A 225,742-nucleotide genomic window follows, 5' to 3' on the forward strand; every position below is an offset into this window, starting at 1 on the left:
CACAGCCGCGAATCCTATCTGCGCCTCATCGAGCGCATCCGCGCCGCACGGCCGGACATCGCCCTGTCAGGCGACTTCATCGTCGGTTTCCCCGGCGAGACCGAGGCCGACTTCGAGGAGACGCTCTCCATCGTGCGCGAGACGGCCTATGCGCATGCCTTCAGCTTCAAATATTCCCCGCGCCCCGGCACGCCGGCCGCCGACATGGACGGCCAGATCGCGCCGGAACTGATGGACGAGCGCCTCCAGCGCCTGCAGGCCGCGATCAGCGCCGATCAGCTGGCGTTCAATCAGGCGACCGTCGGCAAGCGCACGACCATCCTGCTGGAGCGCAAGGGCCGCCACCCCGGCCAGCTCATCGGCAAGTCGCCCTGGCTCCAGTCCGTGCATGTGGAAGCGGCCGATGCCCGCATCGGCGACATCATCGAGGTGGATATCGTCAGCGCAGGACCGAACAGCCTCGGCGGCGCGGTCGTGGCGCGGCGCGCCGCCTGACGGGAATGCACCCCGCGTTCGGGCAGAAACTGGCAGGCCGCGATTATGTCGAGCGGCCCGGCGCCTATGCCTTCATTCTCGACGCCGAAGGCCGCCTCGCCCTCATTCGTCCCCAGGCGGGACGCCATTTCCTGCCGGGCGGCGGCATCGAGGCCGGGGAGACGCCCACCGACTGCCTGCTGCGCGAAATCGTCGAGGAAATGGGCTGGCGCGGACGGGTGACGACCGAGCTGGGTCAAGCGACGCTCTTCACGCAGGGAATCGACGGGCGCTGCTGGACCATCCGCGCTCATTATTTCCGCGCATATCTGATCGAGCGCCTGCCCATGGATGGGGAGCACGACTGCCTCTGGATGCCCCCTTCGCACGCGGCGCCTCTCCTCACCCGCGAATCGGATCGCTGGGCTCTTGGCCGGTTCCTGCTGGGCCGGGCGGACTGAGGTCCGGTCCGACATGCCCTCGGGCGCTCGGGAGGCCGAAGGATACACTCAGTGGGCGACCGCGCCGACCGCCAGACCGATTGAAAGCATCGCGAGCCACGAGGCGGCCGCGCGTCGTATCCAGCGCTGCCTCCGATGACCTGTCCCCTCATCCCGCCCACTGGCCGCTGCCCCCGCAGCCGCCCAAAGCAAAGCTATCAGCAGCACCGACAGAATGAACAATGCCAGCCTCCCCATGAAGACCGGTTCGCGAAAGGCGGGCAGCAGCGCTAGAGTCTGTCCTGTTTAGATTGAAGCATAGCCACTATTCCTGAGGTAGTTGGCGCACTCATGGGGTGGGAAGGCATTGAGCAGTTTGCCTATCCGCTGCCATGTGGCTTCGACGGTGCGCTCGGCGGCTTTTCGCAGTAGCAGCTTGAGCTTGGCGAAGACCTGTTCGATTGGATTGAGGTCAGGGCTGTAGGGCGGCAGGAACAGGAGCTTGGCCCCTGCCGCACGGATTGCCTTGCGCACGGCCTGACCCTTGTGACTGCCGAGGTTATCCATGATGACGATGTCGCCGGGCACGAGGGTGGGCACGAGGAACTGCTCGACATAGGCGAGGAAGAGCTGGCCGTTGATCGGGCCGTCGAGGACGCAGGGCGCATCGATCCGGTCGTGACGAAGCGCCGCCACAAAGGTCAGCGTCTTCCATTTGCCGAACGGCGCCTTGGCGATCAGCTTGTCGCCGCGTTTTGCCCAGCCCCGCAACGGGGTCATGTTGGTCTTGGCCCAGGTCTCGTCGATGAAGACCAGCCTGCGAGGGTCAAGCCGGCCCTGGTACTTCTTCCACTGCGTCCGCCGCCGAGCTACCTGCGGGCGGTCCTGCTCGCTGGCGAACAGGCTTTTTTTTGAAGCTGTGGCCAGCCTTGCGCAGCAGCGACCACACCGTGTTGGGGCTGACTCGGTGACCGCGCCCGGCCAGCTCGACCGCCAGCCCGCGCACCGTCAGATGCGGACATTCCTCAAGACGAAGCAGCATCCATTCCTGCTCCCCCGCCAATACCCGTTGCTTGTGGCCTCCCATCGGACGTGAACCGGCGTTGCCCGTATCACGCAGACGCTGCGACCACTTCACTGCGCTCGCCACGCTCACACCGAACGCACCAGCAACCTCGCGAACCGAGCGGCCCGACAAAACTGCCGCTGCAACCCGATCTCGCAAATCGTCAGAATAGGCTCGTGCCATCGCTGCTGGCCTCCTCCCCAGCAAGCAGCTTGAATCACAACAAAGCCACCTTGGGAATCCCCAAACGATTCAATCTAATCAGGACAGACTCTAGGCCGAAGATCAGGGCCTTGGGATTGAGCAGCGTCGTGCAGAAGACCTGTCGCGCCGTCACATCATAGCTTGCGCGGCTGGCCAGGACAGGCTGCCACAGGCGCATCGCCAGATACATCACCCAGGCAGCGGCGCTCAGCTTGATGACGGTCGCCAGCACGGGAAAAGAGGTCAGGAGCAGCGGGCCGCCCGCGCTCAACGGCAGGATGACAAGAAGATAACCGCACAGCTCCGCCGGTATCAGCGGCAGCGATGCCCGCACGCCCCGTTGCGCGCCAGAGAGCGCGAGAAGCGTGTTGGTCGGCCCCGGCGTGAGTAGCAGAGCCCAGATAGCCAGCGTGAATTCGGCAGGTCCCATATGCGGTGATCGTCCATCCGTTGCTGCAGCGCTTTGTCATAGCCTCCGCCCGGCGCCCTTGATCCTGAGCAACCGGCGCGGAAACTTGCGTTTGACTGCAATGCGGGATCGTGAAACGGGCGGTCTCGTCAAAGGAGAACGCGATGCCCGGCCTGCGCCAAGATATAGATCCCGAAGGCCTTCTCGAATATTCCGTGGTCTTCACGGATCGCTCGCTCAATCACATGAGCCAGTCCTTCCAGCAGGTGATGCGCGATATTCACGCGATGCTGTGCGAGGTCTACGGAGCCGAACGCGCCGTCGTCGTGCCCGGCGGCGGCACTTACGCGATGGAAGCCGTGGCCCGTCAGTTCGCGACTGGCCAGCGGGTCATGGTGATCCGCAACGGCTTCTTCTCTTATCGCTGGACCCAGATCTTCGAGGCGGGCGGCATTCCCGCCGAGGAAATCGTGATGAAGGCGCAGCGGCAGGGGGACGCGGCAGACGATCCCTTCGCGCCGCCTCCCATCGAGGAGGTGGTCGCCCGCATCCGCGCAGAGCGTCCCGCCCTGCTGTTCGCGCCGCATGTCGAAACGGCCTCGGGGATCATCCTTCCCGACGACTATATGCGCGCGCTCGCTGACGCGATGCACGAAGTCGGCGGCCTGTTCGTGCTGGATTGCGTCGCATCCGGCTGTGTCTGGGTGGACATGGCAAAGATTGGCGTCGATGTGCTGATTTCCGCGCCGCAGAAAGGCTGGTCCGCCCAGCCCTGCGCCGGTCTCGTCATGATGAATGCTGCGGCGCTGGACCGTTGCCGCGCCACAAAATCCACGAGCTTCGCTGCGGATCTCGGAAAATGGCTGACGATCATGGAAGCCTATCTGAACGGCGGCCATGCCTATCATGCGACCATGCCGACCGACGCATTGCGCGTCTTCCGTGACGCGATGGTGGAAACGAAGGCGATCGGGTTCGATCGGCTGCGGGATGCACAATGGGCGCAAGGCAATGCGGTTCGCGTCATGCTGGCAGTGCACGGTCTGCGCTCTGTGGCAGCGCCCGGTTTTGGCGCGCCCGGCGTCGTGGTGTCCTACACGGACGATCCGGCAATCCAGAATGGCAGCCGCTTCGCGCCGCTGGGTATCCAGATCGCGGCGGGTGTCCCGCTGATGGTGGACGAAGGCCCGGATTTCCGGACATTCCGGCTCGGACTGTTCGGACTGGACAAGCTGACCGACGTGTCGGCCAGCCTTACCCGCCTTGAAAACGCGCTCGACCAGCTTTTCCCGCCGTCCGCGAGATCGATTTGAGATTAGCGGTGGAAAGGCGCCGGTAGAACGGGCATCATGGGCATTCGCTGCACCGCGCGCCGATAATCTCCCGAAAGCACCGTCTCGCCTCTTTGGGCGATACGACCCGCAAGCCGGCGGGCAAGAGCAGAACACAAAAATTCAGGGTCGTGCGCGCATTTATGAAATTATCCAGATTGTTCAGTTTTTCCGGCCACGATCTTGCCATCGATCTGGGCACGGTGAACACGCTCGTCCATGTCGGTGGCAAGGGTATCGTGCTCAATGAACCCTCCGTCATCGCCATCGAGACCATTGCCGGCGTCTCCCATGTGAAGGCCGTCGGGGACGAGGCCCGGCTGATGCTCGGCAAGACGCCCGAAGGCGTGAAAGCCCTGCGCCCCCTGCGCGATGGCGTGATCGCCGATTTCGACGTCGCCGAGCAGATGATCCGCCGCTTCATCGACAAGGCGCTGGGCGGCAGCACGCGGCTGCGGCGCAATAATATCATCGTCGCGGTCCCATCCGGCTCGACCATGGTGGAGCGCCGCGCCATTCGCGACGCGACGTCCAACGCCGGGGCTTCGCATGTGCGGCTGATCGACGAATCCATGGCGGCGGCGATCGGCGCGGGCCTGCCCGTGACGGAGCCCATCGGCGCCATGGTCGTCGATATCGGCGGCGGCACCACGGAAGTCGCGGTGCTGTCCCTGAGCGGCATTGCCTACAGCGGCTCGGTTCGCGTCGGCGGCGACAAGATGGACGAGGCCATCGCCTCCTATATCCGCCGCCATCACAATCTCATGATCGGCGAAGTCACGGCCGAGCGCGTGAAGATCCAGATCGGACGCGCGACGATGCCGGTGGGCACCGGCGAGGCGATGTCCGTGAAGGGACGCGATCTGGTGAATGGCCGCCCGGCGGAAATCGAGATCAACGAAGCGCAGATCGCCGAGGCCCTGCGCGAATCGGTGGGGCAGATCGTGGGGGCGGTCATGAACGCGCTCGAGGAAACGCCGCCGGAACTCTCGGCCGACATCATCGACGAAGGAATCACGCTGACCGGCGGTGGCGCATTGCTGCGCGGGATGGCCGATGCCATTGCCGAGCGGACCGGCCTGCCGGTGAAGATCGCGGAAAACCCGCTGATGTGCGTCGCGATGGGCGCGGGCGTTGCGCTGGATAACGCCGTCTATGATGGCGTGCTCGCGACCGGCTAACACTATTCGCTGCTGGCGCTTGCCTCGCAGCGCCTGAAAATAAAAAGGCATGCGGCCCGTCTCGAACCGCATGCCTCTTTCATAAGCCCGTTATCGGGAGGTGCCGAACCGCGAAGCCCGGCTGCCCTGCCGTTCAGAAGCGGTAGGCCACGCCCGCCAGCACCTGATGGCGCTCGAACTTGTAGTCCTCGCCGCCAAGGTCGCCATAGCGATACTCGACGCGGGCCGAGACATTGTCGAGCAGCTTGCGCTCGACGCCGCCACCGACGAACCAGCCATCATAAGTGCGCTTGTCGGTCAGCGTCGCGGTGCCCACCGTCTGGGTGAAGCGCGCCCGATTGTTGGCATAGCCGCCGCGCACATAGAGAAGATTATTCTCCCCCACGACATAGCCGGCGCGGGCCGACAGGTCGAACGCGTGCAGCGGATTGATCGAGGCGTTATCGGGACCCGAGGGGCCGATGCGGTCGCTCGCGCCCAGCGAGAAGCCGGCTTCCGCGCCGAGGACGATGTTGGGCGTCACCTGATAGTCATAGCCGGCGAACACGCCACCCACGACGGCATCCTTGTCATCATTGATGGCGATGTCGTGGTTCCATCCAGCCTGAACACCGATATGCGGTCCCTGGAAGGACTGGGCGAGAGCCGGGGCGGAAACGAGCGCGGCAGCGGCTGCCCCGACGAGCATGAAACGGTTCATATTGATTTCCTTTCTTTTTTGCCGGGTCCGGGCCGCCTGACCTTGAAATGGGGGCGGCTCTCCCGATCTTGGGGAGTGAACAAACAACCTTTTCGTTCGGAGGCCGTGCCGGATCAGAATGGGCGATACGCCCGCTCCGGTAGAACCCCTTTCTGTACTGACAGGTATAATAACCCGGACTAAGCTGCGCAAGTATATTTTTATACCGAGCGATATTTTTCCGCCGGACGCCCTTCCGGTCCCGACCGCTCTCCGCCCCCTCCCCCGGCGACACCCTCGACACAATCGTTGGACTTACCCCTTGTGGGGCAGCCGGTCCCTCTGGCATGAAGGCGGAGATGACAGCAGTTCTCCACGCGCCCCGCGCAATGAGTCGGCCCCGTGCCTAAGCGTCACACCCGGGCAGAGGCCGGCGAGAAGGGCCGTCTCGAGATGGTGTTCGAGAAGCCTTATCTGCTGGGCGCGCTGTTCGGCGAATATGACCAGAATCTGGTGGCTATCGAAAATCGCCTCGGCGTCTACATTGCCGCGCGCGGCAACAAGCTGCAGATCGAGGGGGACGCGGAAGCCGCCGCCCGTGCCCGCGACGTGCTCCAAGGGCTCTACAATCGCCTCGCCGTCGGCCAGACAATCGACAGTGGCGCAGTGGAGGCCGTGATCGCCATGTCCGCCGAACCGACGCTGGACGGCATTATCCGGCATGACGTCTCCGAACCGCCCAAGGTGATGATCCGCACGCGCAAGAAGACGATCGTCCCGCGCTCGGCCAATCAGGGCGTCTACATGGAAGCGCTGGGGCGGAACGACCTCATCTTCGCGCTTGGCCCTGCGGGGACCGGCAAGACTTATCTTGCCGTCGCGCAGGCGGTGAGCCAGCTCATCACCGGCTCGGTAGACCGCCTCATCCTTTCGCGCCCCGCCGTGGAAGCAGGCGAGCGGTTGGGCTTCCTGCCCGGCGACATGAAGGAGAAGGTCGACCCCTATCTGCGTCCTCTCTACGACGCGCTCTACGATACGCTGCCCGCCGAGCAGGTGGAGCGGCGCATTGCCAGCGGCGAGATCGAGATCGCGCCGCTCGCCTTCATGCGCGGCCGCACGCTCGCCAACGCCTTCATCATTCTCGACGAGGCGCAGAACACCACGCAGGCGCAGATGAAGATGTTCCTCACGCGCTTCGGCGAGGGAAGCCGGATGGTCATTTGCGGCGACCCCCGGCAGGTCGACCTGCCGACGCCCGGCATCTCCGGCCTTGCCGATGCCGTGGAGCGACTGGAAGGCATCCAGGGAATCGCGACCGTGCGCTTCACCACCGCGGATGTCGTCCGCCATCCCATCGTGGGCCGCATCGTAGAAGCTTATGAAGGGCGCGATGCTTGACGTCATGACCGATGTCGGGCCGGACTGGCCCGAAGACACGGACTGGACCGCGCTGGCAGACCGGGCCGTGCGCGCCGCGCTCGCGCTCGCGCAGACGACCGACGCCCGCCTGATTGATGCCCGTCTGCAGGTGGAAGTCTCCGTCAAGCTCTCGGATGACGGCGAGGTGCGCCAGCTCAACGCCGCCTATCGCGGCAAGGACAAGCCCACCAACGTGCTGTCTTTCCCCATGGTCCAGCCCGATCTCATCGAGGCACTGGCCAACACGGACGATGGCGAAGCGCTGCTCGGCGACATCATCCTGGCGCGCGAGACCTGCGCCCGGGAAGCGAGCGAACGCGGCATTTCCCTGGAAAGCCATGCCACGCATCTCATCGTCCACGGCACGCTCCACCTCATCGGCCATGACCATGAGGACGACGTGCAGGCCGAGACCATGGAAGCTATCGAAATACGCGCCCTTGAAACACTGGGCCTTGCTGATCCATATGGGGACCGGGAGCGAGGCGATGCCCGCCCCATTGATGAAACAGGGACCTGACCAGACCAATGGCAGAAACAGCCACGCCCACCCCCGCCAAAGAGGGCGAGAGTAGCAGCGAAGGCGGACGAATATGGCGGGGCCTGCGGGCCCTGCTTTTCGGAGACAGCGGCGGCACCAATCTCAGGCGCGAGCTTGAGACCGTCATCGAGCAATATGATGAGCAACAGCAGGAACCGGCCGCGTTCCCGGCCAAGGGCGACCTCACGCCGCTCGAACGGCAGATGCTCCGCAACATGCTGCATTTCAGCGAGCACAGCGTGGACGATGTCGCCGTGCCGCGCGCTGACATCATCGCCATTTCCCAGGACGCCAGCTTCGCGGAGCTGATGGCGCTGTTCGTCGAGGCCGGTCACAGCCGCATTCCGGTTTATGAGGATACGCTCGACAAGATCACGGGCATGATTCACATCCGCGACGCCTTCGCCATCCTGGCGCGGGCCGACGCGCATCCCGAGAGCCTCGAAGGCCTCATCCGGCAGCCTCTTTATGTGCCGCAGAGCATGGGCGTGCTGGACCTGCTGGCCGACATGCGCGCGAAGCGCACCCACCTTGCCATCGTTCTGGACGAATATTCCGGCACGGACGGGCTCGTCACCATCGAGGATCTCGTCGAGGAGATCGTCGGCGAGATCGAGGACGAGCATGACGAGGCACCCGAGGCCATGCTTGTGCCACTCGAAGACGGTCTGTGGGACGCTGACGCCCGCGCCGAGCTGGATGATGTCGCCGAGGCGATCGATCCCAAGCTCGCCGAGATCGACTCCGACGTCGACACGCTGGGCGGCCTCGCCTTCGTCATCGCCGGCAAGGTTCCGGCTGTCGGGGATATCCTCATGCATGAGGAAAGTGGGTGGCGGATCGAGATCATCGAAGGCGATTCGCGGCACGTCACGCGCCTGCGCCTTCATCCCCCCATACGCATCGAAGCAGAATCAGCGGTCTGACGGCCGGATTTCAGGGCGCGGAGATCAGTTCACCCTGCCAGATCGATCGTGCGGGCGGTGCGTAAGTACTCATCGCCCGCTCGAGACCCAGCTCGCCCAGCAGCCGCGCCAGCCAGCGGGCATCATCCTCCGCGCGGTGGCGACGGGCACGCTGCATATCCGCTTCCGCCATGGCGCGGTGGAGTCGTTCCGGATCTATGTCGTGAAACGCACGCAGATCGGCCAGGCATCGCACGGCCACATGATCGGGCTCGCCTGCGGCCCGGAACAGGACGCGCGACCACTCATCGTCGAAATAGCTGTCTGCGATCAATTCATATCCGCCGACCGCGGCCCGCAAATGGCGTGCGACCTCTGCGACGTCCATGCCTTCGCGCGCCAATCTCTCCCGGCTGATGCCGTGGAGGGTTTCGGCCTCCTCGCTCCACTGCCAGTCGCGCCAGGAAGCATGCGGCTTGATGAGCCAGGACCGGCTCCAGCCGAAATCCGTGGCGATCCCCACTTCAATCGGAAACGAGCGGCCATATTGTGGCAGGCAGGACGCCTCGAAATCTATCGCTATGAAGGGCATGTGCTTTCCTCTGGCTTACGGGCAGCCGGTTCCCCGGTGCCGAGCCCCCATCCTCTCTTGTCACTCGCAGGACAGGCCGCTGCCGGCTCTGTTCCATTGCCCTGCCAGTTTCGGCTGTCTTCTAATGCCCTTGCGTTAAGATTTGGCGTCAAAAAACGAAGGCGCGGGACGAGCCCGCGCCATCTCCTGTTCGACCATATGGTTGCGGTCTATGCCAATGCAAGAGGCCCGCGAAGCCTGATCTGCTCGGGACAGAGCCCAATGGCATCCGCGAGAAGCGATCCAGCGGCCGTCGCCAGCCGCACACCATAATGATCGCGCGGCAGGGAAACCGCCAATGCCCAGCTTTCGCAGCCTGCACCATAACAAGCGGTGACCCGAAGAGCCGACTCATCAGCCGCCGCGCTGAAAGGCTGGGACGCCCAGCTCAGCTTCGTGGCTTCGCCGCTGCGGTCTATCTTCCAGTCACCCTCGCCCACCTTGGCGGCAAGGATCACAAATGCGATTGGAATGCCGGCCTTGAATGCACGGCCGAGGCGCCCTTCCGGAATATGGCTCGCCACGTCAGTCCTCCTCTCTCAGACGCTTCGCCGCTCCGCCCTTTCGGCAAGGCCCGACGCCGCCCGCACCTTCCCTGTCGGGACACGCGACTAATGCTGCGCCGCTTGCTGCGGCATGAACGAGCAGGATAGAGGAAACCATCTGAAGATCCCGCCAGCCCGGCGGGCTGGCGTTCAGAGCGGCATCAGGGCGCCGACAATCTGCCGTTCTTCCTGGCGCAGCACACCCCAGGCCCGGGCGGCTGCCCGGCTGTCCATGGCTTCCACGCCGATGCCGGTCGCTTCAAGCGCTCTCACGAAGGCACGCGGCGGCTGCACCAGACGGGCGCCCGTCCCCAGCAGCAGAAACTCGGGCGCCGGATCGATGTCCAGCCACTGCCCCAGCATCGCCACGTCCAGCAGGTCGGGATGCGCCGGCGCATCCCACGCGGCGACACCGGACGGATCGATGAGCAGCCCCCCGGAAAAGACCCGTTCGCCCACCCGGAACCCCCGGCCCGCGAAGCCGGTGATGACGGGGCCAGCCGGAATCTCCTCTCGGCGCATTTCCATGAGGCGCTCTCCCGCCCGCGCCGCGCCTCAGCGCGGCGGCAGTTGCTCATTGACGCTGACCCGCTCCGCGCCCGCGACCGGTCCGCCGGCCTTCGCCACGAAGCTTTCCGAACCCACCTTCGTCCACACCAGGATCGGCGCCGACATGTACACGGAGGAATAGGTACCCACGAAGATGCCGAACAGCATCGCGGCGGTGAAACCGAAGATCACTTCGGGGCCTAGCAGCAGGAGCACCACGAGCGTGATGATCATCGTGAGCGAGGTCATGATCGTCCGTGCCAGCGTCTCGTTGATCGAGAGGTCGAGCAGCTCGATCAAACCCATCTTCCGGTACTTGCGCAGATTCTCTCTGATCCGGTCATAAATGACGATGGTGTCGTTCAGGGAGTAGCCGATGATGGTCAGCAGCGCTGCCACGATATTGAGATTGAACTCCATCTGCGTCAGCGCGAACAGGCCGAACGTCAGGGCGACGTCGTGGAACAGCGCGAAGAGCGCTCCCATGCCGAACTGCCATTCGAACCGGAACCAGATGTAGATCGAAATCGCAATCATCGCGAAGAACATGGCCCACACGCCGGTGCTGAACAGTTCCCCCGAAACCTTGCCGGAGACCGTATCCACGCTGCCGAACACGGCATCGGGATGAGCCTTCAGGATGGCCGCTTTGAGTCGGTCCGCCGCCTGCGTAGCGGCGTCATCGCCGCCTTCCGGCAACGGCGTGCGGATCGACACTTCATTGGGCGCGCCGAATTGCTGGATGTTGGCCTCGCCCTCGACGACTGCGCCTACCGTGCCCCGCAAGGCATCGAGATCGGCAGGTTGCGAGAAAGTAACACGCATCATCTGACCGCCGACAAAATCGACGCCCAGATTGAGACCGCGCGTGGCCACCAGTGCGACGGACGCGATAATGGACAGGATGCTGATCGCCATCGCGATCTTGCGCCACTTGAGAAAGTGGAGATTGGTGTTGTCCGGGACGAACTTGAGCAGACGCATCTTTCCGGCCCCTCAGATATTCAGTGTCGCGGGCCGCGAGCGCAGCCAGAAGGACGCGAACATGCGTGTGACGGTGACGGCCGTGAAGACCGACGTGACGATGCCGATGGTCAGCACCACCGCGAAACCCTTGATCGGCCCGGATCCGAAGTAGAACATCAGGGCCGCCGCGATCACATTGGTGGTATTGGCGTCGAAGATGGCGCGCTGCGCTTCCTTGTAGCCGGTCTCGATCGTCTGGATGATACTGCGCCCGCGCCGCTGCTCCTCCCGGATGCGCTCGTTGATGAGCACGTTGGCATCCACCGCAGCACCGATCGTCAGAACGAAGCCGGCAATACCGGGCAAGGTGAGCGTCGCGTTGAAGATCGCCATGACGCCGACAATCATCAGGATGTTGAAGACCAGAGCGAGATTGGCATAGACGCCGAAGCGGCCATAGACCGCAACCATCAGCACCAGCACTGCAACCGTGGCGATCACGCCGGCCAGGACGCCCTTGCGGATGGAATCGGCGCCCAGATCCGGCCCGACCGTGCGCTCCTCCACCACCGTGAGTTTCACGGGCAACTTGCCCGAGCGCAGCGAGATGGCGAGCTGGTTGGCGCTTGCGACAGTGAAATTGCCGCTGATCTGCGCGGAACCGCCCAGGATCGGCTCGTTGATGTTCGGCGCCGACAGCACCGATCCATCGAGGATCATCGCGAAAGGCTTGTTCACATTCTGCTGCGTCGCCCGGGCGAACTTGTTGGCCCCCGATCCATTGAAGCGGATGCTCACCACAGGCGCGTTGGTCTGCGGATCATAGGCTTGCTGGGCGTCGATCAGTTCATCGCCCGACACCATGACCTGGCGCTTGACGGCAATGACCGGCTGACCCAGCGGATTCTCGGGATAAGGCAAGATCTCGCTGCCAATGGGCGCGATGCCCCGGGCGAGATCGGCCGGATTGGCGGTCGTGTCGACCAGCTTGAATTCAAGCTTGGCTGTCTGGCCGAGCAGATCCTTCAGGGCCGCCGGATCCTGCAGGCCCGGGACCTGCACCACGATGCGGTTGCTGCCCTGGCGGATGATAGTCGGCTCGCGCGTGCCCATCTCGTCGATGCGCTTGCGGATGACCTCGGTTGCCACCTGCATAGCGCTCTCGATGGCATTGGCAACGCCCGCCTCCGTCGGCGTGACGACAATGGTGTTGCCATCGCGCACTTCGACATTGAAGTCGCGCTGACCGGTCAGCCCCGCGCCCTGCGTCAGCGGACGGATGCGCTCCACGGCGGCATCCACTTGCGAGGCATTGCGAACCATGAAGCTGAGCTGATTGTTCCGCGTCGACATTTCGCCGATGGCGATGCGCGCATCGCTGCGCCGCAGCTCGGTGCGGATCATCTCTTCCATGTTCTGGATGCGCTGGGCCGCGACATCCTGGGTGCTGGCTTCCAGGAGGATATGACTCCCCCCGGAAAGATCGAGCCCCAGATTGACCCGGGCCTGCATGAAGCCCGGCAACTGAGCCACCACCCGATCGGGCAGGAAGCTGGGTACGGCGAAGAGGCATCCGATCACAGTCGTCAGCGTGACGAGCCAGATCTTCCAGCGCGGAAAGTCGAGCATGGGCGGCTCAGTCGTTCGCGGGCTTGGCCGTCAGGGGATCGACGACATCGCTCAATGTCGCCTTGACAGCCTTCACCTTGATGCCCTGCCCCAGTTCCACATCGACATAGACATCGTCCACGCGCACCACCTTGCCGACAAGGCCACCACCGGTGACGACCTGATCGCCCTTCTTGACCGCCGCGACCTTGGCGCGGTGCTTCTTCATCTGCTGCTGCTGCGGACGGATCAGCAGGAAATAGAAGACCACGAAGATCAGGATCAGCGGCATGAAGTTGAGGAAGGCTGCCATGCCGGAGCCAGTGGATGCGTCCGGCGCAGCCGAAGCGAGAGCGTTTATGGTGAACATTGCGGTCCTTGAGCAGCGCAATCATGCGGATGGGAGAACGGATCGGCCGGTAAATGAGGCGACCGATCGCCTCGTTCAAGGCCGCGCGGCTAGCATATCCCCTGTCCGCAGGCAACCGGCATCGCTATTCTGGACACTGCTGCCGGCATCGGCCGCATCGCGTGCGATTCGCCCGTCCGAAGCCGTTTCGGGGCTCATCGAAATTGTAAATTAGGGCGTGACAGGAGGGTGTTGTCATTGTCACATAGCATCATGTCGAAGCCCGAAGTCATCACCCGCCTGACCGAGCGGCAACGCGCCTGCCTGGAGCTTGTCGCCATGGGCTTCACATCCAAGCAAATCGCGAGAAAGCTTGGGATTTCCCACTCCACCGTGGACAATCATATCCTCGCGGCGACACAGATCCTCGGCGTAGCGGATCGCCGGGAGGCCGGACGCCTCGTCAGCATGGCTGGGCAGGAATTGCCTAGGCAGGCGGAGCCCCTTACCGAACACGAAAAATCCTCCATTGTGGACATGCAGGAGGCGTTGCAGCAGCCGAGACACACAGGGCTGAAATTGCTGCCACCGGTTGGAGGTTCGTTGAATGAGCAGTCTCTGGGGAACAAGACGATCCAGATTGTCTCGCTCGCGTTTCTCTCCACCCTGGCGGTCATTTCCATGGCTCTGCTGATTTCGGGCGCATTCAAGGCCTTCAGCTAGTTCACGGGTTCACTGCATGACGGCGCAGCGCGACTGCGCGAGGAGGAGCTATGTTCAAGATCCAGGAAACCACCGGCCTCGTCGTCGCCGACGATACCAAGAGCACGATCACGGCGATTGACCGCGCGATCCTGTGCAAGACCCGCCTCGCCAGTTCCATCATCGAGGCCAGCGAACAGTCCGGCCTTCCCATGGCGCAGAGCCAGAAGCTGCTCGAAGGCATGGCTCGCGGTTTCGATCATCTCGTTGCCGGACGCGGCGACATGCTCTCTGTGGTGCGCCATCTCACCGCGATCAAGGGCGGAAGCTCGCTCAAGGTCGTCGACTTCGGCTGCCCGGATGGCCTGGGCCCGGATCTCGCCAAGCCCGCCGTCACCATCGAAACCGCCCGCGCGGACTGAAGCAGTTTAGACGGCAGTACCCCACCCTGCCGTCGCCAGACAGGATTGCGACAGGAGCGAACGAACCGTGTCAATGCTGATCGCAATCCTGTTCTGGTTCCTCTGCCTCTCGGCCTGCGCCTACGCCCTTGTGCTGGGCGGCTGGGAGGGACGCTGGACGACCTTGGTCGTGTTGCTCGCCGCCCTGGGCACCATGGCGGTCAACCGCTGGACCAGCGCGTATCAATATGAAACCTTCTGGGCGAGCACCAACATGATGGTGCTGTTCATCGATGCGGCGACATTCTTCGCGATGTTCGTGATCGCGGGCGTCAGCGATCGCTGGTGGCCCATCTGGGTTGCCGCGTTCCAGCTCAACAGCGTCGTCGCCCATTTCGCCACCATGATCGACCCCGTCTTCTCGGCCCTTGTCTACCAGGGCTATGAGGGCTTGTGGGCCATCCCCCTGCTGCTGGTCATGGTGCTCGGCATTTATCGAGACCGGATGTGGACCGCACGATATGGCCTCGCGTGAAACGGGTCTGAGCGGCAACGCCTCGCTGCCCTTCCTCGATTCGATCCGTCAGCAGGTCGCGCAGATCCCCACTGGAAGCCACACCGAGGACGGAGCGCTCCGCACGGGCATCGACTTTTTCTCCGCCGCGCGCATTTTCGTCACGTTCAAGGTCAAGCTCGCGGAGCATTTTCCCGAGGCCATGCCGGATGAGACATTCGACTTCCTTGTCGACCTGATGGTGCATGAGTGGCTCAGCCGGCGCATCGGCGCGCAGCGGCCGGCCGAGCTCGGCCTGTCCCGCTCCGCCTCGCTCAGCCCGCGCATCCAGCACGCGCTGGCGCTGGGGCTGATCTCGCTGGAGCCCGATCCGGCCGCTGACGATCTGCGCATCGTCACTCTCACCCGCAGCGCACGCGCCCGGCTCAACGTGTTCTTCGATTATATGGCGAGCTACATCTCCGCGCTGTAGAAATCCCGGCACGGCAGGGCGCCTGATACGGCCCGCAGGACGCCCCCCGGAGGAGACCCCGATCAGCAGGCACCCCGCCGAGGGACCGACTCCCCGGCCGGAAAAGTGGCGCCCGAAACCGCTCCGGCCCCGCGTCCGCAAAGCCATGGCGGCCCGCTCCCAAACTCCGCGCACCGCACGCCGACACAGACCTTGCAACTTGCGCGCGATCCGCTTAGGAGGCGCCCTCCGGTCGGGACGTAGCGCAGCCTGGTAGCGCATCACACTGGGGGTGTGGGGGTCGGAGGTTCGAATCCTCTCGTCCCGACCAAAAAGCAATCATTTACAATAGTTTGTGCCGCACCTTGAGGCATCTGGTGCGCCACCCCACGGCGCCGTCTAGCGTATATCTAGCAGCGCCGCTGAATCGCAGCCAGTTAGGACGCCTGCCGCTCCTTCAGACGGTCCTCCGCTATGCTTGCCTTCACTGCGCCAGCCATCTCTTCAAGCTCTTCTTGCAGAGCATAGCGTGAATCAGGGAACTCGAAATACAGTTCCCAAACCAGATCACTCACGCAGGCTCGAAGCAATGCGTCCCGAAGCGAGGGGTTGCTGGCAAGCCCCCGAACATGCTCAGCAAACTCTTTCGATTTGGCAGATACCTGCCGATCAAGTTCAGATTCAGTTTCGTTCGACACGCTCAGCGCCTCCTTTACTCTCAGCAGACCAGTTTATCAGAGCGGCGACAGGAAGCTAGATCAATGGCGTCATAGCAGCACCCCACGCCCGAGGGCGCAGGGTGCTGGCAGCGCCAGGGTGGAAAGGAGTGCCCGTCCCCGCTGCTGGCCCCGATGTTGTGAAGGCGAGGGGTCGGTGGCCTTGACCCTCATCGCGGGAGTTAAGCTCGGACCTCCCAACCTCTATCTGAATCTGTCCTCGTCCTCCGGGCATCCATCCGCGCCGCTGCACAGGCGCAGGCGGATCACGTCCTCTGAAAGAAGGGCGGCGGCACTTCATGCACCGCTGCCAACCTACCTTCCTGACCACGCGAGGCGGGCTAGCATCGGCGTCTAGCACTGGCTCCCGGCCCGGCGTCGGCATCCGTCGTAGGCCCATCGCTGCGGCTCGATCATGCCTTGCAGGTCTGCTCCTTCCCGCGCCGGGAATGAGAAGGTGTCGATAGGCGCACGGGGAACGGGCCGCGGCGCGGGTGATGCTGGCGACGGAGGTACTGGCCCCCTCCGCGTCCAGCGCGCCCGCACTCACTGCCGCATATGCGCCATCAACGAAGGCATCCCACGAACCATAGAATATGACGATGGGCGATGGTCGCGGCTTCCAGCCCTCCTCAATCCGCTTCACGCGACGTTGGAGGGCGCGGAGGCTCATGTGGTCAGGACCGGCGATCCACAGCACATGCCTCAGTGGGCAAGTTCATGTGTCGGTTGAGAATGCCCTCTCGAATCTCGTTCTGCTTCTCCCGTAGCGAGCAATGCCGGCCTCGCAGAGATCAAGCTCCTTGAACAGATTTTGTCTCTCTTCGCTGTGCACTTCAGCTTTTAGCTGCTCTGACATACCGCCCCCCACACGCCGCTTCCCGAGGTGGCATGTTCGGCTCAAGCAACCAAGTCATCAACCGACAAGGCGCAGCGAGCGGAAGAGAGCGATCATCTAGCCCAGGTCAATCTGCCCCTAAAGCGCCACCCGCAGCGACCAAACCACCCGCTCCCCGACATGCCGGTCAATATAGGGCCCTTCCGGGTCCACCGCGCCGATGCTGGTGCCGGAATAGCGCAGTCCGGTCGCCAGCCGTCCCATCACATAATCGAGGCCGACAGCATGATCCCAATAGCGGCCCTGTGGCCTCAGCCGGGCGGCGCGTATGGCATCCTCCACGCGTCCCGATGACCGGCCGATATGGCCGTAGATGCTGAGGGGGGTGCCGGGCACGCCCATGTCCGCCGCGAGGCTGAGATAGAGATTGTCCCCGCCGATCGAGTCCTGCGGAGGAGCGTAGCTCGCGCCGAGATGGAAGCGCGCGGGGCCGATATCGTAACTCAGGCTGCCGTCCCCCTCGACATAATCGAGGCCGGCCGCGCCGGGAAAGACGTGCCCCGTCGCGCCCAGCGAGAGCATCCATGGGCCAAGATCGCGCCGATAGCGGGCGCCAAGATCGAGCCCGGCATCCGCGCCGCCATGCCGCCGGCTCTGCCGCAGCGAGGTGGCGCCCAGGCCGATTTCCAGGCTCCGGCTCAGATCAAGCGTGACATTGCCCTCGACCGCCGCTTTTCCGTCGCTCCAGGAAAGGCCCCGGCGGCGATGATCGGTCGCCACCTCGAGCCGAAAGGAGGGATCGAGGCCCGTCTGCGCGCGCGCCGGCAGGGCAGGCAGCAGCGACGCGCCGCCAAGCGCGGCAACCAGCAGCGCGCCGCGCCATTGACGGATCATATCCCTCCAGCTCGCGTCAACGCATTGCCAAGGCTTGCGCCGCGCGAATCTCTCCCGGCAGATTGGCCCGGTCCGCTTCGGCCATGGCCGTGATCTTGTCCCGGGCATTCTCGATACTCGTGGCAATCTGGGTCTCCACATAGTCGCGACGGCCCGCGCACCGACCGGGCACCTGCCCCTCGACACGATGGCCATCGCCGGCCAGCCGCCGGACGAGCGGCGCGGCGTCCTGATCGCGGCGGATCTCCCGGTCGAGCTGGACCTTGGCGGACCAGACGCAACGCTGGTTGCCGGGGCGCGAGCCGGGCGAAATGCCGATCGTCCGCATCTTGGTCGTGACGGTCTGGCGATAGTTCACATGATAAGTCACCCCTTCGTGCTCGACAGTGGTCTGATGCACGGGGGCACTGGCGGCGACCGCGGTGGCGATGACAAGGCTAAGCATCCTGTTCCTCCTTCTTCGGGATGATACTGCCTAAATTTTGAGCAACATCTCTCTGATATGCTCAAATTAAAGGCACACCCCTCAGGTAAGGCCGCCGTCTTTCCGGATTGTTTCCAGAACGTAACGTTGGCTGGCGGGAGGTCAGGCGCGTTCCAACAGACCCTCGACAAGCCCTTCGAAAAGGCGGCGACCGTCCGTGCCGCCATGGGCCGCCTCGATCACGCGCTCGGGATGCGGCATCATGCCCAGCACGTTGCCCGCATCGTTGAGGATGCCGGCGATATCCCGTGCCGAGCCGTTGACGCTCTCGCCGTAGCGAAAGGCCACCCGGCCCTCCCCTTCCAGCCGGTCGAGCGTGGCGGCATCGGCGAAATAATTGCCGTCATGATGAGCGACCGGCACAGTGATATGTTCGCCCGCCTCGTAGCGGCTGGTGAAAATGCTCTGGCTGTTCTCCACGGTCAGCGCCACGTCGCGGCAGACGAAATGGATGCCCGCGTTGCGCATCAGCGCGCCGGGCAGAAGCCCGCTTTCAGTCAGCACCTGGAAGCCATTGCAGACGCCGAGCACATAAGTGCCTTTCGCGGCGGCCTCGGCCACCGCCCGCATCACGGGCGAGCGCGCCGCCATCGCGCCGGAGCGCAGATAGTCGCCATAGGAGAAGCCGCCCGGCACGCCGATAAGATCGATGCCCTCGGGGAGTTCCGTCTCGCGGTGCCAGACCATCACGGGCTTCGTGCCGCTGACGGCCTCGAAAGCCACGGCAAGGTCGCGATCGCAGTTCGATCCCGGGAAGACGATGACGGCGCTTTTCATCGCAATAGCTCCCTTCCCGCGCGGCTCAGCCGACTGCCTCGATCCGGTAGTTCTCGATCACGGTATTGGCCAGCAGCTTGCGGCACATCGCGTCGATGTCTGCTTCACTGGTCCCCTCGGCGAGATCCAGTTCGATCAGCTTGCCGGCGCGCACGTCATTGACGCCGCCAAAGCCCAGCCCTTCCAGCGCATGCTGGATCGCCTTGCCCTGCGGATCGAGCACGCCGGACTTCAAGGTGACGAACACGCGGGCTTTCATGGGGGCGAGTCCTCTTTCGGCTTGCTTGAGCGGATGCCGCAGCCCCTAGACCCGGCTGGCCGCGCCCGCAAGGGGGTGACACGGGAAGGCGCCCGGATGGGTGCCGCCGGAATAGCCCCGGCATGAGGCATCTGGCCACCAGCCGGCGCGCTTAGCGCCCGTCCACCGCGATGCGCCCGAGCGCCGGGTCATCAGTGAAGAACCGATCGATGCCGAGCGCGAGATAGCGGCGGATCTCGGCGATCGATCCCGCTTCATTGCGGGCGTTGTTCCCGGCTCCGTCGCGCAGTTCCAGCGGCAGGAAGCGGTTTTCCGGCCGGAAGGTATAGGCACCCACCAGCAGCCCGGCCTCATGCGCGTCGCGCACCAGGCTGGTGGGTTCGCCCCACCGCCCCTCGGCATCGAGCGGGATCAGCATCCGGCTGGAGGGGGAGACAGTGTCGGCATAGGCCGCAATCGCACGCAAGCCCGCAGGTGTCGCCATCTCGCCATAAGTCAGCGAGCCGCCGGCCGCCGCGATATCGGCAGGCGTCTCGTCGTGTTCGCCGAGGAGTTGCATCAGCCTGATGTTGGAGTTGCGCCCGATCCGCTCGCGCAGAGAACGTAGATTACCGATCTCGAAGGACTGGATCTCGACGGGATGCCGCCGGCTGTGCTCATGCGCGGCCAGCGTGGCGAGCAGCCGATCCTCGATCGGCAAGCCGATCCCTCCGAAATAAGTGGAATGCTTGATCTCAGGCACCAGCCCCACGACGCGGCCATGCGCGGCGCCCTCAGTGGCCGCCAGTTCGATCACTTCGCCCAGCGTGAGGATGGGGAACTGGCCGTCATATCCCCGGCTTTCCGGGCGTAGGTCGCCCAAGCGCTCGATGATGCGCAGGGTCTTGAGCTCGGCGAGCGTGAAATCCTCGGTGAACCACCCGGTCACGCTGTGCCCGTCGATCGTCCGGGTTGTGCGGCGGCGGGCGAATTCGGGTCGGCTGGCGACATCGGTGGTCGACGCAATGTCATTCTCATGCCGTGCCACGAGCACGCCGTCGGCGGTGATGACGATGTCGGGCTCGATATAGTCGGCCCCGTCGGCAATCGCCTTGGCATAGGCGCCCGCGCTGTGCTCCGGCCGCAGGGCCGAGCAGCCACGATGGGCCAGGACGAGTGGCCGCGTCCGCCCCGGCGCTCCTACCACCCTGCCCCCGGCCGGCGCGGCCAGCGCAGCCATTCCCCCCAGAACCATGGCTTGCCTGCGGTTCAGCACATCCGTTCGCTCTCATTCTCCGGCTCGATGGCCATCTCGCGGTTCCTGTCATCGCACGACGTCAGCTTCGTGACAGCCACCTCCGCCAGCGGATATGGCCTGCGTCTAGCGGATGCGATAATAATCCGCGACCCGATCGAGCGCGAAGCCGAGCACGAGCTTGCCGGCGCGGGCCGGCCAGCCCAGCGTCTGCTCAGCCGCCGCCAGACTCTCGCAAGCGCAGGCCACGCGCCAGAGGATGTCCGAAAGGCCCGGCCCCGCGGCGGCCAGAGCGGCGTTCAGCCGCTCGCGCGCGGCAATCTGGGTCATCGTCCGGTCCGCGCCGCCGGGCGCAGGGCGCCGGCCACGGGATGGCGCCGCCGCCATATCCCAGTTCATCGTCACCCGGGCATTCATGGCCGCACGCTCCCAGTCGGCGCGAATGGCCTCCGCTGCTGCGAACTGGCGGCTCGAAAGCATCCGGCGCGCATACAGCCAGCTTGTCGGCGATTCCCCAAGATTGATCGTCACGACATGCGGCTTGCCGTCGGGGCCTTCCACGCGTCTTTCCACCAGCTTCTGGGCCGCGCTGCCCGCTTGCGGAACCTTCTTGGCATGTCCGTTTCCCTGCTTTGCTTGTACCGCCATGGATGGTCTCCTTCCCCGATTCGGGCTGCCCCATTGCCATGGCGATGGAAATGTAGGACAGGCTAACCGTTCAGGTTATCTGGAGACCGGTACGATGATTACCCGCATTCGCGAGGTCCGCAAGGCGCGCGGCCTGACTTTGGAAGAAGTGGGTGCGCGCTGCGAACCGCCGACCACGGCGCAGACGATTGGTCGGCTCGAGACCGGAACGCGAACCGTATCGGTGAAATGGCTTAACCGCATCGCCGCAGCGCTGGACGTGCAGGCCAGCGATCTGGTGGACCTGCCCGCGAGCGAGAAAGTACCGGTGGCAGCGCTGGTGGGCCCCGATGGCGCCGGCGCGCCGGCCCGTCCGCTCACGCTCGTGCCGCCCACCGTGCCGAAGGGGGCGCTCGGCATCCGGATGACCGCCGCCCTTGGCGATTATCGCGCGGGGGATGAGTTGTGGTGCGAGCCACTGCCGCCCGAGCGCTTCACCGAAGCGCTCAACCGCGACGTCCTCGTGCCGCGCCCGGCGGGGCGTTTTCTTTTCGGCCGCCTCATTGGCCGTGATGGCATGATGCTTCATCTGCTCCCGCTTGGCGCGGGCACCCGGCAACAGGTGGTGAACGATCCCGCCTGGATCGGCCTGCCGGTGCGCCTCATCCGAAGCCTGTAGTAAGGCCACGCGCCCGGGCATTGCGAGAAGCGTCACCCGCCTCTATCGCAACCTTGATGTCCCCGCGCCGCGCCCTGACGCCTTATCGGCTCGTGTTGGCCCTGCTGCTCGCCATGATCGGGCTGCAGGCGATGCCGAGCGGCGCGGCGACTTTCCAGCCCCGCCAGGGCTCCGCCTTCAGTTCCGCCACCCTCGATGTCGCGCTGGTCACCGTCACCCGGCGCATCGCCGAGACGACCGCGCCGGCGCTGCCGCACCCTCAGCCATTGCTGCCGTCCTTCGTGCAAGTCACGGCTGCCACCAGCCCGCCGTCCGTCGGCGCGCCAGCGCCCCGGCCCGCCTCCACCGGCCCACCGCGCCCCGCAATCCATGTCGTCCTCCATGCGCCGAGAGCGCCACCTCTCCTCTGAGTTCCCGCCCCGCGCCTGTTCCGGGCGCGGCCCAGCTTTCTGAACTCGGAAGAATCGATCATGCATGACACTGAATTGCCCTCCTCCGGGAGCGCCGAGCGGCGCACCCGGATCGAAACGCTTGTCGGCGCTTATCCCGACCTCGCGTCCCCGGAGCTTGACGAGCTGCTTCATTGGTACCGCAAGGAAGCCTCCGCGCTCGAGGTAGCGCTGCTCTCCGCCCGCACCGACATCCGTGCCGGCTACGCCCGCTTTTTCCGCGATCATATCGATCGGGTCTCGCCCCGCGATCTCGCGCGGGCGGCGCTGTTCCTCGGGGTGAGCGGGGCCTTTGTCTGGGGCTTCTGCATGATTGCGCTAGCCCGGCTTTGACCGCGCAAGGGCGGCGCCGGGTGCAGGCTAACGGACCCGGTCGCCGCCGATGCGCAGGCAGAGCCCTAGTGCCTTCTTCATGGGCTGCTGCTAGGCAAGGGCGCCATGACGCTGCGCGTGCTCACGCTTTCCACTCTGTTCCCCGACGCGACACGTCCCAATTTCGGCGTGTTCGTGGAGCGGCAGACTTGTGCGCTGGCCAGCCGGCCGGATGTGGACGTCACGGTCCTCGCGCCGCTCGGCCTGCCGCCATGGCCTCTCTCCCTCCACGCGGTATATCGCGCGCGCCGCGCCCTCCCGGCCGAGGAGCAATGGCAGGGCCTGACCGTCCACAGACCGCGATTTCCCATCATCCCGGCTATTGGCGGGCGCTGGCATCCGCCCCTGATGACCCGCGCCATTCTGCCCCTCGTCCGGCGCCTCCATGCGACGCGGCCATTCGATGTGATCGACGCAAGCTTCTTCTTCCCCGACGGGCCGGTCGCTCGCCGCCTCTCCAGGCAGCTCGGCATTCCCTATTCCGTGAAGGCGCGCGGGGCGGACATTCATCATTGGGGCCGCGATCCGGCGACAGCGGCGATGGTGCGGGAAGCCGGGCGGGACGCAGCCGGCCTCCTCGCTGTCAGTGAAGCGATGAAGGCGGACATGGTGGCGCTGGGCATGGAGCCCGCCAGGATCCGCGTCCATTATACCGGCGTCGATCAGGCGCGCTTCAGGCTGGCAGATCGCGCGTCCGCAAAGGCCGCGCACGGCCTTTGCGGCCCCGTCGTCACCGTGCTGGGCGCACTCATCCCGCGCAAGGGACAGGCGCTGGTGATCGAGGCACTGGCCCGCCTTGCCGATGTCACGCTGCTGCTCATCGGCGACGGCCCGGACCGGACCGGTTTGAGCGCGCTCGCCGGACGGCTCGGGATGGCGGCGCGCGTGCGCTTCCTCGGCAGCGTCCCACATGGCGATCTGCCGGGCTGGCTCGCCGCGAGCGACATCATGGCCCTGCCCTCCGCCTCGGAAGGGCTGGCCAATGCATGGGTGGAAGCACTTGCCTGCGGCGTACCGCTCGTCATCAGCGAGGCAGGCGGCGCGCGCGAACTGCTCGACCGGCCGGAAGCGGGCCGCATCGTTCCGCGAGAGCCCGAGGCCATCCAAAAGGCCATCGCTTCGCTTCTCGCCACTCCGCCCGATCCCGCAGCCGTGCGCGCCACTGCCGAGCGCTTCAGTTGGGACGCCAATGGCGCGGCGTTGGAAGTCCATCTGCGGGCCTGCGCGGGAAAGACAGCAGGCGAATGAAAGGCATCCCAAGAGGATGCTCAGCCCATCGGCATCGTCCATACGGCGACATTGCCGAACATCGCCATGGCCGCCACGATCATCAGCCAGCCGCGCTTCGTCTCGCCTTTTGCCGCGATCAGGTAGATGCCGCCGAGACCAAGTGCCAGGCCGGCCAGCATCAGGATGGATAGGATCGTCCCGCTCATGACGCTGCGCTAGATCATTTTGCTGCCCGGCGGAAGCACCTCCCGCTGCGGGCCGGGCCAGGGCTCCGCGGCACGCCCGACGCTCTGCGGTCGCAATCGGCAGTGGCATTCCTCCGAGCGCGACACTAGATAGCGGGCCAATCGCGACTCACCGCTCTTTCCGGTCGCGCCTGGGGAAACAGGATCATGCGCATCGCCATCGCTTCCGACCATGCCGCCGTGGCGCTCAGGACAGCCCTTGCCGACTGGCTGCGCGAGGCGGGCCACGAGGTCGCGGACCTGGGGCCCGCAGAGGGCGAGAGCGTCGACTATCCCGATTATGGCTACAAGCTTGCCGAAGAAGTCGCCGCCGGACGGGCCGAGCGCGGCATCGCGCTGTGCGGCTCGGGTATCGGTATCTCGATCGCTGTCAATCGCCATCCCGTCTGCCGCTGCGCGCTCGTGTCGGAGCCGCTGTCCGCCCGCCTCTCGCGCGAGCATAATGACGCCAATGTCCTTGCCTTGGGCGCGCGGCTGATCGGCATCGAGATGGCGAAGGCCTGCGTCGAAGCCTTTCTCGCGACGCCTTTCGGCGGAGACCGCCATGCCCGCCGCGTCGGCAAGCTGGGCCATCCGCCCGTCCCTGCCGCCGTCGACTGATTTCAATCGAGGAACCTATCCGTCATGACCGCATCGTCCGTCCTTGCCGATAATTCGAACGAGCAGGCGATCCGCTCGCCGGGCTTCTTCTCCGCGTCGCTGGAGGAAGCCGATCCGGAAGTGTTCGCCGCCGTGCAGGGCGAACTCAAGCGCCAGCAGGACAAGATCGAGCTGATCGCTTCCGAGAACATCGTCAGCAAGGCCGTGCTGGAAGCCACCGGCAGCATCTTCACCAATAAATATGCCGAGGGCTATCCCGGCAAGCGCTATTATGGCGGCTGCGAGTGGGCGGATGTCGTCGAGACGCTGGCCATCGAGCGGGCGAAGAAGCTGTTCGGTTGCGACTTCGCCAATGTTCAGCCCAATTCGGGCAGCCAGATGAACCAGGCAGTGTTCCTCGCCCTGCTTCAGCCGGGCGACACTTTCATGGGCCTCGATCTGTCGGCTGGTGGCCACCTCACGCACGGGTCGCCGGTCAACATGTCCGGCAAGTGGTTCAATTGCGTGTCCTACGGCGTGCGCCGCGAGGACCAGCTTCTCGACATGGACGACATCGCCGCCAAGGCGCGGACCCACAGGCCCAAGCTGATCATCGCCGGCGCCACCGCCTATCCGCGCGTCTGGGACTTCGCGGCCTTCCGCGCCATCGCCGATGAGGTGGGCGCGATCCTGCTGGTGGACATGTCGCACTTCGCCGGGCTGGTCGCGGGTGGCGCGCATCCCTCGCCGTTCCCGCATGCCCATGTCGTGACCACAACGACGCACAAGTCCATGCGCGGCCCCCGCTCCGGCATCATCCTCACCAATGACGAAGCGATCGCGAAGAAGGTGAACAGCGCCGTCTTCCCGGGTCTTCAGGGCGGACCGCTGGTCCATGTCATTGCGGCCAAGGCCGTGGCCTTCGCGGAAGCGCTCCAGCCCGAGTTCCGGGCCTATGCGCACCAGATCGTCGCCAATGCTCGCGCGCTGGCGGCCAGCCTTGCCGAGGCCGGACTTGCCGTCGTGTCCGGCGGCACGGACAATCACCTGATGCTCATCGACCTGCGGCCGAAGGAAGCCACCGGCAAGGCCGCCGAAAAGGCGCTGGACCGCGCCTACATCACCTGCAACAAGAACAGCGTGCCGTTCGACACGGCGAGCCCCTTCGTGACCTCGGGCCTGCGCCTGGGCACGCCGGCGGGCACGACGCGCGGCTTCCGCGAGGCGGAGTTCCGCCAGATCGGCACCTGGATCGCGGAAGTGGTCGAGGGTCTGCGCCATAATGGCGAGGAAGGCGACGGGCAGGTCGAGGCTCATGTGCGCGAGAAGGTGAAGGACCTGACCGCGCGCTTCCCGATCTACTGAAGGGAGGTCTGACGATGAGCGAACCCAATGATCTGATGGACAGGGCCAAGGCGGAAATCTCCGGCATGGCGAAGGAAGGGCTCGGCCATCCTTCGACCAAGCCGGTGCTCACCGGCGCGGCCATCGGCGCCGTGGCGGGCGTGCTGCTGCCGGTCGTCTCACTGCCGCTCGGCCTCGTCGCGGGCGCGGGCATCGCGTTCTGGCAGAGGATCAAGCGCTAGGATGCGCTGCCCTTACTGCGCGCACGAAGATAGCCAGGTCAAGGACAGCCGCCCCACCGAGGATGGTGCCGCGATCCGTCGCCGGCGCCAGTGCGAGGCTTGCGGCGCGCGCTTCACCACCTTCGAGCGCATCCAGCTTCGCGACATTCTGGTGGTCAAGTCGGGCCGCGCAAGCGAGCCGTTCGATCGGGACAAGCTTGCCCGGTCCATCGAGATCGCCTGCCGCAAGCGCGCGCTCGATCCGGTGCGGATCGAGCGGCTGGTTTCCGGCATCCAGCGGCAGCTCGAGACGAGCGGGGAAAGCGAAGTCAGCTCGTCCCGGATCGGCGAGCTCGCCATGGAAGGCCTGAAAGGGCTGGACAGCGTGGCCTATATCCGCTTCGCCAGCGTCTATCGGGACTTCACCGAGGCGAAGGACTTTCAGGAATTCGCTGGCGCGATCCGGGAAGTCGGCGGAGAATGAAGCGGTCGGGCACGTTTCATCGTGCAGGCCTCCCGGTAGATATCACCGCGCGCCTGCACTTCGCCTGAGGTTCCACGGCCACCGCCGGCTTGGCGGGCCTGTTCCATGAATGCCGCCGAAGCCGGGAGCGGGCTCGCCCGATGCCCTGCGCCATCGGCACCCAAGATGTTCACAGGGGCTCCGGCGCCCCGGGGAGAAACGGATATGTCTGCAAACGAACAGATGGAGCGCGCTGATCCCGCAGCCCCTCTCATCGTGCTCGTCCGTCCCCAGCTCGGCGAGAATATCGGCAAGGCCGCGCGCGCCATGCTCAATTTCGGGCTCACGCAGATGCGCCTCGTCGCGCCGCGCGATGGCTGGCCGAATCCCCATGCCGGCCCCTCGGCGGCCGGCGCCGACGTCGTGCTCGCCAATGCGCAGGTCTATGACACGCTTGCCGAGGCGGTCGCCGATTGCGCGCATGTCTATGCCACCACGGTGCGCAAGCGCGGGGTGACGAAGCCGGTCGTGACGCCGGAGGAAGCGGCGCGGGAAATCCATGGAGCCGTCGGGCGCAGCGCCATCGTGTTCGGCCCGGAGCGCTCGGGCCTGGAGACCGACGAAGTCGCACTTGCCCGCGCCATCCTCACCGTGCCGATCAATCCGGAGTTCGCATCGCTCAATCTCGCGCAGGCAGTCATCCTGTGCGCTTATGAATGGTCGAAGACCGCCCCGCTTGCGCAGCCGACGCGTACCGAGCTGCTGCCGCCCGCTTCCCAGGACGAGCTGGACGGCATGATCGGCCAGTTCGAGGCGATGCTGGACGAAGCCGGCTATTTCTTCCCGCCCAGCCGTGTTGCCGCGACGAAGCGCACCTTGCGCAACCTGCTCACCAAGCCCGGCTGGAACCATCTGGAGGTGCGGACCCTGCGCGGCGTGCTCTCTTCCCTCGCCAATCCCCGCCCGCGCGACTGAGAGGCGACTTCCCAAGCTGCGCGGACAAAATCCGAAACGCGCCGATTCTCCAGGAAGTGAGTCGGGAAGCGACGGACAGTGCGAGCGCCCCGCAATGCCGGTCCAACACTGAGCCGTATGCTGAAAGTTCACAAAGATGAGGACCCGTCCGTGTCATCTTCCGCTTCCTTGAACTTTGCGGCGAGGCAAATCAGGCGGACGCCAGAGCCTGTCCCGGCAAGCCGGTGCGGCCTGATCGGACGATGGAAACCCTCAAATGAGAAACAGCCATGCCTGCACCTGCCGCTGTCAGCAGAAGGCGCTGCCATGACGGAGGGGCTGTAGGACAAGAGAAAATGAGGCTGGCGGGAGAATGGGGAGCCTCGGGAGCCCCGCCCGGTCTTCGCGCTCGAATTCGTCATGCTGGCTGATGCTGCACCATTCAGCTCACCCCAGGCGGTTCCGGGAACTTCCTGCCGCAAAGGCGGGAACCCGGCTCCGGAGCCAGGGTTGCATCCCCGCCAAAGCGCCGGATAAGCCATCGGTGAAACGGAAAAAACATGACGACAAGCAGGGTTGCACAACGAGAACATCATTGGGACGCGATCCGCGCGTTGCTCATGTTGCTGGGCATTCCCTATCATGTCGCCATGGCCTATCGCGCCAATGACGTCTGGATCGTCAATGCTCGGGAAGGCGCATTGATCTGGACCTGGCTCGCCGATTTCATCCATGTCTTCAGGATGCCGGCCTTCTTCCTCATTGCCGGCTATTTCGCCGCCCTGCTTCTGTCTCGCCGCAGCTCGGGCGAATGGCTGAAGGGGCGGTTCCTGCGGCTCGGCATCCCTTTCCTGGCTTGCCTCCTCACGCTCAATCCGTTGCTCAACCTCTTTTGTGAGCTTTCCAACTTCTCCATCGGGCCGGCACTCGCCTCGTGGGAGCACAACAGCTCCGTGTCCGGCGGCTATTGGGTGCGGCACCTCTGGTTCATCATCGTGTTGCTGCAATGCTCCGCCCTTGCCGCGCTGCTGACGACGCTGTCCCCCCGGCTTTCCCAGGCCCAGATCGCTCCTGCGACGGACTTCCGCCTGGCGCGCCGGCCCGCGCTGGTGGTGCTGCTGACGGCGCTGGTCCTTGGCGCATGGGAAGCTTCCGCCATCGAGCTTTTCTATGCGGCGGGCTTTGCCACCAATGTCCCCCAGCAGATTTTCCGGCTCGACCAGCTGCTCCAGTTCATTCCCTGGTTCGCGGCCGGCTGTCTTGTGGCGCGCGCGCCCCGGCTGCGGGATGCGCTGCATCGGCCCTCCTTTGCGATCGCCTTGCTCGGGGTCCTCGCACTGGCAGCGCATTTCATGTTCAAGGGGCAGCTGCATCCCGCCGCCGGCCGCCTCGTCGAGACGGTGGCCGCGGTGGCCATCACGCAGATGCTGCTCGCAGGGGTCAAGCATGTGGCGGACCGGCCGCATCCCGCCGTTCAGGAACTGGTGCGCGCGTCCTTCGTCATTTATCTGTTCCATCTGCCGATCACGGCCGCGCTCGTGGTGATCGGGCAACCGCTGGCGCTGCCGGTCAGCGTCAAGGCCGTGCTGGCGATCCTGCTGACGCTGGGTCTTTCCTGGATGGCGTGGCGCATCGTGCTGCGCTCGCCCATGCTGCGTCTGCTCTATGACGGCGTGCCGCCTGCGGTGTCACCCCGTCCCGCTCTCCCGCTGGCCGCGCGCGACCTCCGTCGCCAGAGCCTCTAATCGCGGCGTCCAGAAGCCCCGGAAGCGTTCCAGCCATTGATCGACATCGCGCATCGGCTCTGCGTTGACACTGTAGAGCCGGACGGCGCCCAGCGGACGCACCGTCGCAAAGCCGCTGTCCCGCAGCACGCGCAAATGCTGCGAAACGGCGGACTGGGTAATGCCGAACTCGCGCTGGACGATCGCCGTCATGTCGCCGGCCGCACGTTCTCTTTCGGCCAGAAGCTCCAAGAGCCGCCGCCGCACGGGGTCGCCAAGCACATCGAAAGCATGCATCAATCGCCCATATAGAAGGCTGCGGTGCGTTGCGCCATGGCTTGTGCAACGCACCGATCCTCTCCCGCCGCGACATGGACTTCCGCCCAGGCGGCGGTGCTTTCCCGCATGAAGGTCCTGCCCGGCTCGGAGGCGGACCAGCGCTCCACCTCCTCCTGGTCGACGCTTCTGCCATCCTTGAGATGGAGCCCCAGTCCCATGAGCGCGAGGTCCCAGCCGGTGCCCGTCGCGGCCGGCCCGAAGCTTTCCCAATGGTCCTCCATGACGCCGACCGGCGCGATATGCTCCAGGACCAGCAGCGTGCCCTCGCCCTCCGGGCTGAGACGGACGGTCACCCAGCTCGTGGCGCCGGAAAATTCCCAGCTGATGTCCAGCGCGCGCGGGGGATCGCAGCGCGTGATGGTGCCGCCCGCATTGCCGTCGAGCTGGTAGCGTCCGCCCTGTCGCAGCTCGCCGCTCACCGGCAGGAACCAGCGCGGCAGACGCTCCGGGCTCGTCATGGCATCCCAGATGTCGCTCATTCCGGCGGGATAGGTTCGTTCGAGGGTCACGACGCGCGCGGGGGCGCCCTCATGCTCGCGTTCCTCGAAGCGGCGCACCTGCACGCCGATGGCATTGGTGAACATGGCAGCCTCTCCTTTGCCCGCGCATTATAGTAGTCATTTCTAATATTAGTCAATTCTTACCACCACACCCTAGCGATGCGAAACGACCACGTCCCGGCGCGAGAAAATCTTGACTCGTGCAGCTCCTCTCGTCATAGGCGCGCCTTCGCGATTGGCCCCGCATCCCGGTGAAGCGGCGGCCCTGCCTCTGAAACATGAGTGTCAGGCGGATACCGGGACCAACGTCATCAGCAATCGAAGGACAAGGACATGACGAAGCGCACCAGCGCCAAGCACAAGATCGATCGCCGCATGGGCGAGAATATCTGGGGCCGCCCCAAGAGCCCGGTCAACAAGCGTGAATATGGCCCCGGCCAGCACGGCCAGCGTCGCAAGGGCAAGATGTCGGACTTCGGCATCCAGCTGCGCGCCAAGCAGAAGCTCAAGGGCTATTATGGCGATGTGACCGAGAAGCAGTTCAAGAAGAACTACATCGAGGCGAGCCGCATGAAGGGCGACACCGGCCAGAACCTGATCGGCCTGCTCGAGCGTCGCCTGGACGCCGTCGTCTATCGCGCCAAGTTCGCACCGACGATCTTTTCGGCGCGTCAGATCGTCAGCCACGGCCACATCTATGTGAACGGCGTGAAGTGCAACATTGCCTCGCGCCTCGTGAAGCCGGGCGACGAAGTCACGCTGGGCAAGAAGGCGCAGGAAATGGCGCTGGTCATGGAAGCGCAGAGCCTGTCCGAGCGCGACATCCCCGATTATATCGCGCCCGATGGTGCCGCGAAGGTCGTTTACACCCGCGTTCCCACGCTGGACGAAGTGCCCTATCCGGTGAAGATGGAGCCCAATCTGGTCGTCGAGTTCTACTCGCGCTGATCCGGCTCTCGCCGAAACGACATACAAAAAGGGCGGCTCCCCGGAGCCGCCCTTTTTCGTTTCGCTCTACCCGAAACCGCGTGACGCAGACTGGCCTGCAAGGCGGCCGTCGGACTTCCGGATCGCGTCTCTCAGCCGTTCATCGGACGGAGCGGATCAGGAAGCGAAGCGCACCGTCTGCATGGCAATGGCCGGCTTGCGCCGCCGCATGGCGCCGCCCGCCAGACCGAAGCCGGCGATCATGAGGGCCCAGCTTGCCGGCTCGGGCACTGCCGAGGACGTCACTTGCGTGACCGAGACGCCATCGAGCGTCCAGAAGGAGAGGCCGCTGTAGAAGCGGAACTCCAGCGTCGCGCTGCTCCCGGAAGCGATCACCGACCCGCCGAAATTGGCCCAGTCGAAATCACTGGCGCCCACATTGTCGATATAGGTCACGCCATCGAAGACGAGCGCGAAGAAGTTGTCGCCGCCATCGTCCATATGCGCGAGATCGAACGCAATCGCGTAGGTCGCGCCCGGCGTCGTCGTGATGGTCTGGCGGATGCCACCCGCCCCGAAGGCAGGACCGAACACGCCCAGGAAATCGCCCTCCGCTGGCGGATAGCCGGCCTCGGCGGGGAAGACGCCCGTGAAGCTCGTGTCACCGAACTGCGTCCAGCCCGAGAAATCCCCCGTTTCGAACCCGCCGTTGACGACCAGATTGGCTGCATGCGCCGGTCCCACGGCCGCGAGCGTGCTGAAGACGAGCGCCACCGCGCCCGGAATGGTCCTGATCAGAATTGTCGCCTCCCACCTGCGATCCGCACGGCCCAGCCGCACCTTCCCGCGCCCGGAGACTCCGGCGATCGCCCACCCCCGTCCGCGTCTGTCGGAGATGCACTGCATCAACTGGGTTGGCAAGAATTAACCACGTTCTCCCCGGAGGCCCATCGCCTCACGGTGAGACAGTGCCAGCGCATTCACGCCCGTCGGCAACCGGCCGGCGAGCGGCAAGGTGAGCAGGTCCGCTTGCCCAACGCCCCCGCCGCGCGCCGCGCGCCGCACGCTCCTCGCTCAGCGGCCCGCCGCGAGAAGGAAATCGCTGCTCTTCTGGAGCATGTCGGCGCGCACGTCGCTATCCACCAGACTGTGCTCCAGATCCTCGTAGATCACCAGTTCGCTGCGCTTGCCAGCGCCCCGCAGTTTCGACTGCATGATCTTCGCCTGCGAGACGTCCACATTCCTGTCGGCCGTGCCATGAAACATGAGCACCGGCGCCTGGAACTTGTCGACATGGTTGACCGGCGAAGCATCCTCCGCCTCCGGCCCGCTGCCCAGGCGCGCACGCTCGACATAGTAGCTGCCATCGGAGCGGGCCCGGCGCAGGCGATCGCCGATATCAGTGACGGGCGCGATCGCCACCACTGCCTTGAACAGGGTCGGGTCGATCGCCTGCGCCTGCAACGCGGCATAGCCGCCATAGGACCAGCCGAGAATCGTCAGCCGCGCGGGATCGGCGATGCCCTCGGCGACCAGCCATCGCCCGGCGTCGGCAACGTCGCCGACGGACGTCCGCCAGGAGCGAAAACCCGTATCCATGAGCCACTGCTCGCCGAAGCCATAGGAGCCCCGGAACTGCGGCTGGATGACCGCGAACCCGCGCGCCGCGAAATACTGGGCCAGCCAGTCAAACCCCCATTGGTCGCGCGAGTCCGGGCCGCCATGCGGCATGACCATCGCGGGCAGACCCCGAGCGGTCTCCTTGCCGGGGGGAAGCGTGAGATAAGCCGGGATGACTGTCCCGTCCCCGGCCTTGTAGCTGATCGGCTTCATCGTCGCGAGCGTCCGGCCGGCCAGCTCCGGTCGATCGGGCATGACGGGCGCGAGCTTCTTCGTCGCCCGGTCGAACAGATAATATTGCCCCGGATCGACATCGCTGCCCGCCCAGACCAGCGCTTTCTGCCCATCCTCGCTCATGTCCCCGATATGCACGGCCTTGCCGCCGAGCGCCTTGCCGAGCGCGTCGACCAGAGCGGCCGTGGCCGGATCGAAATAGACCGCCTCGCCATGTTCAAGCGTATAGCGCGCGCCCACGATCCGCCTGTTCCGCCCGACCTTCACGACACCCGAGACGTCCGCCACGGGATGGGCGAACACCACTTCGCGCTTCATGTCATCATCGAGCGTGATGCTGACCAGCGCATCGCGGCCATCCACGCGCTCGAGGCCGTAAGCGACATTCTTCTCCGAATCGACGCCCACCGGCCAGAACCCCGCATTCTCGAGCGAATCATAAGTAGAAAGCTCGTGCCATTTGTCCGATCCGGCCATGCGGAACATGAACTTGTATCGGGCCTTAAAGCCCGTCTGGAGATCGTCCCACAGGCCCATCACGCGGATCCTGCCCTGCCCGTCGGAAATGTAATTATAAGCCAGCGGCCGCGGTTGCTCGATCCGCCGCGAGGCGCCTGAGCGCGTGTCGATCCGGTCCACGCCAAGCCCATCCTGCCGCTTCTCGACAAGACTGCCGAGCTTCGCTTCCGGAACATAGGAGCGGGTCATGAGGACCACCCCGTCCTGCCCGGGCAACAGGTCGACGATACTCCCACCCCGGAAATCCCACCCCAGCGCATTGCTGCCCCGTCGCTGGCTGAGCGCCTTCACATTTCCCCCGCCTGCATCGATCGCAAGGATGTTCGAGAAGTTATAGACCTCGTCCCCGTAGCGGGTGGTACCGTAGATATTGCAAGCCAGCCGGTCGGTCGCGACCCAGTCGCATCCGGTGAGATTCTCCGGTTTTCCCGTGGTGGCCATGATCGGCTTGGCCGTCGATCCTTCGACCGCATCGAGCACATAGCCGCGCGTGGCGCGCCCGCCGGCCGCCGCGATGATCGCGATCTTCGAGCCATCGGGCGAAAGGCTCGCGGACATCACGGTTTCCCGCGCGCCGAATGCCTTCGCCAGCGCGTCCGGTTCGGCATGCGCGGCCATAGCGAGCAACAGGCCGGCGAGGCCCGCCCCTGCAATCTTGTGCATTTAGCCCCCAGTTCCGCGCAAACAAGCGCGGCACAATCATTCCCCCAAAGCGAGCCTCCCCCAAGCGAACGGGCGGCGACCCTTGTTCCCATTGAGAGCAAATGGCATCAGGCTTGGCAACGAAAATTGCCGACCGGGGACATGAACATGCGCCGCTTTCCACTCCTGGCCCTTTGCGCGCTCGCAAGCGCCACCGCCGCCCATGGACGGGATGCCGCCGTGCCGGCGCCTGCTGCGGCGGCGAAGGAAGCGGCGACGCTTGTCCTGCCGCCTCCAGCCCGGGTACCGCCCCTCAGCCTCAATCTGCTGCGGACCATCACCAGGACATTGTCCTCCGATGCCTTCGAGGGCCGGGCGCCGACGACGCCGGGGGAAGAGAAGACCGTCGCCTATCTGATCGACCAGATGCAGCGGGCCGGGCTGAAGCCGGGCAACAAGGGAAGCTGGACGCAGGAGGTGCCGCTGGTGGAGCTGACACCCGTCCGCACGAGCGCGCTCGCGATCGAGGGTGGCAAGGCGCCACTGCACCTAGCCTACAAGACGGATTTCGTCGCGGGCACCTATCGCGTCGTTCCCCGCAGCGAGATCACGCGCAGCGAGATGGTATTCGTCGGCTATGGCATCAACGCGCCCGAAAAGGGCTGGAACGATTATGCCGGGGTCGACGTCAAGGGAAAGACCGTCGTCGTCCTCGTCAACGATCCGGACTATGAAATGGAGGGACTGGATGGCCCCTTCGATGGGCGTGCCATGACCTATTATGGCCGCTGGACCTACAAGTTCGAGGAAGCCGCCCGGCAGGGAGCGGCTGGCGTGCTGCTGGTCCATGACGACTTCCCGGCGGCTTATCCCTGGGGCGTGCCCCTCTCCTCCTGGACCGGCCCGCAACTCGGCCTCGATCTGCCCGATGGCCACATGGACCAGTCCGCCGTGATCGGCTGGGTGACATTGGACGCGGCGAAGCGAATCCTGGCGAGCGCCGGCAAGGATTTCGATCAGCTCGCCGAGGAAGCCAAGCGCCCCGGCTTCCGGGCGCGGCCCCTCGGCCTGCGCGCGAGCCTCGCGGTCGAGAACAGCATCCGCAAACAGGCGTCCCGCAATGTCATCGGCATCCTGCCCGGCAAGACGCGTCCCGACGAATATGTCCTCTATTCCGCGCATTGGGACCATCTGGGGCGCTGCGAGCCGGTGGATGGAGACGATATCTGCAATGGCGCACTGGACAATGCCAGCGGCACCGCCGGCCTCATCGCACTAGCGCAGGCCCATGCACGCACCGGTGCCAGTGCGCGCTCCCTCGTCTTCCTCGCCGTCACGGCCGAGGAAAGTGGCCTGCTCGGCTCGCAATATTATGCGGAAAATCCGGTGTTCCCGCTGGCGAGCACGGTAGGCGGCGTGAACATCGACGGCCTGAACCTTTCCGGCCCAACCCGCGACGTAGTGATCGTCGGGGGCGGCAAGTCGCAGCTCGAAGCTTTTCTTGCCCGCGCGGTGGAAGCCCAGGGCCGGAGCATCCTGCCGGAGCCCTCTCCGGAGAAAGGCAGCTTCTACCGCTCCGATCATTTCAACTTCGCCAAGCGCGGCGTGCCCATGATCTATGCGACGAGCGGGGAAGACATGATCGATGGCGGCGTTGCTGCAGGACGCGCGGCCAGCGAGGACTACACGGCCAACCGCTATCACAAGCCGCAGGATGAATATGATCCTGCGTGGAACTGGTCGGGCGCCGTGCAGGACCTGCAGATCTATTATCGGATCGGCCGCGAGCTTGCGACCAGCGATCAGTGGCCGAACTGGCACCCGGGCGCGGAATTCCGGACGATTCGAGACCTGAGTCGAGATAGCGCGAAGTAAAAGACGAAGTGAGGGGCGGCCCGCCTTGATGCCCGCGCACCATTTTTCCGCGCAGCATGGATAAAGAGTGCTGGAACCGCGATGAATTGCTGCGATGCAAAATTATCTTGATCCGGCATCCTCGCGGGACTAGCCACGATTATGAAAATTGAGGGAGTTTGAGAAGTCTATGGCGACCCGCCATCATCGCGCCAGGGAACAATCGCTCTCCAATCAGGCAGAAATACTGGACGCCGGCCGTGCGGCTATTCTTCAGGAAGCGCAGGGGCTCACCGCCCTCGTGACCGCGCTGGACCATTGTTTCGTGCAGGCCGTCGACGCGATCCTGAATGTCGAGCGCCGGGTCATTGTCACGGGCATCGGCAAGTCAGGTCATATTGGCCGGAAGATCGCGGCGACGTTTGCGGCGACGGGCACGGCCTCCTTCTTTCTTCATGCGAGCGAGGCCGCGCACGGCGATCTTGGGATGGTCACCACGGGCGACCTTCTGCTTATGCTCTCCAACAGTGGCTTCTCGCCCGAGCTGCGCCCTCTTCTCGCTTATGCCCGCCGCAACGGCGTGCCGGTGATCGGCATCGTCTCGAAGCCGCATTCGCCGCTTGGCCGCGCGTCCGACATCATGCTGCAGCTGCCCGATGCGCCGGAGGCCTGCCCGGTCCGGATCGCCCCCACCACGTCCACGACCATGATGCTGGCTCTGGGCGACGCACTGGCCCTTGCCGTTATGCAGCGCCGGGGCCTGACGCGTACCGACATCGCGCAATGGCACCCTGGTGGGGAGATCGGCTCGCGTATCGCACCGATCGACGAGATCGTCGCGTGCGGTGAGCCCCTGCCCCTTGTGCGCTGGGACGCGCCCATGCGCGACATCGTTTTCGAAATGACATCCGGCGGCAAGGGTGTCGCCGGTGTCATTGGCGAGGACGGCCGCCTGATCGGTGTCATCACGGACGGCGACCTGCGCCGCGCGTTCGATCAGGTGCTGACCGCTCGCGCCGTCGACATCATGACTCCCGATCCGATCACGGTGCCAAGTGGAACGCCGGTTGAAGAAGTGCTGACGCTGATGAACAACGCGAAGATCACCGTGCTGTTCGTCACGGAGGTGGACGACCCGGCCCGGCCGATCGCCATCGCCCATATTCACGACCTGGTGCCCTGACCGGCCCCGGCCGCGCCACAGCCGCCATGACCACCGCCGGTTCGCTCGATCCTGAGGCCCTCGCCCGTGCGAAGACCGTCATCGTCATTCCGGCGCGTTACCAGTCGAGACGCTTTCCCGGCAAGCCGCTGGCCGTGCTGCGACAGGATGGCGTCGCCGCCAAGCCCCTGATCCGCTGGAGCCATGACGCCGCATCCGCGGTAACCAATGCGCAGGCGGTTCTGGTGGCCACGGATGACGTGCGCATTGCCGAGGCCGTTCACGCGTTCGGCGGTCTCGTGCTCATGACGCCGGAAAGCTGCGCCAATGGGACAGAGCGTGTCGCGGCCTGCCTCGAACAGCTCCCCGGTGCCGAGTTGCTGGTCAATTTCCAGGGCGATGCCTTGCTGACGCCGTCGCCCTTCGTCGAGGCGCTGATCGCGCATATGGAACGCCACCCCGAGGCGCAGGCAGGCACCGTCGCGGTGCGCTGCTCGGCGGAAACCTTCCGCCATCTCGCGGAAGATGCAGCGCAGGGCCGCGTCGGCGGCACGACCGTGGTGGTGAACGATCGTAGCGAGGCGCTCTATTTCTCGAAGCGCATCCTCCCCTACCTGCCGGCGGGCCGCATGCCGGACGATGACATGCCGGTGCTTCTGCATCTCGGCCTTTACGCCTATCGGCGCGCCGCGCTGGAGCATTATGTCGACAAGGGTGCCACCATGCTCGAGACGGTCGAGGGTCTCGAGCAACTGCGGTTCTTGGTAGCGGGCATGCCGGTGACCGTGCTGACGCTGGATGAACCGGGCTTCCCGATGGTCGAGATCAACAACCCCAGTGACATCGCTATCGTCGAGGGGATATTGGCGAGCCGCGACAGGCCCTAGGGACGAAGGCGCACCGCATCACATGATTGTCCGCCAAGGGACTGCCCGCGACTGGCCGGGCACCGGACGCCTCAGGGGATGGCTCGTCCTGCCGCTGGCGCTTTGCCTCTCTCTCGGGGGCTGCGGCATCTCGCGCCAAATCCTCTATTCGCCCGATCCGGTATCGGCGACCGAGCCCGCGTGGATCGGGCCCGCGCCGCAATCGGTCGATGTGCGGACGAGCGACGGCCTTGTGCTCGAGGGTCTCTACTGGCCCGCGTCGAAAGGCAGCAATGACGACATCATCATATTCTTCCACGGTCGGAACTGGACCCTGAACCGGAGCGGGCGAAGCGCCCAGTATCTGGCCGGGGATGACATGGCCGTTCTGGTGGCGTCCTATCGCGGCTTCAGCGGCAATGCCGGGCATCCAAGCGAGCGAGGCCTGCTGCGCGATGCCGCCGCATTCATCGAGACGGCGCGCAGCCTTGCCGGCCCGAAAGCGCGCGTGTGGCTCATCGGCCATTCGATCGGCGCGGCCGTGGCCATGCATGCGGCGGCGCAGGATGGGCATGTCAACGGCGTCATCGCCATGAGCAGCTTCGTGCGCGTGCAGGAATCCGCGCCCCGTATCGCCCGCGCGTTCATTCCGGATGACTGGGATAATCTGGCCGCCCTCGAGTCCCTGTCCATCCCGCTCATCGTTATCCAGGGCGGCCTCGACCGCTTCATAGCACCGGACAGCGGAGACACGCTGTTTTCCGCCTATCATGGCCCGTCGAGTCTGGTCATGGGCGTGAATGCGCGTCACAATCCGGACATGGAAGTGCTCGCGCCCTGGCTTCATCAGGCGATCTCAACCATGCGCAGCGGCTCGCTCGAGAGCCTGCCCCATCCCCCGGCCGGTTGGGTGGAGAAGGTCCGGCGCCCATGAACGGCGCGACCTCTCCTGCCCCTCTGGCCGTCGCGCGCGCCATCATGGCCGTGCCGCCCTTCCCGGGCGCCAAGCCGCATCCGGTGGTGCAAGCGCGCAGCGAAGGCGGGCCGGCCCCGAGCGCTTCTCCCGCACAACTGATCGCCGCCCTGCGGGAGCATCGGGTCGGCGGTTCGTTCTGGCTGCCCGAAAGCGTCTGGTCCACGCCGGATGAGGCCGTTTCCGGGTCTGGCGCCGATCCGGTGCTCCTGCTGGCCGCCATCGCCGGAAAACGCATCCGCAGCGAGAGTGAAGGACCGTTCGCGATCCTCTCGGGCATGGAGCCCGGTTCACCCGATGCGGAATGCCGCATCGAGGATCTGGTGGACCGCTATCTGTTGCGCGATGTCGCTTATGCCGACCCGTTCACGGGCGATCCCGCCAATCCCGTTGCGCTCATCGACAGTCTCGCGGGCTGGCGCGACCTCATCGATGCCAACCGCCCGCTTGCCGCTGCCTTCGGCTTCGCGCACTGGAAGCGGGACACGGTGGCGCCGCTGCTCTGGGGCGGGCATGCCGTTCCCTTCAGAAGTGCCAGCCGCAGTGCCCTGGACGCATTGCCGCCCGGCGCCGCCGTGGCCGTCTGGAAAGCGCGCGTGCCGGCGGCCTTTCTCGCCGAGCTTGAGTACGGGCCCTGGCGCATCCTCGAAGTCGAGGATGGGTTCATCCGGTCTGCGGGCCTCGGCGCAGACTGCGTACCTCCGCTCTCGATCGTGGTGGATGATCTTGGCGTCCATTATGATCCGTCGCGGCCGAGCCGGCTGGAAGAGATGCTCGCGCGCGACGACACCTCCCCGGCCGATCGCGCGCGTGCGCAGCGCCTGTGCGCCTGGCTGGTGCGCGAGGGCGTCAGCAAATATGGCGTCGGCGGTGGCGCTGCGGTCCCGCGCCTCGGCGGAAGCAAGCGGCACATTCTCGTGGTCGGCCAGGTGGAGGATGATCGGTCCGTCCTTTCGGGCGGCGGCGATGTCCGCTCCAATCTCGAATTGCTGCGGCGTGTGCGCCGGGATGCGCCGGATGCATGGATCGTCTATCGGCCTCACCCCGATGTGGAGGCCGGCCATCGCCGCGGCGCCATCCCCGCGCCGGCGGCCCTGAGCCTCGCCGACGCGATCGATGCGGAGAGCCCGATCAGCGGCCTCATCGCGATGAGCGACGAAGTCCATGTCATCACCTCGCTGGCGGGCTTCGAGGCGCTGTTGCAGGGACGAACCGTCGTCACGCACGGCACGCCGTTCTTCGCAGGCTGGGGCCTGACGCGGGATCTCGCCGCGCCCGTGTCCCGCCGCGGCAAGCCCCTTTCCATCGATGCGCTCGCGGCGGCCGTGCTGCTACGCTATCCCCGCTATCTCGACCCTGTGACAAATTTGCCCTGCCCGGCGGAAATTGTCGTCCGGCGATTGCTCTCTGGTGTTCAGCGCGAAAATATTGCACTAGTTCAGTCACGCCGGTTGGTTGGGTGGGCCAGACGCGCATTTGCGCAACTTGTGGGAACAAGATGAAGTACCAACCCATAGCGCACCGGAATTTCCTGTTTCTGCAAGGCCCTCCCGGCAGCTTCTTCTGGAGTCTGGCCGAAAGGCTTCGCGATCTTGAGTGCGGGATCTTCCGCATCAATCTGAACGGCGGCGATCGTGCCGACTGGCCGGGAGACGCGACAGATTACCGCGGCACCCGCAGGCGCTGGACCTTGTTCATCGACAGGTTCCTGAGCGAGCATGGCATTACGGATATCGTGCTCTTTGGCGATTGTCGGCCGATGCACATGGCTGCCCATCACATGGCGCAGCTCCGCAAGATCGATGTTCATGTTTTCGAGGAAGGCTATATCCGTCCGGACTGGCTGACGCTGGAACCGAGCGGCGTCAACGGCAACTCGTCGCTTTCCCGCGACCCCAGATGGTACCTCGAAGCCGCGAAGAAGCTCCCTCCTCTGCCCGATCGCCCACCGATCACCGCCAGCTTCCGCCGCCGGGCGCGCGACGCCTATCGTTATTATTCCCAGGTTGTCCTGAAGCGGCCATTCTATCCCTTCTACACATCCCATCGCCGGGGATCGCTGCTGCTCGAGGGCTTTGGCTGGCTCTACAAATTCGCGCGCGAAAAGGCGGATGAGAATCATGCCGCGAAGATCGTCGCCCGCCTGCCGGAAGCGCCTTATTTTCTCTTCCCGCTCCAGCTTTCCAACGACTACCAGATCCGCGAGCACTCACCGTTCCAGAACATGGCGGAAGCGGTCGACTATGTGCTCTACAGTTTCGCGCGCCGGGCGCCGCAACATGTGCGTCTTCTCGTCAAGGAACATCCGCTCGATGCGAACTTCCTCAGCTGGCGGCGGCGCATCGAGGCGCGGGCACGGCGCCTGGGCATTGCGGACAGGGTGATGCATATCGCCGGCGGGGACCTGTCCCTGCTGACGGAAGATGCCTGTGGGATGGTGACCGTGAACAGCACATCCGCCACGCTGGCACTGGCGGCTGGCGTTCCCACCATGGCACTGGGCAAGGCGATTTACGACATTCCCCAGCTCACACATCAGGGCCGGCTCGACGATTTCTGGACGCGCCCGCAGGCGCCCAATGCCCGGCTGTTCGACGCCTTCCGGCGCGTCCTGTATGATCGCTGCCTCATCTATGGCGGTCTGGCCAGCCAGTCGGCCACGGAAATCCTCGTGGAATCGGCAGTCGAACGCCTCGCGGGCGATCGCGTAAGCCACTGGGCGCCGGAGCTTATCCGGGCGTGATAAGGAACTCCAGCCAGTGGTCGACTTTCGCGAAGTGAGCTTCCCAGCGGGGCGGCTCCCAGCCTGAAAGACGACCGAGCTGGCTGGCGCGCGAGGGGCTATTCTCCAGCGCATAATCCTCGATCAGCCGGGCCCAGCCGAGACCATCGATCGGGCTCAGATAATCGGGAATTTCGCCGGCAAGCTCGCGGAAAACGGGCAGATCGCTTGCAATTGCCGGCGTACCACAGGCTAGCGCCTCGACCAGCGGCAAGCCATAGCCTTCCGCGAACGAAGGAAAGAGAAGCGCGCGCGCACCGCGCATATAGGCGATCAGCGCGGCATCGTCGCAACGGGAAAGCTCGATCACATGCCCCCGGATCGCCTCACTGCGCTCGAGCATGTCGACCGTCTGCTCGCATTCCCAGCCGCGCTGCCCGATGATGACGAGTTGCGGGCAGGCTGCCCCCAGTCGCCGCGCCATCTGCGCCCAGATATTCAGGATCAGGAGGTGATTCTTGCGCGCCTCGATGGTCCCGACCATCACAAAATAGGGACGCCCCGGCAGGAGCGGTACAGGCCCCTTCTCGGGCATAGCCGGCGCGGCCACACCCAGCGGCGCCATCAGCGACGGCGGCAAGCGCAATGTTCGCTGCAGACCCGCGAAGACGGCGAGTTCGTGGAGTGTATCCCGGCTGTTGCCGATCACGCCCGCGCCATGATGCAGGAGCGAGGTCATGCGCCGGAGATGCTTCTCGGGTTCGCCGGGACGGCAATATTCGGGATGAGTCAGGGGAATGAGATCATGCACGAAGTAGATGGGCTTCACGCCGGTCCGTTCCAGCCAGGCGGCATGACCCGGCCGATCCAGCCCCGTATGACCGACATTGAGGTAAATCCGGTTGGCGGCATTCCGCTTTCCCGGGCTCCCCATGAGAGCCCCCGGGAGCGTCGCCAGCAATCGGGAACGCACCTCACCGCCCTGAGCGAGCAGCAGATCGAAGAGCCGCACTGAATCCCGCCGTGTCAGGACACGCGTGAGCCCGCCCCGCTGCACCACGGCCCGGGCACGCTCCCGGAAATGTCGTACATAAGCGAGACACGTCCGGTCGATCCCCGTCGGGAACAGACCTTCCCATGCCCGCCAGACGAGCCGGCTGACGTCCAGGAGGATTTCAGTGCCATCTCCGCTTTGCATGACAACAGCCGGGGCGATCAGACGATGGTCTGCGATACGGCCTGAGGAACCTTCGAGAAGTCCGCCTGCGGCACGTTCGTCACGTGGATCACATCCATGTCCCTGATCTTCGAAATCTCGGTCACTCTACTCAGGTTGATCCTCAAACCGACCATCCGATCCTGATAACGCACGAACAGCCCGCTGGATAACATCCCCTGGTGGCGGCGTCTTCCACGCCGCGGTGGCTCGGCTTCGGCATGCCCGGCAATCGACGTCTTTGCAATGCATAAAGGCTGCTCCGCGCACGCATGACGGTCACGACCTCGTGGCGCGCAGCTGCTTCTTCTCGTGACGGAATCGGCCTCATCTTCCCTTGGAGATGCTCGACCGCGCCCACTCGCGATCGGAACGAGGAGCGCGGCGGCGGCATCGCTCGTCCTGGCTCCTGCCAGCCACGCCGGGATGTTGACGGCTTGCTGACCGGCCCCAAGCACGTCAAGGAGCGGACTGAGCATCCAAAAGCGAGTCTGGTTCATCATGTCCCTTCTCATGCCTCCCGAATGGGCGCCGCAGGAGCGGCTCTGGATCGGCTTTCCCGGCGATCCTGCCGAGTGGCCCGCTGCCCTGCCGGCTGCGCAGAGGCAGGCTGCGGCTTTCGCCAGTGCGGTGGCGGATGCAGAGCAGCCGGTCACGCTGCTTGTCCGCAGCGAGGCTGACCTTGCCATCGCCCGATCTCTCGCCGCGCCTGCTGTCACCGTCCAGCACATGCCCTTCGGGGACGTCTGGCTGCGCGACACGGGCCCGCTCGGCATCCTCGGGCCCAACGGCGCCCGCGCGCTCGTCGATTTCGATTTCAACGGCTGGGGCGGCAAGTTCAGGATGCCCGGCGATGAGGATATCGGCGCGCGCCTCGCCGCGACGACCGGCCTTCCCTGCCGCCATGTGCCGATGATCTTCGAGGGCGGCGCGGTGGATACGGACGGCACCGGCCTGTTCGTCACCACCGAGCAATGCCTCCTCAACCGGAATCGCAATCCCGGACTGGATCGCCGCCAGATCGAGACACTGCTGGCCGGCTCGCTTGGCCTTTCCGCCATGCTCTGGCTGGGCGACGGGCTGGTCAACGATCATACCGACGGCCATGTCGACAATCTCGCTCGCTTCGTGGCGCCCGGTGTGCTGGCCGTCCCTCAGGCGACTACGCCTGACGACCCCAACACGGCCATCTATGCCGATGCCGCCGAGCGCGCCCGTGCCTTCGGGCTGGAGATTGCGCCGATGCCCTCGGTCGGCCGCTATGAAGTGGACGGCGCGATCGTGCCGGCCAGCTACATGAATTTCTGCATCACCAACGCTGTCGTCATCGTTCCCCAATATGGTGCGCCGAATGATGGCGCGGCGCTGGAGGCGCTGGCGCCCTTCTTCCCCGGCCGCACCCTTGTGGGCCTGCCGTCGGACGCCATATTGCGCGGCGGCGGCAGTTTTCATTGCATGAGCCAGCAGCTGCCCGCCGCCGCCTGATTTCCACCGCAGGATCGCCAGATGTCGAAAGTCACCGTCGCCGCCCTTCAACTCGCCTTCTCGGATGACGAGGCCGCCAACATCGCGCTTGTCGAGGAGAATGTGGCCAAGGCCGCCGCTCGCGGCGCGCGGATCGTGCTGCCGCCCGAACTGTTCGAGGGCCCCTATTTCTGCACGGTCGAGGATGAGGCTTTGTTTGCCCGCGCCCGGCCGATTGGCGAGCATCCCGCCGTTCTCGCCATGCAGCGGGTGGCCAAGACGCAGGGCGTCTACATTCCCGTGAGCTTCTTCGAGCGCGACGGGCAGCATCATTACAACAGCCTCGCCATGATCGATGACGAAGGCGAGGTCATGGGGGTCTATCGCAAGAGCCACATCCCGGACGGCCCGGGCTATGAGGAGAAATATTATTTCCGCCCCGGCAATACCGGCTTCCGGGTGTGGGAAACCCGCTATGGCACCATTGGCGTCGGGATCTGTTGGGATCAGTGGTATCCCGAGGTCGCGCGCGCCATGGCGCTGATGGGGGCCGAGCTGCTGTTCTACCCCACCGCGATCGGCACCGAGCCTTATGATGCCGAACTGGATACCAGCCGCATGTGGCGCCGCGCCATGCAGGGCCATGCGGTTTCCAACTGCATGCCCGTGATCGCTGCCAACCGCATCGGCGAGGAAGCCATGCCGGGCTGCGCTGGCCCGCAGCGTTTCTATGGCCATAGTTTCATCACCGATGAATGGGGCGACCTCGTCTCGGACGTGGAAGACTGGCAAACGGGCGCGCTCGTCGCTACGCTCGATCTGGCCCAGGCTCGCCGCCATCGCGCGGGCATGGGCTTCTTCCGGGATCGGCGGCCGGATCTCTACGGCCGGCTGGTCCAGGATATCTGAACGGCCTCACCTGCAAGGAGAGCAAAGCATGACCGTTGCCCGCCTCTACATCATTCCCGCCGCCGACGGGAAAAGCGCCGAAATGGAGGAAGCCCTCGTGGAACTGTCGAAAGTGGTCTCGGCCGCTGATGGCAGCGAAGGCGTGGAGCTTCTGCGCGACCTCGGCAACGAGCATCGCTTCATCTTCATCGAGAAATGGGCGAGCGAAGAGCATCACGCCCGCAGCCTCGCGACGCTGCCGGCAGGGTCGCTCGACGGTGTCCAGGCCGCCGCGGGCGGTCCGCCGGACGGGGCCTATTACGACTATCTGCTGTCCTGAGTTCACTGCCGCGCGCCGCTTCCTCGGGAGCGGCGCCATGGTCCCTGCGGAAGACACTGGTCGGGAGGGTCACCCTGCGCCGCCAAGCGTAACCGCGCGCGGTCCAACCGTGCCGGCCCAACACTGCACAGCGGGCTGGAAGTTTACAAAGATGACGGCACGTCCCCGTCATCTTCCGCTTCCGTGAACCTCGCGGGAGGGCCGATATGGCGGACGCCTGCGCCCATCCCCGCAAGCCTCTGCGGCCTGACCGATTGATGAAAGCGCTCCGAGAAGAAAGAGCCGTACATGGACTGTCTCCGTCGATGGCAAGAGGCGTCGGGCGGGGTTGCCATGGGGGATAGGGTGTAGGACAGCGGAAAAGCGAGGCTGATGGAAGATGAAGTCGAGTTCAACGCCGGCCCGGCCCATCCCATCCGCCTGCCCTGTAGCGGGACGCGATGGGCGCCATGCACGTTCCGTGTGGGCCCCTCCATCTGGTTGGCGAACTCTTCCTGACGATGGCGCGGTTCCCTGCAGCAATCTTTTGTAATGTATCGGCGCAAATCGCGAAACAATCCGGTGGCACTCCTCGCATGGATAATCCACGGAGGTTCCCGCTTGAGTTCCCGTCCGCGGTGTGCGCGATCAGCCCGTTCTGCCCAGGTTGCGCGCCCTACAGTTCGCACGGTCTCTCGTGTCGGGACGAACCATGCCGCTTCCTGCGGGCTTCCGCCTGCGCTGGCGCCCTTTCTCGCCAGGGGGCTTGAAGAGGTTGTTCCCCGCATCGCCGCAGGATATGAGCCGGGTTCGCGCGTGGCTCACGCCCGGGGATGATCTGCACCGCACTGGCAATCCCGCAAAGAGGGACAGTTCCCGGGCTGACGCCGCAGTTTTACAGTAAGTGCTGAAGACATGGCGACGGGGGAGCCGGGGACCGGCCTGATCCGAAAGGATCTGATGAAAGGAGAGGGAGTCGATGCCGGTTGTCCGGCTATTTCGCTTGGGAAGGCGGCCGATGTTGCGGCTGTCCCCACCATTCAACAAAACGACTTCAAAGAGCCCCGAAACCCTATGACTGCCCAGACTATCATTCTCGTCGAAGACGACCCGGCCCTGCGCACGCTGATTGCGCGGCTCCTGCAGGAAAACGGCTTCATGGTGCGGACCGCCGCGACGGCGCCGGAAATGTGGGTCGCGCTGGAAAACGGCCCCGAGGCGGACCTGATCATCCTGGATATCATGCTGCCCGGCACCAACGGCATCGACTTGTGCCGCAAGATCCGCAAGAGCAGCGACGTGCCCATCATCTTCATCAGCGCGAAAGGCAGCGACGAGGACCGCATCCTGGGACTCGAGCTCGGCGCCGACGACTTCCTGTCCAAGCCTTTCCAGCCGCGCGAACTCATCGCGCGCACTCGGGCGATCCTGCGCCGGGGGCCGCGCACGGACCGGGACGATTCGCGCGGGCGCAACGAATTCCAGTTCAACGGCTGGACCGTCTTCTTCTCCCGCCGCGAGTTGCGCTCGCCAACGGGCGCAGTGGTCGATCTGACGGGTGCGGAGTTCGATCTCCTCGCCACATTCGTGTCGCAGCCCATGCGCGTCATCGGCCCGCGAGCGATTGATCGAATTGTCGCGCACGCGGCTGAGCGACAGTTCGGACCGCAGCATAGACGTGCTGGTCAGCCGGCTGAGACGCAAGCTCGCGGCGGCCGGGGGCGATCCGCCCATCGTGACCATCCGCGGCGTCGGCTACATGTTCAGCGCGCAGGTCACGCCGGCTTGATGCGCCTGCCGTCCGTCGGCCTGCTGGGCAGGATCGTGCTGATCCTCGCCTTCGTGCTGATAACCGAGTTCGTCGCCAACACATTCGTTTTCGAACGGGTGAGCCGCTTCGCGCTTCAGGACGACGAAGCCAATCTCATGGCGGAATATCTCGTGGTGGCGCGCCGGGTCATGGATCGCACGCCGCCCCAGGATCGGGATGCGGTCGCGCGCGAACTCAGTACGCCCCGGCTGCAACTGAACTGGCACAAGGGCATCGACAGCCGGGCGGCACGGTTCAATCTCGACGAACTGCGCTCGCAAATGCTCGCCATCGAGCCCAAATTGCGGGAAGCGAAGCTGCGCCTCTATCTCATGCCGCTCAGCCGTGGCGGGGAAGTGGGTGGCAGCGTGGAGCTGAGCGACCACACGACCGTGATGTTCCGGGCCGTCCAGCCCCATGCCTTCTGGCCCCTGACGGTCGGCCGCATGCTCGCTCTGTCGGTGCCGATGATCCTGCTGGCGGTGCTGGGCGGCCTCATGATCCGCGCGACCCTGAAGCCCCTGAGCATGCTGATGCACGCCACGCGAACCCTCGGCAATCAGGAACCCGTGCCCGTGACGGAGCGTGGCCCGCGCGAGGTCCGCACGCTCATTCGTGACTTCAACATGATGCAGCAGCGCATCCATCGGCTGGTCTCCGCGCGGACGCAGGCGCTTGCCGCGGTCGGGCATGATCTGCGCACGCCGCTCGCCCGCATGGAGCTGCGGCTCCACGGTGCAAAGGTCGACGAGGAGACGCGAGCCGCGCTCATCAAGGACATCGGAGAGATGAGCGACCTGCTCCAGTCGCTCCAGACCTATCTTGGCGGCGAGGGCGATACCCTTCCGGTGGAGAAAGTGGATATCGCCGTGATGGCGGCCACCATCGTCGACGCCGCGAGCGACGCCGGTCACGATGCGACCTATGATGGCCCTTCCAGCCTCGAGGTCATGACCCGTGCCGTCTCGATGCGCCGCGCCATCTCAAATCTCGTCGAGAACGCGCTTCATTATGCGGGCAATGTGCGCGTCAGCGTGCGCGAGGAGAACGGCGCCGTCCTCATCTGCGTGGAAGATGATGGCCCCGGCATTCCGGCGGAAAAGCTGGAAACAGCCCTCCAGCCCTTCGTCCGCCTGGACGAAGGCCGGGCGCGGAACACACGCGGCATGGGGCTGGGCCTCGCGATCGTCCACAACGGCGTGCGGGCGGAAGGCGGGACGCTGAGCCTGACCAATCGTTCCGAGGGTGGCCTGCGCGCCGTCATCCGTTTGCCGACCGCCCGTCACGATGCGTCGCGCAGCAATATTTCCTTACAAGACGGAGCAAGCGCAGAAATTTTCCGTGGCTAGATTTCCTGAAACGCGGGCCCTGGCTCGCCATCAAGGAGATTTCTGCGATGAACGAACTGATCGGACGAGTTTTCAGCTTCGAAAAAAGCGTCTTCCCGGGGAGCTTCGACCTTTATTCCAAGCTTGCCGCTCATGGACAAAGCCCCAAGGCACTGATGATTTCCTGCGCGGACTCCCGCGTCGTGCCGGAGCAGATCATGCAGGCGCAGCCGGGCGACCTTTTCGTCTGCCGCAACGCGGGCAACATCGTGCCGCCCTTTGCCACCCAGAATGGCGGCGTGTCCTCGACGGTCGAATATGCCGTCATGGCGCTGGGCGTGCGGGACATCATCGTGTGCGGCCATTCCGACTGCGGCGCGATGAAGGCCCTCAGCAAGCCCGAATCCCTGGCGACGATGCCGAACGTGGCAGCGTGGCTGCGTCATGGCTCGGCAGCCCAGCATGTCGTCGACACCTGCTATGCGCATCTGGAGGATGATGCCCGCATCCGCGCCATCAGCCTCGAGAATGTGATTGCCCAGCTCGCGCACCTGCGCACGCACCCTTCCGTGGCGGCCGCCATCGCGCGTGGCGAGATGAGCCTGCACGGCTGGTTCGTGGACATTCATGCCGGCCATGTGCTTGGCCTCGACGGCGAGACCGGACGCTTCCGGCCGCTGCGCGAGAACCAGCCGCTTCCGGTCGCCGTGCCGGCCTCGACGCGGATCGTTTCCGACTTCTACGCGGTCGAGGCTGCCGAATGATTGGCGCGCTGAAGGGCCGATCCTTGGGCGGCGGGGCGGAAGGCGGCACCTTCACCCGCGACTTCACCGCTTCGATCGTGGTGTTCCTGGTGGCGATGCCGCTTTGCATGGGCATCGCCATCGCTTCGGGGGTCCCGCCCGAAAAGGGGCTCATCACCGGCATCATCGGCGGCGTCGTCGTCGGCTTTCTCGCCGGTTCCCCCTTGCAGGTCAGCGGCCCCGCCGCTGGCCTGGCCGTCATTGTGTTCGAGTTCGTGCGTGAGCATGGCCTCGCCGCGCTCGGCCCGGTGCTCCTGCTGGCAGGCGTTCTGCAGTTCGTGGCCGGCATGGCCCGGATGGGCGGTTTCTTCCGCTCGGTCTCGCCGGCGGTCGTCCACGGGATGCTGGCGGGCATCGGCGCGCTGATCGTGGTCGGGCAGTTCCATATCCTGTTCGACAACCAGCCGATGTCCAGCGGTCTGGAGAACATTGCTCTGATGCCGGCCCGGGTGCTGGGCTTGTCGCCCTACAGCCTCCAGTCGGCCGAATATGCGCTGTTCCTCGGCCTCGTCACCATCGGCGCGATGGTGGGCTGGGAGAAGCTGCGTCCCGCGAGCATGAAGCTGGTGCCCGGCGCCCTTCTGGGCGTGGTCGCTGCGACCCTGATTGCGTGGCTGGCTCAGCTCAACGTGGCGCGGATCGACGTGCCTGCCTCGATTGCCGGCGCGATCGAATCCCCCGGCGTGAATTTCCTCGACCCGCTGATGCAGCCCGCGCTGCTGGTGGCGGCCCTTGCCATCGCCTTCATTGCCAGTGCGGAGACCCTGCTCTCGGCGGCGGCTGTCGATCGCATGCATGATGGCGTCCGCACGGATTATAACAAGGAACTGCGCGCACAGGGCGTCGGCAACCTGCTCTGCGGTCTCGCGGGCGCCTTGCCGATGACCGGCGTGATCGTCCGCAGTTCGGCCAACGTCCAGGCCGGAGCCAAGACCCGCTGGTCGGCCATCCTCCACGGCGTGTGGATCCTCGGCTTCGTCGCGCTGCTGCCTGGTCTGCTCCGCGAAGTCCCGATGGCGGCCCTTGGCGGCGTCCTGGTCGTCACCGGCTGGCGGCTCGTGAGCCTGACGCATGTGCGCCACCTGTTCGCCAATTACGGCATATTGCCGGCGGCGATCTGGGCGGTCACCTTCATCCTCGTGGTGACGACTGACCTTCTGACCGGCGTTCTGGTGGGCCTTGGCCTCTCGGTGATCGAGCTGATCCAGCATCGCAAGACGCTGCGGCTCAAGGTCGAGGAGGAGCGCTCGGAGGAAATCAGCCATCTGCGTCTTGATGGCTCGGCCACCTTCGTCAGCCTGACCCGGCTCACGCAGGTGCTGGAAAGCATTCCCCGCGAGCATGCCGTCGAACTCGATCTCCATCGGCTGCACGGCATCGACCATACCAGCACGGAGCTGATGCGCGAATGGGTCGCGCGCCGGAAAGCCACGGGCAAGCCCGTGACGCTGCTCGGCCCCGATCACCTCGTCAAACGACTGGCGTTCAACGCCCACTGACCCCCAGGGGAGGCGCCCCCAAATCCCTCCCCAAGGCCGGATCGTGGCAATGCCGCGGTCCGGCCTTTCCTGTTCAGGCGTCCGCATCGGGCGCTTTGCTCTCCCGCTTCACGGACAAATCGCGGCCCTGCCCACTCGCTGGCGGGACGAATCGAAAACTGTGGAAGCCAAAAGCACAGATAAGCTGTATGGGGCCCTTCAAGGCATCCGCTGACGCGGCCGGCCCACTACAGCCGCCAGATCATGCGCGCGCCCGATGCCGGGCCGCGAAAGCGTCTATTGCCACATTCCGGGCCGCGCGCGGCTCTTCTTGATTTGCGAGTCACATGTCCTTTTCCAATCTTCCGCTTGTTCTTGGCGATGCGCTGTCCGAGCATGGCTACACTGCCCCCACAGCCGTCCAGGCCACCGTCCTCGAGGCAGAGGCCCATGGCCGCGACCTCATCGTCTCCGCGCAAACCGGCTCCGGCAAGACCGTTGCCTTCGGCCTGGCCCTTGCGAGCGATCTGCTTGGGGACGATGGCCTCATGCCGCCGCCCGGCAAGCCGCTGGCGCTCATAATCGCCCCGACGCGGGAGCTGGCCCTGCAGGTCAGCCGCGAGTTCATCTGGCTCTACGGCAAGGCCGGCGCGCGCATCGCGACCTGCGTCGGCGGCATGGACGCGTCGAGGGAAAGGCGCGCACTCAACCACGGCGCGCATATCGTGGTGGGCACCCCCGGGCGCCTGCGCGATCATCTGGAGCGCGGCGCGCTCGATCTGGCGGCGCTCCGCGGCGTGGTGCTCGATGAAGCCGACGAAATGCTCGACATGGGCTTTCGCGAGGATCTCGAGGAAATCCTCGACGCGACGCCGTCCGAACGGCGGACCCTGCTCTTCTCGGCAACGATGCCCGCGCCGATCGTGGCGCTCGCCCGGCGCTATCAGCGCGACGCCCTGCGCATCTCGACCGTCTCGCAGGATCGCGGCCATGGCGACATCAGCTATCAGGTCATGGCCATCGCGCCGTCCGATATCGAGAATGCCGTGGTCAACCTGCTTCGCTTCCACGAGGCGGAGACAGCGATCCTGTTCTGCGGGACGCGAGACAATGTCCGCCACCTCCATGCCAATCTCGTGGAGCGTGGCTTCGGCGCCGTCGCGCTGTCCGGCGAGCACAGCCAGAACGAGCGCAATCAGGCGCTGCAGGCCCTGCGCGATCGCCGCGCGCGCGTCTGCGTGGCGACCGACGTGGCCGCGCGCGGCATCGACCTGCCCAATCTCAGCCTCGTCATCCATGTGGATATCCCCCGCGACGCCGAGACGCTGCAGCATCGCTCCGGCCGCACCGGGCGCGCGGGCAAGAAAGGCACGGCCGTGCTGATCGTGCCCTATCAGCGGCGCCGGCGGGTCGAGTCCATGTTGCGGGGCGCCCGTATCCCCGCCGAATGGGTCTCGCCGCCTTCCGCGGACGACATTCGCCGTGCTGACAGCGAACGCCTGCTGACCACCCTCCTCGCCCCCGTGGAGCTCGACGAGCAGGACCACAAGCTGGCCGACCGGTTGCTGGCCGAGCGAAGCGCGCATGACATTGCCGCGGCGCTGGTCCACGCCCATCGCGTCCGCCTGCCCGCGCCCGAGGATCTGCTGGGCAGCGATGCGCCTCAGGAAGCGCGCCAGCCCCGCGCGGGGTTCGAGGGGAGCGCGTGGTTCCGCCTCAACATCGGCCGCCGACAGAATGCCGAGGCCCGCTGGATCCTGCCGTTGCTCTGCCGGCGCGGCCATGTGAGCCGCAACGAGATCGGCGCCATCCGCATCGCTGCCAGCGAGACGCTGTTCGAGGTGCCCGGTGCCCTCGCGTCACGGTTCCTGGATGCCGTCCGCCGCACGGCGAATGAAGAGGATGATGTCGAGATTCAGCCGGTCGAGGGCAAGCCGCGTGACGCCGCGCGCCAGAACCGCCGCGAGGAGAACCGTCCGTCCGATGGCCCCCGCCCCCTTCGGGCCCGTCTCGGGCGGGCCGATCATGGCAAGCCGGATGGCGGCAAGGGCCGCAAGCCCGGGCCGGGGGCTGGCAAGGGCGGCTGGCGCAAGAAGAATGGGCGGGAGAGGTGATCCGCATCCTGGTGGATGCCGACGCCTGCCCCGTGAAGGACGAGATATACAAGGTCGCTTTCCGGCATGAGGTCGCCGTCAGCATCGTCAGCAACAGCCCGATGCGGGTTCCCGTCGCCCCCCTGATCGAGCGCGTGATCGTCTCCGACGGTTTCGACGCCGCCGATGACTGGATCGCGGAGCGGGCCGACGGGGAAGCCGTCTGCATCACGGCGGACATCCTGCTTGCCGACCGGTGCCTCAAGGCCGGGGCGATCGTGATTGCCCCGAACGGCAAGCCCTTCACCATGGCCTCTATCGGCGGCGCGATCGCCACGCGCGCCATCATGGCCGACCTGCGCGCCGGAGGCGATATCATCGGTGGGCCCGCCCCCTTCAGCAAGACCGATCGCTCCCGCTTCCTCTCGGCCCTCGACGAAGCGCTGGTGCGCCTGAAGCGTGCAGGTAGCAGGCATAGCCGCGAGGGGTAGGGTTGGTCTTTTGATATGGATTACGGGCGCTGGGCTGAGGTGTCTGCGCGGGGCCTTTATCGGGATCCGACGTCGGAAAATTGTTCGACCGGCTCTGATTACGGACTGGGTGTGGCGATCGTCTTCAGCTGAGCGGCCCAAAATCCCGACGGAAAACGGCGGCGCGGATATTGGTGTAAAGGTCACCTTCATACTCATAGAGCGCGAAGCTGTTGATACGGTAGCGATCGCCCTTCTTGAGCGGGCCGGACGTGAAATCAGGAGCATCCACGATGGCCTCAAACTCCGAGGCCAACTCCGCGACAAGGCGCTTGCCGTCCGTAAAGCTGTGGCGGACTTCGATAATTCGGCGGGTCTGCTGGTTAACCTTACGATAGAATTCGATGATGGCATGATGTCCGATCATCTGGGTGCCATTGCCGATGGTGAGGTGCACGTCGGGCGCATAGTGGCGCACCAACTCGCTCCAGTTCTGTGCATTGAAGGCCGCAATGTAGGCGCGGAACCGCTCTTCCTGGTTCATGCGCTGCGTCCCTTTTGTGGGCTGAACCGGGCTGAACGGACACGGGTGAACAGTCCCTTCGCAATGTCATACATCACGAAGTTCACGCTCTCGCGCGTGTCTCCCGCTTTCAGCGGGCCCGTGGGCATATCCGGCCAGTCCTTATGCGCCACCAACGTGGTTCTCAGCACGGCAAGCATGTGCGCGCCTGTGGGATCGCCAACAAAGGTCTGGAGCTCCACACGCTCATGAAGATATTTCCGGACTGTTCTGTAGAAGTCCATGACAGCCTGCCGACCCGTAACCTGAGCAGCTTGGCCGAAGAACTGCACATCATCGGCATAATAGGCACCGAACCTTTCTTCGTCCGCACGATTGAACGCGTCGAGATACGTCTCGAACCAGGGCTGGGATGCAACGGGATGGGGGGTGGTAGAGATGGCCAGCGCGCTTTTGCCACCGAGGCCCAGAACAGCGGCACCTCCAATAAACCCTCGTCGAGAAGCGGTAAGGAATTGGTGCTCAACTGGTTTCTTGGCCATGATCCTCTCCGCTGCCGGCTGCCCGGCATGCTACCATGGTGCCTCACCGATGTTGAGAGATCAACAGCCCGTGACGACGCCGTTGGTTCAGTCACGGCTCAAAGAACCGCGTTCCCTGGCAGAAGACATACGCTCATGTATGTACGGCGAACTCCGGCATGAGAGCATTCCTTTAGACAGCAGACAGCAAGTCGAGAGTGATCAGTGTTCCGCTGCGCTTATGCATCGTCAGGCACGCACGATCACGGCTTCGTGAGGGGCCACGGCAAAACGCGCCAATGTGTTCGCGCTCCCACCCGGCTTCTGGACCTGGTCGATCACCTTGACGTCCGTGCGCCACAGCGCCGGTTCGATATCGAACCGGTCATAGCCGCGCTGGTGATTGGCAAGAGCGAGATTGGGGTTGCGGCCATCCAGATAGGCCTGGATGGCAGGCGTTACCGGAGCGCCATCGCCCTCGGAGGAAATCGAGCTGGCCATGAATTCGACAGCGGCGGCTGGTCCATCGGGCTCATCGTCCCGCATGGGCACGGTCCCGACATTGTGCATATGCGCGTCTCCCGTGGCGACAATGACATTGGTGAGGCCGGCTTGGGCGATCTCGCTCACCAGCCGCGCGCGCGCTTGCGGGTAACCGCTCCACGTATCGGTCGGAGTGGGTAGCGCTTCGCCCGCCGGCCCGCGCCGGACCAGCGGCATCATGCGCACCTGTTGCGCGATCAGGTTCCAGCGGGCCGTGCTGCCGCGCAGGCCCTCGGCCAGCCAGGCCTCCTGGGCAGGGCCGATCATCGTCGAGTCCGGGATCTCGTCGGTGCGGCAATGATGGTCGTCCGATCCCATGCAGAGCTGGTCGGTCCGGTGGCTGCGCGTGTCGAGCACATGGATGCGGCAGAGGGCACCATAATCCAGCCGCCGAAACATGGCGAGACCGTCGGCATGGGGGAACTGCGCGCGCCGTACCGGCACATGTTCGTACCAGGCCTGCATCGCGGCGAAGCGGCGTAGCAGGAAAGCCTCGGGCGGCGTTCCGTCCTGATCGAATGCCTCGACCCAATTATTATCCACTTCATGATCGTCGAACGACATGATGAAGGCCGCCGCCGCATGGGCGGCCTGCAGATCGGGGTCGCTCTTGTAGAGCGCATAGCGGCGGCGATAATCGTCGAGGCTGTATGTTTCGCCGCCCAGATGAGCGCGGCTGACCACTTTGCCCAAGGCATCGCAGATGACCTTCTTCGAGGGGCCGCCATCCTCATAGATATAGTCGCCATAATGGAACACGGCGTCGATGTCGGGTTCTTCGGAAATATGGCGCCAGGCGCTATACCAGCCATGCTGATAATTCTGGCAGCCCGCCACGATCAGGCGCATCTGTTCCGGCAGATCGCCCGGGGCGGGCGCCGTGCGCGCCATCCCGACCGGGCTTTGGGCAACCCCACCGATGGCAAAGCGATACCAATAGGGTCGGCGCGGACGCAGTCCCCCCACTTCCATATGGATGCTGTGCGCCAGTTCCGGTCTTGCCAGCGTATCGCCCTTCCGGACCACGCGCCGGAAGGCCGGGTCCTCCGCCACTTCCCATTGCAGCGCGACGGCCGCCTTGGGCATGCCGCCATTCTCCTCGAGCGGTCGAGGCGCGAGCCTCGTCCAGATGACGAAGCCGTCCGGCCAGGGATCGCCAGCCGCTACCCCCAGCGCGAACGGATCGTCGGGAAAACGCGGGGCCGCCCAGAGCCTGTCCACGCGTCCCAGAGCGCCGGTCAGGGCCAGCCCGCCCGTCGCTGCCAGAAAATGCCGGCGATCGCATGTCAGCATGGCTGGCCTCGCTCAGAAGGTTGCCCGGATGCCGAAGGTCGCGCTCCGCCCGTAAGCCCGATAGTCCCCGGCATGGTCGCCGACCGGACCGCCCGGCGTGTCGACGCCGGGCAGCATGATGAGCGTCTTCTCGTTGAGCAGGTTGCGCATGGACATGAACAGTCGCACGCGGGGGCTCAGCGAATAGCTGCCCGAGAAGTTCATGTCGGTGCGCGGCCGGATGTAGGAGCCGGTCGCAGCGCTGTTGAGCTTCCGGCCGGTCCAGAGGCTGTTCAGGTTGAAGGCAATGGGCCCCTTCTTGTAGGCCAGCGACGCGGAGATCAGATGCCGTGCCGAAAGGGCGATGGGGACTTCCGGCGCGGTATAGGTGTAAGAGCCCCGCACCGTCAGTCCGCTCAGCAGGCCCGGCAGATAATCGAGCGAATGATTCAGCTCGAGCTCCAGACCGCGAATGTTGATGGCGTCGCCCGATACCGTCCGCGTCGTGCGGAAAATGTATCCGGCATAGTCGGTACCGGTATAGCCGAACTCCTCCGCCGTCATTTCCTCGGTCTGGAACTGGCCCTTCACACGGTTCTGGAAATAGTTGATGGCGACGAGACCCACCGGCTCGAAATATTTGACGATCCGCGCGGAAAAATTGTCGGATACCTCCGGTTTCAGGCCGGGATTGGGCGCGGTCACCGTCAGCGTGGCGTCGTTCACCGACCAGACGCCCGCCAATATGTTGACTTCGGGCCGCCGGATCGTGCGGCTGTAGCCGAGCTGGATGTCCAGGCTGTCCGTGGGCGAAAATTTGAGCGACGCGCTCGGGAAGAAATAGTCGTAGCTTCCTTTCCGGTCGATCAGCGGATTGCTTTCATATTGATATTTGATGCCTTCCAGCGTCGAGGCACGCCCCGTGCTCGCCGTGACCGCATAGCCAGCGGCGCGAACGGCGTCGGCGGACAGGGCATCGAACTCGCGCGCCCGGGTCCGCGTCTGCTCCCAGCGCAGGCCGGCCCGGAACTTCAGGCGGGCGGTAATGTCGGCCGTGCCCATGAAATAGGCGGCATTGGTGTCTTCCTCGAAATGCCGGCGGTTCGCGATATAGGCTGTGTAGTAGTTCGCGGCAGTCAGCGTATGCTCGAACAGGTCGGGGTTCGAGAGGAACATCTGCCCGATCTTCTGGTTGCTGGGCATGTAAAGCCGGCTGCTGCCGGACAGTGAGGTGATGTCGATATCGAGTTGATCGAAGGACAGTTCGTTGGCGCTCTGGTTCAATGCCAGGAAGGCAGCCGGGCTGAGCGGCCCCGTGTAGCGATATTGGCTGGCGGCACGCTCATTGGCGAAGTCATAGACGGCGCGCTGGAATTTCACGCCTGTCTTGAACAGGATCGGCAAGGCTTCGAAAGGCGAGTGGAACGAGAGGTTCAGCCCGCCGCCCCATAATTCGGTGCGCGCCCAGCGTCCGTCCTGCGTGTTGAGCACGATCGAGGTCGGGCTCGTATAGCTGGCCGCATCGCTCCAGTCGGCACCGGTCAGCTGGGTGATCGCCCAGTCCTGCGTGTCCAGGCCCGAGCGATGCACGGAGAAGCTGCCCCGCGCGTTGGGAGCGGTGGCGAGACTGAAGATGGCGCCCTCATTGCCCAGCGGATCATAATTGCTGGTCGAGTTGGAGTAGGAGAAATTGCCGTCGAGCGTGAACCGCTCGTGCTTATATTCGAAGCTCGGGAGCAGCGTCAGGCCTTTGCCACGCTTGGAAATGGCGTTGGACACCGCCTCGACGCTGGCCGTGCTGGACTTGGTCGTGAAATCCACGGCGGGATCGCCGATCACACCGGCCGCCCGCGCGCCGGTGATGAAGCTGTAGGCGCGCTGTCCGGACCAGAGGTGGGACCGGTTGTAGATGCCGGCCATGGAAAGTGTCAGCGCGTCCGTCGCACGGAAGTCCAGCGTCAGCGACGAGGCGAAGCGCGAGACCTCCTGCGCGCGCATATGCGCGTAGATACTCGTCAGCGCCAATGGCTCGGGGCTGGCGGCGGTGGGCACGTAGCTGCGCGGATAATAGACCTGCTCCATCTCCGTATAGGTCTTGGACTGGCTGATGCTGGCCACCACGCCCAGGCGATTGCCGAAGAAGACATCGGAATATTCAAGTTGCCCATTGGGTCGAAAGCGCCCTTCGTGCTTGCCTTCGCCCGGCCCCGTCACGCGATCGCGCCACATGTCGTCGTGAGTGTAGCCGCTCAGCTGGACGTTGATCCGTCGCCCCTTGCGATCGAAAGCGCGCTTGGTCCGCAGATTGATGGTGCCGGCCGGGGCATTGGCGTCCACGTCGGCGCTGATCGTCTTGGAAATCTCGATCGAATCCACACTGCTCAGCGAGACCTGCTCGAAGCTGAAGGAGCGCGAAGTGGTCGAGCCGTCATTCGCGTCCGCTGCGGCCATGCGCACCCCGTTCACGGTGATGGCGGTGTATTCGGACGGCAGGCCGCGCAGGCGGACATAGCGCACCGTATCATCACCTTCGCCAGCCGTGTCGACGCCGGGCATGAACTTGATGAACTCGCCGACATTGCCTTCGGCGATATCGCCGAAGGATTCCGAGGAAAGACTGTTGGTGATGTTCATCGACTTGCGCTGGCTCATGATCGCGCGCGCATCGCCCTCTCGCACGGTGCCGGTCACCACGATGTCATTTCCGGACGACGCTTGCGTCACGCCGGTCTGCTGGAGATCGAAATTCAGCGTGGTCGTGCCGCCTGCGGTGATTTCGACCGTCTGGGAAATCTCCTCATAGCCCGTGTAGCTGACGGTGATCTGCGCGGTGCCTGCAGGCAGATCGGCGATGCGATAGGCCCCTTCGTTATCTACGGTCGTGACATGCCGGTCACCTTCTGCAGTCGTCAGCCGGATGATGGCGTCACGCATATAGTTGCCGGTGACGGGGTTCAGGACCTGGCCGGTGACGCTGCCTTTCTCCCGAACGGCCCGCACGGTGGACTGGAGCATGATGAGCTTTCCGTTGTCCGACACGATGCGCAGTGGCGTGCCTTCGAGCAGGCGGCGAAGCGCGACGCGAATATCCAGCGAGCCGATGACCGCCTTTGTGCGAACGCCCTGGAGGTCGCCGGCCGGCGCGATGATCTGGATCTGCGCCTGCCGCGCGAACTCGGGAATGCCGCTGACAGCAGGCTGCTCTGAAACATTGAAGCTGCGCGTCTGTGCCTGCGCTGGCGTGGCAGTCGCAAGCACGGCAAGAGCCACGCCGCCCGTCAGGACGGCTGCACGAATAGTCATTCCCTACCCCCGATTTACGATGATGCAGTGATCGGGGTGGTTGACGTTCGGCAGAGCGACTTCCGCCACTTGCCATCAGATTATTTTTGATCAGGCGGCCGGACGGCTCAAAACGATGCTGCTGCCCTGGCGGACCAGATGGGCGCCGAACAGGCTTGCAATAGCCTTGCTGAACCCGACCGGATCATTGGCCGCGAACAAGCCCGTGACCTGCTCCTGCCGCAAAGCCTCGTCGCGAATTTCGATTGATGGATCGCCATAGCGTGCGAAGGCCTCCGCTGCCTGTGCGAGCGTCTCGCCCTGAAAGGCGATCTTGCCGTCGCGCCAGGCAAGATCGCGAATGATCTCCTCCGCCGAAATCGGGACGGGGCGTGGCCGGCCCGGGGAGTCCAACGCCATATCCAGACGGGTTCCCGCCCGCAGCAGGACATTGTGGCCGGCAGCAGCGGTAGCGCTCACCTGCCCCTCGTCGACGAGAATGCGGGCCGGCCGATCTTCCAGCAGTCGCACGCAAAAACTGGCGCCCCCGGTGCTGATGCGATCCTCACCGGCCTCGACCGTGAAGGGACGTTTCGCATCGGGCGCGACGGTGAAGAAGGCTTCTCCCTTGACCAGATCGACACTCCGCACGCCGCCGGCATAGCGCACGGAAACGCGCGTATCGGTGTTGAGGAAGATGCTCGACCCGTCTTCGAGGCGCACGAGCCGCCGTTCACCGCGCTCCGTTGCATAAGCTTGCGGCATGAGCAGGCCGAAACCGAGCCCGCCGACAATCACAGCGGCAGCCATGCCGCTGCCCGCCATCAGCAGACGCCGCCGCGAGACTTGAGGGGCGGAGATATCCGCCTTGGCCTCGATCTGGAAATCTGCCGGATCATAACGATTGCCCAGAGCGCCGGCGGCCTCGCTGCGCAGGAACACCGCCTGCGCTCTCAGGAGCGCGCCGGGCCGGCGCACGTCTCCCATCAACCAATGCTGAAAAGCCGCCTCTTCCTCTTGAGTCAGATCCGCCCGATCACGACGAGCCACCCAGTCAGCCGCCGCCTCATCAATGCTCTGACTGGACTCGGACTTGATCATGCAGGGTCGGGCTCTCCGGTTTCGCGATCTTAGAGGATCGGGCATTGGTCTTTCCGCCATTCCCGAACCAATCCGTCAAGAAACGAATTCCCCGCGATATATGTTTCTCGACCGTATTCTCGGACAAGTTGAGCTCTTGCGCGACTTCACGCTGGGAAAGTCCGTTCACCCGCCGGAGCGTGAACGCCTTGCGCGTCTGCGGCGGCATGGCGGCGATGGCGCAGGCAAGCTGGCGCAATTCGTCACGATCGATGGCCTGCCGTTCGGGCGACGGCGCGTCGTCCTCCCAATCGCCCGTATTGAGATCCTCCAGCGCCTGGAAGGACACGATGCGCGCCCGGCGAATATGGCGAATGACCAGCGAATGCGCAATCTGGAACAGATAGGCCCGGGGAAAGCGGATATCGGCGACGCTTTCGCGGCATGCCAGGGTGCTGTAGGTTTCCTGCACGATATCGTCGACATCGATGCCGATCGACCTTTTCGAGGACAGCCACGCCTTGAGCGCCGGCTCATGAGGCAGGACATGCCGCATGAACCACGATGTTCTGTCTTCATCGATCGTGATCACGACGGCCCCATTCCCGAAAATCTGGGGCTCGCTAATGCGCTATTCTGACAGTCTGATGACGGTGAGGTTCAGGTGGCTTCAATTGGCGCTTGCTTCGCCTATCGTTCTCCCGCGGGCAACACTGGCCAATTGAGGCCGAGACGCGATATGCGGGCAGAATGAGTGATCCCACTGAAGACCAGCTCGTCGCGCTCGGCACTGCGTTCGAAACGTTCGCGCGAAGATACAAGCTTGCGGACGCACTGCGGTCCGAGCGGCCCCTTGCCGAGCTGGACAAGGCAGTGCTGCAATACATTGCGGATCATGCCGGCTGCGGGCCCACCGACGTGGCTCGCTTCCTGGGCGTGCCCACCACCACGTTGTCCTCGGCGACGGACCGGCTCGTGAAGCGCGGCTTCCTGAAGCGCGAGCGCATCGAAGCGGATCGTCGGGCGGTCGCGCTGACCCTGTCCGAGGCTGGCGCGGCCTACGCACAGGCCCAGAGGGAGACCTATCGCCGGATGTATATGCTGATGCTCTCGCGACTGTCGCCAGATGAACGGGATCGGTTCATCGCGATGATTACAAAGATCGTCTACAACGACAGTTGAATAGTCCGAACTTCGTTGTATCTTGCTTGCGACGCTGACCGGCTTGGTCGCGTCAGCGAGTGGAGCGAAGTCATGGCGATACGCGTGAACGGTGTGGACGTCTTGCCGCCTGACGACGCCAGGGTCTCGCTGCTCGACCACTTGCGGGAGCATCTCCACCTTACCGGCACCAAGAAAGGATGCGACCAGGGCGCCTGCGGGGCCTGCACGGTCCTTCTCGATGGGAACCGCGTCCTGTCCTGTCTCACGCTCGCCGCACAGGCGGACGGGAGCGACGTCCGGACGATCGAAGGCCTTGCCGCTGAGAGCGGGGAGCTGCATGCGCTCCAGCAGGCCTTCATCGAGCATGACGGACTGCAGTGCGGCTATTGCACCCCCGGCCAGATCTGCTCGGCGATCGCGATGGCGCAAGAATTGCGGCGCGGCGACCCCAGCTACGTGACCCTCGACATCGCCGCAGGCCCGCCGGTCGTGACGCGCGCGGAAATCCGCGAACGCATGAGCGGCAATCTCTGCCGTTGCGGCGCGCATAACGGGATCGTCGAAGCGATCGAGGCCATGCTGGCGGAGACCGCGGCATGACGCCGCTGCGCTATGTCCGCGCGGCGGATCGGGCCGATGCCTTGGCGCGGTCTGGCAGCGGCGCGCGGTTTCTGGGCGGCGGGACCAACCTGGTCGATCTGCTGCGCCAGAATGTCGAACAGGCGGGCGAGCTGGTCGACGTCAGCCGTCTGGATGGCGCTATCCGAGAAAGCGATGGCGGTGGCTTGCTGATCGACGCATCGGTCAGGAACGCCGCCCTTGCCGCCCATCCGCTCGTGCGACGCCGCTATCCGGTGCTCGCGCGCGCGCTCCTCGCCGGGGCCTCCGCACAGATTCGCAACATGGCCACGGTCGGGGGCAATATCCTCCAGCGTACGCGCTGCATGTATTTCTACGATGTCGAGGGCGCCCGCTGCAACAAGCGACAGCCGGGGGCCGGTTGCGACGCGCTCGACGGATTCAATCGCTATCATGCGATCCTGGGCGCGTCGGACCAGTGTGTCGCCACGCATCCCTCCGACATGTGCGTCGCGCTCGCCATGCTCGATGCTGTGATCCATCTCTCGGGCCCCGACGGCGCGCGATCAGTGCCGCTGGCGGACTTTCATCTCCTGCCCAATGCCACCCCGCAGACAGAGACCGTGCTGAAGCCAGGAGAATTGATCACCGGCGTCGCGCTGCCGCCGCCTTCGGACGCAGTCAGGTACTCGGAGTACCGCAAGGTCCGCGACCGCGCCAGCTACGCCTTCGCGCTGATCTCCGTGGCAGGCGGCCTGGCGCTCGCCGACGGGCGCATTTCCGAAGCCCGAATCGCGCTGGGCGGCGTCGCCGCCAGGCCCTGGCGGGCGACGCGGGCCGAGACGGCGCTGATCGGTGTTGCGCCGACCCGCGACGCCATCCTTGCCGCGATCCGGGAAGAGCTGGCGGATGCCCGGCCCCTGTCCGCCAATGCCTTCAAGATCGGCCTCGTCGAACGAACGGTGGTCGCCCTCCTCTCCACTCTCGCGGGAGCGCGCGCATGACCAGGCTGCAGAACGCCATTGTCGGCGGCGTGCGCGCCGTCCTTGGCCATGTCCCGGCGAGCTGGCTGCCCGGCGGCACCCCCGATCCGCTGATCGACAAGCGCGTGGCGCTCGGCGGACAGCAGTCGCGGGTCGACGGGCCCGACAAGGTGCGCGGCGCGGCGCGGTTCGCCGCCGAGGTGCCGATGGAAGGGCTTCTCTACGCGGCCTTCGTCCATTCCACGATCGCGCGCGGCAAGATCGCCGAACTGGACATATCCGCAGCGCAAGCGGCGCCCGGCGTCGCGCTGGTTATGACCTATCAAAATGCGCCCAGAATGAGCGTTCCGCCGCCCATCGGGATGACCAACCTGAAGGCCGCCGGCAATCACACATTGCCGATCATGCAGGACGCCGAGATTCGCTGGAACGGGCAGGTTGTGGCCGTGATCCTCGCCGAAACGCGCGAGCAGGCCGATCATGCCGCCACCTTGGTCCGCGTGCGCTATGATGCCATGGCGGCCCGCACGCGCTTCGAGGAAGGCAAGGCGAGCGCCTACACGCCGGAATCGATCCTTGTCGAGCGCAACCGCCTCGACAAAGGCGATGCACGAAGGAAGTTCGCCGAAGCGGCCTGCAAGGTCGATGCCGTCTATACGACGCCCTGGGAGAACCATAATCCGATCGAGCCGCATGCCGCGACGATCGTCTGGCGTGAGGGGAAGCTGATCGTTCACGACGCGACCCAGATGGTCCACGGAACCGCCGGTTCGCTCGCGAAGATATTCGGGCTGAAGGCAGGCGATGTCCATGTCAGCTCGCCCTATGTCGGGGGCGGGTTCGGCGCGAAGGGCCTGTGGGATCATCAGATCCTCGGCGCGGCAGCCGCAAAGCTCACGGGCCGCCCGGTGCGCGTCACCCTCTCGCGCGCCAGCATGCACCGGCTGGTCGGCGGGCGCACACAGACCGAGCAGCGGGTGGCACTGGCTGCGGACGCGGATGGCAAGCTCAAGGCGCTGCTTCACCAGGGCTATGGCGTGAAGCCGCAGCACAGCGTCTGCGACGAAGGGTTCAGCCTCACTGGCCGCTCCCTCTACGCCAGCGAGAGCTTCGATATCGTCCAGCATTATGTCGATCTCGACCTTCTCGCGAACAGCTTCATGCGCGGCCCCGGCGAGACGCCTGGCACTTTTGCGATCGAATGCGCGATGGATGAGCTGGCGCATGCCCTCGGCATGGACCCTATCGAACTGCGCCGAATCAACGCCGCGAGCCGTGACCCGGTGAGCGGGGCGCCCCACTCGCAGAATGCGATGATGGAGGCCTATGACCTGGGCGCGGCGCGCATCGGCTGGGACCGGCGCACGGCGGAGCCAGGCATGCGGCGGGACGGCGAATGGCTGATCGGCATGGGCTGTGCCACCGGCACCTTTCCGTTCACCCGAATGCCCGGTACATCCGTCCGGATCACCATCGACGCCGCCGGCGACGCCCATGTGGCCAGCGCCGCCCACGAAATGGGCATGGGCACCGCGACGGTCCAGCGGCAGCACGCGGCCGATCGCCTCGGCCTCCCGCTCGATCGCGTCACGGTGACGATCGGGGACTCGAGCCTGCCTTTCGCCAGCTTTGCCGGCGGATCGTCGCAGACCGCATCACTGGCGGCGGCCATCAGCGCGGCCAGCGGAAAACTCGCGGTTCAGCTTATGCGGATGGCGGGCAACGACACGCCGCTGGCGGGCCTCAAGCCAGGCGAGGTCGAATTCGCGGACGGCGGCTTGCGCAGTGTCGAGGATCCCGCCCGCCACGAAAGCTTCGCCTCCATCCTGGGCCGCGCCGGCCGACACGAGCTGAGCGTGGTCGGCGAAAGCGGTGCGCCGCTCGAAATACTGAAATACGCCATGCACAGTACCTCGGCGATCTTCTGCGAATTGCGGGTCAGCAACGTCACGGGCGAAATTCGCGTCGATCGTCTGGTCGGTGCCTTCGATTGCGGTCGCATCCTGAATGCCAAGACAGCCGCCAGCCAGTTCAAGGGTGGCATGATCATGGGCCTGGGTATGGCCCTGACCGAGGAGACTCTGCTCGACGAGCGCACCGGCCGCATCATGAGCACGTCCCTGGCCGACTATCATGTGCCCGTGCATCTCGACGTGCCCGACATTGATGTCTTGTGGACCGACATCCCCGATCCCCGCACGCCCCTCGGCGCGCGCGGGATCGGCGAAATCGGAACGACCGGCGTGGCGGCAGCCCTCGCCAATGCTGTCTTCAACGCAACGGGCAAGCGCGTGCGCGACTTGCCCCTTACACTGGACAAGCTGATCTGACCCGACCGGAATGGCGGCCGGCGGCTCAGCAAGGATGAGATCGTAGCGCCCGGGATGGCGTTGGCACTCGCGGAACGAACGGAGAAAACCCGCCCGAGTGAAAAAAGATCGGCGGATATGTCACACTGCCTCTTCCTGCGTCGTCAGGGTTGGCGAGCGTTTTTGAACGCCGCCCAAGAGGAAGGAAATCATCATGAGCAAAGACAAGCGACTGATCTGGCACGAGGTCGCCCCGCAGGGCGCCAAGGCGCTGTTCGGCATCCACCATTATGTCACCACAGGCACCAACCTTCCTGAGGAACTGATCCACCTCGTCTTCCTGCGTGTTTCGCAGATCAACGGTTGCGCCCATTGCATCGATCTGCACACGCGCGATCTGCTGAAAACCATGCCGATCGACAAGGTCGCGCTACTACCGGTCTGGGCCGAGGTGCCTCATCTGTTTCCCGAGCAGTATCGCGCGGCGCTGGCCTGGGCCGAGGAGGTGACGCTGCTCAGCGAGACGCACGCATCGGATGAAGCCTATGCAGCAGCTGCGACCGCGTTCCCACCCAAGGACCTGGTTGATCTCACCATCACGATCGCAGCGATGAACGCCTTCAATCGGCTCGGCGCACCGTTTCGATTGCCCGTGAAGGCTCAGGCCTGATCTGCGCCGGCGATTCCGTACCGCGCTGCGAACCGAAACTCTTCTCATGACACCCAACAAGGAAACTGCCGATGGCTTCCAAGCCTGAACTCTCCCGCGCGCTGGAGGGATCGTCCCCTCGCTCCTCCAGCATTTCAACTCGATGGATATCGACATCATGTGCGGCTTCTATGAGCCCGACACCATATTGGTCAGCGCCAATGGCGAACCACAGCGCGGGGCCCCGGCCATTCGGGCTGAGTTGCTGAAATATTATAGCGCGCAACTGCCGATGGTGATCATCGCCCGCCACATCTTAGTGGCGGACACGATTGCATCGCTCGTGCTCGACTGGAACATCGTTGGGAAGACACCGACTGGTCAAGACTTTCACATGGTCGCAACGTCGAATGACATCGCCCGGCGCGGTCCGGACGGATATTGGTGGTACATCATCGACAACCCCTTCGGCACACGAGTCCGTCACTCGCCTGACCTGCTTTGTGCGTCTGGTCCGGGGCGGACGCCTTGTAAGAGCCTGTCGAGCGGAGGGTGCGGGGTGCCCCTAGAAGGGGTAGCGGGAGACAGGTCGGCCCCTGCTCAGGGGATGACTTTCCCCAGGAGCATCGACTCTCAGCGGCAAAACACAGCCGCCCCATGAGGGATCTGAGCAATTACGCTGGGCACTCGACGCTCGCGGGTTCCGAACCCCTGGACACCAGGTGGACACCAGCAGCCAAGCACCGGCGCTCCCCGAGATGGGAGGCTTTGCAACACATTGACATAAGGAAGAAAACTGGAGCGGGCGAAGGGATTCGAACCCTCGACCCCAACCTTGGCAAGGTTGTGCTCTACCCCTGAGCTACGCCCGCTCTGGCGGACCGGAGAGTTGCCCCCGGTCGGGTGAGCGGCGCACCTAGCACCGCCTCCCGGGGGCGGCAAGCCCCTTTTTCATCTCCTCAAAGAATTCGGCGCGCCCTTGCGAAGGAGGCGCGTTCCACCCCATATGGGCCCAGTCAAACGGGCGCAGCAGGAGACAGGAACGTGGCCACTCTCGGGTTGAGCGAGCAAGACAAGCAAGCCGTTGCGGACTTCCGCCGCGACGTCGTCGAGCCGTCGCAGACCAAGCTCGTGCTCGTCGATTTCTGGGCGGAATGGTGCGGCCCCTGCAAGCAGCTCTCGCCAGTGATCGAGAAGATCGCGGCCGAATATGCCGATCGCGGCGTCCTGCTCGTCAAGATCAATGTCGACGAGAATCGCTTCATCGCCAGCCAGTTCCGGGTCCAGTCGATCCCCACGGTCTATGCCGTCTTCCAGGGACAGCCGGTGGCCGATCTCACTCAGGCCCGGACGGAAAGCCAGTATCGCCAGATGCTGGACCAGATCCTCGCCCAGTTGCCGATCGAGAGCGAAGCCGGGCAGCGCGCGCAGGATCTCGAGCCCTTGCTTGCCATGGGCGAAGAGGTGCTGAACGCAGGCGATGCGGAGCGGGCCCTCGCCATCTTCGCGCAGATCAGCGAAATGGCGCCGGAAAGCGCCGAGGCCGCTGGCGGCCAGGTCCGCGCGATGGCTGCGCTAGGCCTTACCGACGAGGCCGAGGCGCTCATCGCCTCGCTCCCGCCCGAGCTGTCGAAAGAGGCCGCCATCGAGCGTGGCCGGTCGGCGATCGCGCTTGCCCGGTCCGCCAAGCCGGGCATCGATGTTGCGCCCCTCCAGGCCCGGCTCGAGGCCAACCCGGACGATCATGAAGCCCTGTTCGAGCTGTCATCCGCCTATATGGCCAATGGCGATCGCGATGCGGCAGCGGATGCCCTGCTCCGGAGCATCGAGAAGGATCGTTCCTGGGAGGACGGGAAGGCCCGCGCGCAGCTTCTCCAGCTCTTCGAGGTGGTGGGTCTTGAGGATCCCTGGGTCGCTGCCCAGCGGCGCCGCTTGTCCGCCATCCTCTTCGCGTAAGCCATATCGTGGGACGGCGCCTGGCGATCTTCCCTTTGGGTGGCGCGATCCTGTTCCCGCGCATGCATCTGCCCCTGCACATTTTCGAGCCGCGCTATCGTGCGATGGTGATGGAGGCCATGGCGCGAGACCGCCGGATCGGCATGATCCAGCCGAGTGGTCCGGGCGAGCCTGCGCCGCTTTATTCCGTTGGCTGCATCGGGCGCATTGCCGAGGTGGAAGCGCTGGAGGACGGGCGCTTCAACATCATTCTGACGGGAGAGACGCGGTTCCGCGTCGCGCGCGAACTCGACGTGACCACCCTGTTCCGGCAAGTCGAGGCCGAACTGCTGGACGAGGAGGAAGCGGAGCCGCAATTCCTGGCGCCCAGCGAACGTGCGGCGCTCGAAGAGGAGGCCCGGACCTTCGCGGACGCTCTGGGCTATGCCGTGGAATGGGATGCCGTTGCCACGCTGGACGATGAGACGCTTGTCAACGCCATTGCCCAGATCGCCCCTTTCGACACCGCTTCGAAGCAGGGCCTGCTCGAGGCGGAAGGCCTCTCCCAGCGCTCGGAAATGACCATCCAGCTCATGCAGTTCTTCCGTCGTGGCGAGGACGGACAGGGAAGCATGCGCCTCCACTGAGGCTCCTGGCCTGCGACAGCCTGCACCCTGGACGCATCAGAGCGCGGGAGCAGGCTGTTTGGATCCACCGCCGACGCCCGGATGAGGCGTCGCGACGGATTATAAAGTCAGGCCGCGACCGCGACGGGCAGCAGGTCGTCATTCTCGGCATCAACCGCGTCCGACGGGGACACCGTCGACACGGGCTGCTGGACGGCAACCTTGCGCGGCGCCTTGAAGAGGAGCCGGCTCGCCAGCACGATCGCGCCTGCGGCGAGATAAAGCGCGACCGCAGCAGTCAGATTGAAGAAGACCAGAGTTGCGAAGGCCACCCGCAGCCATGTGGGGTTGACGCCCAGATCCTCACCGATCGCTTCGCAGACGCCCAACAGGGTATCGTTCCGGGCGACGAGGGAAGGCTGGTAGGTCTGCATATCTGGCTCCTGTAATCTCGTTTGGCCGGACAGTCGGCCATCTGTTGTCTTGCTCTATGCAGGGACCGTGCCATTCCCGAAAATGGCTGTTTTCCGCCCTTTCTATAGACGCACCGTCTCATGCTCGGCTCTACAACTCAGTGCCGGGTGCCAAATGTTGGCGTTTTCCCCATATCGGTGGAGTGTCGATGCAAGACCGCGATGGGCCGCATTGTGCACTGCAACACGTTAACCGCGCATGTACGTGCCTCCTGCGCCAGCGGAAAGCCTGCAGATCGAAGAGGCACGAGCACTCGCCCTGGCGGATGCTTTCGCGAGATGGGGCGGGGCGGCCTCGCCGGGCGCGACGCCTGCGGGTTGGGCCGCGCTTGCGGAACCGGGCAGCTAGATCGCTTCGCCCAGCAGGAGCCGCGGCTTGGCGCCGCTCTCCCCACGCGCTTCGGCCATGAAGCGGGACTTGAGCGGTTCGAGGCGCTGGACAGCGGACAGGCCGGTCCGCCTCAGCAGGGAGGCCGGACGGCCGGGCACATCGAACAATCTCACCAGCCCGTCCATCATGATCGTCACGCTGAGCGAATCCAGGGCTCTCCAGCGCTGGTAGCGGGTAAGCAGTTGCGCATCGCCCGGCTCGAGGCCGATGCGCATCCCCTCGACAATGACTTCCGCGAGCGCGGCGGCATCGCGATAACCCAGATTGACCCCCTGCCCCGCAATCGGGTGGATGCCGTGCGCGGCATCGCCCACCAGCGCCAGGCGGCGATCGACGATCCGCGCGGCGCGGTGATATCCCAGCGGATAGCTCTGCACTGGCGCTGCCAGCTTGATCGCGCCGAGGAAACTGCCCATCCGCTTTTCCGCCTCGGCGAGAAGCGCCGTCTCCGGCAGCTTCATATAGGCGGGGGCATGACCGGTGGGCACGGTCCAGACGATGGCCGAGCGGGTGCCGGGCAGCATCGGCAGCAGCGCGAAGGGGCCGCCGGGATAGAAGATCTCATAAGCGGTGTTGCCGTGCGCCACCTCATGATCGATCGCCGTGACCAGCGCGGTGTGCGGATAGGACCATCGGGCGACGGGAATACCCGCCAGCTCGCGCGTGGGGCTGCCACGCCCTTCCGCACCGACGAGCAGGCTTCCGGACAGCGCGGCGCCACTTGCCAGACGAACACGCACCCCGTGCTCCTCCCGCTCCACCGCCACCGCGCTGTCCGGCTGGAACCGGGTGATGCCGCTGGTCAAGCGTGCAGCCGCCTCGATGCCGATCCGCATGTCGCGGTTCGGAATCATGTAGCCCATGGAGCCATCGTCCGGATCGGGCGTGAAATCGAGCGCGCCGCCCGAAAGCCCTTCGCTCACCCAGATGCGGTCGATCGGGCAGATCTTGCCGTCCAGATGCGGGGCGACGCCGATCGCCTCGAACAGCTTCCAGCTCGCGCTGGCAATGGCCGAGACGCGTCCGTCGAAGCCGGGAGCCAGCGTGCCGGCCGGATCGGCGGGATCGATGACGGCGCTGGACACGCCATGGCGGCCCAGAGCGATGGCGAGACTGAGGCCGACCAGACCGCCGCCCAGGATGATGACGTCAAATCGCTGCATGCTGCCTCTCTAGCTCCGGCAATGGCGAAAGGCGACGGAAAATGCCGCACCCGCGTGGCGAGCGACAGCAGAATGATGGCCCGGAAGGGCGCACGTCAGACGCGCGGGCGACTCACCAGCACCGTGTCCTCGTCGAGCCGCGCATAAGCGAATGCCACGCCGAACACCGCTTCCAGCGCTTGGGGTGTCATGACCGATTTCGTGGGGCCCGCCGCCGCCAGCCGGCCACGATCGAGCAACACCACCTCGTCGGCAAGTTGCGCCGCGAGCGCGAGATCATGCACCACCACCACGACGCCGATGCCCCGCGCGGCGATCTGCCGAAGCTGCATCATCAGCGCCTGGCGATAAGCGATATCGAGTGCCGCGAAGGGCTCATCGGCCAGCAGCCAGCGCGGCTCTCCGGCCAGGACTCTCGCCAGCATGGCCCGCGAGCGCTCTCCCCCGGAGAGGGTCCCGGCGAGCCGATCAGCAAAGCCGGTCATGCCCGTCTCGTCCAGCGCTTTCGCGATGGCGCGCTGCCCCGCCTCGCTTTGTGCATCGCCATGCGGGACGCGGCCGAGACTGACGAGCGCGCGCACAGAAACGTTCCAGTGCAGCGGCGGGTCTTGTGGCAGGTAGCCGATGTCCCGCGCGCGCGCCTTCGCTGCACGGTCCGGCAAGGGCGCTTCATCGAGCAGCACATCTCCACGCGCGGGCGACAGAAGCCCGGCCAGGCAAGCGAGCAAGGTCGACTTGCCGGCGCCGTTCGGACCAATGATCGCCGTCACGCGCCCCGGCGCGAGCGACAGGTAGATCTTGTCGAGCAGAACGGCATCGCCTGCCTTCACATGCACGCCCTGAGCCGCAAGCATCAGACCAGCTCCCGTCGGTAGCGCGCCAGCAGCGCGAAGAAGAAGGGCGCGCCGATCAGCGCCATCGCGACGCCGAGCCGCAATTCGCCGGCACCGGGCGTGAGCCGTACCAGGCTGTCCGCGACCAGCACGAGCAGGGCGCCGCCAAGTGCGGACGGCAGCAGCAGGCGGGACGGCTCGGCGCCGAAGAAAGGCCGCAGCATGTGCGGCACCATCAGTCCCACAAAGCCGACAATGCCGGTGACCGCGACCGATCCGCCGACCGTGAACGCAAGCGCCACGGCCAGCATCCACTGCAGCCGGGCGAGATCGACGCCGAGCGAGCGGGCCACCACTTCGCCAAGCGTCAGCGCATCGAGCGCGCGCCCCTGCGCCAGGACGAGCAGGCTTCCGGCAAGGACGAGAGGCGCGGCGATCCGCAGCTCCGCCCAGCCCCGATCGGTCAACGCGCCCATCAGCCAGTTGATGATCTCCGAGGTCGCGAAGGGATTGGGCGCCAATGTGATGAGCAATGCGGTCAGGGCACCGGCAAGCGAGGACAACACGGTCCCCGCCAGCAGGAAGGCGACGGCGCTGGCGGTTCGGCCCGCAAGCAGGCCGAGCAGCAGAACCGCCAGCGCGGCCCCCGCCATGGCAAAGGCCGCCACGATCTCGCCCGATGCACCCAGGCCGAGGAAAATCGCCGTCACCGCGCCGAGCGCCGCCAGCGCGGAAATGCCGAGGATTGCCGGATCGGCGAGGGGATTGCGCGTGTAGCCCTGCAAGGCCGCGCCGGAGAGGCCGAGGCCCGCGCCAATCGTCATAGCGAGCAGCGCGCGCGGGAGACGCAGGTCCATCATGATGATCGCGCGCGGATCGCCACTTGCCATCCCCCCGATCGGCACCCAGACCTTGCCTGCGAGGAGCGCCAGCACGAACGCCAGCACGACGCCCGCGCACAGCAGCGCAAGTTTCCCGCCCCGGCTCATGCGCCTGTCGCCCCGCGCCGGATCGTCGCGAGCGTCCCGGCCGCTTCGATGAGATTGGGGCCAGCGCATTGCAGCAGGCGGGACGGAAAATCGGCCACTCGCAGGCCCGGAACCCGCGCGAGCATCGCTTCGCGGGTGCCCGGACCGGCCCCATCCGTGAGCAGCAGATGCGGCGGCCGGGCGATCAATGGTTCCAGTGGCAGCATGTCCCACATCGCAAGGCCATAATCATGGCTCATGTTGCGGAAACCAGTCCGTGCGAGCAATTCGTCCGCCAGCGTTCCCTGCCCCGGCACCAGTCCGCCGCCCAGCCGGATGAGGGCAGGCACCGGCGAGCGACCCGGTGCCGGCCGCGCTGCCGCCAATGCCGTGTCGATCCGGTCGAGCAGGCGCCTGCCACGTGCCTCATGCCCGATCGCCCGCGCCACCTGCAGCACCTGCGCCCGGCTCTCCTCGATGGTCGCGGGCACGCCCACGGTTTCCACGCGCACACCTGCGTCGGCGATGGCCCGCTGCGTCGCCGGCGCGACATGGGAGCCGAGCAGAACGAGATCGGGGCCAGCGGCGATCACTTCCTCCGCCGTGCCGCCATTGGCCGGGAAGCGCCGGGCCACATCCAACGGAGCCGAGGTCGCACGAGGATCATGGCTATAGTGGCTGATCGAGAGGATCTGACCGGGGTCGGCCACGGCCAGGAGAATGGCGTCGATGCAGGGATTGAGGGACATGACGCGCGGCGGCGCCCCTGCATGATCGGCGGGCGGCACCGGCCCGCGCTGTGCCACCCCGCAACCGGCGAGCGCCAGCAGCAGTGCCAGCCCTCCCAGTCGCATCAGATCCTCACCCGGACGCCGCCATAGGCGGCGCGGCCATATGTCGCGTAGCCATAGGCCGTTTCGTAATCGGTATCGAAGGCATTCTCCAGCCGCCCGTAAAGCTCGATATGCTCGCTGATCGGCAGGCTTGCCCGCAGATCGACAAGCACATAGCCATCGAGCGTGCCGGCCGGCGCCACCGGATCGACCGCATCGCTGGCCATGCGCAACGAGACGCCGGTGGCGAGGCCGAACCACCAGCGCTGGTCCACTGACGCACTGATGCCATGCACCGGCCGCCGGGCGAGATGCCGGTCGTAGTTCAGCGAGCCCGGCGAACGATCCCGTGTATCGACAAAGCTGTAGGCCAGCGCGAGGTCGAGACTGTCGACCGGGCTCACCGAGACTTCCAGCTCCACGCCCTGCGCCCTGGTGCGGGCCAGATTGGCGTACCGATAGGTCGCCATGTCGAAATCGATCTGGTTGCGGGTCGTGCGCGTGAACAGGGTCAGCGAGACACGGCCCCGTCCGTCCGCGATGCGCCGGTCCAGCCCGAGGTCGTAGCTCTCGGACCGCTCTGGCGCGAGGTCGCTGGTGCCGCTGAACGTGTCGTAAAGCTGATAGAGCGAGGGCGTGCGGAAGCCCTCGCCATAAGCGAAGCGGATGCGCGTCCGCTCGTCCGCCAGCCCGAGATTGGCATTGGCGCCGAAAGTCGTGACGCCACCGAAGGCGCTGTGCGAATCATGGCGCACGCCGCCGGTGAGCGAAAACCGGCTGGTCGGCTTGAGGATCAGCATGCCATGCACGCTGTCCGTATTCGCTTCGTGCCGTTCGTCCGAACCGAAACCGAAGAAGCGGTAATTCGGCGCATCGTGCGTGTAGCCGAACGTCAGGTCCACGCCGGGCGCGGCTGCCATCTGGCCGCGATAGTCGATCCGCCAGTTTTCTCCACGATAGCCGAATTCGACAGGCCCGTCGGGCGCGTAGCGATAGTCGCGGCGATTGCCGAGATAGGTCACCGACAGGCGGCTGCGCAGCACGCCGCCGAAACTGCTGGCATTGAGGCCGGCATAGCCCGTCGCCTGACGGAACTTGCTGGTATCGGCACTGTCCGCCGGCGCTCCGAAGAAGCTGTCATAATCGAGCGTCGCGTCGATGGCATAGCCCCGCAGATCGAGGCTGAGGCCGGCCCCCAGCGGTGCCTCGATGCGCGCATGCGCCGTCCAGTTCTCCAGCCCGTCGCGCTCGCTGGCGCCGAAGCGCGTGGCGGCGCTGGAAATGCCGTCGGTGCGCAAGCCCGCAATGCCTGCATCCACCCGCAGCTCTCCCGCCCGCCAACCCAGATCGGCCGTCCCGCGCATCGTCTCGGCATAGCCGCCTTCAGCCGACCCGCGCAGGGACAAGCCCTCGGGCACGTCCGGATCGCGCGTCGAGATGTCGATCACCCCGCCGATCGCTTCCGAACCATAAGGAACGGCATTGGAGCCGCGCATCACTTCGATCCGCCGGATGTTCCCCACGAGCAGATTGCCGAAGTCCACCGCATCGGCCGTGCTGCCCGGATCATTGACCGGCACGCCGTCGATGAGCACCAGCGTCTGCCCGGTTTCCGCGCCACGCAGGGAAATCCCCGTCACCGCGCCCAGGCTGCCATTGCTGTTCACCCGCACTGAAGGGAGCCGGGCGAGCAGATCCCCCACGCTCCAGGACTGGCTGCGATCGATCGTCGCGCTGTCGATGATGCTGATCGCCTGCCCGCTCTCGTCCCGGTCCTGCGGGGCACCGGTGGCGGTGACGATGATCGTCTCCTGCATCGCCTGTGCCATTGCCGGAACCGGCATGAGCAAACCAAGCGCCGCGACGGGCACTGCCGAATGTCTTCTTCCTCGCGTCACATGACGTCCTTTGCCATGAGCCGCCCCCGGCCAAGTGGCCGGCGACGTCCTTCTGCCTTGTCGTCACGCGAGGGTTTCGGCCCCGTTCGTCCGGCACATCCCGACCGGCGAAGGACAGACTGTCAACGGGCAGGTCTCCTGGCTCCCGGGTCAATGCATCCGCACCGCCTTCCCATGGCATTGGCCGGGAACATCCCGACCGCCACAGTGGCATGAAAGGCGCGTCACTCGCCGGTTACAGTTGCGGGAACAGCACCGGACTTGCGGCGGACCGCGCACCGGACTTCCCTTTTGCTCCCCGCTCGCGCGGGAACCCGTAACAGGGTGCTGTCTAGGCGACAGACTCGCCCCGGCGCAACCAGATATGGATGGCGCGCATGGCCCACAGGGAGATGCCGCGAGGGTCTTCAGCCGGATCGGCGGGCTGCCCAGCGCCACAGCCGTTCGGCAGGCCCCTGCCCGAACTGACGACGCCACAGTGTGGACCAGGCGATCATCACGGCCATCATGGCCACGGCCACGAGCATGAGGCCCGCCCGGTCCAGCCGGCCGAACAGACCCGCACCATAACCGTAGAAGAGCGTGGTCATCGCGAGGCTCGTGAGCAGATAGTTGGACAAGGCCAGACGACCGACCGACTCGATGAGCCGCACGGGCAGTGACTGGGACCGGGCAGCCGCGATTCCCATGGCGAGCGCCGCCAGTCCCACGGCAATGGGAAGGCGCAGGGGAATGGACCAGCCGAAAGCCGCCGACTGGGCCGCCAGAGGATCATGCGAGACGAGCACCCAGATCGCCAGCCCGCCCATGGGGACCAGCCCCACCAGCAAGGCGCGGCGCCACGTCGCCTGATAATGGGAAACCGCCCATTGTCCGGCCAGGAAACCGCCCTTCAGCATCGCCATGCCAAGCGCGGTAAAGGCCAGCATTTCCGGCAGGAAATAGACGAGCTGACCAAGCATGTCGCTCGCGAAGGACGCGAAGCGCTCGCCGAAGATCTCGCCATAGCCGGACCGATAGCGGATGATTTCCCGGGCGACGGCGCCACTCTCGCCGATACCCAGCTGATCGGCATATCCTTGCCAGCGCGCCACGGCAGCGGCGGATGCGCCGGGCGCCGCGGCTGCCGCACGGACGCCGAAACCCGGCAGCGTGACGGACAGATCGATGATGGTCTGCAGGACGAGCAGCCCCAGCGAGAGCTTGATGAGGCCCAGCGTCTCCAGCCGCACGAAGAGCGTCGCGATGAGTCCGCAAAGGGCCAGCATCAGCAAGATGTCTCCCGACCACAGCAGGAGATGATGCGCGAGGCCGATCGGCAGCAGCCACAGCATCCGCAGGCGATGCGCACGCATACCGTCCCGGCCGGACATCTCGGCGGATTCCATGACCAGCAGCGTGGAGGCGCCGAGCAGCATGGCGAAGATGGCGCGCATCTTCCCGTCCACCAGCAGGAAATTGAACAGCCAGGCAGCCAGATCGCCCGTCCCGGTCGTCCCCACCGTGAAGGGATTGAACAGCGCCGCAGACGGCAATCCGAAAAGGACGATATTGGGAAACAGGATCCCCATCACCGCGCAACCGCGCAGGAAATCCAGCCCACCGATGCGAAAGCTCTCGTCTGCCATGGCGCTTCCTATCGTCTTTTGGCGTGACGTCCAGCCCCCGGCATGGCAAGCGCGGCGCATGCCCCTCGAACGCAAGGCACTGATCCGATCCGCCTTTGCCGCCGCTGCCGGGCAATATGACGCGCACGCCCCGGTCCAGCGCGCGGTCGCCGAGGATCTGGCAGCCTGGGCAGGCGCGGCACGCCCCGCTCCGCCGGAGCGGATTCTGGAGATCGGATGCGGGACAGGTCTCCTTACTGCCGAGCTCCGCCGCCGCTGGCCGCAGGCAGATCTCACCGCCACCGATCTGGCACCGGAAATGGTGGATGCCACTGCCCGGCGATGCCCCGGCGTGGAGACGATGGTGATGGACGGCGAGGCCCCGGCCTTCCGCGAAGCCGCGTTCGACATGATCGTCTCCAGCCTGACGTTCCAGTGGTTCGAAGATCTCCCCGCCGCCCTTTCCCGCCTTCGGGGGCTGCTTCGGCCGGGCGGCAGCCTGTTCTTCTCGACCCTGGGCGCGGAGAGCTTCTCCGGCTGGCGCACGGCATATCAACAGGCAAATATCACGGTCGGCCTTCCCGTCTATCCGGACGCAGGAGAATTGCGGGCGATGCTGAGCGCGATCGCCACCGGCGCCGAGGTCCGGGAGGGCCATTATCGCTTGCCATCCGTCGGGGGGCTCGCTCTCATGCGCCATTTCCGCGCGATCGGCGCGCAGGTGCCTCATCGGGGCTACCGGCCTCTCCCGCCCTCCGCTCTACGCCGCGTTGTCGATCATTTCGACCGGAGCGGCGGCGAGACGCTTTATCATGTTCTGTTCGGACGCATCGACAATGGCTGACACTTCGCCCACCCCTCGCATCCGGCCTGCGACGAGGCATGACGTACCCGCGCTGGCCGCCCTGAAGCTGCGCTGCTTTCGCGAGACGTTCCTGGAGGACTTCGCCGTCCCTTACCCACCCGCCGACCTCGGCGTCTTCGAGCGGACGGCCTATGGAGAACCCACCATCGCTGCGGAGATCAGCGCGTCGGATCACGCCACATGGGTCTGTGAGGCAGGGGACGGTGCGTTGGTCGGCTATGCGCATGCCGGGCCGTGCAAGCTGCCGCACCCCGATGTGACGGACAGGTCAGGCGAGCTGTACCAGCTCTACCTGCGGCGGGATGCACAGGGCATGGGGCTCGGGCGGCGATTGGTCACCACCGCGCTCGACTGGCTCGATGAGCATTTCCCGGGGCCGCTCTGGCTGGGCGTCTGGTCCGGCAATGCGCGCGCGATTGCGGTGTATCAGTCGCTCGGCTTCCGGAAGGCAGGGGAATATCAGTTCATGGTCGGCAATCACCGCGACGATGAATATATCCTGCGGCGCGACTGACCGGGAGCGCAGAAAGCATCCCCCGGCCGTTTCGCTCAGATCTCCGCGTCCATCAGGGCCGGGAAGAAACCTTCATGAGCCTTGCGCAGGTCGGCCAGCGAAACAGCGTGGTCGCTCTGCGGCAGCTCGAAGATCACCCGGTTGGCGATCGTCCGCCCCAGCCGCGCGACCTCGATGCCTTGCGCCTCTGCCTGGCTGAGCAGCTCGACCAGCGCGACATCGCGCGCCGTAATGACATAGAGGCCCTGGTCCTCGGCGAAATAGGTCTGCGCGGCAGTGCCCGAAAGCGGCTGGTCCAGGATCGCGCCGATGCCGCTCGCCAGCGCCATTTCCGCGACGGCGACCGCGACGCCGCCGTCCGACACGTCATGGCAGGCGGTGATGGCGCCGCACTGGATGGCGCTGCGAATGAAGGTGCCGGTCCTGCGTTCTGTCTCGAGGTCGACGCGCGGTGGTGGCCCGGCGTCCTTTCCTTCGATGCCATGGCATTCGCGCAGCCAGAGCGACTGGCCGAGATCGCCATGCCTCTCGCCGACCAGCAGGATGATGTCGCCCGTGCCCTTGAACGCGATCGTGCACATACGATCGATATCGCCGAGCAGCCCGACGCCGCCGATCGCCGGTGTCGGCAGGATGGCGCTGCCCCCTCCGGTGGCCTTCGACTCATTGTAGAGGCTGACATTGCCGGACACGATGGGGAAATCGAGCGCGGTGCAGGCCTGCGCCATGCCCTCGATGCAGCCCACGAACTGGCCCATGATCTCGGGGCGCTGCGGGTTGGCGAAGTTCATGCAGTCCGTCGTGGCGAGCGGCGTGGCGCCAACCGCCGTGATGTTGCGCCAGCATTCGGCGATCGCCTGCTTTCCGCCTTCGACCGGATCGGCGAAACAGTAGCGCGGCGTGCAGTCCGTGCTGATCGCCAGGCCCTTGCTGGTGCCGTGGACGCGCACCACGGCTGCATCGCCACCCGGGCGCTGCAGCGTGTCGGCGCCGACCATATGGTCATACTGCTCCCAGATCCACCGGCGCGAGGCGAGGTCCGGCGAGCCCATCAGCCTGAGCAGGTCGGCGGCGGGATCAGCGCTGTCCGGCACTGTCGCGAGCGGCGCGAGTGTGGGCGTGGGGACATGGGGCCGGTCATAGACCGGCGCGTCATCGGCAAGCGGGCCCAGCGGAATGTCGCACACCGTCTCGCCATGATGGACGAGCACCATCCGCCCGGTATCGGTCACTTCGCCGATCACGGCGAAGTCCAGCTCCCATTTGCGGAAAATGGCTTCCGCGAAAGCCTCCCTGCCCGGCTTGAGCACCATGAGCATGCGCTCCTGGCTTTCCGAGAGCATCATCTCATAGGCCGTCATGCCCGCTTCGCGCTGGGGAACCTTGTCCATGTCCAGCCGGATGCCGACGCCGCCCTTGCTGGCCATTTCGACCGAGGATGAGGTGAGGCCCGCGGCGCCCATGTCCTGAATGGCGACGATGGCATCGGACGCCATGAGTTCGAGGCACGCCTCGATCAGCAGCTTCTCCGTGAACGGATCGCCCACCTGCACGGTGGGCCGCTTCTCCTCACTGTCCTCGCCGAAGTCGGCCGAGGCCATGGTCGCGCCGTGAATACCGTCCCGCCCGGTCTTGGAACCGACATAGACGATCGGATTGCCGACGCCCGAAGCGGCCGAATAGAAGATCTTGTCGGTCTCGGCCACGCCCACCGTCATGGCGTTGACGAGGATGTTGCCGTCATAGGCCGGATGGAAGTTGGTCTCGCCGCCCACCGTGGGCACGCCGACGCAATTGCCATAGCCGCCAATGCCGCGCACCACGCCCGCGATGAGGTGCTTCATCCGGGGATGATCGGGGCGGCCGAAACGCAGTGCATTCATGTTCGCGACGGGACGGGCGCCCATGGTGAACACGTCGCGCAGGATGCCGCCCACGCCGGTCGCGGCGCCTTGATAAGGCTCGATATAGCTGGGGTGGTTATGGCTCTCCATCTTGAAGATGGCGGCCTGCCCATCGCCGATGTCGATCACGCCGGCATTCTCGCCGGGCCCGCAGATCACCCAGGGCGCCTTTGTCGGCAGCTTCTTCAGATGGATGCGGCTCGACTTGTACGAGCAATGCTCGCTCCACATCACGGAAAAGATGCCCAGCTCGGTCAGATTGGGCTCTCGACCGATCGCCTGGACGATTCGGTCATATTCTTCCGGCGTGAGCCCATGATCCGCGACGATCTGGGGCGTGATGGCGGGCGTGTTGGTCGACATGCTGCGCCTTTATCGCTGCATCCCGGACGGCACAACCATGCTCGGCGGCGTTTGCGCAGATTTGCGCGGCGCGCACTCGACAGGTCGCGGGCGAGGCGCCAGAGTGAGGGCCATGCACTTGACCGGACTCCCCCGCTTTCGCGCCGCCAGCCCTTTCCAGGCCGCTGCCGCCCTCGCCATTCTCCTGTGCGCCGGCAGCGCGACCGCGCAATCCCCCAATGCGCCGCAGCACAGTGCGGCGCAGGCGCAGGATGAAAGCAGCAAGGCCAGCCTGGCTCTCGCGGAGCTGGCCCGCACCTTCCTTTCCCTGGCGCTGGAAGTGGGCACGCACGAAGCGGAATATGTCGACGCTTATTATGGACCGGCCTCCCTGAAAGCGGCGGCGGACAGCGCGCCCCGCTCCCGCAAGGACCTGCAGAAGGCGGCGGAAGCGGCGGTCGTGCGGATCGATGCCTTGTCGCCCGCCTTGCGCGCGCCGCAGGATCAGGCCCGCGCCCGCGCCCTTCGCGGCTTCTATCGCGCGGCGGCCACGCGCCTCGCCATGATCGGCGGCGCGCGCTTCCCGTTCCTTGATGAAGCGGAAGGCCTGTTCGGCATTCGGCCCGATCTCAAGCCGCTCTCTCATTATGATGATCTGCTAGCTCGGCTCGAGACATTGCTGCCCGGACCGGGCACGCTGGCCGCGCGGGTCGATGCCTTTCAGGATCGCTATGTCGTGGCCAAGGATCGCGTGCCGGCTGTCATGAAAGCGGCGATCGGAGAGTGCCGCCGGCGCACGCTCGCCCATTTCGACCTGCCGGCCGACGAGAGCTTCGACATGGGGTTCGTCACGGACAAGCCATGGTCCGGCTACAATTACTACAAGGGCGCCTTCCACAGCCGCATCGAGATCAACATGGACCTGCCCGCCAGGGTCGGCCGCGCGGTCGACCTTGGATGCCATGAAGGCTATCCCGGCCATCATGTGCTCAACATCATGATCGAGCGGACGCTCGTCGGGCAGCGAGGCTGGAAGGAATATCAGGTCAATCCGCTCTATTCGCCGCAGAGCCTGATTGCCGAGGGCAGCGCCAATTACGGAATCGACCTCGCATTCCCGGGCGAGGAGCAGCTCGCTTTCGAACGCGATGTGCTCTTCCCGCTCGCCGGGCTGGATCCCGCCGGCGCCGAGGCGCTGTGGAAGGTCCGCAAGGCAACGGAGGAACTGGGCGGCGCGCGCATGACCATCGCGAAAATGTATCTCGATGGCGAAGTCGACCGGGCGACCGCCCTGGAACTGCTGAAGACCTATCAGCTGGTGAGCGCCGAGCGGGCCGAGCAGTCACTCGGTTTCATCGAGCATTACCGCAGCTACGTCATCAATTATCATCTCGGCCGCACGCTGGTGCACGACTATGTCGAGCGCGGCGCGCCCGACGAGGCGACGCGCTGGGAGCGGATGCGCCATGTGCTGTCCGACGCGGTCCTGCCGACGGACCTGCTGGTTCGCTGACACTGGTCCGGACCGCACGCGGCCTGCCCGTGCAAAGAAGGTTTCATTTCCCTTCCTCTCCAGACTAGTCTTCTCCCCGGCAATCAAGCATTCTGCCCGCGATACCAATGGATCCGGGGAGAACCCCGGGGAGAGGACATCATGCTTCGTCATTCGCTCGCGGCCCTCGCCTTGCTCAGCCTTGCAGCGCCCATGCCCGCCCAGGCGCAGGAGCCTGTCACCGGAGTCGACAATCCGGAGGCACTCTTCACGGACAGCGACCCCGTTCTACACCGCAACAAACAGGCTGCGCTCCACATCATGCGGGAATTGCTGCAGTGCAATCACTGGAGCGACGCCGGGCAATGGCTCACGGAGCGCTACATCCAGCACAATCCGAATGTCGTGTCCGGCCTTGCGCCGGTCATGAAATATTTTGGCAGCCGGCCGCGGACCGAACCTTGCGGCCCCTTGAAGACGCCCATTGTCGCCGTCTTCGCGCAGGGTGACCTCGTCTCCGTCGTGATGGGCCGAACTCTCCCTCACCCGACCGAGCCCGGCAAGACCTACTCGACCAGCTGGTTCGACATGTGGCGCTTCGTGGACGGCAAGGCCGACGAGCATTGGGACGCGGCAGAACTGGCCCGGCCCAGACCCGCACCGCCGGCGAAATGACGGCGGGCCAATGAAAAGGCCGGCTCTCGCGGAGCCGGCCTGGAAAGAGCAAAAGGAACGGAACGACCGCTCGCCGGCTCAGCCGGTCTTGCAGGCCTGGCCGTTGTAGCTGATCTCGTCGCCCGAACCGGTGATGGTCGTGGCGCCATCGGCCGAGACGAAAGGCTCTCCGGCCTCCGGAGCGGCGAGGTGGACCACCGGCGCATCCTTGGCGGAGCGGAAGTTGGCCGTCTTGTCGTCGGTCATGAAATCGACGAAAATCAGGCTGTTGTCCTTGCACCGATAGGTGTGGCTGGCCTTGATCATCGGTACGGCCGGCGGCGGCGCGGCATTCGCCAGCTCTTCGGCCGTCGGATCGTCGGCGCTCATGTTGGAGGAATCCGGCTCGCTGTTGCAGGCAGCCAGGGTGAGGAGCGAGGCGCAAAGCGCCATCGATATTGCGGTGCGACGTGAGTTTTTCATAGCCCTCTCTCTATTTCGTGCTGCATTTGCGTGGTCAACTCAATTTCCGCGACAGCCGGGCATTTTTCCTTTGGATGATGAGAGCGCTTGACCCTGTGCGGGAGGCGGGTCAATGCAGGGACCATGGCTGACAGCGCCGAAACCCAGATGTTAAGCTTCGAGGATGCGCTCCGACGCCTGGAAGCCATCGTCCAGCAGCTTGAGCGCGGCGACGTGCCTCTCGAGCAGTCCATCACGCTCTATGAAGAGGGAGACCGACTGCGCGCTCAGTGCCAGCGCCGCCTTGAAGCCGCGCAGGCCCGGATCGAGCAGATCGTGAGCAATGCTGGCGGCGACGCAACCAAGACGGCTCCTTATCCGGTCGAATGACAGTCTGATGCGCATCGACGCGCCGCCCCGGCTTCCCGCAGCCATGACCGCCATGGCCGAGGCGATCGATCGCCAGTTCGATCAGTGTCTCGCGCTGCCGGAGGACCAGCGTGCCCGGCTCTACGCCGCGATGCGCCATAGCGCGATCGGCGGCGGCAAAAGGCTGCGCCCCCTGCTCGTCCAGGCGAGCTGCGACCTGTTCAACGTGTCGTTCGAGAGCGCCGTGCGCACTGGCCTCGCCGTCGAGTGCATTCACGTCTACTCCCTGATCCATGATGATCTCCCGGCGATGGACAATGACGATCTGCGCCGGGGCAAGCCGACAACGCATCGGGCCTTCGACGAAGCGACAGCCATTCTCGCCGGGGATTGCCTGCACGACCTGGCCTATTCCATCCTCGTCGACGAGCGGACGCATCCTGATCCCTTCGCGCGCTGCGAGCTGGTGAAGGCACTGGCCGCGGCGAGTGGCCCGGGCGGCATGGCGGGCGGCCAGATGATGGACCTGATCGCCGAGACCATGGCCTTCGACCTCGCCACGGTCACGCGCATGCAGCAGCTCAAGACAGGCGCGCTGATCCTGTTCTGCGTCGAGGCCGGCGCGATCCTGGCGCGGGTCCCGGAAGACAAGCGCGTCGGTCTGCGCGGCTATGCCCATGACCTCGGCCTTGCCTTCCAGATCGCGGATGATCTGCTTGACGTGGAAGGCGATGCCGAAACGACCGGAAAGGCCGTGGGCAAGGATGCCGTGGCCGGCAAGGCGACGTTCGTCTCGCTGATGGGGCCGGCGCAGGCGCGCGCACAGGCGGAGATGCTGGTCGCGCAGGCGAAGGATCATCTCCATGGCTTCGGCAACGAAGCGGCGTTGCTGCGCGAGATCGCGGACTTCGCCATCGCGCGCAAGCACTGAGGGATCATCATGGTACAGCGCATCGGCCTTTATCCCGGCACCTTCGATCCGGTCACGCTCGGCCATATGGACATCATCCGGCGCGGCGCGAAGCTGGTCGACCGGCTGGTCATAGGCGTCACAACCAATCCCAGCAAATCGCCTCTGTTCAGCCTGGAAGAGCGGCTGACGATGGTGCGCCGGGAATGCGCAGGCATTGCCGACACCGAGATCGACGTGCGCGCGTTCGATTCGCTGCTGATCGATTATGCCCGCTCGGTCGGCGCATCGATCATCCTGCGCGGTTTGCGCGCGGTTGCCGATTTCGAGTATGAATATCAGATGGCCGGCATGAATCAGTATCTCGATCCGGGCATCGAGACGGTATTCCTGATGGCGGACGTTGCGCTGCAGCCGATCGCCTCGCGCCTGGTCAAGGAAATCGCGTATCTGGGCGGCGATATCAGCCGGTTCGTGCCGCCCACGGTGCGGGACGACATGCTGGCCCGGATCGCGGCCAGAAAGACGTGATGAAAACGGTCAGCGCAGGTTCAGCCATGCGCGGCCAGGGACATGAAATGAGGACTCGAATGATGCGTGTTTCCCGTCTGATCGGCCCTGCCCTGGCCGTCGCCTTGCTGGCAACCGGCGTCACGCCGGCCTTCGCGCAGCGCACGGGCGCGGACGTTCTCAAGGAAGCGGAAATGGCCGCCCGCGCGCGCAAGGATGCCGACGCGCTGCGTGACGAGGCCGAGAAAACCGCCGTGAAGCCGGTCACCGCCATGGCGCCGGTCACGCCGGAGAATGTCTGGGTGCTGGAGCTTTCCGATGGCAAGCGGGTGCGCGTCCTGCTGCGCCCGGACATCGCGCCCAGCCATGTCGAGCGGATCAAGTCACTGACGCGGCAAGGCTTCTATAACGGTCTCGCTTTCCATCGCGTGATCGATGGTTTCATGGCGCAGGGCGGCGATCCCAAGGGCGACGGCACCGGCGGCTCGGAATTGCCGGACCTCAAGCAGGAATTCAACTGGCTCCCGCACATGCGTGGCACCGTTTCGATGGCCCGCGCGGAAAGCGAGGACAGCGCCAACAGCCAGTTCTTCATCATGCTGATGCCGCGCCTGCAACTCGACAACAAATATACCGTCTTCGGCCGGGTGATCGACGGGATGGCCGGCGTGGACGCCATCGCCAAGGGCGAGCCTCCCGCGACGCCAACCAAGATCGTCCGTGCATGGATCGAGGGCGACCAGCAGGCCGCGGCGCCGGCGCCCGGCGGGCATCCGGCGGGATAATCTGCCGTCACGAAGCCGGGCGGTAACCTGTGCTGACTTCATGACATGAAGGCCGTGGAACAAGCCGGGGCGCTGCCGCCGGCTGTTCGTCTCAGCCCTCGCGCTCCGGCTCGAAATACCGGATCATTTCACTGGAATACTTGCCCGAATTGCAGCGCCCCGGCCCATCCGGCGCGCCCTTGGGCTTCGGAAGCATGGCGCTGCGAGCGCATCGGCTGGCGCAAGGGCATGCATAGGTGCCCGGGGGCGTTCGCGACAACCGACCTCTCAAATGTGGGCAGTCCGCCACGCGAAGGAGGGAGAGCATCAATGCGCGTAGCAGCCGCTTCCGGAAGCGGCCGAGACGTCATCACGCCCGCCCTCGCGGGACAGTGCGCGTGCATGGACAGACGACCACTATTGCCAGCCTCGCGACGGCGCCGGAAGGCGCTGATCGAAGGACATCGCGCAGCAAGATAGTGGACGGGGCAGCGCGTTCAGGGCGTTTTGATCCGCGCCGCATCGGTCGCCCCATTGGGCCGGGGCCGCTCCCCTCGGGCCTCCAGTTCCAGCTTGTCATCCGCCGTAGACAGGAAGCTGCCGGAGAGCGCAGCACGTCCTGCGACTCCAGGACCGATCGAGATCCGCACCGGCGATTGCAGCGGGTGGTTTCCGCTTCCCCGGCTTTCCGCGCGCCCTGCCTTGAATGCGCTGCGCGCCCGGTTCCGAAGAACCACCATTCCCGTTACGCCATCATCTGAATGTCGATCAATCCAGAGGTTCAACCGGACATGGCGCGCCAGCCCGGAAAAGAGAAAGGCGCCAGCGATCCCACGATGCTGACGCCTTCTTCTTTGCTTTGAGAGCGGAGACGAGCCTGACGCTCGTCCCTGCCTTGATCAGCTGAACGCGACGCGGACGTTCCGAGCGCGACGACGCATCGTCATGCCGACAGCCGCGATACCGGCAACCATCATGGCCCAGGTGGCGGGCTCGGGAACCGGCGACACGTTGATGTTGCCGCCATAGCTCGCAGCACCGAAGGCCGTACCTTCGACGACGAGCGTGTGCGCACCGGCACCCAGCCAGACGCCAGCGACAGTTGCGAGGTCAACGCCACCGAACTGGTTGTTGTAGATATCGAACAGGATCGTGCCGTTGAACGACACCTTCGTGAAGTCGATATCCCCGGCGCCCTTGAGCGTCGTCAGGATCGACGTGATCGACGACGAGGTCAGTGCGCTCGGCGTGTCCAGAAAGAAGTCAAAGGTGTCGACGAAATCGCCGGCGCCCGAAACCACTCCGGTGAACGCGTCGGTGACCTTGCCGCCCGACAGGTCGATCGGATCAACGACCGCAGCGTTAGCGGCCGGCGCGAGGCCGAGTGCCGCCATTGCGGCTGCCGCCGCAAACACAACCTTCTTCATAAAATTCTCCCACATGCCTTGGTTGGCGATTCCTTAATGCCTTTCGCGCTCGCGAAATTCAAGCATGTTAGGCATAACTGATTTCGCCCCTGTGTCAGAATGAGATGCCTCGGGGCAGGAAAACGGCACGGAAAACGCCGCATTCTCGCTAGAAATCAATCATCTCAATCCGCTGGGCAGGATCGGAGGCGTCGGGAATCCGCCGTCCGCAGGCTGGCGATTCATTAACCAAAGATCGCAACGCAGCATTTAGGGAGATCGAATCCCGGCAGCAAGCGCCAGCCGCCCGCCCTCGATGCGACGAAGGCGCCGATCCGTTCAGGATGGCGCCTTCTGTGTGAACCGATGGAGCGCGAAGTCCCGTCGGACCGTCTCAGCCGAAGCTGATCTGCGCCTGCGGCTTGCGACGCCGCATCGCCCAGCCCAGCGCCGAGAGACCGACAAGCATCAGGCCCCAGGTTGCTGGCTCGGGCACCGGCAGGATGTTGATATTGCCGCCATAGCTTGCCGGCGCATAGGCAAAGCCGCTCACCGTCAGCTGATGGGAACCGGCCGCGAGATAAACGCCGCTGATATGAGCCACGTCGGTCGTGCCGGCAAAATTCGTCTCGACGTCGAAGAAGATCGAATTGTTGAAGGTGACCTGCGTGAAGTCGATGTCGCCGGCACCGCCAAGCGCCGTCAGAATGGACGTGATCGAAGAAGACGTCATCGCGCTCGCCTTGTCGAGCGTGAACGAGAAGACGTCCGTGAACGCTCCCGCGCTGGCGATCACACCGCTGAAGGAGTCAGTCGTCTTGCCCGTCAGATCGATCGGATCGACCACAGCGGCATTCACCGCCGGTGCCGCGAACAGCGCCGAAAGAGCGGCCGAAGCCGCGATCAACTGCTTCTTCATTGAACGTCTCCCACATACCCAATGAAAGATGATCTCATGGTTCGGGGTCGCGCGCAACGAATTATTAACGTTTTGCGTCAACCCTGCGAGCGCACCTGTCTCGAAACGGCACGAATTTATAATAAGCAATATCAGTAACTTATCTGGCTTCTCAGGACCTCGCCGCCAGTTCTTCAATGAGAAAGGAAAGGGCGCGCATTAACCCTTTGAATGCGCGCCCTGTAGTCCTGCCAGCAACGACTTTACCGGTTACCAGATGCGCACCCGGTTCTCCGGCGAAAGAGCCAAGCGGGCCGTGGCGGGCACGGTGTAAGCCTCATACCAGGGGTCGAGATTGCGCACGATCGCCACGCGTTCCTTGGAAGGCGCATGGGGGTCGGTCAGCAGCCGCTGCCGCAGATTCGCCTCGCGATAATTGCGACGCCACACCTGCGCCCAGCCGAGATAGAAACGCTGATCGCCGGTCATGCCATCGATCACGGGTGCGTCCCTCCCGTCCAGGGAGGCCTTGTAAGCCTCGTAAGCGACCGTGAGGCCGGCGAGATCGGCGATATTCTCTCCCAGCGTGAGCGATCCGTTCACATGCTCGCCGGGCAGGGGTTCATAAGCATCATATTGCTTCACGAGCTTGTCCGTGAGCGCCTTGAAGTTCTTCACGTCCTGCTCGGTCCACCACTGCACGAGACGGCCATTTTCGTCATATTTCGCGCCCTGGTCATCGAAATGATGGCTGATCTCATGGCCGATCACTGCCCCGATGCCGCCATAGTTGATGGCGGCGTCCGCATACGGATCGAAGAAGGGCGGCTGAAGGATGGCGGCGGGAAAGGCGATCTCGACCATGCCGAAATTGGCATAGGCATTGATCTCCATCGGCGTCATGAACCATTCCCAGCGATAGATCGGCTGGCCGAGCTTGCCGATATTATAGTCATAATCGAACTGGTTGGAGCGCATGGCATTGCCGAAGAGGTCGTCCCGGCGCACGTCCAGCCCGGCATAGTCGCGCCATTTGTCGGGATAACCGATCTTGGGGATGAAGGCGTCCAGCTTCTTGTGGGCCCGGGCCTTGGCTTCGTCGCTCATCCATTCGAGGCCGTCGATCCGCTTGCCCATCGCGACAAGCACGTTGCGCACGAGCTCGTCCGCCGCAGCCTTCGTCTCGGGCGGGAAGTAGCGCGCGACATAAACCTTGCCCACTTCCTCGCCGAGCGATCCCTTTACGAAGTTGACGGCGCGCTTCCAGCGCTCCTCGCGCTGCGGCGTGCCGCTGAGCGTCGTCCCGTAAAAGGCGAAGCTCTCCGCGCCGATCGCGTCGGGCAGATAATCCGCATAATCGTCCAGGCTGCGGATCAGGAGCTGATCCTTCAGCACCGCGAGCGGCGCCTTGGAGAGAATCTCCGCTTCGCCCTTGATGGCGCTCGGCTGCGAGACCAGCAGCGTATCGCTGTGGATCCCCGCGCCCTTGAGCATCCCGGCGAAATCGAAACCCGGCGCGAGCTTCGCCAGTTCGGCGAGGGTCATCTTGTTATAGGTCTTCTCGGCGTCCCGGCTGTCGACCCGGCTCCAGTGGATCTTCGCGATCGCCGTCTCCAGTTCCATGATCGCGGCGGCACGTCTCTCTCCGTCCGGCTCGCCGGCCAGCGCGAACATCTTTGCGAGATGCGCGACATAGGCCTTGCGCGTCGCCTCCATCTTCTCGCCCGGCTGCAGGTAATAATCGCGGTCGGGCATCCCCAGCCCGCCCTGCATCATCACGAAGATATACTGATCGGGCGCCTTGTCATCCTGTCCCACATAGCCCCGGAACGGGCCGGAGACGCCATTGCGCGGCGTCTGCGCCAGCAGCGCGACATAGTCGGCGCGGCTCTTCACGGCCTTGATGGAATCGAGCCAGGGCTGGATCGGCGCCAGCCCCTTGGCCTCGACCGTCGCCGCATCGAGATAGGCAGCATAAGCATTGCCGATCTTGCTGGTGGCGTCGTTCTTGGCCTCATCGAGGATTTCCTGCGTGCGCTGCTTGGAAAGATCGTCGAGCACGGTGAACATGCCATAGTTGGACTTGTCCTCGGGGATCGGCGTGGCCTTTTCCCAGGTGCCGTTGGCATAGGCATAGAAGTCGTCGCCGGGCGCGACGCCGGCATCCATGCCGTTCATGTCGAAGCCGAAGTCCCCGATGGCGGCCTTGGGCGCGGCGGCAGTTTCCGCAGCAGCAGGCGCGGTTGGTGCAGCTGGTGCGGCCGTTTCGGAGAGGCGGGCCGAACAGGCCGAGAGGCTGGCTGACGCCAGGGCAATGGCAAGAATGGAGCGATGCATGGAAATCCCTTCATGTCTTTGTCGTCCTGCCATCCGGCAGGCGGATGGCGCTTCCTAGCAACGCGGCCGCCGCAACTGAACCCGGGATCGGCGGCCCGGACCCTGATCGCACCGGGTTTTCCGCATGTGTGGCATTCCGGCGGCGCCTTGCGGGCCCGCGCGCTCCCCCACCCAGGGACAAGCGAAGCGCCCGCCGCTGCCGCCCTGCCCCGGGAAACGGGCGGCTATGCGACATTCCTGTGAAAAGCTGCTGGCGTCTTGCCCGCGCTTGCGGCATGCTTGTGCGATGCAGCATATGTCCGAGGATCGCTGACCCTCATGCGCCGCCTACCCCCGCTGACGGCCCTGGAGGCATTCGTTCAAGTCGCCCGCACGGGGTCCGTCAAGGCGGCGGCGGAGGAGCTCGCCCTTTCGGCGCCGGCGCTCAGCCGTCGTATCCAGGCGCTGGAGCGCTTCCTTGGCTACAACCTGTTCGATCGCAAGCATCAGCAGCTGGAACTCAACCAGCATGGGGTCGGCCTGCTGAAGGAGATCGCCCCGGCGCTCGATGCGCTGAGCGCGGCGATCGAGACGGCGACAAGCGGCGCGCGGACCATGCGGGTGCGCCTCGGCATGCTGCCGCTCTTCGCCAGTCAGCGGCTGTTTCCGCGGCTTGGCGAGTTCCATCGCGCGCATCCCGACGTGCATCTCGACGTCGACACCAGCCCGAACGCCATCGCGCGGCTTGGAGAAGGGCTGGACGCGGCCATCGCGCTTGCGCGCGATGTCGATTCCTCCCTGTACGCGCGCGAGCTTGATCGTGACGACGTCTATCTCATCGGGTCCCGGGCCATGCTCGAAGGAGAGAAGGCCATCCGGACGCCGCAGGATATCGCGCGCCAGACCATCCTGGTTCATCGCGACATGTCCGCCACATTCGATGTGTGGAAGGAGGCCGTGGGCCTGCCGCAGCTGATGCCCGCCTCGGTCGATTATTATGATTCGGGCGCGCTCATGCTCGAAGCGGCGGCGCAGGGGCTCGGCATTGCGATCATGCATGGTCGTCACTTCGCGCATGCCCATGATCCGCGCCTGGTGCGCCTGTTCGACATCCATGTGGAAAGCCCCTACCGCTACTTCTTCGTCTGCCGGCCCAGGGCACTGGAGCGCCGCGGCGTAAGGCTGTTCCACGACTGGCTCATCCAGGCCGAGATCTGAGAGCCCCTGAGAGGCATTTACCATTTGTTGACGGATCGGCGTGTAAAGAGAGCGCATTCCCGCGCCGATTGCCGCCGGCTTCTCCCACTCGGCCCGCAGTCGGCGCGGAAGACCCCTCCCCACCCCTATCCAGACTCCTTGCCCCGCCCTTGCCGGTCCGCGTCCGCGCGTTGATCGCTCGCGGATCATGGGCCGGCTGATAGGCGGCCGCGCCGGTCGCGGAACCATTTATAAACGCGATCTCCCTATCGTCCGGTCAGAAGGCCGGCAGGATGGCCAGCAACGGAAGGCGGTCCATGCCGACAACACGGATTTTGACGGTCGACGACAGCAGGAGCATGCGCGCGTTGCTGCGCATGACGCTGGCCGGCAATGGCTTTGAAGTGATCGAAGCCGAGGATGGCCAGGCAGCCCTCGACTGGCTCGAGGACCATGACGTCGATCTCATCATCACCGACATCAACATGCCGCGACTCGACGGCTTCGGGCTGATCGGGCGGCTGCGCGAGGAACGCCGGCGCCATGTCGGCCGTCCCATCCTCGTGCTCACCACGGAAGCATCGGACGAGAAGCGGGCGCTGGCGCGCGCCGCCGGTGCGACAGGCTGGATCGTCAAGCCCTTCGATCCCGAGCGGCTGATCGCGGCCGTGCGGCATGTCGTGCACTGAGACCGACGTCGACCGCGGCACATGGCATCCCGTTCCCCTGCTCCCCTGCCCCTCCCTGAACGCGCCCAGCCGTCCGAGCCGTTCATGCGCGGCCTCATCGCGGATGAGCTGGACCGTATCCGACTCGTGATCGAGGATTTCGGCGTCCAGCTCTGCGGCGACCCGGTTGTCGTGCGCAGCCATTTCAGCGTTCTCCAGGCGATCGACGAGCTGTGCCAGAGGCATGAGAATCTGGCGCGCATGCTGCGTTCGGACGACATGGTGCGGGAGACGGCGGGGATCACGCTCGAATCGCTGCGCGCCCGCTTGTCGGCGAGGCTTGCCGATGCCCGGGATGACATCCACCGGCCAGATTGACCGCAAGCGAGCGTGGCTTTCGGAGCGCGGCGGCGGGCAAAGTGCATGTCCTGCATCTTGCCTCTTTTCATGACCCCGGCCTGCTCTTAGTGTGACGGTCTCGTGAACGCCTGTGTGAGGGGCAATGGCCACCAAGGGATCTGTGCTGACGGAGCGCCGCACAAGCGCCAGCGACTATATTAAGTTTCTCCATGCCTGGATTCGCAAGCCCCGGCAGACGGCGTCGATCGTGCCGAGCAGCCCCTATCTGGGCCGGATGATGGCGTCCCAGATCGATCCGCAAGGCGGACCGGTCATCGAGTTCGGGGGCGGCACGGGCGCGCTCACGCGGCAGATTCTGGCCACTGGCCTGCCCAGCGACCAGCTCGAGGTGGTGGAGATCAACGAGACGCTGGCGCGCAACCTGCGCCGGAGCCTTCACGGCGTGCGGGTGATCGAGGCGCCGGCCCAGTCCGTCCTGGCGGAAGCAGCGGGCGGCGCGGGCGGCTATCAGTGCGTCATCAGCGGCCTGCCGCTGCTGGCCATGAGCAAGTCGCTGCAGCATGCCATCGTCGCCGAGGCGTTCCGGTTGCTCAGGCCCGGCGGCGCTTTCATCCAGTTCACTTATTCGCCGCGCCCGCCCCTCGCGGAGAGCGTGGCCGATGCGCTCGATCTCGGCGTGGAACGCATCGGGACGATCGTGCGGAATGTGCCGCCGGCCACCGTCTTCCGCTATCGCCGCGCGGCAGACATCGCGCAGGACTGAGCCGGTTCGGCCACGGGGCCAGATGCCCCGCGCCACATGATCTGACCGACGCCGGCAATGCGCCACCCCGCAGACACTGCCCGTTACGGGGGAGCCAGCCCGCGCCTTATTCGGCCGCGATCGGGCCGGGCTCGTTGGCTACGATGGACAGCACCTGCGTCCAGGCCTCGACATTCTGCTCCAGCAGCGCCGGGTCGACCTTGTCGAGTGTGTCATCCGCCGTGTGGTGAAGATTGAAATAGTCCGTGCCGTCCTGCGCCAGGTCGATCACCGCCAGCTTCTGCTTCGCGATGATGGCGCCCACATCGGCACCGCCGCCCGCCATGTCACGCCCCGTCACGATGCCCATCGCGGCGAGCGTGGCGGATATGCGCTCGGCCATAGGCTTGTTCTGGGCCCCGAGTTTCATCTCCACCTTCCAGATGCGCCCGGCGCCGAAATCGCTTTCCATGGCCAGCGCATGGGGCTCGCTGCCATGTTTCTCCGCATAAGCCGCGCCGCCGAACACGCCGATTTCCTCCGAGCCCGCCCAGAGCACGCGGATGGTGCGCAGCGCCTTCCCGTCCCGCTGCGCGCGCAGCGCCGCATCGGTGACGATGGCGCAACCCGCCCCATCATCGATGGCGCCCGTGCCGATGTCCCAGCTGTCAAGATGGCAGGCGACGAGGATCGGCGGCAGCGAGGGATCGCGCCCGACCAGATCGGCGACGACATTGCCGGACGGCAGGTTCTCCGTGGTCCGGCCGGTGAGCATGAGCGAAAGCCGCATCGGCTTGCCCTGCTTCGCCACGCGGGCAATGAGATCGGCATCGGGATTGGACACGGCGCCGGCGGGAATGGCCGTGACGCCCTCGGGAAAGGTCGTGACGCCCGTGTGAGGCACGCGATGGCTGTCCGTTCCGACCGAGCGGATCACCGTGCCTATGGCGCCCTTCTGCGCGGCCAGAGCCGGCCCCTGCCGCCGCGCGGCGCCGAACGGACCATAGCCGCTTCCATCCTGATTGGCTTTCATGGCGTGATCGATGAAGGCGATCTTGCCCGCAAGCGACCCGGCCGGCGCGGCGCGCAGCGCATCCATTGTCGGGAAATAGACCAGTTCCGCCTCGATGCCCTTGTCCGGCGTCGTCCCGCTATAGCCGAGCGCCGTGATCGCCAGCGGCTGCTCATAAGGCGCGGTGAGGCGCGCGCGGTCCTCTCCGCGCACATAGCTGCGCACCGTGAAGGGCTCGATGGCGACATTGGAAAAGCCCAGCTTGCGCAGCCTCGCGGCAGCCCAGTCCCGCGCCCGCGCCTCGGCCGGGGAACCGGCAAGGCGCGGTCCTATCTCTGTCGTGAGGCCGGCCACGATGTCCCACGAGACCGTCTGCGGTTCGGCCGAGGCCATCGATGCGGGGAGAAGAGCGGAAAGCGCCGCGGCGCGCAGGAAAATAGCCATGACGCATCTGTTAGCAAGGGACGCGGCGGATGCAAATGCCGGGACGCGCGAGGGCTGGCGATGTGCGTTCCCGCAGCGACATGCCGGCGATCCGGGGGGGCCGGAAGGCGCGGTCCTGCGCCATGCCCGGTTCATCCACGAACCGGCATGAACTGCCGAACCCGGCCAGACGTGAAAGTTGGGTTCCCTTATCGGCCGCGTCCGGATAACCGGGCGGCTCTCCCCGGCGCCGACCCGGAACAATAGTGCAAGGATATCGGTTCAAGCGATAATCATGACGGACTTACCCGCTCTCCTCCTCGACTTCATCGTTCGTCACGCGGCCTGGGCAGGGCCGATCGTCGGCGTCCTCGCGTTCCTGGAGTCGCTCGTGATCATCGGCCTTTTCATCCCCGCCATCGCCACGATGATCGCGGTCGGCGGGCTGATCGGGGCCGGAATCATCGAACCGGTCCCCGTGATTGTCCTGGGGATTGTGGGCGCGATTCTCGGCGATTGGGTATCTTATGCGCTTGGCCGTGCCATGGGGCCGGCCATTTACAGCCATCGCTGGCTGCGGGGCCATCGCATCGCCTTTGCCCGCGCCAGACTGTTCTTCCGCCGCTTCGGTTTCCTCGCCGTCCTGCTCGGCCGCTTCCTCGGCCCGGTCCGCGCGACGGTGCCGGTCGTCGCGGGCGTGCTCAGGATGCCGCAGATTTCCTTTCAGGCCGCCAATGCGCTGTCGGGCCTGATCTGGGTGCCGGGGCTGATGCTGCCGGGTTATCTGGCGGGCACGCAGGCGGCCGCGATGGGCTTCGAGGTCGAGTATCTTCTGCCGCTCGCGGTCGCTCTCTGCCTGGTTCCGCTGGCCGGCGGCTGGATCGCGATCAAGCTGTTCAGCCGTCCGCGTCAACGGGAGAGTCGCCGGCCATAGGGGGGAGCGCTTCCGCCGGCCTTGCGGCCGCCCCTGTTCAACGGCGCCGATGACGGATAAGGGCCCTGCCCCATGCGTGTCGACCTTTTCGATTTCGATCTTCCCAGCGAGCGGATCGCTCTGCGCCCGGCATCGCCCCGCGACGCGGCGCGCATGATGGTGGTCGCGGGCAGCCAGATCGACGACCGGGGCGTGCGCGATCTGCCGGCCCTGCTGCGCAAGGGCGACTGCCTTGTCTTCAACGACACGCGCGTCATCCCCGCCCAGCTCGAAGGACGGCGAGGCGAGGCGAAAGTAGGCGTCACGCTCCACAAGCGCCTTGGCCCGCGGGACTGGCAAGTGTTCGTGCGCAATGCCAAGCGCGTACGCCCCGGCGATCTCATCGATTTCGCGGCAGGCGTTCAGGCGCGCGCGGGCGAGCGGGACACCGATGGCGGCATGACACTCGCCTTTCTCGGCGAGGAACCCGTGGAACTGCTACTGGAGCGCGCGGGCCAGATGCCGCTGCCGCCCTATATCGCCAGCAAGCGCCCGACCGATGCGCGGGATCAGGACGATTATCAGACGATGTTCGCGCGGGAGGCCGGCGCCGTCGCCGCCCCCACGGCCGCGCTGCACTTCACGCCCTCCCTCATGGATGCGCTGGCCGGGGCGGGCATCGCGCACGAGACGCTGACGCTGCATGTCGGCGCGGGGACTTTCCTGCCGGTCAAGGCGGACGACACCAGCGATCATCGCATGCATGCCGAATGGGGCCGGATCGATGCCGCCACGGCCGATCGGCTGAACGCGGTGCGCGCGCACGGCGGCCGACTGATCGCCGTGGGCACGACGAGCCTGCGCCTTCTGGAGAGCGCCACGGACGAGCAGGGCACCATCCGCCCGTTCGCCGACGAGACGCGGATCTTCATCACGCCGGGCTATCGCTTTCGCGCGGTGGATGGGCTCATGACCAATTTCCACCTGCCGCGCTCGACTCTGTTCATGCTGGTCAGCGCTCTCATGGGGATGGAGACGATGCAGGCTGCTTATGCCCATGCCATCGCCCAGGGCTATCGTTTCTACAGCTACGGGGATGCGAGCCTGCTGCTCCCCGCGCGGTGAACCGAGCGGGAGACCGCGCTAGCGCTACAGAAGCCCCAGCCGGCCCAGTTCGGCCGCCACGCCCTCGGGAAGCGAGTCGCCGTCATGCGCGGCATCCAGATCGGGCGGAACATCCTCCTCGGCCAGATAGCGCCAACCCTGATGCGCGCGCTTGGGTCTCGGAACCACGGCGATCAGGGTCGGCGCGAGGCGTATCCAGTGCTTGCCGTCGGGCCGCTCGGCGAAACCCAGAATAGGGCTGCGTCCCACCAGATGATGGCCGAGAATCCAGTAGAGCGATCCCCCTTCCATCTCCGCATGCCGCTTGGGCAGATACCGCGTCGTGAGCCGCGCTTCTCCCGTCCCGGCATGGCTTTCCAGCCAGGCGCGCAGCGTATCGGCACTTTCCGACTGAAAGGCGATTTTCGTCATGTGCAGGGGCATGGCGCCGCTTTAGCCAAGCCGCGCCGTCAACTCCACTGCCGCTTGACGGTCGCGGCGGCGGGAAGAATGCGCGTGCATGGACCGGCCGGAATGTCCCGAGGCTCTTCATTCGAAAGACGATCAGTCCGGAGGTAGCCCCTTGTGTCGCAAGGCCCTTTCGTCTGCGGGGATGGAGGACACCGAAGCCCCCGCTTTTCCCCTGTCCTACACCCCCTCCGTCATGGCAGCCGTGCCGGACGCCTCCCTCCGGAAACAGAAGCAGGCAAGGCACGGCTCTTTCTCATTGAAGGACCTTCATCGTCCGTCAGGTCATGCAGTCCTGCCGGAACAGGTGCTGATGTCCGCCTCGTCGAAAGTTGAGGGAAGCGGAAGATGACACGGACGTGTCGTCATCTTTATAAACTTCCAGGCCGCAGCGCCCTGTTGGACGGGCATGGTCGGGCCGTCGTTGAGCCGTCCGCCAGCGCTGGAGCCGAAGGCGTCCGTAGGACAATGTCGATCCGCCCTACCCTCCCTCGGCGCTTGTCGAAGCCCGCTCCAGCGTCCGGGGTTGCGCCGCTGCCGCGACTTCGAAGCGCGCCAGCAGACGCGCTTCATAATCCCGCGCAAAGATGGTCGACATTGCGACATAATCGGCCACTGCCGTCTCGCGCGTCAGCCGGAGCAGGATGTAACCCTTGGCCCGCTGGTCGCAGAAGGCGACTTCCGGACTGGACCGCGCGAGGAAGTCGCCGAGTGGCAGTTGCGGGATCGCGTCGCCCACGGAGGGGCTGCTGATGCCGCTGGTTCCGAACTCCACCGCGACCGGCTTTCCCTGCCGATCGGCAAGAGCGTTCGCCCAGAAGGCATGGCTGTCGCCCGAGAGTATCAGCGGCTGTGATCCGGCACGCCGGAAGCTGTCATAGAGCCGCTCCCGCGCCCCGGGATAGCCGTCCCACGCGTCGAGATTGAACGGCAGTCCGGCCCGATAGCCTGCCTGTGCGGCCTCCACCTGCGCGCGCGTGCCCGCGTCCAGTCCCCCGATGGCACCCGCTGCACGCTCCGCCCCGAGCAGGGCCGCAAGGTCCGGACCGTTCACACGGGCCATCACCACCTGATTGCCGATCAGTTGCCAGGGCACGCCTGCCGCCACCGATGCCGCGAGTTCCCGTTCGAGCCAGGCGCGCTGGGGCTCGCCAAGCAATTCGCGATCCGGACGGTTGCGCTCGGCAAGCACAGCGGCGATGTCTTCGGCAGCCGGCGTCGCGCCCTTGAAACCGGCCTGTTCCGATCGCGCCAGCAAGCGCGTCTCGACCATCGCGAGAGTCGCCAGATCACCGAAGGCGAAACTGCGATTGATCGCGTCCCATGGCGCCCCGGGGGCAGGATCGCGGATCGGCATCCATTCGAAATAGGCCTGCATGGCAGCGGCCTTGCGGTCCGCCCACTGGCCCTCGCGCTCCGGCTGATGATTCTCCGCACCGTGCAGCCACGCATCATTGGCGGTCTCATGATCGTCCCACACACAGATGAAGGCCGCGCGGGCATGAGCCGCCTGGAGCGCCGGGTCGCTCTTGTACTGCGCGTGGCGCATGCGATAGTCGGCCAGCGTCACGATCTCGTGCGGCGGTTCGACGGAGCGGCCGATCTTGCTGCCGATCGCGGCGCCATAACCCTCCGCGCCATATTCATAGATATAGTCGCCCAGATGGATGACCGCATCCAGCCGATCGAGCCGCGCGACCGAATCCCAGGCATTGAAGAACCCGCCGGGAAAGAGCTGGCAGCTCGCGACAGCGAGAACGAGGTCCGCCGTCTCGCCTGCCGGCAATGTGCGGAACCGGCCCACTGGCGAACGCGTGCCGTCCGCCAGCTCGAACCAGTAGACATAGTCCCGCCCCGCCTTGAGGCGGCGCGGCTGGACCTTCACCGTGAAATCGCGCGCGGGCCTTGCTGCGGCGGACCCGTGCTCGATCGGTTTTCCCTCCGGCGTGGCGGCGACGAACCACCGGACGGGGACGGCCCCGACATGATCCGGATCGCCCGGCGTCACGCGCGTCCACAGCACTGCCCCGTCTCGCGAGGGATCGCCGCTGGCGACGCCGTGGCGGAAGGATGCGTTCCCGGGGCCCTGCGCGCGCGCGGGCCGCGACGGGGAGGATAGCGCCCGAGCCGAACAGGCCGAGCGCGCGGCGACGATCGACCTTCACCGGGCACCTCCGAAGCGGAAGCCAAGCGCAACGCCATAGAAGCGCGGCGCGCCCGCGATGAAGGTCGGCAGGCCGAGGCTGTCCCCCGTATTACCCGCGTCCATGATGTATGCCTTGTCGAAGAGATTCTCCACGAAGGCTTCGACCCGCCAGCCGCCATCCCGCGATTCATAGCCGAGCCGTGCGTTCACGAGCGCATAGCCGTCCTGATATTCGTCCTGGATATTGTCGGCGACCAGGGCCGCGGGGGGCTGCTGGAGGTCCGGCCGGTCATTGTCGTCATCGAAGAATATCTTCGATTGCACCGTCACGCTCGGGGAGAAGCTGACCCGTCCTGGTCCGGCCGGCACGGAGACGATCGCGCCAAGCGATGCACTGTGATCCGGATTGAGGCGGAACCGGTTGTCTTCCCGCACGCCCGTCTTGAACCGTCCATGGCTGTAGGCATAAGTCGCGAACAGGCTGAGCACGTCGTTGGGCATCCAGCGGACCTGCCCCTCGAAGCCGTAGCTTTCCGCCCTGCCCGCATTGGTGGTGATGAACTGCGTGCCCTGCTGCTCGGTGGTCTGGAAATTCTCATACTGGTAGAAGAACACCGCGCCGTCCACGAAGAGGCTCCGGTCGAGCAACGCCGCTTTGGCGCCAAGCTCGAAGCTGTCCACCGTCTCGGACGGAAGAACCGGGAAGGTCACCGCGCCGAATGGTGCGCCGGGTCCCCGGGGCGAAAGGATCTCGGGCCGGCGCCCGCGCGCATAGGTCGCATAGATGCTGCTATCGTCGTTGGGCAGGTAGCGGGCGGTCAGGCGCCAGGAAAATCCGCCATTCTTGTGCGTCGCTTCCACCATCTCGCCATTGCCGGCCGTGGGCTGGGCGCCCAGGCCGAAGAGCGGCACCGGATAGGCTGCCGAAGGCGGGATGGTCGCCGCCCCGGGCACGGCCAGCGCCTGCAGCAGGGCTGTGCGCGTGGCCGCCGGCTGCGACAGCGCACCAATGAAGCCGCCCACGATGGAACGGCCATTCAGCACGGACGCGGTATAACCGCTGCGCTTGTCGTCATGCGTGTAGCGCAGACCCGCGCCTAGCTCGAAGCGTTCGGAGACCCGCATGGTCACGTCGCCGAACAGATCGAAGGCATTGGTGCGAGCAGTGTTCGTGCTGGTTTCCAGATGAGCGCTCTTGAGATTGGCGGCAATCGCCTGCGCCTGCGCGGAAGAGAGCGCGACGCCATAAGCGCCCGCCACGCCCTGGAGCAGCATGCCGGTGAAGGCGGGATTGGCGAACAGGGCAGCCGGCGCCGGGTCGGTTGCAGCCCTGCCCGGAATCGCGCCGCCCCCGTTCAGCGCGCCCGCGAGCCGTGCCAGCACCATGCGCTCGTCGAACTGGGCCGGTCCGCGCTGCGAGCCATCCTCATGGAAATAGCTTGCACCCACGAAGGCCGTGAGCGGTCCTTGCGCGAAGGCAAGCCGCAGTTCCTGGCTGAACTGCTTGCCCTCGGCGCCTTCCGCGGCGGTCAGGATCGGAAGCGAAAGGCCGTCCGCGTCGAAAATCTCGAGGGACTCGAACCGCCGATAGGCCGTGATGGACGTGAGCGTGAAGCGGTCGTCCAGTTCCAGATTGGCAAGGCCGGTTACGCTCCACACCTCCCGGTCGAGCCCGAGGGGCTTGCCGCCCTCGAATCCTCCTGCTCCCGCGACCAGCGCCGCGCCGCTGTTGCGTCCACGGTCGCCGATCACCGCGCCGGTGGCCGGGTCCGTCGGATTATAGGCGATGGACTTGAAGGACGTCCCGGCCGGACGGTCCTTCTGATAATTGCCGATGAGATCGAACGTCAGCTTGCCGGCTTCCGCGTGCAGGGCGCCGCGAATGGCCTTGGTGTCCGCTGAATTGAAGTCCTCGCCACCCAGCAGATTCTCGACATAGCCGTCGCGCTGGCGGACACGGCCGGCGATACGGATCGCGACATTGTCGCCGATCGGCGCATTGACCATCGCCTCGCCGATGAAGCTCTCGTAATTGCCGTAGGACAGGGCGGCGGCGCCCTCGATACGGCCGAGTTTCGCCTTGTTCTGGATGATGTTGACGGCGCCGGTCAGCGCGCCGCGGCCGTAAAGCGTCGATTGCGGACCTTTGGCCACCTCGACGCGCTCGATGTCGAACAGCTCGACATAGGAACCGCGCGATTTCGATATGGAGACGCCGTCCTGGAACACGGAGACGCGCGGCTCGTTTGTCGCCGCGCCACTATCGGACGTGATGCCGCGCATGACGAAGCCGGGATTGTTGGGCGACTGGTTCTGCACCACGAAGCCGGGCACGAAGCGCGACAGCTTGTCCAGCTCCTGAAGGCCGAACCGGTCCAGTTCGTCCGCGCCGATGGCAGTGAGCGCCATGGGAACGGCGATCGGATCCTGCTCGCGCAGCTGCGCGGTAACGATGATCATGTCGGCATCGGCTGGCTCAGCCTCCGCACGGGCCTGCGTGGCTACAAGTGTCGAGAGGCTGGCGCCAGCCAGCGCGAGAATCCGGAAGTTCATGCGACTTGTCCCCTTTCTTTGGCAGGGGCGCTAGGCGCGATCCGTGAAACATCGGTGACAGGTGCGAGACACGCAAATGACAGGTCGCGCCAACGCGTTCATGCCCGCACAAGTCGAGCATGAACGCGTTGATAATCGAGTGATTTTGCTCCGCCGGCGCGCCTGACTATATCAGCAAATGCGCGCGGTTGGCGCGCATGCGGATGGGCGGGGAAGCGTCGGGGACGCGACCCGCGTCACCCCATGCCCGCTTCGTCCAGCCTGCGCTCTTTCTCCAGAGCGTCATGCTGCTTCTGGGCTTCGACCCGAATCAGGCGATCCGCCATGGCCTGCCAGGCCGCTTCGGCGCGCAAGCAGCGCTCCTTCACATTGACGAGATCGCTTTCGCGAGCGGCTTTGGCGCTTTCAGCGGCCCGGGAAAGATAGAAGTCGACGGTGGCGGACATGTGAGCGCTCCTTGCTGCCGGTTATTCGGCCTCGCTCAGTCGATCATCTCGGCAACGAGGTCCCGCAGCACATGGCGGGGCAAGATCGAAAGGTGCGGCTGATGACGCGAATGGTGCGGCCGCCGGCTGAACGCCGGTGCTGGCCGATGGGTAATCTGAAATTTCTTCTGCATTTTGATCCTCGGAGCCGTTTCCTTGAACGACCCTCTTTATTGGTATGGAACACCCCTTCAGGGGGTGGAAGGCGCCGGCAGGTCCGCTGGACCGCGCCCGGCGCGCGCTCGTCGGGGATAAGGTTCTCCGTGGAGCGCGGGAGCGGCGAGATCGTCCGGTTCACACCGGGAAATAATCGCCGATCGCCATTCGAACGAGGCAGCCGCGCCAGTCGGCAGCGCTGCGCCCGATCTGCTTGTGATCGCGACCGGAGGGACGGACAACCGCCCATCCGGCCGTAAATTTTTGCCGGGCTAGTGCCTCGGCGCCAAGCTCAGACGTTTTCGAGCTGGGTCGCGGAGAAACGTCCGCGCTGGTCCTTCTGGACCTGATAGCTCAGACGCTGATCCTTGTTGAGCGTGGCCATGCCGGCCTGCTCGACGGCGCTGATGTGCACGAAGCTGTCATCGCCGCCTTCGTCGGGCGAGATGAAGCCATAGCCTTTTTCGGTATTGAAGAATTTTACGGTGCCGATGGGCATGGAATTATTCCTTTGCATAGGAAGAAACCCGTCAGAACCCATGTCCTGACGGCGCTGGTCGAGTGTCAAAGGAAGAATCCGCGCTTCTCGCGTCAAAATCCGTCGCAGGCGACGATAGCAGGGTCAAGATGGGCCCTCCGACGCGGAAAGTCAATGTCAGGGCTCGCATCGGCGCTCCACGCCGGCGATTTGCGGCCAAAGGGACGGGGTTTGCGCGCGGTTCGGCGAGACTGGAAGGCTATGTGCTGATGACCCGCTTTCATCCTTTGGCGGAACTGTTCCCATCGCCCACCATATCGTCGGCGAGTTCCAGACCCGCCCTTCCATCGGCTGCGGTGTGGGCGGGGGCTTTGGGGTGGGCGACGTACTCGGGCTCTTCCACCTCCAGCATGCCTTCCCATTTCGTCACCACCGATGTCGCGATGGCATTGCCCAGCACATTGGTCGCGGTGCGGCCCATGTCCATGAAGTGATCGACCGCGAGGATGAACGCGATGCCTTCGACCGGCAGGTTGAACTGCCCCAGTGTCGCGGCGACCACCACCAGGCTCGCCCGCGGCACCGCGGCGATCCCCTTGCTCGTCACCATCAGCACCAGCAGGATGGTGATCTGCGTGAGGATGGGGAGATCGATGCCATAGGCCTGCGCGATGAAGATCGTCGCAAAGCTCGCATACATCATCGAGCCGTCGAGATTGAAGCTGTAGCCCAGCGGCAGCACGAAGCTGTAGATGCGGCGCGGCACGCCGAACCGGTCGAGCTGCTCCAGCATCTTGGGATAGGCCGCTTCCGAGGACGCGGTGGAGAAGGCCAGCAGCACCGGCTCGCGTACATAGCGCAGCAGCGTGAGGATGCGCCGCCCCAGGAAGAAGGCGCCGGCCAGGATCAGCAGCCCCCACAGGAGGAACAGCGCGATGTAGAACTCGCCGACCAGCTCGCCATAGGTCAGCAGCACGCCGGGCCCTTCCCGCGTGATCGAAGCCGCCAGCGCGCCGAACACCGCGATCGGCGAGACCCGCATCACATAGCCGGTCACCTGCAGCATCAGCTCGACCAGCGATTCCACCAGCGTGACGATCGGCTTGCCCTTCTCCCCGATCGCGGTGAGCGCCACCCCGACGAACAGCGAGAAGACCACGATCTGGAGGATCTGGTTGTCCGCCATGGCCTGCACCATGGATGTGGGGAAGATGTGCAGGATGAAATCGCGCAGGTTGAGCCCGCCGGTCTCGATGCCCATGCCGCCGGCCGCACCGGCCTCCGCCGCCGTGCGCGTGAGGTTGAGCCCCTCCCCCGGCGCCAGCAGGTTCACCATCACAAGGCCCAGGCCGATCGAGATCAGGCTGGCGACCAGGAACCAGCCGATCGCCCGTCCCCCGATCCGCCCCAGTGCCGCGCTGTCCCCCATATGCGCGATCCCTGCCACCAGCGTCGAGAACACCAGCGGCGCAATGATCATCTTGATGAGATGCAGGAACACGTCCGCCGGCAGATGGAGATAGCCCGCTACCCGACCCGACAGCTCCGCATTCTCCCCAAACGCAAAATGCGCCCCCGTCCCGGCCGCCACGCCGAGCACCATGCCCATGATGATATAACGCGTAAGGCGCGGTGCCATGCCTGTCTTCCCGTCAGCCAGAAGTAACGCGCGGCCTTAAACGACCGCGCGCCCGGTGCAAATGAATCAATTGCCGGTCAGTCCGCGCCGAGGCCCGCGCCGACGGGTTGTCGCCTGCGCCCTCAGAACCAGATGCGCAGGCCCGCGACGAAGCTCGTCGAAGTCGCCGCCTCGCCGTCCGCACGCGCCAGGCGCGCGGTCCGGCCGATCCTCGCTTCATGGGAGAGCCCGACATAAGGGGCGAACTGGCGGGTGATCTCATAGCGCAGTCGCAAGCCGGCTTCCGCGCTGCTGAAGCCAGCACCGATGCGATTCTCCGGGATGTCCTGAGCGGCGATGTCGAGCTCGGCCCGGGGCTGAAGCACAAGCCGCTGCGTGATGCGCTGATCATAATAGCCACTGAGCCGACCAAGCAGATCCCCCTTGTCCGACAGGAACAGGGCGCCTTCGATCTCGAACCAGTAAGGCGCGAGGCCTTCAAACCCGACCACCGCATAGCTGCGCGAGGGACCGGGCTCGAAATCGTGGCGCACGCCGGCCTGAAGATTGAAATAAGGGCCGATCGCGCGACTGTAGAGCGCCTGGACCTCCGCCGCCTCGACGCACCCTTGGAACAGCCCTTCGCCTTCGGCCTTGACCGTCAGCCGGTTGATGTCGCCTCCGAACCAGGCTTCGCCGTCCCAATGATAGCCATCCCGCCCTTTCCGCGCCCGATATTCGGCCAGGTTCAGCATCAGGGTGGCAATCGTCTGCCCGCCGCTCTCGCGCATCATCATGTGGCGCGCATGCGCCATTTCCGCTGGGGGGAACTGGCGATCGGCATAGTGGTCCACGGGCGGTCTTGGCGCCGGTGCATTGCCCGCGGGCTGGTTGGTGCCGACCGGCTCATCCGGGGACATGGCCGACATATCGTGCCCGGCATGGGCGGACGGCGCATCCTGGCCGTGCATCTTCCCATGCTCATGGGGCGGTTCGGGTTGCGCCGGCTTGTCGGGGGTGGTGTGATGGGGCTGGTGGCCCATGTCATGCCCGGCATGATCGCTGGCCGGCGGTGACGACATGCCGGGCATGTCGTGCTTGCTGTGATCCTGCGCAAAGACGGGTGACGCCAGCGCAAGCGCGACGGCGACCGGCAGGTGCATGGCGAGGCGCGTCATGCCGCCTCTCCCCGTGGCCGCACGCTCAGGATGCGCATCATGCCTGCCGCCATGTGATAGAGCAGATGGCAATGGAATGCCCAGTCGCCGACGGCATCGGCCGTGAAGTCCCAGGTCACGATGCCGCCCGGCTGCACGATCACGGTGTGCTTGCGGGGCGCGTAATCGCCATGGCCGGTCACCAGCTCGAAGAAATGGCCATGGATATGGATCGGATGGGCCATCATGCTGTCGTTGATGAGCTTCACCCGCACCCGTTCGCCTTCCGTGAAGGGGATCGGTTCATGCACGTCCGACATCTTCTCGCCGTCGAACGACCACATGAAGCGCTCCATGTTGCCGGTGAGGTGAATGTCGATGCTGCGGGAGGGGGCCCGAACGTCCGGATTGCGATCCAGCGCCATCAGGTCTCGATAGACCAGCACCTTGTGACCGACATCGGCGAGGCCCTGGCCGGGCTCGCCGGTCCGATCGACCGGCATGGGCGAGATCGTCTGCACGCCCGGCCCGCGCTTGACCTGCGGCGCATTGGCGAAGTCGCGCATGCTCATCGCGCTCATGTCATGGCCCGCCATCGCATCCCCATGATCCATCGTGCCGTGTCCCATCGTGCCGTGGTCCATCGCGCCATGACCCATCGCGCCATGATCCATTGGGGGATGCGCCATCGCAGAATGGTCCATGCCGGCATGATCCGGGGTCGATGCCTGCACCGGCGTGCTCCTGTCCGCCGTGGCCAGCTTGCGCGACGCATTTTGCTCCGCGCTCGGATCGACGCCGCGCGGCTTCGTCTCGCCGCCCATGTCCATGCCCATGTCCTTCATGGTGGCCAGCGGGCGCTCGCGCAGCGCCGGGACCGGCGCCACCATGCCGATGCGCGGCGCCAGCGTGGCGCGGGCCATGCCCGAGCGGTCCACTGCCTCGCCGACCAGCGTGAAGGCCTTGTCCTCGTCAGGCGTAACGATGACATCGTAGGTCTCGGCGACACCCATCTGAAACTCATCGACGTCCACCGGCATCACATTCTGGCCGTCTGCCTGGACGATCGTCAGCACCAGCCCCGGAATGCGCACGTTGAAGGTCGTCATCGCCGAGGCGTTGATGATGCGCAGGCGCACCCGCTGGCCCGGCGTGAACAGCGCGGTCCAGTTGTCGGCCGGGCCATGGCCGTTCACGAGATAGGTATAAGCGGCGCCAGTCGTGTCCGAGATGTCGGCGGGGTCCATGCGCATCGCGCCCCAGGCGAGCCGGTCCTTGAGGGTCTGGTCGCGCTTGCTCAGGAGCCCGGAGAGTGTCTGGCGCTGGAAATTGAAGTGGCCGGGATTGATCTTCATGCGGCGGAAGATCGTCTCCGGCGCAAGCTGGCTGTGATCGGACAGCACGATGACATGCTCGCGGTCGGCCCGGATCGGATCGGCGCCGGCAGGATCGATCACGATCGGGCCATAAAGGCCCAGCTGTTCCTGGAATCCCGAATGGCTGTGATACCAGTAGGTCCCGCTCTGCCGGACCGGAAACTCGTAAAGATAGCTCGAGCGCGGCTTGATGCCGGGGAAAGAGACGCCCGGCACGCCGTCATGCTCCGGCGGGACGAGCAGGCCGTGCCAGTGTATGGAACTCTCTTCATCGAGATCATTGAACACGTTGAGCCGGATGGTCTGCCCTTCCCGCAGACGGATCAGCGGCGCCGGCACCGTTCCGTTGATCCCGATCGCGGCCGAACGCCGACCGTCGATCGTCATCGTCTGCCGCGCGATGCGCAGCGTGATGTCATCCCCGGAAAGCGCCGGGAGCCCTTCGGAAACCGGCTGGGCCCAGGCGGGCATCCACGCGGCGAGCGCGGCCGTGCCGCCGGCTGCCCCCAGGCCGCGCAGCATGGTGCGGCGATCGATTGTCGAGAAGGTCATGAAAGATCCGATTCTGCTGTCCGGGCTTCATCCTCTACGCAGCCACGCGATCAACCCCTCAACTTTTCCTCCAGCTTTCTGCGCGCGCGATAGAGGCGCGTCTCGACGGCCTTGTTGCTGATGCCAAGGGTCTGGGCCGTCTCGGTTTCGCTCAGACCCTCGATCGTGCGCAGGACGAGCACATCCTTAAGGCCGGCCGGCAGCGCGGCGATCGCGGCCATGGTCCGCGCCAGTTCTCGCCGCCCCGCGAGCAGCACGTCGCTGCGGGGCGCCGGGTCCACGACATCCAGCCCCTCCTCGATCGGCCGCGCAAAGGTGAAGAAGCGACGCACCGCGCGCCGCCGCGACCAGTCGCGCGCCTTGTTGACGGCTATCTTCATGATCCAGGCACGGAAGGATCGCTCCCCGTCATAGCGGGCCAGTGCGTTGAAAGCGGCGATGAAGGTCTGCTGCGTCAGGTCGATAGCTGCGTCGCCGTCACCCGTCAGGCTGCGCAGCAGTCGAAAGACGCTGTCCTGATGCCGGCGCATGATTTCGCTGTAGGCTGCCTGGCGCTTGCCGAGCGCAAGTGACGCCAGCTCGCCATCCGAACAGGCGGCAAGATCGAGGCTCACCGGTCCTTGGCCGTGAGCGCCTTGACTACCGCCGCATCGAACTTTGCCGCCTGTTCGGGCGTGAGCACGGCGCGCATCGCGAAGATATGCTCCAGCGTCTCCTTCTGGAGCTGGCCCATGGCCTGATGCGAACGATCCACCGCCGCGGCGACGGCAGGCCCATAGCCATGTTCGCGCTCGATCGCTTCGGCAAGCCGCGCATTGTCCGCGCGCAGCTCGAGCTCCAGGGCATGCTTGCGCACCGCAAAGCGGCTTTCGATTGCTTCCATCCGGGCATGCTGGCGCGCATCGAGATCGAGGCCGCGATGAAGCAGCGCGTGTAGCTCGCTTTCGACGGGGGCCTGTCGGGAGATGAGCGCACGGCCCACGAAGGCGCCCGAGACGGCCGCGACAAACACGATCGCCACAATCAGGATCAGGCGCCGCAGGTCATTCATCGGGCCGTCACCAGAAGCGACGAGGGAGCGAGCGCAGGTGCCATTCCGAAGGGCGCAACGGACGACGAAGGCGCCCCGCCGCCGGGAATGATCGCACCCAGCGCGCCCATCACCAGCGCGAGGCCCGTCACGGCACCGATGAAGCCGCCCGACAGCGGGGCGCTGCGCCGGGGTCGCGCAATGGCGTCCAGCACGGCGCTTTCCATTCCCGCCAGCCGCGGATCGGCAGGCAAGTCCCTGAGTTGCCGCAAGGCTGCATCGATATCCATCGTCATCACTCCACCGCCTGCACGCCTATACGCATCCCGGCGCAAAAGCCCTCAAGGGCAATTTTCGACAACCACGGCAAAGGCAGTTCCGAAGCCCAGGAGATGAGATGATATCGCCATGGGATCAGCGGGTCAGCCGATAGCCCACGCCGGGCTCGTTGCGAATGAAGGATGTCTCGATCCGGTCGTCCTGAAGTTTCTTGCGAACCCCGCGCGCTGCGACGCGCAGATACTCGACATCCCGCTCATGCCCGGGACCCCAGACATTGCGGAGCAACTGCAGGTGCGTCACCACGCGCCCCGGATGCTTGGCAAGTTCAGCCAGGAAGCCGAATTCCTTGGGCGTGAGATGCACTTCTTCCCCTGCCCGGCGAACGAGGCGCGCCGCCAGATCGATCTCGATGTCGCCAATCTGCACCAGCGGCGCCTCGGCCTCCGCTGACAGCCGATGCCGGAGCGCCGTGCGGATGCGCGCCAGCACTTCCTCCGTGTCGAACGGCTTGGTCACATAATCGTCCGCGCCAAGGTCCAGCGCCGCGACCTTCTGGTCGGTCGCGTCGCGCGCGGAAATGACGAGCACGGCGGCGCCGGCCCGTTTGATCAGCGGCACGAGTTCGAGGCCGTCACGGTCGGGCAAGCCAAGATCGAGCAGGACCGCATCCGGCTTGTCGATCTGGAGCGCGGCCAGGGACTCGCGCGCGGACCCGGCTTCGACGATCCGGTAGCCGGCGCGCGTCAGCGCCGTGCCCAGCAGCCTTCGGATGGCCGGCTCGTCGTCGGTGACGAGGATCTTCGCGCCGGGGGTCATTCGCCACGCGCCCCTTTCAGCAATATGGCTTCCGGCATGAAGAGGTCGAAGCGGGCGCCGCTTCGGTCTGCTCGGTTCATGGCATGCACCTCGATTCCCATGGCTTCCGCGAAGCCCTTGACGATCGCGAGACCGAGCCCGGTGCCGCCCTTCCGGTCCGAGCCTTCGATGCGCGCGAAGGTCTCGAAGATGCGGCGTTCCTCTCCGGAGGGAAAGCCCGCTCCTTCATCCAGCACCGAGAGGGCCAGTCCCGTGGCCGAGCGGCGGGCGGTGATGGTGACCGGGGTATCCGGGGCCCCATATTTGGCCGCATTGTCGATGAGATTGATGAGGCAATGGTGGAACAGCCGGGGATCGACCCGCACGAAAGGCAGGTCGGGCGACACGTCGAGTTCGACCTCGCGTCCCCGCAGCACGGCGCGCATGTCGTGGACGGCCGCTACCACCGCCTCGGCCAGGTCGACCGCCTCGACCGACTGGAGCAATGCCCCGGTCTCGATCCGCACCATATCGAGCAGATTGTCGACGAAACGGTTGAGGCGCTCCGCTTCGCCCCGCATTTCGCCGAGCTGGCGGCGCTGCTCGTCCGTTGCCGGCTGCATCTCGCCCAGCATGCCCAGGATGGTGGTGAGCGGCGTGCGCAGATCGTGACTCACGGAGGACAGCAGGGCCGCGCGAAGCCGGTCACGCTCCTTCAGCTGGGTGATGCTCGCCATCTCGCCCTCCAGGGCGATCCGCTCCAGCGCGAGGGCGGCCTGATCGAGCAGGCTCAGCAGCAGCGGCAGCCGGTCCGACCGGATCGGCGTGCCCGCATCCGGCCGCGCGATGCCGAACACGCCGAGCACCCGCCCCCCTGCCGCAAGCGGATGGAACAGCCATTCCGATGCCGTCAGCGTATCGGACCCACGTCCGGCCGGCTGATTATGGTCGAAGACCCAGCGCGAGGCGGCCAGTTCGATCGTTTCCAGCCGCGCATCGGGCGGGACGGCGGCGCGCAGCACCAGCTCGTCTTCTTCCGGCAGCAGCAGCAGCGTGTGCACGCCAAGCAGCCGGCCCACCTCTCCGCAGAGCAGCCGGGCGAGCTCCTCGGCATTGCTGACCGCTGTGAGCTGGCGGGCGAAACCGGCGAGCGAGCTGTTCTGCGCAGCGCTGCGCTGGGCGAGCGGGCCTGATCGCGGGCACGGGCCGCAAGCTGGCTCGAAACCACCGCGACGCCAAGCAGCACGAGAACCGTCAGGATGTTCTGGGGATCCTGAATCGTGAAGGTATGGGTCGGGGGAATGAAGAAGAAATTATAGGCAAGCGATGCGACCAGGCTGCACACGATCCCGAGCCGCAGACCGTATCGGGACGCCGCGATCATGACCGGCAACAGGAACAGCAGGCCGACATTGGCGATGCTTGCGGCCGTAAAAACGACTTCGCCGACCAGCGTGACCAGCGCGATCAGGCCGAACGAAATCACATAATCGGCGGGCCGCCCCCACTGCGCCTTCTTTCGCCCGGTTGGCGCTGCGACCGGAGCTTGCTCCTCCATCGGCAGGACATGCACGGTGATCCCGGGCGTCTCGCGCACCAGTCGATCGACCACCGAGCCGTGGCGCAACTCGAACCAGCGTGAGCGCTGGGACTTGCCGACGATCAACTGGGTGGCACGCGCTTCCGCCGCGAAGCGGATCACGCCGTCCACCACAGTCTCTGCCGGCACGGTGGCCACCTGCGCGCCGAGCTGGCTCGCCAGATGCAGTGTCGCGGCCAGCCGCGCATTGTCCGCGTCGCCCAGCTGACTGGATCGTGGCGTCTCGATATGCACCACGGTCCAGGGACCGCGCAGCGCATCGGCAATGCGCTTTGCGGCCCGGACGAGCTCGGCGGCGCCGCTCTGCTCGCTGACGGCCACCACGATGCGCTCGCCGGCGGCCCAGTTTCCCGCCAAGGCGTGGGCGCGCAGATAATCGAGCATCTCGGCATCCACCGCCTGGGCCGCGCGGCGCAGGGCAAGCTCGCGCAGCGCGGTCAGATTGGATTTGGAGAAATAGTTGCCGAGCGCCCGTGTCGCTTCCGCCGGAACATAGACCTTTCCCTGCTTCAGCCGCTCGATGAGCTCGTCCGGCGGGATGTCGATCACCTCGATGTCGGCATTCTCGATCACCCGGTCAGGCAGCGTCTCGCGCACCCGCACCCGGGTGAAGGACGCGACGACATCGTTGAGGCTCTCGAGATGCTGGACATTGACGGTCGAATAGACCTCGATGCCGGCGGCCAGCAGTTCCTCCACGTCCTGGTAGCGCTTGTCGTGACGGCTTCCGGGCGCATTCGTGTGGGCCAGCTCGTCCACGAGCACCAGCTGCGGGCGCCGGGCGAGAATGGCGTCCACATCCATCTCGGAGAGAGTGCGGCCCTGATAATCGACAGGACGCCGGGCGATGACCTCGAGCCCGTGAACCAGCGCCTCCGTCTCGGCCCGGCCGTGAGTCTCCACCACGCCGATGACCACATCGGTGCCCTCGCGCTTGCGCGCCACAGCTTCGGTCAGCATCTCGTAGGTCTTGCCCACCCCTGGCGCTGCGCCGAGGAAGACCTTGAGACGGCCGCGGCCCTCCTGCGCGGCCTGGCGCAGAAGGGCCTCCGGATTGGGGCGCAGATCCTCGGGGGGCGGCTGGGAGCTCACGGAGCCTTGTTAGCGGTTTCCGCCGTCAATGTATCGAGCGACCGATTGAGCAGCAGCACGTTGACGCGCGGTTCGCCCAGAAAGCCCAGCAGGGGATGTTCGACCCCGTCGGCGATAAGCGCGCGAACCCGCGCGACGTCCAGTCCGCGCGCGTTCGCCACGCGATCGGCCTGGAACAAGGCCGCCTCGGGGCTGATGTGGGGATCCAGCCCCGAGGCGGAGGTCGTCACCAGATCGGCAGGAGGAACAGGAACGTCTGGTGATGTGGCGTATCCGGCCAGATCCGCCTTCACGCGGTCGTGCAGCGCCTGGCTGGTCGGGCCGAGGTTCGAGCCATAGCTGTTGTCGGCCTCATAGCCTGCGCCGGCGGCGGACGGCCGGGGATGAAAATAGCGATCATTGCTGAAGCCCTGTGCGATCAACTGCGAGCCGATGATCCGTCCGTCCTCGCGGATCAGGCTGCCATTGGCCTGAGCAGGGAAGACGAGCTGGCCGATGCCGGTCAGAAGCGCCGGATAGCCGAGCCCCAGCAACAGCGCGAAAAGCAGCGTCATGACGATGGCGGGCCGCAGGGCGGACGTGATTTCCTTGAGCATGGATGATCTCCTCAGGCGAGGCCGAGCCCGGCGACCGCGAGGTCGATGAGCTTGATGCCGATGAAGGGCGCGACGAGGCCGCCGAGGCCATAGACCGCGAGGTTGCGCGCCAGCAGGGGACCGGCCCCCATCGGGCGATAGCGGACGCCTTTCAGCGCCAGCGGAACAAGCAGCGGAATGATGAGGGCATTGAAGATGATTGCCGAGAGGATCGCGCTGTTCGGGCTTGCAAGACCCATGATGTTGAGCACGCCTAGCCCCGGATAGAGGACCACGAACATCGCGGGAATGATCGCGAAATATTTGGCGACGTCGTTGGCGACGGAGAAGGTGGTGAGCGCGCCGCGCGTCATCAGCAATTGCTTGCCCAGGCCCACGATCTCGATGAGCTTGGTGGGATCGCTGTCGAGATCCACCATGTTGCCGGCCTCGCGCGCGGCCTGCGTGCCGGTGTTCATGGCGACGCCGACATCGGCCTGCGCCAGCGCGGGCGCGTCATTGGTGCCGTCACCGCACATCGCCACCAGCCGCCCGCCCTGCTGCTCCTTGCGGATGAGGGCGAGCTTGTCCTCGGGCGTGGCTTCGGCGAGGAAATCGTCGACCCCAGCCTCGGCGGCAATGGACGCGGCAGTGAGCGGATTGTCGCCGGTGATCATGACGGTGCGGATGCCCATGCGGCGCAGTTCCGCAAAGCGCTCACGCACCCCGGCCTTGATCACGTCCTTGAGCGCCACCGCGCAGAGGATGCGACCATCGCGCACAACGGCAAGCGGCGTCATGCCCGCGCGCGCGATCTCGTCCGTGATGCGACGCAACTCACTGGCCGGGGGGCTGCTGCCCGCGCCCGGATTGGCCCGGAAGACCGAATCGACCGCGCCCTTCTGGATGAGCGAGCCCTCGATCTGGACGCCCGAGATGCGGGTCTGCGCCGTGAAGGGAATGACCTCGGCGCCCGCCGGGAGTGCGGCCTGCATCGCTCCGAAGCGCTCGCGGGCCAGCGCGATTACCGAGCGGCCTTCCGGCGTCTCGTCCGCCAGACTGGCAAGCAGCGCCGCTTCGGCCAGATCGGAGACGGGCACGCCCGTCACGGGACGGAAATCGCTCGCCTGGCGGTCGCCGATCGTGATCGTGCCCGTCTTGTCGAGCAGCAGCACATCGACGTCGCCAGCCGCCTCGACCGCGCGGCCGGACTTGGCGAGCACGTTGAAGCGTACGAGGCGGTCCATGCCGGCGATGCCGATGGCCGAGAGCAGCGCCGCGATGGTGGTGGGAATGAGCGTGATGAGCAGCGCCGCAAGGATGGCGACGGGGATCTCGCCGCCTGCATAGGCGGCAAAGCCGGGGATCGTCGCCACCGCGATCAGGAAGATGATCGTCAGCCCGACGAGCAGGATGGTGAGCGCGATCTCGTTGGGCGTCTTCTGCCGTTCGGCGCCTTCCACCAGCGCGATCATGCGGTCGAGGAAGCCCTGGCCTGGCTCCTGGGTGACGCGGACCTTGATCTGGTCGGAGATGACGCGGGTGCCCGCAGTCACGGCCGAGCGATCACCGCCGGCCTCGCGGATCACCGGTGCACTCTCGCCGGTGATCGCCGCCTCGTTGACCGATGCCACGCCCTCGATCACTTCTCCGTCGGCGGGGATGAGGTCATTGGCTTCGACCAGCACGATGTCACCGCGCCTGAGCTGCGAGGCGGGAATGGTCTTCCCGTCCGGCAGGCGCGCGGTCAGCTCGGACTTGGTCGCGCGCAGCGAAGCGGCCTGTGCCCGCCCCCGGCCTTCGGCGAACGCCTCGGCAAAGGTACCGAACAGCACGGTGAGCCAGAGCCATGCAATGAGCTGGAGCTGGAAGCCGAGCGGCAGTGTTCCGCCGCCGACCGCGAGCAGCACGGTGAGCAGCGCCGCGACGACGGCGGTGGTGAACAGCACGGGGTTCTTCACGAGCGCGCGCGGAGCGAGCTTCCTGAATGCGTCGCCGATCGCCGGAACGATGAGCTTGGCGGAAAAGATGGAGGATGCGCTTGTCATGGCTGTCTGCCTTCAGAAAAGCTGGCCGCGCACCATCGCGAGATGATCCGCGATGGGGCCGAGCGCGAGGCTGGGGAGGAATGTGAGGCCGCCCACGATCAGGATGATGGCGAGGAGCAGGCCGACCCACAGGGCGCCCGTGGTCGGGAACGAGCCTGCGGTTTCCGGTGTGTTCTTCTTCGCGGCGAGACTGCCGGCGATCGCCAGCACCGGCACGATCACGAAGAAGCGACCGATCCACATGGCCATGCCGAGCAGGCCGTTATACCAGGGCGTGCCCGAGGTGATGCCCGCAAACGCCGAGCCATTGTTGCCCGTCGCGGAGCTGAACGCATAGAGGATCTCGGAAAAACCGTGCGGCCCCTTGTTGAGCGGCCCGGCGAGGCCCTGCGGCATGACGGCGGACAGGGCCGTGAAACCCAGGATGCAGAGCGGCAGGACCGCGATGGCGAGCACCGCCAGCTTCACTTCGCTGCCCTCGATCTTCTTGCCGACATATTCCGGCGTGCGCCCGACCATGAGGCCGGCGACGAACACGGCCAGCAGGGCGAACAGCAGGAAGCCGTAGATGCCCGCGCCCACGCCGCCGACGACGATCTCGCCGAGCTGGATGTTGAACATGGGGATCATGCCGCCCAGTGCCGTGAAGCTGTCATGCATGGCATTGACCGCGCCGCAGCTCGCCGCCGTGGTGATGACGGCAAACAGCGCGGAGGCGGCGATGCCGAAGCGGACTTCCTTGCCTTCCAGATTGCCGCCCGCGAGACCGAGCTGGTGGAGCACGGGGTTGCCGACCGCTTCCTGCCAGTAGACGATGCCGACCCCGGCGAGGAACAGCGCCATCATGGCCGCAAGGATCGCCCAGCCCTGGCGCGTGTTGCCCACCGCCTTGCCGAAGCACCAGGTCAGGCCGACGCCGATCGAGAAGATCGAGAGCATCTGCACCAGATTGGTGAGCGCCGTCGGGTTCTCGAACGGGTGGGCGCTGTTCGCATTGAAGAAGCCGCCGCCATTGGTGCCGAGCATCTTGATCGCTTCCTGGGAGGCGACGGGCCCGACGACGATGTGCTGCGTGGCGCCTTCGAGCGTGGTCGCGTCCAATATGCTCGCGAAGGTCTGCGGGACACCGCTGGCGATCAGGAAGAGCGCATAGACGATGCAGATCGGCAGCAGCAGGTACAGCGTCACGCGCGTCATGTCGGCCCAGAAATTGCCGATCGTGGCAGATTGCCGCCGCGCGAATCCCCGAAACAGGGCGAAGGCGATGGCGATACCGGCCGCCGCCGAGAGGAAGTTGTGGAGAGCGAGGCCGAGCATCTGCGAGAGATTGGAAAGAGCGACTTCGCCTGAATACCACTGCCAGTTGGTGTTGGTCGTGAAGCTGATCGCGGTGTTGAAAGCCCCGTCGGCACCGATGCCGGCGAGACCGCGCGGGTTCATCGGCAGCACGCCCTGCAGGCGCAGCACGGCATAAGTGAAGAGCAGCGCGACAAGCTGGAAGAGCAGCATGTGCAGGGCGTAACGGCGCCAGCTCTGCTCGGCCTGCGGGTCGATGCGGGCCAGAGCGTAGAAGCCGCGCTCGATGGGGCCGAAGACCATATGCAACGGCGTGCGGCGCCCCTCATAGAGCGCGAACAGCCACAGCCCCATCGGCTTGGCGATCGCCACGATGAGGGCGGTGAAGACGAGGATGAGGATCCAGCCCTGAACGGTCATGGGCGCATCTCCCTTCTAGAAGCGTTCAGGCCGCACGAGGACGGCCACGAGATAGATGAGCAGGCCGAGCGCTGTCGCGCCGGCAAGGGCGAGCTGGATGGTCATGCCGCCCTCCTCACGCGTTGCCGCACAGGCGCGCGAAGGCCAGGGTCAGCAGAAACAGGCCCGCCAGCACGGCGAGCCAGATGATGTCGTTCATGTCGGTTATCCTCCTGGATCATGGCACAATGCGTGCGTGGCGCGCGGGCAGGTCGACGAGGCGGAACAGGCCCGGCCCCTCGACGAGGAAGGACCAGCCGACACTCCAGCCAGTGGCGGCGCCAAGCGCCAGGGCGAACTCGATGGCGTCGGGCTGATGATGCGCCGGAGGCCGGTGCACCACATGGTAGAGACAGAGGGTCGACAGCGCGCACAGGGCGAGCATGAACAGGCCGAAGCCACGCAGCGCGATCTCGGCCGCCAACCAGCGTTCACCGCTCTGGAGGCGTTGCATCATCCGGCCCATGGCCTTGCTCCGGCGCATGATTGCGCCCCGCCGATGTGGCGGAGGGAGCGGTTAAGGTTCCACGGGGAATTGCGGCGCGGGCATAAGGATTGCGTAAAGTCGGGGATGCAAGCCCACGGCGCCAGAAGACGGCGTCCCTTCCCGACTGAGGATAGCGCCCGAAGGGCAGGATTGCCGATATGCTGGCCAGCGACAGTGGCCGTTTACGCTTACGCCCCTTTCAGCAAGTTCGGCAAGCTGGACAAAACTCTTCGCCGGAATGGTTCGCCCTGAGGAAAGCATCGTGCTGTCCCGCGATTCTCCGACCGGAAGGACTATCAAAAGGGCCAATCGGGCCATGCTCCAGCACGGAAGGGTGCGCCCGATCGCCTTTGCCGCCACCCGAAAACCCGTCGCTTATTCCTATTCGCCGGGATGAAAAGCCTGAGCGGTCACCGAGAAGTCATTCTCCAGCAGCGCGTCTTTCATACACGACCTTTCCCCCCACGATCGTCATGTCGACCTTCGTCGACAGCAGCTGCTCTGCCGGCACCGTCATGGGATCCTTGTCCAGCACGACCATGTCGGCGAACTTGCCGACCTCCAGCGTGCCTTTCTTCTTCTCGTCCCAGCCGAGATAGGCTGCCTTCTCTGTGTAGAGACGGATCGCCTCTTCCCGGCTAACGGCTTCCTCAGGCGCGAACACCTTGCCGTCCGCGCCCTTGCGCGTGATGGCGACATACAGACCCACCATCGGACCGATCGGCAGATTGTCGCTGCCGAAGGCGATCTTGACGCCATGCTTGAGCGGCACGCCGACCGGATTGTTGTGCTGCAGGCGATAGCCTTCGAGCGTCTGCTCGTAGCGGCCTTGCAGATTATAGAGGAAGTTCGGCTGAGCCGCCGCCCAGGTTCCGTTCCTTGCCATCATCTCCATGGTCTCGACCGACGGAATCATGGTGAAGTGGGAAAGGAACCAGCGGTGGTCCTTCTTCGGGCGCGCTTTCAGCTCGTCGTCGTAGATCTTCGCAATGTCCTCGATCGCCTGATCCCCGATCGCATGGATTCCGATTTGCCAGCCGAGAGCGCCCGCGGTCGAGACGATCTCGCGCGCGACGTCCTGCGAATAGAAGGTCGTCCCGCGGAAGCCGGGCAGGCCTTTGTAATCCTCCTTGGTGAAGGCGGTCGGACCGGTGAAGCCGCCATCATAGGGCGTTTCGCCAATCGGGCCGAGCTTGAGCCGATCGTCACCATAGCCGGTCTTGTAGGGGAAGGCTTTCAGCCGCTCGGCGCCGGGCCAGGCGATGTAGGAGATCATGCGCGGCAGTTCCGGCCCCATCTCGGCATAGATCGACCGGAATTCGGCCCAGCTGTGGAGACCCGAAAAGGCGCCGCCAGCCTTGCTCCGGTCGAGACCGCCCTTGCCGACAGGTTCGTCGTCGATCGAGGTGAAGGCCTCCATGACCGTGGTGATGCCAAGGCTCAGCAGCCATTTGAGGCGAGCGATATAGCTCGGTCGCATCTGCTCCTTGCTGTCCGGCGGGACGAGCCGGGTGACGAGATCGCTGCGCTCGCGGATGATGCCATTGGGCTCCTTGTCCGCGCCGCGCTCGATGAGGCCGCCGTCCGGGTCGGGCGTCGAGGCATCGATCCCGGCGAGGGCGAGCGCTGCGGAATTGGACACCGAGGAATGGCTGCCGGCCCGCGTCAGCACCACAGGATTGTTCGGCGCGGCCACGTCGAGATCGGCACGCGTGGGTACGCGCTTCTCGGCAAGCAGCGCTTCGTCCCAGCCATAGCCGGTAATCCATTCACCCGGGCCGAGCGCCTTCGCCTTGGCTGCGACCATCTGCTGGATTTCGGCGATCGATTTTGCCTTGTCCGGTTCGATCGCGCGATGGGCGAGTCCAGTGACATGGATATGCGTATCGATGAAGCCCGGCATCAGCGTCCGGCCGGTCAGATCGATCCGCTCGGCCTTCGGAAAGCGCTTGAGCAGTTCCTGCCCGCCGACGGCAACGATCTTTCCATCCTTGACGGCCACGGCGGACCGGACGCTGAACGCCTTGTCGACGGTCAGCACCTTGCCGTTGAACAGCAGCATATCGGCCTGGTCCGCCAGCGCCGGGGTGCCGGCCAGTGCAGCCGACAGCGTCGCGATGGCATAGATGACTGTTTTCATGGGGACCTCTTTGTCGGGCGAATGGTAGGAATGGAAAGATCGGGCAGGACGGCTGCTCAGAGCAGCTTGCGATACTGGACGAAGCCGGATCGCTGGGCGATCCGATCGTAAAGCAGCATGGCATCGACATTGGTCTCATGGGTCAGCCAGTGGACGCGCGAGCAGCCCCGTTCCGCCGCCGCCGCATAGACCGCCTCGATGAGGCGCCGGCCGATCCCGCCACCGCGCGCGGCAGGGTCGACGAACAGATCCTGCAGATAGCAATAGTCGCCAGGCGTCCAGGTCGAGCGATGCCAGATGAAGTGGACGAGCCCGATCGCTGTGTCGCCATCCCAGGCGAGCAGACCGTTCATCGGCTCCTCCGGATCGAGCAGGCGCCCCCATGTCACATCCGAAACCGCCGGGGCGATCGCCACTTCGTAGAAGGCTTGATATCCTTCCCATAGCGGCGTCCAGGCGCCCCGGTCCTGCGCGCGCAGCGGCAGCAGGCTCGTCTTTGTCCCATCAATCATTGGCACATCGTCTAGGGCCGGGGTCGAGGCTCGACAACCGCGCGAGCAGGCGATCCGCCACCGATGACCGCACCCCTTGCCCCGCCGCGACCTTGCGCCAGGTATTGTAGCTTATCCCGAAGCGGGCATTCAGCCTCTCGTCGGTGCGCCCGTCCAGGTGGCGCTGCATCAGCGCCACCGCTTCCGGGTCGAGCTGCACAAGCTTCATGATCCTGCCGCTCCGGGCCAGGCCTGTCTCGCGCGACATGCCCCTACCGCTGGAAGACGAGCTTGCCGCCGACGAAGGTCATGTCGACCTTGCCATCCAGCAGCGTCTTTTCGTCGGCCGTCAGCGGATCGAAGGGCAGCACCACCATGTCGGCGAGCTTGCCGGGTTCCAGCGTGCCCTTGATCTTCTCTTCCCAGGAAAGGAAAGCGCCATTTGCCGTATACATGCGGATCGCTTCCTGTCGTGACACCGCCTCGTCCTCGAAGCCATGAGCGCGGCCACTCGGCCCCTTGCGCGTCACGGCAGCATAGAGGCCGACCATCGGGTTGATCGGCAGATTGTCGCTGCCAAGCGCCACGAACAGGCCGAACTTGTTGACCGGGGTCCCTATGGGATTGTTATGGGCGAGCCGCCAGTCGTCGAGCGTCTGCTCGTAGCGATCCTCCAGATTGTAGAGGAAGTTCGGCTGCTGCGCGATCATGATCCTATTGCGCTTCATGGTCTCCATGGTCGCATCGGGCGGCATGATCGTGAAGTGATCGAGGAACCAGCGATGGTCCTTCTTGCCGACGCCGGTGCTGGCGAGGGCCTTGGCATAAGCATCCACCGTCTGGACGATGGCAGCATCGCCGATCGCGTGCAGAGCCATCTGCCAGCCCAGCTTCGCGGCGGAATCGACCGCTTCCTGCAATTCCGCGTCCGTGAAACGGCCCTTGCCGCGGAAGCCGGGCTGCCCCTTGTAATCGGCGAGCAGCCAGGCGGTGGGGCCGGTAAAGCCACCGTCCACCGCCATCTCGCCGATCCCGCCCAGACGCACGCGGGTGTCGCCATAGCCGGTGTGCTGGCCAAAGGCCTGCAGCCGCTCGGCACCGGGATGATTGATGTAAAGCGTCATGCGCGGCAGGTCGGCGCCCATCTCCGCATAGAGCTCGCGGCTGCGCTTGAAGGTGAGGGTCGGGGGCGGATTCGCAATGCCGCCCTTGCCGACCGGTTCGTCATCGATGCTGCCGCTGGCGTTGTGGAAGCTGGTGATGCCGAGCGAGAGGATATGCTTGAGCCAGGTGATATAGGCCGGGCGCATTTCCACCCAGGTCGCCGGCGGCACGAACTTGCGGACGAGATCATTGCGCTCGCGGATGATGCCATTGAGCTCGCCATTGGCGTCCCGCTCGATGAGGCCGTTCTTGGGCTCCGGCGCATTTCGATCCAGGCCGGCGATCTTGAGCGCCATCGAATTGCTGACCGAGGAATGGCCGCCATTGCGCACGAGAATCACGGGATTGTTCGGCGCGGCGGCGTCGAGATCGGCGCGATTGAGGTTGCGGTTCTCGGCCAGGTTTGATTCCTGCCAGCAGCAGCCGGTGATCCACTTGCCCGGCCCGAGTTCCGCAGCCTTCTTGCGGATCATCTCCTGGATTTCGCCGACCGAGCGCGCCGCGCCGCTGTCGATGTCGCTCGGCGCCACCGGCTGCGGGTGGAGGTGCGTGTCGATGAAGCCGGGCATCAGCGTGCGTCCGGCAAGATCGATCTCCTGCGCACCTTCATATTTTGCGCGCAATTCCTCACCGCCGACGGCGACGATCTTTTCACCCTGCACGACCACCACGGACTTGGTGGAGAAGGCGGGATCGACGGTCAGGACCTTGCCGTGATGAAGGATCAGATCGACCTTCTCCTTCGCAATCGCCGGCAGCGCGCTTGCCCCAAGCAACAGGCCGAGCCCGATCAGCCGATATCCCCTGTTAAGTCCCGTCCTCATGCCCTGTGCCTCCCTGCTGCGACGGGCCCGTCGTGATCTGCCAGCACCATATGATGCCCCCGGCTTTCATCAGCCCCGTCGATGATGTCCGAGAAAGCAGAGAATGCAGCGCGAAGGGAGGTGCCTTACCCGCCGTGGATGGTGCCGAAACATCACCACCTGGCAGCGAATACCCCGGTCAAACAAAGCAAAGGCGTCGTGCTGAAACAAGTCAGCATGACGCCCTGCTCGAGATTGCGCGGCCCCGTGTCGGACCTGAAAGGCAAGCGTCGGCAAGCTAGCGCTTGAACACCGTCTTGCCGCCGATGATCGTCATATCCACCTGCGCCTTCAATATCTCCTCCTCGGGCACTGTCAGCAGATTGCGATCGACGACGATCATGTCGGCGAGCTTGCCCGGGGTCAGGCTGCCCTTCTTCGCCTCGTCCCAGGTGAGGTAGGCGGCATCCTGCGTATAGGCCTTGAGCGCCTCGTAACGCGAAACGGCCTCCTCCGGGCCATAGACGGTCCCGCTTTCGCCCTTGCGGGTTACGGAAACATAGAACCCCCAGAGCGGCCCGATCGGCAGATTGTCCGATCCCAGGGCCATGCGCACGCCCCAGCGCAGCGGGGTGCCGAGCGGATTGATGTGCTGCAGCCGCGTGCCCTCCAGCGTCTGGTTGTAGCGGCCTTCCAGATTGTAAAGGAAGTTGGGCTGCGCGGCGCCCCAGATGCCGTGGTTAGCCATCTTCTCCAGCGTCGGCAGTGGCGGCAACATAGTGAGATGCGAGGAGAACCAGCGATGATCCTTCATCGGCTCCTCATCAAGCGCGCCTGCATAAATGTCGATCAGCGTGGCAATGGCTGCGTCGCCGATCGCGTGAATGCCGAGCTGCCAGCCAAGATCGCGGGACGTGCGCACCAGTTCCGTCAGAGCCTCGGGCTTGGTCGCGGCATGACCCCGGAAGCCGGGCATGCCTTTATAGTCGTCCAGCGTCCAGGCGGTCGGCCCGGTAAAGCCGCCATCCGCGCCGGGCGCCTCACCGATCGGTCCCAGCTTCAGCCGGTCATCGCCATGGCCGGTCTTGTAGGGGAAGGCCTTCAGCCGCTCGGCGCCCGGATAGACGATGTAAAGGGCCGCGCGCGGCAGGCTCTCGCCCTCCTTCGCATAGATTTCGCGGAACTGCTTGTAAGTGTGGACGCCTCGCCACTCGCTCTGCGGGACGCCACCCTTGCCGACCGGCTCATCGTCGATCGTGGTCAGCGCTTCCATGATGCTCGTGATGCCGAGCGGCAGCAGCGACTTGAGCGCCGCGGTCCAACCGGGCTTCATTTCCTCGCTGGTCGGCGGGGGCACGAGCTTGCCGTAGAGGTCGCCACGCTCGCGGATGATGCCGTTCGGTTCGCCGCTCGGATAATGCTCGATGACGCCGCGCTCCGGATCGGGCGTCGCCCTTGTGATGCCGGCGAGCTTCAGCGCGAGGCTGTTGCCGACGACGCTGTGCTGTCCCGCGCGGGTGAGCGCGACCGGGTTGCGCGGCGCAGCGGCATCAAGATCGGTGCTGACGATGTTGCGCCCTTCGGCCAGCTTCGCCTCGTCCCAGCCATAGCCGACGATCCACTCGTTCGGGCCGAGTTCCTTCGCTTTGGCGCGGACCATCGCCTGCACGTCCTTGATCGACTTCGCCTCGCCCAGCGGCACCGATCGGCGCGACGGGCCCATGATGTGAATGTGCGTGTCGATGAAGCCGGGCATCAGCATCCGGCCCTTGAGGTCGACCGTCTCCGGCGCGGTATAGGCATTCGCCAGCTCCGGGCCGCCGACAGCGAGGATCTTGCCATCCTTCACCGCGACGCTCGTGGCGGCGGGTCTGTCAGGATCCATCGTGACGACCGTGCCGTTGACGAGCAGCATGTCCACCTGTTCCGCCGCCAGCGCCGCGTGCGACAGGCCGGAGAGGAGGAGCGCCGCGCCGGCGAGAATGGATGTGCGGATCACAGCGTGGAGCTCCGTTCGAGAGAGGAGGACAAGGCCGCCGCGCGCCGCCTGTCCTTGAGGTAGGAGAGGCCCACGACGAGGACGAGGAGGAGGAGGCTGCTCATCAGCTCGATCCGCAAGGTCGGCTTGATCAGCATGGCTACAAGCACGATGCCGATGCCGGCCGCCGTCAAATAGCTGCCGAACGGGTGGAACCACATGCGGATGACCAGCCGCTCCGGCGCCTCCCGCTCCATCTGGTTGCGCATCTTCACCTGCGCGAAGCAGACCAGCAGATAGATGAACAGCATGATCGCGCCCGAGGCATTGACCAGGAAGCTGAATACGAGCTCCGGCGAAAGCACCGATGCAGCCAGCGCGACATAGGCAAAGAGGCTGCCGATCAGCGTCGAGCGCACGGGCACACGCCGCTTGTTGAGCGCCACCAGCGCTTCGGGCGCATCGCCTTTCTCCGAGAGGACGAACAGCACGCGCGAGGTCACATACATGCCCGAATTGAGGCAGGAGAGTACCGCAACGAGCACCACGAAATTCATGATAACGCCGGCGTGCGGGATCTGCATGAAGCTCAGCGTCGCGGCGAAGGGCGACTGGCCCGGCACGATGCTCGTCCAGGGCATGACCGAGACGATCAGGCCGATCGACAGCAGATAGAAAAGGATGATCCGCAACGCGACGCTGCCGGTAATCCTGGCGATCGTACGCGCGGGCTCCTGCGATTCCGCTGCCGCAATGGTAGCGATCTCCGCCCCGCACAGGGCGAAGATGACGCTGGTCACGCCCGCCAGCACTGCCCCCCAGCCATTGGGCACGAACCCGCCATGCGCCACCAGATTGCCGAAGGTCGGCCCGTCCGGTGAGGTCGCGCCGAACGCCCAGAGCCCCGCGACGCCGATGAAAGCCACGATCGCTACGACCTTCATCAGCGAGAACCAGTATTCGAACTCGCCATAGGAACGCGTCGACATGAGATTGACGCCGGTCAGCACCGCGAGCAGCACAACCCCGATCAGCCAAACCGGCGCGTCGATCCATCCCGCAATGATGACCGCCCCCGCAATCGCCTCGATCGCGACGACCACCACCCAGAAATACCAGTAGAGCCAGCCGCAGACGAATCCGGCCCGGTCGCCCAGCCCCGCCCGCACCAGTTCGGTGAAGGAGCCGGCGCCGGGCAGCAGGCTCGCCATCTCGCTCAGCATCCGCATGACCATGAGGATGACGAGGCCGGCGATCCCATAGCTCACCACCACGGCCGGCCCCACCTGCGAGATGGAGGTACTGGAACCGACGAACAGCCCCGCCCCGATGATGCCGCCGATCGCGATCATCGAGACATGGCGTGATTTCAGCGAATGGCTGAGGCGACCTTCTTCTTGTTCGACCATTATCGTTTTCCCTGTCGGTGCCTCTTGTGTCGCCTGATTTCAGGCCGAGGAAACCGCCGTGCAGACCAGCTTCATGTTGAGATATTCGTCCATGCCATAGCGCGACCCCTCGCGACCGAAGCCGGACTCCTTCACACCCCCGAACGGCGCCACCTCTGTCGAGATGAGGCCCGTGTTGAGGCCCACCATCCCATATTGGAGAGCTTCGCTGACGCGATAGCTGCGCGAGAGGTCGCGTGTATAGAGATAGGCTGCCAGACCGGCCCGCGTGTCATTGGCCAGCGCGATCGCCTCGGCTTCCGTGTTGAAGCGCACGACGCCCGCGAGCGGGCCGAATGTCTCCTCGACGCACAGGCGCGCCTTGGCGGACACGTCGCTGATGAGCGTCGGCTGGAAGAAATACCCTGCCCCCTCGATCGCCTCGCCCCCGGCCAGCAGCTTGCCGCCCTGCCGAAGCGCGTCCGCAACATGGCTGCGCACCTTGTCAATGGCGGCTCCATTGATCAGCGGACCCGCTTCGACGCCCTCGTCCAGCCCGTTGCCGATGCGGAGCGCCTGAACCCTTTCCTTGAGGGCGGCGACGAACCGGTCGTAAATGCCCGCCTGGACGATGAAACGGTTTGCGCAGACACAGGTCTGGCCCGCATTGCGAAACTTGGACGCGATCGCACCCTCGACAGCCGCATCGAGATCCGCATCGTCGAACACGACGAACGGCGCATTGCCACCCAACTCGAGCGACACGCGCTTGACTGTCTCCATGCATCGCGCGGCGAGCATCTTGCCGACCGCCGTCGACCCGGTAAAGCTGAGCTTCGCGATGGCCGGATGAGAGACAAGCACGGTCCCGATCTCGCGCGGCGATCCGGTCACGATGTTGAGGGCGCCTGCCGGTATCCCGGCTTCCTCGCCGAGCAATGCCAAAGCAAGCGCCGAGAAAGGCGTCAGTTCCGAGGGTTTGACGACCATCGTGCAACCGGCTGCCAGCGCCGGCCCCGCCTTGCGGGTGATCATGGCGAGCGGGAAATTCCAGGGCGTGATCGCCGCGACGACGCCGATCGGCTCGCGCGTGACCATCAGGCGCTTGTCGGTGCCATGACCCGGGATCACATCGCCATAAGTGCGCCGCGCTTCCTCGGCGAACCAGGTAAGGAAGGACGCGGCATAGGCCACTTCGCCCCGCGCTTCTGCAAGCGGCTTGCCCTGCTCATGCGTCATGATGCGGGCAAGGTCCTCGCGATGGGCGAGCATCAGCTCGGCCCAGCGCCGCAGAACGGCGCCGCGCTCACCCGCCGTCTTCGCGCGCCAGCCGACCAGCGCGGCCTGCGCGGAAACGACGGCCCATTCCGCATGGGAAGTGCCCAGATCAGGCACGGTCCCGAGCGCCGCGCCGGTCGCCGGGTCCTCGACAGTCAGTTTTCGGTCCCCGGAGATCCAGATCCCGTCGATATGCGCCTGATGCCGCAATAGATCGGGCCTGTTCAGGCTCATGCTCGTCGCCATGGCATCGGCCTCGAGGATCACGCTGCTCATGCGACCGCCGACAGTGCCTTTTCAAGGCGGTCGAGCCCCTCGTCGAGTATCGCGTCCGAAGCTGTCAGCGGCACCAGAATGCGCACGGTCTCGCCACGGCTGCCACAATTGAGGACGACGAGGCCTTCGCCAAGCGCCTTGGCCGCGACCACCTTGCCGCCATTGGCGAGCGGCATCATCTCATTCCTGTCGTCCAGAATGTCGAAACCGATCATGCCGCCAAGGCCGCGCGGGACGGAGATGCTCACCAGATCGTTCCGGCTGCGCCAGCCATTGATGCGCTCGCAGATATGCGTGCCCATGGCCGCCGAACGCGCGAGCAGCCCTTCTTCCTCGATGATGTCGAGAACCGCGAGCGCCGCGGCGCAGCCGATCGGCGAGCCGCCATAAGTGCCGCCCAGTCCGCCTGGCTCCACCACATCCATCAGCTCCATGCGACCGATGACGCCCGAGAGCGGGAAGCCGCCGGCCAGCGACTTGGCGACTGTCACCAGATCCGGCTCGACGCCGCTATGCTCGATGGCGAACATGCGGCCCGTGCGAGCAAAGCCCGTCTGCACTTCGTCGACGATGAGCTTGATGCCATGCGTGTCGCAGATCGCACGCAGCGCCTGCAGCAGCTCGACCGGCGCGACGTTGAAGCCACCCTCCCCCTGCACCGGCTCGATGATGATTGCCGCGACGCTGCCGGGGTGGATGTCGGCCGCGAACAGGAAGTCCAGCGCCTTCAGGCTGTTGGCGACGGTCGTGCCGTAGGCCGGGTTGGGGAAAGGCACATGATAGACGTCCGGCAGCGACGGGCCGAACTGCCACTTGTAGGGATTGACCTTGCCGGTCATCGCGCTGGCGAGGCCGCTGCGGCCGTGGAACGCGCCGGTGAAGGAGATGACGCCGGTGCGGCCGGTGGCGGCACGCGCGATCTTCACTGCATTCTCCGTCGCCTCGGCGCCCGTCGTAAAAAGGATGGTCTGGGCCTCACCGGCGAAGGGCGCCAGGGCATTCAGCCGCTCAGCGAGAGTGACATAGCTTTCATAACCCATCACCTGGAATGAGGTGTGGGAGAAGCGGGTCAGCTGCTCCGACACGGCGGCCACCACGCGCGGGTGAAGATGGCCGACATTGAGGACGGCAATGCCGCCCGCAAAATCGACATAACGATTGCCATCGACGTCCCAGATTTCGGCATTGGCGGCGTGGTCGGCAAAGACAGGGGTCGCATTGGCAACGCCGCGCGGAACGGCCTTTTTGCGCCGGGCCAGGAGTGCATCGTTCGACATGAAAACCTAGATCTTTCTTATAGGAAACAGGTCACCGCCCCAGGGAGGGATGACCGGGCGGAAGGACGTGCCCGGTCATCCCTGCGGGGAAGGCGTCAGAAGGAGATTGCCGCCGTCAGACCCACGCTGCGCGGGCGCGTCACCAGCGTGGTGAACACCGGCTGGTTGCGGGTGTGACCCAGATTGATCATCGGCGCGACGTTGAAGATGTTGTTCACGTAGAGCGACAGGTCCAGATCGCCGAGTTCGATGCCAGCCCGGCCATTGACGATCGTGTAGGCCTTGTTGACCGGCTGGTTGGGATCATAGTTGATCGAGCCCGGGTCGGTATTGCCGGTACGACCTTCCTTGCTGCGATAGGTGTAATCGGCGCGGACATAATAGGTCTTGTCGGCGATCGGATAACGGAAGTCGCCGGAGAGCGTGACCGTCCAGGGCGAACCGGAGGATGGCAGGACCGAACCACCCGTGTAGAGCGTGCGACCGTTGATGATGGTGTCGTCGTCGAACGTGGCATCGGTATAGCCGACATTCGCCATCAGGGTCAGTTCGCGCACCGGCTTCAACACCGCCTGCAGATCGAAACCCTGGCTCGTCGCGGAGCCGAGATTGGCGGTGAGCGACTGGAGGCACGTCTGCACCGAAACGGTTGACTGGATGTTCGACCATTTGATGTGGAAGACGCTGCCGTTCAGCTGAAGCGCGCCGCCGAACATGCGCGTCTTGGCGCCGGCTTCATAGGACCAGACCGAGTCCGAACCATAAGTCTGCGGCGAACTCGCCTGACCCTGGGCATTGACATAGCCAAGCTGCACCAGTTCCGGATTGCAATTGCCCGGCAGGGCGATCTGCGCGCCGCTGGGACGGAAGCCCTTGCTGACCGTCGCATAGACCATGGTGTCTCGCGTCGCCTGATAGGAGATGCCGAACTTCGGCGTGACGGCGGTATCCGAACCGGATGCCGAACTGTTCAGATAGCGCGGCGTGAAGGGGCCCGTTCCCGGCTCATACTGGCCGACCGCGACCGCCGTGCAGGGCACGGTCCCGACACCGGTGCCGGGAACGCAGGCAAGGCCGCGGGGCGCGTTGAGGTTGTTCGCCGGACCATCATAGAAGGCGGTATATTCGATCTTGTTCTTGGAGACGCGCACGCCAGCCGTCACCTTGAGCCCTTCAAGCAGTTCATAGGTCGCATCCGCGAAGCCGGCGATCTGCGTGTCGATCGCCTTGAAGTCCGACAGATAGCTGGACGTGCCGTTCAGCTGTGGAACGCCATAGAAGTTGATGAACGCGCTGTAGCCGGGGCCGAACGGCGCGCCGTCATTCCGGATACCGAAAAGCGGATTGAGGAAAGGCAGGAAGTTCGTTTGCGAATTCTGGATCGCCTGCTGCTCGTTGCGCGAATAGAAACCGCCCGCAACCCAGGTCAGCGGCCCGTCGCTCACGGATTGCAGCCGCACTTCCTGCGTCCAGTTGCGCTGCCGGTTGGACACGGTCGAGATCGCGACGTCACCCACATTGGGTGTCTGCCGCCCGGCATAGGAAACGGCGTAGATATTGGTGTAATCGAGCGTCTGGCTCGTATCGCGCTTGAAGTAGGATGTGGTCGAGACCAGGTCCGCAAAACCCAGATCGGCCTCGATCTTGAGCGCCGGCATGATGAACTTGTCCCGCTGCGGCTCGCCCGAGTCGACGTCCAGCGGCAGGTGCGTCGCATCCACCGTCGGGTTCCAGCGCGGCGTTGCGTAGTCCGCCGTTTCGAAGTTCGACATGGTGGGCCACACATTCGGCGCGGCGTCCGGGGTGAAGAAGCTCTGATAATTGATCGACGGCGTGATGGTGATGGTCTCGGACGGCTTGAACGTCAGCGCGAGGCGCGCCGCGAACGTGTCCGAAGAGTTCACGTCGGCCTTGTAGAGGCTGGTGTTGGTGAAGCTGAGAGACTGCACGCCGAGCGCGCCGGTGGTATTGCGCACGACCGGCGTGCCGACCATCTTGTCGATGAAGCCGCCCTCGTGACGGAAATAGGCGCTGGCGCGGATGCCGATCTTGTCGGTGACCAGCGGGCCGCCGATCGCGAACGCCGCTTCATAGCTTTCCTTGCCATTGGTCGTCGTCGAGAGGTCGCCGCGCGCAAGGCCGCTCCACTCGGTCACGCTCGGCTCGGGCTGGATGAAGCGGATCGTGCCGCCTTCCGAACCGGCGCCGAAGAGAGTGCCCTGCGGACCACGCAGCACCTCGACACGCTCCAGATCGAACAGCGCCGGATACATGATCGACGAGGCGACGCCGAGCGAGCGGACCTGAATGGGCGTATCGTCGATATAGACGCCGATCGTCGAGGCGCCAGCGCCCGAGGAGATGCCACGGATGGAAACGTTGCTGACGCCAAGGCCACCGCGACGCAGCGATACGCCCGGCGTCATGCGCGCCAGATCCTCGACATTGCGAAGGCCCTGCTTCACCAGCTCGTTCTGCGTGAACGCCTGAACACTGACCGGAACCTTCGAGAGCGTCTCGCTCTTGCGGGTCGCGGTGACAACGATCTCGCCGCCGCCATCAGCCTCGTCGGCGGGCGCGTCCTGCGCCTGCACGGGCATCGCGGAGACGGCGATCATGAGAGAGAGCGCCATTCTCGCGACGCCAGTGTTCAACAGGTCAAAATGCCGCATGCTAACCCCCTTTTGGTTTTTCGGCTGGTGAGTGACGGGGCCTATTTTTCGTCTGGTCTGCCAGGCTCGGCCGTCGATCTTGTGGGCCGATCCTATAACAGGGCCGCGCGGACGAAAGGTGCTTTCATGACGTAAGATGGTGACTATTTGACACCACCATCAACCCGGGCGCCTGCTCCAGGGGTTGCAATCTCTCGGAAAATCGTCAGTTTTCTTCATGTCCCGGCATGGCCGTCGCGTGTAAGTGCCGATCAGTCACCATCGCCATCAAGAGGGTCCTTGCGATGAATGCGTCCCGATCCGTTCCCTCCCTCGCCATGCTGCGGGCGTTTGACGCATTCGGGCGCGCAGGAGGCATCCGCAAGGCAGCCCAGATGCTCGAGGTGGATCATGCTGTGGTGAGCCGTCACCTCGCGGCGCTCGAGGCATTTGTAGGCACGGCGCTGGTGGACCGTAGCGGCGGCATTCGCGGACTCACCAGCGACGGCGCGGAATATCATCGCCGCATCTCCGCCGCCTTTCAGGAGATTTCGAACGCGACGCTCATGCTGCGCAAGCGTCACGACCAGCAACTCCTCATCTGGTGCAGCCCCGGCTTTGCCTATCATTGGCTGAGCCCGCGCCTGTCGAGCTTCGCCGCGCAGGACGAGGAGATCGCCTTCGAACTCCGCCCGATGGATTATGGCCCGGACTTCGCGATCAACGAGGCTGATGGCGATATTCGCTATGTTCGTCACACCGCAGCCATGGCCGAACCGCCCGGCTGCCGATGGCTCAAGCTCGCCACGCCGCTTGTCTATCCGGTCGCAAGCCCTACCTTCGCCGAATCGATCGCCGGCCGCCTGCGCGAGGCGCGCGACCTGCTCGGCATGCGATTGCTCCACGAGGAAAGCGACACGGAATGGCGTCTCTGGTTCGAAAGTCAGGGCCTGACTCTCCCTCCATCGCCAATTGCCGGCCCCCGCTTCTGGCACGCCCATGTGATGCTCGATGCTGCGAAGAGTGGACAGGGCATCGCGCTCGCCAATGATTTCCTGGTGCGAAACGATCTTCTGAGTGGCCAGCTCGTTGCGCTCAAGCCGTCAGACGCCGCGTTCGGTCCCGCATCGATCGGCAGCTATCATTTCACCGCGCGGTCTGACCGATGGCATAACGACACGCTTGCCCGTTTCCGCAACTGGTTGATCCGGGAAGCCGGGCGGGCATGATGACGGAATTGAAATCGGGATTTCAGTATAACACATTGATTTTTAAACTGAATATCGCGATGAAATGACAACGACTTGAGCCACCGCGAGCCGAGCAGACCGGCCTCCCACCACGAATGAGCGCCCTCCCGTCGCGCATCTAAGGCAGCGCGCCTTCCCCTTCGGATGCGCAACGGCGGGCCCGACGCACGATGAATCAGAAGCTGGCGCGAAGTCTTCGGACAGGTTGACAGAACTCGCCCCCCTGATAAATGACATAAATACGGACTTTAAGACTAAATACGTGACCACGATTGGAGATGGTATGTCGGCGACCCTCGAAGGCAGGATTTCGAGCTCTTTCAATGCCGGCGCCGCAGGCATTCGCTGGGCTCGAATAGCGACCGGAAATGACATCTTCTACGCCACGCTCGAAGGAAACGTCGCTCTGCCTGTCGATGGCACGCCCTTTGGCGAATGGCGCCACACCGGGGTGTCGTTTGATCTGAACAAGGTCAGACTGCTGCCACCGGTCATCCCGCCCACCTTCTATGCATGCGGCATCAATTATACCGGTCATGCTCATGCCTGCTCGGCCGAATTCAATCGGCCGCTGGACAGCTTCCTGCCCTCCCGACCGCAGATCGGCTATCGCGCGCAAAGCGCTATCATCGCGGCGGGAGAAACCATCGTCCTCCCTGCGGATGCACCGGCCAATATCCAGTGCGAAGGCGAGCTCGCGGTCGTGATCGGCAAGCCGGCCCGTCATGTCCGCGCGCGCGACGCGCTGGATTTCGTGCTGGGCTACACGATCGGAAACGATGTGAGCATCCGGGACTGGCAATTTACCGACCGGACATTCTGGCGCAGCAAGAACAGCGATACGTTCAAGCCTCTGGGGCCCTGGATCGTCACGGGCCTCGACGTCGCCGACATGACGACACGCGTCAGTGTCAATGGAAAGGTGACCGAGCAGTTCGCCACGGCCAATATGCTTTTCAGCGTCGCCGACTATATCGAAGCGATCACCGAGTATATAACGCTTCAGCCTGGCGATGTGATCATCATGGGAACCGACGGGCACAGCCCCCGCATCGCGCATGGCGACACGATCGAGATTGCCATCGAGGGAATAGGCGCATTGTCCAACCCGGTTGTTCGCGCCGAGCCCGTCAATCGTCGATAATGGGAGCCGCGAGTGCCGAGGGCCTGGCTTCGAACTCACGCTGCCAGTTCGCAAGAGCGGGATGGGCCGCTTGCCACTGACGGTCACCGAACCGGAAATCGGCGTAGGCCAGCGCGCATCCAATCGCGATATGCCCTAGGTCGAAACGCGCCATCTCGAGCGCCGGGACCTCCTCTTCCAGCACCGCCAGGGCCCGATCGAGCTTGATGGCGAATGCGGCAACATGGGCATCCGAACGGATCGCCTCCGGCCGCAATTGTTCGCCGCGCCAGGCGATCATGAGATCGAGCATGCCATCACCCAGCGCTTGCCAGCGCAGCGTGTCATAATATCCTTCATCGCGACGCAGGAATGACGAGCCTCGCGAGAGCCCGACCAGAAACTCGCAGATCACGCGGGAGTCGAAGAGCGCTCGACCATCTTCGAGGACGAGGGTCGGGATCTTGTTAAGCGGATTGTCCGCCATGATGGCAGGATTGGGCTGTGTGGTGACGGCAACCGAACGAACACGATCAATCCGGGAATACAGACCAAGCTCGTGCGCGAGGATGACGACCTTTCGCACGTAAGGCGAGCGCGGCGACCAGTGCAGGCGCATGAGCGTCAGCGCAGCTTGACTTCGAACCGAACCACGTCGCCGCGGTAGGTGCTCTCGACCGACAGGACCAGCAGACCATTTTCATCGATCGCTTCGCGATGAAGATGCGCGACCGGCGCATTGAGCGGGATCTGGAGCAGGGATGCAGTGAGCGGATCGGCTGCCCCGATCGTCAGGATCTGGCTCGCCGAACAGAGCTTGACGCCCGGCGTTTCGGCAAGGAGCCGCAGGGCCGTCTTGCTGTGGACATGCTCCTCTTCGATTCTCGATCGCAGGGTTTCCGCGATATAGATGTCGGCAAACATGAAAGGCGCCCCATGTCGCGAATGAAGACGGCGCAAATGGCGATAGGTGGGCGCTCGGGTTGCCGTGTCATGGGCGATATGGAGCGCCTCGTCGTCCGCCTGGTCAGACAGCAATTCCATCTCTGCGTCCTGGGTCGGCCGCAACAGGCCCGACCAGTCGGTCCCGACGGAGCACCACAAGGCTTCCTGCGGCTTTTTGACAACGAAGGTTCCCTTGGCGCGAAACCGCTCGATCAAGCCCTCGTCGGCCAGCAAATCCATCGCCTGGCGAATGGTAGCCCGGGCCACACCACATTCGCTTGCCAGATCGTCGATGATCGGCAGTCGGGTGCCTACCGGCCATTGCCCGGACTCGATGCGTTGCCGGAACAGCGCTGCGAGCTGGATATAACGCGAGACCGAGCTTCGATTGAGATCTTCGGCGATGTTTGCAATCTGGTTCAATTCAACAGACCTTCACGGCAGCCCAGAAGCTTGTTTCGATGCAGGCCGGTGAAATCATGTATTCCCCGGCCTGCAATCTTGTAATGTGGCTGATGCGCGAGCACCAGCGTTAGAACCTGGCCCTGACGCCTGCCGCATAACGCCGCCCCAGCACATCATAGTAGGGGGAAGTCGCCGTTTGGGGGGCGGCGACGCCATTGGTCGTCACCGGCGGATCATTGTCGAACAGATTGTCGACCTTGAGGAACACTGCGAAAACATCGTTCAGATCGTAGTCGGCACTGGTGTTCACGTAAAAGCGCCCCCCCACCCGATTATCGTTGATGTCGATGCCTTCGACGAAGGTCGCGTCACGCTTTCCACCCTGCACCCAGCGAAGCTGCGTGTTGAGGGTGAGCGGACCGTCCCGGTAGATGGTATTGAGATTGACGCGCCAATGTGGAGCGCCGCCTCCTTGCACCTGCCCCGCGCGATCGATTGTGACCCCGCTGGACGTTGTCGCCAGCTTGCCCACATAGGTGCCGAGCAGCCGGAAGCTGATATTGCCGTTCCAGTTCTCCGAGATATTGGTGAGACCGGTGCGGTATGCGACCTCGATGTCGAGGCCCTGCGTTTTCACCTCGTCGGCATTGAAACGGACCGCCGCCACCGAGGTAATGGCATTGCTTACCGGATCGCGCGTGACGCCGCTGCAGAGATTGGTCTGTTTAAGGATGTAGCATCCATCAACCACCTGCTGAGCCGCCAGCAGCGAGATCGCGCCACTGATCGAGATATCATAATAATCGATGGAAAGCTGCAGCCCCGGAAGGAAGCCGGGCGACAGCACGACACCCGCCGTCCAGCTGTCTGCCTTTTCCGGAACGAGATCGGGATTGCCACCCGAAGACCAGTTGGTGGAAATATTCTGATTGGTGAGCGGATCGATGATCTGCCCGGGGTTCGATCCTTGCGACTGGAAAAGCTCGTTAATATTTGGCGCCCGGATATCGCGCGACCGCGTCGCCCGCACTCGAACGGCGTCGTTGAGAACATAATTGAGACCGATCTTCCAGGTCGTGACCCCACCACTGATCGTATAGTCGGTGTAGCGCAGCGCAGCATTGAGATCGAGGCTTCTGGCGAACGGCAGATCGGCAAGCAGGGGCACGAGCGTTTCCACATAGCCTTCGCGAACCGACTGAGCCCCGGACAAGGGCTGGGGATTGAGGACACGCCAGTCTCGCGCCGCCGAGGTCGCATCCACGGTTCCCTCTGTCGCGTCTCGCCGATATTCACCGCCAAAAGCGAGATGGACGTCGCCCGCCCAGTTCTTGAGCAAGGTTCCCTCGATATTGAAGGCAGCGTCGTGCTGCGTTTGGGTCTGCAGCAATTGCATGGTGCCAGTGATATAGTCGACAGCCGATTGTGAGATCGAATTCGGCCCGAACACATTCGCAGGCACGCAACCATTATTGGGGTTGGTCAGGGTCGATCGACACTTGATCGTGCCGGTGGCCGGGTCAAGCACCGCATCGATGGCTGCGAGCCAGCGTGACTGGATGCGGTTATTGAAGATGCGATAATTATATTTGTTGTCAGCATACTGATAGTAAGCGCTCCAGCGCCAGTTGCTGCCAATACTGCCTTCAACGCCTGCCGCGTAGCGTTTCACATCGTAAATGGAATCGGCAATGTTGAATCCCTGCTCCAGTGTCGCGCGTCCAAACCGGAAACTCGTGATATTGTTGTTGATCATCGCTTGCCGGATGGAATCCGGCAAAAACGCATTGTCGCGCTGGATGGTAAGAGACCCGCTATCGTAGTTGGGCGTGATATCCGTCCTTTGGTGCGACCGCGAATAAAGGCCTTCAACCCAGAGCTTGACCGTGTCAGTCAAGTCATAGTCCGCCCGGCCATAAAGGGATCTGCGATCGATATCCGGGGTCAAATTTCCGGTCGGCGAGAAGGTCGATCCATCTCCCCCGACCATGAACACCGCACCGACATACTGACCATAATTGAACGGAATCGGCGTCCCCCCGGGGCCGAATTGGGTTCCGCGCAGCGGGCCCGCCACGATGACGCCGCCATAGCTCATCTGGGAATGGCGCGTGTTGGGGGTGAGGATCAGACGTGGCTGCCCGTTGTTGGAGCCGGCGACATACAGGGGGTTGGCAAACTGAGCCCATTCATGCTGGCCCCATTTGCGCGATGATTGGTCGCTCACTCCGTCGCTGTAAAAGACGCTCCCGGCCAGCACGAAATGCCCTCGCCCGCCGCTGAAATCATCTCCCCAGGTCAACGAGCCGACGCGCTCGAAGCTGTCGCCGCGGCTTGTCAGGCCAAGCTGGCCATAGGCTTCGACACCCTGAAAATCCTTCTTCAGAAACAGATTGACCGCACCGGCAACAGCGTCCGATCCATATGCCGCCGATGCACCACCTGTCACGATTTCGACGCGCTGGATAAGCGACACCGGCAGAATGTTGACGTCCGTTGTCCCTTCCGGACTGGTCGGTGCCATGCGCCGACCATCGACGAGCAACAAGGTGCGCTGAGCGCCAAGCCCGCGCAGGTTGAAGGTGCTGCCGCCGGGGGGCGAGGAAACCATCTGCGTTGCCTGATTCGGGATCAGCGCCGGAATATCTTCCTGAAGCTGCTGCACGCTGTACTTGCCGGTCAGGGCCAACTGCTCTGACGAGACGGCCGTCACGGGTGTGGGCGAGGAGAACCCGGTTATCCGGGATCCCGTAATGACGAGATCCTGATTCGACGCCGCGCCACTGTCGCTGGCCTCAGCAACTTCGACACCCTCCCCCTGCTGCTCGGCAGAGCCGGCCTGGGCGTGCGCGTTCCCGGCAACTCCCATCAGGCAAGCGACAACCAGCCCCAGCCGACTGGCGGAAGTGCGCCATGCGACGCTGTGCGCGGTAAAGGGTAACTGTGGCGCCATGCTGGCAGCAGCAGGATCGAGTCTCAGGATCAATTTGTCCTCCCCAGAAATGCGAGCACTCTTCGGTGCCTATAGGCCTATAAGTCATGTTTATGTCCTTTGTCAAAAGGCCAATGATATGGCTTTTATGGCGTGGCGTTTAGAGCGCTTTTTCCGGACAGCGGCTCATAGGGGAGGCCGGCAGGCGCCCGGAGACGGGATTGGCATAGTGAAAGCAAATCGGACTGACGCTCGGAAAGGTCGCGTAGCCGTCTTCCTTCAGCGGAAAATCCGGTGGGAAATCGCGCAAGAGCTTGTCGGGAGGCGGAGCCGCACGACGGCCGAAGTCGCTCGGCACGCGGGCCCAGCCTTCTGCATAGCCAGGCGAACGCCAGAGATGCCGGATGAGAACTTCGCTGAACCGCCAAGTGCCGTCTTCGATGCGCGCGCTGTCCTCATACAGGCCTGCGGTCATGGAGCCCGGACGGGAATGATTGCTATTGAACTGGAGGAGGCGTGTGCGCAGCCTGGCTGACGTTCCATCGGCATTGCTGTGAATCACGGGCTGAACCCGCAAATGCATCGGAACTGAGCCGCGCGGCCGTCGAAGCGGGCCGTAGCGTGCTTCCTGCATGGCCCCGATCCGCTCCGGTCCGATATAATATCCTGCGGCGGGCGATAGGCGCACGCCATCGGCGGTGAACAGGTCTGCCATGTCCGTCCATTGGAAATCGTCGATCCAGTTCCCCAGCGCGCCTGAGATATTTTCGACCGCGTCGTAGCTGACGGCTCGGGCAAGGTCGCGACGAGGGTCGATCGCCAAAGCGTCAGCCTGAGGCGCCGCCGCTCTCCCCTCCGCGGGATTTGCAACCGATCGCGACCCGGCGGGATAAGCGATGGGCGCTGCCGTCACGGGGTGGCGGTAATGGAATGCGGGTATATCTGACGGGCCGAGGGCAGGAGAGGTTCGATCCGGCGCAAAGGCCGGACCGACCTGGGGTTCGGGCAACCAGCTCCTGGACCAGCCCTGAAAATAGTCGGTGCGCATCTGGGGGAAGATCCGCATGGCCGCAATCCGCCATTTTCCTTCGCGGCGGACATATCTGTTTTCGAACGTGGCAACGGTCCAATAGGCATCGGCTCCGTTCTTGCCCAACATGCCGAATTCCAGGCCGCGGGCGCGTGCTTCGTTGCCGCCGGGCGAGATCGTGACGATCATGTTGAGCTGCAAACGATCGTTGACCTCTCCCTCGCGCAGGCCTGGAGGACCATCACGTTCCAGGCCGCGACGGATGCTGGCTGGTCCGTCCCAGGCCCCGACGCCGGCAATCTCGACGGAGGCGTCGTTCTCAAACAGATCGGCAACATCGTCCCACATCTTGCGATCGACATAATAGCCATAGGCATTTTGAAGATTGCGAACGTCGTCCTCGGCATTGAGCGCGCTGATGCGCCTTGCCAGCGTTGCCTTGTCGGGCACTGCGCTGCGGCGCTTCGCCGCCGATGCATTCCCCCGAGGGATCGGCGTGCCGGCCTGCTCGGGCGTGTAGTGATAGGGAACAATCCCCAGATCTTCGGTGACGTTCGTCCAGCCCCGATCATAGGGCCCGGCAAACTGCGGAAAATAGTGAAGCGTGGCGATGCGCCAGACACCATTCTGCCGCACATATTCGTTTTCCATGATGCCGCCCGCCCATTCGGCACTGCCGCCCCGCCGGCCCCATATAGTGACGACGTGCCAACGCCCTTTGGCATGGTTGCCGTCCGGCGCCATCCTGACCACCGGCGTCATCGCCAGCTCGACGCTAAGCGCTCCCTCGGCCGGACCCGTCGCGGCATCCCCGAGGCGCGCTGTCAGATGAGCCCTTATCGCGGCGCGCCCCGTCACCGTCTCTTCGCCAAAGATCGCTTTTGCATCCTTTGCGTAGAGCTGCGCCGCGTCATCCCAGAGACGATACTGGATGAACTGTGCATGGGCGGTCTGGAGGCGCTTGACCGCCCGCAGCGACTCTGCCTGATCGAGGTCATGGGCAAGTTGTCGGACTTCCGCGGTATTGGCAGGCGTCTGCGTCGAGCCTGGTGCACCAAGTCCAAGTAGGACGGCCAGAGCCGTAGCCACCGGCAGCATCTTGTAGATCATGCATAGTTCCTTGTTCGGCAAATCAGCGTGCGAGCGAAGATTCACATGTCCGCAGGTCGGGGCAGTAATGGGATGGCACGCGGCCACTCACCGGGTTCCGATAGTGGAACCACATGGGCTTCACTTCCGGATAGTGGACGAACGCCGGCCCCGGCGTGAATGCCCCCTCACGGAACGGCATCGCGGTCAGCGGGACATCAGGGGGCATTTTGTCGAGCATCTGCTGCATCATCGGCGGTGTCGTCAGCCGTCTTTTTTCGGTTATTGGCGCCACCCGCGCCCAGCCACCCTTCCAGCCATTGGACACGAAATAGGGTTCATCGATCGCGACGACCGAGAGCTTCCAGATTCCATCTTCAAGGACCGCCGCATCATTGGGATACATGCCGTTCTTGACGGATCCCGCCTCGCCCCAATTGCTCGTGATATGAAAGAGGCGAGTGCGCAGATAGGCGGACTGTGCGTCGTCGGACACAGTGATGACAGGCTGCTCACGCAGATGGATACGGACGGAGCGGCGCGGCGAGGGCATGACTGACACTTGCAGGGTTTCAGCCGCACGGATGCGCGCGGGCCCGGCATAGAAGCCGACGAGGTATTTTTGCCGCCATCCGTCGACGGAGAACAGGCTGCTTTGAGAATCCCACTGGGCGTCGTCGATCCAGTTACCAAATGCGTTCGAGATATTCTCCACCGCTTCATAAGCGATCGAACGATCGAGTTGCCGCCGTAACGCGCTGATGTCATCCCCGGCATTAGCCAGGGTGGCGCTATTCAGAAGCGCCATGGCGCATATGAAGTTCAGGCACTTCACGGCAGCACCCGCCGCGCCTCGCCGAGGAGGTCTTCCGGAACAGTCAGTCCGAGCGCACGCGCCGCCGCGAGATTGAGCGTCATCGCGGCCGGCGGGCGACGAACTGCTATGCTTCCTGGCGACTGGCCCTTGAGGATCGCATCCACAACAATGGCCTGTTCGAACCAGATACGGTTAAAATCCGGGCCGAAGGCTGCCACACCGCCCCCCTGCAGGACCGTCTCGACAAGTGACGCCGTGGGCAGGCCGTTGGCGAGAGCGAGCCCGCCGATCTTGCGGCCATTCATGCTGAACAGGGAGTGCGGTCCGACGACCATTGCCTGCATGCCGTCCGCCTTCATCTCTCGCACCGCGCCTTCAAAGGCGTCGACGCTGCGCGCTTCATAGGGCCGGACCTCGATGCCGCTTTTGGCCCCCTCTGTCTGAAGCGCCCGCAGAGCGCCGGGGGCCGGGGCGTATGTTGGATTGTACAGCATGCCCACGCGCTTCAGCCCGGGCACGAGGCGGCTGAGCAAATCCAGTTCCCGCCTTTGGGTGTCGGCCGCGTCGGCAGTCCCGGAAAAGTCGCCGCCCGGCTGATCGAAACTGCCGGCGACGCCAGCGCCTACAGGATCCAGCGACCAGAAGACGACAGGAACGGCCGACTTTACCGACCTCTTTGCAACCGCAAGCGCCTGAGTGGATGTTGTATCGCCGGCGATGATAAGACGTGGTTGCAGAGCGACCAGTTCGGCGGCTGCGCGCTCGAGGGCGTGATGATCGCGATTGGCGGCGCGGCGCACCCATATGATCGAGTCAGCATCGCGGCCCTGCGCGCCCAGTCCGGCCTTCAGCCGTCCGAACAGCGCCGATTCGGGGCCCAGGTCAACATTGTTGGTGAGAATCGCGATTGTCAGCTCGTTTGCCGCTTGCACTTGGACAGCCATGAAGGTGACCATGAGTGCGAACAGGCATTTCAGACCCCAACTCGACATCCGCCTCTCCTTTATCCTATAAACCAGTCTTACGGTTTTTATGTCGTGTCAGCAAGGCTGTTTCTCCCGATGAGCAGCTTGACTCATTAAAAGCCATAAGACTATCCTTTTATCACATCATGCGTGCTGCATCGCGGCTTAGGAGAGAGTTTTGACGAACGATGCGATCACGCCGAGAGACGCCTCCGGCTCGCAAGCGCCTTCGGCACGAACGCACCTGACAGAGCCGCAGAACGACCTCCTGTATCGACGGGTATTGTGGCGGATCATGCCTCTTCTCGTCATCTGCTATATCGTCGCATTCATCGATCGCTCGAATGTCGGCATCGCCAAGATCCAGTTCATGGGCGACCTCGGCTTCACCAACGCGCAATACGGATTCGGCGCGGGCATCTTCTATCTCGGCTATGTTCTGCTGGAGATTCCGAGCAATCAGTGGCTCGCGAGGATCGGCGCACGCATCACGATCCTGCGGATCATGATCTTCTGGGGGATCTGCTGCACCCTCATGGCGTGGATGTCCACCGCGCCTCATTTCTATGCGTTGCGCTTCCTGCTGGGCGCCGCCGAGGCTGGATTCTTCCCTGGCGTCCTTCTGTATCTCACTTACTGGATCCCGGCGCGTCGGCGCGCAAGGTTCAACGCCATCTTTCTGGCGGCCATTCCTGTGGCCGGGATGCTGGGAGGTCCGCTTGCCGGGCTCATCATGAGCGGGATGGATGGGGTTTGGGGATGGCGGGGGTGGCAATGGCTGTTCGTGCTTGAGGGTCTGCCAGCGATCCTTCTCGGATTGGTCGCCTATGGGGTGCTCGACGACAAGCCATCCGACTGTCGCTGGCTTGCCGAGCATGAACGTGCACAGATCATGGCTGATGTCTCAGCCGATGCGCGAAAGCTCGGAGACAGAGCCCATGCCACCTTCGGCGCCGTGCTCGCTGATCCGGCCTTCTACGCGCTTGGACTGCTCGGTTTTGGTATCATGGTGAGCACGGGCGGCATTTTCTTCTGGTTACCCACGATCATCGACAAGAGCGGCGTTGAGAATCTGCGCGATGTCGGATTGCTCTCGGCACTGCCTTTCATCATCGCTGTCTTTTTCCAGTATTTCATCGCCCGCAGGTCGGACCGACTGCAGGAACGGCGCTGGCACACGTTGATCCCGGCGCTTGTCGGTGCCGTGGGTTGGTCACTCCTCCCTTTCGTCGCCCAAAATACCAGCCTGGCATTGATCGCGCTGGCGGTCGCGACAAGTGGCACATTCTCGGCGATGGGACCTTTCTGGTCATTGCCCTCGACCATGCTGTCGGGGCGTGCGATGGCTGGCGGGATCGCGCTCGTCACGACGCTTGCCGGTCTTGGAAACTTCCTCAGTCCCATCCTCGTTGGCTGGCTGGTTGATAGAACCGGTTCGCTGGCAGCGGGACAATTCTACTTCGCCGGATTGCTGGCGCTTGGTACGGCAGGCGTCCTGGTCAGCCAGCGCAGATTTTCATCGGGGACCGATTGAGGAGCCGGATCGTCTTTCCAGCCCGATCAACCCCTTCTCGAACCTGGAGGAGAATGACATGCCATTTGTCACCCGTGACGGCGTCCGCTTGCACTGGAAACTGGAGGGCGCGTCCAGCAAGCCGCCAATCGTCCTTCTCAACTCGATCGGGACCGAAATGGGCATGTGGGATCGCGCTATGCCATTCATGCTGGAGAATTTCCTCGTCCTGCGGACCGATGCGCGTGGACATGGAGCATCGGACGCATCGCCCGGTGACTATGGTCTTCTATGCTTGGCAGGCGACGTGGTGGCAGTCATGGATGCTGCCGGCATCGAGCAGGCCGTGATCGCCGGCGTATCCCTCGGCGGAATGATCGCCATGGAACTGGCACTGGCGAGGCCAGAGCGTGTAACTGGCCTCGCCCTCATCTGCACGACCGCCACGACTCATGCTCAGATGTGGAGCGACCGGATTCAACGGGTGCGCACCGAGGGCATGGCCAGCATCGTTGAAACGGTAATGGGGCGTTTCCTTAGCCCCGAATTCATCGAGACGTCTCCGCAATATGCCGAAACGATCCGCAGATCCTTCCTTTCCACGCTCCCGGAGGGCTATGCGGGCTGCGGTGCCGCGATCCGGGACATGGCCCTGGTCGATCGCTTGGGCGAGATCGGCGCACCTGCTTTGGTGGTCATTGGCACGAAGGATATTTCGACACCGCTTGCGGGAAATGGCGAACTGCTGCTCGCCAGGATCGCTGGCACAAAGCTCGCCGAGGTTTCGGGAGCTCACATATCTCCGATCGAAGCGCCTGGGGAAGTCGCGGAGGTCCTGGCTGATCATTTCGGGTGAACTGGCTAACGATAACGCAGCAGCGCGCCCCCGGCGCGGCTGCCTTTCATCTTGTTTTGACAGCAGGCTGCGAAGCACGGGCCGAAATAGTGCGGCTCGGTGCCCGGGCAGCAGATCTCGCTGATGGTTCGACACGCGACTTTACGTTCATCGGTGATGCGGGGGCCGCGCGCCGGATGGCTGAGCCGCTGGATGTTGCCCGTGCCAAGCTTGCCTGGAATATAATCAAATCCGCTTGCCCTCAGTAAATAAGCATATTATCCGTTACCGGACTTTTTTCCGGTAATAGGATTGAGCGAGCATGGAGCAGGATCCGTCACGGTCGAGCAATTTGAAACTCCCTGTCCTGGATCGGCGCAATTTCATAACTGCTTTGGGTGGCGCAGCCGCCGTGGCGACCATGAGTAGCGAAGCCAAAGCTGACGCCTTGGAAATGCATCTGAACGATGCCCTCAATTCATCGAAAAAGACGTTTCCCTCGGTCGCTGAGGTCAACGCACAGATCAATACCCGCCCTTATCGTCGCGGCGTGGGAAAGCTGTTCGCGGGCCAGGAAGGCAATGTTGGTTACCTGCCGGCCATGCCCTCCAACCCGACCCTGATCGATTTCATCCGGCTACGCCTCGATGGCTCCAGGGATCATTGCCTCCAGAGCGCTCATCTCGCGAAAAGTCGCGGAATGGATGACGAAGTCGTCCTCGCCTGCCTGCTGCATGATCTGCCAATGTCACTGATGCGCAGCGAACATGGCTTCTGGAGCGCGCAGCTGTTCGAGCCCTACGTCTCTGAACGGACGACCTTCGCCATCCGGCATCACGCGTCCCTGCGGTTCTTCCCCGACGAGGACGCCGGCTATGAATATCCGGACCTGTACCGCAACATGTTCGGCGAGGATTATGTCCCGCCCCCGCATATGCAGGCCGAGTACAAGATGGTTCGCGCCCATCGCTGGTACATGGCCCCGCGTCTCGTCACCGTGAACGACCTCTATTCGTTCGATCCGAACGTGAAGGTCGAGCTGGGCGAATTCGAGGATATTATCGGTCGCCATTTCCGCCAGCCGAAGGAAGGTCTCGGCCTTGACGGCAGTCGTGTCGCGCACATGTGGCGCACGATCGCCAATCCTGATTCACCCTTATAACGACCGGTGCGCGCCACGGACCATCTTTCCGGTCGTGAATGAGGCATGATGCGCTTCCTCACAGCATTCTGTGCGTCCCTGGCATTTCTGTCCGGTAGTCCTGCCGGCGCGGATCCCGCACGGGACATGCTCGCGCGGGATATCTCGCTCACGGAAAGCCTGCGGCGCGTTCGACTGCTTCAGGACAGCTACGCCCAATATGCTCAGTTCGGCCTGTGGGACGACATCGGCCACCTGTTCGCGCGGAAGGGCAGGTTCATATTCGACGGGCAGGTTGGACCGGCGAAGATCGCGAACGGCCCGCGCGAGATCGCGTCCTTCCTGCGAAACCGATATGGCGGCGCGCGCGAAGGACAGTCGCGCGGGGGCCTGTCGGCGATGATGATGGACTCTCCCGTCATCAACCTCGCCGCGGATGGGCGGACGGCGAAGGCACGTTTCCAGACTCTCATATTCCATGGCCATGATGGCAAGGCACGCATCGAAGGCGGCGTGCTCGTCGTCGACTACATGTCTGAGGGAAGCGTCTGGAAGATCGCGACCGCACATTTTTATCCTCAGTTCGAAGGACCTTACGAGGAGGGCTGGACGAACTGGGGAGGCGGCGACCTGCCTGTCCCGCCTTATCATTTCGACCTGACGAATGCCGGCCTCCCCGTTCATTCCGCCACCGCCCCGCCCCGCACGGCCCGAAGCACTGCCTGCCCTGCAGAAGCGCGTGAGCCTGCTCAATGACGAGGATCGGGTCCGGAATCTGCAGGCGATCTACGGCTATTATGCCGACCGCAGGATGTGGGACGATGTCGTGGATCTTTTCGCCGAGGACGCCGTGGTGGAGATCGGGCGGCAAGGTGTCTGGCGAGGCAAGGCGGGGGTTCGCCGCTGGCTCGACGGCATTGGCGAACAGGGGCTGCGCCATGGCCAGCTGAACGACAGGGTCCAGTTCAATGTGACCGTGAAGGTCGCTCCTGGGGGCAACGAGGCCTATGCGCGGGGTATCGAACTGGGAATGCTCGGCGAGGCGGATCGCGAACAGGGCTGGTGGGAGATCACGACGTTCCACAACCGGTTCGTCCGGCAGGACGGCGTCTGGAAGCTACAGGAGATGCGCCGGTTCGTGCAGGCGAAGACGGATATTTTCCTGGGTTGGGGCAAGAGCCGGATTTCCGATCCGGTCCCCGTCGGCGCGACCGCTCCCGACAGGCCAGATGTGCAGGCCTCGCCGGCTGCTCTGGTGCCGGCCTTCCTCGGCAGACACCCGGTCACGGGCAGGCTGGTGCAGGCGAAGGGCCGGGCAAAGCTGGTCGCGACCGGTCCGCTGACCGGCAGGATCGCCGCCGGCAAGGATGCCCCGGTCGACAGCGACGAGATCCGCCGCCGCCTCGATCGATCCAGAGCCTGGGACGGAGCGATGAACGTGGGGGCGGCCTACGGCTTCTACCTCGATGATTCCCGCCCTGCCGGTTTCGCCGGGCTGATCGCCGAGAAGGGCTTCAAGGTGACGCCCGCGATCGGCTATTATATCGGCCGTGACCGGATCCTGGCGGCCCGCGCACCGAGCGCCGAACCGGAGAAGCGGCCCGGCATTTCCTATCATTGGCTGGTACAGCCGGTCTTCCTGATTTCCGACGACGGCCGGTCCGCAACGGGCCACGTCCGCCTGTTCAACTTCCGCACGGGAAAGACGGTCGGCAAGGCCGGCGACCTTTTCGGCGCGTCGTTTTGGGGCGGGATGTACTACAATCAGTATGTGCTCGAGAACGGCCACTGGCGGATCTGGGACCTGACGATCGAGGAGCCCTTCATCAGGTCGCTGGCCTGGAAGGACGGTCTCTGGGCAAAGGTCAAGGATCCGGTTCCCCCGCGCCCCGGCAACGCGGCAGCCGCGGCTTCGAATCCCTTCCCGCCGGATATTCCGATCAAGGCGCTGGGCAAGCGCGCGGAAGGCTTTCGGGGCGGAACGGGGCAAACGATCGAATGGCCTTCGATCATGCCGATGTGGTTCGAGTTTACCAATCCCGTCAGCGGACGCGTCCCTCCGCTTCACCAGACGGACTGCACCCCCTGCCTTGTCAGGCCGGACCTGCGGCTGGATCGCAATGGCTACCAGCGACCGCCCGATGCTCCGGCGGCCAATCGCTCGCCGTAAAGGCCGGCGGCGCGACGATGGACGCTACGGTCGCAATAGACCGCATTCATTGTCGAAACTGTAGAGGCGCGCCGGATTGTCGACCAGCACGGCCCTCAGCAGGCCATCATCACCCAATATCTCGTGGCACAGCCCCAGAAGTGCGAGGTCGTCGGGCACCGGGCCCTTGATATTCGGATGAGGCCAGTCCGTTCCCCACAGGATCCTGTCCGGCGCTGCGTCGACGATTCGCCGCACGAAGGGGATGACATCCCGCCAGGGAGCCCCGGCCGCCGATGCCCTGTCGCATCCGGAAATCTTGATCCACACGTCCGGGCGCCGCGCAAAATCGAGCAGCGCCCGAAAGGGTTCCTGATCCAGCCCTGCACCGGCGTCGATCCGACCCAGATGATCGATGACCGCCGGCACGGGCAGGCCTTCGAGATAGGGTCGCAGCACGGGAAGATCTGCCCCGCCAACATGCAGGACGACATGCCAGCCCAGCCGCTCGATGCGCTTCATCATGTCGCGGAAAGCGTCCAGTGGCGGCGGCGGCGAGAGGTGCGGCAGGAAGTTGTAGCGAATGCCGCGAATGCCGTTCCGGTCGAGAATGTCCAGCGCCTCATCCCCGATATCGAACGGGACCAGGGCGACGCCACGATAGCGCCCGCCGGATGCCGCGATCGCATCGATCATGGCGCGATGGTCGAAGCCATGGGCGTTGGGCTGAACCAGCACCGCCCGGTCGATGCCAAGGCTGCGGTGCAATTCGAAAAGGGCCTCGCGGGGTGCATCTTCCGGTGTGTAGCTGCGGGCCGGGTCGTAGGGGTAGACACTGGCCGGACCGAAGATATGGCAATGCGCATCACAGGCGCCCGCCGGCAGCGCAGGCATCATGAGCCGCGATAATCCAGGCGCCGTGACATGAAGCGACGCGTATTCCGGAATGTCGGCCGCACGCGCGAGCTCCATTCCGTCGCCCGCACCGCCAGCCACGGATCGCTGTCGAGCACATCCGCCGCCGTCAGATCGTAACAGGCGAAATAGGGCGGTGAACCCTCGAAGCAGATCATGCGCTGCGCGAAAACCGTGCCGGGCACTGCGGCAAGTCCGGGCATGTGCTCGGTGTCATACCAGCGCTCGAGCTCGCCCGCCCCTCCGGCCTCGACATCGGTATGCACGACATATCGGAAAGGTGCCGGTTGCCCTGCAGAGGCACCCGCGACGGCAAGGCGAGGTGACAGGAGACTGACGGACACCGGTCCGAGCATCAGCGGTTCCATCAACTCGTCCAGCAGGCCCTTGATGTCCGGAACCGCCGGAACCTGCCGACCCGCGGCAAGATAGGCGGTGACGCGGCCAGTGACGAGGTCCTGATATGCAGCGAAATGCTTGGAATGGCCGGCAAGCGCACGGACCAGCTCTCCCAGCGAGGTCATCAGCGCGTCCAACGTGTCGGCATGGGGATCAAGCTCGATCAGGATCGTAGGGCCCGCGCCGTCACCATTCGCCTCAACGGACATGGAGCGCCTCCAGGAACCGCGAGACCATGTTATATGCCGCGATCGTGGCGGTGAGCTCGACAATGCCCTGTGCGTCGAAGACCGCGGAGACCCGCTCGAACAGTGGCGCGGGCACCTGGATCTGGCGGGTCATGCTGTCGGTATAGTCGAGCACCAGCGCTTCGATCGGATCGAAAGGCGCGCGGTCCCCGTCCCGGCAGGCGGCGATCTTCTCGCTGGAGAGGCCCGCGGCCTGCGCATGCGGCACATGCTGCTCGAACTCGTAGGGAGCCTCGTTGAGCACGGCGATGCGAAGAATGATCAATTCGCGCAGGGCAGGCGCTATGCCGGTTTTCTGGCGGATCGCCGTCAGCAGCGCTTCCCACCCGGCCGCGACCGGCCTGCTGTGGAGAAGAATGCCGTACAGAGCCGATATCCGGCCCCGGCTTGCGCGAATTTGTGCCTCGGCCGCCATACCCTCGGCATCGGCGGCGGGAGGCGCGGGGAGAATTCTGGATGGGTTCATGAGAAAGGTCCGGCTTTGGTGGACAAACAGTCGCGTTGCTCCCAATATCGGTCACTGGAGAGCCAATGGACATTCGGGAACTGCGGTCGTTCATCCATGTCGCACGACTTGGGAGCGTCAATCGGGCCGCCACGCATCTGAACATCGCCCAGCCAGCGCTCAGCCGGCAGCTTCAGAAGCTGGAGGAAGCATTGGGCGTCCGGCTCTTCACCCGGAGCGGCCGGGGTGTCGACCTGACCGAGGCCGGAGCCCTGCTTCTCGGTCAGGCCGAGCAGCTGATCAATCAGTTCGACGCCACGGCCGAGCTGGTCAGCGGCCGTGTTCACCGGGCCCAGGGCCATGTCACCGTTGGTCTTCCCCCGACATGCGGGCTGCTGATCGGCCCCGAGCTGTTCCGGCGCTTTCGCGAGCAATGGCCCAACGCTACTTTGATCCTTCGCGAAGGCATCAGTTCCTCGCTCGAGGAATGGCTCGTCGACCGTCGCATCGACATTGCGGTCATGCACAATCCCCTGCCGATGGCCGGCGTGGAGATCGAACCGCTCCTGCATGAGCACATGGTCCTCGTCTCGCCGCCGGATGCGTCGATCGCGGATGAAATCCGCCTTCGTGACATCTCCCGCCTGCCACTCATTCTGCCTGCGCTGCCGCACAGCAATCGCCGGCTCGTGGAGCGAGCGGTGGCCCAGAATGGGGGCCGATTGTCCATCGTCGCGGAAGTCGACAGCGTGCCGTTCGTCAAGGAACTGGTGAAACGGGGGTATGGCCATACCATCCAGACCCATGCCGGCGCCGCGCGCGAGGAAGCGGACGGCACGCTCTGCCTGCGGCCGATCCGCAGGCCGCAGCTGATGTCGACCCTGGCACTGGGTGTCACGAGCGGCGGGGCCCAGAACTGGCTGACCTCGGAGACCGCACAGCTGGTTCGAACGATCATCCGCTCGCTCGTCGAACGGCAGGAGTGGATCGGCGCTCGAATGATGGATCAGGCCGACTGAGCGCGTCACGACCGCGTCTCCTCGGCGTGCGGGACGGTGCCGCCGCCGCTTATGACAGCGTCCACCTCCGCGGCGGTCCAGCGCTCGAACCGCTCCTTGTCGAACCCGCCCTCCCAGCGCGCGACGACCAGTACCGCGACACAATTGCCTATGATGTTGGTAAGTGCGGTGCAGGTGGCCATGAGGCGGTCGACGCCGAACAGAAGCCCCAGACCGTTCAAGGGCAACTTCTGGACCGTCTGGAGAGTCGCGGCCAGCTTGACGAACGCGCCGCCCGCCACGGCCGTTCCTCCTTTCGAGGTCAGCATGATGACTGCCAGAATTGCGATCTGGTCGGCCAGGCCGAGCGGCGTGTCGGTGGCTTGCGCAATGAAGCCGACTGCCAGGGCCATGTAGATTGCCGTCCCGTCGAGATTGAAGCTGTACCCCGCCGGCACGACGAACCCGACGACGGCCTTGTCGCACCCGCAGGCTTCGAGCTTGGCGATCAGGCGGGGTAGCACGACCTCGCCCGATGCGGTGCCGAGGACGAGCATCATCTCGTCCCGGATCAGGGACACCAGCCTGCCGAGCGATATGCCCAGCGCCATCAATATGCCGCCCAGTACGCACACCACGAACACCAGCGACGTCGCCCAGTAAAGGAGGACGAGCTTCGTCAGGTAGAGGAGGGTTTGCGGCCCGAAGGAGCCCAGCGCAGCCGCGAGCGCGCCGAAGGCACCCAGCGGCGCGAGGCGCATGATGAAGCCGAGAATGCGGAACAGGATGGTCTGGGCTTCGTCGATGCCCCGCAGCAGCGCCGAGTCCGGGCGCACCCCGCCGATGCTCAGCGCCGCGCCGACGAGAAGCGAGACGAACAGGACCTGCAATATCTCTCCATCCGCGAAGGCCCCCACCAGCGTCTTGGGTACGATGCTCATGAGGAAATGGAGAGCCGTGAACTCGCTGGCCGCGCCCGCCACTTGCGCCAGCGCGGGCCCCGAATTCATCATCTGGGCATGCAGCCCGTCTCCGGGCCGGAAAATATTCGCTGCAGCAAAGCCCAGCACCATTGCGACCGTGGTGACGAGCTCGAAGTAGATCAGAGTCTTGAGGGCGAGCCGGCCGAGCTGTTTCATGTCCGCAACATGAGTCAGGCCAAGGACGACCGAACAGAAGATGATCGGGGCGAGCATCATGCGCAGCAGTGCGATGAACAGGTCCCCCAGAGGCTTCATCGAGCGCGCGAAATCGGGCGCCAGCAGCCCGACCAGCACGGCGCAGACAATCGCGATCAGAACCTGAATATAGAGCTGTCCGAATATCCGCATGCTGCGCCCCTGCCCTTGACCTCACTCCCTGAAGACCAGAATTGGCGCAGCGAACAAATACTTTGTCAGCATCCTTCCTTATGCCGCGCCGGCATAATCGACCGGGAAATGTCTTCACTTCCCGGACTTATCGTGACGACGTCTGCTCGGCCTGCCGGGATCAGGACCTAGCGCAGCGCATAATGCCCGTCCCGTCGGGCCAGTCGCCCTGCCCACAAGAAGCAGATCGCTGCCATCAGGTAACAAACAGCCACCATGATCATCGAATAACGGATGCCCTGATCGCCGTGGATGGGCATAAGAAGGTCGTTCAATATGCCGACGGCCAGCGGACCGCATAACTGGCCGAGGAGATTGGCCACGAAGACTTTGACCGCCAGCGCCACCGTCTTCATATTCTCGGGCGAAAGGGCGACGATGACCGCGAAGAGCGGACCTTGCGCCGCTGTGTGAAGCGCACCCGAGATCAGCATCCCCATGATCCAGACGGACCTGGTGTCGCTCAGAAGGAACATGAGGTAAGCGGGGGCTACGACCAGGCACACCAGGGCCGGCACCCCGAACCTCCAGCGTTCGTCCCGGCGGCCCAGTCGGTCAGCCATCCACCCCACGAACAGGATGCCGAAGACTGCAACAAAGCCGCGCGACGGTGTGACGTAAAGGCCCACCTCGGTGACCGTCAGGCCATGTACCCGCACGATAAGCGCCGAGGTCCAGGCGCTCGACGCATTCAGCGCCCCGCCGGTGAACGCGACGCCCAGCATCATCGCGCGAAACGCCGGCACTTTCCACAGGCCGAACATCGCCTGGATCAGTGTCACCACGGGCGCCCGCTCGGCCCGGCCTTCCAGTCTACGCTCCGGTTCCCGGACTGTCAGAAAGAAGATGATAGCGAGCAGGAGCCCGAAAAAGCCCGCGAACTGGAAGGCGGCGCGCCAGCCATGAATGCCGGCGATCCAGGCCGTCAGCGGAAGGAAGACGATGGCATCGATGGCAAAGGCTGTCTGGAAGATGGCAAGCGCAAACGGTCGGCGCTCCCGCGACACGACATCGGAGATCATGGACTGGGACGGAGCGACCCCGGCCGCCTCTCCCGCGGCCATCATCAGTCGACAGATCGCCAGTTGGATGCCGTTCACCGCATAGCCGGTCAGGGCTGTCATGAAGCTCCAGAGAGCGAAACCGGCTGTGATGATGTTGCGGCGGCTGGAACGGTCAGCAAGGCTGGCGATGGGCAGACAGAGCAGCGCATAGACCAGCCCGAAAGCCACTCCCGAAATTAGACCCAGCGCCGTGTCGCTCAGGTCCAGATCGTCCTTGATCAGCGGCAGAAGAAGGCCGAGCAGCGAACGGTCGAGATAATTGAAGGTCGAGACTAATGTGAGGAAGCCCACCGCCCAGGCCGCGCGGACAGAAGTCTGGGTATCGGCCGCGCCCGCTTCAAGGCTGGGAGAGGAGTCTGGCGCTGACGCATTGGACACTTGGCCGTCTCTCCCTTTCAGCTTGTCTGCGCGGCATGAATCCCCCGCCGCATTCTCTTTGAAGACACCCTCCGCAAAACATCATCGAAGATCAACCTCGGACCGGATTGCTGCGCACGAAGGCTTCAGGAAGTTTGCGAGGGCCTGAAAGCAGAATGCTGGCGGCTATGCTCGTCACAACTGCCACAGGGAGCCCCGACCCAACCCCGTCCCGACCGACCTGGCGGCCTGTGCCCATCGCAGTCACGTCGCGTGCGCCCTTTCCCGGGCATGCTTTTCGAGAAAGGCGAGCACCGCCGCGTTAAAGAGGCCCGGGCGTTCCCAATAGGCCGAATGTCCGCATTCCGGAATCACGACCAACTCGCTTCCGGGGATGGAGCGATGAAGCAGACGAGCGATCGGCGGCGGGGAGAGAAGGTCGGCGTCGCCCGCCACCAGCAGCACCGGCATCCTCAACTGTTCGATGTGGTCCAGCGTCACGGGACGGCCAAACGGCTGGCTGACGGGCGGATTGTCGCCGCGCGAGCGCGCATGGAATTCGTTCCACTTCTCGACGCCTTGCGGATTGATCATGCGATAGGAAGGCGCGAGTTCACGAACATCGTGAGGGACGCCATCGTACCAGGGACCGCGCAAGGAGGCCGCCATTCGTCCGATGACCGGATCGGAAGGGGAGAGCAGCGAGCAGGCCAGGCAAAGCGATGCGACACGCTCCGGCCAGCTCACCGCGAATGCCGTGGCGACAAAGGCGCCCGCGGCCGTCCCGACGATGTGACACTGCCTTATATCGAGATGGTCCAGCAACAGGCGCAGGTCGTCGCTCGCGGTCCCGGGATTGGCCGGATCGCCACGCGTGGAGCGCAGAAAGCCTCTCCGCGAATAGCCCACGACGCGAAAGCCCGCATCGGCAAATGGGGCCGCCTGATAGCCCCAGACTTCTCCGCTGCCGGTACCGGGATGCAGAAGAATGATTGCCGGGGCGTTCTTGTTGCCGCGTTCCCAATACCACAGGTCGACCCCATCGAGCCTGGCCATCTCCCCGCGGTCCGCCAGTGAAGCGGGTGGCGCCTCGGGCTCCAGTGGCGAGGGATCGCCTCCGGAGACGCCGGACCGTGCTGCGAGGATCGCGGCTTTGCTTCCTGAGGCCAGTTGGGTTGTAATGACTCCCGCAGCCAGGAAGTATCGCCTGCTTGCCTTCACGCTGCCGATCCTTTCCGCCCGAGCCCGGATTTCAGCACTACAAGATTCCTACCCTGCGGCGTTCCGGGCGCGCCAGGGGGACCTGCCGACCCTGGATCGCCTGACCGGGTGTCCTGGGAGAAGAAGACACCCGGTTGCGCAAGGAACTCGCATCAGAAGCGGAAGCGCACGCCCCCCGTGAGCAGTCGCCCGACGCGATCGTAGAAAGGAGAGCCCGCAGCGCTGGCTCCAGTAATGACCTGCGGCGTAATCGGCGGATCACTATCCAGAAGATTGTTGACCTTGGCAAATATCTCCACCTCGGGCGTGATCTTGTAGCTGCCGTTAACGTCAATATAGGCCCGTCCGCCCACATGATTGTTGTTGATGCTATTGGGACCGCCGCCCTCGAAATAGAGGCTATTGTAAACGCCGCCTTGGACGTAGCGACCCAGAATGCCGAAAAGATAATTACTCGTCCTGTAGGAGAGGGATATGTTGCCGCGCCAGTGCGGTATGCCCGTCCCCGAACCCGTCTGACCGGCTGTTTCCCCGTTCACCGAATTATAGAGCGTGCTCACATAGTTGGCGAGCGCACGAGCGGTGAGGGAACCCGCCGCGACCGGGAAAGAATACTCCGCTTCGATATCCACACCTCTTGTCTTGAAGGTTGCGGCGTTCAGCAAAGTGGCGCGAACATCCGTGATCACGTTCGTGGCCGAATCGCGCGTGATCGCAGAACAGAAGGCCGTTACGCCGATATTGCATCCGTCGACGACCTGCTGGGCAGTCGGCGCCAGGATCGCGGAGTCGATCGAGATTGTGTAATAGTCGATGGAAAGATGAAAGCGCGGCAGGAACAACGGCTCGAGGACCACGCCGACCGTATAGGTTTTCGCCTTTTCGGGCTTCAGTGCGGTATTGCCGCCAGTCAGCTGATTGACGGTGCTCGAACGCGCCGGCGTGAACGAAGTATCGATCACGATTGGGCGGCCAGACGCCTGCCCGGAAAAGAGTTCGTTCACATTGGGCGCACGGATATCGCGCGACACAGTGCCGCGGAAGCGGATGCCCCGAACCGGCGTGTAGGTGGAACCGACCTTCCACGTCGTCACGGAGCCGCTGGTGCTGTAATCCGTCAGACGCAAGGCGCCGCTGACATCCAGTTCCTCGGCGATTGCCGAATCCTTCAGGATGGGCACGCCGATCTCGCCGTAAAGCTCCTTCACGTTGAAACGGCCACTCAGCGTCTGGGCGTTGATCTGCCGCCAGCCGCTTGCCTGGGAAATCGGGTCGGAGACCTGACTGACCTCCTCGGTGCGATACTCGGCGCCAAGCGCGAGCTGAATGTCACCGGCGGGAAGGCTCATCGGGGATCCGCTGACATTCGCCGCGTACACATTCTGCCGCTGTTCGGAACGCGACGTGGACGTCCCGATATAATATGCGACGGCGGCGGCGCTGACCGACCCGGGGCCGAAAAGGTTTGACGGCACGCAGGCAGGATCGTCATTCGTCGTGGACGCATCCACATTGATCCGGCAGGCCGGCTGACCGGTCGCCGGGTTGATGACCGCGTCGATCGCATTCAGCCATCGGGCGTTGATCCGGTTGCTGGCATCGGCCCGCTCGTAGAGATTGCGGGAAATCTGTGCATAGGCGCTGTATTGCCAGCCGGCGCCGAACGTTCCTTCGATCCCCAACGCATAACGCCGCACGGTGGCGATCGTCGTGGTCGACAGAGTGCCATCTTCCTCATTGATGCGACCGATCGTCAACGTTCCGTTTGCGGGAATGAGATCGCGGATGGAGGCCGGCATGAATGCATTGTCGCGACGAAGGACAATCGTTCCGGAATCGATATTCGGATTCTGGTCGGTAAAGGCTTCGCTTCGTGACCACAGTGCGTCGGCGAAGATCGAGGTATCGTCCGTGAAGTCGAAGGAGACCCGCCCGAAGCCTGCGTAACGGGTATAGCGGGGCGTGATGTTCGCGGTCGCCATGGGGGTCCCGCCATCACCGCCTGTCATGAAGCTGGACCCGACATTGGTTCCGAAATCGAACGGAAGAACCGTACCGCCCGGCCCGAACTGAATGCCCCTCAGAGCAGCCGGGCTGTTGAGGGCCGTGACGCCGCCACTGATGAGCTGGGTGGTGGTGGAATTCGGGAGGATCAGACGCTGGGGCTGACCATTTGTCGCCGTGTAGGCCGGGTTGGTCAGAACCGCGTAGTTGTGGCTGCCCCAGGGACGCGTCGATTGGTCGAGCTGGCCCGTATTCCTGTAGAAGTCACCCGCGGCAATGACGTGCAGGCGCCCGCCCAGCGCGGATTTTCCGACCGCGAGAGAAGCACCCGGCTGGCGATGGTCACCATATGTCGTTTCGCTATACTGGACGCTCCCCTTCACGCCCTCCAGTCGTGAGTCGAGCGATATGTTCACGACGCCCGACACGGCGTCCGAGCCATATGCCGCCGAGGCACCTCCGGTCACGATTTCAACCTTGTTGATGAGAACGGCCGGAATGACGCTCACGTCCACGCCGCCACTTGAATCGGTCGCAGCAAAGCGACGTCCATCGAGCAGCAACAGCGTGCGACTGGATCCGAGACCTCTGAGGTCGAGATTGCTCGCGCCGATCGGCGCGCTGACCTGACCGTTGTTCTGGTTGAAGCGCAACGTCGGCACATCCATCATCAGGTCGGTCACGGACCTGATGGCCTTCGCCTCCAGATCCTGCTGCCCGATGGAGGTCACCGGCGTCGGCGCGGAAAATCCCACGAGACGCGTACCGGTGATAACGAGATCCTGCTTGTTCTCCGTCTCGTCGGCGACGTTTGCATCCTCAACCGCTTCCGGCTGCGCAAGTCCTGGCATCGCACCCAATGAAACCGCCAAACACAGCCAGCTCGAGCGAATTCCAAAAGAATTACTGAATTTCAATGGCTTAAACCGCACAGCAGCCTCCCCTCCTTTTACCGGATTATTTTCCGGATTATATGGGCCGGCTACCGGAAAGTTTTCCGATAAACAAGCCATAATCTTATGATGTGGAAAGAGATCCCCCCGAGGCACTGACATCGGGCCAGGAGCGCGCTCTGGCGAGCCTGGAAGAACGCCGGCCGTTCAAAGACCCCCGGCTTTGACAAGGCTTTCGCGCACATCGGCTGGCGGCGTCAGCTTGCCGATTTCGCCACTCGCGGGTGAGCCGATGCTGATCCACCAGCGGATCGCCTGGACCTGCGCGGGGTCGAGCGGCGTCTTGTTGTTCTTGGGCATGAAGTCGACATGGTTTCGCGCCACGGTGATACGATGATACAGATCGCTCTTCCCGGGGTCCTTGGGCACGATGACAGGCCCGGTTTCGCCCCCTTTCATCATTTCATCGTAACGCACGAGCGAAAGGCCGCCCCGCTTCTTGTCGTCGTTGTGGCACGAGGCGCAGCGGTCACGGAAAGCAGGCGCGATCACATCAAGATAGATGTCCGCCTTGGCGATGTCGGTGATCGGCGGGCGCGGCGCCGCTTCCGGCGCAGCCTCTCCAGCGGCCAGTGACCGCAAGGGGCCCGGGGCAAATTCGGTCAGATAGGTCGATCCGTGCGTGAGGTTCCCGCCCAGATGGCCGGTCGCAGTCATCAGGATGAGGACTACCACGAGCGGGACCGGCCATATCTTCGAGAAGATGGCAGGCGCTTCGAGCCGCCAGGCCCAGATCGCGATGGCTGCGAAGGCGAGAGCCGTGCCGGCCCATCGATGAAGGCTCACCCCCGGGCCGGTGAAGCCCGGTTCCGTGGCATGCATATAGCCCAAGGCGACGGTGACCAGCGCGGAGATCGCCCCGGCAAGCCAGGTGAGCGATACTGCCGGTGCGAGCGCGCCAAATCCGGGCCGACGCGACATCGCCTCCATTAGGACCGCCAGAAGCAGCATCCCGATGGGCAGATGAAGAACGAGAACATGAAAACGGCCGAGAAAGAAAATGAAGTCGTTCATCGGCGCGTGGTCCTTCTCGTCATGACGCCTGTTTCCTGGAAGTGATGGCTGGGTTTGCCGATGCTGGTGCAGCAGCTCGCGGTTCGGAACCCGGCGCACCCGGCGCGGCCGTGGGTTTGCGGCGCTCGCACTGGAGCCCGCGCTCCTTGCAGAGCCGCTCGATCAGAGCGATTGTCGTCGGCTTGGCCTGCGCCGGCAGCGTCGCAAGGAACACGCCCTGGGCCCAGGTGAGCGCGGTCCGCCCCTGATCGTCGGCATCCTCCAGCCGCGCGCCTTTCTCGACGAGAAAGCGCACGATCTTGTCGGAACCGCGGTTCGCAGCTCCGTGCAGTGCGGTCACTTTCATGGAATTGGCCGCGTTCACGTCCTGGCCGTATTTCATGCAGAGCTTAATCGCTTCCAGGAGCTGGTCCTCACCCTCGTCGTACGTCTGGTAGAACTGCCAGTTGACCCCCGCTGCGGCCATGAGCGGCGTCGTCCCGCGCCAGGTCGCGAGATTGGGATCTGCGCCATATTTTATGAGGAGCTTCATGGACGTGACGTCGCCCGAAAGTGCCGCGCGCAGGAACGGTGTCTGCCCCGTGAAGTCGACCCACGAGAGCGAACCGCCGTGCATCAGGAACTGACGGATGGGCGGATATTCATTCACGCGGGCATTGGGTTGCGCGCCCTTCTGAAGCAGCAGGTCGATGACCTTGAGCACTGCGGGGCGATCTATGCCGTGCTCCGTGCTGTCGCTCGCATACTCCACGTTGCGAATCTCGACGGCTGCGAAGAGCGGAGTGCGCCCGTACCAGTCCGCAGCGTTCACGTTCGCGCCAAGGCCGAGGAGATATGTGGCAATGTCCATCCGATTGTTCAGAATGGCCATCAACAGCGGCCTGATGCCGTTCGGTTCTGCGCCCTCCAGAGGGGCACCGGCCTCAATGAGCATGCGGGTGGATTCAAGGTCGCCGGCACGGATTGCATAATGGAGCGGCGTGAGCCCGCCTGCGATCGGCGGACGCTGTCCCTGCGTCGGGACGCCTCCGCGGACGATGCCGTCGCCATGCGATCCGTTGCCGAACCCCGGAGGTGTGAACTTGGGCGTATCGCCCACAATCGTTTTCGCATCGATCCTGGCACCGGCTTCGAGCAGGCGCCGCACGACATCCGGATGCGCGTTCCAGGCGGCCAGCATGAGCGGGGTGACGTGATGCGTCTTCTCTGCCGCGTTGACCGCAGCGCCCGCGTCGATCAGCCGGTTCACGACCCCGAGCGAGCCCTGCCGGGCAGCGGCGATCAATGGCGTCTCGCCCCGGACGTCCGGGATGTCCGGCTTCGCCCCGGCCTGGAGCAACCGCTTCACAAGGGCCTCGTCACCCTGTCCGCTGGCGATGTGCAGGGCCGTGGTCCCAAACCGGTTGATCCCGTCCGGGTTCGCGCCATGATCCAGGAGCAGCGACATTGTCGGCTGGTCGGAGAAATGCGCGGCCCACAGGAGAGCCGGAGTGCCGTCTGCGCTGACCTGGCTTGGATCCGCGCCCTGCTCGAGCAGGGCGCGCGCCTCCGCCATCATTCTGCCGCTGGCTGCCTCGGCCATCCTTCGCCCAAGCATGCTAGCCTCCGCCGCCGGCAGCACCGGCGTGCGTGACCGCATGCTCAGCGCCGCGAGTGCGAGCATGGCCAGAATGAAGACAATCCCAAGTGCTGCGGCGAGCCGCGGCACCGCCAGTTTAGAGATCCACGGTTCCGGTGCTGTCGCCGAACTTGTCGACATTGACATTCGCTTTCTGCAGGATTGTTAGAAGGAGATTTGAAAGCGGACGCTTCCCTGACCCCGATCGGATGTGGCGATTGCCCTTGATCGAACCCGAGCCTCCTCCCGCCATGACGATAGGGACAGGGTCATGGTTGTGGACATTGCTGTCCCCCATGCCGCTTCCCCACATGAGAATGCTGTTGTCGAGCAGGCTGCCGTCGCCGTCCGGCGTGCTCTTCATCTTCTCGAGCAGATAGGCGAACATGCTGACGTGATAGGCGTTGAGCTGAGCGAGCTTGTCCTTGTTCGCCTGGATGTTGCTGTGATGCGAGAGAGGGTGGAACGCCTCGCGGACACCACTTTTCGGATAGATCGCGTTGCTGATCTCGACGGCGACCATGAGCGTCGAGATGCGCGTCATCTCCGTCTGCCAGGCGAGCACCTGCAGATCGAACAGCATCTTGATATGGTCCTCGAAATCGGCAGGAATGCCCACAGGCGTGGGCGGCAGGTCGAGGTCGCTCGATGCCTGCTGCTCGGCAAGCGCAACGCGCCGCTCGACCTCGCGGACGTCCGTCAGATACTGATCGAGACGTCGCCGGTCGGCGGCGGGCAGGTTCCGCTGCAGCGAGGAGGTCTGCTCCAGCACGCCATCCAGAATGCTGGCCGCCTGCTGGCGATTGGCGGCGCGCGCATCGCCGTCCCGACCATCGCCGAACAGACGCTCGAAAACGACTTGCGGGTTGCGTTCGACCGGCAGCGGGCTGTGCTCGTCGGACCAGGCGAGGCTGTCACGATAAGCGCAGCTCCACCCTTCCCCGCATGTCGCCGAGCTTCCTTCTATCCCGAGCTCGAGCGAGGGAAGCGGCGTCTCCTGGCCGATCTTCCGGGCGGCAAGCTGATCGATGGTGATGCCGAGACGGTTCTCGTTCTTGTGCATCGCCGCGCCGCTGAGATAGGTCGCACACGAGCTGGAATGATGCGCGGCGGCCGAGCCGTCCTCCGTGTAGGCGAGCGGAAGTCCCATGTCGCTGATCACGTTCAGCCAGGGCCGGTAAGGCTCGAGCGAGCGCAAGGTCGGCGACATCGCGAAATCGGTTCCGTCGGTGGCGGGCGTCCATTTGTCCATCACCGCGCCGTGCGGCACATAATAGAAGCCCAGGCGCGTCCGGCTCGCGGCTCCCGAGACATTCGTCGCGGCAGGCAGCATCGAATCCAGGAAGGGCAAAGCCAGCGCAGCCCCGCCAAAGCCCCTCAGGAGCGTCCGTCGCGACAGGTGCTTCTTTGTGATATAATACATCTCACGCCACCTTTCCGAGTGCTCGGCCTCGCGGCCCCACTCTCGTCTCAGACCTTGATCAGTTCGACTTCGAAACCATCGGGATCCGTAAAGCGGAGCCGCGCCGCGGTTGCGCCACTCAGCGGCTTCGCACCGAGCGACACCAGACCCGCCGACACCTTGACAGGATCGAATGGACCCACCCGGATTCCGACGCGCTTGAAGCCCGTCGCTCCGCCGGGCGACTGCGGCGCGAGGCGGATCGTCGTATCCGCCGCGCGATACCAGATCTCGCCCTTCTCCCTGGCCGGCGTCCGGGCGAAAAAGCGGTCGTAGAAGCGGCTCGAAGCACCGAGATCGGCGACGCGCAGCAGAACATTGTCCATCCCATATGGCTGCACGAGGCCGTAGCCGCGTCCCAATATGCGCTCCGCTGGAATGTTCGTGTCCGTCAGGCCGGCCGGATCCTTCAGTAACTGCAGGCCGATCTTGTCGGGGTCCAGCACGACCCCGCGAGCAGCCGGTGGCAGTCCGAGCGCCGAAAGAGCCGCATTCATCTTGTCGCGATCATAGCCTTCGACGGCCACGCAATAATGATCCATGACCGGCGCCGGCTGGCTGGCGCGACTGCCGATCGCGATATAGGCCTTGCCGATCATCACATAATAGCGCAGCGGCGGGTCTATCTCCTTGAAAAGCCCATGGCCGAACACAGCGCTGTAGAAGCGCGCGGTCGGGGTCACATCCGGCACCATCATCGCAAAATGTTCCAGACCGGTCGTGATGAGCGGAAGTTCATCCCCGCGAAGCGCCGCAGCACTCGCAAGCGATCCGCTCAGCAATGGCAGGCTGGCCGCGCCAATAAGCAATGTACGACGGGCGACATCGGGAACGGTCTCGTGTTCGATCACGCAGCTTTCCTTTTCTTTTCCGCTTGCGATTCTTCGGTCCGGGTTGAGCGGGACGGCGGCCCGAGCGGCCGCGCTGGGTTGGTTCGCGTGAGGAAAGGTTTGCTTTCCACCACGCCCATGATGATCGAGATGAGCCCGTTCCCCTGGGACTTGGAGCGCCGCATCACCTCGCGTACCGCGGGCATTTCATGAGCATTGACTGGCCGCCCGAGCGCATAGGTCATGAGCTTCGAGGTCAGGTTCGCCACGAATGCGTCGGAATATTTCAGCAACGCGCGGTTCAGATCCGCACTGCCGCGCAATGCCGTGCCATCGACCAACGTACCCGATGCATTGATGGGGAACGGCCCGTCATGTGTGCGCCACTTCCCGGTCTGATCGAAATTCTCCATCGTCAGTCCGATGGGGTCCATCATGTTGTGGCAGCTGGCACAGGCCGGGTTCTCACGATGCTGGGCAAGCCGTTCCCGCAGTGTCTGGGGCGTCTTGACGGAGGCATCCAGATTGGTCTCCACACCCGGCGGCGGCGGCGACGGCGGCACGCCAAGGATGTTTTCCAGCACCCATGCGCCTCGAATGACGGGCGACGTGCGGTTGGCGACCGATGTGACGGTCAGGACGCTTGCATGCCCCAGCAAGCCGCGACGCGGATTACCCGGGGGAAGCGACACGCGACGGAAATAGTCCCCTTGCACACCCTTGATACCGTAATGCCGCGCCAGCCGTTCGTTCACGAACGTATAATTTGCATTGAGCAACTCAACGGCCGGACGATTGCCGCGCAGCACGTTCGCGAACAGCAGCTTGGTCTCCCGCTCCATCGCGAAGCGCAGATTGTCGTCGAAATCTTTGCTCTCGCGCTCTGCGCTGGCGAGTTGCCGCAGATTGAGCCATTGGCCGGCAAAATTGTCGACGAACGCATCGGCGCGCTTGTCTGCAATCATGCGGTGGACCTGGCGCTCCAGCTCCGCCGGCTGGGTCAGCTTGCCGCTGACGGCGGATGCCATCAGCGCGTCATCGGGAATGCTGCTCCAGAGGAAGAAGGACAGACGCGAGGCGAACTCGATCGGCGATACCGGATAGACCGAGCCCGGGGCCGCACCGGCAGGCTCCTGCTCAACCCGATAAAGGAAGCGGGGATCGACCAGGATATAAGCCAGCGCTTGCTGAACGCCCGTCTCGAAATTGCCGCGCCTCCGGCCTTGATCATAATACCGCATCAGCAAGTCCATCTCGGCGGACTGCTCCGCCAAGGGCCGGCGGAACGCCTTGCCGGCCAGGCGCGCAACGATACTGCGCGCGCAGACCCGCTCCTCCATCGGCTTGCTCGGATAGCAGCTGAAGATCTTTGAGCGGGCGGCGGTCTTGCCGACGCCCTTGACGTTGAACGGCCCGTTGACCGCGACGTCCATGATCGTGCCCTTCACGTTGAAGGTCGCGTAGATCTCATCGACACCCGGCTCCAGATCCACATCGCGCAATGCCACCGTGACAGGGAACTCGCCGGCGCGGACATGGACCCGCGCTTTCCCCTTGCTGTCGACCGGAAACGCCTTTCCGGCGACCGTCAGATCGACATTGGGCATCTTCCCGCCGCCATATTTCCTGAACAAGGTGATGCCGGGCCCGGCACGCACCTCGACCTCGTAGTCGCCCTCGACCGGGAAAAGCACGTTGAGACGTACGCCGCCGCGCGTGCCGAGCGGCAGGCCCGCTATGTACCGGCTGTTGTCGAGCTTCTGGGGCACGGGAAAGGCCCGCCGCGCGGATGCCATCGTCGGATCGCCCACCGCCAGGCGGCTGATGCGCATGCCGGCGTTCAGATAGCCCTGAACCAGAGCGGGCGATGTAGTGAGGATCTCTCCTATATTGTCGAAACCCTTCGTAGACGGGTCCGGGGGCAGCAGCGTCGTGACATCGACATTCAGGCCAAGAAGGTCCCGGATGACATTGTCATACTCGCTCCGCGTCAGACGACGCAGAACCGCGGGAGCGGGCGACGGCTTGGCGCCATCCAGACTGGACGTGATCGCCTGGATGAGCTCGCGCGCTTCGGCTTTGCTGGGTCGCGGCTCACCCGCCGGCGGCATCATGCCGCTGGACAGGCGCCGCACCGTGGCCTCCCATAGCTCGGGAGCCTTCAACGGATTGGCGAGACTCATCTCGTCGAAGGCCAGCCCCGCCGTCTTCTCGACACTGTCGTGACAACTCATGCAGTACTTGCCGATCAGGGGGTGCGGAGCCTTGGCCAGCATCGCCGGCGATGGCGCATCGCTGCCACCGACCGGGAACAGATAGGCAAGCAGAACAAGCACGAAGACCATGCCGGCGACGGCGAGGTGGCGAATTCCTTTTCCGCCCTCGGCGATCGCACCGCTGTCATGCCCTTGCCAGAGATACGCCCGGAACTGAGCCGGAGAAACGTGCATCATAACCCGAATCCCATGCCCCATCCCCAAAGCCGGAACTATTTCCGATCTTTACCGAAAAACTTTCCGGCTATCGGTATGGCCTACAATGGGGCTTGTCAAGGGAACTCAGTTCAGCATTAATGAAGCGCACCTGGACGCACGGCCCTTCACAAGCGGCACCTGACTGGTCCTGGCAAGGTTACGGCAGAGCAAAAAAAGGGAAAGCCAGTTGACCAAATCGACCACGAACGATGACGAATACATCCCTTCTCTTGAGAAGGGGCTTGCGGTCATTGCCTTGTTCAGCTCAGACAACCCTGAATGGACGCTCAGCCAGATCTCACGAGAGCTCAAGATAACGCCGGGAAGCACTCGAAGAATACTGAGAACTCTGGAATTATTAGGCTATGCGGTAAACAATGATGGCCGATTTCGGCTAACTGCCAAAGTTCTTGGCCTTGGAACGGCGTACCTGTCGTCGCAGCCTTTTTCTCAAGCAGCGGGACCATTGCTCAGGGAACTTGCGACAAAATATCATATCAATTGTAACCTCGCCATACTCGACAATCGCGATGTCGTTTACGTGGCGCGTGCCACTTACAAGGATTTCGAGAACTATTATATTCATGTCGGCGCGCGTGTCCCGGCTTACGCGACTTCATCCGGCAAGGTGTTACTCGCTTCCTTGTCGCCTGAGGAACTCGAAACGCTTCTCGACGGCTGGACGCTGGAAGCATTCACGCCAAATACGATCGCGTCACACGAAAAACTTCGTGAGGTTCTGAATGAGGTTCGCGCGCGCGACTATGCGACGAACGATCAGGACATTTTCCTCGGACAGCGGTCGATCTCTGTCCCGCTTCGGATCGATGGCAAAACGACGGCAGCGATCGTAGCAGCAACATCCGTCAGCCGGACCACGCTTCAGGGTCTCGTGACCGATCTGTTGCCGCCGCTCCAGGCGGCGGCCAGGGAGCTGGAGGAGACAGCGGCCGTTCTTCTTTGATCGCATCTATTTACAGGCTCGCAAATGGCCGACTCCGAAGAGCCGGCCATTTCTCTGTGCAGCCTTTCTGGGACATGACAGGTCCGTTGGCGGGACCCCGGCCCCGCGCTCCCGTGAACGCTCGAACAGGATCCGGTAGCTGCGGCCGGGCATCTTGATATCGTCCACGGCCTTTAGGAAAGCTGGCAGGATGATGCGATGCGTGCGTCAGCCGGCGCGTTCGAAAATGGCTGCCAGGCCCTGGCCGCCGCCGATGCACATGGTCTCAAGCCCGTAGCGGGCCTTGCGACGCCCAAGCTCGTGCAGCAGCGTCGCCATGATCCGAGCGCCGGTCACACCGATCGGGTGTCCAAGCGAAATGCCCGAGCCATTGACGTTGAGGATCTCGTGGCGCTCGTCATTCTCGCTCCAGCCCCAGAGCTTCAGGAGGGCAAGAACCTGACAGGCGAATGCTTCGTTGATCTCGAGAAGGTCGATGTCCTTCCAGTCGAGGCCGGTCCGCTGGAACAGGCGTGCGACCGCCGGGATTGGTCCGATGCCCATGCGCGAGGGATCGCAGCCGGCCGCAGCCCAGCCGACGAACCAGCCTGACGGTTCAAGGCCGAGCGCCTCCAGCCGGTCTTCCGCGACGACAAGACAGGCGGCGGTGGCGTCATTCTGCTGGCTGGCATTGCCGGCTGTGACGACGCCCCCTTCGATCGGTCGCAGGGCACTCAGGCTCTCGATCGACGCGTCCGGGCGGATGCCTTCATCCTGGGCGAACAGGACCGGGTCACCGCGACGCTGCGGAACCGCCACCGGCACGACCTCGGCATCGAAACGCCCCTCGCGCCAGGCAGCCGCGGCGCGGTGGTGGGATCGGACCGCATAGGCGTCCGATGCCTCCCGCGAGATGCCATGGTCCTTCGCCACATTTTCGGCGGTCTCGATCATGCCGGTGATCACGCCATAGCGCTCGATGGGCTGGGACATGAGGCGCGCGCGGGTCAGCCGATCGTGGAGCTCAACATTCCCCATGCGGGCGCCCGAGCGAAGCGCGCTGGTATAATGTTCGACATTGGACATGCTCTCGGCGCCGCCGGCGACCACGACATCGGCGGCGCCGGTCTGGACCATCATGGCGGCCTCGATCACGGCCTGAAGGCCCGAGCCGCAGCGCCGGTCGAGCTGGAAGCCCGGGATGGTCTGGGGCAACCCGGCCGCGAGCCAGGACCAGCGGCCGATCGCAGGCGCTTCGCCGCTCGGATAGCCATGCCCGAAGACGACATCATCCACCCGCTCCGGGTCGATGCCGCTTCGCTCGACCAGAGCCTTGAGGATCGTTGCGCCCAGTTGTCCGGCATTGAGGGCCGAGAGCCCGCCGCCGAACTTTCCGACCGGGGTCCGCAGGGGCGAAACAATGGCGGCGCGACGAAGCTTCATGATGCAGGACTCCTGGGAATGTCTTGGATTGTCAGATGGCGCGTTCGAGCTGCCCTGCGGCGGCTCGCAGGTCCGGCAGGACGGTCTCGATGAGATCGTCGCGCGAATGAGCGTCGGAAAAGGTGGCGATGTTGAGGGCCGCGACCACGGCTCCGTCCCGATCGCGCACGGGAACCGCGAGCGATCGCAAGCCTATCTCCAACTCTCCCTCAACCAGCGCCCAGCGTTGTTCGGCGACCTCGCTCAGCACGCCTGAGAGCTGGCCCTTGTCCACAACCGTCCGATCGGTTCGCGCTTCAAGGACCGAGCTATCGATCCACCCCCTGCGCACGCTGGCGGGAAGATAGGCGAGCAGCACGCGCCCCATCGACGTGCAGTGGCTCGGCAGGGTGCTGCCGACCATCAGGGGCGCCGCGATGATCTGGTTTCGTTCGGCGCGCGCGATGTAGATCACGCGGCCGGGGTCCCGGGGGTCCAGCGTTCCCACGGAGACGGTCTCCTGCAGCCGGTCCCGAAGGCCATTGGCAATCGCCTGACTGGCGCTCGCCAATGGCGTCGAGGTGAGATAGCCGCAGGCCAGCGGCAAGAGGCCCGGCGTCAGAAAGAAACGGCCGCCCTGCTCCCGGACATAGCCGAGCTGAACCAGCGTGTGCAGGCAACGCCCGGCGCTCGCGCGGGTGAGGCCGGTGACGCGCGCCGCGTCGGCATTCGACAACGAAGCCTGCCCCTCGAAGGCACGCAGCACCTCAAGTCCACGAGCCAGGGACAGCATGAAACTGGGATCGCTCTGGCCCGAATACGGGTCACTCTGGTCCAGCATTGACCTCGCTCCCTTTTCCGATTATTGATCTAGTTGTTCGATAATCGAACATATAGGCTAAAGATGTCAGAACGCAAGATATTCAAGGATGCCGATGAAGCGCTCGCCGGCATTGCCTTTGACGGCATGACGATCATGTCGGGCGGCTTCGGGCTCTCGGGAAATCCCGAGCATCTCATCGCCGGCCTCCTGCGCAGTGGCGTGAAGGATCTCACGATCATCTCGAACAATTGCGGGGCGGACGGCTTTGGCCTTTGGACACTGCTCAACAACAGCCAGATCAGGAAGATGATCTCATCCTATATTGGAGAGAACAAACTGTTCGCCGAGCTCTGCCTCACGGGGAAGCTGGAGCTCGAGCTCACCCCCCAGGGTACGCTTGCCGAGCGCGTCAGGGCAGGCGGTGCCGGCATTCCCGCTTTCTACACCAGGACGGGGGTCGGCACGGTCGTTGCCGAGGGGAAGCCGGTCGAGACGTTTGAAGGCGCCCTCTACGTGCGGGAGACCTGGCTGCGCGCCGACCTCGCGATCGTGAAGGCCTGGAAAGCCGATCCGGAAGGCAATCTCATTTATCGCAAGACCGCGCGGAACTTCAATCCGGACATGGCGACGGCCGGCAAGGTGACGATCGCAGAGGTCGAGGAGATCGTGCCCGCCGGAACCTTCGATCCTGACCAGGTGCATACGCCAGGCATTTATGTGAACCGGATCATCCAGGGCCCTTCCTATGAAAAGCGGATCGAATTCCGCACGACCCGCGAGCGTGAAGGAGCAGCCGGCTGATGGCGTGGACGCGCGAGGAAATGGCCGCTCAGGCGGCACGCGAGCTCCAGGATGGCTATTATGTCAATCTTGGGATCGGCATTCCGACCCTGGTCGCCAACCATGTGCCGACCGACATTGACGTGGTCCTGCAATCCGAGAACGGCATGCTGGGGATCGGGCCCTTCCCCTTCGAGGACGATGTCGACCCCGATCTCATCAACGCCGGCAAGCAGACGGTCACGGCCCTGCCCACGTCGAGCTTTTTCAGCTCGTCGGCGAGCTTCGCCATGATCCGCGGCGGCCATATCGACCTCGCGATCCTGGGCGCGATGGAAGTCGCCGGCAATGGCGATCTTGCCAACTGGTCGGTGCCGGGCAAGATGATCAAGGGCATGGGCGGGGCGATGGACCTTGTCGCCGGCGTGAAGCGCGTCGTGGTCGTCATGAGCCATATCGACAAGGCGGGAAGCCCCAAGATCGTTCCGCGCTGCACATTGCCACTGACGGGCGCCGGCGTCGTCGATGCGATCATCTCGGAACTCGGCCGGTTCAATCTGGACCGCGCGACCGAGAGCCTCATCGTTCAGGACATCGCCAACGGCGTCTCGCTGGAGGAAATCCGCCAGAAGACAGAGATTCCCGTCATCGGTTGAGCCGATGAGGGCGATAAGCGGGGCCAGTAGACGGGAGAGCGGAAAAACTGGCGGAGGAGCGTGTTGGCAGCGACGCCCATGCATCGGCCGACCCGACATCCTCCAACCGTGACCAACGCGGTCGACCAGGAGGGATATCCTCCCGACCGATCCGACCGGCGCTCAAACGACCGCAGAGCGATGACCGGACGCTGGGGTTTTGCGAGCGGCAATGGTGCGCTGGCCGGGGGGCACTGCGAGCAAAACAGCCGTTTCCAGGACGAATATCAATCGCCAAGGACGGCGTCTGGAGGCCCGAGCCGGAATCGAACCGGCGTATACGGATTTGCAGTCCGCTGCGTCACCACTCCGCCATCGGGCCTCGGTCGCGGTGGAGCAGCGCGGCTAGCCCAAATCGCACGCGGACGCAATCCGCTTTGCCGGCTCCGTGGCCCTGCTGCGGTGCCAAAGCCATTCAAGCGGAAAATTGTTTCACTGTGCGCTGCAAAAAGACTAGAGAGACAGGCAGCGCCATTTGGTGTATTGTAACAGCAATACAGTTATGTCATCAGGGACGGCATGAGCGAGCAGAATTTCCAGGCAATGCGCCGCGCGATGGTGGAAAGCCAGTTGCGCACGAACGACGTGAATGATCCGGCGATCATCGAGGCGATTCTCGCCGAGCCGCGTGAGGCTTATGTGCCGGCGGAACGCCGGGCCGCAGCCTATACCGACCGCGCCGTTCCACTGGGCAACGGCCGCGCCCTCAACCCCGCGCTGGCCACGGCCCGCCTGCTCGTGGAAGTGGCGCCCCGCGCGGGCGAGCGCGTGCTTCTGATCGGTGCGGCGACGGGCTATGCAGCGGCATTGCTGGCGCGGCTGGGCTGCGTCGTCGTGGCGATCGAGGAAGATCCGGTTCTGGCCGAGCAGGCCGCGCGGCAGCTGCGCGATCGCCCGGGCATTACCCTTCATGCCGGCCCGCTGGCCGCGGGATGGCCGGAAGGCGCGCCTTATGACCTGCTGTTCGTCGATGGCGCGGTGGAAGAGCTGAGCGATGCGCTGATCCAGCAGCTCAATGTGGACGGGCGCGCGGCCTTCGCAACTGCGGAACGCGGCGTCACGCGCCTTTGCGCCGGTGCGCGCTCGGCGGGCGGCTTTGGCGCGCGGGCATTCGCGGACAGCGAAGCGGTCATCCTGCCCGGTTTCGCCCGGCCCAAAGCCTTCACTTTCTGACCAGAGGCCGAAAACCACCATGCCCCTTCGATCGACTGCGCGCCTCGCGATCCTGACGGCCCTGCTCGGAAGCACGGCCCTGCCGGCGGGCGCCGAGACGCTGCAGGAAGCGCTCGCCGCCGCCTATCGCGACAACCCGACGCTGACGGCGACGCGGGCCGGCCAGCGCGCGACGGACGAAAATTATAACATCCAGAAGGCGAACGGCCTCCCCAGCCTGAGCGTGGAGACCGTTTATCAGGAAAACGCCTATCGCGAGATTCCCAATGACTTCCAGCCCGAGCGCACGATCTCGGCGACGGGGCGCATTTCCGCGCCGATCTATTCGGGCGGCCGGGTGCGCAATGGCATGAAGAGCGCGCGCACCCGCATCGAGGCTGGGCAGCTCGACTTGCGGGCGACGGAGCTGAGCATCTTCAGCCAGGTCGTCGCAGCCTATATGGATGTCATCCGCGGCCAGTCGGTGGTGGCGCTCAGCCGCAACAACGTCCAGGTTCTGGAAGTGAACCTGCGGGCCACCAACAACCGCTTCCAGGTCGGCGATCTCACCCGGACGGACGTTGCCCAGTCCGAATCCCGCCTGTCGCTGGCGCGCGGCGATCTCAAGACGGCCGAAGCGCAGCTCATCGAGGCGCGCGAACGCTACATCAATCTCGTCGGGCACGAGCCGGTTGACCTCCAGCCGCCGCCCGCGCTTCCGGGCCTGCCGGCGAGCCCGGACACCGCGGTCGATATCGCGCTTGCGAACAATCCCGATCTCGCGGCGGCGGAGAAGCTGACCGAGGCGGCGAAATATGACGTGCGCGTCGCGCGCGGGCTGCGTCACCCGACCGTCTCGGCCTTCACCAACAGCCAGTACACGACTGACCTCGACTCCACGCCGGATGCGACGATTCAGCAATATGGCAAGACCGTCACGGTCGGCGCCTCGATCGTCCTGCCGCTTTATCAGGGCGGCGGGCCGGCCGCGCAGGTTCGCCAGAGCCAGGCCCGCGAGCAACAGGCGATGGAGCAGCGGACTGCCGTCGAGCGCAATATCATTGCCCAGACGCGTTCGCTCTTCTCGAGCTGGCAGGCCAGCAACGAAGTGATCGCGTCGAGCCGCGTGGCGGTGGATGCGAGCGCCTTGTCCCTCCAGGGCGTCCGCGCGGAGAACAGCGTCGGCACCCGGACCATTCTCGACATCCTCAATGCCGAGCAGGAAAGCTTCATCGCGCGCGTCCAGCTCGTGACGGCGGAACGCAATGCCTATGTGGCGGCTTTCTCGCTCCTCGCGGCGATGGGCCAGATCAGCCCCACGGATTTCGGGGTCAGCAGCACGGACATCCAGGACCCCCGGACCAATTATGGCCGGGTCAAGGGCAAGTGGTTCGACTGGGATGACGATCCGGCGCCGGCGCCGATTTCGTCGCGCACGGTTGACTCGACGACGCAAAACGCGACAGTAACGCCCGAGGGAACCAACTGATCGTCGGGGATTGAATGGGCGCGATGCCGAACGAACCGTCGATGGAAGAAATTCTGTCTTCCATCAAGCGGATCATCGCCGAGGAGGATGGCGCCGCGCAGGCGCCCCGCGCCCCCCGTCGTGCTGCCCCGGCCAGCACCGCCGCAGTCCCGGCCAGCCTGGTCACCGACGATCATATCCTGGAGCTTACCGATGCCTTGCCCGGTGAGACGCACGCCGGCCCAGCGCAGGAGGAGCCCGCGATGACCCCGCCAGCCAAGCCAGAGAGCAAGTCCGCCCGGGCCGAAGCGCCGAAGGCCGAAGCCAGGACGGCAAAGCCGCGGAACAGCGCCGCCCCCGCCGCCTCCGGCCCCGTCCCGGGCGTCATGTCGGACATGAGCACGCAGGCCGCGCGCGAATCCCTCGTCAATCTGTCCCGGCTGCTGATCCGTCCCGAGGATGGGCCGGCGGGCACGCTGGAGGATCTGGTCCGCGAGATGCTGCGCCCGATGCTCAAGGACTGGCTGGACGCGCATCTGCCCGGGCTGGTCGAAACGCTCGTCAAGCGCGAGATCGACCGCATCACTGGCCGAGTATGACGGCCGGGCTGTAGCGCTCCCTACGGGCCGACAGTCCGGCTGATCGTCGGCTTTTCCACTTCCGCCGGGCTTTCGGGCCCGCATGACATCACCCGCCTTTCCCGCGCGCCCGTGCCCATGGCCGGGCTGGCGCGAAAGAGCGAGACTGACTAAGGCACCGCCCCATGACCGAGCTTGCCAAGACATTCGATCCCGCCGCCATCGAGGCGAAATGGTATCAGCACTGGGAGACGAGCGGCCAGTTCCGCCCCGCCCGCCCGGACGCGCAGCCCTTCACGATCGTCAACCCGCCGCCGAACGTGACCGGCAGCCTGCACATCGGCCATGCGCTGGACAATACGCTGCAGGACATCATGGTCCGCTACGAGCGGCTGCGCGGCAAGGATGCGCTGTGGGTGGTCGGCACCGATCATGCCGGCATCGCCACGCAGATGGTGGTCGAGCGGCAGCTGAACGCCAAGGGCGAGAAGCGCACGGACTACACGCGCGAGGAGTTCGTCGAGAAGGTGTGGGACTGGAAGGCGGAGAGCGGCGGCACCATCACCGGTCAGCTCCGGCGCCTCGGTTGCTCCATGGACTGGAGCCGCGAGCAGTTCACCATGGACCCGCATTTCACTAGGGCGGTGGTGAAAGTGTTCGTGGACCTCCACAAGGAGGGCCTCATCTACCGCGACAAGAGGCTGGTGAACTGGGACCCGGGCCTCAAGACGGCGATCAGCGATCTGGAAGTCGAGACCCGCGAGGTGCTCGGCAAGTTCTGGCATTTCCGCTATCCGCTGGCGGATGGCTCGGGCGCCATTTCCGTCGCCACCACGCGGCCCGAGACGATGCTGGCGGACATGGCTGTTGCCGTGAACCCGGACGATGAGCGCTATCGCATGTGGGTGGGCAAATATGTGAAGCTGCCGATTACCGGCCGCCTCATCCCCATCGTCGCGGACGAGCATGCCGATCCGGCACTGGGTTCGGGCGCGGTCAAGATCACGCCCGGGCATGACTTCAACGATTTCGAGGTCGGCAAGCGCGCGGGCATCGCGCCCGCCGACATGCTCAACATGCTCGATGCCGAGGGCCACGTCTGCCAGACGGCGGACGGGCTGATCCCCGAGGAACTGATCGGCCATGATCGCTTCGAGGCGCGCTGGCGCGTCCTCGGGATGATGGAGGAAGCCGGCCTGCTCGAGCGGACCGAGGACCGCACCATCCAGACGCCTTATGGCGACCGCTCCGGTGTCGTCATCGAACCCTGGCTGACCGACCAGTGGTATGTCGACGCGGCGACGCTGGCCAAGCCCGCCATCGAGGCCGTGCGCTCGGGCGCCATCGAGATCGTGCCGAAGACGTGGGAAAAGACCTATTTCAACTGGATGGAGAACATCCAGCCCTGGTGCGTCTCCCGCCAGCTCTGGTGGGGCCACCGGATCCCGGCTTGGTTTGGCTTTTCAAGGGAATGGCTGGCTCAGAACGCCACCAAAACATACCGGGAAATAGCATCGGAGATCTTCAGCGGTGCGGCTCCTGATCAAATTGTATTTGTAGCGGAGACCGAACAAGCTGCGATCAAGCAGGCAGAGCAATATTACGGACCAGACTATCAAGTCGTTACTCATCAAGGCGAAGAAGGCGAACCGCTCACTCTTAAAGACCCGGGAAAGCCCGCCCTCTCGATCTACCGCGACCCCGACGTCCTCGACACGTGGTTCTCCTCTGCCCTCTGGCCCTTCGCCACGCTGGGCTGGCCGGACCAAGAGCCCTCTCCCCTTCAGGGGAGAGGGTTGGGAGAGGGGCGCGCAGAGGCCTCCCCGACCCTGCTTGCCAAGCATTACCCCAACGACCTCCTGATCTCCGGCTTCGACATCCTGTTCTTCTGGGATGCGCGCATGGCGATGCAGGGCATCCATTTCATGAAGGATGTGCCCTGGCGCCGCCTCTATCTCCACGGCCTCGTGCGCGCCGCGGACGGCCAGAAAATGTCCAAGTCCAAGGGCAATGTGGTCGATCCGCTCGGCCTCATCGATCAATATGGCGCGGACGCGCTGCGCTTCTTCATGGCCGCCATGGAGAGCCAGGGCCGCGACGTGAAGATGGATGAGAAGCGCGTCGAGGGCTATCGCAACTTCGCCACCAAGCTGTGGAACGCGGTGCGCTTCGCGCAGGCCAACGGCATCGTCGCCAGCACCAGCGTCGCCGCGCCCGCCGCCACGCTCGCGGTCAACAAGTGGATCATCGGCGAAGTCGTCGGCACGCTCGCCGAGCTGGACAAGGCGCTCGCGGACCTGCGCTTCGACGCCGCCGCCAACGCCATTTATCATTTCGTCTGGGACCAGTTCTGCGACTGGTATCTGGAGCTCATCAAGGCCCAGATCGACGAGGAGACCAGGGCCGTCGCCGGCTGGGTGATCGACCAGATCCTCGTCATGCTCCACCCCTTCATGCCGTTCATCACCGAGGAACTCTGGCATGCGCAGGGCGAGCGCTCGCACGACCTCATCGTCGCGCAATGGCCCGCGCCGCAGGCGGAGATCGATCCGCAGGCCAGCGCCGAGATCGACTGGCTGATCCGGCTGGTGAGCGAGGTGCGCGGCGCCCGCGCCGAGCTGGGCGTGCCGCCCGGCGCCCGGCTCCCCGCCATCGTTAACGAGGCCAGCGCGGAGACGCGCGCGCGCATCGAGCGCACGGCCCCGCCCCTTGCCCGTCTCGCCCGCATCGAGAACTGGGCCTTCGACGGCGCGGCGAGCGGCGGTGCGGCGCAGATCGTCGTCGACGAAGCGACCTTCATCCTGCCGCTTGAAGGCGTGATCGACATCGCCGCCGAGAAGGCTAGGTTGACAAAGTCCCTTCAGGCCGCGCAGAAGGAAGCCAAGTCGCTGGAAGGACGCCTCGCCAACCCCGCTTTCGTCGAAAAGGCGAAACCCGAGGCCGTCGAGAAAGCGCGTGCCGACCATGCCGACAAGATCGCGGAAGCGCAGAGACTGGAGGCTGCGCTGGCGCGACTTGGATAAGACATGAAATCGGGAGCCCATGAGCGAAGACCTGTCCCCCCCGCGCGACGACGCTTCGCCACGGCCCGCTGACGCCGATCCTGAAGACACGGGCTTCGAGCCCGGGCCGCGTCACATCCGTGGCGGGCGGGATCTGACGAGCGGCCCGATCTTCGCGACGCTCGTCCTCTTCACGCTGCCCACGCTCGTCTCCAACATCCTCCACAGCATGAACGGCTCGATCAACTCGATCTGGGTCGCGCATTTTCTGGGGGAAGCGGCGCTGGCCGCCACCGCGAACGCGAACATCATCATGTTCCTCATGTTCTCGGTGATCTTCGGCTTCGGCATGGCCGCCAATGTGGTGGTGGGCCAGGCATTCGGGCGCGGTGATCTGCAGGCGGCGCGCCATGCCTTCGGCTCGGCGATCGGCTTCTGCCTCGGCCTCACTTTCGTCATCGCCATTGCCGGCTTCCTGTGGTCCGAGCATATCCTGGCGACGCTGTCCACGCCGCCCGAAGTGTTCCGCCTCGCGCGGCAATATCTTCACTTCACCTTCCTCGGACTGCCTGCGGGCATGATGTTCGTGATGGTGATGATGGGCCTGCGCGGCAGCGGCGATTCGATGACGCCCTTGTGGTTCATCATCCTGTCGGTGCTGCTGGATATCGGCCTCAACCCGGTGTTCATCCTGGGTCTCGGCCCGGCGCCGCAGATGGGCATTGCCGGATCGGCCTTCGCCAGCGCCATCTCCAGCTATCTCAGCCTCGCCGCGATGATCGCCTATATCTACTGGCGCGATCTGCCGCTGCGTCTGCGCGGGGCGGAATGGCATTATCTCAAGCCCGATTGGGCGTTGCTGCGCGTGGTCGCGGGACGCGGGGTGCCGATGGGCATCCAGATGGTCATCATGTCGCTTTCCACGCTGGTCATCATCGGCTTCGTCAATCGCGAGGGCACGCTCACGGTCGCGGCCTTCGCCGCCTCGCAGCAGGTGTGGAACTATATCCAGATGCCGGCGATGGCGGTGGGCGGCGCGGTGTCCTCCATCGCAGCGCAGAATATCGGCGCCGGGAAATGGCACCGGGTGGAGCAGACGACGCGCGTCGCCATTTTCGTCAACATCGCGCTGTCGGGTGGGCTGATCGGCCTCGTCAGCCTGTTCGACCGGCATATCCTCGCGCTGTTCCTGGAGAATGGCGGCGAGGCGATCGCCATCGGCCAGCACATGATGCACATCGTCAACTGGAGCTATCTGCTTTTCGGGGCGGCGATGGTGATGTTCGGCACGATGCGCGCCAACGGCATCGTGCTGGCGCCTCTGGTCATCCTCACCATCTCGCTCTTCTTCGTCCGCATCGGTTTCTATTATCTCTCCTATCCGTTGATCGGCGTCGATGGCCTCTGGTTGAGCTTTCCGGTGAGCACCGCCATCTCGCTCGTGCTGGCCTGGCTCTATTATCGCTTCGGCCGCTGGCGGAACGTCCAGTTGCGCGTGCCCAGCCCCCCGCTCGCGCGCGGCACTGCTTAGGGATCCGGGCACGACAGGCCGGCAAAGAGAGGGACGAGAGGCATGAAACGGGTTCTGGTGACGGGCGGCGGCGCGGGCATCGGCCTCGCCATCGCGAAGCGCTTCATCGAGGACGGCGCGCGCGTGCTGACCTGCGATGTCGACGAAGCTGCCCTCAATGGCGCGCTGGAGGCCGTGCCCGGCCTGCTGGGACTGCATTGCGACGTCTCGCGCGAGGCCGATCTCGATGCGCTGTTCGGCGCAGTGGATCATCAACTCGGCGGGCTGGACGTGCTGGTCAGCAATGTCGGCATTGGCGGCCCCACCCTGCCCGCGGACGCCTTGCCGCCCGAGGACTGGCGGCGCGTGATCGACATCAACCTGACCGCGAGCTTCGAAGTGACGCGGCGTGCCATCCCGCTGCTCAAGGACAGCGCGGGCACCATCATCATCATGTCCAGCGCGGCGGGTCGCTACGGCTATCCCAACCGCATCGCTTATGCGACGAGCAAATGGGGTCTCGTCGGCTTTGCCAAGACACTGGCCATGGAACTCGGCCCCCATGACATCAGCGTGAACGCCATCCTGCCCGGAGCGGTGGGCGGCGAGCGGTTCGACCGCGTGATCGAAGGGCGGGCACGGGCGAGCGGCCGGTCCTTCGAGGAGGAAGTGGCGCTGGGCCTCGCCTCGCAATCGCTGAAGCGCATCGTGGCGCCGGCGCATGTGGCGGACCTCGCCTTGTTCCTCACCACGCCGGCGGGGCGCTCGATCTCGGGCGCGGCCCTGCCGATCGACTGCGATCTCCAGCACGGCTGAGCGCCGCGCACCCGAAGCCCCCCCGAATCCGGTGCCCCGCAGCATTGCAGGCCTCCTGCCCTGTTCCTACATTGGCGGCACAGGATTTCGCCAAGGAGTTTAAGGCGTTGAACGGAATGAAGACGGCCATGCTGCTGTCAGCGCTCACCGCGCTGTTCATGGGGCTGGGCTATATGTTCGGGGGTGCTGGCGGCGCGATGATCGCGCTTCTCGTGGCGGTCGGCATGAACCTGTTCACTTACTGGAACGCGGACAAGATCGTCCTGCGGATGCACAATGCGCGCGAGGTCGACATGGCCAGCGCGCCGGATTTCTACGGCATGGTGCAGGGCCTCGCTCGCAATGCCGGCCTGCCGATGCCGCGCGTTTACATCGTCGAGGATCCGAGCCCCAATGCCTTCGCGACCGGGCGCAATCCCCAGAATGCCGCCGTGGCCGCCACCACCGGGCTGCTCGCCATGTTGTCGCGTGAGGAAGTGGCGGCAGTGATGGCGCATGAACTGGGCCATGTGCGCAATCGCGACACGCTGGTCATGACCATGGTCGCGACCATCGCGGGCGCCATCTCGATGATCGCCAATTTCGCCCTGTTCTTCCGGGGCGGCAACGGCAATGGCGGCAATCCGCTGGCGGCCATTCTCGCCGTGCTCGTCGCGCCTTTCGCCGCAATGATCGTGCAGATGGCCATCAGCCGCACCCGCGAGTTCGGCGCGGACAAGGCAGGCGCCGAGATCAGCGGCAATCCGGGCGCGCTGGCGTCCGCCCTCGCCAAGATTGCTGGCGCGGCGCAGCGCCGCCCGCCGCAGGCCGTGACGCAGAATCCGGCCGCCGCGCAGCTCTACATCGTGCCGACCGGCGTCTCCGAGCTGTTCTCGACGCATCCCGCGACCGAGCGGCGCATCGCGGCGCTGCAGGCGATGCAGCCTGCGGGCCCCGTCTCGGCCCCGGCCGTGCGGCGGCGCGCCCGCTCCGCGCTCGATCCGCTGGGCCGGCCCTGATCGGCATGGTTCTCGCGCCGGACGCTGATGCGCTGGAAATGCTGGCACGCCGCGCCATCGCGGCGATGCCGCCGCTGTTCCGCGAGCATCTGAACGGCATCGCGATCCAGATCGAGGAATTCGCGAGCGAGGCCGTGCTCGCCGAGCTGGGCATCGAGGACCCGTGGGACCTCACCGGCCTTTACGAGGGCCGCGCGCTCACCGAGCAGAGCATCTGGGATTCAGGCGGCCTGCCCCCGGTCATCCGCCTCTACCGGCGCCCGCTGCTGGAGGAATGGGTCGACACCGGCGTGGCGCTCGACGCGCTCATCGCTCATGTCATCGTCCATGAGGTCGGCCACCATTTCGGCTTTTCGGACGAGGACATGCACGCGATCGAGAAGGACATGACGGGCTCGTAAGCGGATACGGACCCGCGCCGTCTCAGCGCCCCTGGTTGCGCCAGCGATTGACGGTGCGCTCGAGGATTTCCTCTTCCCCGCCGGATTCCCGCCACAGGGACGAGAAGACCGGATCGGCCGAGGCCGGGCGCCGGCTCGCCTCGAGATCGTCGAAGGCCACGCGGATGGGCACGGTCACGCCTTCGCCGCACACCACGCATTCGCGATTGCGCAGCGCGGGAATCGCGTCGAGGAAGCCGCGCGATCCTTCCGGCATTGCCGCCTTCACGAAATTCTGGTCCCGGTCGTTGTTGAGGCGCATGGAAATCAGCGTACCGCACTGGGAAAGCACGCCTTCCGCGAGGTCCGAGGGACGCTGGGTGATGAGGCCCAGCGACACGCCATATTTGCGGCCTTCCTTGGCGATCCGCTCCAGGATCTTGCGGACCGACTGGCCCTCGCCAGTGGTGCTGGAAGGAATGTAGCGATGCGCTTCCTCGCAGACGAGCAGGATGGGCTTCTGTTCCTCGTCGCGCGACCAGATCGCGAAATCGAAGATGAGGCGCGCCAGCACCGAGACCACGACATGCGTGATCTCCGAAGGCATGGTGGAGGTATCCACGATGGAGATCGGCTTGCCGAGCGCGGGCAGCCGGAAGACCTTGGCAAGGAAGGCCTGCATTGAGTCCGCCACCAGCATGCCCGAGAACATGAAGCTGAAGCGCGGATCGGACCGGATTTCGTCCAGCCGGGTCCGCAGGCGCAGATAAGGCAGCGTGTTGGTGCTCTTGTCGAGCTTGCCCATCTCGTTGGCGAGGATCGTCGCGAGATCGGACAGAAGATAGGGCACCGGCGAATCCACGGTCAGCCGCCCGATGCCTTCCGCCGCGCGGTTGCGCGCGCGCGCCGCCAGCAGGCACTTGGCGAGGATGTCGCAATCCATCGCGCGTTCCGGCCCCCGGGACGTGACGAGCACTTCGCAATGTTCCTCGAAGTTCATCAGCCAGTAGGGCAGTTCGAGATTGGTCGTGTTGTAGACCGCGCCGTTGGTCTCGAAGGCCGCGCCATATTCGCCGTGCGGATCGATCATCACGATGTGGCCCTGCGGCGCGAGATCGCAGATGCGGTGCAGGATGAGCGCGGCGGCGGTCGACTTGCCCGTGCCGGTGGAGCCGACCAGCGCGAAATGCTTGCCGAGCAGCGTGTCCACCATCAGCGCGGCCCGCGTCGTCGCGGTGGGATAGACGGTGCCGATCTCGATGCGCGCGCCGTCATGCGCGGAATAGATTTCCTGCATGTCCGCGTTGGACACGGGATAAAGCTGGGTGCCGGGAACCGGGAAGCGCGTGACGCCCCGGCGGAAGCGGAAGATGCGCCCGGTGAGCTGCTCCTGGTCGCCTTCCCCCACGAAATCGATATCGGCGACGATATGGCCGGGATGACGCGGATCGAGCGACAAGGTGCGGATCGTGGCGACGATCCAGCAGTTGCCGGTCCGCATCTTCACCTGGCTGCCGACCTGCCCCGCCATGGCGACGCTGCTGTCCTCATGCACGCTCAGCGTCTCGATCGCCTGGATGTCGATGAGGACACGCGCCGATCCACCCGAGATGCCGGAAACCAGGCCGATGACGAAATCGGAGAGGCGGCGGCGGGGCGGCGCCTCGGCGGGATCGAGGCCCGAAGGCCGCACCGGCGTCGGCTCCAGCGGGCGTCCCGCGCTCATCCCGGTCATGAAGTTCATGCGTGCAGCGCTCCCACCCTGTCCATCAGACAAGGGCGCTATCAGCAAGGCGTAAACAAAATCCTGCGCCGGGGTCGGCCGCCGAAGCGCGCTTCCGGATCCCCCCCGGGGCTCAGGCCGGTGGCAGCCGCTGGGCGACATAGCCCGCAGCCAGCCCCATCACGAGCGCCAGCGTCACGGCCGCGATGCCATAGGCCAGGTCATGCTCTTCCGCGAACTGCCCTATGAGCCGCTCGAAGCCGGTCTTGTGGACTTCGATTTCCCGGGTGGCCGCCGCCAGCACGCGGCCATTCTGCACCAGAAATGTCTCCGCCGTGTAAGTGCCGGTGACGACACGCGCGGACAGCGGCAGGCGCGCGCGATAAAGCACGCCGTCAGTGATCTCCACCGTGCCGGGCGCTTCCAGATAAAGGCCGTTGCGGGCACGCAGATCGTTGAGCCCCCGCGCGAACCGGCCGATCTCTGTCGTGCCGCTCAGCGATGACGGGGAAAGCTGCAGCTTGTTGAGGCCGAATTCGTAGATCGCGGCCGTGCGCTCGTCGACCAGCTCGTCGATGGCGCGGGAGGACGCGACCGCATAGAAGCTCGGCGCCGATCGGAAATCGATGCTGTCGGCGTTCACCCAGATGCCGGCGATCTTCTGCTTCTCGCGCATCGTGATCGACTGGCTCGGGCCCTTCAGCACCACGATGATGTCCGCCGGCTCCTCCGGCACGCGTCCGCCCGGGTAGAGGATGGCGCCGAACAGCAGCAGCTCCGCCCCCGTGAAGCTGAAGCGGATCTCCACCGTGCGCTGCGACACGTCCGGCACGAGCTGCGGCGCCGCCTGCTGCGCGCGCGCGGCCTGCCCTGCGGCGAGCAGCCCCAGCGCGGCCAGCAGGAGGACCAGGCGCCTCACTGCACGGTCACCGTATAGATTTCGTCCGGCCGCCAGCCGAGGCCGAGCGCCATGCGGATGGCGACGACGAGGACGATCAGCGCCAGTGCTACGCGCAGATATTCGGGCGGCGCCTTCATGGAGATGCGCCCGCCGACCTGAGCGCCGATCACGCTGCCGATGAGCAGCAGGAAAGCGAGGACGAGGTCCACGGCATGGGTCGTCATGGCATGGGCGATGGTCGTCGCCATGGTCACGAACAGGATCTGGAACAGCGATGTGCCGATCACGAGCTGGGTCGACATGCCGAGGATGTAGATCATCGCGGGCACGAGGATGAAGCCGCCGCCAATGCCCATCAGCATGGTCATGATGCCGGAGAAGACGCCGAGCAGCAGCGGCGCGAAGGGCGAGATGTAAAGGCCCGAGGCATAGAAGCGCCAGCGCAGCGGCAGCGCGGCCACCAGCGGATGATGCCGCCGCTTGCGCGCTTCCGGACGCTCGCCGCGCCGCGCCATCACCAGTGCGTGAATGGCCTCGCGCGCCATCAGCAAGCCGATCGAGCCGAGCATCACCACATAGAGCAGGCCGATGACCGTATCGATCTGGCCCAGCCGGTCGAGGATACGGAAGATGACGGTGCCGATTGCCGCGCCGATGATGCCGCCGACGACCATGACGCCGCCCATCGGCAGGTCGACGGTCTTGCGGCCGAGATGGCTCATCACGCTGGAGACGCTCGCGCCCATCACCTGAGTCGCTGCCGAGGCGGCCGCGACCGTCGGCGGAATGCCGTAGAAGATGAGCAGCGGCGTCGTCAGGAAGCCGCCCCCCACACCGAACATGCCGGAAAGCAGGCCCACCAGGCCGCCCAGCCCGATGATGACCACCGCATTCACGGACAGGTTCGCGATCGGCAGATAAATGTCCATGTCGTCCTCGGTAGTCGCAAAGCCGCCGCGCCAAAAGGGGCGAGCCGCTCCGGCGGCTAAAAATCTGCCACCAGCGTGATGGCTGGTCCGCTTGCCGGGCGCGCGTCGCCCCCGATCCGCAATCGCCACTCGCCGCTCAGGCGCATGGTGCCGGCGCCCGTCGGCACCCGCAGGCTGATTTCCGGCCCGAGATCGAGGCGGGATGCGCCGGGCTGGGCGCCGCCCGAGACGCTCGCACCGGCCACGAGCCGGAACGCCCTCTCCTCCGGCGCGAGCACATAGAACAGGCTGGCCTTGCCGTCCGCGAAGGCGTCCGGATCGTCCAGCCCGACGACTCCCGCCTGCGCATAACCTTCCGCTTCCAGCCGGGGCGCCACCGCGCGCGGGCCGAAGCCCCCCGCGGCAATCAGGGCGAAGGCGCTGCGCCCGCCCGGCCCGAGCTTCTGGCGCCGCTCAGCCATGAGCGAGACCGGGCCATTGGCCGGCCGCCACGCCAGCCCGAGCGCGGCCTCCTCGGACGATGGCCCTGCGAAAGCCCGGGAAGCGCGCAGATAGAGCGCTACCGGCCCCGCCGAACCATCATGCAAGCGATAGTCGAGACGCGCACCGGCCTGCGAGCCGCCGAGCAATGGCGCGGAAAGGGTGCTGCCCGTCATCTCCGGTCGCCAGAGCAGCCAGGCCGTGCCGGACCATCGCCGCCGCCCGGTCATCGGTGGCGCCACGGGGTTGGACGTCCATGCCGCACCCGGCGCGGGCCCCGGTTCCGGGTCCGCTGCCCCCCACGCGCTCCCGCCCTCGCCATGCATCTCCTCCAGCAGAGCGGCCGCGAAATGCGGCGCCTCAGCAGGCACGAGGTCGCGTCGCTGATTCGCGGCCGGGCCGTGGATCTGTCCGGTCCGAGATCCCAGCGAAGAGCGGCGTCGCGACCGGAGAGGGGAAGGCGACGCGAGCCCCACGCGCTCCTCATCCGGGGGCGCTTTCAGCGAAAGCATGACGTGAACGACCCGAGGCGTTCCGCCAAGCCATGCCCATTCCGACCATCCGGCCGCGAGAGCACCCCAGACCAGCGGCGCCACCAGCAGTCCCGCGCGTGCCGCCACCCAGCCGCCCAGCAGCCACCCGAGGAAGCGCATCGGGCGACCGGACGCGCTCATGAGCGCGATGGCTCCGCTGCGTCAGGGAAGCGATGGGTTGTCTTGTCCCACACCAGCCGTTGCCCGCGCAGATGACGCACATAAATGTCCACGGCACGCCGCACCGCCAGCATCGCGATGATATTGGCCACCAGCGAACGCGGCACGGAGAGCAGCGCTTCCCACCAGCCATAAGCGCGCCAGACGAAGATCATGCGGACCAGCAGGCGCCAGCCGAGAATGACGCCGGTGATCTTCAGCAACCATGGCAGGGGCCAGGGCAAGGGCGCGCTCGCCCGTCCCGCCAGCTCCGCGATAGCCACCAGCCCGGCCATCAGCAGGCCGAGATAGGCCGCGAGCAGGACCAGTGCGGCCAGCGCGGCGCGCCGGTCGCGCAGTCGCATCCAGCGCTCGTGCCAGGAGCCGGACCAGCCCATGCGGTCCCAGCCGGCCAAGGCGATGCCCACCGTCCAGCGCGCTTTCTGCCGGACCGCCGCGCCCAACGTATCCGGGAAATATTCGCGCGTCGCGATAAGCGCGCCGTCTTCGTCGCGCATGCGCACCAGCACGCCCCGGTCGCCTGCCTCGCCGATGCGCAGGCCCAGCTCATAATCCTCGGTCAGGCTGTCGGGATCGAATGGCAATTCCCCGCGCGCGGCGGCGATGCGCCCGAGCACCCGGCGATTGAACCCGCAGCCAACGCCGGCGGACGGCAGCGCCGCGCCCAGTGCCTCCCGCACCGCCAGTGATTTGCCATGATGCTCGGCGAACTCGTCGCAATAATGGCCGGCGATCCAGCGCGAGCGTGCCGAGGCGAGCGGCAGCACCGGAAGCTGGACGAGGCCGAAGCGCGGCGCGAGCAGGCCAATGAGCCGCAGGGCATCGCGGTGCACGACGTCTTCCGCGTCATGAAGAACGACGGCCAGCATCTCGCGGCCCTGCGCCTGTTCCCATGCCCGCATGGCGCCCCAGAGCTGATTGAGACAGTCCGCCTTCGTGGTGGGGCCCGGCCGGGGATTGAGGACGAGCGACACGCGCGCCCCGTCCGGCCCCGCCGTCACTTGCCGGACTCGCTCCAGGGTCACCGGGTCATTGGGATAGGCGCCGACGAAGAGATGGACGTCCTCGTCACGCCACTTGTGCAGGCATGCGCGCAGCATCGGCCCGATCACCTCGCCCTCGTCCCACGCAGGCACGAACACCGCGATCGGCCCCGCCCGGCCAGGCGGCGGGAGATCGCAGGCCGTCATGCGCGCGATGCGCGAATAGATGGTGATGGAGCGCCACAGCCGGCGCGTGGCATAGAGGCCGTCAATGGCCAGGTCGTCCAGCCCGCCCAGTAGCAGGCCGATCGCGGCGAACAGCAAGAGTTCGTTGCGCAGCAGCTCAGCAGCCGTCAGTGCCAGCCCCATAGCCCCCCGTGGGTCGACGCCTCTCCCCCCCTGCGCCGCGCCGTCTCTATCGGGCCAGCAAGGTGGAAAATGCAAGGACCAATGACGATCGGCGATCCGCGGTGCGATGACGCTCCGTCGGCACCTCCGCCCGGGGCCCTGCCGTCGCCTTCGGGCCCGGCTCCGACCATACGCTTCGGCCGGCGCCGTTTGACGCTCCGCCGGGGCTTCTCTAACGAGAAGCCGCTATGGCCACGGCGTCCCGCGCATCTCCCCCGGCATTGATTGCCGCCCCCGCCGGCGCTGCGCGCGGACGGCGCGTGACGGTCGGCCTGCTTGGCGGCTCGTTCAATCCCGCGCATGGCGGCCACCGCGCCATTTCGCTGTTCGCGCGCGAGGCGCTGGGGCTCGACGAGATCTGGTGGCTCGTCTCGCCGGGCAATCCGCTCAAGCCGCGCGCCGGCATGGCGCCGCTGCGCGCCCGCGTGGCAAGCACCCGCAAGACCGCGCGGGGCGCACCGATCCGCGTCACGGCCATCGAGCGGGATCTGGGCACGCGCTACACCGTGGATACGCTGCGCGCGCTGCGCCGGCGCTATCCCCGCATCCGCTTCATCTGGCTCATGGGCGGCGATAATCTCGCGCAATTCCACCAGTGGAAGGCCTGGCGCGACATCGCGCGCGGAACAGCCATTGCCGTCATCGCCCGTCCGGGCTATATTGGGAAGGCTTTAGGCTCACCTGCCATGGCCTGGTTGCGGCGTTTCGTCCGACCCGCGCGCCAGAGTAAAAGCTGGACGACATGGAGACTGCCGGCGCTCGTGCATCTGCGCTTTCGCCCTGATCCGCGATCGGCCACCCTGCTGCGGCAGAAGGCCCCCCATTGGCACCGAAGCTTTGCTTTTGCCGCGCCGCGTGACGGCGTGACCGGTCGCCGCATACCGAAGGAGTGACATTGCCCGACCCTTTACCGACCCGGATCGCCAGCCCCGCCAATGACGTGGGCCATCTTTCCAACGGCTTCGAATCGCCTGCCGACCACCTGCTGGGCATCGTGCTCCAGTCGCTGGACGACGATCAGGCCCAGGATGTCGTCAGCATCCCGCTCGCAGGCAAGAGCAGCATCGCCGACCATATCGTGATCGCTTCCGGCCGCTCCTCGCGCCAGGTCGCCGCCATCGCGCAGAAGCTCGCCGAGCGGATCAAGGAGGCTACGGGCCGCCATGTCCGCATCGAGGGGCTGCCCGTTGCCGACTGGGTGCTGATCGACGCGGGCGATGTCGTCGTCCACGTCTTCCGCCCGGAAGTGCGCAGCTTCTACAATCTCGAGCGCATGTGGGGCTTCTCGGACGCGCCGCTGGCCGCTGGAGAAGCCTGAGCGCGGTCAGCCGATCCGCCACGCCGGCAGGGACCGGGCGCGCACCGGAGCCCGGACCGGGCACCGGGCAGCTCGTCCGGCCGGGCCGAGACCGGCCGGCGCGCAGGCGATGCCGCCTATCCTCGCCGCATAAATCCGGCCAGCAACGGACGTAAGCGATGCTTCTCCACATTCTCGCGCGGGGGCGCATCGGCCGCTCCCCGGAAGCCGAGCTGGTCGAGCGCTACATGAAGCGCGTCACCTGGCCGACCCGCATCACCGAACTGCCCGATCGGGGCGGCAAGGTGCCGCCGCCGCCGCAAACTCCTGCCGTGGCCGTCATGCTTGACGAGACGGGCGTGCAGATGAGTTCCATGGCATTCGCCGAACGCCTCGGCCGCTGGCGCGACGACGGGATGCGCGAATGCCGCTTCCTCATCGGCGCCGCCGACGGCTTCTCGGACGAGGAGCGCGCGGCCGCCAGCCTGCGCATCGCCTTTGGCGCCATGACCTGGCCGCACATGATGGCGCGCGCGATGCTGGCCGAACAGCTCTGGCGCGCCACAAGCATCCTTGCCAATCACCCTTATCATCGCGAGGGATAGCGCATGATCGCCTTGCGCCGCCCCGCTGTCCTCCTACCGCTGCTGCTGGGGATCGCGCTGCTGCCGGTCGCGTTGCTGGCGCAGGGCGCAGGGCAGCCGGTCCCCGGAACGAGCCTGGACGAGGAGCGTGCGGCGCTCCTGCGGGCGAGAGCGCAGGCGGAGGAGGCCCGCAAGCGCAGCGAGGCGCTGGAAGCGAGCGCGCGCAAGGCGGCGAACGCGGCGGACCGCACGCGCGACCAGATCGCCGCGCTCGCCGCGCGCATCCAGCAGAGCGAGGCGGATCTGCGCGCGGGCGAAGCGCGGGTCGGCATCATCGCGCGGCTCCAGCGCGCGCAAGCGAAGCGACTCGCCGAGCGCCAGACCCCCATCGTCCGGCTGACGGCGGCGCTCCAGCAGATCGCTCGCCGGTCACCCGTGCTCACGCTGGTGGAACCCGGCACGGTGGGCGATGCGGTTCATCGCCGCATCGTCCTCGCACAAGTGATGCCGGTGGTGATGGCGCGCACGCGCGACTTGCGGGCCGAGATCGCCCGCAGCGCCGACCTGCGCGAGAGCGCCGAGGCGGCAGCCGGCGCCCTTGCCCGCACCCGGGACGGCCTCGCCGCGCAGCAGCAGACGCTCGCCAGCCTCGAGCAACGCCAGCGCGTCGCCTCGCGCCAGTTGCGGGACAGCGCCAGCCTGGAGATCGAGCGATCCCTCGCGATGGCGGAGGAAGCGCGCGACATCGGCGAGCTCATGCAGACCATCGAGGAAGCGGGCGTAATCCGCGACGCCCTGCTCGCTCTCCCCGGCCCGGTCCCGCGCCCGGACACGCCCGATGACGCCCCCCTCCCGCGCGAGAATGGTGGGCCGGCAAACGCGGCGCTGTCCGGCGATGGCGCGCGTCCACCCATTTACCGCCTGCCCGTCGTCGGCGATGTCGTCACCGGATTCGGCGAGGTCAGCGAAAGCGGGTTGCGCGCGCGCGGCCTCACCATTCTGACGGCGCCCGGCGCCACCGTCGTCGCGCCCGCCGCCGGCCGCATTGCCTTCGCCGGCCCCTTCCGCGGCTATGGCCAGATCGTCATCATCGAGCATGGCGGCGGCTGGACAAGCCTCGTCGCCCGGCTGGACCGGGTTTCGGCGCAGGTGGGGGACATCGTGCGCCAGGGCGATCCGCTCGGCGCCACCGGCCCCGGCAAGCCCCGATTGCTCGTCGAACTGCGCCGGCAGGACCGGCCGATCGACATCGGCGCGCTGCTGCGATGAGACAGGCGCCGTTCAGCATCGCGTAACGCTTCGCCGCGCAGGATGAGGCAAAGCTAGGCAGACCCGGCAATCCCGCCTATATCGAGCCCGAAGCGTCTTTTCGAAAGCCACGCAATGTCCAGTGCCCGCCGCACATTCCTGGTCCGCTCCGTCGCCATCCTCGGCGCCATCGCGCTCGTGCCCGCCTCCACCTCGGCGGTGACGGAAAGCGAGAGCGAGACCTTCAAGCAGCTCGACCTGTTCATGGACGTCTTCCAGCGCGTCCGCTCCAGCTATGTGGAGAAAGTCGACGACGCGACGCTCATCAAGGGCGCCATCGAGGGCATGCTCTCCAGCCTCGATCCGCACAGCTCCTATCTGGACGTGCGCGACTTCGAGAATCTGAGGACGCAGACGGAAGGCAGCTATGGCGGCCTTGGACTTTCGGTCACGCTGGAAGAAGGCGTAGTGAAGGTCATTGCCCCCACGGACGATACGCCCGCTGCCCGCGCCGGCATCAAGGCCGGGGATTACATCACCCATATCGACGGCAAGCTGATCTACGGCGGCTCGCTCGACGAATCGGTCGACAAGATGCGCGGCGCCCCGGGCACGACCGTCAAGCTGACCATTGCCCGCGCAGGGCGCGACGAGCCCATCGAGCTGGAGCTGACCCGCGCGATCATCGACATCAAGCCGGTCAAATGGCAAGTGAAGGGCAATGTCGGCGTCATCAAGATCGTCAGCTTCTCCGCCAACACCGGGGCGGACGTGCGCAGCGCCATCCGCAGCATCGAGAAGTCGCTGGGCCACAAGCCGACCGGCTATGTGCTCGACATGCGCTCCAATCCGGGTGGATTGCTCGACGAGGCAGTGAGCGTCTCGGACGTGTTCCTGGAAAAGGGCCAGATCGTCTCGCAGCGCGGCCGCCTGCGCGAGGACACGCGTCCTTATTATGCCCGGCCGGGTGACGATACCAATGGATCGCCCATTGTCGTGCTGATCGACGCCGGCTCCGCGTCCGCCTCGGAGATCGTCGCGGGCGCCCTGCAGGATCATGGCCGCGCGCTCGTCATGGGCGAGCGCAGCTTCGGCAAGGGCAGCGTGCAGACGCTGCTGCCGCTCTCCTCGGACACCGCGCTGCGTCTCACCACCGCGCGCTATTACACGCCCAATGGCAAGTCCGTGCAGGAAGGCGGCATCGAGCCCGACATTCTCGTGCCCCAGCTCTCCGATCCGGATTACGCCAAGCGGCCCCGCTATCGGGAAAGCGACTTGCGGCGCCATCTCATCAACGAAGCGAAGCTCGACCGCAGCGAACTGGAGACCGACACCAACACCGATCCGCGTTTCACGGCCACGGCCGAGGAACTGGAGAAGCAGGGCATCGAGGACTTCCAGCTCCAGTACGCGCTGGAGACGATCGGGCGACTGGCGCCCTCGTCCCAGCTTGCGGCGGCGAAGAAGGTGGCCGGGCAGAAATAAGATGCGGCGCGAGGCTTTCCTGTCCTTCGCCCGCTTCGTGGCGATCATGCTGCCGTTCGGCCTGCTCGTCGGTGCCCTCGTCTCCCAATATGTCGGGGGGCTTTTCCCCTGCGAAATGTGCATGTGGCAGCGCTGGCCGCATCTGCTCGCAATCGCGGCGGCGATGGCGGCAATCGGCCTGCGCCGCAATCCGTTCGGGAGCGGCGTCTTCACCCTGCTCGCGGCGCTCTTCATTGCCACGAGCGGGCTGATCGGCGTCTATCATGCCGGGGTCGAATATGGGCTGTGGGAAGGCGTCACCACCTGCTCCACCATGGCCCGGCCCACGCCCGGCCAGTCGATGCTCGACAGCATCATGGAAGCGCGGCTCGTGCGCTGCGACGTGGCTCCCTGGTCGCTGTTCGGCATTTCCCTGGCCGGTTACAATGCCCTCTTCTCCCTGGGCGGCGCGCTGCTGATCTTCGCCCTGCTGCGCAAATGGAGCCGCTCATGACCTCCCCCGCACCCCATCCGCCCCGCCCCGGCGCCGGACGTGCCGATCGCGCGGCGATGCTGCGTGTCGATCAGGCCGGAGAGTTCGGCGCCGTGCGCATTTATGCAGGGCAGCTCGCCGTGCTGGGGGACCGGCACCCGATGAGCCGGCAGATCGCGCATATGGCGGCGCAGGAAGAGCGGCATCGGGCGCATTTCGACCGGATGATCGTGGAACGCGGCGTGCGGCCGACCATCCTGCAACCCTTCTGGCATGTGGCGGGTTTTGCTCTGGGTGCGGCCACGGCCCTCATCGGTCCGGAAGCCGCGATGGCCTGCACCGCGGCGATCGAGACTGAGATCGACGACCATTATGGCCGGCAGCTCGAGGAGATCGGCGAGGATGATCCCGCGCTTTCCGGCGCCATCGAGGAGTTTCAGGCCGAGGAAGTGGAGCACCGCGATACGGCGATCGCGCATGGCGCGGAAGCGGCCCCTGCCTATCCGCTGCTGTTCGGGATGATCCGTCTCGGTTGCCGGGCCGCCATTGCCCTGTCACAGCGTTTCTGAATCACAGCGTTTCTGAAGAAGGAAGTTCTCCCATGCGCGCCCCGCTCCTCCTCCTTGCCCTTGGCACCACCCTCATGGGCCTTCCCATGGGCAGCGCGGCCATGGCGCAGGACGTGCCCGCCATCGGCCCGCAGGATACGGAGAAGGTGAAGCAGGTGTTCGTCTATGGCGACGATCCCTGCCCGGCGAGCAGCGGCGATGAGATCGTGGTTTGCGCCCGCATGCCGGACAATGAGCGCTATCGCATTCCCAAGGATCTGCGCACCGATCCGCTGGACCCCAAGGTGCAGAGCTGGGCGAACCGCGCGCGCTCCATCGAATATGTCGGCCGGGAAGGCATCGACAGCTGCTCGCCCACCGGCGGCGGCGGCTTCACCGGCTGTTTCCAGCAGATCGCCCGCGCCGCGCGCGAAGAGCGCCAGACCATGCTCGGCAGCGCGACCTGGGCGGACGCGGTGGAAAAGGCCCGCTCCGAACGTCTCGGCAATCTCGATGCCGAATCGGAAGAGATCGAGCAGCAGGCACGCGAGGAAGAAGCCGAGGCTGCCCGCCTGAAGGCCGCGCAGGAAGCGCAGCAGAAGAAGCAGAAGGAACAGGGCCCGCGCGAACCGCAGCCGCAGTGACGCGGCCTCAAAGGAAATAGCGCAGCTTCACCGTCGTGTGCGTCACGCCCGCACCGATGTGAATCACGGTCGCCTCGAATTTGGGCGGGCCGAACATGATGCGCGGGTTGCGCGAAAAGCCGATGCCCTCGCGCGGGATGCCGAGCGTCGTGTCGAGCCGGGCATTGCCATTCTCGTCATGCAGGATGAGCAGCGCATAGTCGCCCGGCGGCACTTGCGCGAAGGACAGCGTCGCAGCGGGGCTCGCGGCAATGCTGGCCTTCATCGCGGCCGGATCGTCCTCGCATTTCGGGAAATGAGCCGGATCGCGGGTGAGGCAGGCGCGGATCAGGCCGCGCGCGGACCGCAGCCCCTCGAAGCGCACGGTCAGCGCCCCGCTCGCGCTCCCCGGAGACACTGTCGGATCAGCGCGCGCGGCATCCACGCCACCGGTCAGCGCCGCCAGTCCCGCAAGCCCCGCCAGCACCCCGAGGCACCCGCGTCGCACGATAGTCGCCGGCGCCCTCATCCTTTCCGCGCGGCGGGCGGCGCCGCAAAGTCGCCGGAAAGCCCCCGGTCCGTGCCGCAGAGCCGGTCCCACACGCGGAAATAAAGTCCATAGTTGCACTGATATTGCTCATGATGGCGCTGGTGATGCGAGGCCGTGATGAGCCAGTCGCCCAGCCGCCCCCGCACCAGCCAGCGTGGAAACATTTCCCAGCCCATGTGATTGGTGACGCCCATCACCGTCATGATCGTGAGCACGAGGCCCAGCGCAGCGACATGGATGGGAATAAGGAACACCAGGACGGGGATCACGACCGCGCCGGTCAGCGCTTCCCATGGATGGAAGCTCATCGCGGCCCAGGCGGTGGGCGGGCGGCTGGCATGGTGGACGGCATGCGCCACGCGGAACAAGGCCGGGCGGTGCATCAGCCTGTGGGTCCAGTAGAACCAGCTGTCATGCGCTGCGAGATACGCCAGCACGGAGAGCGGCAGATACCAGAGCGGCCAGGCATGGAGATCGGTATAGATCAGCGTCCAGCCCCGGTTCTGCCAGCCCCAGGCCACCAGCCCCGCCGGCAGGCCGAACACCAGCGCCGAAAGCAGCGACCAGCGCACTTCCCGCCCGATCTGCCCGCCCTGCCCTTGGTAAAGTCCCGGCCGCACCAGCCGCGTCGCCAGTGCGAAGCCGCCGCTGGAAAGCAGGTAACGCACCGCGATGATGGCCGTCATGGCCAGCATCGAGGCAAGGATGATCGGCACGGCCTGCATGGGCGCCCCTTATAGGGAGCGGGGACGCGAGGAAAGCGTTTGCGCACCGGACCGTCGCATCCCGGGCATATCGGCTTCACCGTTTGACCTAAAGTATATGATATACTAGCCTCTCGCAATCCGCGCGTCTTGCGGGCATCGGAAGGGGGGACTGCATGCACAGCGGAAGACAAGGCGGCGCCTTGCGGCGTGTGGCGCGACTGGCAATGGCGGCGCTGGCGCTGCTCTTCTCCGGTATGGCGCTTGCCGGCCCCCCGGTTCTCATCAGCGGCGTGACAGTCATCGACGGCACCGGCGCCGCGCCCCGGCCGGGTCAGGACGTGCTGATCGACAAGGGCCGGATCGCCGCGATCGGGCAAGGGCTGAGCGCGCCGCGCGGTGCCACGCGCGTGGACGGACGCGGCCGCTATCTGCTGCCCGGCTTCATCGACAGCAATGTCCACGCGACCGTCTATGGCAATCCCGCGCGCCGGGACACCTCCTCGCGCTATGCGGACCGCAACGAGGACCTCGCCCTCGAGTTCGCGCAGCGCCAGCTCAAGGCCGGCGTGACGACCATCCGGGACAGCTATGGCGTGCTGCCGCCGCTGCTCGCCGTGCGGGACCGGATCGCCCGGGGCGAGGCGACGGGCGCGCGCATGCTCGTGGCGGGCAACATCCTCGGCTGGGGCGGCCCCTTCTCGCTCACTTACTCGCTCACCGGCGATCGTGACCTCACCCTGTTCCAGGAGCAATGGAACGACATTCTCGCGCAGGGCATGGGCGAGGAACTGATGGACATGACGCCGGAGGAACTGCGCGTAGCCGTCAGTGCCTATCTCGACCGGGGAGTCGATTTCCTCAAATATGGCGGCACCAGCCATTTCACATTCCCCTCGCTGATCGGCTTCTCGCCGCGCCAGCAGCGCGTGATCGTGGAGGAAGCGCACAAGCGCGGCCGCATCGCGGAAACGCACGCGACCAGTCCGGAAGGCCTCTACATCGCGGTGGAAGCGGGCATTGACCTCATCCAGCATCCCGAGATCCTCAGCCGCGATTATCCGCAGGAGCTGATCGACCTCATCCTGAGCAAGGGCACGCTGTGCGCGATCCGCGCCAATATGGTGACCGGCGCGGTGCGCCAGCGCCAGATCGAGAAGCGCGCCGCCGCGCTGGCCTCGATTGCGAAGATGCCGCCTGCCCGCACCAGCACGGAAGTGCGCCGGCGCGCGGTCATGCGTGGCGAGGATGACGAGATCCAGCGCCGCAATGCGGAGCGGCTCATCAAGGCAGGGTGCCCGGTGACCATCGCCACGGACAATTATCTGGGCGACGCCCCCGAGTTCCGCCGCAGCCCCAAGACGCCGGATCAGGAGCCGGGCGAAGGCAGCCTGCTCGCGATCGAGGGGCTGGTGGAACTGGGCATGAGCCCCATGGACGCGATCGTCGCGGCGACGCGCAACGGTGCCCGCGCGACCGGCCGGCTGAACGAGCTGGGCACGATCGAAACCGGCAAGATCGCCGATCTCCTGCTGCTCAGCGCAGACCCGACCGCCGACATCCGCAATATCCGGCGGCTGGAGCGCCTGTTCTTCGCTGGCGAGGAAGTCGATCTCGCGGCCCTGCCCCACACGCGGCTGTTCATGGAAGCGCCCGCGCAGGAGTGAACGGATGGGAATGGCCCGCGCGAGGCGGGCCGTTTCGATCCACGCGACTTCCCTGTTCTGATTTGCCGCGCGATGTTCTAGGGCTCGCGCATGAAGTCCGCGCAACCCGTCGATCTTGCCATTGTCGGCGCCGGCCTTGCCGGGGGACTGATCGCGCTGGCCCTGCGGGCAAGGCGGCCGGATCTGCGCACGGTGCTGATCGAGGAAGCGCGCTATTCCGGCGGCAATCAGCTCTGGTCCTGCTTCGCGCATGATGTCCCGGCGGAGAGCCGCTGGCTGATCGAGCCGCTGATCGTGCATGGCTGGGGCGGGCATGAAGTGCGCTTTCCCGGCCAGCAGCGCCGCATCGACAGCGGCTATGCGACGCTCACCAGCGAGCGTCTCGGCATCCGCCTCCACCGCGCCATGCCGGAGGGGGACCTGCTGTTCGATCAGGCCGCGACGGCCCTCGCGCCGCATGCGGTCACGCTCGCCGACGGGCGCACGATCGAGGCGCGCGGCGTGATCGACGCGCGCGGCCCGGGGGACATGAGCGCGCTTACGCTGGGCTATCAGAAATTCGTGGGCGCAAGCTGGGTCTGCGACCGGCCCCATGGGCTGTGCGAGCCGATCATCATGGATGCCACCGTTCCGCAGCATGATGGCTACCGCTTCGTCTACACGCTCCCCCTCTCGCCGACCGAGCTCTTCATCGAGGATACTTATTATGCCGATGATCCGGGCCTCGACGAGCCGCTGCTTTCCGCGCGGATCAGCGAATATGCCTGGGCGCAGGGCTGGGACGGGGAGGCGCGGGGCCATAGCGAGACCGGCGTGCTGCCGGTCTGCATGGGCGGCGACTTCGAGCGCTACTGGGACGCGCAGGCGCCGGGCGTCGCGAAGGCGGGCCTGCGCGGCGGCTTCTTCCATGCGCTCACCGGCTATTCCCTGCCCGATGCGGTGCGAACGGCGCTTGCCATCGCCGCCATGGACGATCTCTCGGGACCGGCACTGCATGCGGCGCTGCGGGCCCGGGCGCGCGCCCACTGGCGCGGCCAGGGCTTCTACCGCATGCTCTCCACCCTCCTGTTCCGCGCCGCAGACCCCGACGAGCGCTGGCGGGTGCTGGCCCGCTTCTATCGTCTTGACCCTGCCCTCATCGGCCGCTTTTATGCCGGCCAATCCACTTTCACAGACAAGATGCGCATCATGATCGGCAAGCCACCTGTGCCTGTGAGCCGCGCCATCCAGGCGCTCGGAGCCGCCAAGCCATGAAGAGAGCAGTCATCATCGGCGCCGGTTTCGGCGGCCTCGCGCTGGCCCTGCGCCTGCAATCGGCGGGCATCGCCACCACGGTCGTGGAAGGGCGGGATCGCCCGGGCGGTCGCGCTTATGTCTGGAAGAAGGACGGCTTCACCTTCGACGCCGGGCCCACCGTCATCACCGATCCCGATTGCCTGGCCCAGCTCTGGCGCCTCTCCGGCCATGACATGGCGGAGGATGTGACGCTGCTGCCGGTCAGTCCCTTCTACCGGCTGAACTGGCCGGACGGCACGAACTTCGACTATGGCAATGACGACGTGCTGCTCGACGCCGAGATCGCGAAGCTCGATCCCGCCGATGTCGTGGGCTACCGCAAGTTCCTGGCCTACAGCACCGAGGTCTATCGCGAGGGCTATGAGAAGCTCGGCCATGTCGCGTTCCTCGACTTCAAGTCGATGCTCAAGGCCGCCCCGGCGCTGGCGCAGCATCAGGCCTGGCGCTCGGTCTACAGCATGGTCTCCAGCTTCGTGAAGAACGAGAAGCTGCGCGAGGCGCTGTCCTTCCATACTCTGCTGGTGGGCGGCAATCCGATGACCACCAGTGCCATCTATGCCCTCATCCACAAGCTGGAGAAGCAGGGCGGCGTCTGGTTTCCCAAGGGCGGCACCAATGCGCTGGTGAGCGGCATGGTGACGCATTTCGAGCGGCTCGGCGGCACGCTGCATCTGGGCGATCCGGTAGCGACGATCGAGACAGTGGGGGACCGCGCGAGCGGCGTCACCACCCGGTCGGGCCTGCGCTTCGAGGCGGATGCCGTCGCCAGCAATGCCGATCTCATGCACAGCTATGCCGATCTTCTGTCGGGCCATGTGCGCGGCGAACGGCGCGCGCAGGCGCTGGCGGGCAAGCGCTGGAGCCCCAGCCTCTTCCTCGTCCATTTCGGCATCGAGGGGACATGGCCGGGCATTCCGCACCACATGATCCTGTTCGGCCCGCGCTATCGCGGGCTGCTGACGGATATTTACGAGCATGGCGTCCTCTCGCAGGATTTCTCGCTCTATCTGCATCATCCCACGGTGACGGACCCCGATCTCGCGCCGCCGGGCCATTCGACCTTCTATGCGCTGGCTCCGGTGCCCCATATGGGCAAGCTGCCAGTCAACTGGGACGAGATCGGCCCCATCCTCGCCAACCGCATCCTGGACGAGGTCGAGCGCCGGCTCATCCCGGACATACGCGCGCGCATCAAGGTGCAGTTCTCCTACGCGCCCACCGATTTCGCGCGCGATCTCAATGCGCATCTGGGCAGCGCCTTCAGCCTCGAGCCCCTGCTCACGCAAAGCGCATGGTTCCGCGCGCACAACCGGGATGATGTCATTCCCAATCTCTATTTCACCGGCGCGGGGACGCATCCCGGCGCCGGCATTCCCGGCGTGGTCGGCTCGGCCCGGGCCACCGCCACGCTGATGCTGGAGGATCTTGCATGAAGACGTTCAATCGCCTCGCCGTCTATTGCGGTTCGGCCACCCCGGCCGATCCGCAGTTCATGGCGATGGCGAAGGAAGTGGGCGCGGAGCTGGCGCGCTGGGGCATCGGCATCGTTTATGGCGGCGGCCGCGTGGGCCTGATGGGCGCGGTGGCCGATGCGGCGATGGCGGCGGGCGGCGAAGTCATCGGCGTCATTCCCGAGGCGCTGGTCGGCGCGGAAGTCGCGCACAAGGGCCTGACCGAATTGCATGTCGTGCCGGACATGCATGCCCGCAAGGCGCTGTTCACCAGCCTGGCGGACGGGTTCGTGACGCTGCCGGGCGGCGTGGGCACGATGGACGAGCTGTGGGAAGCGATCAGCTGGGCCCAGCTTGGCTATCATAACAAGCCGGTGGGCCTGCTCAATGTCGCCGGCTTCTACGACCAGCTCATCGCCTTCGACCGGCACATGATCGAGACCGGCTTCATCCGGCCCGCCCATGCCGGCATCCTCATCGCCCGGAACACGCTGCCCGATCTGATCGACGCGATGGCCGCCTATCAGCCGCACGAGACGATCTTCTCGATGAAGGCGGCGCGGCTTTGAGGCACCGGACAGCGCAGGCGCCAAGGCGCGGATGACGTGAGCGAGGCGCGCGCCGCGCTTGTCGCGCATGCCCGGGAGAGCATCGCGCGGGGGTCGAAGAGCTTCCGCACGGCCTCCCGCCTGTTCGACCGCACGACGCGCGAGCGGGCATGGCTGCTTTACGGCTGGTGCCGCGCCTGCGACGATATCGCCGACGGGCAGGACCATGGCGGCACAATGCATGCGACATCCGATCCGGCGCGCCGGCTCGCCGATATCCGCGCGCGGACGCAGCGGGCGCTGGGCGGGGCGGCGGGCATCGATGATCCCGCCTTTGCCGGCCTCGCCGTCGTCGCAGCCGAGTGCGCCATCCCCCGCCGCTATATCGACGATCTGATCGAGGGCTTCGCGCTCGACGCGGCGGGCTGGCGACCGCGCACGCAGGAGGACCTGCTCCTCTACTGCTATCATGTCGCCGGCACGGTCGGCTGCATGATGGCGATCGTGATGGGCGTGGCGCCGGACGATGCGCCGGTGCTGGACCGCGCCTGCGATCTCGGCCTTGCCTTCCAGCTCGCCAATATCGCCCGCGACATCGCCGAGGATGCAGCAGGCGGACGCTGCTATCTGCCCAGGGACTGGCTTGTCGAAGCCGGTATCGACCCTTCCGATCCAATGGCCCCGGCTTCGCGGGCGGCGCTCGCCGGTCTGGCGCGCCGCGCCGCCGATCTGGCGGCGCGGTACGAAGCGAGTGCCCGCTACGGCACGCCTGCCTTGCCGTTCCGCTCGGCCTGGGCCGTGCTCGCGGCGGCCGGCATCTATGGCGGCATCGCGCGGCATGTCGCGGCCGATCCGGAGCGCGCGCTCGAAAGCCGTGTCTTCACCTCCCGCGGCGAGAAGCTTGGCTGGCTGATGCGCGCCGCCGCGCAGGCCGCCGCACGTGGGCGCCTCCCCGCACCTGGCCCGCGCGACCCTGACCTATGGACTCAATCCCGGATCGCCCCCGGACGAGCGGCCATTTGATCGGGATCAAATGCGCACAGGCAAAAAGCTGCTCGAATGTCCGGCGGGAGGCGCCGATGATTCCGACACGCCATGATTATTATCGCCGCAGGGCGCGCGAGCACCGCAAGCTCGCGCTGGCCGCCGGCGAGTCCGAGCAGCGCGCAATGCATGACCAGCTGGTGCGCGCTTATGACGCGCTGGCGAAACAGTATCGATTGCGCCAGATCGTGCGGCTGAAGATCTGACGATGCTTCGGGGCCGGTCGACACCGGCCCTGCACCGCCCGCTCCGGCCGGACGTGCCAGGGGCGCGACCCGAAGGCCGCGCCGCCCGGTTCAGAAGCGCATGCCCACGCCCAGCAGGACGTTGTCGCGCTTGAAGCCGCCGCTGATGGTGGCGTCGCCATCGGCGAGCGAATAGTCCGAATAGTCGGTGTGGACATATTCGAGCTTCACATAGCTGTTGGCGAGCAGATTGACCTGCACGCCCGCGCCGGCATGCCAGCCGTCCATGTTCTCCGAGAGGGTGAAGCTGTCCGCCGCCGTCACATGGTCGATATATTCCATGCGGACCTGCCCGTTCGAATAGCCGCCCTTGGCATAGAGCAGCACGCGCGGCGCCACGTTGAAGCCGGCGCGCGCGCCGAGCGTGATGTTGCGCCCCGCCTTCACGCAGGTCTCGACTTCGGTGTAGACTTCCGCGCATTGCTTGGCCGACGATCCCTCGATGCCGGCATAGGCACCCAGGCTGAAGGCGCCGAGCCCCAGGTCATAGCCGATCTCGCCGCCATAGATGACGCCGTCGTCCTTCTCGCTCGACGTCACGACATCGGCGTCGGCATCGCCCTGCGTGTGCTGGTCGATGGAGACCCTATCCCAGCCCGCATGCACGTCCGCGCGGAAGCTGCCGATGGTCTGCGCCTGCGCCTGACCCGCCCAAGCGGCCGACGCCGCGAGAAGGGCAGCGAGCACGATCTTCTTGTTCATAATAACTCCGTCATGTTGGCGCCCAACCCACCAACATCAATGACGGAGACATTGCGGACGAACCGTGACGAAACCGCACGGCTCTCGTCAGCCAAGCGCTGCCCCCAGGGAGTCAGCCCGCGCCCGGCCGGCGCCTATTCGATGCCGGTAAAGACGAACTTCTGCACCCGCTGGCCCTGATTGACCTCGGACGTGTAGATATTGCCGTCCCTGTCCGTCACCATGGAATGCAGCCAGATGAACTCGGCCGGGCCCTTACCGTTCGCCTTGCCGAAATGGCCGATGATCTGGTGTGTCTCGCGCAGCAGCGTCCAGACGCGGCCATTCTCCATGTCCGTGACGTACATATATGTCTCGTCCGGCGAGAAGGCGACGTCGCTCACCGTGCGCAGCCCGCCCGTTTCCGGCGCGATCAGGATGTCCTTGACGAACACGGCCTTGCCGTCCGGCCCGTCCCGGAACATCTGGATGCGGTTGTTGCGCCGGTCGCAGACATAGAGGTCGCCGTTCGAGCTCTTGACCACGCAATGCACGATGTCGCCGAACATCGGGGAGCGCGGATTGGCCCCGCCATCGGCCGTGCTCGCCGCCATGCTCTGGTCGAAATCGCCTTGCCGTGCCGGCGCATCGGGCGCGCTCGCATAGGCGCCCCAGAAGCGGCGGAAGGCAGCGCTCTTCGCATCGAAGGTGATGACCCGCTTGTTGATATAGCCATCGGCGATGAGCAGCTCGTCATTGTGGCGATAGATGTCGGCGGGGCCGCCGAGCTTGGCCTTGTCGAGATTGCCGCCGGTGGCGCCGCGCGTGCCGAACTGGCCCAGATATTTGCCGTCCATGCTGTATTTGACGACGACATGATCGTCCTTGCCGTTGCCGCCGATCCACACATTGTCTTCCGCGTCCACGAACACGCCGTGCGTGCTGGCGGGGAACTGGTTGACGCCGTCGATCTCCGGCGCGGTGGACTTGCCGTCCCACGCGGCCAGCACTTTCCCGTCCGGCGAGAGGCGCAGCACGGTCGGCGCGGGCTGGCGCGTCGGGCCCGGGTCGCGCACGGAATGCGGGCGATGGACGAGCCAGATATTGCCTTCCCTGTCCGTGGAAAGCCCCGCAACCTGGCCGATCACCCAGTTCTCGGGAAGCTGCGGCCAGGCCGTATCCGCCTTGAAGCGGGGGATCGGCGTGCCGGAGACCAGCGCCGTCTGCTCGATGTCGACCAGTCCCGCGCGCGTGCCGCTGCCCGGCTGCGCGCCCACCTGACAGGCTGCCAAAGCAAGGAAGGAGAAAGCGAGCATTGTCTTCGCGGTCTTCACGGCTGGCATGAGAGGCTCTCCTGACAAGATGTCGGGTGGGAGACTGGCGGCAAGTGACTGATTCGGCAAGGCTCAGCTGTCCCGCACGGCACGACGCGAAATGCCGGAACCATTCGCCCGATGGGGAATTTCTGACGCGCAAAACATTTGAGGGCAACACCGATGGATCCGCTGTGGGATCGCACTTATCTCCAAAGACAGATCGACAAGTCCCGGGAGCTGGCGCACGCGGCGCTGCATCCGGACGTGAAGGCCATCTATCTGAGCTATGTACAACATTATGAGACGCTGCTCACCACGCTGAGCAAGCGCGGCGCGCAACCGGCGCAGGTCTGAGGCGACCGCCGGGCGCCGGGCCAGGATACGCCGGGCCCTTGGCGCGCCGGCACTCTTTTCGAACAGCGTCGGCCCTTTACGGAAACGGGCGACCGGCGCTCAGTTCACTCGCTCGCAGCGGAAGATGCGGCTGCGACCAAGCTTGCAGCGATGCCCGCCGAGCGCGGCTTCCTCGATCTCGAAACTGTCGCCCGCGCGGGGCGAAGCGCGCAGCTCGATTGTCTCCGTCTGGCGCCAGACCGCGCCTTCCCGGGTTGTGATGACCAGCTTGCGATCGGCCGCGAGGCGTGCGCTGGCGACTTCCGTCTGCAGCGCCCGGAGCGGCGGCGGGGGCGCGGCAGGCGCGGGTGCCGGAGCGGCAGGCGCGGCCTCGGCGCGCTGCGCGGGCGCGGGCATCGCTGGAACCGCGGGCGCCGTCGGCGGCGGAACGGGCGCCGCTTCGGATCGCCCCTGCTGGCCGAAGGACTGGCGCGCTTCGTTCATCTCGCGCTCGCTGTCCAGCACGCCGCTGCCGCGCAGCACCTGATCGATGCAGGCATGTCGGGCCGGCGCGCCGGTCTGCCGGGCACATTGCACCACCGCTTCCCAGTTCGCCGCCGCATCCCCGGCTGGCTGCGCATGACCGGCCGCCGCCGGCAAGGCAAGGACGGCGAGACCGATGGAGATGGCAATCCTCATTCGCGTTCCTCCTGTCCCCGCTTCGGGCGGGGTTTTGAACGACCGGGCATCTATCCCCGAGGCCCGGTCACCGCACAAGGTCTTTCCGGCGCGGAAGGCGGGCGCGGCGCTCCGCCAGCGTGTCCTCCCCGCTTTCCGCTTTCCGCTTTCCGTCACCGAGGGAAAAAAGGACGGTCTCGCGACAAGCGCCGCGAGACCGCTCAGGGGGAAGAGGAGCCGGCGCATGGTTGCAGCATGCGCCCGCCCTGTCGGAGGGGCTGCCTCCGGACCTAGAAATCGACCCTGACGCCCACATAGAAGCGGCGGCCCAGCACATCATAGGTGCCCGCCGGGTCGGGCTCGCCCACGGCGGCGGTGGTGCCCGGGATGGCGCCGATGATGTTGGGATCGCGGTCGAACAGATTGTCGATGCCGCCCCGGATCTGGAACATGTCGTTCAGCCGGAACTGCGCCGAGAGATCGAAGATGTCGTAAGCGTTGGTGCGGGTCTGCGTGGCCGTGCTGTTGGTCACCCGCGCCGCATTGCGGGCCCGGGGGAAGTGGCGCCAGTTCATGCTCACCGTGCCGGGACCGAAGTCATAGCCCAGCGTGGTATTGAGCTTCCAGCGGAACTGCGCGCCATAAGGCGGCACGAAGATGGTCGAGCCGATCGAGTTGGCATAGTCGAAGACCGGGCCGCCCGGATTGTTCTGCACCTTGTAGTTGATGAGATAATTGTAGACGATGTTGGCGAACACCGCCCCGGTCTCGCCGATGCCCGGCGCCGGCAGGCTCCAGTCGAACTGCACGTCGATGCCGGAGGTCTGGATCAGGCCCAGATTCTCGAAGCTCGCCGTCGTCGCGATCCACTGGCCATTGGTCGTGTTGCGCGAGATGCGCTGGCAATATTCGTTGTTGGGATCGTAGTTCGGGTTGTTGCCCAGGCTGTTGAAGCATTCCTGGTAGACCAGCTGGGTGGAAGCGGGTGCGATCGCCCCGTCGATCGTGATGTGGTAGTAATCGACGGAGAGGCGGAGCGCCCGAAGAGCCTCGGCGTCGAAGGGTGAGTTGACCACGGCGCCCAGTGTCCAGGTCTTGGCCTTCTCGTTGTCGAGATTGGCATTGCCGCGCTGCAGGTCGCGGCCGAGCGCGAAGTAGCTCGGCACGTTGCCCACGAAGTTGTCGCCGATCGGAACGCCGCCCGAGAGCGCCGAACAGAGCGCCTGCACTTTCGCGCGATCCGGGTTGGACGCCACGTTGCCGTAAGTGGCGCGCGTGAACATCGAGCAGGGGTCATGATCGGGCCAGGGCACGGTCTGGAAGACCGGCGGCTGATAGAGCTCGGCCACGTTGGGCGCGCGGTTCGCCTGCTGGTAGCCGCCGCGCAGCTTCAGCCAGGGATTGACGTCCCAGTCCAACGTGGTCTTCCAGGTGAAGACGCCGCCGGTCGTGCTGTAGTCCGAATAGCGCGCGCCGGCATTGAGCGTGAGCGAGCGCACGAAGGGAAGATCACGCAGGATCGGCACCAGCACCTCGCCGTAGATCTCCTTGACGTTCACGTCGCCCTTGGTCGGCGAGGTATCGAACAGGCCGATGGTGAGCGAGGTCGTGTTGGTCGTGGAGAAAGCCGGGTCCGGCCGATACTCGAAGTCGTTCTTGCGATAGGCCGCGCCGAGGGCGAAGCGCAGGTCGCCGGCCGGAATCTCGGCAAGCGAGCCCTGCAGGTTCAGTTCCACCTGATCCTGCGCGAGGATCGTCTCGGTGTTGATCGGCGCACTGATGATGTCGATGCAGTCCTGGCTCACCGGCGTGTTCACAAAGGGATTGAGGCCGCTGGTGCAATGCGCCAGCATGCCGGTCCGCCCGTTATTGTAGTCCGCCCCGGCGCCGTAGTTCGGCCGGTTGATGAGTTCCTGATAGCGCGCGAGATCGGCGAAACCGCGGTAATTGGTGTTCTGCGATGTGCGGCCGTGCGACATGAAGATGTCGTAGGTCCAGTCGCGCACGCCCAGGTCGCCACGCGCGCCGAACAGCACTTCATAAGTATAGGTGGTGGTCGAGATCTGCCGCGGCCCGAGATAGTCCATCTGCTTGTACAGCGTCCAGGGCGCGTTCGGGTTGGCGCGCGAGTTGAGGATGGTCGCCAGTTCCGTGGGCACCGGATGCGCCGCATCATAGGGGATCGTCACCGACCACTGGTTGAAGGCCGGCGAGTAGCCGATGACTTCGGTCGTGGTGTCGTTCTGGTCGAAGCTCGCCTGCGTGTAGAAGGTCAGATTGTCGCTGACTTCGTAATGCGCCGCGGCGAACAGCGAGTAGCGCTCCAGCGGGCTCGACAGGAAGCCGGTGTAGCTGTTGGGCGAGAGCAGGCCGTTGTTGAGGAACTTGTTGTCCGGGTACAGCGATCCGGTGAAGCCGGGTGCCCGGGTGCCGGAACGCACGCCCGGCGAGACCGTGAACAGAGTCGCGCCGGCCGTGGTCGGTGCGGTGTTGAAGAAGAGCTGTGCCGTGCTGGGCACGTCGCCCGGGACGAAGCCCTTGGCGCCGAACACCGCATCATAGGCGGCCTGCGTGCCGTTGGTGGGCAGATAGCCGCCGAAGTTGGGCCAGGCGTTGCGGCCGGGCGTGTTCGGGTCCGTGAAGGCCGCCTCGAAGAAGGGCCGGTCGCGCAGATAGACCTGCGTGCGCTTCTGGTAAGTGAGGCCGATCATGGCATTGCCGCGATCGTCCGCGAAGTTGGAGCCGAGCAGCGTGGAGACCTTGTACTGCTCGCCATCGCCCCGGAAGGTCTGGCCGGCCTGCCCGTCGATCTGGACGCCCTGGAAATTGCGCTTGAGGATGAAGTTGACGACGCCGGCCACGGCGTCCGCGCCATAAGTGGCACCGGCGCCGCCGGTGATGATCTCCACATTGTCCACCGCGGCGGCGGGGATCGTGTTGAGGTCGACCACGAGGCTGGCATTGGCGGGCTGCGTGCGGCGGCCGTTCACCAGCACGAGCGTGCGGTTGCTGCCCAGGCCGCGCAGGTTGACCGTCGCGATGCCGGGGCTGCTGGTCGGTGTCGACTGGATGTCCGTCGCGCTGGTGATCTGGTTGGCGCCGGTGCCGAACTGCGGCAGCTTGTTCAGGCTCTGGTCGAAGCTCACTTCGCTGGACCGATTGAGCGCGTCGGCGGACAGCGTCACGATCGGCGTGTCGGAGGAATAGTCGCGGCGCGCGATGCGCGATCCGGTGATGACGATGGCCTGGTCTTCCGGCGCGGCGGCGGCCTGCGGCGTCACCGTGTCCTGGGCCAGTGCGCCGGCTGGAGCAAGCGCAAGCAGGTAAAGCGCACTACCCACGAAGAGCGGCGCGCGGACAGAGTTCGAGCGATAACGATGTTGCATGGTCCTCCCCTCCTATGTGCTGTGAGGTCGTTGCCCCAGCGTCGTCCGGATCTTTCCGGTGCGATGCGCGCCAGAATACCTAGCAATATAGCTATTGCAACATGATTTATTCGTGAGGAAGGTTTTCAGGCCTGAACGATTGAATCCGATATCTGCCGGGAACGGGCGCCACAACGCCGCTCCGCCGGCCTCCCGCAGCGGCAATTCTCCCCCGGTCTGCCGGTCATGCGGCGCCGGATTCGGCTCTTCGCGATGATCGTTACTGCCAGGATTCCGGCCTTCGCGAGACACGGATGATCCGGCGGACGGGGCGCTTTATCCCGCGCCGCGCATCTTCAGCGCCCGCTCGCGCAGGCGGGCAAGGCCGGCCTCATGGATTGCGGGCACGCCGCAGAGCAGGCCCGGCACGCGCGGGTCCGGCTTGTTGAAGCGGATCGGATCGCCGAGCGCGTCGGTGACGATGGCGCCTGCTTCCTGCGCGATCAGCGTGGCGGCGGCGATGTCCCATTCCCCGCTCAGGCGCAGGCCCGCGACGAGATCGGCTTCGTTGCCCGCGACCATCGCCATGCGCAGCGCGATGCCATTGGGCTTGGGCACCATCCGGTAATCCATGTCGACCCCGCGCATCGTGTCGAGCGGCACGCGCGCGCCCGCCAGCGTGGCCTGCGCCCCCACGGCAAGCCGTGCGCCATTGCGAAAGGCGCCTGCCCCGCGCGCGGCCCACCAGCGCTCCTGCCGGGCAGGCGCGGCCAGCACGCCCAGTTGCACGTCGCCGGCTTCCACCAGCGCGATCGAGATCGCCCATCCGGTGCGCCCGCGCACGAAATCGCGCGTGCCGTCGATCGGATCGACGACCCAGGCAAGCGGCGCATCGCTGCGTCCCGGTGTCTCGGCGCTTTCCTCGGAGAGCCATGCCGCGTCCGGCAGCAGCGCGCCGAGCCGCGCGCGCAGCAGTGCATCGACGGCAAGGTCGGCTTCGCACACCGGCTCGCCGGGCACTTTCTCCCAGGCCTTGCGGCTGGGCTCGCCCGGCGCCCAGTCCAGCATCGCGCGCGCCGCCGCTTCGTCGGCGATCGCCAGGAGATCGGGCAGCAGGCGATTATTCGCCGGCAATGGTCATCCCGTCGATGCGCAGGGTGGGCACGTTGATGGCATAGCGGAAGCTGAGGTCGTTTGCCGCCACGAGGCGCGCGAACATGTCCCGCAGATTGCCGGCGATGGTCACTTCCGCGACGGCATGGCCCACCGAGCCATTCTCGATCAGGAAGCCCGAGGCGCCGCGGCTGTAGTCGCCGGTCACCGGATTGACGCCATGGCCGATCAGTTCGGTGACGTAGAGCCCGCGCGAGACGTCCGCCATCAGCTCATGCGCCGAGGCCGTCCCGCCTTCGAGATGAACATTGCTCAGGCCCACGCCCGGCGCACCGCCGCCGCGCGTCGCGTGGCCGGTGGGTGCGAGGCCGAGCTGCCGGGCAGATGCGCTGTCCAGCAGCCAGTCGGTCAGGATGCCGCCATCCACGATGCGCTTCATCGCCGTCGGCAGCCCTTCCCCGTCGAACGGGCGCGAGCGCAGGCCGCGCTGGAGATGCGGATTGTCGATGAGGTTCAGCGTCGCGGGCAGCACCGGCTCGCCGCGCCGGTCGAGCAGGAAGCTCGCCTTGCGTGTCACCGCCGGGCCGGAGATCGCGCCGATCAGGTGGCCGATCAGGCTGTTGCCCACGCGCGGATCGAAGATGACCGGCATGGTGCCGCTGGCGACGCGCTTGGGGTTGAGCCGTCCGACCGCCCGGCTGCCCGCGCGCGTGCCGATGGCGTCCGCCGCCTCCAGGTCGCGCAGCTTGCGGGCGGTGTGGCTGGCATGGTCGCGCTGCATTCCCGCGCCTTCGCCGGCCAGCACGCTGGCCCAGAGCGAGTGGCTCGTCCCGGCATAGGCCCCGGCGAATCCATGGCTGGTGACGAGCGCGACCTGCGCGCGGCCGAAGCCGGCGCCGCCGCCTTCCGAATTGGTGACGCCGAGCACCGCACGCGCGGCATCTTCCACCGCCAGCGCGCGTTCGCGCAGCGCGGCGGGTTCGGGGATTTCAGGGTCCTCGATGTCGAGCGAGGGCAGTTTCTTGCGCATCAGCCGGTCTTCCGGCGCGAGCCCGGCATAGGCGTCTTCCGGCGCTTCCCGGGCCATGGCGATGACGCGCTCGACGAGCGTGTCCAGCGTGCGCGGCGCAAGATCGGACGAGGAGACGCTGGCCGAGCGATGGCCGACGAACACGCGCAGCCCGATATGCTCGGATTCGGAATTCTCCACATCCTCCAGCTGCCCGAGGCGGACCGTCACGCCCGAGGACGCGTCGCAGCCATAGACCGCGTCGGCGGCGTCCGCGCCGGCGCGGCGCGCGGCGGCGACGAGCGACTGGGCGCGATCAAGGGCTTCGTTGAGGCTGAGCATGGAGAGGGTCGTCCGGAATTCTGGAAAGGAGGCTGCGCTTTAGACATGCTATATAGGGGACGCAATGCGGCTCCGCCAGCGAGCCCCCGCCGGCGCGCCTCACCCCTTGGCTTTCAAACCCCGATGCAGCGTCTCACTCGCCCAGCCAGTGCCGCAGCATATGGTGCGCCACCGCAACCGGCGTGGGCGGCTGGAAGCGCGCGTCCGGCGCCTCGGCGAGGGCAGCGCGCACCTCCTCCCGGCTCACCCACATGGCTTCGGCGACTTCCTCCAGATCGAGCGTCAGCGCGCAGTCGAGCGCCTGCGCCGTGCAGGCGATCATGAGCTGGGAGGGGAAGGGCCAGGGCTGGCTGAACAGATAGTCCACGCGCCCGGTGCGGATGCCCGTTTCCTCCCACAGCTCGCGGCGCACCGCTTCCTCGATCGTCTCGCCAGGTTCCACGAAGCCCGCCAGCGCCGAGAAGCGCCCGGGCGGGAAGCGCGCGCCCCGCGCGATCAGCACCTTGTCCTCATATTCGGCGAGCATGATGACCACCGGATCGGTGCGGGGGAAATGCTCCGCGCCGCAGGTCCCGCACTGGCGCGACCAGCCGGCCTTCACCGGATGGGTGGGCGATCCGCAACAGGCGCAGAACTGGTGGCGGTCATGCCAGTCGACGAGGCTGCGCGCACCGGCATAGAGCGCCGCCTGATCGGGGCGAAGGTGCGGAACGATCTGCCAGACCTTCGGGGGAAAGACCGGCGGTTCGTGCGGCTTCTTCTCCACATGGAGCGCGATGAACAGCGGCACCCCGTCTTCCTGCAGCCCGAGCAGCGCATGGTCGGCAAGGCGCGCGCCGGGCTCGATCGGACCGGTAGCGAGCATGCCTTCATCGTCCGGGAGCGGATCGAGCCCATCGAGCCGCACGACGCGCGCGCGCGTGTCGGCCCAGGCGACAGAGAGCCGTTCGGGATGGACGCGCAGCTGGTCGGCACGGTCGAGCGTGCTTCCGGTGAAGGTGATTCCCCGTGCCTCGGGCGCGACGTTGCGGTTCATCATCCTTCCTCTCTCTCCTCGTCCTCATCGGGCGTCTCCTCGCGCACCGCCTGCGCGACGCGGGCGAACAGCGTCGGCAGCCCGGCTTCGCCGATCCTCCCGAGCGGCCACCATTGGCCATCGCCCAGCGCCTTGGCAAGCGCAGCGGACGAAGGCGTCACGGAGAGAAACAGGCGCGCGACGCTCAGCTCCAGCGCGAAATGGGTGAACACATGGCGCACCCGCCCTTCGATCAGCAGCCAGTCGCCGGGCCATGGGGGCGGCACCGTCTGCCCGTGATCTTCACGCCACTCGCTGGTGGGAAAGCCCAGCATGCCGCCGAGCAGGCCCCGCGCGGGGCGGCGCTGCAGCCACACCGCGCCCTCCGCCTCGATCCACCAGGCGGTGCCACGCCGTTCGGGCCGGGCCTTTTTCGGCGCCTTGACCGGGAAGCGCTCCGGGTCGCCCGCCGCGCGCGCGGCGCACATCTCCGCCAGTGGGCAGGCAAGGCAGGCGGGCTTGCGCGGCGTGCAGATCGTCGCGCCGAGGTCCATCATTGCCTGGGCGAAATCGCCGGCATCGGCCTCCGGCGTGATCCGGTCGGCAAGCATGCGCAGCTCGGCCTTCGCGGCCGGCAGCGGCGTCTCCACCGCGAAGAGGCGGCTCACCACGCGCTCGACATTGCCGTCCACCACCACGGCCCGGCGCCCGAAGGCGATGGCAGCGATGGCGGCGGCGGTATAGGCGCCCACGCCCGGCAGCGCCCGCAGCCCCGCCTCGTCATCCGGGAAGCGCCCGCCCGGCAAGGCCGCGACATGGCGCGCGCAGGCCAGCAGATTGCGGGCGCGCGCATAATAGCCAAGGCCCGCCCACGCAGCCATCAGGTCGCCATCCTCGGCGGCCGCCAGCGCCGCGACGTCCGGCCACCGCGCGAGGAAGCGCTCATAATAGGGAATAACGGCCGCCACCGTCGTCTGCTGGAGCATGATCTCGGACAGCCAGACCCGGTAGGGATCGGGCGGCGGCTCCCCCGGCGGGCTGCGCCAGGGCAGCAAGCGGGCATGGCAGCGATAATGCGCGAGCAGAGCGGCCGCCACATCGCGCTGCGCCATCAATAATCCGTCGACGGGCATGGCCCGGCTATGGCATGGACCCGGGGATGACGGAAACCCCCGAGAAGAAGACGCCGCGTGCACGCAAGGCAAAGGCCGGCAACATCGCCGCAGCGGCCGAGCGTCCGCGTGTCGGCGCGCCGCGCGCCATCGCGGATCTGATGCCGGACATCGGCCGGGCGGCGTTCCGCAAGTTCGGCTTCATCCAGTCGAGCATCGTCACGCGCTGGGCGGAGATCGTCGGGCAGCGTTATGCGGAACTGACCAGCCCCGAATCGATTCGCTTCCCGACCGGCCGGCGCTCCGGCGGCACCTTGCAGCTCGTCGTCGCCAGCGGCCATGCGCCGATGGTGCAGCATGTCGTGCCGGAGATCATCGAGCGGGTGAACCGCTTCTTCGGCTATGACGCCGTCTCCCGCGTGGCGATGCGCCAGGGCCAGGTCGTGCCGAGCGAGCCCGTGCGCCGCCCGCCGCCCGCCATGCTGCGCCCCATCCCGCAGGAGCTGGGCGAGGGCCTGCGCGAAGTGAGCGATCCGGAACTGCGGTCCGTCCTCGAATCCATGGCGCGCGGCCTTGCCAACGCGCCCCGGCCGCCGCGAATCAGCTAGTTTGATGCGCGGGGCCGCCGCCTGTTTCCCACCAGCCTGCTTCGGGAGGTTTTGACGAGATGCTGCGCCGTTTCCTCTCCTGTCTTGTCCTGCCCTTCATGCTCGCGGCGCCGGCCGTCGCGCCGGCCCAGCAGCGGGCGGCCGCCACGGACTGGACCAGCACCGTCACCATCGGCTCCAATGGCGCCTTCATCCTGGGCAATCCCAAGGCGCCCAACCGGCTCGTCGAGTATCTGAGCTACACCTGCTCGCACTGCGCGCATTTCCAGGCGGAAGGCGCGCCGCAGCTCAAGGCGCAGTGGATCCGGCGCGGCCTGCTCAGCCTCGAATTCCGCAATTATGTGCGCGATCCCTTTGACCTTGCCGCCGCCATGCTGGCGCGCTGCGGCGGGGCCGCGCGGTTCGCGGGCAATCACGAAACGCTTTTCGCCGGCTTCGAGGACTGGATGAAGCGGGCGCAGGCCTATGCGGATGCCCAGAAGGACGCCGCGCCCACCGAGGACCGGGTCGAGCAGATCACCGACATCGCGGACAAGACTGGCCTGATCGCCCGCCTCGCTCCGCGCGGCCTTGCGCCCGCCGCGCAGCGCCAGTGCCTTGCGGACAAGCAGGCGCTCAGCCAGGTGCTCGGCCTCACCGCAAGCGCATGGGATTCCAAGGAATTTTCCGGCACGCCCTTCTTCATCCTCAATGGTCGGCCGCTGGCGGACGTGCATGACTGGGCCGGGCTGCGGCCCCTGCTGCCGGCATTGCCCCGCTCCGGCAACTGAGCTAGACCCGCCGCATTTCCCGTCTCTACCTTCATTATGAGGCCCATCATGAAACGCCTTGTCGCTCTCCCCGCCGCTCTGGCCCTGATCGCACTTGCCGGCTGCGGCCAGCAGGATAGCGGTGCGAACGCAAGCGCGCCCGGCGGCAATGTCGCCGCCAAGGCCGCACCGGCGGGGTCGAGCTGGGCGCAGCAGGTCGTCGCGACGCCCGAGGGCGGCTTCCGCATGGGCAATCCCGATGCGCCGATCAAGCTCATCGAATTCGGCTCCTACACCTGCCCGCACTGCGCCGACTTCACCGAGCAATCGCACGAGCCGCTGGAGCGCGACTATGTGAACAGCGGCAAGGTGAGCTTCGAATATCGCAACTTCGTGCGCGATCCGCTGGATATCGCGGTGGCGCTGCTCGCGCGCTGCAGCGGGCCGGAAGCCTTCTTCCCGCTCAATGTCCAGTTCTTCGGCTATCAGGAAGGCATGATTCGCCAGCTCCAGTCGCAGGGCGAGGGTGCCTATCAGGCCGCCCTCACCTCGCCGCCCGAGCAGCGCTTCATCAAGGTCGCCGAGCTGGGCGGCCTGATCGAGTTCGCGAAGCAGCGGGGCATCCCCGAGGAGAAGGCCCGCCAGTGCCTGGCCGACGTCAAGACCGCCGAGGCGCTTGCATCCGGCGTCCAGCGGGATTCGGAAAAATATCAGATCACCGGCACGCCCACGCTCATCCTGAACGAGAAGCGGCTGGAGAATGCCGCGACCTGGCAGGCGCTCGAGGAGCAGCTCAAGGGCGCGGGCGCCTGATTGGACGCGGCCGGCGCACAGGGCGGCGCGATCGACCCGGCGCCGGAAACGGCCGGCGGCCCCGGCCGGGCGATGGAGCTGCGCCGTCTTAAGCTGACCGGCTTCAAGAGCTTCGTCGAGCCCACCGAACTGCGGATCGAGATCGGGCTGACCGGCATCGTCGGCCCCAATGGCTGCGGCAAGTCCAATCTGCTTGAGGCCATTCGCTGGGTGATGGGCGAATCCAGCCCCAAGTCCATGCGCGGCGGCGGCATGGATGACGTGATCTTCGCGGGCACGGCCACACGTCCGGCGCGCGATTTCGCCGAGGTGAGCCTGCTCGCCGTTCAGCCCCCCGGCACCGTGCTGCCGTCCATCGATCTCGGGCCGGAAGGCGAGCTGGAAGTCGTGCGCCGCATCGAGCGGGGCGCCGGCAGCGCCTATCGCGCCAATGGCCGCGACGTGCGCGCGAAGGACGTCTCGCTCATCTTCGCCGATGCTGCCACCGGTCCGCACAGCCCGGCGCTGGTCAGCCAGGGCAAGATCGCCGCCGTCATCGCCGCCCGGCCCGCCGAGCGCCGCGCGATGCTGGAGGAAGCGGCCGGCATCGCGGGCCTGCATGTCCGCCGCAAGGATGCCGAGCAGAAGCTGCGCGCCAGTGCTGCCAATCTTGCCCGGCTCGACGACATCCTCGCCGAGATGGACGTGCGCGCCGCCAGCCTGCGCCGTCAGGCCCGCGCGGCGGAGCGCTACACGGAACTCAGCGAGAAGATCCAGCTGGCCGAGGGTCGCGCTCTCTTCGCGCGCTATCGGGAAGCGGCGCAGGCCGCCGATCAGGCTGCCCGGGACGCGGAGACCGCCGAGGCGCTGGTGCGCACCGCGCAGGAGGCCCAGGCCGCTATCGCCGGCGAGGCCCAGCAAGCCATCGATGCGCTCGCGCAGGCCCGCGCCACCGCCAACAGCGCGCGCGAGGCCGCGGCGGAAGCCCGCTTCCGGCTCGAACGCCTGTCCTCGGAGCGGGACGAGTTCGTCCGCCGCATCGCCGATCTCGAAGGGCAGCTTGCCCGCATGGCGCAGGATCAGGAGCGCGAAGGCGCGCTTGCCATCGATGCCGCCGGGGCGATCGAGCGGCTGCAGGCGGAAGAGACGACGCTTGCCCAGCGCCTGAAGGAAGCGCGCGCCTCCCTCCCCGCTTTCGCCGCGCGCCTCGCCGAGGCCGAGCGCGCCAGCCGGGACAGCGAGGTTTCGCTCGCGCAGGCAATGGCGCGGCTCGCCGGCGAGCAAGCCGAGCGCCGCGTCGCGGAGGCCGGGCTCGCCACCGCCCGCCAGAAGCTGGCACGCGCGCAAGGCGAGGTCGAGCGCATCGCCACCGCGCTCGCCCAGCTGCCCGATCCGGCCCCCCTTGCCGAGCGGCAGGGCGCGGCCGAGCAGGCCCGCACGCAGGCCCTCGCCGACCGTGCCAATGCCGAGCAGCTCATGGCGGCCGCCGCCCTCGCGCGCGAGACGCAGACCGAGGCCGTCGCCACTCAGCAGCGCGTGCTGGCGGCGGCGAAGGCCACGGCGGCCGCGCTCGACAGCGAGGCGCGGGCCCTGGAGAAGGGCCTTGAAGGCGCGGGCAAGGGCGATCGCGCGATCGACAGCATCGGCGTCGATCCCGGCTATGAGCGCGCGCTGGCCGCCGCGCTCGGCGACGATCTCCAGGCCGCCCTCGGGGAGAATGGCCGCGCCCGCTGGTCCGGCGCCGCGATCACCACGGACGATCCGCCGCTGCCGGCCGATTGCGAGCCCCTCGCCGCGCATGTGCGCGCGCCCGACGCGCTGGCCCGGCGGCTGGCGCAGATCGCCGTCGCGCCCGAGGATGGCGGCCAGCCGCTCCATGTCGGCCAGCGCCTCGTCACGCTGGACGGGCGCCTGCGCCGCTGGGACGGCTTCGTCGCGCAGGAAGGCGGCGCGGCCGCTGCCGAACGCCTCATTCGCATCAATCGGCTGGAAGCGATCGCGCGGGAACGGCCCGGCATCGTGGCCGCGGTGGACGCGGCCGGTCAGGCGCTGGCTGCGGCGGAAGAGGCGCTGCGCCAGGCCAATGCGCAGGAGCGCGCCGCTCGCGCCGCCGCATCGGCCGCCGAGGATGCCGCGCGCGGTGCCGAGCGCACGCTGGCCGAGGTCGCGACCATGCTGGAGCGCGTGGCGGGCCGCCGCGCCGATCTGGACCGGCGCGCGGCCGAGGCCGCTGCCGATCACGCCGCGGCGGAGCAGGACATGACCGGCGCCCGCGCGGCGCTGGATGCCTTGCCGCAGGGCGAGGAAACCGCTGCCGAGGTCGCGCTGTTCAAGACCGCTGCCGAACGGTGTCGCGCCGCAATCGGGCAAGTGCAGGCCGAGCAGACCATGGTCGAGCGGGCGATCGGCACGGACGAGGAGCGTCACAAGGCGATCCGCGCCGAAGTCTCCGGCTGGCGCGCGCGGGCGGGTGACGCGGCGCGGCGCATCGCCGACATGAAGGCGCGCGCCGAGACGCTGGGCAATGATCTTGCGGCGATACGCGGCCGGCCCGAAGCCCTGTCCGCCGAACTCGACGCGCTGGCCGTGAGCGCGCGCGAAGGCGCCGAGCGCGCGGAAGAGGCCCGCCTCGCGGAGGCCGCCGCGCAGGATGCGCTCAGCGCGGCGGAAAAACGCCTCGCTGCCGCCAACGAGGCGCTGTCGGCCGCGCGCGAGGCTCGCGCCGGGGCGCTGGCCCGCGCCGAACATGCCGTCGCGCGCCGCAAGGATATCGGCCAGGCCTGCGGGGAGCGCTTCGCCTGCCCGCCGCCGGTGCTGCCCGGCAAGCTCGGCTTCGCCAGCGAGGAAGTGGGCCATGCCGCCGACGAGCAGGCCCGGCATGACAGGCTGGTGCTCGATCGCGCGCGCCTTGGCCCGGTCAATCTCGTGGCGGCCGCCGAGCTGGCCGAACTGGAGGAAACGCAGTCGAAAAGCCGCGCCGAGAGCGAGGAACTGACCACCGCGATCAATCAGCTGCGCGGCTCCATCGGCCATCTGAACCGCGAGGGCCGCCAGCGCCTGCTCGCCGCGTTCGAAGCGGTCAATGGCCATTTCCAGCGCCTGTTCACGACCCTGTTCGAAGGCGGCAGCGCGCATCTCGAACTCATCGAGAGCGACGATCCGCTGGAGGCGGGGCTGGAGATCATGGCCCAGCCGCCCGGCAAGCGCCTCACCACGCTGACGCTCCTGTCCGGCGGCGAGCAGGCGCTCACCGCCGTGGCGCTGATCTTCGGGCTGTTCCTCACCAATCCCGCGCCGATCTGCGTACTGGACGAAGTCGATGCGCCGCTCGACGATGCCAATATCGAGCGCTTCTGCGGCCTGCTCGACCAGATGGTGCGCGACACCGCGACCCGTTATCTCATCGTCACGCACAATGCGGTGACGATGAGCCGCATGCACCGCCTGTTCGGCGTCACCATGGTCGAGCACGGCGTGAGCCGGCTCGTCTCCGTCGATCTGCAGGCCGCCGAGGAGCTTCTGGCAGCGGAGTGAGCGCCCTGCCGTGGAGAACCTGGTCCATAGCTCCCTCCGCGGTGACGATGAGAAATTTACACCATCACATGCTGGGACCAAATATCTAACCCATCTCCAGCAGAACATGTTCGTTAATAGCTTCGCTTATGCGACGACCGCCTGAATGGGACGCTGATCTCATCGCTGGCCCACGATCGGCTGGCGCCGAGAAACTGGTGCGACGATTGCAACCATAAACGCCCAGGTAGCGCGATAGGAGGGGTAACGCCCGCAAATGCTGCCAAGTCGCTTGCATAACACCGCTCGGATCGGCACATGGCAACCTGGACTGCCAGTTATATGCTTCGCTGTCCTGCCTTTACAACCCAAGCAGCAGAGTCCTTCGATGCAAGTTTACTGGATCGCTTCCTACCCCCGATCGGGCAACACGTTTCTCCGCATTGTTTTACATCGCTTGTTTTTCGATGCTCGCTCAAACCTGCTGGATGATCGTCTTCCCGAATATGACCCAGGAAACCCTATCGAATTTATCGCAAAGGCGGAACGGATTTCGGAATCGACAGGCGTCGTTTGGGGAAAGACACACGCGCCGGCCCCTCTCGAAAGCCCCTCGGTAAAAACCCGCGGAGCATGCTATATTTACCGTCACCCGCTCGACGTCTTTTTGTCAGGACTAAATTATATTTACCTTCAGGCAGATAATTCTCGCTTTCGAGAATACTTCATTGAGGGAATTCCAAAGTCCGTTAAGCAAATCGCGCACGATGGCGAGCTAGGACATTACTTCGATCTTTTTTTAAGAGAAGATGGCCTTCAGCCGTTCGAGGCATTTTCAGGAAAGTTATCCGAAAATTTGCAGAGCTGGGCGGAACGGCATTGGTCGGATCCGCAGCGCATTCTCATCGTCAATTATGGTCGACTTGTTTCCGACACCGAGGAAGTTATCAAACAATTGCTACAGTCCGCCGAAATTGACCGACCAGATGCAGAGATCGTCAAAGCCGTTGAGTTCGCCAGAGCCGTGACCAAGCCGGACGGTGCATTCTATTGGCGCGGCGAAGGCGGTACATTCCGGAAATATCTTACGGCTGAGCAAATCGACATCTATTTTAATCGGTATGAAACGACCTGGCGACGTTTTGGGATCGAGCATCAAAGGTAAGAACGATTCACGTTGTTGAATAGCTTGGACGGTGTTGACAAAATCAAGGAAGTCCATGTGCTTCGACGAAGGCATATCTGTCCGTTATAAAGCAAGCATAGGTCGGAAGTCGCCTTCTTCTTTAGGGCTACAGCGCAGCTTGTCCCTGCGCGATAGCGAAATCGGAGCTGTCCTATTGGATAGGATTGAATCATGAAGTGTTGGAGCGCTGACGTCTTGGCTCTCTCTCCGCGAATACAGTAACATGCTAGCGAGCCCCGCAGCGGCAATGTCTTCGCTGATAGTGTAACTTTGTGCGACTTTGGCATCTAGGCCGGCGGGTTTGACAGACGACCTGCTAGGATCCGCCGCTCGAATTTATTCCCGCCGCCTAGAAAACATTGGCAGGAAGGGTGCCTGTTCAACGGAAGAAATGAATATCGATTAGCCCTAAGGGGGCTACATCTCGAACGTCAGCTTGACGGATGGCGCGCTACGCTCCGCTTCGCCGTGATACACCGCTTCGATATTGTTGCCGTCGGGATCGAGCAGGAAAGCGCCATAATAATCGGGATGATATCTGGCCCGCACCCCGGGTGCACCATTGTCCCGCCCGCCCGCTTCGAGACCCGCCGCGTAGAAGGCGTCCACCATCGCGCGATCGGCGGCCTGGAAAGCGAGATGATGGCGGCCGGTCAGGACACCGGCAGCCTCCGGACTGTCGGGCCCGGAGACGAACAGTTCATCCGCCCAGAAGTCATGCGGCGAATTGCTCTGCACGGGAATGTTCAGCACCTTGAAGATCGCCTCGTAGAAGCGCCGGCTCGCTGCCAGGTCGGCAACCACCAGTTGAATATGATCGATCAGTCGCCCGCGATGCAGTTCCATCAGAGCCTCTCCTTCGTCCCCTCGCAACGCAAGGGCCGCTCTTCGGTTTCGCCGCAGGAATGCCGGATGCCCGATCGGATCGCAAGGCAGTCATGCCCGGCGCGGCAAAGGGACGACCCGAACAGGAAGGCGGGCGAAGGCCTTCCGGCCTTCCCTGCACATTACCGCTGAGCGGAATTCCAGCCCGGCGTCAGCTGCCTCCGCGTCTCAGTTAGGCGCCTTGCTGATGTCCACCTTTTCGACCCATTCGGGATAGAAGGTCGGCTCGCGCGTGGACCAGCCGGCGGCGGTCGCGGCGGCTTCGCTGATCGACTGGAGCAGCGCGCGGCGGCGCTCGGGGTGGAGATGCGGCAGACTGGCGGCGGCGCAGAAGGCCCCCGGCAGCCAGGGCCGCGAATGCGCGCCGATCAGCCGCTCGTAGAGGAAGCGATAAGCGGAGAAGCTGTTGAGCCGGTTCTGCCCGAGATCGAAGGCCGAGACGGTGACCAGCGGCGCCATGAACGGCTCGACCTGATCGAGGCCGCTGTCGTCCGGCACCCGCGCCTTGATTTCCTGGAGACGGTCATAGAGGCGGGTCTGTGCGCGAATGCTGGCTTCCTCCACCACGTCGCGCCCCCAGGTCTGCATGGGTTCGCCGCGATGCAGGGCCACGTCGAGCGAGCGGCGGATATAGCGCTGGGTCGCGGCGGGGAAGGACGCGAATTCGCGCAATTCCGCCAGGGCGATGGCTCCGTCCGTCGGCTTAGCGTGCTGACCCATAGCTGCCTCCATCAATCGTGTCGTAACGTGATGATGAGCCCATGCGGGTTACTGGGAGCTTAAGCATCCGTTACGCAATATTCATGCAGCATAAGGGATCAGATTCCCTTGTGCGCCGCAACAGAAAAATGCGAAACATCGCACCGGAGCGGCACAAATTCTCGCCTTGAGTGGCAGAAAAAGGATAAATTCCGGGAGAAAACGACGCGTCGGGCCCTTCGCTCCACGAATGCCGCATCGCGAAAGAAAAACAGCGCCTTATCGCCAGTTCGTCATCGAACCCGCGCCCCGGTCACAGGCCGGGTGCGGGAAGTCTAGCCGCTCGCTGCGCAGGTTCAAGCCCCGCCGCCTCGGTTCGTCGCATCGCAGCTACGCCACGACTCATCGATCCGGCAAAGTCCCGGTCCAACCCGGGAATGGGCCGCCTTCAGATCGCCTTTGCCGGCTCGATCCGGGGCGCGCTCCTGAACAGTTCGCCGAAAGGATCGTCCTCGCCCTCAGGGGCGGGCGCCTCGCGCACGGTGGCGCGGCGCATGTCGCGCCGCTCGTTCCAGTCGAACTGGCCGCCCTTGTGGAACACGGCGAGATTGTCCCAGATCACCATGTCGCCCGGCGCATAGTCGACGCTGATGACATATTTGTCCTGGGTCACGAAGTCGTTGAGATAATCGATCAGTTCGCGGCTCTCTTCCCAGCTCCAGCCGACCACGCGATAGCAATGCGCCCCGGCGTAGATCATCTTGCGGCCCGAGCCCTTGTGCGGGGAGACGAGCTTGTGCACCGGCCGGTGGCGCTCCTCGATCTGCTCGCGCGTGATGTCGGCGCCACCCTGCTTGCGCGACCACCAGAGGCTGTGCTCGCATTCGAGCGTCTCGATGCGGTCCTTCACATCCTGGGGCAGGTCGTCATAGGCCGAGCGCGCGTCGGCAAACCAGGTCGGCCCGCCGGTCGAGGGCACCTCGACCGCGCGCAGCATCGAATAGGATGTGCGCAGGTCCATGAAGGACGAATCGGTGTGCCAGATCTGGTCGCCCTTGCGATAGGTCGTGGCAGCCGGGTCCCAGTTGATCTCGCCCTGCGCGTTGAGATTGCCGGCATTGAAGAGATAGAGGCGCGGCCTGCCCTCGCGGGGCGGCAGGCTTTCGAGATGGCCGAAGTTGCGCGCGAAGGCGATCTGCCCGTCATCGTCGAGCCCGGTAGCCCGATAGACAGTGACGCCCCATTGGTCCTGCAGGGCAATGAGCTGCTGTACCGTCTGCGGGTCCAGCGGCTTGCTGATGTCCACGCCGGAAATCTCTGCGCCGAAGCGGGGGGTTATGGGTGTAGCGGTAACAGCCATGACAACTCTCCTATCACGATAGGTATCTGTCGTGAATTGCGCTAGTTGTCAAGTTCCACTCTGGAAACGCGCTTGTCCCAGCCGGAAGCCGGCCATCCCTAACAAGGACCGGGCACCCGTTACGGCGCCCGCCCCTCATGCGCGGCGATGGCCCGGACGATCAGGGCTGGCGCGGCCCGCACTGGCTGTAGTCGCCCGCCTTGCAGGCCGCGACCGCCGCTTCCCAGCGCGCCTGGTCCTCGGCGGCCTTGGCCTTGATGGCGGCGACCTGCGCGTCATGCTCGCGCAGCGCCCGCTTGTAGGCGACGTCCCGCGCCGCCTGCTCCTCGGCCACAGCCGCCTTGCGCGCCTGATAGTCCGCGACCAGATCGGCGGCCAGCTTCGCCTGCTCGGCATTGAGCGCGCGGCGTTCCTCCTGGATTTCCGGCGGGTCCTGCGCCAGCGCGCCGCTTGCCATGCTCAACAGGGCTGCCGTGAGAAAAGCGCCCCGCATCAAGCTGCCATGTCGCATGTCTGTCTCCTTGCTGTCCATGTTCGCTGCCGTCCCGCCCGCGCGCCTTCCGGCGAACGCCGCAGGTGGAGGCTGCCCCTGAAATAGAGCCCGCCACCTTGACCTGCCATGACCAGGATCAAGACGGCGCGCCTCCCCTTCTCGCGAGACCATGCGACGACCCGTCGCCACCTGCCCTTGTTATTGCCCCCCTGCACTTCCTATCTTGCCCTCTGGATTCCCCGGAAGAACGAAGATAGAACAGCGGACATGAGTCTCACGACAATTTCCGTGCGCGGCGCGCGCGAGCACAATCTCAAGGGCGTGGACGTCGATCTGCCGCGCGATGCCCTCATCGTCATCACGGGCCTGTCGGGTTCGGGCAAGTCGAGCCTTGCCTTCGACACCATCTATGCCGAGGGCCAGCGGCGCTATGTCGAGTCCCTCTCGGCTTATGCGCGCCAGTTCCTGGAGATGATGCAGAAGCCGGATGTCGAGCATATCGACGGTCTCTCGCCGGCCATCAGCATCGAGCAGAAGACGACGAGCCGCAACCCGCGCTCCACGGTCGCCACCGTCACCGAGATCTACGATTATATGCGCCTGCTCTGGGCGCGCGTCGGCATCCCTTACTCGCCCGCGACCGGCCTGCCGATCAGCGCGCAGACGGTCAGCCAGATGGTCGACCGCGTGCTCGCGCTGCCGGAAGGCACGCGGCTCTACCTGCTCGCCCCGGTCGTGCGCGGCCGCAAGGGCGAATATCGCAAGGAGCTGGCGGAATGGCAGAAAGCCGGCTTCACGCGCGTGCGGATCGATGGGGAGTTCTACCCCATCGAGGAAGCGCCCGCGCTCGACAAGAAGTACAAGCATGACATCGAAGTGGTGGTGGACCGCATCGCGGTGAAGCCGGACATCGCCCAGCGCCTCGCCGAGAGCTTCGAGACCGCGCTCAAGCTGGCGGATGGCCTCGCTTATGTCGATCTGGCCGATGGGACGCTCGACTCCCTCGCCCCTTCAGGGGAGAGGGCCGGGGAGAGGGGCAACGCGTCCGAATTGCGCGAGATGCCCCAGAGCTTCAGCGCCGAATCCTCCCCCCTCCCCCCTGAAGGAGGGAGGGCTAACAAAGGCATGAAGAACGCCGGCATCCCCGCCAACCGCATCATCTTCTCGGAAAAATTCGCCTGTCCGGTCAGCGGCTTCACCATTCCCGAGATCGAGCCGCGCCTGTTCTCGTTCAACGCCCCCCAAGGCGCCTGCCCGGCCTGCGACGGCCTCGGCGAGAAGCTGGAGTTCGACGAGCAGCTCGTCGTCCCCAATGAGGCGCTGAGCCTCAAGAAGGGCGCCATCGTTCCCTGGGCCAAGTCCAACCCGCCCTCGCCATATTACATGCAGGTGCTGGCCTCGCTCGCCAAGGAGTTCGGCTTCAGCCTCGAGACGCCGTGGAACGAGCTGCCCGGCGAGGTCCGCCTCATCATCCTGCATGGCACCGGCGGCAAGCCGGTCACGCTCACCTTCCAGGATGGCCGCAAGTCCTATGATGTGCGCAAGCCCTTCGAAGGCGTGATCGGCAATCTCAATCGCCGCATGCTGCAGACGGAAAGCGCCTGGATGCGCGAGGAACTGGGCAAGTTCCAGACCGCCCAGCCCTGCGAGACCTGCGGCGGCGCGCGCCTCAAGCCCGAGGCGCTGGCGGTCAAGGTCGCCGGCACGGATATCGCCACGCCCACCCGCATGTCGGTCGTGGACGCGCTCGCCTGGTTCGCCGCGCTTCCCGCGCAGCTTGGCGAGCAGCAGAACCAGATTGCCCGCGCCATCCTCAAGGAGATCGACGAGCGGCTCGGCTTCCTCAACAATGTCGGCCTAGATTATCTCAATCTGGATCGCACCAGCGGCACGCTCTCCGGTGGCGAAAGCCAGCGCATCCGGCTCGCCAGCCAGATCGGCTCGGGCCTCTCGGGCGTACTTTACGTGCTGGACGAGCCCAGCATCGGCCTGCACCAGCGCGACAATGACATGCTGCTCGTGACCCTCAAGCGGCTTCGCGATCTCGGCAACACCGTCATCGTCGTGGAGCATGACGAGGATGCGATCCGCGCCGCCGATCATGTCGTGGACATGGGGCCGGGCGCGGGCGTGCATGGCGGCACCATCGTGGCGCAGGGCAGCCTCGCGGACGTGCTGGCGACGGAAGGCTCGCTCACGGCCGATTATCTCACCGGGGCGCGCGAGATCGCGGTGCCGGCGCGGCGCCGCAAGGGCAGCGGCAAGAAGCTCACCGTCAAGGGCGCGCGCGCGAACAATCTCAAGAGCGTGACCGCGAGCATCCCGCTCGGCACTTTCACTTGCATCACCGGCGTCTCCGGCTCGGGCAAGTCGAGCTTCACCATCGACACGCTTTATGCCACCAGCGCCCGCGCGCTCAATGGCGCCCGCGTCATTGCCGGCGCGCATGACAGGATCGAGGGGCTGGAACATCTCGACAAGGTGATCGACATCGATCAGTCGCCCATCGGCCGCACCCCGCGCTCCAACCCGGCGACCTATACCGGCGCCTTCACCAACATCCGCGACTGGTTCGCGGGCCTGCCCGAGGCGCAGGCGCGCGGCTACAAGCCGGGGCGTTTCTCCTTCAACGTGAAGGGCGGCCGCTGCGAGGTCTGTCAGGGCGACGGCGTCATCAAGATCGAGATGCACTTCCTGCCGGACGTCTATGTCACGTGCGAGGAATGCCACGGCAAGCGCTACAATCGCGAGACGCTGGAAGTGAAGTTCAAGGGCCACAGCATCGCCGACGTGCTGGACATGACGGTGGAAGACGCGGTCGAGTTCTTCAAGGCCGTGCCACCCATTCGCGACCGCATGGCCATGCTCGCCGAAGTGGGTCTTGGCTATGTGAAGGTCGGCCAGCAGGCGACGACGCTCTCCGGCGGCGAGGCCCAGCGGGTCAAGCTCGCCAAGGAGCTGAGCCGCCGCGCCACCGGCAACACGCTCTATATCCTCGACGAGCCCACCACCGGCCTCCATTTCGAGGATGTCCGCAAGCTGCTCGAAGTGCTCCATGCGCTCGTCGAGCAGGGCAACAGCGTCGTCGTCATCGAGCATAATCTCGATGTCATCAAGACGGCGGACTATATCATCGACCTCGGCCCCGAAGGCGGCGTCAAGGGCGGCGAGATCGTCGCGACCGGCACGCCCGAGCAGGTGGTGAAGGAGAAGCGCAGCTACACCGGCCACTATCTCGCGCCGCTGCTGGCAAAGGGCAGCGCGAAGGTGGCAGCGGAATAATCGCCCGCCCCGTCAGGGGAATGGCGAACGGAGCGCTGCGCGCGCCGGGGTGGCAGATCTGACCGGTGCGGCAACGCCACGTCCCTGACAGCGCCGCGCATTGCGCCGCACGAGGATCACGGCTCCCACGCGCAAGCCGGTTAGCCTCCCCCGCGGAACCGCCTGCCACGCCCGTCCATTCTCCCCGGTGGAGAGGCGGACGCTCTGTGCCCGTCCTCCGCTCTGCAATGAAAGGCCAGACTCATGACTATTCCCCACGCCCGCGCCCTTTTCCTCGCGCCCGTCGCTCTTGTCCTCGCGCTGCCGCTCGGCGCCTGCAGCGACTATGGCAATGACCGGCCGCGTTACGGTTATCGCGGCGACGGCCATCGCGGCGGCGAGCATGTGATGGGCCGGAACGACCGGGTCTATCGGGATCGCGACGGCAATTATTACTGCCAGAAGCCGGACGGCACGCGCGGCACCATCATCGGCGGTCTCGCCGGTGGCGTGCTCGGCAACGTCATCGCGCCGGACGGCAACAAGACGCTGGGCACCATCCTTGGCGCGGCGGGTGGCGCGGTCATCGGGCGCGAGGTGGATCGCGGCCAGGTGCGCTGCCGCTGAGCCTCCCGCGCGCGACACGGGCCGGCCCTGCCCGCCCGGCAGGAACCGGCCCTGCCGCCGCACGTTGGCTGCTGGAGAGCGGGGCGCATTCGCCCCCACGAAAGGAGAGAATCATGCTGAGAACTTTTCTGACCGGCGCCGTCGCTGCGTTCATCGGCAGCCGGCTCATCCGGGCGAACCGGGAAGGCAAGCTCGAAGGACCCAAGCAGCGCCTGCGCGAGGGCGCCGAGCGGGCGCGATCCCGGATCGATCAGCGCTGGAGTGATGCGGCCAGGAGCGCCCCGTCCGGCCGCCGCGCGCCCCCGCCCGCGCCCAAAAGCAAGGCCACCAAAACGCCGGCAATGGACGACGTCTCCAGCCCCGCCGCGGCGCATCCCTGGCCGGTCGATCCCAAGGCGATGCCGCAGGAAAGCTGAACCGCAGCCCCGGGCTTCAACCGGGGTCGCTAGGGCAGAGCTCGCCCGCCGCCCAATGACATGGGCGGCGGCGGCCCGGTCAGCGGCGTTCGACGAGGCGAATCAGCGCCTCGCTCTGCTGCTTGCGCAATGCCCCCTCGACGCCCTGGTCCTTTTCCAGCGCTTCCCGGATGCGGCAGATCTCGATGTCGGTCAGATGCTCGATGCCGATATAGTCGTTCCGCGCCGTCTTGACCGCGCGGATGAGCTCGTCGAGCTTCACCTGCATCGCACTCGCATCGCGGTTCTGGGCATTCTGGATGAGGAACACCATCAGGAAGGTGACGATCGTCGTGCCCGTGTTGATGACCAGCTGCCAGGTATCGGACCATTGGAAGATCGGGCCGCTGATCCCCCACACGATGATCGTGCCCAGCGCCAGGAAGAAGGTTTTCGGCTGACCGGCGAGTGTCGCCATGCGGCTGGCGATATCGGAGAAGAAACGATCCATGGACATGCAGCTCCGTCGGCGGGCGACCATGCGGCCCGCGGGGTGATACCTGCGATGCGTCGGCACGGCGCGCGCGTCAATCGGCTTCTCCCCGGCCGGACTGCCGCCGGAGCGCCCTGCCCCTTTGCGCGCGCCGCGCAGCGCTCTATATCCAGCCCATGCCCATTCCCGCCTCCCCCATTGCCGCCCGCTCGCGCCGTGCCGCTGTCGCGCTGGCGCCGCTTTGCGCGCTCCTCGCCCTTTCCGCCTGCGCCACGCCGGAGGCGCAGCTGCGGCAGGGCCTCGTCAATGCCGGGCTCAGCGAGCCCATGGCGCGCTGCATGGCAAGGCCGATGGTGGAGAAGCTCAGCACCAGCCAGCTCATGAAGCTGCGCTCGCTCGGCAAGACGGGCGATCTCGATCCGCGTCGCACCAGCTATAACGAGCTGAT

211 protein-coding genes, 3 tRNA genes, 3 pseudogenes and 1 riboswitch (2 of these 218 only partly in view) are annotated in these 225,742 nt (G+C 65.3%); of the genes and pseudogenes, 105 read left to right on the plus strand and 112 right to left on the minus strand.

Features of this window, described 5'->3' with window-relative positions; all coding sequences use genetic code 11:
• Positions 1–495, plus strand: the end of a protein-coding gene (miaB, locus tag HNP60_RS14485; protein ID WP_221414683.1) for a tRNA (N6-isopentenyl adenosine(37)-C2)-methylthiotransferase MiaB. Its footprint begins 849 nt before the window's first position; 495 of the gene's 1,344 nt are visible here — the last part of the coding sequence; its start codon lies off the left edge, out of view; its stop codon occupies positions 493–495.
• Positions 496–500: 5 nt separating this feature from the next.
• On the plus strand, positions 501–935 hold the full coding sequence (locus HNP60_RS14490; RefSeq protein ID WP_184155102.1) for an NUDIX hydrolase: 435 nt from the start codon (positions 501–503) through the stop codon (positions 933–935).
• Between the two features lie 285 nt (positions 936–1,220).
• On the opposite strand, the gene HNP60_RS14495 is transcribed toward HNP60_RS14490, so the two are convergent.
• Both HNP60_RS14495 and HNP60_RS14500 read right to left on the minus strand, forming a co-directional pair.
• Positions 1,221–2,163, minus strand: a protein-coding gene (locus tag HNP60_RS14495) for an IS630 family transposase (RefSeq protein ID WP_476712839.1) whose coding sequence is annotated in 2 segments (ribosomal slippage) — positions 1,221–1,818 and positions 1,817–2,163 — 945 coding nt in all. Because the reading frame shifts where the segments join, the coding sequence is not laid out codon by codon here.
• A gap of 34 nt (positions 2,164–2,197) precedes the next feature.
• A complete protein-coding gene (locus HNP60_RS14500; RefSeq protein WP_184155104.1) occupies positions 2,198–2,614 on the minus strand; it encodes a LysE family translocator in 417 nt (138 codons plus the stop codon).
• A 143-nt stretch (positions 2,615–2,757) separates the two neighbouring features.
• Between HNP60_RS14500 and HNP60_RS14505 the strand changes: the two genes are divergently transcribed.
• Complete coding sequence (locus HNP60_RS14505) at positions 2,758–3,906, plus strand: aminotransferase class V-fold PLP-dependent enzyme (RefSeq protein ID WP_184155106.1); 1,149 nt, start codon at positions 2,758–2,760, stop codon at positions 3,904–3,906.
• 161 nt (positions 3,907–4,067) lie between these two features.
• Positions 4,068–5,105: a rod shape-determining protein gene (locus HNP60_RS14510; protein ID WP_184053331.1), complete on the plus strand. Its 1,038-nt coding sequence runs from the start codon at positions 4,068–4,070 to the stop codon at positions 5,103–5,105.
• A 133-nt stretch (positions 5,106–5,238) separates the two neighbouring features.
• On the opposite strand, the gene HNP60_RS14515 is transcribed toward HNP60_RS14510, so the two are convergent.
• Positions 5,239–5,805, minus strand: a complete 567-nt coding sequence (locus tag HNP60_RS14515) for an outer membrane protein (protein WP_184155108.1) — start codon at positions 5,803–5,805, stop codon at positions 5,239–5,241.
• Positions 5,806–6,237: 432 nt separating this feature from the next.
• On the opposite strand from HNP60_RS14515, the gene HNP60_RS14520 reads away from it, so the two are divergent.
• Genes HNP60_RS14520 through HNP60_RS14530 form a run of 3 tightly spaced genes read left to right on the plus strand, consistent with a single transcriptional unit; the run spans position 6,238 to position 8,670 of the window.
• Positions 6,238–7,182: a PhoH family protein gene (locus HNP60_RS14520; protein ID WP_051003777.1), complete on the plus strand. Its 945-nt coding sequence runs from the start codon at positions 6,238–6,240 to the stop codon at positions 7,180–7,182.
• Positions 7,175–7,723, plus strand: coding sequence for an rRNA maturation RNase YbeY (gene ybeY, locus HNP60_RS14525; RefSeq protein ID WP_184155110.1), 549 nt, complete (start codon positions 7,175–7,177; stop codon positions 7,721–7,723). Before HNP60_RS14520 ends, ybeY begins: the two co-directional genes overlap by 8 nt.
• An 8-nt stretch (positions 7,724–7,731) precedes the next feature.
• Positions 7,732–8,670: a hemolysin family protein gene (locus HNP60_RS14530; RefSeq protein WP_014077264.1), complete on the plus strand. Its 939-nt coding sequence runs from the start codon at positions 7,732–7,734 to the stop codon at positions 8,668–8,670.
• 10 nt (positions 8,671–8,680) lie between these two features.
• Here HNP60_RS14530 and HNP60_RS14535 read toward each other — a convergent pair whose 3' ends face one another.
• From HNP60_RS14535 to yajC, 6 genes are all read right to left on the minus strand, one after another.
• On the minus strand, positions 8,681–9,241 hold the full coding sequence (locus tag HNP60_RS14535) for a 3'-5' exonuclease (RefSeq protein ID WP_184155112.1): 561 nt from the start codon (positions 9,239–9,241) through the stop codon (positions 8,681–8,683).
• A gap of 209 nt (positions 9,242–9,450) precedes the next feature.
• Positions 9,451–9,804: a hypothetical protein gene (locus HNP60_RS14540; RefSeq protein WP_184155115.1), complete on the minus strand. Its 354-nt coding sequence runs from the start codon at positions 9,802–9,804 to the stop codon at positions 9,451–9,453.
• Positions 9,805–9,975: 171 nt separating this feature from the next.
• A complete protein-coding gene (locus HNP60_RS14545) occupies positions 9,976–10,353 on the minus strand; it encodes an Mth938-like domain-containing protein (RefSeq protein WP_184155118.1) in 378 nt (125 codons plus the stop codon).
• A gap of 27 nt (positions 10,354–10,380) precedes the next feature.
• Complete coding sequence (gene secF / locus HNP60_RS14550; RefSeq protein ID WP_184155121.1) at positions 10,381–11,358, minus strand: protein translocase subunit SecF; 978 nt, start codon at positions 11,356–11,358, stop codon at positions 10,381–10,383.
• 12 nt (positions 11,359–11,370) lie between these two features.
• A complete protein-coding gene (gene secD, locus HNP60_RS14555) occupies positions 11,371–12,969 on the minus strand; it encodes a protein translocase subunit SecD (protein ID WP_184155124.1) in 1,599 nt (532 codons plus the stop codon).
• 7 nt (positions 12,970–12,976) lie between these two features.
• Positions 12,977–13,318 (minus strand): preprotein translocase subunit YajC, encoded by a 342-nt coding sequence (gene yajC, locus HNP60_RS14560; protein ID WP_184053309.1) that lies wholly within the window; start codon positions 13,316–13,318, stop codon positions 12,977–12,979.
• A 252-nt stretch (positions 13,319–13,570) separates the two neighbouring features.
• Here yajC and HNP60_RS14565 point away from each other — a divergent pair, with 252 nt between their 5' ends.
• The 5 genes from HNP60_RS14565 to HNP60_RS14585 all read left to right on the plus strand — a co-directional run bounded on the left by HNP60_RS14565 (position 13,571) and on the right by HNP60_RS14585 (position 15,696).
• Positions 13,571–14,020, plus strand: a complete 450-nt coding sequence (locus HNP60_RS14565) for a helix-turn-helix domain-containing protein (RefSeq protein ID WP_051003778.1) — start codon at positions 13,571–13,573, stop codon at positions 14,018–14,020.
• A 50-nt stretch (positions 14,021–14,070) separates the two neighbouring features.
• A complete protein-coding gene (locus HNP60_RS14570) occupies positions 14,071–14,421 on the plus strand; it encodes a hypothetical protein (protein WP_184053306.1) in 351 nt (116 codons plus the stop codon).
• Between the two features lie 67 nt (positions 14,422–14,488).
• Positions 14,489–14,935: a hypothetical protein gene (locus HNP60_RS14575; RefSeq protein ID WP_221416052.1), complete on the plus strand. Its 447-nt coding sequence runs from the start codon at positions 14,489–14,491 to the stop codon at positions 14,933–14,935.
• A complete protein-coding gene (locus HNP60_RS14580) occupies positions 14,922–15,386 on the plus strand; it encodes a hypothetical protein (protein WP_184155129.1) in 465 nt (154 codons plus the stop codon). The genes HNP60_RS14575 and HNP60_RS14580 overlap by 14 nt, the downstream gene beginning before the upstream one ends.
• Positions 15,387–15,619: 233 nt before the next feature.
• Positions 15,620–15,696, plus strand: a tRNA-Pro gene (locus tag HNP60_RS14585).
• A 106-nt stretch (positions 15,697–15,802) separates the two neighbouring features.
• Here HNP60_RS14585 and HNP60_RS14590 read toward each other — a convergent pair.
• The 7 genes from HNP60_RS14590 to HNP60_RS14620 form a co-directional block, all read right to left on the minus strand.
• The gene (locus HNP60_RS14590; RefSeq protein ID WP_184155132.1) at positions 15,803–16,063 is read right to left on the minus strand and encodes a hypothetical protein; all 261 of its coding nucleotides are present in this window, start codon (positions 16,061–16,063) and stop codon (positions 15,803–15,805) included.
• Between the two features lie 994 nt (positions 16,064–17,057).
• Positions 17,058–17,813 (minus strand): TorF family putative porin, encoded by a 756-nt coding sequence (locus HNP60_RS14595; RefSeq protein ID WP_184155135.1) that lies wholly within the window; start codon positions 17,811–17,813, stop codon positions 17,058–17,060.
• Between the two features lie 16 nt (positions 17,814–17,829).
• On the minus strand, positions 17,830–18,258 hold the full coding sequence (locus tag HNP60_RS14600) for a hypothetical protein (protein WP_184155138.1): 429 nt from the start codon (positions 18,256–18,258) through the stop codon (positions 17,830–17,832).
• A gap of 141 nt (positions 18,259–18,399) precedes the next feature.
• A complete protein-coding gene (gene purQ / locus HNP60_RS14605) occupies positions 18,400–19,074 on the minus strand; it encodes a phosphoribosylformylglycinamidine synthase subunit PurQ (protein WP_184053283.1) in 675 nt (224 codons plus the stop codon).
• Positions 19,075–19,099: 25 nt separating this feature from the next.
• Positions 19,100–19,333, minus strand: a complete 234-nt coding sequence (purS, locus tag HNP60_RS14610) for a phosphoribosylformylglycinamidine synthase subunit PurS (RefSeq protein ID WP_014077279.1) — start codon at positions 19,331–19,333, stop codon at positions 19,100–19,102.
• A 151-nt stretch (positions 19,334–19,484) separates the two neighbouring features.
• Positions 19,485–20,552: a glycerophosphodiester phosphodiesterase gene (locus HNP60_RS14615; RefSeq protein WP_260394919.1), complete on the minus strand. Its 1,068-nt coding sequence runs from the start codon at positions 20,550–20,552 to the stop codon at positions 19,485–19,487.
• Between the two features lie 141 nt (positions 20,553–20,693).
• On the minus strand, positions 20,694–21,215 hold the full coding sequence (locus tag HNP60_RS14620) for a DUF6456 domain-containing protein (protein ID WP_260394920.1): 522 nt from the start codon (positions 21,213–21,215) through the stop codon (positions 20,694–20,696).
• 94 nt (positions 21,216–21,309) lie between these two features.
• Between HNP60_RS14620 and HNP60_RS14625 the strand changes: the two genes are divergently transcribed.
• The 4 genes from HNP60_RS14625 (at position 21,310) to HNP60_RS14640 (ending at position 23,942) form a co-directional block, all read left to right on the plus strand.
• Positions 21,310–21,873 (plus strand): helix-turn-helix domain-containing protein, encoded by a 564-nt coding sequence (locus HNP60_RS14625; RefSeq protein ID WP_014077282.1) that lies wholly within the window; start codon positions 21,310–21,312, stop codon positions 21,871–21,873.
• A gap of 56 nt (positions 21,874–21,929) precedes the next feature.
• Positions 21,930–22,283 carry a hypothetical protein gene (locus HNP60_RS14630; protein WP_184053271.1) on the plus strand — a complete coding sequence of 118 codons (354 nt, stop codon included), beginning with the start codon at positions 21,930–21,932 and terminating at the stop codon, positions 22,281–22,283.
• Positions 22,284–22,343: 60 nt separating this feature from the next.
• Entirely contained in the window at positions 22,344–22,655 is a 312-nt protein-coding gene (locus tag HNP60_RS14635) for a hypothetical protein (protein WP_184155144.1), read from the plus strand.
• Positions 22,656–22,760: 105 nt separating this feature from the next.
• Positions 22,761–23,942, plus strand: a complete 1,182-nt coding sequence (locus tag HNP60_RS14640; RefSeq protein ID WP_184155146.1) for a glycosyltransferase — start codon at positions 22,761–22,763, stop codon at positions 23,940–23,942.
• Positions 23,943–23,962: 20 nt separating this feature from the next.
• Here the strand turns inward: HNP60_RS14640 and HNP60_RS14645 are convergent, their stop codons facing one another.
• Positions 23,963–24,130 (minus strand): hypothetical protein, encoded by a 168-nt coding sequence (locus HNP60_RS14645; RefSeq protein WP_184155149.1) that lies wholly within the window; start codon positions 24,128–24,130, stop codon positions 23,963–23,965.
• A 186-nt stretch (positions 24,131–24,316) separates the two neighbouring features.
• Between HNP60_RS14645 and rpiB the strand changes: the two genes are divergently transcribed.
• From rpiB to HNP60_RS14675, 6 genes and pseudogenes are all read left to right on the plus strand, one after another.
• Positions 24,317–24,769 carry a ribose 5-phosphate isomerase B gene (rpiB, locus tag HNP60_RS14650; RefSeq protein ID WP_184155152.1) on the plus strand — a complete coding sequence of 151 codons (453 nt, stop codon included), beginning with the start codon at positions 24,317–24,319 and terminating at the stop codon, positions 24,767–24,769.
• Positions 24,770–24,793: 24 nt separating this feature from the next.
• A complete protein-coding gene (glyA, locus tag HNP60_RS14655; protein ID WP_260394921.1) occupies positions 24,794–26,113 on the plus strand; it encodes a serine hydroxymethyltransferase in 1,320 nt (439 codons plus the stop codon).
• A gap of 14 nt (positions 26,114–26,127) precedes the next feature.
• Positions 26,128–26,334: a hypothetical protein gene (locus HNP60_RS14660; RefSeq protein ID WP_014077289.1), complete on the plus strand. Its 207-nt coding sequence runs from the start codon at positions 26,128–26,130 to the stop codon at positions 26,332–26,334.
• A 1-nt stretch (position 26,335) separates the two neighbouring features.
• Entirely contained in the window at positions 26,336–26,797 is a 462-nt protein-coding gene (gene nrdR, locus HNP60_RS14665) for a transcriptional regulator NrdR (protein ID WP_014077290.1), read from the plus strand.
• Positions 26,798–27,040: 243 nt separating this feature from the next.
• A pseudogene (locus HNP60_RS14670) lies at positions 27,041–27,751 on the plus strand (RNA methyltransferase); the annotation flags it as partial.
• 539 nt (positions 27,752–28,290) lie between these two features.
• Positions 28,291–29,475 carry an acyltransferase family protein gene (locus HNP60_RS14675; protein ID WP_184155155.1) on the plus strand — a complete coding sequence of 395 codons (1,185 nt, stop codon included), beginning with the start codon at positions 28,291–28,293 and terminating at the stop codon, positions 29,473–29,475.
• Here the strand turns inward: HNP60_RS14675 and HNP60_RS14680 are convergent.
• Positions 29,419–29,751 (minus strand): ArsR/SmtB family transcription factor, encoded by a 333-nt coding sequence (locus HNP60_RS14680; RefSeq protein ID WP_014077293.1) that lies wholly within the window; start codon positions 29,749–29,751, stop codon positions 29,419–29,421. The two genes, HNP60_RS14675 and HNP60_RS14680, sit on opposite strands and share 57 nt — an antisense overlap.
• Positions 29,751–30,377 (minus strand): SRPBCC family protein, encoded by a 627-nt coding sequence (locus HNP60_RS14685; RefSeq protein ID WP_184155158.1) that lies wholly within the window; start codon positions 30,375–30,377, stop codon positions 29,751–29,753. Before HNP60_RS14685 ends, HNP60_RS14680 begins: the two co-directional genes overlap by 1 nt.
• Before the next feature lie 249 nt (positions 30,378–30,626).
• On the opposite strand from HNP60_RS14685, the gene rpsD reads away from it, so the two are divergent.
• Positions 30,627–31,241 carry a 30S ribosomal protein S4 gene (gene rpsD / locus HNP60_RS14690; RefSeq protein WP_014077295.1) on the plus strand — a complete coding sequence of 205 codons (615 nt, stop codon included), beginning with the start codon at positions 30,627–30,629 and terminating at the stop codon, positions 31,239–31,241.
• A 156-nt stretch (positions 31,242–31,397) separates the two neighbouring features.
• Here the strand turns inward: rpsD and HNP60_RS20045 are convergent, their stop codons facing one another.
• Both HNP60_RS20045 and HNP60_RS14700 read right to left on the minus strand, forming a co-directional pair.
• Complete coding sequence (locus HNP60_RS20045; RefSeq protein ID WP_338056726.1) at positions 31,398–31,994, minus strand: PEPxxWA-CTERM sorting domain-containing protein; 597 nt, start codon at positions 31,992–31,994, stop codon at positions 31,398–31,400.
• A 300-nt stretch (positions 31,995–32,294) separates the two neighbouring features.
• The gene (locus HNP60_RS14700) at positions 32,295–34,256 is read right to left on the minus strand and encodes an alpha/beta hydrolase family protein (protein ID WP_184155161.1); all 1,962 of its coding nucleotides are present in this window, start codon (positions 34,254–34,256) and stop codon (positions 32,295–32,297) included.
• Between the two features lie 141 nt (positions 34,257–34,397).
• Between HNP60_RS14700 and HNP60_RS14705 the strand changes: the two genes are divergently transcribed.
• The 5 genes from HNP60_RS14705 (at position 34,398) to HNP60_RS14725 (ending at position 40,592) form a co-directional block, all read left to right on the plus strand.
• Positions 34,398–36,110 (plus strand): M28 family metallopeptidase, encoded by a 1,713-nt coding sequence (locus HNP60_RS14705; RefSeq protein WP_184155164.1) that lies wholly within the window; start codon positions 34,398–34,400, stop codon positions 36,108–36,110.
• A 169-nt stretch (positions 36,111–36,279) separates the two neighbouring features.
• Positions 36,280–37,272 (plus strand): KpsF/GutQ family sugar-phosphate isomerase, encoded by a 993-nt coding sequence (locus HNP60_RS14710; RefSeq protein ID WP_184155167.1) that lies wholly within the window; start codon positions 36,280–36,282, stop codon positions 37,270–37,272.
• 26 nt (positions 37,273–37,298) lie between these two features.
• Entirely contained in the window at positions 37,299–38,138 is an 840-nt protein-coding gene (locus HNP60_RS14715) for a 3-deoxy-manno-octulosonate cytidylyltransferase family protein (protein WP_184155170.1), read from the plus strand.
• Positions 38,139–38,160: 22 nt separating this feature from the next.
• The gene (locus tag HNP60_RS14720; protein ID WP_184155173.1) at positions 38,161–39,051 is read left to right on the plus strand and encodes an alpha/beta hydrolase; all 891 of its coding nucleotides are present in this window, start codon (positions 38,161–38,163) and stop codon (positions 39,049–39,051) included.
• Positions 39,048–40,592 (plus strand): capsular polysaccharide export protein, LipB/KpsS family, encoded by a 1,545-nt coding sequence (locus HNP60_RS14725; protein ID WP_184155176.1) that lies wholly within the window; start codon positions 39,048–39,050, stop codon positions 40,590–40,592. The genes HNP60_RS14720 and HNP60_RS14725 overlap by 4 nt, the downstream gene beginning before the upstream one ends.
• On the opposite strand, the gene HNP60_RS20050 is transcribed toward HNP60_RS14725, so the two are convergent.
• Positions 40,529–40,900 (minus strand): hypothetical protein, encoded by a 372-nt coding sequence (locus HNP60_RS20050; RefSeq protein ID WP_260394925.1) that lies wholly within the window; start codon positions 40,898–40,900, stop codon positions 40,529–40,531. The genes HNP60_RS14725 and HNP60_RS20050 overlap by 64 nt on opposite strands.
• Between HNP60_RS20050 and HNP60_RS14730 the strand changes: the two genes are divergently transcribed.
• Positions 40,871–41,833 carry a capsular biosynthesis protein gene (locus HNP60_RS14730; protein ID WP_260394926.1) on the plus strand — a complete coding sequence of 321 codons (963 nt, stop codon included), beginning with the start codon at positions 40,871–40,873 and terminating at the stop codon, positions 41,831–41,833. The two genes, HNP60_RS20050 and HNP60_RS14730, sit on opposite strands and share 30 nt — an antisense overlap.
• Here the strand turns inward: HNP60_RS14730 and HNP60_RS14735 are convergent.
• Positions 41,820–43,010: a glycosyltransferase family 4 protein gene (locus HNP60_RS14735; protein ID WP_184155182.1), complete on the minus strand. Its 1,191-nt coding sequence runs from the start codon at positions 43,008–43,010 to the stop codon at positions 41,820–41,822. The genes HNP60_RS14730 and HNP60_RS14735 overlap by 14 nt on opposite strands.
• Before the next feature lie 17 nt (positions 43,011–43,027).
• Positions 43,028–43,531, minus strand: coding sequence for a hypothetical protein (locus HNP60_RS14740; protein ID WP_184155185.1), 504 nt, complete (start codon positions 43,529–43,531; stop codon positions 43,028–43,030).
• Here HNP60_RS14740 and HNP60_RS14745 point away from each other — a divergent pair.
• From HNP60_RS14745 to HNP60_RS14785, 9 genes and pseudogenes are all read left to right on the plus strand, one after another.
• A complete protein-coding gene (locus tag HNP60_RS14745) occupies positions 43,530–44,513 on the plus strand; it encodes an agmatine deiminase family protein (protein ID WP_184155188.1) in 984 nt (327 codons plus the stop codon). The genes HNP60_RS14740 and HNP60_RS14745 overlap by 2 nt on opposite strands.
• Before the next feature lie 21 nt (positions 44,514–44,534).
• Complete coding sequence (gene aguB / locus HNP60_RS14750) at positions 44,535–45,401, plus strand: N-carbamoylputrescine amidase (RefSeq protein ID WP_184155191.1); 867 nt, start codon at positions 44,535–44,537, stop codon at positions 45,399–45,401.
• 28 nt (positions 45,402–45,429) lie between these two features.
• Positions 45,430–45,720 (plus strand): putative quinol monooxygenase, encoded by a 291-nt coding sequence (locus tag HNP60_RS14755; RefSeq protein ID WP_184155194.1) that lies wholly within the window; start codon positions 45,430–45,432, stop codon positions 45,718–45,720.
• A gap of 1,053 nt (positions 45,721–46,773) precedes the next feature.
• A pseudogene (locus HNP60_RS14760) lies at positions 46,774–47,488 on the plus strand (response regulator transcription factor).
• The gene (locus HNP60_RS20210; protein ID WP_184155197.1) at positions 47,488–48,858 is read left to right on the plus strand and encodes an ATP-binding protein; all 1,371 of its coding nucleotides are present in this window, start codon (positions 47,488–47,490) and stop codon (positions 48,856–48,858) included. The pseudogene HNP60_RS14760 and the gene HNP60_RS20210 overlap by 1 nt, the downstream one beginning before the upstream one ends.
• Before the next feature lie 47 nt (positions 48,859–48,905).
• On the plus strand, positions 48,906–49,601 hold the full coding sequence (locus HNP60_RS14770) for a carbonic anhydrase (RefSeq protein ID WP_014077311.1): 696 nt from the start codon (positions 48,906–48,908) through the stop codon (positions 49,599–49,601).
• Positions 49,598–51,139 (plus strand): SulP family inorganic anion transporter, encoded by a 1,542-nt coding sequence (locus HNP60_RS14775; protein WP_184155200.1) that lies wholly within the window; start codon positions 49,598–49,600, stop codon positions 51,137–51,139. The genes HNP60_RS14770 and HNP60_RS14775 overlap by 4 nt, the downstream gene beginning before the upstream one ends.
• A 326-nt stretch (positions 51,140–51,465) precedes the next feature.
• A complete protein-coding gene (locus HNP60_RS14780) occupies positions 51,466–53,232 on the plus strand; it encodes a DEAD/DEAH box helicase (RefSeq protein WP_184155203.1) in 1,767 nt (588 codons plus the stop codon).
• Positions 53,232–53,702, plus strand: coding sequence for a YaiI/YqxD family protein (locus HNP60_RS14785; RefSeq protein ID WP_184157098.1), 471 nt, complete (start codon positions 53,232–53,234; stop codon positions 53,700–53,702). Before HNP60_RS14780 ends, HNP60_RS14785 begins: the two co-directional genes overlap by 1 nt.
• A gap of 124 nt (positions 53,703–53,826) precedes the next feature.
• Here HNP60_RS14785 and HNP60_RS14790 read toward each other — a convergent pair whose 3' ends face one another.
• The 6 genes from HNP60_RS14790 to HNP60_RS14815 all read right to left on the minus strand — a co-directional run bounded on the left by HNP60_RS14790 (position 53,827) and on the right by HNP60_RS14815 (position 61,494).
• Complete coding sequence (locus HNP60_RS14790; protein WP_184155206.1) at positions 53,827–54,225, minus strand: nuclear transport factor 2 family protein; 399 nt, start codon at positions 54,223–54,225, stop codon at positions 53,827–53,829.
• Complete coding sequence (locus HNP60_RS14795; protein WP_184155209.1) at positions 54,222–54,746, minus strand: nuclear transport factor 2 family protein; 525 nt, start codon at positions 54,744–54,746, stop codon at positions 54,222–54,224. The genes HNP60_RS14790 and HNP60_RS14795 overlap by 4 nt, the downstream gene beginning before the upstream one ends.
• Before the next feature lie 228 nt (positions 54,747–54,974).
• Positions 54,975–56,561 carry an alkaline phosphatase D family protein gene (locus HNP60_RS14800; RefSeq protein ID WP_184155212.1) on the minus strand — a complete coding sequence of 529 codons (1,587 nt, stop codon included), beginning with the start codon at positions 56,559–56,561 and terminating at the stop codon, positions 54,975–54,977.
• A 12-nt stretch (positions 56,562–56,573) separates the two neighbouring features.
• Positions 56,574–59,843 (minus strand): TonB-dependent receptor, encoded by a 3,270-nt coding sequence (locus tag HNP60_RS14805; RefSeq protein ID WP_184155215.1) that lies wholly within the window; start codon positions 59,841–59,843, stop codon positions 56,574–56,576.
• Between the two features lie 90 nt (positions 59,844–59,933).
• Positions 59,934–60,809 (minus strand): FecR family protein, encoded by an 876-nt coding sequence (locus tag HNP60_RS14810; RefSeq protein ID WP_260394930.1) that lies wholly within the window; start codon positions 60,807–60,809, stop codon positions 59,934–59,936.
• Between the two features lie 82 nt (positions 60,810–60,891).
• Positions 60,892–61,494, minus strand: a complete 603-nt coding sequence (locus HNP60_RS14815) for a sigma-70 family RNA polymerase sigma factor (protein WP_184155221.1) — start codon at positions 61,492–61,494, stop codon at positions 60,892–60,894.
• Between the two features lie 158 nt (positions 61,495–61,652).
• Between HNP60_RS14815 and HNP60_RS14820 the strand changes: the two genes are divergently transcribed.
• From HNP60_RS14820 to HNP60_RS14845, 6 genes are all read left to right on the plus strand, one after another.
• Positions 61,653–62,084 carry a MarR family winged helix-turn-helix transcriptional regulator gene (locus HNP60_RS14820; protein WP_184155225.1) on the plus strand — a complete coding sequence of 144 codons (432 nt, stop codon included), beginning with the start codon at positions 61,653–61,655 and terminating at the stop codon, positions 62,082–62,084.
• A gap of 72 nt (positions 62,085–62,156) precedes the next feature.
• Complete coding sequence (locus HNP60_RS14825) at positions 62,157–62,666, plus strand: (2Fe-2S)-binding protein (protein ID WP_184155228.1); 510 nt, start codon at positions 62,157–62,159, stop codon at positions 62,664–62,666.
• The gene (locus tag HNP60_RS14830; protein WP_184155231.1) at positions 62,663–63,649 is read left to right on the plus strand and encodes an FAD binding domain-containing protein; all 987 of its coding nucleotides are present in this window, start codon (positions 62,663–62,665) and stop codon (positions 63,647–63,649) included. Before HNP60_RS14825 ends, HNP60_RS14830 begins: the two co-directional genes overlap by 4 nt.
• A complete protein-coding gene (locus HNP60_RS14835) occupies positions 63,646–65,958 on the plus strand; it encodes a xanthine dehydrogenase family protein molybdopterin-binding subunit (protein WP_184155233.1) in 2,313 nt (770 codons plus the stop codon). The genes HNP60_RS14830 and HNP60_RS14835 overlap by 4 nt, the downstream gene beginning before the upstream one ends.
• A 193-nt stretch (positions 65,959–66,151) precedes the next feature.
• A complete protein-coding gene (locus tag HNP60_RS14840; RefSeq protein WP_184155236.1) occupies positions 66,152–66,607 on the plus strand; it encodes a carboxymuconolactone decarboxylase family protein in 456 nt (151 codons plus the stop codon).
• Positions 66,608–66,749: 142 nt separating this feature from the next.
• Positions 66,750–67,247 (plus strand): YybH family protein, encoded by a 498-nt coding sequence (locus HNP60_RS14845; protein ID WP_184155239.1) that lies wholly within the window; start codon positions 66,750–66,752, stop codon positions 67,245–67,247.
• Between the two features lie 136 nt (positions 67,248–67,383).
• On the opposite strand, the gene HNP60_RS14850 is transcribed toward HNP60_RS14845, so the two are convergent.
• Positions 67,384–67,458: transfer RNA gene (locus HNP60_RS14850), tRNA-Gly, on the minus strand.
• Positions 67,459–67,630: 172 nt separating this feature from the next.
• Here HNP60_RS14850 and HNP60_RS14855 point away from each other — a divergent pair.
• Together HNP60_RS14855 and HNP60_RS14860 are read left to right on the plus strand one after the other, a co-directional pair.
• Entirely contained in the window at positions 67,631–68,542 is a 912-nt protein-coding gene (locus HNP60_RS14855) for a tetratricopeptide repeat protein (protein WP_184155242.1), read from the plus strand.
• A gap of 5 nt (positions 68,543–68,547) precedes the next feature.
• Positions 68,548–69,168: an LON peptidase substrate-binding domain-containing protein gene (locus HNP60_RS14860; RefSeq protein ID WP_184157100.1), complete on the plus strand. Its 621-nt coding sequence runs from the start codon at positions 68,548–68,550 to the stop codon at positions 69,166–69,168.
• 107 nt (positions 69,169–69,275) lie between these two features.
• On the opposite strand, the gene HNP60_RS14865 is transcribed toward HNP60_RS14860, so the two are convergent.
• The 7 genes from HNP60_RS14865 to HNP60_RS14895 all read right to left on the minus strand — a co-directional run bounded on the left by HNP60_RS14865 (position 69,276) and on the right by HNP60_RS14895 (position 77,334).
• Complete coding sequence (locus tag HNP60_RS14865; protein WP_184155245.1) at positions 69,276–69,581, minus strand: PspC domain-containing protein; 306 nt, start codon at positions 69,579–69,581, stop codon at positions 69,276–69,278.
• A 384-nt stretch (positions 69,582–69,965) separates the two neighbouring features.
• The gene (locus HNP60_RS14870; protein ID WP_184155248.1) at positions 69,966–71,174 is read right to left on the minus strand and encodes an FAD-dependent monooxygenase; all 1,209 of its coding nucleotides are present in this window, start codon (positions 71,172–71,174) and stop codon (positions 69,966–69,968) included.
• A gap of 95 nt (positions 71,175–71,269) precedes the next feature.
• Positions 71,270–72,028, minus strand: coding sequence for an ABC transporter ATP-binding protein (locus tag HNP60_RS14875; protein WP_184155252.1), 759 nt, complete (start codon positions 72,026–72,028; stop codon positions 71,270–71,272).
• On the minus strand, positions 72,028–72,996 hold the full coding sequence (locus HNP60_RS14880; RefSeq protein WP_184155254.1) for a FecCD family ABC transporter permease: 969 nt from the start codon (positions 72,994–72,996) through the stop codon (positions 72,028–72,030). Before HNP60_RS14880 ends, HNP60_RS14875 begins: the two co-directional genes overlap by 1 nt.
• Entirely contained in the window at positions 72,993–73,829 is an 837-nt protein-coding gene (locus tag HNP60_RS14885; RefSeq protein WP_184155257.1) for an ABC transporter substrate-binding protein, read from the minus strand. The genes HNP60_RS14880 and HNP60_RS14885 overlap by 4 nt, the downstream gene beginning before the upstream one ends.
• Positions 73,829–75,637, minus strand: coding sequence for a TonB-dependent receptor plug domain-containing protein (locus HNP60_RS14890; RefSeq protein ID WP_260394931.1), 1,809 nt, complete (start codon positions 75,635–75,637; stop codon positions 73,829–73,831). Before HNP60_RS14890 ends, HNP60_RS14885 begins: the two co-directional genes overlap by 1 nt.
• A gap of 180 nt (positions 75,638–75,817) precedes the next feature.
• Positions 75,818–76,039: riboswitch (cobalamin riboswitch) on the minus strand.
• A 74-nt stretch (positions 76,040–76,113) separates the two neighbouring features.
• Positions 76,114–77,334 (minus strand): DUF418 domain-containing protein, encoded by a 1,221-nt coding sequence (locus HNP60_RS14895; protein WP_184155264.1) that lies wholly within the window; start codon positions 77,332–77,334, stop codon positions 76,114–76,116.
• Positions 77,335–77,392: 58 nt separating this feature from the next.
• On the opposite strand from HNP60_RS14895, the gene HNP60_RS14900 reads away from it, so the two are divergent.
• Together HNP60_RS14900 and HNP60_RS14905 are read left to right on the plus strand one after the other, a co-directional pair.
• Positions 77,393–78,157 carry a methyltransferase domain-containing protein gene (locus HNP60_RS14900; protein WP_184155267.1) on the plus strand — a complete coding sequence of 255 codons (765 nt, stop codon included), beginning with the start codon at positions 77,393–77,395 and terminating at the stop codon, positions 78,155–78,157.
• Complete coding sequence (locus HNP60_RS14905) at positions 78,150–78,692, plus strand: GNAT family N-acetyltransferase (protein WP_184053178.1); 543 nt, start codon at positions 78,150–78,152, stop codon at positions 78,690–78,692. Before HNP60_RS14900 ends, HNP60_RS14905 begins: the two co-directional genes overlap by 8 nt.
• 35 nt (positions 78,693–78,727) lie before the next feature.
• Here HNP60_RS14905 and purL read toward each other — a convergent pair whose 3' ends face one another.
• On the minus strand, positions 78,728–80,959 hold the full coding sequence (gene purL / locus HNP60_RS14910) for a phosphoribosylformylglycinamidine synthase subunit PurL (protein WP_184155270.1): 2,232 nt from the start codon (positions 80,957–80,959) through the stop codon (positions 78,728–78,730).
• Between the two features lie 112 nt (positions 80,960–81,071).
• Here purL and HNP60_RS14915 point away from each other — a divergent pair, with 112 nt between their 5' ends.
• On the plus strand, positions 81,072–82,451 hold the full coding sequence (locus HNP60_RS14915) for a hypothetical protein (protein WP_184155273.1): 1,380 nt from the start codon (positions 81,072–81,074) through the stop codon (positions 82,449–82,451).
• A 141-nt stretch (positions 82,452–82,592) separates the two neighbouring features.
• Complete coding sequence (locus tag HNP60_RS14920) at positions 82,593–83,105, plus strand: nuclear transport factor 2 family protein (RefSeq protein ID WP_184053170.1); 513 nt, start codon at positions 82,593–82,595, stop codon at positions 83,103–83,105.
• A gap of 78 nt (positions 83,106–83,183) precedes the next feature.
• On the opposite strand, the gene HNP60_RS14925 is transcribed toward HNP60_RS14920, so the two are convergent.
• Positions 83,184–83,537: a hypothetical protein gene (locus HNP60_RS14925; protein WP_184157102.1), complete on the minus strand. Its 354-nt coding sequence runs from the start codon at positions 83,535–83,537 to the stop codon at positions 83,184–83,186.
• Between the two features lie 153 nt (positions 83,538–83,690).
• Between HNP60_RS14925 and HNP60_RS14930 the strand changes: the two genes are divergently transcribed.
• From HNP60_RS14930 to HNP60_RS14945, 4 genes are read left to right on the plus strand one after another with little or no spacing between them, the layout of a single operon-like run.
• Positions 83,691–83,936 carry an exodeoxyribonuclease VII small subunit gene (locus tag HNP60_RS14930; RefSeq protein ID WP_014077389.1) on the plus strand — a complete coding sequence of 82 codons (246 nt, stop codon included), beginning with the start codon at positions 83,691–83,693 and terminating at the stop codon, positions 83,934–83,936.
• 7 nt (positions 83,937–83,943) lie between these two features.
• Positions 83,944–84,846 carry a polyprenyl synthetase family protein gene (locus HNP60_RS14935; protein WP_184155276.1) on the plus strand — a complete coding sequence of 301 codons (903 nt, stop codon included), beginning with the start codon at positions 83,944–83,946 and terminating at the stop codon, positions 84,844–84,846.
• 6 nt (positions 84,847–84,852) lie between these two features.
• Positions 84,853–85,356 (plus strand): pantetheine-phosphate adenylyltransferase, encoded by a 504-nt coding sequence (gene coaD / locus HNP60_RS14940; protein WP_148276617.1) that lies wholly within the window; start codon positions 84,853–84,855, stop codon positions 85,354–85,356.
• A 59-nt stretch (positions 85,357–85,415) separates the two neighbouring features.
• Positions 85,416–86,120 (plus strand): peptidylprolyl isomerase, encoded by a 705-nt coding sequence (locus HNP60_RS14945; RefSeq protein ID WP_184155279.1) that lies wholly within the window; start codon positions 85,416–85,418, stop codon positions 86,118–86,120.
• 878 nt (positions 86,121–86,998) lie between these two features.
• On the opposite strand, the gene HNP60_RS14950 is transcribed toward HNP60_RS14945, so the two are convergent.
• The 3 genes from HNP60_RS14950 to HNP60_RS14960 all read right to left on the minus strand — a co-directional run bounded on the left by HNP60_RS14950 (position 86,999) and on the right by HNP60_RS14960 (position 90,740).
• Positions 86,999–87,526, minus strand: coding sequence for an FxDxF family PEP-CTERM protein (locus tag HNP60_RS14950; protein ID WP_260394932.1), 528 nt, complete (start codon positions 87,524–87,526; stop codon positions 86,999–87,001).
• A gap of 373 nt (positions 87,527–87,899) precedes the next feature.
• Positions 87,900–88,424 (minus strand): FxDxF family PEP-CTERM protein, encoded by a 525-nt coding sequence (locus HNP60_RS14955; protein ID WP_184155285.1) that lies wholly within the window; start codon positions 88,422–88,424, stop codon positions 87,900–87,902.
• Between the two features lie 249 nt (positions 88,425–88,673).
• Positions 88,674–90,740 carry a M13 family metallopeptidase gene (locus HNP60_RS14960; protein ID WP_184155288.1) on the minus strand — a complete coding sequence of 689 codons (2,067 nt, stop codon included), beginning with the start codon at positions 90,738–90,740 and terminating at the stop codon, positions 88,674–88,676.
• A 318-nt stretch (positions 90,741–91,058) separates the two neighbouring features.
• On the opposite strand from HNP60_RS14960, the gene HNP60_RS14965 reads away from it, so the two are divergent.
• The 4 genes from HNP60_RS14965 (at position 91,059) to HNP60_RS14980 (ending at position 93,707) form a co-directional block, all read left to right on the plus strand.
• Positions 91,059–91,937 carry a LysR substrate-binding domain-containing protein gene (locus HNP60_RS14965; protein ID WP_184155291.1) on the plus strand — a complete coding sequence of 293 codons (879 nt, stop codon included), beginning with the start codon at positions 91,059–91,061 and terminating at the stop codon, positions 91,935–91,937.
• A gap of 296 nt (positions 91,938–92,233) precedes the next feature.
• Positions 92,234–92,605, plus strand: a complete 372-nt coding sequence (locus tag HNP60_RS14970) for a response regulator (protein WP_148276619.1) — start codon at positions 92,234–92,236, stop codon at positions 92,603–92,605.
• An 84-nt stretch (positions 92,606–92,689) separates the two neighbouring features.
• Positions 92,690–92,962 (plus strand): hypothetical protein, encoded by a 273-nt coding sequence (locus tag HNP60_RS14975; RefSeq protein ID WP_184155294.1) that lies wholly within the window; start codon positions 92,690–92,692, stop codon positions 92,960–92,962.
• Positions 92,963–93,086: 124 nt separating this feature from the next.
• Positions 93,087–93,707, plus strand: a complete 621-nt coding sequence (locus HNP60_RS14980; RefSeq protein WP_184155296.1) for a class I SAM-dependent methyltransferase — start codon at positions 93,087–93,089, stop codon at positions 93,705–93,707.
• A gap of 106 nt (positions 93,708–93,813) precedes the next feature.
• Here HNP60_RS14980 and HNP60_RS14985 read toward each other — a convergent pair whose 3' ends face one another.
• Positions 93,814–95,142, minus strand: a complete 1,329-nt coding sequence (locus tag HNP60_RS14985; RefSeq protein WP_184155299.1) for a M28 family peptidase — start codon at positions 95,140–95,142, stop codon at positions 93,814–93,816.
• Here HNP60_RS14985 and HNP60_RS14990 point away from each other — a divergent pair.
• From HNP60_RS14990 to queA, 3 genes are all read left to right on the plus strand, one after another.
• Positions 95,141–95,293, plus strand: a complete 153-nt coding sequence (locus HNP60_RS14990; protein WP_184155301.1) for a hypothetical protein — start codon at positions 95,141–95,143, stop codon at positions 95,291–95,293. The genes HNP60_RS14985 and HNP60_RS14990 overlap by 2 nt on opposite strands.
• A 123-nt stretch (positions 95,294–95,416) precedes the next feature.
• Complete coding sequence (locus HNP60_RS14995; protein WP_184155304.1) at positions 95,417–96,055, plus strand: DedA family protein; 639 nt, start codon at positions 95,417–95,419, stop codon at positions 96,053–96,055.
• Positions 96,056–96,127: 72 nt separating this feature from the next.
• Positions 96,128–97,159, plus strand: coding sequence for a tRNA preQ1(34) S-adenosylmethionine ribosyltransferase-isomerase QueA (gene queA, locus HNP60_RS15000; RefSeq protein ID WP_184155307.1), 1,032 nt, complete (start codon positions 96,128–96,130; stop codon positions 97,157–97,159).
• A 24-nt stretch (positions 97,160–97,183) separates the two neighbouring features.
• On the opposite strand, the gene HNP60_RS15005 is transcribed toward queA, so the two are convergent.
• From HNP60_RS15005 to HNP60_RS15135, 27 genes and pseudogenes are all read right to left on the minus strand, one after another.
• Positions 97,184–97,582 (minus strand): DUF1489 domain-containing protein, encoded by a 399-nt coding sequence (locus HNP60_RS15005; protein ID WP_184155310.1) that lies wholly within the window; start codon positions 97,580–97,582, stop codon positions 97,184–97,186.
• Between the two features lie 505 nt (positions 97,583–98,087).
• Complete coding sequence (locus HNP60_RS15010; RefSeq protein WP_338056727.1) at positions 98,088–99,629, minus strand: alkaline phosphatase D family protein; 1,542 nt, start codon at positions 99,627–99,629, stop codon at positions 98,088–98,090.
• 138 nt (positions 99,630–99,767) lie between these two features.
• Entirely contained in the window at positions 99,768–102,305 is a 2,538-nt protein-coding gene (locus tag HNP60_RS15015) for a TonB-dependent receptor (RefSeq protein WP_184155313.1), read from the minus strand.
• A 236-nt stretch (positions 102,306–102,541) separates the two neighbouring features.
• Entirely contained in the window at positions 102,542–102,751 is a 210-nt protein-coding gene (locus HNP60_RS15020; RefSeq protein ID WP_014077406.1) for a hypothetical protein, read from the minus strand.
• Positions 102,752–103,238: 487 nt separating this feature from the next.
• The gene (locus HNP60_RS15025) at positions 103,239–103,445 is read right to left on the minus strand and encodes a cold-shock protein (RefSeq protein WP_184155316.1); all 207 of its coding nucleotides are present in this window, start codon (positions 103,443–103,445) and stop codon (positions 103,239–103,241) included.
• 259 nt (positions 103,446–103,704) lie between these two features.
• A complete protein-coding gene (locus HNP60_RS15030) occupies positions 103,705–105,063 on the minus strand; it encodes a dicarboxylate/amino acid:cation symporter (protein WP_184155319.1) in 1,359 nt (452 codons plus the stop codon).
• A 122-nt stretch (positions 105,064–105,185) separates the two neighbouring features.
• Entirely contained in the window at positions 105,186–106,220 is a 1,035-nt protein-coding gene (locus HNP60_RS15035) for a copper resistance protein B (RefSeq protein WP_184155322.1), read from the minus strand.
• The gene (locus HNP60_RS15040; RefSeq protein ID WP_184155325.1) at positions 106,217–108,127 is read right to left on the minus strand and encodes a copper resistance system multicopper oxidase; all 1,911 of its coding nucleotides are present in this window, start codon (positions 108,125–108,127) and stop codon (positions 106,217–106,219) included. The genes HNP60_RS15035 and HNP60_RS15040 overlap by 4 nt, the downstream gene beginning before the upstream one ends.
• A gap of 50 nt (positions 108,128–108,177) precedes the next feature.
• Complete coding sequence (locus HNP60_RS15045) at positions 108,178–108,741, minus strand: sigma-70 family RNA polymerase sigma factor (RefSeq protein ID WP_184155328.1); 564 nt, start codon at positions 108,739–108,741, stop codon at positions 108,178–108,180.
• Positions 108,738–109,178: a periplasmic heavy metal sensor gene (locus HNP60_RS15050; RefSeq protein WP_184155331.1), complete on the minus strand. Its 441-nt coding sequence runs from the start codon at positions 109,176–109,178 to the stop codon at positions 108,738–108,740. Before HNP60_RS15050 ends, HNP60_RS15045 begins: the two co-directional genes overlap by 4 nt.
• Positions 109,175–109,447: a hypothetical protein gene (locus HNP60_RS15055; protein ID WP_184155333.1), complete on the minus strand. Its 273-nt coding sequence runs from the start codon at positions 109,445–109,447 to the stop codon at positions 109,175–109,177. Before HNP60_RS15055 ends, HNP60_RS15050 begins: the two co-directional genes overlap by 4 nt.
• Positions 109,448–109,571: 124 nt before the next feature.
• A complete protein-coding gene (locus tag HNP60_RS15060; protein WP_184155336.1) occupies positions 109,572–110,255 on the minus strand; it encodes a response regulator transcription factor in 684 nt (227 codons plus the stop codon).
• A pseudogene (locus HNP60_RS15065) lies at positions 110,252–112,926 on the minus strand (DUF4118 domain-containing protein). The gene HNP60_RS15060 and the pseudogene HNP60_RS15065 overlap by 4 nt, the downstream one beginning before the upstream one ends.
• The gene (gene kdpC / locus HNP60_RS15070) at positions 112,923–113,522 is read right to left on the minus strand and encodes a potassium-transporting ATPase subunit KdpC (protein ID WP_184155339.1); all 600 of its coding nucleotides are present in this window, start codon (positions 113,520–113,522) and stop codon (positions 112,923–112,925) included. The pseudogene HNP60_RS15065 and the gene kdpC overlap by 4 nt, the downstream one beginning before the upstream one ends.
• 11 nt (positions 113,523–113,533) lie before the next feature.
• A complete protein-coding gene (gene kdpB, locus HNP60_RS15075) occupies positions 113,534–115,549 on the minus strand; it encodes a potassium-transporting ATPase subunit KdpB (RefSeq protein ID WP_184155342.1) in 2,016 nt (671 codons plus the stop codon).
• 12 nt (positions 115,550–115,561) lie between these two features.
• On the minus strand, positions 115,562–117,265 hold the full coding sequence (gene kdpA, locus HNP60_RS15080) for a potassium-transporting ATPase subunit KdpA (protein WP_184155346.1): 1,704 nt from the start codon (positions 117,263–117,265) through the stop codon (positions 115,562–115,564).
• Positions 117,266–117,280: 15 nt separating this feature from the next.
• The gene (gene kdpF / locus HNP60_RS15085) at positions 117,281–117,370 is read right to left on the minus strand and encodes a K(+)-transporting ATPase subunit F (protein WP_014077421.1); all 90 of its coding nucleotides are present in this window, start codon (positions 117,368–117,370) and stop codon (positions 117,281–117,283) included.
• A 112-nt stretch (positions 117,371–117,482) separates the two neighbouring features.
• Positions 117,483–117,761: a hypothetical protein gene (locus HNP60_RS15090; protein ID WP_184155348.1), complete on the minus strand. Its 279-nt coding sequence runs from the start codon at positions 117,759–117,761 to the stop codon at positions 117,483–117,485.
• 451 nt (positions 117,762–118,212) lie between these two features.
• Entirely contained in the window at positions 118,213–119,931 is a 1,719-nt protein-coding gene (locus HNP60_RS15095; RefSeq protein ID WP_184155351.1) for an amidohydrolase, read from the minus strand.
• Between the two features lie 56 nt (positions 119,932–119,987).
• Complete coding sequence (locus HNP60_RS15100; protein WP_184155354.1) at positions 119,988–120,443, minus strand: GNAT family N-acetyltransferase; 456 nt, start codon at positions 120,441–120,443, stop codon at positions 119,988–119,990.
• Positions 120,436–120,651, minus strand: coding sequence for a hypothetical protein (locus HNP60_RS15105; protein WP_221414682.1), 216 nt, complete (start codon positions 120,649–120,651; stop codon positions 120,436–120,438). Before HNP60_RS15105 ends, HNP60_RS15100 begins: the two co-directional genes overlap by 8 nt.
• Before the next feature lie 43 nt (positions 120,652–120,694).
• Positions 120,695–122,410: an amidohydrolase gene (locus HNP60_RS15110; RefSeq protein ID WP_184155357.1), complete on the minus strand. Its 1,716-nt coding sequence runs from the start codon at positions 122,408–122,410 to the stop codon at positions 120,695–120,697.
• A gap of 277 nt (positions 122,411–122,687) precedes the next feature.
• Positions 122,688–124,388, minus strand: a complete 1,701-nt coding sequence (locus HNP60_RS15115) for an amidohydrolase family protein (RefSeq protein ID WP_184155360.1) — start codon at positions 124,386–124,388, stop codon at positions 122,688–122,690.
• On the minus strand, positions 124,385–125,776 hold the full coding sequence (locus HNP60_RS15120) for an amino acid permease (RefSeq protein WP_184155363.1): 1,392 nt from the start codon (positions 125,774–125,776) through the stop codon (positions 124,385–124,387). The genes HNP60_RS15115 and HNP60_RS15120 overlap by 4 nt, the downstream gene beginning before the upstream one ends.
• A gap of 39 nt (positions 125,777–125,815) precedes the next feature.
• Positions 125,816–127,309, minus strand: a complete 1,494-nt coding sequence (locus HNP60_RS15125) for an NAD-dependent succinate-semialdehyde dehydrogenase (RefSeq protein ID WP_274703323.1) — start codon at positions 127,307–127,309, stop codon at positions 125,816–125,818.
• On the minus strand, positions 127,306–128,586 hold the full coding sequence (gene gabT / locus HNP60_RS15130) for a 4-aminobutyrate--2-oxoglutarate transaminase (RefSeq protein ID WP_184155366.1): 1,281 nt from the start codon (positions 128,584–128,586) through the stop codon (positions 127,306–127,308). Before gabT ends, HNP60_RS15125 begins: the two co-directional genes overlap by 4 nt.
• Positions 128,587–128,681: 95 nt before the next feature.
• On the minus strand, positions 128,682–131,219 hold the full coding sequence (locus tag HNP60_RS15135) for a TonB-dependent receptor (protein ID WP_184155369.1): 2,538 nt from the start codon (positions 131,217–131,219) through the stop codon (positions 128,682–128,684).
• A 356-nt stretch (positions 131,220–131,575) separates the two neighbouring features.
• On the opposite strand from HNP60_RS15135, the gene HNP60_RS15140 reads away from it, so the two are divergent.
• Both HNP60_RS15140 and HNP60_RS15145 read left to right on the plus strand, forming a co-directional pair.
• Positions 131,576–132,466, plus strand: a complete 891-nt coding sequence (locus HNP60_RS15140; protein WP_070098727.1) for a LysR substrate-binding domain-containing protein — start codon at positions 131,576–131,578, stop codon at positions 132,464–132,466.
• Between the two features lie 226 nt (positions 132,467–132,692).
• Entirely contained in the window at positions 132,693–133,631 is a 939-nt protein-coding gene (locus HNP60_RS15145) for a fumarylacetoacetate hydrolase family protein (protein WP_260394936.1), read from the plus strand.
• On the opposite strand, the gene HNP60_RS15150 is transcribed toward HNP60_RS15145, so the two are convergent.
• From HNP60_RS15150 to HNP60_RS15165, 4 genes are all read right to left on the minus strand, one after another.
• Complete coding sequence (locus HNP60_RS15150) at positions 133,618–134,229, minus strand: glutathione S-transferase (protein WP_184155372.1); 612 nt, start codon at positions 134,227–134,229, stop codon at positions 133,618–133,620. The genes HNP60_RS15145 and HNP60_RS15150 overlap by 14 nt on opposite strands.
• Positions 134,230–134,234: 5 nt before the next feature.
• Positions 134,235–134,978, minus strand: a complete 744-nt coding sequence (locus HNP60_RS15155; protein ID WP_184155375.1) for a GntR family transcriptional regulator — start codon at positions 134,976–134,978, stop codon at positions 134,235–134,237.
• A gap of 109 nt (positions 134,979–135,087) precedes the next feature.
• Complete coding sequence (locus tag HNP60_RS15160; RefSeq protein WP_184155379.1) at positions 135,088–137,946, minus strand: TonB-dependent receptor domain-containing protein; 2,859 nt, start codon at positions 137,944–137,946, stop codon at positions 135,088–135,090.
• A 106-nt stretch (positions 137,947–138,052) separates the two neighbouring features.
• Positions 138,053–139,855 carry a nuclear transport factor 2 family protein gene (locus HNP60_RS15165; RefSeq protein ID WP_338056759.1) on the minus strand — a complete coding sequence of 601 codons (1,803 nt, stop codon included), beginning with the start codon at positions 139,853–139,855 and terminating at the stop codon, positions 138,053–138,055.
• Between HNP60_RS15165 and HNP60_RS20215 the strand changes: the two genes are divergently transcribed.
• Positions 139,751–139,990 (plus strand): hypothetical protein, encoded by a 240-nt coding sequence (locus tag HNP60_RS20215; protein WP_338056765.1) that lies wholly within the window; start codon positions 139,751–139,753, stop codon positions 139,988–139,990. The genes HNP60_RS15165 and HNP60_RS20215 overlap by 105 nt on opposite strands.
• A gap of 64 nt (positions 139,991–140,054) precedes the next feature.
• Here the strand turns inward: HNP60_RS20215 and HNP60_RS15170 are convergent, their stop codons facing one another.
• A complete protein-coding gene (locus HNP60_RS15170; protein WP_184155385.1) occupies positions 140,055–140,819 on the minus strand; it encodes a nuclear transport factor 2 family protein in 765 nt (254 codons plus the stop codon).
• Between the two features lie 23 nt (positions 140,820–140,842).
• On the minus strand, positions 140,843–141,820 hold the full coding sequence (locus HNP60_RS15175; protein WP_184155388.1) for an ABC transporter substrate-binding protein: 978 nt from the start codon (positions 141,818–141,820) through the stop codon (positions 140,843–140,845).
• 151 nt (positions 141,821–141,971) lie between these two features.
• Here HNP60_RS15175 and HNP60_RS15180 point away from each other — a divergent pair, with 151 nt between their 5' ends.
• The 5 genes from HNP60_RS15180 (at position 141,972) to HNP60_RS15200 (ending at position 147,452) form a co-directional block, all read left to right on the plus strand.
• The gene (locus tag HNP60_RS15180; protein ID WP_184155392.1) at positions 141,972–143,327 is read left to right on the plus strand and encodes an MFS transporter; all 1,356 of its coding nucleotides are present in this window, start codon (positions 141,972–141,974) and stop codon (positions 143,325–143,327) included.
• Positions 143,272–144,162 carry a 3-oxoadipate enol-lactonase gene (gene pcaD, locus HNP60_RS15185; RefSeq protein WP_260394938.1) on the plus strand — a complete coding sequence of 297 codons (891 nt, stop codon included), beginning with the start codon at positions 143,272–143,274 and terminating at the stop codon, positions 144,160–144,162. The genes HNP60_RS15180 and pcaD overlap by 56 nt, the downstream gene beginning before the upstream one ends.
• Before the next feature lie 301 nt (positions 144,163–144,463).
• The gene (locus HNP60_RS15190; RefSeq protein ID WP_184155395.1) at positions 144,464–145,303 is read left to right on the plus strand and encodes a hypothetical protein; all 840 of its coding nucleotides are present in this window, start codon (positions 144,464–144,466) and stop codon (positions 145,301–145,303) included.
• Between the two features lie 126 nt (positions 145,304–145,429).
• A complete protein-coding gene (locus HNP60_RS15195; protein WP_184155398.1) occupies positions 145,430–146,038 on the plus strand; it encodes a nuclear transport factor 2 family protein in 609 nt (202 codons plus the stop codon).
• Complete coding sequence (locus tag HNP60_RS15200; protein ID WP_184155401.1) at positions 146,022–147,452, plus strand: nuclear transport factor 2 family protein; 1,431 nt, start codon at positions 146,022–146,024, stop codon at positions 147,450–147,452. Before HNP60_RS15195 ends, HNP60_RS15200 begins: the two co-directional genes overlap by 17 nt.
• Before the next feature lie 24 nt (positions 147,453–147,476).
• On the opposite strand, the gene HNP60_RS15205 is transcribed toward HNP60_RS15200, so the two are convergent.
• From HNP60_RS15205 to HNP60_RS15215, 3 genes are read right to left on the minus strand one after another with little or no spacing between them, the layout of a single operon-like run.
• Positions 147,477–148,328, minus strand: a complete 852-nt coding sequence (locus HNP60_RS15205) for an amidohydrolase family protein (RefSeq protein WP_184155405.1) — start codon at positions 148,326–148,328, stop codon at positions 147,477–147,479.
• On the minus strand, positions 148,325–148,954 hold the full coding sequence (locus tag HNP60_RS15210) for a hypothetical protein (protein ID WP_184155407.1): 630 nt from the start codon (positions 148,952–148,954) through the stop codon (positions 148,325–148,327). Before HNP60_RS15210 ends, HNP60_RS15205 begins: the two co-directional genes overlap by 4 nt.
• Complete coding sequence (locus HNP60_RS15215) at positions 148,944–149,459, minus strand: carboxymuconolactone decarboxylase family protein (protein ID WP_184155409.1); 516 nt, start codon at positions 149,457–149,459, stop codon at positions 148,944–148,946. The genes HNP60_RS15210 and HNP60_RS15215 overlap by 11 nt, the downstream gene beginning before the upstream one ends.
• A 65-nt stretch (positions 149,460–149,524) precedes the next feature.
• On the opposite strand from HNP60_RS15215, the gene HNP60_RS15220 reads away from it, so the two are divergent.
• A complete protein-coding gene (locus tag HNP60_RS15220; RefSeq protein WP_184155411.1) occupies positions 149,525–150,457 on the plus strand; it encodes a LysR family transcriptional regulator in 933 nt (310 codons plus the stop codon).
• A gap of 5 nt (positions 150,458–150,462) precedes the next feature.
• Here the strand turns inward: HNP60_RS15220 and HNP60_RS15225 are convergent, their stop codons facing one another.
• The 9 genes from HNP60_RS15225 to HNP60_RS15265 form a co-directional block, all read right to left on the minus strand.
• Complete coding sequence (locus tag HNP60_RS15225) at positions 150,463–151,767, minus strand: cation:dicarboxylate symporter family transporter (RefSeq protein WP_184155413.1); 1,305 nt, start codon at positions 151,765–151,767, stop codon at positions 150,463–150,465.
• Positions 151,768–151,934: 167 nt separating this feature from the next.
• Positions 151,935–153,248, minus strand: coding sequence for an MFS transporter (locus HNP60_RS15230; protein WP_184155415.1), 1,314 nt, complete (start codon positions 153,246–153,248; stop codon positions 151,935–151,937).
• 243 nt (positions 153,249–153,491) lie between these two features.
• Positions 153,492–154,283, minus strand: coding sequence for an alpha/beta fold hydrolase (locus tag HNP60_RS15235; RefSeq protein ID WP_184155417.1), 792 nt, complete (start codon positions 154,281–154,283; stop codon positions 153,492–153,494).
• Positions 154,284–154,600: 317 nt separating this feature from the next.
• Positions 154,601–157,369, minus strand: coding sequence for a TonB-dependent receptor domain-containing protein (locus tag HNP60_RS15240; RefSeq protein WP_184155419.1), 2,769 nt, complete (start codon positions 157,367–157,369; stop codon positions 154,601–154,603).
• A 183-nt stretch (positions 157,370–157,552) separates the two neighbouring features.
• Positions 157,553–158,419: a c-type cytochrome domain-containing protein gene (locus HNP60_RS15245; RefSeq protein ID WP_184155421.1), complete on the minus strand. Its 867-nt coding sequence runs from the start codon at positions 158,417–158,419 to the stop codon at positions 157,553–157,555.
• A 19-nt stretch (positions 158,420–158,438) separates the two neighbouring features.
• Positions 158,439–160,001 carry an ankyrin repeat domain-containing protein gene (locus HNP60_RS15250; RefSeq protein ID WP_184155424.1) on the minus strand — a complete coding sequence of 521 codons (1,563 nt, stop codon included), beginning with the start codon at positions 159,999–160,001 and terminating at the stop codon, positions 158,439–158,441.
• Between the two features lie 133 nt (positions 160,002–160,134).
• The gene (locus tag HNP60_RS15255) at positions 160,135–161,460 is read right to left on the minus strand and encodes a DUF1552 domain-containing protein (protein ID WP_184155427.1); all 1,326 of its coding nucleotides are present in this window, start codon (positions 161,458–161,460) and stop codon (positions 160,135–160,137) included.
• A gap of 47 nt (positions 161,461–161,507) precedes the next feature.
• Positions 161,508–162,350, minus strand: coding sequence for a VOC family protein (locus tag HNP60_RS15260; protein WP_184155430.1), 843 nt, complete (start codon positions 162,348–162,350; stop codon positions 161,508–161,510).
• Entirely contained in the window at positions 162,347–164,782 is a 2,436-nt protein-coding gene (locus tag HNP60_RS15265; protein WP_184155433.1) for a DUF1592 domain-containing protein, read from the minus strand. Before HNP60_RS15265 ends, HNP60_RS15260 begins: the two co-directional genes overlap by 4 nt.
• 208 nt (positions 164,783–164,990) lie before the next feature.
• Between HNP60_RS15265 and HNP60_RS15270 the strand changes: the two genes are divergently transcribed.
• Positions 164,991–165,767, plus strand: a complete 777-nt coding sequence (locus HNP60_RS15270; protein WP_184155436.1) for an IclR family transcriptional regulator domain-containing protein — start codon at positions 164,991–164,993, stop codon at positions 165,765–165,767.
• Between the two features lie 207 nt (positions 165,768–165,974).
• Here HNP60_RS15270 and HNP60_RS15275 read toward each other — a convergent pair whose 3' ends face one another.
• Positions 165,975–167,189: an acetyl-CoA C-acetyltransferase gene (locus HNP60_RS15275; RefSeq protein ID WP_184155439.1), complete on the minus strand. Its 1,215-nt coding sequence runs from the start codon at positions 167,187–167,189 to the stop codon at positions 165,975–165,977.
• Positions 167,190–167,220: 31 nt separating this feature from the next.
• The gene (locus HNP60_RS15280; RefSeq protein WP_184155442.1) at positions 167,221–168,009 is read right to left on the minus strand and encodes an IclR family transcriptional regulator domain-containing protein; all 789 of its coding nucleotides are present in this window, start codon (positions 168,007–168,009) and stop codon (positions 167,221–167,223) included.
• 63 nt (positions 168,010–168,072) lie between these two features.
• Here HNP60_RS15280 and HNP60_RS15285 point away from each other — a divergent pair, with 63 nt between their 5' ends.
• Entirely contained in the window at positions 168,073–168,792 is a 720-nt protein-coding gene (locus HNP60_RS15285) for a CoA transferase subunit A (protein ID WP_184155445.1), read from the plus strand.
• Positions 168,792–169,427, plus strand: coding sequence for a 3-oxoacid CoA-transferase subunit B (locus HNP60_RS15290; protein ID WP_014077461.1), 636 nt, complete (start codon positions 168,792–168,794; stop codon positions 169,425–169,427). Before HNP60_RS15285 ends, HNP60_RS15290 begins: the two co-directional genes overlap by 1 nt.
• Before the next feature lie 287 nt (positions 169,428–169,714).
• Here the strand turns inward: HNP60_RS15290 and HNP60_RS15295 are convergent.
• Positions 169,715–169,788, minus strand: a tRNA-Cys gene (locus HNP60_RS15295).
• A gap of 197 nt (positions 169,789–169,985) precedes the next feature.
• On the opposite strand from HNP60_RS15295, the gene HNP60_RS15300 reads away from it, so the two are divergent.
• The 8 genes from HNP60_RS15300 (at position 169,986) to HNP60_RS15335 (ending at position 179,391) form a co-directional block, all read left to right on the plus strand.
• Complete coding sequence (locus HNP60_RS15300; RefSeq protein WP_184155448.1) at positions 169,986–170,639, plus strand: protein-L-isoaspartate O-methyltransferase family protein; 654 nt, start codon at positions 169,986–169,988, stop codon at positions 170,637–170,639.
• 19 nt (positions 170,640–170,658) lie between these two features.
• Entirely contained in the window at positions 170,659–172,107 is a 1,449-nt protein-coding gene (locus HNP60_RS15305) for a TolC family outer membrane protein (RefSeq protein WP_184053098.1), read from the plus strand.
• Positions 172,108–172,148: 41 nt separating this feature from the next.
• A complete protein-coding gene (locus HNP60_RS15310) occupies positions 172,149–172,685 on the plus strand; it encodes a DUF2497 domain-containing protein (RefSeq protein WP_260394941.1) in 537 nt (178 codons plus the stop codon).
• Positions 172,686–172,849: 164 nt separating this feature from the next.
• Positions 172,850–175,687 (plus strand): valine--tRNA ligase, encoded by a 2,838-nt coding sequence (locus HNP60_RS15315; RefSeq protein ID WP_184155453.1) that lies wholly within the window; start codon positions 172,850–172,852, stop codon positions 175,685–175,687.
• Between the two features lie 19 nt (positions 175,688–175,706).
• The gene (locus HNP60_RS15320) at positions 175,707–177,197 is read left to right on the plus strand and encodes an MATE family efflux transporter (protein WP_184155456.1); all 1,491 of its coding nucleotides are present in this window, start codon (positions 175,707–175,709) and stop codon (positions 177,195–177,197) included.
• Positions 177,198–177,239: 42 nt separating this feature from the next.
• On the plus strand, positions 177,240–177,992 hold the full coding sequence (locus tag HNP60_RS15325; protein ID WP_184155459.1) for an SDR family oxidoreductase: 753 nt from the start codon (positions 177,240–177,242) through the stop codon (positions 177,990–177,992).
• Between the two features lie 107 nt (positions 177,993–178,099).
• The gene (htpX, locus tag HNP60_RS15330) at positions 178,100–178,990 is read left to right on the plus strand and encodes a zinc metalloprotease HtpX (RefSeq protein ID WP_184155462.1); all 891 of its coding nucleotides are present in this window, start codon (positions 178,100–178,102) and stop codon (positions 178,988–178,990) included.
• Between the two features lie 5 nt (positions 178,991–178,995).
• On the plus strand, positions 178,996–179,391 hold the full coding sequence (locus HNP60_RS15335) for a metallopeptidase family protein (protein ID WP_184155464.1): 396 nt from the start codon (positions 178,996–178,998) through the stop codon (positions 179,389–179,391).
• Between the two features lie 22 nt (positions 179,392–179,413).
• Here the strand turns inward: HNP60_RS15335 and HNP60_RS15340 are convergent, their stop codons facing one another.
• From HNP60_RS15340 to HNP60_RS15360, 5 genes are all read right to left on the minus strand, one after another.
• Positions 179,414–181,114 (minus strand): ATP-binding protein, encoded by a 1,701-nt coding sequence (locus HNP60_RS15340; RefSeq protein ID WP_221414681.1) that lies wholly within the window; start codon positions 181,112–181,114, stop codon positions 179,414–179,416.
• A 112-nt stretch (positions 181,115–181,226) separates the two neighbouring features.
• Positions 181,227–182,012, minus strand: coding sequence for a TIGR02186 family protein (locus HNP60_RS15345; protein WP_184053077.1), 786 nt, complete (start codon positions 182,010–182,012; stop codon positions 181,227–181,229).
• Positions 182,009–182,923, minus strand: a complete 915-nt coding sequence (locus HNP60_RS15350) for a sulfite exporter TauE/SafE family protein (protein WP_014077472.1) — start codon at positions 182,921–182,923, stop codon at positions 182,009–182,011. Before HNP60_RS15350 ends, HNP60_RS15345 begins: the two co-directional genes overlap by 4 nt.
• A gap of 56 nt (positions 182,924–182,979) precedes the next feature.
• Positions 182,980–184,077: a hypothetical protein gene (locus HNP60_RS20060; protein WP_260394944.1), complete on the minus strand. Its 1,098-nt coding sequence runs from the start codon at positions 184,075–184,077 to the stop codon at positions 182,980–182,982.
• Positions 184,074–185,468, minus strand: a complete 1,395-nt coding sequence (locus tag HNP60_RS15360; protein WP_184155467.1) for a glycosyl transferase family protein — start codon at positions 185,466–185,468, stop codon at positions 184,074–184,076. Before HNP60_RS15360 ends, HNP60_RS20060 begins: the two co-directional genes overlap by 4 nt.
• Positions 185,469–185,695: 227 nt before the next feature.
• Between HNP60_RS15360 and HNP60_RS15365 the strand changes: the two genes are divergently transcribed.
• From HNP60_RS15365 to HNP60_RS15400, 8 genes are all read left to right on the plus strand, one after another.
• On the plus strand, positions 185,696–186,400 hold the full coding sequence (locus HNP60_RS15365) for a nicotinate-nucleotide adenylyltransferase (protein ID WP_260394945.1): 705 nt from the start codon (positions 185,696–185,698) through the stop codon (positions 186,398–186,400).
• Between the two features lie 47 nt (positions 186,401–186,447).
• Positions 186,448–186,825, plus strand: coding sequence for a ribosome silencing factor (gene rsfS / locus HNP60_RS15370; protein WP_041393514.1), 378 nt, complete (start codon positions 186,448–186,450; stop codon positions 186,823–186,825).
• A 158-nt stretch (positions 186,826–186,983) separates the two neighbouring features.
• Complete coding sequence (locus HNP60_RS15375) at positions 186,984–187,409, plus strand: 23S rRNA (pseudouridine(1915)-N(3))-methyltransferase RlmH (RefSeq protein ID WP_184155470.1); 426 nt, start codon at positions 186,984–186,986, stop codon at positions 187,407–187,409.
• A gap of 3 nt (positions 187,410–187,412) precedes the next feature.
• Positions 187,413–188,657, plus strand: a complete 1,245-nt coding sequence (locus tag HNP60_RS20120; protein WP_184155473.1) for a murein hydrolase activator EnvC family protein — start codon at positions 187,413–187,415, stop codon at positions 188,655–188,657.
• A gap of 114 nt (positions 188,658–188,771) precedes the next feature.
• On the plus strand, positions 188,772–190,121 hold the full coding sequence (locus HNP60_RS15385; protein ID WP_184155475.1) for a S41 family peptidase: 1,350 nt from the start codon (positions 188,772–188,774) through the stop codon (positions 190,119–190,121).
• 1 nt (position 190,122) lies between these two features.
• Positions 190,123–190,614, plus strand: a complete 492-nt coding sequence (locus HNP60_RS15390; RefSeq protein ID WP_014077480.1) for a disulfide bond formation protein B — start codon at positions 190,123–190,125, stop codon at positions 190,612–190,614.
• Entirely contained in the window at positions 190,611–191,162 is a 552-nt protein-coding gene (locus HNP60_RS15395; protein ID WP_184155478.1) for a demethoxyubiquinone hydroxylase family protein, read from the plus strand. The genes HNP60_RS15390 and HNP60_RS15395 overlap by 4 nt, the downstream gene beginning before the upstream one ends.
• Before the next feature lie 32 nt (positions 191,163–191,194).
• Entirely contained in the window at positions 191,195–191,785 is a 591-nt protein-coding gene (locus HNP60_RS15400; protein WP_184053053.1) for a hypothetical protein, read from the plus strand.
• Between the two features lie 7 nt (positions 191,786–191,792).
• Here the strand turns inward: HNP60_RS15400 and HNP60_RS15405 are convergent, their stop codons facing one another.
• The gene (locus HNP60_RS15405) at positions 191,793–192,272 is read right to left on the minus strand and encodes a DUF2141 domain-containing protein (protein WP_338056728.1); all 480 of its coding nucleotides are present in this window, start codon (positions 192,270–192,272) and stop codon (positions 191,793–191,795) included.
• Positions 192,273–192,289: 17 nt separating this feature from the next.
• Entirely contained in the window at positions 192,290–193,039 is a 750-nt protein-coding gene (locus HNP60_RS15410) for a sterol desaturase family protein (RefSeq protein WP_184155481.1), read from the minus strand.
• Between the two features lie 155 nt (positions 193,040–193,194).
• Between HNP60_RS15410 and HNP60_RS15415 the strand changes: the two genes are divergently transcribed.
• From HNP60_RS15415 to HNP60_RS15440, 6 genes are all read left to right on the plus strand, one after another.
• On the plus strand, positions 193,195–194,685 hold the full coding sequence (locus tag HNP60_RS15415; RefSeq protein WP_221414679.1) for an amidohydrolase family protein: 1,491 nt from the start codon (positions 193,195–193,197) through the stop codon (positions 194,683–194,685).
• A 90-nt stretch (positions 194,686–194,775) separates the two neighbouring features.
• Positions 194,776–195,939 (plus strand): lycopene beta-cyclase CrtY, encoded by a 1,164-nt coding sequence (gene crtY, locus HNP60_RS15420; protein ID WP_184155484.1) that lies wholly within the window; start codon positions 194,776–194,778, stop codon positions 195,937–195,939.
• Positions 195,936–197,414 (plus strand): phytoene desaturase, encoded by a 1,479-nt coding sequence (locus HNP60_RS15425; protein WP_184155487.1) that lies wholly within the window; start codon positions 195,936–195,938, stop codon positions 197,412–197,414. Before crtY ends, HNP60_RS15425 begins: the two co-directional genes overlap by 4 nt.
• Entirely contained in the window at positions 197,411–198,001 is a 591-nt protein-coding gene (locus HNP60_RS15430; protein ID WP_184155490.1) for an LOG family protein, read from the plus strand. The genes HNP60_RS15425 and HNP60_RS15430 overlap by 4 nt, the downstream gene beginning before the upstream one ends.
• 36 nt (positions 198,002–198,037) lie before the next feature.
• Entirely contained in the window at positions 198,038–199,003 is a 966-nt protein-coding gene (locus HNP60_RS15435; RefSeq protein WP_184155493.1) for a squalene/phytoene synthase family protein, read from the plus strand.
• Positions 199,004–199,059: 56 nt separating this feature from the next.
• Entirely contained in the window at positions 199,060–199,230 is a 171-nt protein-coding gene (locus HNP60_RS15440; protein ID WP_184155496.1) for a hypothetical protein, read from the plus strand.
• 90 nt (positions 199,231–199,320) lie between these two features.
• Here HNP60_RS15440 and HNP60_RS15445 read toward each other — a convergent pair whose 3' ends face one another.
• Together HNP60_RS15445 and HNP60_RS15450 are read right to left on the minus strand one after the other, a co-directional pair.
• Complete coding sequence (locus tag HNP60_RS15445) at positions 199,321–199,971, minus strand: outer membrane protein (protein WP_184053030.1); 651 nt, start codon at positions 199,969–199,971, stop codon at positions 199,321–199,323.
• A 134-nt stretch (positions 199,972–200,105) separates the two neighbouring features.
• Entirely contained in the window at positions 200,106–201,293 is a 1,188-nt protein-coding gene (locus HNP60_RS15450; RefSeq protein WP_184155499.1) for an NHL repeat-containing protein, read from the minus strand.
• Between the two features lie 153 nt (positions 201,294–201,446).
• Between HNP60_RS15450 and HNP60_RS15455 the strand changes: the two genes are divergently transcribed.
• Entirely contained in the window at positions 201,447–201,620 is a 174-nt protein-coding gene (locus tag HNP60_RS15455; RefSeq protein ID WP_014077493.1) for a hypothetical protein, read from the plus strand.
• Positions 201,621–201,719: 99 nt separating this feature from the next.
• Here HNP60_RS15455 and HNP60_RS15460 read toward each other — a convergent pair whose 3' ends face one another.
• From HNP60_RS15460 to mutY, 6 genes are all read right to left on the minus strand, one after another.
• Positions 201,720–202,298, minus strand: a complete 579-nt coding sequence (locus HNP60_RS15460; RefSeq protein WP_184155502.1) for a hypothetical protein — start codon at positions 202,296–202,298, stop codon at positions 201,720–201,722.
• Between the two features lie 269 nt (positions 202,299–202,567).
• Complete coding sequence (locus HNP60_RS15465) at positions 202,568–205,663, minus strand: TonB-dependent receptor plug domain-containing protein (RefSeq protein WP_184155505.1); 3,096 nt, start codon at positions 205,661–205,663, stop codon at positions 202,568–202,570.
• 315 nt (positions 205,664–205,978) lie between these two features.
• Positions 205,979–206,776: an inositol monophosphatase family protein gene (locus tag HNP60_RS15470; protein ID WP_184155508.1), complete on the minus strand. Its 798-nt coding sequence runs from the start codon at positions 206,774–206,776 to the stop codon at positions 205,979–205,981.
• Positions 206,763–208,106, minus strand: coding sequence for a TldD/PmbA family protein (locus tag HNP60_RS15475; protein WP_184155512.1), 1,344 nt, complete (start codon positions 208,104–208,106; stop codon positions 206,763–206,765). The genes HNP60_RS15470 and HNP60_RS15475 overlap by 14 nt, the downstream gene beginning before the upstream one ends.
• A gap of 133 nt (positions 208,107–208,239) precedes the next feature.
• Positions 208,240–209,145 carry an NAD(+) diphosphatase gene (gene nudC, locus HNP60_RS15480; protein ID WP_184155515.1) on the minus strand — a complete coding sequence of 302 codons (906 nt, stop codon included), beginning with the start codon at positions 209,143–209,145 and terminating at the stop codon, positions 208,240–208,242.
• Positions 209,142–210,233, minus strand: a complete 1,092-nt coding sequence (gene mutY / locus HNP60_RS15485; protein WP_420825230.1) for an A/G-specific adenine glycosylase — start codon at positions 210,231–210,233, stop codon at positions 209,142–209,144. Before mutY ends, nudC begins: the two co-directional genes overlap by 4 nt.
• Before the next feature lie 47 nt (positions 210,234–210,280).
• On the opposite strand from mutY, the gene HNP60_RS15490 reads away from it, so the two are divergent.
• The 5 genes from HNP60_RS15490 to HNP60_RS15510 all read left to right on the plus strand — a co-directional run bounded on the left by HNP60_RS15490 (position 210,281) and on the right by HNP60_RS15510 (position 217,060).
• Entirely contained in the window at positions 210,281–210,841 is a 561-nt protein-coding gene (locus tag HNP60_RS15490) for a DUF721 domain-containing protein (RefSeq protein WP_184155521.1), read from the plus strand.
• Positions 210,842–210,900: 59 nt separating this feature from the next.
• Entirely contained in the window at positions 210,901–211,611 is a 711-nt protein-coding gene (locus HNP60_RS15495) for a thioredoxin domain-containing protein (RefSeq protein WP_184155524.1), read from the plus strand.
• Positions 211,612–211,659: 48 nt separating this feature from the next.
• Positions 211,660–212,403: a DsbA family protein gene (locus tag HNP60_RS15500; protein WP_260394946.1), complete on the plus strand. Its 744-nt coding sequence runs from the start codon at positions 211,660–211,662 to the stop codon at positions 212,401–212,403.
• Positions 212,404–212,475: 72 nt separating this feature from the next.
• Positions 212,476–215,916 (plus strand): chromosome segregation protein SMC, encoded by a 3,441-nt coding sequence (gene smc, locus HNP60_RS15505; protein ID WP_184157121.1) that lies wholly within the window; start codon positions 212,476–212,478, stop codon positions 215,914–215,916.
• Between the two features lie 367 nt (positions 215,917–216,283).
• On the plus strand, positions 216,284–217,060 hold the full coding sequence (locus tag HNP60_RS15510) for a sulfotransferase domain-containing protein (protein ID WP_184053001.1): 777 nt from the start codon (positions 216,284–216,286) through the stop codon (positions 217,058–217,060).
• 438 nt (positions 217,061–217,498) lie between these two features.
• Here HNP60_RS15510 and HNP60_RS15515 read toward each other — a convergent pair whose 3' ends face one another.
• From HNP60_RS15515 to HNP60_RS15530, 4 genes are all read right to left on the minus strand, one after another.
• Positions 217,499–217,927 (minus strand): VOC family protein, encoded by a 429-nt coding sequence (locus tag HNP60_RS15515; protein WP_184155531.1) that lies wholly within the window; start codon positions 217,925–217,927, stop codon positions 217,499–217,501.
• A 207-nt stretch (positions 217,928–218,134) separates the two neighbouring features.
• Entirely contained in the window at positions 218,135–218,686 is a 552-nt protein-coding gene (locus HNP60_RS15520; protein WP_014077506.1) for a hypothetical protein, read from the minus strand.
• A gap of 427 nt (positions 218,687–219,113) precedes the next feature.
• Positions 219,114–220,025, minus strand: coding sequence for a TauD/TfdA dioxygenase family protein (locus HNP60_RS15525; protein ID WP_184155534.1), 912 nt, complete (start codon positions 220,023–220,025; stop codon positions 219,114–219,116).
• 160 nt (positions 220,026–220,185) lie between these two features.
• Entirely contained in the window at positions 220,186–220,536 is a 351-nt protein-coding gene (locus HNP60_RS15530; RefSeq protein ID WP_041392122.1) for a hypothetical protein, read from the minus strand.
• Between the two features lie 249 nt (positions 220,537–220,785).
• Here HNP60_RS15530 and uvrA point away from each other — a divergent pair, with 249 nt between their 5' ends.
• The 3 genes from uvrA to HNP60_RS15545 all read left to right on the plus strand — a co-directional run bounded on the left by uvrA (position 220,786) and on the right by HNP60_RS15545 (position 224,822).
• Entirely contained in the window at positions 220,786–223,800 is a 3,015-nt protein-coding gene (gene uvrA, locus HNP60_RS15535; RefSeq protein ID WP_184155537.1) for an excinuclease ABC subunit UvrA, read from the plus strand.
• Positions 223,801–224,043: 243 nt separating this feature from the next.
• On the plus strand, positions 224,044–224,406 hold the full coding sequence (locus HNP60_RS15540) for a glycine zipper 2TM domain-containing protein (protein ID WP_184155540.1): 363 nt from the start codon (positions 224,044–224,046) through the stop codon (positions 224,404–224,406).
• Between the two features lie 113 nt (positions 224,407–224,519).
• On the plus strand, positions 224,520–224,822 hold the full coding sequence (locus tag HNP60_RS15545) for a hypothetical protein (protein ID WP_184155543.1): 303 nt from the start codon (positions 224,520–224,522) through the stop codon (positions 224,820–224,822).
• Positions 224,823–224,901: 79 nt separating this feature from the next.
• Here HNP60_RS15545 and HNP60_RS15550 read toward each other — a convergent pair whose 3' ends face one another.
• Positions 224,902–225,312: a low affinity iron permease family protein gene (locus tag HNP60_RS15550; RefSeq protein ID WP_184155546.1), complete on the minus strand. Its 411-nt coding sequence runs from the start codon at positions 225,310–225,312 to the stop codon at positions 224,902–224,904.
• A gap of 158 nt (positions 225,313–225,470) precedes the next feature.
• Between HNP60_RS15550 and HNP60_RS15555 the strand changes: the two genes are divergently transcribed.
• Positions 225,471–225,742 carry the 5' portion of a hypothetical protein gene (locus HNP60_RS15555; RefSeq protein ID WP_260394948.1) on the plus strand. 79 nt of this gene lie beyond the right edge of the window, so the window shows 272 of its 351 coding nt (coding positions 1–272); the start codon lies at positions 225,471–225,473; its stop codon lies off the right edge, out of view.

Origin of the sequence: Sphingobium lignivorans, from assembly GCF_014203955.1 — a bacterium.
GTDB classification, from domain to species: Bacteria; Pseudomonadota; Alphaproteobacteria; order Sphingomonadales; family Sphingomonadaceae; genus Sphingobium; species Sphingobium lignivorans.

Excerpts from the sequence above, each read along its gene's own strand:
- HNP60_RS14490 (WP_184155102.1), top strand. The coding sequence starts at position 501 with ATGCACCCCGCGTTCGGGCAGAAACTGGCAGGCCGCGATTATGTCGAG.
- HNP60_RS14500 (WP_184155104.1), bottom strand. The coding sequence starts at position 2,614 with ATGGGACCTGCCGAATTCACGCTGGCTATCTGGGCTCTGCTACTCACG.
- HNP60_RS14505 (WP_184155106.1), top strand. The coding sequence starts at position 2,758 with ATGCCCGGCCTGCGCCAAGATATAGATCCCGAAGGCCTTCTCGAATAT.
- HNP60_RS14510 (WP_184053331.1), top strand. The coding sequence starts at position 4,068 with ATGAAATTATCCAGATTGTTCAGTTTTTCCGGCCACGATCTTGCCATC.
- HNP60_RS14515 (WP_184155108.1), bottom strand. The coding sequence starts at position 5,805 with ATGAACCGTTTCATGCTCGTCGGGGCAGCCGCTGCCGCGCTCGTTTCC.
- HNP60_RS14520 (WP_051003777.1), top strand. The coding sequence starts at position 6,238 with ATGGTGTTCGAGAAGCCTTATCTGCTGGGCGCGCTGTTCGGCGAATAT.
- ybeY (WP_184155110.1), top strand. The coding sequence starts at position 7,175 with ATGCTTGACGTCATGACCGATGTCGGGCCGGACTGGCCCGAAGACACG.
- HNP60_RS14530 (WP_014077264.1), top strand. The coding sequence starts at position 7,732 with ATGGCAGAAACAGCCACGCCCACCCCCGCCAAAGAGGGCGAGAGTAGC.
- HNP60_RS14535 (WP_184155112.1), bottom strand. The coding sequence starts at position 9,241 with ATGCCCTTCATAGCGATAGATTTCGAGGCGTCCTGCCTGCCACAATAT.
- HNP60_RS14545 (WP_184155118.1), bottom strand. The coding sequence starts at position 10,353 with ATGGAAATGCGCCGAGAGGAGATTCCGGCTGGCCCCGTCATCACCGGC.
- secF (WP_184155121.1), bottom strand. The coding sequence starts at position 11,358 with ATGCGTCTGCTCAAGTTCGTCCCGGACAACACCAATCTCCACTTTCTC.
- secD (WP_184155124.1), bottom strand. The coding sequence starts at position 12,969 with ATGCTCGACTTTCCGCGCTGGAAGATCTGGCTCGTCACGCTGACGACT.
- yajC (WP_184053309.1), bottom strand. The coding sequence starts at position 13,318 with ATGTTCACCATAAACGCTCTCGCTTCGGCTGCGCCGGACGCATCCACT.
- HNP60_RS14565 (WP_051003778.1), top strand. The coding sequence starts at position 13,571 with ATGTCGAAGCCCGAAGTCATCACCCGCCTGACCGAGCGGCAACGCGCC.
- HNP60_RS14570 (WP_184053306.1), top strand. The coding sequence starts at position 14,071 with ATGTTCAAGATCCAGGAAACCACCGGCCTCGTCGTCGCCGACGATACC.
- HNP60_RS14580 (WP_184155129.1), top strand. The coding sequence starts at position 14,922 with ATGGCCTCGCGTGAAACGGGTCTGAGCGGCAACGCCTCGCTGCCCTTC.
- HNP60_RS14595 (WP_184155135.1), bottom strand. The coding sequence starts at position 17,813 with ATGATCCGTCAATGGCGCGGCGCGCTGCTGGTTGCCGCGCTTGGCGGC.
- HNP60_RS14600 (WP_184155138.1), bottom strand. The coding sequence starts at position 18,258 with ATGCTTAGCCTTGTCATCGCCACCGCGGTCGCCGCCAGTGCCCCCGTG.
- purQ (WP_184053283.1), bottom strand. The coding sequence starts at position 19,074 with ATGAAAAGCGCCGTCATCGTCTTCCCGGGATCGAACTGCGATCGCGAC.
- purS (WP_014077279.1), bottom strand. The coding sequence starts at position 19,333 with ATGAAAGCCCGCGTGTTCGTCACCTTGAAGTCCGGCGTGCTCGATCCG.
- HNP60_RS14615 (WP_260394919.1), bottom strand. The coding sequence starts at position 20,552 with ATGGCTGCGCTGGCCGCGCCGGCCGGGGGCAGGGTGGTAGGAGCGCCG.
- HNP60_RS14620 (WP_260394920.1), bottom strand. The coding sequence starts at position 21,215 with ATGGCGGTACAAGCAAAGCAGGGAAACGGACATGCCAAGAAGGTTCCG.
- HNP60_RS14625 (WP_014077282.1), top strand. The coding sequence starts at position 21,310 with ATGATTACCCGCATTCGCGAGGTCCGCAAGGCGCGCGGCCTGACTTTG.
- HNP60_RS14630 (WP_184053271.1), top strand. The coding sequence starts at position 21,930 with ATGTCCCCGCGCCGCGCCCTGACGCCTTATCGGCTCGTGTTGGCCCTG.
- HNP60_RS14635 (WP_184155144.1), top strand. The coding sequence starts at position 22,344 with ATGCATGACACTGAATTGCCCTCCTCCGGGAGCGCCGAGCGGCGCACC.
- HNP60_RS14640 (WP_184155146.1), top strand. The coding sequence starts at position 22,761 with ATGACGCTGCGCGTGCTCACGCTTTCCACTCTGTTCCCCGACGCGACA.
- HNP60_RS14645 (WP_184155149.1), bottom strand. The coding sequence starts at position 24,130 with ATGAGCGGGACGATCCTATCCATCCTGATGCTGGCCGGCCTGGCACTT.
- rpiB (WP_184155152.1), top strand. The coding sequence starts at position 24,317 with ATGCGCATCGCCATCGCTTCCGACCATGCCGCCGTGGCGCTCAGGACA.
- glyA (WP_260394921.1), top strand. The coding sequence starts at position 24,794 with ATGACCGCATCGTCCGTCCTTGCCGATAATTCGAACGAGCAGGCGATC.
- HNP60_RS14660 (WP_014077289.1), top strand. The coding sequence starts at position 26,128 with ATGAGCGAACCCAATGATCTGATGGACAGGGCCAAGGCGGAAATCTCC.
- nrdR (WP_014077290.1), top strand. The coding sequence starts at position 26,336 with ATGCGCTGCCCTTACTGCGCGCACGAAGATAGCCAGGTCAAGGACAGC.
- HNP60_RS14675 (WP_184155155.1), top strand. The coding sequence starts at position 28,291 with ATGACGACAAGCAGGGTTGCACAACGAGAACATCATTGGGACGCGATC.
- HNP60_RS14680 (WP_014077293.1), bottom strand. The coding sequence starts at position 29,751 with ATGCATGCTTTCGATGTGCTTGGCGACCCCGTGCGGCGGCGGCTCTTG.
- HNP60_RS14685 (WP_184155158.1), bottom strand. The coding sequence starts at position 30,377 with ATGTTCACCAATGCCATCGGCGTGCAGGTGCGCCGCTTCGAGGAACGC.
- rpsD (WP_014077295.1), top strand. The coding sequence starts at position 30,627 with ATGACGAAGCGCACCAGCGCCAAGCACAAGATCGATCGCCGCATGGGC.
- HNP60_RS14700 (WP_184155161.1), bottom strand. The coding sequence starts at position 34,256 with ATGCACAAGATTGCAGGGGCGGGCCTCGCCGGCCTGTTGCTCGCTATG.
- HNP60_RS14705 (WP_184155164.1), top strand. The coding sequence starts at position 34,398 with ATGAACATGCGCCGCTTTCCACTCCTGGCCCTTTGCGCGCTCGCAAGC.
- HNP60_RS14710 (WP_184155167.1), top strand. The coding sequence starts at position 36,280 with ATGGCGACCCGCCATCATCGCGCCAGGGAACAATCGCTCTCCAATCAG.
- HNP60_RS14715 (WP_184155170.1), top strand. The coding sequence starts at position 37,299 with ATGACCACCGCCGGTTCGCTCGATCCTGAGGCCCTCGCCCGTGCGAAG.
- HNP60_RS14720 (WP_184155173.1), top strand. The coding sequence starts at position 38,161 with ATGATTGTCCGCCAAGGGACTGCCCGCGACTGGCCGGGCACCGGACGC.
- HNP60_RS14725 (WP_184155176.1), top strand. The coding sequence starts at position 39,048 with ATGAACGGCGCGACCTCTCCTGCCCCTCTGGCCGTCGCGCGCGCCATC.
- HNP60_RS14730 (WP_260394926.1), top strand. The coding sequence starts at position 40,871 with ATGGCGCAGCTCCGCAAGATCGATGTTCATGTTTTCGAGGAAGGCTAT.
- HNP60_RS20050 (WP_260394925.1), bottom strand. The coding sequence starts at position 40,900 with ATGAACATCGATCTTGCGGAGCTGCGCCATGTGATGGGCAGCCATGTG.
- HNP60_RS14735 (WP_184155182.1), bottom strand. The coding sequence starts at position 43,010 with ATGCAAAGCGGAGATGGCACTGAAATCCTCCTGGACGTCAGCCGGCTC.
- HNP60_RS14745 (WP_184155188.1), top strand. The coding sequence starts at position 43,530 with ATGTCCCTTCTCATGCCTCCCGAATGGGCGCCGCAGGAGCGGCTCTGG.
- HNP60_RS14740 (WP_184155185.1), bottom strand. The coding sequence starts at position 43,531 with ATGATGAACCAGACTCGCTTTTGGATGCTCAGTCCGCTCCTTGACGTG.
- aguB (WP_184155191.1), top strand. The coding sequence starts at position 44,535 with ATGTCGAAAGTCACCGTCGCCGCCCTTCAACTCGCCTTCTCGGATGAC.
- HNP60_RS14755 (WP_184155194.1), top strand. The coding sequence starts at position 45,430 with ATGACCGTTGCCCGCCTCTACATCATTCCCGCCGCCGACGGGAAAAGC.
- HNP60_RS20210 (WP_184155197.1), top strand. The coding sequence starts at position 47,488 with ATGCGCCTGCCGTCCGTCGGCCTGCTGGGCAGGATCGTGCTGATCCTC.
- HNP60_RS14770 (WP_014077311.1), top strand. The coding sequence starts at position 48,906 with ATGAACGAACTGATCGGACGAGTTTTCAGCTTCGAAAAAAGCGTCTTC.
- HNP60_RS14775 (WP_184155200.1), top strand. The coding sequence starts at position 49,598 with ATGATTGGCGCGCTGAAGGGCCGATCCTTGGGCGGCGGGGCGGAAGGC.
- HNP60_RS14780 (WP_184155203.1), top strand. The coding sequence starts at position 51,466 with ATGTCCTTTTCCAATCTTCCGCTTGTTCTTGGCGATGCGCTGTCCGAG.
- HNP60_RS14790 (WP_184155206.1), bottom strand. The coding sequence starts at position 54,225 with ATGAACCAGGAAGAGCGGTTCCGCGCCTACATTGCGGCCTTCAATGCA.
- HNP60_RS14795 (WP_184155209.1), bottom strand. The coding sequence starts at position 54,746 with ATGGCCAAGAAACCAGTTGAGCACCAATTCCTTACCGCTTCTCGACGA.
- HNP60_RS14800 (WP_184155212.1), bottom strand. The coding sequence starts at position 56,561 with ATGCTGACATGCGATCGCCGGCATTTTCTGGCAGCGACGGGCGGGCTG.
- HNP60_RS14805 (WP_184155215.1), bottom strand. The coding sequence starts at position 59,843 with ATGACTATTCGTGCAGCCGTCCTGACGGGCGGCGTGGCTCTTGCCGTG.
- HNP60_RS14810 (WP_260394930.1), bottom strand. The coding sequence starts at position 60,809 with ATGGGAGACGTGCGCCGGCCCGGCGCGCTCCTGAGAGCGCAGGCGGTG.
- HNP60_RS14820 (WP_184155225.1), top strand. The coding sequence starts at position 61,653 with ATGAGTGATCCCACTGAAGACCAGCTCGTCGCGCTCGGCACTGCGTTC.
- HNP60_RS14825 (WP_184155228.1), top strand. The coding sequence starts at position 62,157 with ATGGCGATACGCGTGAACGGTGTGGACGTCTTGCCGCCTGACGACGCC.
- HNP60_RS14830 (WP_184155231.1), top strand. The coding sequence starts at position 62,663 with ATGACGCCGCTGCGCTATGTCCGCGCGGCGGATCGGGCCGATGCCTTG.
- HNP60_RS14835 (WP_184155233.1), top strand. The coding sequence starts at position 63,646 with ATGACCAGGCTGCAGAACGCCATTGTCGGCGGCGTGCGCGCCGTCCTT.
- HNP60_RS14840 (WP_184155236.1), top strand. The coding sequence starts at position 66,152 with ATGAGCAAAGACAAGCGACTGATCTGGCACGAGGTCGCCCCGCAGGGC.
- HNP60_RS14845 (WP_184155239.1), top strand. The coding sequence starts at position 66,750 with ATGGATATCGACATCATGTGCGGCTTCTATGAGCCCGACACCATATTG.
- HNP60_RS14865 (WP_184155245.1), bottom strand. The coding sequence starts at position 69,581 with ATGCAGACCTACCAGCCTTCCCTCGTCGCCCGGAACGATACCCTGTTG.
- HNP60_RS14870 (WP_184155248.1), bottom strand. The coding sequence starts at position 71,174 with ATGCAGCGATTTGACGTCATCATCCTGGGCGGCGGTCTGGTCGGCCTC.
- HNP60_RS14875 (WP_184155252.1), bottom strand. The coding sequence starts at position 72,028 with ATGCTTGCGGCTCAGGGCGTGCATGTGAAGGCAGGCGATGCCGTTCTG.
- HNP60_RS14880 (WP_184155254.1), bottom strand. The coding sequence starts at position 72,996 with ATGAGCCGGGGCGGGAAACTTGCGCTGCTGTGCGCGGGCGTCGTGCTG.
- HNP60_RS14885 (WP_184155257.1), bottom strand. The coding sequence starts at position 73,829 with ATGCGACTGGGAGGGCTGGCACTGCTGCTGGCGCTCGCCGGTTGCGGG.
- HNP60_RS14890 (WP_260394931.1), bottom strand. The coding sequence starts at position 75,637 with ATGGCACAGGCGATGCAGGAGACGATCATCGTCACCGCCACCGGTGCC.
- HNP60_RS14895 (WP_184155264.1), bottom strand. The coding sequence starts at position 77,334 with ATGGCAGACGAGAGCTTTCGCATCGGTGGGCTGGATTTCCTGCGCGGT.
- HNP60_RS14900 (WP_184155267.1), top strand. The coding sequence starts at position 77,393 with ATGCCCCTCGAACGCAAGGCACTGATCCGATCCGCCTTTGCCGCCGCT.
- HNP60_RS14905 (WP_184053178.1), top strand. The coding sequence starts at position 78,150 with ATGGCTGACACTTCGCCCACCCCTCGCATCCGGCCTGCGACGAGGCAT.
- purL (WP_184155270.1), bottom strand. The coding sequence starts at position 80,959 with ATGTCGACCAACACGCCCGCCATCACGCCCCAGATCGTCGCGGATCAT.
- HNP60_RS14915 (WP_184155273.1), top strand. The coding sequence starts at position 81,072 with ATGCACTTGACCGGACTCCCCCGCTTTCGCGCCGCCAGCCCTTTCCAG.
- HNP60_RS14920 (WP_184053170.1), top strand. The coding sequence starts at position 82,593 with ATGCTTCGTCATTCGCTCGCGGCCCTCGCCTTGCTCAGCCTTGCAGCG.
- HNP60_RS14925 (WP_184157102.1), bottom strand. The coding sequence starts at position 83,537 with ATGGCGCTTTGCGCCTCGCTCCTCACCCTGGCTGCCTGCAACAGCGAG.
- HNP60_RS14930 (WP_014077389.1), top strand. The coding sequence starts at position 83,691 with ATGGCTGACAGCGCCGAAACCCAGATGTTAAGCTTCGAGGATGCGCTC.
- HNP60_RS14935 (WP_184155276.1), top strand. The coding sequence starts at position 83,944 with ATGCGCATCGACGCGCCGCCCCGGCTTCCCGCAGCCATGACCGCCATG.
- HNP60_RS14945 (WP_184155279.1), top strand. The coding sequence starts at position 85,416 with ATGATGCGTGTTTCCCGTCTGATCGGCCCTGCCCTGGCCGTCGCCTTG.
- HNP60_RS14950 (WP_260394932.1), bottom strand. The coding sequence starts at position 87,526 with ATGAAGAAGGTTGTGTTTGCGGCGGCAGCCGCAATGGCGGCACTCGGC.
- HNP60_RS14955 (WP_184155285.1), bottom strand. The coding sequence starts at position 88,424 with ATGAAGAAGCAGTTGATCGCGGCTTCGGCCGCTCTTTCGGCGCTGTTC.
- HNP60_RS14960 (WP_184155288.1), bottom strand. The coding sequence starts at position 90,740 with ATGCATCGCTCCATTCTTGCCATTGCCCTGGCGTCAGCCAGCCTCTCG.
- HNP60_RS14965 (WP_184155291.1), top strand. The coding sequence starts at position 91,059 with ATGCGCCGCCTACCCCCGCTGACGGCCCTGGAGGCATTCGTTCAAGTC.
- HNP60_RS14970 (WP_148276619.1), top strand. The coding sequence starts at position 92,234 with ATGCCGACAACACGGATTTTGACGGTCGACGACAGCAGGAGCATGCGC.
- HNP60_RS14975 (WP_184155294.1), top strand. The coding sequence starts at position 92,690 with ATGCGCGGCCTCATCGCGGATGAGCTGGACCGTATCCGACTCGTGATC.
- HNP60_RS14980 (WP_184155296.1), top strand. The coding sequence starts at position 93,087 with ATGGCCACCAAGGGATCTGTGCTGACGGAGCGCCGCACAAGCGCCAGC.
- HNP60_RS14990 (WP_184155301.1), top strand. The coding sequence starts at position 95,141 with ATGACGCATCTGTTAGCAAGGGACGCGGCGGATGCAAATGCCGGGACG.
- HNP60_RS14985 (WP_184155299.1), bottom strand. The coding sequence starts at position 95,142 with ATGGCTATTTTCCTGCGCGCCGCGGCGCTTTCCGCTCTTCTCCCCGCA.
- HNP60_RS14995 (WP_184155304.1), top strand. The coding sequence starts at position 95,417 with ATGACGGACTTACCCGCTCTCCTCCTCGACTTCATCGTTCGTCACGCG.
- queA (WP_184155307.1), top strand. The coding sequence starts at position 96,128 with ATGCGTGTCGACCTTTTCGATTTCGATCTTCCCAGCGAGCGGATCGCT.
- HNP60_RS15005 (WP_184155310.1), bottom strand. The coding sequence starts at position 97,582 with ATGCCCCTGCACATGACGAAAATCGCCTTTCAGTCGGAAAGTGCCGAT.
- HNP60_RS15015 (WP_184155313.1), bottom strand. The coding sequence starts at position 102,305 with ATGAACTTCCGGATTCTCGCGCTGGCTGGCGCCAGCCTCTCGACACTT.
- HNP60_RS15020 (WP_014077406.1), bottom strand. The coding sequence starts at position 102,751 with ATGTCCGCCACCGTCGACTTCTATCTTTCCCGGGCCGCTGAAAGCGCC.
- HNP60_RS15025 (WP_184155316.1), bottom strand. The coding sequence starts at position 103,445 with ATGCCCATCGGCACCGTAAAATTCTTCAATACCGAAAAAGGCTATGGC.
- HNP60_RS15030 (WP_184155319.1), bottom strand. The coding sequence starts at position 105,063 with ATGGCACCGCGCCTTACGCGTTATATCATCATGGGCATGGTGCTCGGC.
- HNP60_RS15035 (WP_184155322.1), bottom strand. The coding sequence starts at position 106,220 with ATGACGCGCCTCGCCATGCACCTGCCGGTCGCCGTCGCGCTTGCGCTG.
- HNP60_RS15040 (WP_184155325.1), bottom strand. The coding sequence starts at position 108,127 with ATGACCTTCTCGACAATCGATCGCCGCACCATGCTGCGCGGCCTGGGG.
- HNP60_RS15050 (WP_184155331.1), bottom strand. The coding sequence starts at position 109,178 with ATGAATGACCTGCGGCGCCTGATCCTGATTGTGGCGATCGTGTTTGTC.
- HNP60_RS15055 (WP_184155333.1), bottom strand. The coding sequence starts at position 109,447 with ATGGATATCGATGCAGCCTTGCGGCAACTCAGGGACTTGCCTGCCGAT.
- HNP60_RS15060 (WP_184155336.1), bottom strand. The coding sequence starts at position 110,255 with ATGACCCCCGGCGCGAAGATCCTCGTCACCGACGACGAGCCGGCCATC.
- kdpC (WP_184155339.1), bottom strand. The coding sequence starts at position 113,522 with ATGCTCAAGGAAATCACGTCCGCCCTGCGGCCCGCCATCGTCATGACG.
- kdpB (WP_184155342.1), bottom strand. The coding sequence starts at position 115,549 with ATGACAAGCGCATCCTCCATCTTTTCCGCCAAGCTCATCGTTCCGGCG.
- kdpA (WP_184155346.1), bottom strand. The coding sequence starts at position 117,265 with ATGACCGTTCAGGGCTGGATCCTCATCCTCGTCTTCACCGCCCTCATC.
- kdpF (WP_014077421.1), bottom strand. The coding sequence starts at position 117,370 with ATGACCATCCAGCTCGCCCTTGCCGGCGCGACAGCGCTCGGCCTGCTC.
- HNP60_RS15090 (WP_184155348.1), bottom strand. The coding sequence starts at position 117,761 with ATGATGCAACGCCTCCAGAGCGGTGAACGCTGGTTGGCGGCCGAGATC.
- HNP60_RS15095 (WP_184155351.1), bottom strand. The coding sequence starts at position 119,931 with ATGAAAACAGTCATCTATGCCATCGCGACGCTGTCGGCTGCACTGGCC.
- HNP60_RS15100 (WP_184155354.1), bottom strand. The coding sequence starts at position 120,443 with ATGATTGATGGGACAAAGACGAGCCTGCTGCCGCTGCGCGCGCAGGAC.
- HNP60_RS15105 (WP_221414682.1), bottom strand. The coding sequence starts at position 120,651 with ATGAAGCTTGTGCAGCTCGACCCGGAAGCGGTGGCGCTGATGCAGCGC.
- HNP60_RS15110 (WP_184155357.1), bottom strand. The coding sequence starts at position 122,410 with ATGAGGACGGGACTTAACAGGGGATATCGGCTGATCGGGCTCGGCCTG.
- HNP60_RS15120 (WP_184155363.1), bottom strand. The coding sequence starts at position 125,776 with ATGGTCGAACAAGAAGAAGGTCGCCTCAGCCATTCGCTGAAATCACGC.
- HNP60_RS15125 (WP_274703323.1), bottom strand. The coding sequence starts at position 127,309 with ATGAGCAGCGTGATCCTCGAGGCCGATGCCATGGCGACGAGCATGAGC.
- gabT (WP_184155366.1), bottom strand. The coding sequence starts at position 128,586 with ATGTCGAACGATGCACTCCTGGCCCGGCGCAAAAAGGCCGTTCCGCGC.
- HNP60_RS15135 (WP_184155369.1), bottom strand. The coding sequence starts at position 131,219 with ATGGCGCTCTCTCTCATGATCGCCGTCTCCGCGATGCCCGTGCAGGCG.
- HNP60_RS15140 (WP_070098727.1), top strand. The coding sequence starts at position 131,576 with ATGCTGCGGGCGTTTGACGCATTCGGGCGCGCAGGAGGCATCCGCAAG.
- HNP60_RS15150 (WP_184155372.1), bottom strand. The coding sequence starts at position 134,229 with ATGCGCCTGCACTGGTCGCCGCGCTCGCCTTACGTGCGAAAGGTCGTC.
- HNP60_RS20215 (WP_338056765.1), top strand. The coding sequence starts at position 139,751 with ATGAGCCCTTATCGCGGCGCGCCCCGTCACCGTCTCTTCGCCAAAGAT.
- HNP60_RS15170 (WP_184155385.1), bottom strand. The coding sequence starts at position 140,819 with ATGGCGCTTCTGAATAGCGCCACCCTGGCTAATGCCGGGGATGACATC.
- HNP60_RS15175 (WP_184155388.1), bottom strand. The coding sequence starts at position 141,820 with ATGTCGAGTTGGGGTCTGAAATGCCTGTTCGCACTCATGGTCACCTTC.
- HNP60_RS15190 (WP_184155395.1), top strand. The coding sequence starts at position 144,464 with ATGGAGCAGGATCCGTCACGGTCGAGCAATTTGAAACTCCCTGTCCTG.
- HNP60_RS15195 (WP_184155398.1), top strand. The coding sequence starts at position 145,430 with ATGCTCGCGCGGGATATCTCGCTCACGGAAAGCCTGCGGCGCGTTCGA.
- HNP60_RS15205 (WP_184155405.1), bottom strand. The coding sequence starts at position 148,328 with ATGATGCCTGCGCTGCCGGCGGGCGCCTGTGATGCGCATTGCCATATC.
- HNP60_RS15210 (WP_184155407.1), bottom strand. The coding sequence starts at position 148,954 with ATGTCCGTTGAGGCGAATGGTGACGGCGCGGGCCCTACGATCCTGATC.
- HNP60_RS15215 (WP_184155409.1), bottom strand. The coding sequence starts at position 149,459 with ATGAACCCATCCAGAATTCTCCCCGCGCCTCCCGCCGCCGATGCCGAG.
- HNP60_RS15220 (WP_184155411.1), top strand. The coding sequence starts at position 149,525 with ATGGACATTCGGGAACTGCGGTCGTTCATCCATGTCGCACGACTTGGG.
- HNP60_RS15225 (WP_184155413.1), bottom strand. The coding sequence starts at position 151,767 with ATGCGGATATTCGGACAGCTCTATATTCAGGTTCTGATCGCGATTGTC.
- HNP60_RS15235 (WP_184155417.1), bottom strand. The coding sequence starts at position 154,283 with ATGGCCAGGCTCGATGGGGTCGACCTGTGGTATTGGGAACGCGGCAAC.
- HNP60_RS15245 (WP_184155421.1), bottom strand. The coding sequence starts at position 158,419 with ATGAACGACTTCATTTTCTTTCTCGGCCGTTTTCATGTTCTCGTTCTT.
- HNP60_RS15250 (WP_184155424.1), bottom strand. The coding sequence starts at position 160,001 with ATGGCCGAGGCAGCCAGCGGCAGAATGATGGCGGAGGCGCGCGCCCTG.
- HNP60_RS15255 (WP_184155427.1), bottom strand. The coding sequence starts at position 161,460 with ATGTATTATATCACAAAGAAGCACCTGTCGCGACGGACGCTCCTGAGG.
- HNP60_RS15265 (WP_184155433.1), bottom strand. The coding sequence starts at position 164,782 with ATGATGCACGTTTCTCCGGCTCAGTTCCGGGCGTATCTCTGGCAAGGG.
- HNP60_RS15275 (WP_184155439.1), bottom strand. The coding sequence starts at position 167,189 with ATGAAGCTTCGTCGCGCCGCCATTGTTTCGCCCCTGCGGACCCCGGTC.
- HNP60_RS15280 (WP_184155442.1), bottom strand. The coding sequence starts at position 168,009 with ATGCTGGACCAGAGTGACCCGTATTCGGGCCAGAGCGATCCCAGTTTC.
- HNP60_RS15285 (WP_184155445.1), top strand. The coding sequence starts at position 168,073 with ATGTCAGAACGCAAGATATTCAAGGATGCCGATGAAGCGCTCGCCGGC.
- HNP60_RS15290 (WP_014077461.1), top strand. The coding sequence starts at position 168,792 with ATGGCGTGGACGCGCGAGGAAATGGCCGCTCAGGCGGCACGCGAGCTC.
- HNP60_RS15300 (WP_184155448.1), top strand. The coding sequence starts at position 169,986 with ATGAGCGAGCAGAATTTCCAGGCAATGCGCCGCGCGATGGTGGAAAGC.
- HNP60_RS15305 (WP_184053098.1), top strand. The coding sequence starts at position 170,659 with ATGCCCCTTCGATCGACTGCGCGCCTCGCGATCCTGACGGCCCTGCTC.
- HNP60_RS15310 (WP_260394941.1), top strand. The coding sequence starts at position 172,149 with ATGGAAGAAATTCTGTCTTCCATCAAGCGGATCATCGCCGAGGAGGAT.
- HNP60_RS15315 (WP_184155453.1), top strand. The coding sequence starts at position 172,850 with ATGACCGAGCTTGCCAAGACATTCGATCCCGCCGCCATCGAGGCGAAA.
- HNP60_RS15320 (WP_184155456.1), top strand. The coding sequence starts at position 175,707 with ATGAGCGAAGACCTGTCCCCCCCGCGCGACGACGCTTCGCCACGGCCC.
- HNP60_RS15325 (WP_184155459.1), top strand. The coding sequence starts at position 177,240 with ATGAAACGGGTTCTGGTGACGGGCGGCGGCGCGGGCATCGGCCTCGCC.
- HNP60_RS15335 (WP_184155464.1), top strand. The coding sequence starts at position 178,996 with ATGGTTCTCGCGCCGGACGCTGATGCGCTGGAAATGCTGGCACGCCGC.
- HNP60_RS15340 (WP_221414681.1), bottom strand. The coding sequence starts at position 181,114 with ATGAACTTCATGACCGGGATGAGCGCGGGACGCCCGCTGGAGCCGACG.
- HNP60_RS15350 (WP_014077472.1), bottom strand. The coding sequence starts at position 182,923 with ATGGACATTTATCTGCCGATCGCGAACCTGTCCGTGAATGCGGTGGTC.
- HNP60_RS20060 (WP_260394944.1), bottom strand. The coding sequence starts at position 184,077 with ATGAGCGCGTCCGGTCGCCCGATGCGCTTCCTCGGGTGGCTGCTGGGC.
- HNP60_RS15360 (WP_184155467.1), bottom strand. The coding sequence starts at position 185,468 with ATGGGGCTGGCACTGACGGCTGCTGAGCTGCTGCGCAACGAACTCTTG.
- HNP60_RS15365 (WP_260394945.1), top strand. The coding sequence starts at position 185,696 with ATGGCCACGGCGTCCCGCGCATCTCCCCCGGCATTGATTGCCGCCCCC.
- HNP60_RS15375 (WP_184155470.1), top strand. The coding sequence starts at position 186,984 with ATGCTTCTCCACATTCTCGCGCGGGGGCGCATCGGCCGCTCCCCGGAA.
- HNP60_RS20120 (WP_184155473.1), top strand. The coding sequence starts at position 187,413 with ATGATCGCCTTGCGCCGCCCCGCTGTCCTCCTACCGCTGCTGCTGGGG.
- HNP60_RS15385 (WP_184155475.1), top strand. The coding sequence starts at position 188,772 with ATGTCCAGTGCCCGCCGCACATTCCTGGTCCGCTCCGTCGCCATCCTC.
- HNP60_RS15390 (WP_014077480.1), top strand. The coding sequence starts at position 190,123 with ATGCGGCGCGAGGCTTTCCTGTCCTTCGCCCGCTTCGTGGCGATCATG.
- HNP60_RS15395 (WP_184155478.1), top strand. The coding sequence starts at position 190,611 with ATGACCTCCCCCGCACCCCATCCGCCCCGCCCCGGCGCCGGACGTGCC.
- HNP60_RS15400 (WP_184053053.1), top strand. The coding sequence starts at position 191,195 with ATGCGCGCCCCGCTCCTCCTCCTTGCCCTTGGCACCACCCTCATGGGC.
- HNP60_RS15410 (WP_184155481.1), bottom strand. The coding sequence starts at position 193,039 with ATGCAGGCCGTGCCGATCATCCTTGCCTCGATGCTGGCCATGACGGCC.
- HNP60_RS15415 (WP_221414679.1), top strand. The coding sequence starts at position 193,195 with ATGCACAGCGGAAGACAAGGCGGCGCCTTGCGGCGTGTGGCGCGACTG.
- crtY (WP_184155484.1), top strand. The coding sequence starts at position 194,776 with ATGAAGTCCGCGCAACCCGTCGATCTTGCCATTGTCGGCGCCGGCCTT.
- HNP60_RS15425 (WP_184155487.1), top strand. The coding sequence starts at position 195,936 with ATGAAGAGAGCAGTCATCATCGGCGCCGGTTTCGGCGGCCTCGCGCTG.
- HNP60_RS15430 (WP_184155490.1), top strand. The coding sequence starts at position 197,411 with ATGAAGACGTTCAATCGCCTCGCCGTCTATTGCGGTTCGGCCACCCCG.
- HNP60_RS15440 (WP_184155496.1), top strand. The coding sequence starts at position 199,060 with ATGATTCCGACACGCCATGATTATTATCGCCGCAGGGCGCGCGAGCAC.
- HNP60_RS15445 (WP_184053030.1), bottom strand. The coding sequence starts at position 199,971 with ATGAACAAGAAGATCGTGCTCGCTGCCCTTCTCGCGGCGTCGGCCGCT.
- HNP60_RS15450 (WP_184155499.1), bottom strand. The coding sequence starts at position 201,293 with ATGCCAGCCGTGAAGACCGCGAAGACAATGCTCGCTTTCTCCTTCCTT.
- HNP60_RS15455 (WP_014077493.1), top strand. The coding sequence starts at position 201,447 with ATGGATCCGCTGTGGGATCGCACTTATCTCCAAAGACAGATCGACAAG.
- HNP60_RS15460 (WP_184155502.1), bottom strand. The coding sequence starts at position 202,298 with ATGAGGATTGCCATCTCCATCGGTCTCGCCGTCCTTGCCTTGCCGGCG.
- HNP60_RS15465 (WP_184155505.1), bottom strand. The coding sequence starts at position 205,663 with ATGCAACATCGTTATCGCTCGAACTCTGTCCGCGCGCCGCTCTTCGTG.
- HNP60_RS15475 (WP_184155512.1), bottom strand. The coding sequence starts at position 208,106 with ATGCTCAGCCTCAACGAAGCCCTTGATCGCGCCCAGTCGCTCGTCGCC.
- nudC (WP_184155515.1), bottom strand. The coding sequence starts at position 209,145 with ATGATGAACCGCAACGTCGCGCCCGAGGCACGGGGAATCACCTTCACC.
- mutY (WP_420825230.1), bottom strand. The coding sequence starts at position 210,233 with ATGGCGCAGCGCGATGTGGCGGCCGCTCTGCTCGCGCATTATCGCTGC.
- HNP60_RS15490 (WP_184155521.1), top strand. The coding sequence starts at position 210,281 with ATGACGGAAACCCCCGAGAAGAAGACGCCGCGTGCACGCAAGGCAAAG.
- HNP60_RS15495 (WP_184155524.1), top strand. The coding sequence starts at position 210,901 with ATGCTGCGCCGTTTCCTCTCCTGTCTTGTCCTGCCCTTCATGCTCGCG.
- HNP60_RS15500 (WP_260394946.1), top strand. The coding sequence starts at position 211,660 with ATGAAACGCCTTGTCGCTCTCCCCGCCGCTCTGGCCCTGATCGCACTT.
- smc (WP_184157121.1), top strand. The coding sequence starts at position 212,476 with ATGGAGCTGCGCCGTCTTAAGCTGACCGGCTTCAAGAGCTTCGTCGAG.
- HNP60_RS15510 (WP_184053001.1), top strand. The coding sequence starts at position 216,284 with ATGCAAGTTTACTGGATCGCTTCCTACCCCCGATCGGGCAACACGTTT.
- HNP60_RS15515 (WP_184155531.1), bottom strand. The coding sequence starts at position 217,927 with ATGGAACTGCATCGCGGGCGACTGATCGATCATATTCAACTGGTGGTT.
- HNP60_RS15520 (WP_014077506.1), bottom strand. The coding sequence starts at position 218,686 with ATGGGTCAGCACGCTAAGCCGACGGACGGAGCCATCGCCCTGGCGGAA.
- HNP60_RS15525 (WP_184155534.1), bottom strand. The coding sequence starts at position 220,025 with ATGGCTGTTACCGCTACACCCATAACCCCCCGCTTCGGCGCAGAGATT.
- HNP60_RS15530 (WP_041392122.1), bottom strand. The coding sequence starts at position 220,536 with ATGCGACATGGCAGCTTGATGCGGGGCGCTTTTCTCACGGCAGCCCTG.
- uvrA (WP_184155537.1), top strand. The coding sequence starts at position 220,786 with ATGAGTCTCACGACAATTTCCGTGCGCGGCGCGCGCGAGCACAATCTC.
- HNP60_RS15540 (WP_184155540.1), top strand. The coding sequence starts at position 224,044 with ATGACTATTCCCCACGCCCGCGCCCTTTTCCTCGCGCCCGTCGCTCTT.
- HNP60_RS15545 (WP_184155543.1), top strand. The coding sequence starts at position 224,520 with ATGCTGAGAACTTTTCTGACCGGCGCCGTCGCTGCGTTCATCGGCAGC.
- HNP60_RS15550 (WP_184155546.1), bottom strand. The coding sequence starts at position 225,312 with ATGGATCGTTTCTTCTCCGATATCGCCAGCCGCATGGCGACACTCGCC.